The organism is Vibrio sp. 9-16B-A1 (assembly GCF_056726165.1).
In genome coordinates this window covers 1-176,433 of the sequence record NZ_JBSDZD010000011.1, presented here as the reverse complement: position 1 = coordinate 176,433, position 176,433 = coordinate 1, and the positions used below count along the sequence as shown (strand labels likewise).

Below are 176,433 nucleotides of genomic sequence, written 5' to 3'. Positions count from 1 at the left end.
CCCGATGCACCAAGCGCATCGACATCTTGTTGCTCATGGCGCTACTGGCCGAAATCATTATGTGGTGGAATGGGCTAATCGCGATGCAAGCCAAATGGCAGTGGGACTTCCAGGCCAATACTATTAAACACCGGCGTGTACTCTCAATTCCCAGACTAGGGCGAGAAGTGCGGAAGCATCGACGCTACCACATTCGAGAGCAACAATACCGGTGGGCAATCATAGAATATCAACGGTTAACGCACTTCTGTGGGATGACAGAATTATGAGGGGATCCGCCAGAGCCCACATACAGCGGCTGACGGTACCGGGCTGCCAGCTCATAAAGCTGCTCACAGGCTGCTGCGCTGTCGGCGAGTGGCTTATCAACAAACACAGGAATGCTCTGTTTCAGGAAATAAGCGGCAATCTCCGGGTGGGAGTGGGTTGCAGAGTGGACCATTACGGCATCCACGCCGGAGTTAATCAGTTTCCGGTAGTCTGTGCAGGTTTCCCTGACATGATATTGATGGGCGAGTGCGGCAAGGGTGTCCGGGTTACGGGTACAGAGAACGGGTTCAACAGTGGCTAGTTGAGTGATAACGGGCAGATAGGCTTTTTGAGCAATATCGCCCAGACCAATAATTCCAATTTTCATAGACAAGGCTGGTAAATGGGGGATATCGCCAGCCTGACATGAGGGACAGAGAGCATAAAGGCGGGGCAGGAAAAATGTGGGGGTGGTCACAGCAAGCGTCTGCCCCTTAAAAACACAAAGGGTTTGGTTTGTCACCCGTGCCGGATACGTTGGGGGGATATCCAGCCAGGGCAAACCGAAATTAAGCAGATACCTCCTCGTTGGACGCAAGCTGGCCATGCTTATGGTGCATTCCCGGGATCCACGCCAGCTTGTCTGCTGACATTTTCTTGCCGGTAGGCAGCTCGATGTGATTGACAGTCCAGATCACGCAGCCATCGGGCAGATTGAGCAGTCCGCGTACCTGGGAGTAAAGGTGGTGGCGGTCATACGCGCCGGAAAGTGGGGTAGCAAAACCCATCCACGCGCCCAGAACCTGCGCCTGGCTGGCTTTCAGATCCAGGGTCAGGATTTCCGGGTCTACGTCTTTGACGATCTTCATACACAGGCGTGTACCGCCGTTTTCAAGTTGTTCAGTCCAGAGCCGGTGAGGGATCCCCAGTTCTTCCCACTGAAGTACATTGGCATATTGGTTCATCATAAAAATCCTCTTATACGAGTTCAGGAGCACCGGAGTGCTCCTGTTATTGTTGTTATATGGGTTTACTTGTAGGTCAGGCCATGGCCGAATGGGAACAGGGTAAAGTCGCTTGGGTAGCCTGGTGCATCTGGGTCCTGAGACGTAATAGCAGTGGCACTGTTTGCCAGTGCAAATGGCATCTTGCCCTGAGGTTTGAACTTGCCTGACAGCACGTCCAGCAATGCTGCGTCAGATACACCAAAGGTAGCCAGCAGAGCACCTGCGTTTTTCATTCCGCTGGCATCATCCAGTACGAATGGCTGGCGGAAGTTAATGGACAGGATAGTGTTGTCAGCACCAATTTCTCCCATCACTGCCTGGATATCAGCCAGAGATGGTTCCATTTTCCAGGAACTTGCTGTTGCGATACGGCTGAAATCCAGGATATCCAGTTCTTCAGGGTTGGCACCACCGAAGTAAAGGTCTGGTCTGGTTCCTGGCGCATCGTTAGATACACGTACGCGGATAACTGCGTAATCGTGACCGGCTGCCGTCGGGCGGGTAGTACCTGCGTCACCCTCGGTAACAGTGTAGCCGGCACCCTCTACAATGCTCTTATCCATACCCATGGTGTATACTTTGCCAGCTGCAGTCATTGGCAGCGCGTTAGTATTGTTTCCAAGGTCTTTGTTCTGCAGCAGTACCACAGACTTACGCTGGGCGAGGTTTGCTTTGTCCTGGTAATCCTTTTTGCCTATGGTTGCCAGTGCGTGCGCTTCATCGACGTAAGCATTTTCAAACAGGCCCAGTTCAAACTGCTCTTTCAGCAGGCGCTTCACAGATTCATCTACACGTGATTCGGTAAGCTTGCCGTTTTTCACCAGGCTTGCCACGTCATCTTTATTGTTGAAGCCAGACAGCACGTCGGATCCTGCCTCAATAGCGATCACCAGTTTTTCTTCCGTTGTCTTGTCTTCCAGACCCCAGGAGCGGGTACCGATGATACCGGTGTCGGTGTTCACGTAGCCTTTAAAGCCAAGCTCGTGTCTGAGCAGGTCAGTAACCACACCTTTGGAGAATGACATACCAACAGTATTTGGCTGAACGTCCTGATAGGTAGGGATGCCGTAGTAAGGCATGATGGCCGATGCTCCAGCTTTGATTGCAGCCTTGAACGGGATCAGGTGGTAGTCAAAGTTGTTAGAAGGGTAGACCTGATTTTTACCGAAGTCGTAGTGTGGATCTGCACCATTTTCCTGCGGGCCGCCGCCAGGGAAGTGCTTGATGGTCAGGGCAACACTGTCTTTGCCCAGGTGCTCTTTCTGCAGGCCTGTGATAAGGGCTGTCATGATTTCTGATGCCAGGCTTGCGTCTTCAGTAAAGGTTTCGTGTACGCGGTACCAGCGAGGCTCAGTTGCAAGGTCCATCATGTAGCCGTACATAGAACGGATACCAACAGCAGTCCACTCTTCACGCATGATATTAGCGAATTCGTTGATAAGCTCCATATCGCGGGTAGCAGCAAGGCCTGCTTCTTTAGGCCAACTGGAGAATGAACCTGCGCTGACATTAATACCAGCTTTCGCTGACGGATCAAGGTGGTTACGGGCGTTAGATTTGAAGATAGCAGGAATGCCCAGACGGGTTTTCTCCATCATTTCCTGGACAGAGTTGGTGTAGTTCACTGCCATAGCTGGTGTGATCTGAGGGCCACCCCAACCAATGTCGCCGCTATTATCAGGCGTTGTCACAATAGCGTTGCGGAAAATAAAGCGGGTCATTTTCTGAGTATTGATGTAGCCATCAGCTTTCGAATCAGGGTTACCTTTATCGTCTGCGTTCATAGTATCAATCAGCATCATCCCGGCTTTCTCATCCAGGTTCATGCGAGTAACCAGATCAGCTGCGCGTTTTTCAGCCGTTAGTCGCCAGTCTTCGTATGGTTCTAATGTACCGTTACCATTCGCATCACGAAATTGGTAACCATCGACCGAGAGCAGTGCGTGGACCTTAGATTGCACGGTAGGCTGAACTAACTTGTTAGTTGTATCAGCAGAGTCTGAATCGTTACAACCACTGAGCATAACGGCCAGAGCGATAGGGGTGAGGGTAAGTATTGTTCTTTTCATAGTGAACCTGTTTCCATGGTTTGTTTTCAGGATAAAGGGTAGACCGGAAGTGGCGATTGGTTAACCAATTGGTTGGCCAAAAGAGATCTTGATCAACCAATGTTTACAATTGGTAATCAATGGTCACAATTTAGAGTGAATTGCCTGGAACTTAAGCGGGGGGTGGGGTATTAACAGTATGTTGGTTTATAAAATTGGTTGGTTATTGTTAAAAAAATACCCCGCCTTGACTTGAAAGGGCGGGGTATTTATTGGGTGTCATTCAGGATTTTTAACCTGTTTGGTTAAATCCGTTCAGGCGCATAAACTCGTCGATAAAGCCCTGATAATCACCAACTTCTGGTGAAGTGAAGTTTTGCGGAGTAATGTGGGGCATCATCTTTTTAACTTGATTTTGTACTTCCGGATTTAATTCGAGGTTGTCCGGCCTCAGCAGACGTTGCTCATCGACCTGAGCGCCCTTTGGATGATAAAGGAAATCGGTCATCAGGCGGTGCATGTGCTGTACACAGCTTTCATACTCGCCGCGCTCTTTCATCAGTTTGAACAGCGCCAGCATGTAGGAGGATAGGCCCGGAATAAACACGGAGGCTTTGGAGACGATCGACTTACATACCCCGATATGAGCTTCGCCACCAATTTCCGCCAGGTGGCGGTTCATGGTGTGGGCAGTTTCATGCAGGTGTTGCTTGGCTCTGCCCAGTGTGCCACCGAAGTAAACCGGGTGGGTGATCTCTGAGCCAATGTATGAGTAAGCCACAGTTTTCACACCTTCAGCCAGTACGCCGTTTTCAGCCAGGAAAGTGATCCATTCCTGCCAGTCTTCGCCGCCCATTACTTTCACTGTTTCTTCCACTTCGTGTTCATCGGCTACTGGCAGGGTCATTTCTGCCATCGCACCGTGCTCGATGCTGATAAAGTTTCCGGTAAACGGCGTGCCGAGCGCTTTCAGGGAAGAACGCCACATACCGCTTCCGTCTGGTTTTGGACGCACGCCGGTTGCCAGGCTGTAGACCACGCAGTCCACTTTGCCGCCAAACTCGTTTTTAATAAAGTCGACTACCTGGGCACGCATCTGCGGGGAGAAAGCATCACCCACAAAGTTTTCAGCGATCAGCCCCTGCTTCTCCGCGGCTTCGGTAAACGCGAGGTTGTTGTGCCAGCCGGCAGTGCCGGTGTGCTCTTCTGAAGGCGGACGCTCGAATGAAACGCCAATGGTGTCTGCACCACCACCAAACGCGAGGGAGATTCGTGATCCCAGACCAAGGCCGGAAGATGCTCCCAGCACCAGTACTTTCTTGGGACCATGAGTTAATACTGGCAGTGTCTGTACCTGGGCGATCTGATTGCGGACCTCTTCACGGCAGCCTTCCGGGTTACAGTTTTTGGCAATAACGCCTTTAATCACGGGTTGAATAGTCATTGTTTTATCTCTGTTTCAGAAAATCTGATGCCAATATAGATGTCCAAACAGAGAATAAATGTGACCGTAATGCCTCATACGCCACGATGACCTGACTAGCCAAATGAATGGCGCAGCGGGTAAAGTGTGTTTACTCGTTTGCTTTGCTCGGCGCTTCCCCCGTCCAACGCTTAAATGCCCGTGAAAAGCTGCTGAGTTCAGAGAAGCCAAGCTGGAAGGCGATTTCCGTCATATTGATTTGCGGATCACCGAGCAGATGAAGTGCTTTTTCCAGCCGGTAGTTATTAAGTATGGTTTTGAAGCTGGTGTTGGCTTCAGCCAGGCGGCGGTTGAGGGTTCTTGGGCTGGTCAGCATGATTTGAGCGACTTTTTGCACCGAAATATCCCTCAGGGTAGATTGCTCATCAAAGACCTTACATACCTGCAGACGGATGTCGTGTACGCTCAGGCGCGCTGCCTGTTCCTTCACATACTTCAGGTTGTGCAGCCATACTTCCCTGTTTTTGGTGGCCAGTGGGTGGAGCACGTCGGCTTTTGAAAACACGATTTTTCGAACCGGACCCTGTTTCATTTCCCGGCAGTTGTATCTGTGGCAAAACGCGTCCATTTCCTGTTGCGAATAATTGAGACGGGGCGAAAAGACACGGCATTCCGGCGCGAGCCCTCCATTGGCCTGTCGCATAAGTTCCATAATGGAACAGGTCATCAGCGCAACACCAATCTGGGTTACCTGGTAAGCCTCAGGGGAAGTACTGTCTATTATCAATAACTCCACTTTGCCATTGTTCTCAACAACAGAGAAATGAGCCTGATGGGCTGCCACGATGAAGTAGTCGCTCAGGGTGTGAAGAAACTCCAGCAGATTTTCAGATGAGCATAACAACACCGAGAAACAGCCAAAGCTGAAAGGGTTAACCAGTTTAGCCGTGTCCAGCGAGAAGAGAAGGCTGCTGTTTTCGATCAGCTCCTGGTGAAACTGGCGTACGACGCGGATATCCGGCTTATCAGAGGGCATCTGTTTAATTGCGGAATACATGGGGATATCTTCGAGCTCAATTCCCTGAGACACGGCTCCATGTTTGAGCAGTTCAATCCATCCGGGATGAAGGTGAAAACGCATATCCCTGCCAGCTCGTTTTTCATGCATTTGTCTGCCCTCTGTTATTGGTGCGCGTGAAGCATAGCGGATGTATATCCATGAAGCATTATATCTCATCACACTCTGTGTAACTGTCTCAGGTGGACAAATTAATGGCGTATTTAGTCAAGTGTAAGCGTGCCAACGATCACAAAAGTAGTCTTTAAGTGGTGATATTGGGTTTAAATGTAACGAAAAAGGTCACTGTGAGGCAGATCTTGTTTTCTCTGGCTGGCTTATTTGGCAAAGCTAATGGCGCAGAGAGACAAGATGAAAATCTGTGCCAGACGTATGTTGATTAGCGAATGAAGGAGACATTCCATAATCAATAACGCTTCGGTACCGACCACCGTTTTTAGCAGGGAAACAGTCAAAAGCGGGTCATGCAGCCGGGGCAGAATAAGAGGTCAACTATGACTTGGCAAACTCAGTACGCAGATAAGCTGATTACCCTACAACAAGCTGCAAGTAAAATTCAGTCCGGAGACAAGATCTGGGCTGGTGGATATCTTTCTGTACCGGTAGCGCTGCTGCGTGAGCTGGACAAAACAGCGCTGGATCTTGAAGGTGCAGAGCTGTACTCAGGCCTGCTGACATTCCCTTATGAGTTTCTCAAACCCGACTATATTGGTCGCCTGACATACCGCAGCCTGTTCATGGGCCCGCTGGAGAAGAAGTTCCAGCACGGTGGCAATGCCGAGATCATCACTTACCATCTGTCGAATGTAAAAGAAGTACTCGACCGAATTGATTTCAACGTCATGGTGGTGGAAATGACCCCGCCAAACGAAGATGGCTATATGAGCATGGGCGCCTGTGGCGGTGTGGGTAATGCCTGCGTGATGGATAAAGTGGACACTATTATTGCTGTGATCAACGACCAGCAACCGTTCATTGGCAACCCGGAAAACCTGGTTCACGTTGATAAAGTGCAGTTCCTGACTGAAGGTCACCACCCAATCGCAGGACCCAAGCCTGCCGCTCCTTCTGAGCTGGAGATGGGCATTGCTGAGCACATTCTTCCGCTGATCAAAAATGGTTCGACCATCCAAATTGGTATCGGCACCCTGTCTGATGCTGTAGGTATGGGCCTGAAAGGTCACAAAGACCTGGGTATTCATACCGAAATGTTTACTGAATCCATGATGGAAATGATGAAAGCTGGCGCGGTTACGGGCAGCGAGAAAAACTACCAGCCAAACAAGGTGATTGCGGCGTTTGCGGCAGGATCTCAGGATCTGCTGGATTACGTTCACAACAACCCGGAAATTGAAATTGGTGATGTGGTTAAGGTCAATGACCCGAATGAAATCGCCAAAAACGACAACTTCGTCTCTATTAATACCTGCATCATGACGGATTTGACCGGTCAGGTGGCGTCAGAAGGCGTGGGTCACATGCAGATCTCCGGTTCCGGTGGTCAGGTGGACTTTGTACGTGGTGCGCGCATGGCTAAAGGTGGTCTGTCGATTATTGCTCTGGCGTCCACTTACAAAGGCAAAAATGGCATCGAGTCGACTATCAATGTTGCCCTTCCAGAAGGTACGCCGGTCACGACACTGCGTAATGATGTACAGGTGATTGTAACTGAACATGGTGCAGCTGATTTGCGTGGTCTTTCCACGGCACAGCGTGCCCAGGCACTGATTGAAATTGCTCATCCGGAGTTCCGCGATGCGCTGCGCGAGCAGGCAAAAGCCTGTGGCAAGCTGAAATAAACCGGAGGGATGATGATGTATCAAGGTGAATATTTTCAAATTGAAATGAACGGTGAGCTGGCTCACCTGATGTTTAACTCTCAGCATGACAGCGTGAATACCCTGACTGAAGGCGCGCTGAAAGAGCTGGAACAGGCGGTAACTCTGCTTGAGGAATCAAAGCCAGCGGGTCTTGTGATCCGTTCGGGCAAAAAGATCTTCAGTGCGGGTGCAGACGTAAAGGCATTCCGTCAGCTGTTTTCTGATGGCGCAGAGGCTGTCACTGATTACCTGCAGTGGGCACAGGGCCTTTACAACCGTATTGAAGAACTGCCATTGCCAAAGGTTGCGCTGATCAATGGTACGGCTGCTGGTGGCGGTATGGAACTGACACTGACCGCGGACTATCGTCTGGCGACCCCGGATGCAAAAGTAAGCTTGCCGGAAGTGAAACTGGGTATCTTCCCTGCCTGGGGTGGTTTGACCCGATTACCGCGTATTGCGGGCATGGATACCGCGATTGCGTGGATGACCATGGGCAAAAACTTTAAAGCGGCCGATGCACTGACTGCGCACGTGATCGATGGCATCGTCGAAGCAGAAAAAGCAGTGGAAATGGCAGAGCAGACTCTTGAGTCAGCGATCAAAGGTGAGCTTAACTGGCAGGCGCGTTTTGCAGAGAAACAGCAGCCGCTGCCAATGAGCCCTTATGAACTGTCGATGTCGATTAACGTCGCGCGTGGCATGGCAGCAAAAGTTGCGGGTAAACACTATCCAACCCCGGGGATCATCCTGTCATCGCTGGAAAAAGCCGCGAAGTTCAGCCGTGATGAGTCTCTGAGCCTTGAGCGCAGCGCTGTGTGTCAGTGTATTGAGACCGGTGTACCGGATGCGCTTGTATCCGTATTCCTGTCGGATATGGCGGTGAAGTCCAAAACCCGCTCTTTGGTTGGTGACAGTCAGTCCTGCCAGGAAGTCGGCGTCATTGGCGCGGGTATCATGGGTGGTGGTATTGCTTACGTCAGCGCCGATAAAGGCATGGACGTGATAATGAAAGACATACATAAACAGGGCCTGAGCCTGGGTCTGGACGAAGCGAACAAGCTCCTGACCAAACAGGTTGAGCGCGGCCGTAAGAAGCCGGGCCAGATGGGCGAGACGCTTAACCGCATCGTACCGACCTTGCACAACGAAACACTGCAAAACAATGATCTGATCATCGAAGCGGTAGTTGAAAACCCGAAAGTGAAAGAAGCCGTACTGAGTGAGCTGGAGCAAATCGCGCCAAACGCACTGCTGGCTTCTAACACCTCAACCCTGATGATCAGTGGTCTTGCGCAGGCACTGGAGCGGCCTGAACGTTTCTGCGGTATTCACTTCTTCAACCCGGTACACCGTATGCCGCTGGTGGAAGTGATTCGGGGTGAGCAAACCTCTGATGAAACCATCAGTCAGGCGGTGAAATACGTGGCGGATCTGGGTAAGACTCCGATTGTGGTCAACGACTGCGCCGGCTTCCTTGTAAACCGCTGTCTGACGCCATACTTCCTCGCGTTTAACCAGCTTGTTGTTGACGGCGGTGACATTGCCACTATCGATAAAGTGATGAGCAAAGGCTTTGGCTGGCCGATGGGCCCGGCACATCTTCTGGATGTGATTGGTCTGGATACCGCCGCGCACTGTATTGATGTGATGGATGAAGCATTCCCGGGTCGCCTGAGCAAACCGCAGACGAACCTTATCCAGAGCTTTGTTGACCAGGAACTGCTTGGCCAGAAATCAGGTCAGGGTTTCTATACTCATGTGCCGGATCGTCGTGGCCGCATTAAGCCTGCTGAGTATCCTGAGTCGCACAACCTGATCCGCTCGCTGGCTGAGCAGCCGGCAGAGTTCGATGCTGAGACCATCACCATGCGTATGATGCTGCCGATGATGTTCGAAGCAATTCGCTGTCTTGATGAAGGCATTGTGGCTTCTCCGGCAGAAGCGGATATTGCGATGATTTACGGTACCGGTTTCCCTCCGTTCCGTGGCGGTCTGTTCTGTTACATGGACAAGATTGGCGCAGAGAAGTTGCTTGAAATTGCCGAGCAGTACAAGCACCTGGGCGCACTGTATGAAGCACCAAAAGGTCTGCTTGAGCGCGCTCAAAGCGGCAAATCATTTTACTGAACAACAGGGGAACCAAGATGAAAAACGTAGTAATTGTTGATGCGATCCGTACCCCTATGGGACGTTCGAAAAACGGTGTATTCCGCCACACCCGTGCAGATGACCTGTCTGCACATCTGATGAAATCCATGTTTGAGCGCCAGCCAGCAGTGGATCCAAAACTGGTCGACGATGTGATTTGGGGCTGTGTTCAGCAGACCGAAGAGCAGGGCGCAAACCTGGCCAAAATAGCGGCTATCCAGGCAGGGCTTCCTGAGACGGTACCTGCGACCACAGTAAACCGCCTGTGTGGTTCATCCATGGACGCGTTGCACATTGCAGCCCGCGCCATCAAAGCTGAAGACGCAGAGATCGTACTGGTGGGGGGCGTTGAGCACATGGGGCACATCCCGATGACCAAGGGCATCAACCTTAACCCGTACAACCGGAATATGGCGCAGGCATCGGCCATGATGGGCCTGACTGCAGAAGCGCTGGGTAAGCTGCACAAAGTCAGCCGTGAAGATCAGGATGCACTGGGTGCACGCTCTCACCAGCTTGCGCACCAGGCTACGGTTGAAGGTCGTTTTGATAATGAAATCGTCCCGACCATGGGCCACGATGAAAACGGCCTGCCGACACTGGTTCGTCACGATGAAGTGATCCGCCCTGAAACCACGGCTGAGTCTCTTTCAACCCTGCGTCCGGTGTTTGACCCTGCGAACGGTACCGTGACAGCGGGCACCTCTTCGGCGCTGTCTGATGGTGCGTCGTGTCTGCTGGTAATGAGTGAAGACAAAGCCCGCGAGCTGGGCGTAACCCCACGTGCCCGTATCGTCTCTATGGCGTCAGCAGGTGTTCCGGCTGCCATCATGGGTTACGGCCCGGTTCCGGCGACCAACAAAGCGCTGGAGAAAGCGGGCCTGAACATCGGTCAAATCGACTTTGCCGAAGTAAACGAAGCGTTCGCCGCTCAGGCTATCCCTTGTCTGAAGGATCTGGGGCTGTGGGAGCAGCGCGATGACAAAGTGAACCTGCACGGCGGCGCGATTTCTCTGGGTCACCCGCTTGGCTGTTCGGGCGCGCGTATTGTTGGCACGCTGATCAACGTAATGGAACAACGCGGTGGCCAGTACGGCCTGGCCACCATGTGTATCGGTATGGGGCAGGGGATAGCCACCATCATCGAGAAAATCTGATAAATCCCTCTAAGTTCTGAACCTACCTTTGGCGGCTGTTTCCAGCCGCCCTTTTTTGTCCGTTGAATGGACAACCGGTATTTCAAACCATACCCTTGATATATTCATTCATGAGAGGGTTTTATCCTCATGCAAATCAGTTATGAACAGATTCGCGCATTTGTTGCAGTTGCCGATTGTGGCTCCTTCAGTGCCGCGGCCAAAAAGCTGGACAAGCACAGAACCACACTAGGGCAACTTATCGCACATCTGGAAATTGAAGCCAATATGACGCTGTTTGACCGCAGCGGCCGCTACCCGGTACTGACCGAAGACGGACGGGCGCTCTACCTGCAGGCGAAGAGCCTGGCTGAAACTACGCTGGCATTTGAGCAGCTTTGTGTCTCTCGGGAAAAAGGGGTGGAAAGTGAAATCACTGTGTACCACTCAGATTTTCTTCCGGTCGGATTTATTGCAGGGGTGATGAGTGGATTGAGAGAGATTTTTCCTTTTGTGCGGGTTCACTGGCTGCACCGCAGTCTGAGCGAAGCAAAGGAGGCGCTTCAGTCCGGCGAAGCAGACCTGGGTTTGTTGCTGGTACCCAATGGCGACTCGGTTACCGCGATGAACTTCAGTTATTTAATGAGTCTGCCATTTTGCATTTGCGCTAACCCTGACTTCATTCAAAGGCATCAGCTAACCAATCTGGACGCGTTAAAACGTACCCGCCAGCTAATTGCCGAAGACTTTTTTTATTCGGGTATCAGCAAAACGGTATCTGTTTCCAGCCAGACTGAGAGGATTGAGAATCTCAGCGTACTGACAAAGCTGCTGGAATGTGGGGAAGGCTGGGCAGTGTTACCGGTTCACGCAGCGCTTCCTGGCCTCAACAGTGGCATGCTTGAATCTGTCGATATTGCTGAGCTCAATACCTTACTGCGTTTCCCTGTATGCATCTGGCAGCCTGCCAGTCTGCCAGGGCCGGCTGCCACTGAACTGGTTCGTCTGTTCAAAGCCGAGTCTAAACAACACGAACTGCTAAGTGAGGGGATATCCCTCGGTAAGTGATTTAATCTGAAGCCGAATAACACGTACATTTCCGGTTGAACCCTACGAACTGGAGAATAAACGTGAAAATCAAAACTCTGGCTTTAGCAATTATCATGAGCAGCGCAGTGACCGCGACGGCTCAGGCCTGTACCTCTGTTGCCTGGAATACCGATCTGGGCACTTTTACTTCCCGGACTAACGACTGGGTAGAGTCAACAAATCCTATGCTGGGGAACATCAACAAAGGCGAGATGCGCTCGATTCAGGGCACCGGCGAGGGGGCACTCTACCAGGTGAAATACGACATTGTGGCGGTAATGGCTTATGGCGAGCTGGTGCATGATGGAGTGAACAGCGAAGGGCTGCAGGTAAATACCCTTTACTATGAGCCAATGACGATGGAGCCGGTAAGCTCAGCCTCTCAGGTAACCCAGTTTACTTTCGGTGAGTATGTTCTGGCTAACTATGCGACGGTGGCAGAAGCCGTTAAAGCCATCCCTGAGCTTGACTATGCCAGCCTGAAAATGGACGGAATGCCTATGGAGATCAAGCTGCACTGGTCGATAACTGACAAGAGCGGCGACCGGGCAGTCATCGAGCTGGATGAAGACAAGCTGCGTATCTATCAGGGTGAAGAAGCCATGGTGATGACCAACCAGCCGTCAATGCAGGTTCATATCGATAATAAGCGCGACCTGGAGCCCAGGTGGACCGGTTCTGACATGCATACAGATTACGGTTCAAACGGCAACAGTAACGCTGAAAGCCGCTTCATTCACGCCAGTTACTTTAAAAGCAAGCTGACAGAGCCAACCAGCGTTCAGAACGGAATGATGAAGCTCTCCGGCGTGCCTTTCCGTGTACCGGCTGATGCGCCGTACAAAGACTTTGGAAGAGGCATGTCCGGCTACGCGACGGAATGGACCCTGACCCAAAGCCTGGAAACCGGTGACAGTGTGTTCGAGTACAACTTTGGTGACAACTGGAACACCGTACGCTTCAATGTGTACGAGATGATGGGCAAGTCGTTCCGTATTCCGCTGGCTACTGGCAATATGGCCGGGCTGTAGTTTTCCCCGCCTGCTGAAAGAAAAGGGGCACATATCCTGTCTGTTGATTAGATAGCCTGCAGACAAGGACCCAAGCATGCGCCCCTGTTTTCCTTCTACTCCCCATTCTGATGTCAGCGACAGCCCGGTAAAGGAATGGCTCGCTGAATACCATGAAATGCCCATTCTGTTCCGGCCTGACCACGCGCTCGCGCTTTCACGGCTGTTGCCCCTGCTGATTTGTGGTGAACAGTCTTCCCAATGGGTGTTCTATAACGAAGGTCAGCGCCTTTCATCTGAAGAAAAAGAAGAGAGTCAGGCGGCGTTTCTCCGTATTGTTTCTGATGAGCAGCATCATGAAATCGCATTGAAAGCGATAACAGAACAACTTCCCAGACCCTTTGATCTGAACTCACTGCGCCGCCGCAGCCAGCATTTTTATACCCGCCTTGGCAGACAGGAGACACTGGCTGAGCATTTTGCCCTGGTAGCCTGTCTGGACGGGCTGGTGTGCAGAATAATGAAGGCGATGGAGCGAAGTGACCTCGGGGACAAGCATCCATTTACCCTTCTGTGCCGGGCGATCAAAAAGGATGAAGCCCGCCATGTTTCCATTGCCCGAAAGCACGCTCTGGCGCTGGGGTTTGATGCGCAAAAATGGCCTGCACATCAGCAGCAGATGACGGAAAACCTCAGGGAGATGATGGAACCCGAAGCTCAGGCATTTGCTACATTAGGAGTAAAGCTTGAAGCCATCTTCAGGGACAAAAGGAGTGACGATGACGACTTTTCTTAATACCCGGGTAAAGGTACTGGCCAGTCATTATCAGCTGCCGGAGGCGGCTTACAGCACGGAAGATATGCTGGTTATTCTGGAGAAGCTCTCGGGCTCCCGTTATGCCAGAGCTGCCAGGCGTATAGCCTCTCACATCGGAATAGAGCATCGTCATCTGTGCCGGGATATGACTCTGGCCGTAAGCGCCCCATCACCAACCAACTCAGAGCTGGTGGCAGAGGCTGTGTCTCACTGCCTGAATGAAGCTAACCTTCAGCCGGATGAGCTCGATTACCTGATTGGACACACCAGCACGCCTGATACCCAGGTCCCGCCTGGTATTGCCTGGGTGGCTGACAGGCTTGATTATCATGGCCTGTATCTCGAACTTCGTCAGGCCTGCACCGGATTTGCGTCCGGCCTGCAAATGGCCCTGCCCAGAATAGAAAGCCGCCATAAACCAGTGATGATCACCGGCAGTGAAACCGGCTCCGTTTACTTTGACCACGCGCCGGAGTTTCTGGATCAGTCTCAGCTGGTTAACTATCTGCAAATGGGGGATGGGGCAGGCGCTGTCCTGCTCGGCCCGGATACCGGTGAGGCGCGGGGAGTCATCAGTGATGCGTATATGGGCCAGATTGGCGTTGGTAAATCTCCGGGTCTGCTGCTCGATGGTGGTTCAGCCAGCGTATACACCCAGCCAGGCCGCGCCCGTTTTCATCATGATGCGGCAATGGTGAAAAAGCAGGGAGAGGCACTGTTCCATACCGCGATAGAAGCGCTCGCCCATCGTGGATTGTATCTGGAGGATTTCGATTACATCATCCCCCACCAAGCCAGCGGCCATATCGATACGCACTTTTCCCAGGCTACCGGTATTCCGAAACAGAAAATCATCAATGATGCCCGTGAACTGGGTAACCTGGGCTCGGCTGCTATCTGGGTGAGTTTCGCCCGCCTGCGGGAAAGTGGCGTTCTTAACCCGGGCGACAGGGTATTGGTGATCGGAGCGGAATCGACCAAATATATGTATGGTGGGTTTGTGTATACGCACTGACTCTTGTTCAGCTGATTTTGTTGTCAGCCCTTCAAAGCTATGCAGAACAGTAAATTCATCAATGAGTTGTGATGGGCAGATGGCTTAAATCCCACAGCCTCACTTATCATCCTGAGTCGGCTGACCACTTCAGCCTTAATTGATCTGCATTGGCGCGAGGTCTCTTTTTTCATGGCTCCTCCTGAGCCAACCCGGGCCAGGCGCTATACTGTTGGCACAGCTTAAGTGGTGGAGTAACCATGACAGATCAAATCAAAGAAAAACTGATTTATCAGCAGCAGGAGCATGACCTGGAGGAGTGCCCCTTCTTTCTCAAAGATGATGGCCGCGTGCGTCAGGTCAGCGGTGATGAGTTTGAAGACCCAAGCGGCTGGCTGCTCTCGACTGCGTGCTGGCGTCAGTATCAATCCTGGTGGGAGATAAAAGACGGCCGGTTATTTCTCAATCGCATAGACGGGCGATACAAACTGGTGGGTGACGAGCCGATATTTGCCGACTGGTTTACTGGTGAGCTGTCTATTCCAGCGGGTGAACTGCTTGATGCTAATTTTTGTGATGGCTTTTTCCTTGAATATTCACATCAACGCAGTTTTGGAATTGAAAAGGGCGTTGTGGTGCGTGATGTTTTAACAGAAACGACCGGGCACCTTTAATCAATCACGCGATTGACATTGAAAAGCCCTGGATAAACAGGCGGTGGTGAACGGTGATATGGAACGTTTGCGTCAGGCATCAACGGCAATGTGTTTGGTTCAGATGCAGTTATTGATGAAGGCGCGATAAAGTGGCAGTTTATGATTTCTGAAGTTTGTCTTTCTTTATTGGTTCATCATATTGTATTTGATTAGTGATTTTTTGTTCTTTCTACGCCGCTTTGTTATTCGATTTTATTTCTTTGCTTTCTTTTTTATGATTGATTAAGTCCGGTTTCTGAAAGTGTTTAAAAAATAGTTAATGAGGCTGGCTCTATAACCGATTGATGTGGTTGTAGATTGTTGGCTTTTCTTTTAGGTTTGTTGCATTGCCCTTTAGTTATTATATGAAATTTCCAAATATTTCATTATATGTTAATAAGCGTAGGTTTGTGTGTGGTTTGTCCGGTTTTAATGGCTGGTTTTATTCTTTGCTTTTGTTATCGGCTCAGTTAAATAAAATCGAACATTGTGTTTTTTACTGGTTGTAACTGGTTTTATTTGAGTTAAATTCAATGATTATTTGGTTTTGATTGCGCATTGGGTCTTTATAAAATCCCCACTATCAATTATAACTGTCGGATTATTTTGGTGACTAATATGCACATCTGGTGCGTTTTTTTGTTGCTTATATTTTGCGGGAATAGAGATGTTTGATTTTAAGAATATGCGAGTCAGAACCAAGCTGTTTTCAGGCTTTGGAACCGTAATACTGCTGGCGATGCTGGTTGCTGCCAACGGGATCTACAGCGGACAAAAACTGAGCCATTCAGTAGATATAGCCGATGATGTTAACCGTATGGTTAAGCTGATAAAAGAAGCCCGGATTAACGAAAAAAACTATATTATCCGGCAAACCGAGAGCTCGGTTACGTCTTTGAACAGCACAGTAGATGAGCTGATCAGCCTGGCAAAGCATACTCAGAAAGACATGCAGGATCCTGTCTCAGTCTCAGCTTTGGCTGAGATCATTGGAGCGACGGCTGAATACAAGAATGAATTTCAGACCGTAATTTCGGTCAGACGTCAACTGTCTGCATTGACTCTGAACATGCGTGAGAAAGCTGTGGAAGTGGAAGAGATGCTGGTTAAATCACGACAAAAAAAAGTAGCAGAATATGACTCACTTTTGCGTAGTGGTGCCGATTACGACATGGTTAACAATGCGGTCAACATCGTTATTGATGAAGCCGATATGATCCGCTGGATGCTGGAAGCGCGCCAGGCCGAGAAAAACTATATCATCTCTGGCGACAGGAAGTATGTCAGTGAGGTCGCCGGAGTTATTGAAAAAGTCCATAACAGTCTGAACTCGATGAAAAACAATAACGTAACATACGATGAACTCCAACAGTTCAGCAAGATATCTCTTGCTCTGACAGGCTATAAACGTGCTTTCGATAGCTATATCAGTCAGGAAATCAGATTTGATGCGGCTATTCAGAACATGTTGACACAGGCCCGGAATGCAGAAGATCTGATGAACCAGGCTCGTGAGGCAGAAAAAGCGGCCCTGAGTAAGGTGATGAGTGATGCTCAGTGGATCAGCAGCGTTCTGGCATTTCTGGCGATTGGTATTGGCTTGTCAGTCAGCCTGCTTATTATTCGTCAGATCATGGCTCCTCTGCAGCAGGCGGTTGGTATTACCAGGAAAGTTGCTGAGGGTGACTTAACGGTTGAAGTGAAAACAGACCGAAGCGATGAATTTGGTGAGTTGCTTCAGGCGATGGCGATCATGACCTCCTCTCTGCGTAATGTCCTTATGGAACTGACCAGCAGTATCAGCCAAATCACAACCGCGTCAGAAGAGTTATCGAGCGTCACCCTGCAAACCAGCCAGGGCGTGCAGACGCAGCGCGGTGACATTGAGCAGATCGCTGCTGCGATCACAGAGATGTCAGCTTCGACAAGCGAAGTCGCAGCACGTGCCCATGAAACCTCAGAAGCTGTTAAACAGTCTCATCAGGCTGCGCAACAATCCAATCAACTGGTGGAAGATACGGTTGCGGGAATGCACCAGCTGGAAGAGCGTACTGAGCACTCAGTGCAGGTAATTCAGCAGGTACGTAATCACAGCGAAGATATTGCAACAGTACTGGATGTGATCAAAAACATCGCTGATCAGACCAACCTGCTTGCACTGAATGCCGCGATTGAAGCGGCGCGCGCCGGTGAGTTTGGCCGTGGTTTTGCTGTTGTAGCAGATGAAGTTCGCGCCCTGGCACAGAAAACGCAGTCTTCAACTACTGAAATTGAAACCATGATTCTCAATCTTAAAGAAGGGGCTGTCACCGCAGTGGATGAAATGCACGCAAGCCAGACGATGGTTACAGATATGGTCGGCAGAGCAGACAAGGTTGACCAGGCGCTGGCGCTAATACTGAGAGAGCTCGAAAACATCAGTGATATGAGCATGCAGATCGCAACCGCTTCTCAGCAACAGAGCAGTGCTTCAGTGGAAGTTGATCACGGCGTCAATGCGGTGAAAGAGGTGGCTGATCAGACTGCTGTCGCATCAGAGCATACCTCTGGTTCCAGTGAAGAGCTGGCTCGTCTGGCAGAAAACCTTCAGGCGATGGTGCAACGTTTTAAGGTCGCGTAGTTTCACCAGTAAGCGCTGTCCGGGCCTGTTGGTTTGATGTTTATATGAGCAGCTGAACGGTTGCGTGTACGGTAACCCTTGTAGGGCTTCGCAGTTGGCGGTATGTATAGTGGAGTTTGCTGCTACAACTTCCAAAAGGAATCAGGTATGAACCCACTATTCAAACAACAATGCTACTTACTGGGTGAATGGCGAAGCGCGCCGGATACGATGACTATTACCAACCCGCTCAACGATGAGGTGATAGGCACAGTTCCGAACATGGGCGCCGGTGAAACCCGCGAAGTTATCGCAGGTGCTGAACAGGCGTTTAAGAGTTTTAAAAAACTCACGGCACAGGAGCGGGCTAATCTGCTGCGCCGCTGGTATGAGCTTATTGTAGCGCATACCGATGAGCTGGCCGCCATCATGACCACTGAGCAGGGTAAATCCTTTACCGAAGCCAAAGGTGAGGTCACTTACGCGGCCAGCTTTATTGAGTGGTTTGCTGAAGAAGCCCGCCGCACGTATGGCGATGTGATCCCAAGCCACAAGCCGGATGCACGTATTCTGGTGACCAAAGAGCCGATCGGCGTGGTAGCGGCGATTACACCGTGGAACTTCCCGGCTGCGATGATCACGCGTAAATGTGGCCCTGCGTTTGCAGCGGGTTGCCCGGTTATTCTCAAACCGGCTCCTGATACACCATTTACCGCGCTGGCGCTGGCGGCACTGGCCGAGCAGGCGGGTTTCCCGAAAGGTGTATTTAACGTCATTACCGGTGACGCGGTCGCGATCGGCGGAGAGCTTACGGCCAGTAAAGCGGTGCGCAAGGTCTCTTTTACCGGTTCAACCAATGTAGGCAAGATCCTGATGCGCCAGTCTGCAGACAGCATCAAAAAGCTCTCTCTTGAACTGGGTGGCAACGCGCCGTTTATCGTTTTTGATGACGCGGATATCGACGCAGCGGTAGAGGGGGCGATGATCGCCAAGTTCCGTAATGCGGGCCAGACCTGCGTATGTGCTAACCGCCTTTATATCCAGCGCGGAGTGTATGACGAGTTCTGCGAGAAGCTGGTGGCAAAAGTTTCTGCCCTGAAAGTGGGGGATGGCTTTGCGCCGGAAACCAACATCGGGCCTCTGATCAACGATGCGGCTGTCGCTAAGGTGGCCCAGCACGTGGAAGACGCCACAGCGAAAGGCGCGACAGTCGAATGCGGCGCACTGCCGGAGCCGGGCAGCCGTCTGGTTCAGCCTTTCGTGCTGAGCGGAATGACCGATGACATGCAGGTAGCGGTTGAGGAGACTTTTGGTCCGTTAGCCCCGCTGTTTGTTTTCGATGAGGAAGATGAGGTTATCGAACGCGCCAACGATACCGAGTTCGGCCTGGCGGCTTACCTGTACACCCGTTCACTGGCAAGAGCCTGGAAGGTCGGTGAAGCGCTGGAAACCGGGATTGTCGGGATTAATGAAGGGCTTATCTCTACCACGGTAGCGCCGTTTGGCGGCGTAAAAGAGTCCGGACTGGGGCGCGAGGGTTCGCACCTTGGTATGGATGATTTTATGGAGTGCAAATACATGTTGATGGGCGGGTTGTAAGCACCTGATTTATTTTTCAGTTCGTATTTTTGTTGCGGCATGCAGGCGAAAATATAGCCACTATACTTATAGTGTCTTCTATCACCGGAGGTTTGCAATGGAACTGAAAAATGAACGTGGCGAAATCGCCAGACTGGCAGACAACCTGACTCTTAAAGAGCTGGTCGATATGGGCTTCTCCGTGGACATTTGCGATGAGTCTTATGATCCTAAAGAGCATTGGGAAGTGAAAGGCGAAAAAAAAGGCCAGGGGGAATTTCCTGAAAACTAAGTCGTTTTAAATCAGGTCGCTATTATGAGAGAGGTCAGCATGGTTGCTGGCCTTTTTTGTGTCTGTCGCACATTTCTTTGCATTAGTGAAAAAGATGTTAATGGCTATGAATTATCTCACATTTTTTTTACGGATTATGGACCATGCTAGAAATACTGGTTCGTGGTGTGCGGTTCTCGGTTCGCGGGTTCCGGATACTTAACAGAGGATACCATTTGCTTAAACTGATCCGAAAAATGACCTGGAAGACGGGGTGGCGGGTAACCGCCAACTCAGAGTGACCTGCGTTTCTCATCTTCCTGTTATGAAAGGAGTCAGTTATGCCTATCAACAAAATCCGAAATATTGTTCTGTCCGGTCAGAGCGGTACCGGTAAGACAACGCTCATTGAGCGTATGCTGTTTGAATCTAACACCACCACCTCGCTCGGAAGTGTAGAGCAGGGCAACACAGTCACCGATTTCGATCCTCAGTCCATTCAGTATAACCACAGTATTGAAGCCACCCCGGCGGCGCTTGCCTGGGATAAAAAACGCCTTAATGTAATTGATACCCCGGGGCTGTCCGAGCTGATGGGGCGTACTTTCAGTGTCTACCCGGCAGCAGAAACGGCGGCGCTGGTTCTTGATGCTAACAGCGGAATTTCTCAGCTCTCTGACCGCCTGTATGCGTTTGCCAATGAGCAGCAGAAGTGTCAGATGATCATCGTGAACAAGATTGACCTTAACCCGGGCAAGATTCAGGCTCTGATGGCAGAGATCAGTGAGCACTTTGGTGACGCCTGTCTGCCGCTCAACCTGCCATCACCAGACGGCTCGGCAGTGGTCGATTGTTACTTTGAGCCTCAATATGATGAAGCCACCCTGTTCTCTGACGTGACTTCTGCTCATGAACAGCTGGTGGACCAGGTCATCGAGGTCGATGAAGAGCTGATGGAGCTTTACCTGGAGCAGGGCTCTGAGTTGTCTCCCAAGCAACTGCATGACCCGTTTGAAGAAGCACTTCGCACCGGGCACGTTGTTCCGGTCTGCTTTGTGTCCGCAGAGACGGGCGCAGGTGTTGAACTGTTACTGCGCACGTTTGCTGAGATCATGCCGTTGCCGTTTGAAGGCAATCCACCCCTGCTGGAGAAAGATGGCAAACAAATCCGGGTGGACTGTGAAACTCTGGAGCATACGGTAGCTCATGTGTACAAAGTCAGTGTCGACCCGTATATGGGCAAGCTGGCTTATATTCGCGTCTTCCAGGGCGAAATTAATGCGGGCAGTCAGCTTTATATTGGTGAGAACAACAAAGCGTTTAAAGTTGGCCACCTGTATCAGTTGCAGGGTAAAGAACGTATCGAGATTTCCAGCGCAAAAGCCGGTGATCTCTGCGTACTGGCAAAAGTTGATGACCTGGAGTTTGACTCAGTACTGCACGATTCGCACGATGAAGACGGGGTGAAAATGCACACCCTGGATCTGCAACCGTCGATGTACAGCCTGACTATCCGGCCGAAAAAACGGGGTGATGAGCAGAAGCTGTCTGAAGTTCTCAACCGGATCGCGGCAGAAGATCCGTCTCTTCGGGTGGAGCACCGCACCAGAACCAATGAAACCCTTCTCAGTGGTCAGGGTGAGTTCCACCTTAAGGTTGCCCTTGAGAAAATGGAGAATGTGTTCCAGCTCAGCGTAGATACCGATCAGCCAAGCGTGGAATATTTTGAAACCATCACCAAACCGGCCGAGGCTCAGTATCGCCACAAGAAACAGAGTGGCGGTGCCGGCCAGTTTGGTGAGGTTCACCTGAAAGTGCGTCCGCTTGAGCGTGGCGCCGGCTTTAAGTTCGTCAATAAAGTGGTGGGCGGTGCGATCCCGACTGCACTTATCTCGGCGGTAGAGAAAGGCATCGTCCAGGCACTGGAAGAGGGCGCAATTTCAGGTAACCCGCTTAAGGATCTTGAAGTAACGGTCTTTGACGGCAAGTACCACAGCGTGGATTCCAAAGAGATCGCGTTTGTGATCGCTGGTAAGAAAGCCTTTCTTGAAGCGGTGAACGAAGCCGGGCCAATTGTGCTTGAACCTATCGTGCAGATGGAATTGCATATTCCAACTGAGGCAGTAGGGGATGTGACCGGCGATTTGTCTGCCAACCGCGGCCTGATCGAAGGTACTCATCCGGAGTCAAACAGCTTTACCATGCTTAAAGCCAAGTCTCCGGTCAACGAGCTTCAGGACTACGCCCGCCGCCTGCGCGCCCTGACCGGCGGTGAAGGCAGCTTCAGCATGGCGCTGAGTCACTACGAGCCTGCGCCTCCTGCGGTGCAGAAGCGTGTTTGTCAGGAGGGAGTAGAGTAAAGCCCTGAAGCAGAACGAATCAGCCCCCGAAACCGGGGGCTTTTTTATGTGTTGAACTGATTACAGGTATTCAGCCAGCCACTCCAGCTGCACTTTCACCACAGATTCAAATTTCTCACCCTGGTAAACCTCGTAGTGGGTTGCTCCAGGCTCAACATGCAGTTTCTTGGGCTCTGCTGCGTTATCGAACAGGCGCTGAGATTCGCTCAGTGGGTTAACACCATCGTTTTCTGCCGCTACGATCAGCAGAGGCTGGGTCATTTTCGCCAGCGCATTAACCGGTTTGTGCTGCATGGTTTCCCAAACAGTCAGGAACGGGATTTTGATGCTCAGCGCCGGGAAGTCGTCTTTAAAGCTGTTAAAGAAGTCGACGGATTGCTCATCACTCAGAACTTTGGCGATAGGTACCATCATCTCTTTACCGGTTTTCGCTTTCTTATCGCGCATGCGCTCCAGGGTAGAGACAAACTTCTCTTTCTCTTCAGCAGACATTTCACCGGTAATCACGTTCTCGCCGTCAGCAAAAGTCAGCTGAGCCAGCACACATTTGACGGAGTCGTTTTCGCTCGCTGCGATGATCGCGTTAGCGCCACCAAATGAACTGCCCCACAGAGCGATACGGTCTGAGTCGATCTCCGGCTGCTGTTTTGCCCACTCAATTGCGGCGTGGATGTCTTCGATCTGCATGGCCGGTACCAGGCGGCCCTGCTCGCCTTCACTCTCACCAAAGCCACGGTAGTCAAAAGTCAGTGCAGCGTAACCTTCAGCGGCAAAGCGTTCAGCAAACGCCGGAAGCAGCAGCTCTTTAACACCGCAGAAACCATGACAAAGCAGTACCAGCGGAAGTGGACCCTGAGTTTTTTCCGGCAGGTACAGGTTTCCTTTAACTGAAAGCGAACATGAAGAAAAGCTAATGGAATTAATCATTTGTAATTGCTCTTGTTTTGTTGAACCGGAGGTTATACCGCATTTTTGTCTGTTAACTAGTCTGACCATTGCTGCAAAAAAACCGTTTCATTACTGTATCTGTTTCAGTAAAATCCGGCCTGTTTCTCATTTTTTGCTTGGATGTCGTTATGTATAAACTCATTGCCCTCGATATGGATGGCACGCTTCTTCACTCAGATAAAACCCTTTCTCAGCGTAACAAAGACGCGATTGATGCCGCGCGCGCTAAAGGTGTGAAAGTGGTGCTGGTTTCCGGCCGCCCGACTCCGGGTATGCAGCCTTACCTGGAACAGCTGGGAATGACAGATGAAGATGATCTGGTATTGAGCTATAACGCATCAGTGGTGCAGAAAGTGAAAAGCGGTGAAGTGGTTCGCAGCCGTATTCTGACCGGTGCTGATGCGAAAAACCTGGCCGGTGTGGCGCGTGACCTGAACGTACACATTCACGCTTTCAGCCAGTCCCAGGGGCTGATCACACCAAAGAACAGCACCTACACTCAGCTGGAAAGTGACATTAACCGTATGCCGGTAACCACAATGGACTTTACTGAACTGGCTGACGAAGAGCCGGTGATGAAGGTGATGATGATTGATGAGCCGGAAATTCTGAGCGAAGCGATTGGCAACATGCCGGATTACGTGACAGAAAAGTACACTGTAGTACAGAGCGCTCCGTACTTCCTGGAGTTTATGCGCCTTGGCAGTCATAAAGGTTCTGGTGTCGCTATGCTGGCTGAAATGATGGGCATCGATGCTTCTGAAGTGATTTGCATGGGTGATGCAGGTAACGACAAGCACATGCTGGAATACGCCGGTATGGGCATTGCGATGGGTAATGCGACTGATGAAATCAAAGCGGTAGCCAACTACATCACCGACAGCAATGATCAGGACGGCGTTGCGACGGCGATTGAGAAGTTTGTGCTGTCAGCGTAATGTCTGACTGACAAAGATGATGAAGCCGGGCAAATGCCCGGCTTCGTTTTATCAGCTGGTCTGGATTCGGGCCGGGCGGAGCCTGCGTATAACGCTGCTGCCCAGGTTCTTAATATCCTGCAGCATCAGGTACAGGCAGGGTACCAGTACGAGGGTGAGCAGGGTGGCGTAGAGCACCGCAAAGCCAAGACCTACCGCCATTGGGATCACGAATTTCGCCTGAAGGCTGGTTTCGAACATGATCGGCAGTACCCCCACAAAGGTAGTGATGGAAGTCAGGGTAATGGCCCGGAACCGGGCACAGCCAGCTTCGACTACGGCTTCTTTGATGTCAGCACCCCTGCGGCGGGCACCATTGACGTAATCGGTCATCACCAGCGAGTCATTGATAACCACACCAGCTGCTGCAATCAGGCCGAAGGTCGACATCATACTCAGGTCCAGGCCAAACAGCATGTGTCCCCAAATCGCCCCGGTCAGGGAGAAGGGGATCACCGACATGATGATCAGCGGCTGACTGTAACTGCGCAGTGGCACCGCAAGCAGAATGTAGACGATAAGCATACCGGCGGCGAAGAACATGATCTGCTCCTGACGCTGTTGCTGCTGCTCTTCAATCGTACCGCCGAGCTCGGTTTTGATCTGCGGGTACTTCTCTTTCAGCTCCGGCAGCAGCGTCTGCTCAATCCGCGCTACCACTTTATCCGGTTCAATAGTCTGCTCGTCAATGGAACCATAAACGTACACGGTACGATAGCCCCCTTCACGACGGATTTCGTTGATGCCTGGTTTTTGGATGATTTCCACTACATCGCCCAGCATCACCTGAGAGCCGGATGGGGTAGTGATCAGGGTGTGACGCAGTGATGCCATTGCTTCCCGGGTCAGTTTCGGATAGCGCACCATGACTTTGATTTCCTCGCCGTCACGAATGATACGCTGGGCCTCACCACCGTAGAAGCTGCCGCCGACCTGGCTGGCCACCGTTGCCAGATCCAGTCCCATATCGTAGGCGACCGGAGCCAGTTTCAGCTGCACTTCCCGGCTGCCGGTATCAATCGAGGAGCTGATATCGAACAGGCCATTTTGCTGCTGAAGCTGAGAGATGAAATAGCGCCCGGCTTCATTGAGCACGTCGAGATCCGGCCCGTAGAGCAGGTAACCGAACTCATCGTTTTTGCCGCCGCCGGTCACATCATCAATGATGGTCAGGGATTTCAGGCCGGGCAGGGCTGGCATGGCTTCACGCCAGCGCCTGGACAGCTCGAAGGTGTTGTAAGGACGAGCCTCTTCATCCACCAGTGGTGCGAACAACTGGCCTTTGGTCCGGCCCATGTTCATGGTCATCAGATCGCGGACCATCGGAGCGGAGTACTCTTCGAGCGTTTCTGCTTCGACCTGTTTTACCACCTGTTCAATTTTAAGCAGGGTATCGATGGTCTGCTGGTCAGAGACGTTACTGTTCATCTCAAAAGTTATGGCAGGAAAATCGTGTGGCACTTTAGGGTTGGGCACCATGCGCACAAAACCGGCCAGAACCATGGCGATGCTTATCATCAGCAGGCCAATGAACAGGGCGAATACACTCCAGCGCCAGTATGTACATTTTTCGATAAATCCCCGATAGCTGTGATTCACAAAGCGGAAGAAGCGGGTGTTGAACCGCGCCCGCCAGCTGCCGGGTTTGATAGGGGTAAAGTGGGTGTGCGCCAGGTGAGCAGGCAGAATGAGTTTGGACTCGATCAGGCTGAACACCAGACACAGAATAACCACGACAGCGATGCCGAAGAAGAACGCCTTTTCCGGCCCGGTGGAGAACACAAACGGGGCAAATACCGCGATGGTGGTCAGTACGCCGAACGTGGCTGGCGTTGCGACTTTTTGGACGCCGGTGACCACGTTACGCACCCCACCGCCGTGCCTTTCTATCTCGGTCCAGGCACTTTCTCCCATTACAATGGCGTCATCAACCACGATGCCCAGTACCATGATAAACGCGAACAGGGAGATAATGTTCAGGCTGATGCCAAACAGCGGCATCATCATCACTGCGCCAAGGAAGCAGACCGGCAGGCCAACCATTACCCACATCGCGAGCTTAAAGCGCAGGAAGATCCCCAGCATCAGCGCTACCAGAACCGAGCCCTGCAGCAGGTTGGTCAGCATCATATCCAGACGGGCATTGAGGTAGTGAGTCATGTCCATCAGGGTTTCCAGCTTAATGCCGTGGGGCAGGGTCTGGTTTCGCGCTTCGATATACTGATGAACAGTTTTGGCTACCGGCACCATGTTCTGGGTTTTGGTCGCTTTAACTGACAGGTACATCGCGTTATTGCCGGAGTACTTAAAGTAACGCTCACCTTCAGTAAAGCCATCTTTGATGGTAGCGATGTCTTTAAGCAGCACTTTGGAGCCGTTAGCGCCCAGCTTCACCGGGATCTGGCGGAACTCCTCGCCGTCATAATACTGGTTTTCAATCCGCACCGAGATGATGCCGCTGGCAGTACGGATCTGACCGGCGGAGAAGTTAGCGGAATAGCGTTGCACTGCCTGGGATACCTGACTCAGCGTCAGGCCGTAGGTGCGCAGATCATCCGGGTGGATCTCAATCGCGATTTCATCGCTGGGGGCACTGAGCTCAACCAGGGAGACATTGCTCAGCTGCAGCAGCTCTTTCTCAATCTTTTTCGCCAGCGGTTTGAGTTCGGTCAGCGGCCGGTCTCCGGTCAGCACCATGCCAATCACGTCCTGACGCCATTCTATCTGGCGGACTTTGATCGGCTCCATCGCTGCCGGGAAGCTGGCAATGCCATCGACCCGCTGTTTGACTTTATCCAGCACATTCTGCAGGTCAGCTTTGGTGTCGATCTCCAGCGATATTTCGCCTCCGCCCCGGTAGGCGGTGGACACGGCTTTCTTGATCTCGGTGATGTCTTTGATGTTCTCTTCAACCTTGATCAGAATACTCTGCTCAATCTCCTGAGCGGATACCCCGGGATAGGTTGCTGAGACCTGAATGTAGTTGATCTCAAAATTCGGGAACATCTGGCGCTGAATCAGCGCGTAGCTGATGATCCCCATGATGATGATAAAAAACATCAGCAGGTTGGCTGCCACTGAGTTGTTGGCAAACCAGGCGATAGGGCCCCGCTGAGGCTGGTTTTGCTCCCTCATAGCGCGTCACCTGTTTCAGTTTTTTCTGCCTGTTCAGACTCGCTGATCAGTTCGACTTTCATGCCCGGCTGCGGGTATTCAGGCACGGTTGTGACCAGCATGTCACCCTCGCTGAGACCTTCGCTGATGTAGAAGTAACGGCCTTCTTCACGGGCAATGGTCACCGGTACAACTTTAAGCGTATTGTCCGGGTTCATAAGCCATACGCGGTTGTTTTTCACCAGTTCCTGAGGCAGGCGGAACACCTGTTTCAATGTGGTTCCGTGGAAGCGTACTTCCAGGTAAGAGCCGAAATGCATTGATGGCTGTGCGCTGTCCAGACCATAAGGGTCTTTAATGCGGGCGACCAGGTTCACCATCCGGGTGGCGCTGTCTACGATACCGAGATCGCGTTCAATATGGGCTTCACGGCTCAGAGAGCGGGTGCTGCGCTGAGTCACCATTGCCGGAACGCCTTTGACATTTTGTGGCAGGAAGCGGCTGTCGAAGCCGGCGATAGGGAACATCACTTCGGCACTTTCAATATTGTTCAGGCGGGCCACCTCGGCACCGGCAGTGACAAACTGGCCCTGACCCAAATCGCGGGAAATCACCAGCGCGTCGTACGGTGCGATGATGTTGCAGTTATCCAGATCGCGTTTGGCGCGTTTAAGTGCCGCCTGGGCAGACTTCAGCTGTGCCTGGGCGCTGAGCAGCTGGGGTTTTCTCAGGTACAGGTCGGTGACCTGGTCTTTGTTCAGGCTGCGGGCCTGACGTTCGGCGACTTTGGCGCGGGCGCGTTCTTCAATCAGCGCCGCTTCTGCCTGGGCCACCGCGGCCTGAGCCTGAAGCACCGCCGCTTCGTAGTTATCGGACTCTACAGAAAACAGCACCTCCCCACGCTTTACGATGCCGCCCGGAACAAAGTTGGGATGCCAGGCTTTGACTTCGCCTGAAACCTGAGCTGCGACTGAGGTGGTCTCCAGTGGTTTGAGCTCACCGTAGCTGGTGATGATCACCTGATGGTCAGCGGCGCTGAGTGGCGCAGCATTGATTTTGGGCGTGCTACTGACCGGCTTGGTGGCTTCGGTTTCCGGTCCATTTGCCTTCACGGTGTAAAAGCCAAATCCGGCCACAATCAGAATGGCGAATGGAGCCAGCCAGCGGAGAATACGAGTCTTCATCTGTGAGTCCCTGAATATATGATGACGGGCTCCATTCTAGGGTAAATATAATTGATATTCCTGACATTTCTTGCTGTTTTGCTGTCAGACTCATTTTCGCGACAAAGATATTAATGACATGCGTCTGAACGGTAAAATATTGGTAAAAATGTCGCTGGGTACTTATCAATCTGTGAATAATGAGTAAGATGAACCTTTGCTTTCTGCAAACGTTTTTATTCGCTCTGGAACGGATTATGACAACTCAATTTTTTATGCGGATGACTAATGTCATTCAGGATTACGCATGGGGCAGTGTGGATTCCATTTCCCGTCTTTTTGGTATCACTAACCCGGAAAACAAACCACAGGCAGAGATCTGGATGGGCGCACACCCGAATGGTTGCTCTCAGGCTCTGACCTCAAAAGGGTTGGTCCGTCTCGACCAACTGATTGAATCTCACCCTCTGGTATTGGGTGAAGGCGTTGGTGACAAGTTTGGCGGCCTGCCTTATCTGTTCAAGGTACTGGCGGCTGAAAAGGCGCTTTCCATTCAGGTTCACCCGAGCAAACAGCAGGCGGAAGCCGGCTTTGCCCGTGAAGAAGAGCAGGGTGTTCCGCTTTCTGCTGGTCACCGTAATTACAAAGATCCTAATCACAAACCAGAACTGGTTTACGCGCTGACGCCGTATCAGGCCATGAATGGTTTCCGTTCTTATGCTGAAATTCTGGATAACTTCCAGTCTCTGGATATCGCAGAGCTGGACAGCATGATCGAGGAATTTGCCATCAACCAGAACGCTCAGGGGCTGGAGACTTTCTTTGTTTCCCTGCTCAAACTTTCCGGCATTGATAAAGACTCAGCGCTGGAGCAGCTGCTGGCGTATGCGGACAAGCGCAAAGATGAAGAGACGTTTGCCCTTATTCTGGACCTGAAAGATCAGTATCAGGGCGACATTGGCCTGTTTTCGCCTCTGTTCCTGCACGTACTGACGCTCGAACCTGGCCAGGCTATGTTCCTGGATGCCTGCACCCCGCACGCTTACATCAAAGGTACCGGCCTTGAGATCATGGCGAACTCAGACAACGTGCTGCGCGCGGGCCTGACGCCCAAACACATGGACATCGAAGAGCTGGCAGCGTGCACCCTGTTTGAACCAAAACCGGCTGAATCACTGCTGACCACCCCTGAAGTTGAGGGCGCTGCAGAGCACTTCCCGGTTCCTGTGGCTGATTTTAAGTTCAGCGTATATCAGGCAGCGCAGGGTGCTTCGGTTAAAGCCGTAACAGCGGAGATCATTCTGGCTGTTGATGCACCGATGACCCTGACTCACGCTAACGGTGAATCGCTGGAGATTGAGAAAGGACACTCTGCCTTTGTCAGCGCAGAAGCAGGCGAATATCAGGTGAAAGGCGAAGGCCGTTTTGCCCGCGCTTATTGCTGACGTTTATTGCATTGCGTCAAGGCAGCACAATATTTCAAGGTCGCATAAATACAGTCCCTGTAGCTTGAACCTGCCATCCCTGGCAGGAACACCTTGAAATCTTGCACTCCCTTGCCGCTACAGACCTTAAGTAAGATGGTTTGTTCGTAATACTGAGCTCCGGTTAGTCCGGAGCTTTTTTATACTTGCTAAAAAGTACGATCGTGCTAATAATGATCGTTACCCATGACAACCGGCGGTAAAAAGTGGCAGGAAAAGGCAGACTGACCAGGGAGATGATCCTCGGTAAAGCATTTGAAATCGCCAGCGAAAATGGCCTTGGCAGCCTGACGATAGGCGAACTTGCCAAGCAGTGCGGCATGTCCAAAAGCGGCCTGTTTGCGCATTTTAACTCCAAAGAAAACCTTCAGATAGGTGTGCTGGAGCAGGCTAATCAGGTGTTTATTCAGCGGGTGATCAGCCCGGCCCGGGAGAGTGATTTTGCTTCTGCTGAAGAGAAGATCCGGCGTCTGCTGACTAACTGGCTCAACTGGAATCACTCTTATCAGGGAAGCTGCATGTTTCTTGATGCCTGGAAAGATGGTTCCTGCGAAGATTCTCCGGTGCAGCAGAAGCTGAAACAGATCATTGCGGTATGGCTCGACTATCTGACGATTCAGGTAAGTAAGGGCCAGCAGCAGGGAGAATTTGACCCTGCGATGGACGCGCGTCAGGCAACGTTTGAGTTGTATGGCCTGTATTTGAGCGCGCAGCTCTACAGCTCCATCGACGGAGAAGAGACAAGTAAACGCCATTTCTGGCAGGGCACAGACGCAATTTTTGCCCGCTGGAAAATGCGGTAATTTCAGGGCGGGAGCCGTGGTATAAGCCCGGCTTCCGTTTTTAACCGAATTAAAAAGCACGCTCGTTCTATTATGAGCAGGGACAAAACAATGAGTGAGAAGATCTACTTCAACACATCGAACAAATTCAGTATCAAACGCAGCCTGATGGGCCTTTCAACCGGCCTCCATCATCTGCTGGCCCCGGCCCACGCGAAGAAGACTGCGCGTAAGTTGCTGCTTACACCTGCGAGAATGGAACCCAAAAACCCTCAGCCAGAGCAGATGGTAGTAGGTAAGGTAGAGAGCCGTGAGGGCGAGCTGACGACTTATCGTCTTGGCAGCGGCCCGGTATGGCTGCTGACCCACGGCTGGTCAGGCAGTGCTAACCAGTACATTCCGCTGATGGAACACATCGCCGCCAGCGGCTTTACCGCCCTGGCATACGACCACCCGGCGCACGGCACCAGCCAGGGCGCTTATGGCTCCATTCCGGGCTTTGTCTGTGGCCTTGAAGCCATCATCGACAGCGTAGAAGAGCCGATTGCCGGTGTGATTGCTCACAGTATGGGCACTGCCTCTGCTATCGAGTGCCGCCACGCAAGAATCGCTGACGTGCCAATGTTGCTTATCGCCCCGGTGCTCGATTATCTGGATAACCTGTTTGGCAGTATCAAACGCTCAGGCTACTCAATGCGCCTGTTCCGTGCGGTGGTATCTGAGCTGGAAGAGCAGTATCACTACCCGCTTCACAGCGTCGATCCTTATGGAAAACTGGCACAGCGAAAAGCGCCGACTATTATCGTTCACGATGAGCAGGATAAGTTCACCCGCTTTGATGTGTCCGAAAGGGCTGCGCAGGAGATGCCGGCAGTGGAACTGGTTGCCACTCAGGGGCAGGGCCACGGCAGGGTGATGAAGTGTGCTCAGGTGATGGCGGCGTTTGACCGGTTGGCGGGGTAGTTTGTCAGGTACGGAGCCAGACATTAACGCCTGTATGTATTCCCACGGAGACCGTGGTAACAATGAATAGTCACATATTGCGCTTTATTTTCAGTGGGTTGCTGTCGCTTAGGGAACACGACGCGTGTGCAGAAGATTCTGAATCAAGTTCAGAATGACACGTCTGTTATGGACAGAAAGTCAGTACGACGATAGTGTCATCGCGTGGGAGACCAGGAAATGATGTATTACCAGTAACAAATACTGCGGTCATCCTGAACGCGCTCCCGTTAACATTCCGCTCTCTCATCAGGTAAAGCGCGATTCAGGATCTGCTCACAGCACGGGTATAGTTTATTTCGCGGCAGCGACTGCGCCGTAGTTACAGCGATTTCTTTTCTCCAACACGTCAGAAATCTGTTACAACACAATCGGCACCCAAAATAAAACATTAATCCTTCTGTAATTTCCCTGAAATCTGCACCACCTACTTTGTCTCCCCATAAAAAAGGCATATCAGCCCAATACATAAAGTCAGACAAAGGAAAGTAGAGTGAAGTTATTTAATACTGATGACCAGCGTCCGCTGGATTCTGAACCTGAGTTCAACCGTTTTGTTGATGCGGCGATGTCGCGGCGTAAGTTTTTAAAAGCGACCGGCGCTGCAGGTACCGTTGGGTTCTTTGCTGCCAGCCCGGTTGGGCTGGCGGTAGCAAAAAGCATGGCGACCCGTTCACCGCTGCTGGGTTTTGATGCGATAGCGGCATCAACCGCCGATTCGGTAGAAGTACCGGCGGGCTATCAGGCGGATGTCCTGATCTCCTGGGGTGACCCTGTGCTGAAAAGCGCACCATCGTTCAGCCAGAGTAATGACGCTTATGCTCAGGAGCGTCAGTTTGGTGATAACAACGATGGCATGACGTTTTATCTGTTGTCTGACGATCGCGCTGTACTGGCGGTCAACAACGAATACACCAACAACGAGTACCTGTACTCTCACCAGGGCGACAAAATCAGCGCCGCTGATGTGCGTAAAGCGCAGGCGGCTCACGGCGTGTCGATTATTGAGCTGAAAAAGGTCAACGGTAAATGGCAAACCAATGTGGACGGACGCCTCAACCGCCGTATTACCGCATACAGCGAAATGGAAATGACCGGCCCGGCGACCGGACACGAGCTGCTGAAAACCAGCCAGGACCCATCCGGAAGGAAGATTCTGGGCACGTTCAACAACTGTGCCAACGGTATGACGCCGTGGGGCACCTACCTGACCTGCGAAGAGAACTTCAATGGTTATTTCGGTGCGACGAAGAAAGCAGAGCTGGGTGAAACGTACAAACGATACGGCCTGACAGAAGACGACAGTGGTTATGACTGGTACAAACATGACGAACGTTTCGATATGTCGAAGCACCCAAACGAGCCGCACCGCTTTGGCTGGGTAGTGGAAATAGATCCGATGAACCCGGCTTCAACACCGAAAAAACGCAGTGCGCTGGGCCGTTTTAAGCATGAGAATGCAGCGCTGACGGTGAACGGTGACGGTCACGTGGTGGTTTACCTGGGTGATGATGAGCGTGGTGAGCACCTGTACCGTTTTGTTTCAAAGAATAAGTACATTCCGGGGGCGGACTCTAACCGGGATCTGCTTGAAGAGGGCACGCTGTATGTGGCTAAGCTTACCGGCACTGAGGGCGAGATCAGTGGCCAGGGTGAGTGGCTTGAGCTGACCTGGGGCAAAAATGGCCTGACACCGGAAAATGGCTTTAAAGATCAGGCCTCAGTTCTGATATTTGCCCGCGAAGCGGCGACCCAGGTTGGCGCGACGACCATGGACCGCCCTGAGTGGGTCGCGGTGCATCCGGACAACATGTCAGTCTTTTGTACCCTGACTAACAATAAGTATCGCGGTGTCAAAGAGACGCAGCCTCTTAATCCGGCAAACCCGCGTACAAAAAATCCGTATGGCCATATTATCCGCTGGCGTCCGGTGTCGGGTAACCACACCCAGGATACCTTTGAGTGGGATATTTATGTCATGGCCGGGAACCCGGAAGTCCATGAGGGGCTGATGGCAGGCACGGCTAACATCAACAAAGACAACATGTTCAACAGCCCGGATGGCATCGGTTTTGATATGGCTGGCCGCCTGTGGATCCAGACTGACGGTAAGTACAGCAACGAAGGGGACTTTGCCGGAATGGGCAACAACCAGATGTTGTGCAGTGACCCGGAAACCGGGGAGATCCGCCGCTTTATGACCGGGCCGGTGGCCTGTGAGATCACCGGCCTGACTTTTTCGCCGGACTATAAAACCATGTTTGTCGGTATTCAGCACCCGGGGGAAGAGCTGGCGCCTTCGCACTTCCCTGACGGCGGGAACAAAATGCCGCGTTCATCGGTGATGATGATCACCCGTAAAGATGGCGGCGTGATTGGCGCATAATCGCTCCGCAGTCACTTTGAGGCGGCCTGGGCGCCGCCTTTTTCAAAAATATTTTGAAAATCATTCAATCTTCCTCCTGTTTTTCTAACCCGAACAACTCATTACATTAGTCGCCAGACAACAAAACCGGAGAAAAAGATGAGTATTGTTCAGGCCGCACAGTCACGTTATTCAACCAAGGCATTTGATCCAAACCGTAAGCTGAGTGAGAGCCAGGTCGCGGAACTTAAAGAGCTGGTGCGCATGAGCGCATCGAGTGTTAACTCTCAGCCGTGGCACTTTATTCTGGCGGGCAGTGAGGAAGGCAAACAACGAATCGCCAAAGCGACCCAGGGTGTGTTTCAGTTCAACGAAAGCAAAGTGCTCGATGCGTCGCACGTGATGGTCTTCTGTGCCAAAACAGCAATTGATGAAGAGTATCTGCTGACCCTTCTTGAGCAGGAAGACAAAGATGGCCGTTTTGCTGACGAAGAAGTGAAGCAGGGCCAGCACGGTGGGCGTTCTTATTTCGTCAATATGCACCGCTTCGATCTGAAAGATGAAAAACACTGGATGGAGAAGCAGGTCTACCTGAATATTGGTACGTTATTGCTCGGTGCTGGTGCGATGGGGATTGACGCGCTGCCAATGGAGGGCTTTGATGCCAGGGCACTGGATGAAGAGTTTGGCCTGCGTGAAAAAGGGCTGACAGCTGTGGCGGTTGTGCCGCTGGGTTTTCATGCTGAAGAAGACTTTAATGCGAAGCTGCCGAAATCCCGCTTCCCGATGGAAACGGTGTTTACAGAAGTATGATCCATACAATCGCAGAGATAAAAGCTAACCCAGGCTGTGAGCAGGCTCTTGAGAGTCTGCTGAGTGAGCTTCTGGAGCCCACCCGTAGTGAAGAGGGCTGTTGCCAGTATGAGCTGTATGCTGACAGCTCAATCCCGGGGTTGTTCCTGATGCAGGAGATATGGTGTTCTCAGCAGAGTCTGGACGCGCACATTGCCAGTGAGCACTTTACCCGCTTTCAGAAACTGAGCGATGAGCAGCAGCTGGTGGAGTATTTGCAAATCCGCCCGTTACGCTTTGTTGGCTGAACATTTGGCTTCAATGGCTGCCAGTACCGCTTTACGCTGCTGGCAGCATTTTTCCCTCAGAAACTCCTGAAACTTGCGGATGGTCGGGGTGATCATTCGGCGGTCGGCGCAGACCGAATAGAGCGGAGCCATGCCGCCATGCCAGTGTGGCAGTACCCTCATCAGCCTGCCTTCGATGATGTCCTGGCTGACATCCATCATCGATTTGGCGGCAATCCCTTTTCCTTTTACCGCCAGTTGCCGAAGCACTTCACCGTCATTGGTACCAGGATTGCCCGATACCAGCAGGGTTTCAGTGGCATCGTTGTGCTTCATTACCCACTTGTTTTCGAAATTTCCCGAGCGCATATAGCACAGGCAGTTGTGACTGAGCAGATCCTGAGGATGTTCAATCAGCGGATGGTTTGCGAGGTACTCCGGTGAGGCGCACAGCACCCACTCGTTGGCGTTACACAGCGGAATGGCAACCAGACCGGAGTCGGCTGGCTCCCCATAACGAATCGCCAGATCAATCGGCTGGCTGTACATATCGGCCAGTTGGTCAGACAGCTCCAGCTTGATTTTGACTTTCGGGTGGAGCGCAATGAACTCGTTTATCCAGTCCAGTACCAGATTGCGGCCCAGATCAGACGGGGCGGAGATATGGATCTTTCCGGCCAGTTCACCACGGGTTTCACTGATTTCATCCAGCCCGGACTGAAGGGTATCCAGCGCCTGTTCGGTTTTGCCAAGGAACAGTTCGCCTTCGTTGGTCAGTCTCAGGCTGCGGGTTGAGCGGACAAACAGCGGGAAGCCGATTTGCTCTTCAAGACGTTTGATGGCAGCGCTCACAGCGGCCGGAGTCAGGCCCAGCGAATCTGCGGCTTTGGAGAAGCTCCCCTGACGGGCGGTTTCGGTAAAAATTCTCAGGTCATTGAGTGCTTTCATCAGTAACTGACCTTACCGCGCATGGCTTTGGTCTGGCCGCGCTGGGTTTTCTTGTCCATCCGTTTTGCCTGAGAGGAACGGGTCGGTTTGGTGGCCCGGCGGGCTTTCTGCACTTTGGTAACAGAGCGGATGAGCTCGGCCAGACGCTCCAGCGCATCTTCCCGGTTCTGTTCCTGAGTACGGTACTGCTGGGCCTTGATGACGATCACGCCCTCTTTGGTGATCCGGCTGTCTTTGAGTGCCAACAGGCGCTCTTTGTAGAAGTCGGGCAGGGTGGAGTGCTGAATATCAAAGCGCAGATGGATCGCGCTGGAGACCTTATTGACGTTCTGTCCGCCTGCGCCCTGGGCGCGGATCGCGGTGAGCTGGATTTCCCAGTCTGCGATGGAAACGTTGTTAGAGATAAACAGGGGCATAATCAATTCCACAATAGGGCCGGAAAAAAACGCCTTTATGATAGGCCAAAATGCCATTTGGATCTGCCTTTTAGCCAAAACTGGCGACGCGTCACACCAAAACGCTGTCTGCTGTTCATACTGATGAGGTTTGTGCGGTGTACAAAAGGAGAGGGTAATGAGAGCGATAGCCGTGATATTGGGTCTGATGTTTCTTGCCGGATGCTGCAGCGGAACCGGCCCAGGCCCGAGGGCAGAACAGAACTTTCCGGCAGAGCAGACAGAGCAGCTGAGCTGACATTATGCTGGCTTACTGTTAGTATGCGCGCCTGAGTTTTTCTGCCGGTAGCCAGCAAATGAAGAGAGTAGTTTTGTATATCAAGGATAAATGCCCGCATTGTAAAGATGCACAGCGTTATCTGGATTCGAAAGGGATCAAATATCGCCTGACCAATGCCAAAATGCAGCGCGGCCGTAAAGAGCTGGATGCCCTTGGGGCACGTTCGGTGCCGGTGCTGAAAATTGGTGACCGGATCATGATTGGCTGGAATCCGGGTAACTTTGACAAGATCTACAACGCCAAAAACTAAGACTTCTCCGGATCAGAGACTTCTGAAGACGGGTATAAATCTGGCATGAAACAAGGGCCTTAATCATCAGGCCCTTATTGTTTGTTTTTCAAAGCGGGATTAACTCAGGCGATCAGTTATTTCCTTTGCCTTTACCACCACCACCGCCCTGGCCGCCGCCATTGCCTTTGCCACCGCCGTTACCTTTCCCCATTCCTTTACCTTTTTCCTGGGACTGGCTGTTTTGGCCGCGCATGTCCATCTGATGCTGACGGAACTCATCGCTGGTCAGAACACCATCACCGTCCTGATCAAGGGTGGCAAAATCAGGTGCGTTGTCGATATTTTTCATCAACTTGCCATCATTGGTGCGCTGCTCGATGCGCTCCGCTCTGGCCTGTTCAAATTCCGCTTCGGTGACCTGTCCATCGCCGTCGGCATCGAACTGGTTAAATGAAGGCGCTTGCATTCTGGCCTGACCCATGCCTTTGCCCTGTTTACCGGTGCCGCGCTGGTTCTTACCCTGGTTCATCATCTGATGTTGGCGAAACTCGGTTTGGCTCAGCACGCCATCACCATCGCCATCAAGTTCTTCAAAGGTTGGCGCGTAGGGCATGTTCGCCATGAGTTTTCCTTCACTGGTCAGCTGTTCAATCCGTGCAGCTCTGGCTTCATCGAACTCGCTCTCGGTAATCTGACCGTCACCATCAAGGTCAAACTGGGTAAATGAGGGAGCCTGCATCCGCATCTGCCCTGGTGCGTTTTGGCCTGCGGCGGTGACGCCAGCTGCGGTACCAAGGCCCATTACAACCATCAGGGCAAGGGTACTGATTTTGAAAGTGCTCATAATATGTCCCTCTGTCTGTTTTGTCTGTCAATTATAGTCTGGCACGCTGAACGTAAGGTAACGCAAAGCAGCGTAAAGCTGAGTAAAGGTCACAGGTCTCATGACTGGAACAATAGCTTACATACTGTTCAGTTTTTGCTGAACAGAGCTCACTTTTTGTTGAAACTGCAGGAAAAAAAGCAAACTGAGAAGGGCATCCCCTCAAGAATAAAGTGATTTCAGTACTCTTTCTGAAGATTTGGAGGGCTTATGCGTAGTGTCATCTTATTATCCCTGGTTTCATTTGGCGTCAGTGCCGGATACAACAGCGGCAACTATCCCAGTTTTGCCTGGTCGTCTTTTGCGCCGGGAAAGAACATCACTAATACCAGTAACATCATTTCCTATGCGATTGAGAACCGCCATACGGTGGCGCTGAGCAGTCAGCGGGAGTTTAACAGTGCGCTTAAACCGGTGTTTGCCGAGGCGTACGCGAAAGACAGTTATCTGGCGCAAAAACTGGAGTCTCCCGGGCTTCTGAGTGCGACCCGCGAGGTTATTTCAGAGTTTGTCTGTGAAGAATACCGCTTCCGTCACCGCCAGCCGGAGGCTGAAGGCTGTGATGGTCTGGCGCGTGATGACAGGCAGAAGCAGCCGATGCCTTTTATCAGCGGAGCGGCGTATGAGAATGGTATACAGGCTCACAAAGATGACCGCAGGAATGGCGTCAGCTTTACCGTGCGTCTCGCACCAGCGACAGAAGTTTCGCTTGAGCACACTTACGGCGCAGTGCATGAACTCGGCGCGTTTTTTGGTGGCCTGGCTGACAACAGCAGCCTGATCCTCAGCCTGAGAATGAAAGCGTACCAGCTGTCAGATTCCGGTAACCGCCAGCAGGCGATTTATCCCAATGAGCTTATCTATTTCGTGATCCTGCCAACCGCCCGTGAAATGGCCCGTCAGGGCAGTGCGAAACAGGCAGCCAGCTATGCGCTGCAGCAGGCGAAATTGCTGGTGGTGGACAGCAGGAAATAGGGCATGGATTGAGAAAGATGCTGATACAGGCAGGCTCCCGGTTGGGAGCCTGTCGCTTTTGGAAAGAAGCCGTTACTCCTGATGAATCTCCCGGTTAAGCTCCTCAGCCAGCACTTCTCCCAGATGCTTATCTTTCGAAGCAATGGCTTTCATCCGCGACAGATCCAGCCAGATCAGCTCTGTTGGCGTAATGGCTTTGGCGCTGGTGCGGTAGCAGTCGGTTAAAAAGGCGCAGCAGCCGATGATGGTGCCGGGGCCGGCGACTTCTTCTTTCTGGGTGCTGATCACGCTGACCCGGCCGTGCATGACGAGGGCAATGGCGGCGGCGTGCTGGTTCTGGCGGTAGATGAGCTCGCCTTCGTTGTAGATCTGGCGGCGGGCGATTTTACCCAGCGCCAGCAGCGTTTTACCGCGGATGCCGGTGGCCCATGGCATATCGCGCAGCTGTTTGCTGATCTCTTTGGCGCTGACCTGGTGGGCATGGCGTTTGAGGTGGGCGAGTTTGTATTCCACCTCGTGGGTCATTTTCTGTGCTTCGCTGTCGTCGAGCACCCCTTCGTCAATCAGGTCCTGCAGATGGGCGCGTTCCAGGTTCAGCATCAGCCGGTGGGCGGAGTGGGTTTCCAGGCTGTAAGAGAGATCCGGGAAGTATTCGCGCAGGTCGTCAATATGGGTTCGGGTCTGGTTCTTGTTGGTTTCCACATCAGTCAGTGCATCCTGGGCATCCTGCACACTCGGGGCTAGGTCGTGGACATGCCGGGCGACTTCATCCTGGGCCTGAATGAATCCGCGCGCGGTATCGTAACTCAGTGCCAGACGTTCGAATGAGAAGTTGACCACTACCTTGTTCAGCACCGGCACCCGGTTAAAAAACTTGATGTAAGGCGGAGTTTGCCAGAACTCGAACAGGCTGTTGCGCGGGGCCAGCTCCGGGTCTCCATCGAGGGCAATTTCTACGGCATTGACCAGTTGGGCAGTGGCTGGGCCGGTCAGGGCACCCTGTTTGAACTGGGACCAGTAAAACTGACGCTCGGTTTCAAGAAGACGACGGTAAAACGCGACGCGCAGATCCTTGGCGGTCACTTCTTTGGGCAGAGCGTCTTCTGCCGGTGCCGGAATATTATCCAGCGGTTTGCGCAGTGCGAGCCAGTTGGCCCGTTGGAGGAACTCGTTACTTTCCAGTGACGGCATCTCTTCGAGCATTCTCAGTTTAATGCTGTATTTGGCCTTATCCAGGCTGGCCTGCTTGGCGGGAGGCAGCTTATCCAGCCCCAGCTTTTCCAGCACCCAGGTCATGGTGGTGGAGTTAATCACTATGGTAAGTACCACGATACCGGCGGTAAGAAACAGGATCTGCTCACCCAGCTCTTTCTCGACCAGATTATCCTGAGCGATGATCAGCGCCAGCGCGAGGGAAACCGCACCGCGCAGGCCGCCCCAGACCAGCACAACCGCTTTCTCTTTGGTGATGCCCACGCCAATACGTTTCAGCAGTGGCATAAAAACGGTGACAGAGAAAGCCCGGATGAACTGAATGCCCACATACAAAATTCCCAGAGAGATCCACCAGTCAGCCATATCCAGACGGACCCGTGTTGCGACGATCACGCCAACCAGCACAAAGATTAGGGTATTGGCGATGTGAGCCATCATGTGCCAGAAATGGTGAAGGAAGTCAGCCACTTCAGGTGAAATCCGGGTGCGGCCAAAGCTCGCCAGCATCAGCCCAAGGGCGACTACAGCTACAACGCCGGAGACGTGGAACATGTTCTCTGCGATAAAGTAGGCGATATAAGCCGCGGTAATGGTCAGGGTGATCTCCACCAGTGGCTGGTTGAACAACCGGCTGACCCAGCCAAGCACAACCCCGCCAACCAGCGCACCAATGCCCATTCCCAGCATAACGACCATAATGAACTGTCCGGCGGTGGAGATGATCCCGGCTTCGTATTGAGAGGTCAGGGTCAGCATGCCGTAGAACAGGGTAAACAGTACGATGGCGGTACCATCATTGAGCAGTGACTCGCCTTCAATCAGGGTTTCGAGCCGTTTGCGGGAACTGACTTCTTTCAGCAGCGAAACCACAGCAACCGGGTCGGTGGCGCTGATCAGGGCACCAAACAGCAGGCACGCCAGCCAGGACCACTCCCAGGGGAAGGCATACCAGGCCAGCCCGGCGGTAAGCACAGTAGTTAAAAGCAGACCGGGCACCGCCAGAATGGCTATCTGACTGAACATACGTTTGAACAGGTGGGTTTCCATACCAAAGGCGGATTCGAAGATCAGGGTTGGCAGGAACAAAAGCAGGATCAGGTGCGGGTCAATATCCGCCAGTACCATCAGGGTCTCATTCAGCTCTGGGTAGTTGACCTCCATATAGTGGGTGCGGCTGAGCAGGCCAACAAACAGGCCAGCCACCAGCAAAACCACACTGTAAGGAGAGGTGAGGTATTTGGGCAGAGATTTGATCAGGGCGCCCAGGAGCAGGGATAAGACAACAAAAACCAGAATGAGTACACCGGCATTGGTCTCCATAAGGACTCCTTGGTAACAGGCTGAAACAGGGGATATATTTTGAGTTTAGTCCAGCTTCAGCCTGTTATAGCGGTGTTATTCGACAAACATGTGGTTCGCTTTCGTTACTCCGCGATGGTAGGTACAAAAAGTATCGGTTGCTTCTTCGGTACGTGAATGGATTTTGATGTTGGTGATCACCTCCAGCGCGCCGGCATCGTAACAGGCCTGCTGGGCATCTTTAACGATTTCCAGCAACTGGTTCAGCTCGCCTTTCATGGTGGTTTCCATTGCACCGACCTGATGCGGTACACCGGAGTTTTTAACTACTTCTATGGCTTTATCGACCACTTCAAAATTGTTGCCTTCTTTGAGTCTTGGGATCACCTGAAAGGCGACAAATACATCTTTCGTTGGTTGAGTCATGATAATTCTTCGTTGTATTTGGGGACTAACATAGTCTCCGTTTCAGCCCGCTCATTTCAAGCAGTTTTGCAGAGATTTCTTCCACTGACAGTGCGGTGGTATTGAGATAAGGAATGGCCTCTCTTCTGAACATGGCCTCCACTTTTTCCAGCTCTTTGTCGCACTGCTCCTGGCTTGCGTAGCTGCTGTCTGCCAGGCGTTCGTGGCGGATGAGCTGCAGGCGGTCGGACTCAATAGTCAGGCCAAAAGTCTTGTAGCGATATGGTTCAATCGCTGGCGGCAGGGTGAGGCGATCCATGTCTTCAGCGATAAACGGGTAGTTAACTGCACGGATGCCGAACTGCATCGCCAGATACAGGCTGGTCGGGGTTTTGCCGCAACGGGAAACACCGAGCAGGATGATATCGGCTTCATCCAGGTCGTTAAGTGAAATTCCGTCATCGTGGGCCAGGGTGTATTCAATCGCTGCGATGCGGTCCATATAGCTGGCGTGGTCGCGTTTGATGCTGTGGGAGCGGTGCAGTTTGGGTTTGGGCTCCATACCCAGATCGGCCTGAAGCGGAGTCACCAGGGCGCTGAGCACATCGTAGCAAAGCGCGTTGCTCACTTCGATGATGGCTTTCACTTCAGGGACTACAATTGAATAGAACACGATCGGTTGTTGCTGATGTTTTTCGGCGGACTGGTTAATCAGCTTCTGGGCATCTTCGGCCCGCTCCGGGTTATCTACAAACGGCAGCGTGGTGTGGCTGGTCCGGATAGAAAATTGCCCAAGAACCGCGTTACCAAGGGTTTCAGCGGTGATAGCGGTGCCGTCAGAAATGTAAAAGACATCACGAAAATTTGTTTTTTCTTGCATAAAAAGTTGAATCATTCAAAAAAAGCCGTAATCTTAATGCCAGATTAAACTATTACAATAACCCGTGCAAAGTGACAGTCAGGCGGGATTTGCGATTTTCGCGTTTTTTTAACCCGAATAGCAAACGATTGCCTGCTGATTGCTTAATTATACCGCTGATCCAATAAAAAGGAGACCTCCCCATGCAACAGAATGTTGTCTGGTACGATGCTTTATCAATGAACGATGTGGATAAAGTTGGTGGCAAAAACGCCTCACTGGGCGAAATGGTAGCGAATCTGGCGCACGCCGGAGTTAAGGTACCAAATGGCTTTGCAACCACCGCTTTTGCCTTTAATAAGTTCCTGGATGCAGATGGACTGGATGAGCGCATCCACCAGTTGCTTGATGAGCTGGATGTGGATGACGTACAGGCACTGCAAAAGGCCGGGGAAACGATCCGTAACTGGGTTTTGGAAGCGCCGCTGCCGGCGGAGCTGGAAGAAGATATTCGCAACTGTTACCGCGAACTGGGTAACAACGATGAAATGCTGTCTGTTGCGGTTCGTTCAAGTGCGACCGCAGAAGATCTGCCGGACGCCTCTTTTGCCGGTCAGCAGGAAACTTTCCTGAACATCCGTGGTATCGATTCAGTCATTGAAGCGGTGAAGCACGTATTTGCTTCTCTGTTTAATGACCGCGCGATCTCTTACCGTGTTCACCAGGGCTTTGACCACCGTGGCGTAGCGCTGTCTGCTGGTATTCAGCGCATGGTGCGTTCAGATAAGGCAGCTTCAGGCGTAATGTTTACCCTGGATACCGAATCTGGCTTTGACCAGGTGGTATTTGTGACCTCTTCATGGGGCCTGGGCGAAATGGTGGTACAGGGCAGCGTGAACCCGGATGAGTTCTACGTGCACAAGCCAATGCTGGCGGCAGGCAACCACGCGGTTGTACGCCGCACTATTGGTTCCAAGCTGCACAAAATGGTCTACGCAGAAGGCGATAAGCTGGGTACTGAGGTAGAGATCATTGATACCACCGCTGAAGAGCGCTCGAAGTTCTCCCTGACCGACGCTGAGCTGGAGCAACTGGCGAAAATGGCGGTGACCATCGAGAAACACTACGGCCGTCCTATGGATGTTGAGTGGGCGAAAGACGGTGTTACCGGTGAGCTGATGATCGTTCAGGCCCGTCCGGAAACTGTACGTTCACGCGATGAGCAGAACGTAATGGAGCGTTTCCACCTGGCTCAGAAAGCGGAAGTTCTGGTTGAAGGCCGTGCTATCGGTCACCGCATCGATAAAGGCCGCGTGCGCATTGTGAGCAGCCTGGATGAGATGGATCAGGTGCAGGAAGGTGACGTGCTGGTTGCAGACATGACCGATCCGGACTGGGAGCCGGTAATGAAGCGTGCAGCCGCTATCGTAACTAACCGTGGCGGCCGTACCTGTCACGCGGCGATCATTGCCCGTGAGCTGGGCATTCCTGCGGTAGTGGGCTGTGGTCACGCGACTGAGCAGCTGAAAGACGGTGACCTGGTAACGGTTTCCTGTGCTGAAGGTGATACCGGTTTTGTTTACGAAGGTGAGCTTGAGTTTGAAGTACGCCGTACCTGTCTTGACCAGCTGCCAACCCTGCCTGTGAAAGTGATGATGAACGTGGGTAACCCTGACCGTGCGTTCAGCTTTGCAACTATGCCAAACGAAGGTGTGGGCCTGGCTCGTCTGGAGTTCATCATCAACAAGATGATCGGCATTCACCCGAAAGCGCTGCTGAACTATGATGCTCAGTCTGCAGAAATCAAAGAAGAAATCGATCGCCGTATCGCCGGCTACAAGAGTCCGGTTGATTTCTACGTTGAGAAACTGACCGAAGGCATCGCGACCATTGGTGCGGCATTCTGGCCTAAGCGTGTGATCGTGCGTATGTCTGACTTTAAGTCAAACGAGTACGGCAACCTGTTTGGCGGCAGCCAGTACGAACCGCACGAAGAGAACCCTATGCTGGGCTTCCGTGGTGCATCGCGCTACATCTCAGAAGAGTTCCGTGACTGTTTCGCGCTGGAGTGTGAAGCGATGAAGAAAGTCCGCAATGAGATGGGTCTGAAGAACGTGGAAGTGATGATCCCGTTTGTGCGCACGGTAAGCGAAGGTGCTTCGGTTATCGATCTGCTGGCAGAGCACGGCCTGCGCCGTGGTGAGCAGGGCTTGAAAGTGATCATGATGTGTGAGCTGCCATCGAACGCGGTTCTGGCAGACAACTTCCTGAAATACTTTGATGGCTTCTCTATCGGTTCTAACGACATGACTCAGCTGACTCTGGGTCTTGACCGTGACTCAGGTGAAGTTGCTCACCTGTTTGATGAGCGTAACGACGCGGTGAAAGCGATGCTGAGCATGGCGATTAAAGCGGCCAATAAAGCTGGCAAGTACGTGGGTATTTGTGGTCAGGGCCCGTCGGATCACCCGGATCTGGCTGACTGGCTGCTGGAGCAGGGCATCGATTCTCTGTCCCTGAATCCGGACAGCGTGGTGGAAACTTGGAACTTCCTGGGCGAGAAACATCCTCAGCAGTAACGCTTAACTGTTATTAACAAAATCCCGCTACGGCGGGATTTTTTATGCGCTGAGAACAACCGGATACTGGCTTATGTTTTTCGTAAAACCTTTTTTGGTATTTAGCTTGTAAATTTGAGATCTGCGCACATCCGTTTACTGGCGAAAAAAGGTACAATGCACGTAAGCTCATAAGCCCCCTGGAGGTGTATCATGATTCGTGTTGTCTCCCTGTTTTTACTGCTGGTGACAGTACTGGTTGGGGTTATTTCTGTCGTGGTTTACCGTACCCCTTATCTTCGTCTTCATAACAGTTCCTGTCTGGCATCGCCAGTCAGTTCTGAGCCGGTTCAGTGTGGTCAGATTGATCAGCGCTGGCAGCGAAGTGTAACCGAGTGATGTTGGCAGAAGCCTTTATGGCCGCTGCACTGCAGCGGCCATTGCGTTACCATATCCAGTTATCACTGCTGGTGAAAAAGCGTTTTTGCAGCGGAGCGCTGCCGTCATAAAACCAGACTTCTGCCAGTAACTCTTCTTCACTGTCTGAAATGTTCAGTTCCAGTTCCGATTTTCCTTCGTTGAGCGATACCGCGATGATCCGGGTGCCATAATCAGGCACGGTTTCCCCGTTGTCTGTGACTGAGTAACTGCGGTACACAGACAGGTAAGCCCGTTGTGTGGTGACCGAAGAAATGTCGACGGTCAGTCGTCTGGTCTCAATCGGGTTGTAGTCAAACCCTTCCGGTGCTATCAGGTCTTTGGTTGACGTGACAGCAGGGTCCGGTTCCGGTGCCTGAGCTGCCGGGGGAGGGGCGCTTCCCGCACCTGAACCACCGTCACTTCCACCGCCTCCTCCGCAGGCAGCGATGACCGGCAGCAGGGCCCAGATCCATTCCTTAGTCATGGCATGCTTGTTCATGGTGTTCTCCTCAAATCAGTAATAGAAACCGGGTACGGCCCGTTGTGCTTCAAACCAGTCAGTATGGGTTTCACCACCGCTCTCGGTGTAGTCGCGAAAATCCGGGTACGCGTTGAGAATGTCGGTCCGCTCCAGTGGCCAGCGCCAGCTTTCATCGTAAATCAGCAGTGCCCATGGCAGGTTGTTGTCGGTTTTGAAATAGATACCGGCATTGGCATCACTGGCATCAACGCCGAGGTTGTTAAACAGGGTGGCGGCGTCGAATTTTTCAGTCGGGGCCTGGTCAGCCAGATGGACTTCCCATTTTCGTCCTGGCTGAAAGCCGATACCTTCCCCGTGGTAATAACCCGGAGTGGCGAAGATAAATGGGTCATACGGCATAGCAGCAAGAGCTGAGCTGTCGCCGCTGAAGCTGACATGCAGCTCAAAGGTGAAGTTAATGTCGCTCTGGCAGTTCGTCTGGGTCCGGTAATAGTCACACTGTTCCTCTTTACGGGTGGTGACGTCATTAAGGATGATAAAGCTGGCCTCGTTCATATCGGTTTCACGACCGGAATCGCTCTGGACCACACCGTTGACTTCAAGTCGGGTCAGGGTTGGATTAACGCTGGCTGAGGTGACTCCGGGCAGACGCACAGCAAAGCCACTGTGATAATCTGCTCCCATAGCAGCGAGGCTTCCGGCGATGGTGGTCTTGGCAACCTGGCCGTCACGAATAACCTCCGTTACGCGGTAACGCATAACTACGTCATTCATGTCATAGTCGGCTGTGTAAGGCCAGTTGTCTTCGTAGCTGAGGGTGACGAAGCCGGTTTCAGACGGGAAGTAGCGTACAGAAGTATTGGCAGCCGTAATGGTGACGGGGTGATCTTCCACTTCCCCGGAGGTCGATCCGCCGCTGTAACTGAGGCCGGTTTGCTGGCTGAACCTGAAGCGGCTCCAGGTGCTGCCGGGCAGGGCATTAATATCTACATTCAGATAGAGTGCATTTTGTCCCTGGGACAGCAGTTCATCACTGAAAATCTTTTCACCGGCATCGGCAAAATCGCCGTCCTGGTTCCAGTCAATCCATGCCGACAGATAGCCGCTGGCAGAAGCATACACGTTTACCAGGGAATCAAGCCCCGGTTCAAGCGCGGTGACAAAGCCAACACCGTTTTCATCATCACTGCCTGAGGTGTCATCGGAAATGGGTAGTAGTAATCCGTCCTGTTCGCCATCGGGCTCTGTTGTTCCCAGCCAGGTCAGTCCGTCGAGCTGGTGGCGTGGGCCGTTACTGTCAAGCAGAGTCTGGTAGCTGTCTGGTGCGTCGCCAAAGTCGATGGTGGAGTCTTCGTCGATCACCGGAGCATTGGCACAGCGGGCTCCGTCGTTCTGGTTTGAAGCTGGGCCGGAGGCAAAATGCACTGCCGTCACATCGCCGCTTTGCGGGTCGGAGAGGTTGATTCGGTAGATCTGACCGTCCTGATTGCGCGAGACGTAGTAATAGCCGTTAACGTCAAAGTATCCCGCGCCAAACGTCCCGGTCTGACCGGTATCGCCGATATAGGTAGTGTTGCCGTTGGCCGGGTCAAACTCATACAGAAAGCCGGAGCTGTTATCGACGCCATAGAGTTTATCGTTAACCGGGTTAAACGCCATGTCGGTGAGACTGATATTGGCGGTGGCCGTAATGCGCACGACCGGCAGCACGGCGTCCGGGTTGGTATCAAGTGGCGAAAGGTCGATTTTAAACAGGCCTTTGCCTTTGCGGTAGAGGTAGTAAGTGTGATTAAACACGTCTCCGACAAAGAAAGTGTGGTCGGTTGGCAGACCGGATGTGTTGATGTCCTCGACCTGAAAGTTCGCCCCCATACGGACGATCTTGCGGTTATCGGTATCGTAGCCGTAGATGTAGCGGTCGGCTTCATCAAAGCCCAGCCCGTTGATGTTAGCGCTGGTGCCTGCATCTGCGGTGAGCAGTGTGGTCTGCCCGGTCACCAGATTGACTCCATATACCTGTACCGGCCTGGACTGAAACAGGTAGGCCTTGCTCGGGCAGGTATCAAACGGTGCGGCCCAGGCTGTCATTGGGCCGCTGAGAATGACGGGTAATATCCATTTATTGTTCATTTGTTGTCCCCTTCGGTCAGTCTGGGAGGGATCAATCAAGTCCTGTGCCATATTTATCTTTTTGAATTTATAGGGTTTATATATATAACGGCAGGTATTCTCAGCATGGGAATCAAATCGGCCGTCATATTGAGAAAGACCGAAATAGAAGGGGTGAATATTATAAATGGTTAATATATTTATATGTGATACAGCGCACTGTGTGTAGAGGCGTGATACTGCTAGTCTCTGCCTGCCCCGTCCACTACTCACACTTTTGTTTTATTTTTCCACCGCGGGAAGCGGTTAATTTTGGAGTAGCTAATTATGGCAGCAGAGCCAGTACAGCGACGGATACAGTTTGTATTCGATCAATATCAGATTTTTCCTAATGACAACTTAACCCTGTGTTACTTCGGTATGGCCAATGAAGTGTATATCGTGCCGACTAAAAACGGCCGTTATGTGCTGAAAAATTGCTTTAAAAGTAACACAAAAGCGCTGATCAGCAACGAAGTGGCGCTGATTGAGCAGCTAAATGCTAACGGCTGTCCAACCCCTCAAATCGTCCCGGATAAAGATGGGAACCCTTATGTCGATTTCGACGGTGAAATCTATCTGATGACGGAGTACTGTCCGGATACGACTTATAACTGGTCGAGTGATATTCCGGACAAAGCGCACCGGGAAACCATCCGCGCTATGGCCGATTTTCACCGGGCTACGGAGAGTTTTATTGCTCCCTATTCCGAGTCACGCCCGTGCTTTCTGGATATGAGAGCCCACTATCAGCGGCTGGATAAATTTCAGGGGGCGGGGGAAGACGCCGGACGTGAATCCGTGCGCAGAATGGCAGAGTACCTGCCAAAGCTGCGTGCACTGGCTGATACCCTTGACCGTGAAATAGCGGCTGCGGATTTGTCTGCGGCTAAAAAGAGCTTTGTTCACGGCGATCTGCATTGCTTCAACCTCTTCTATGACGAGGAAGGTAACTACAGTGGTGTGACCGATTTTGATTTCAGTCGCCCGGAATACCGTCTGGCGGATGTGTTCTGGACCAGCCGGATCCTCGGTTTCCGCGAAGTGCGCCGCCGCTATACCCATGAAGAGATGGAAGCGATGGACTACGTACTGCCGGACGATAAAGCGCTGGAGGTTCTGGTTCATGTATGGAGTATGATAATCCCTGAATATCGACGTCATGCAGAGCTGAGCGATGAAGAGCTGGCGCTGGTGCCGCTGTTTATCCGTGCCGTGCCGCTCTATATTTCCCAGTTCTTTCAGTTCAGTAACAGTGAGCAGGAGTGTATTGAGCACCTTAACTGGTTTGAGTGGGAGATGTCTCAGGTAGAGCGTAACCTGACGCAAACCATGCAGGCGATTGAAAAGGTACTCAGTGATGAAAAGTAACTGGCGTACCCTCGCTGAGCCGATTGTTCGTCTGGCACTGCCGATCATGCTTCAGGGCGTTCTGTTCTCCCTGATGGGATTTGTGGACTCGCTGATGATTGGCCAGCTGGGTGAAGAGTCTATCTCCGCTCAGGGTAATGCGACCCAGTTGCTTTCGTTCAGCTTCCTTCTGTTTGCTGCGCTTTCAACCGGGGGCAGCATTCTGATCTCCCAGTACAGCGGAGCACAAAAGCATGAGCGGATTGAGCATGTGGCTCATACCATGATCGTCACCGGTGGCCTGTGTGGGGTGGTGCTGGGTGCAGCATTTTATCTGTACGCAAAGCCGTTGATCGCGCTTTTGACCACCGATCTGTTCTTACCGGCAGAGCAGTGGTCACAGGTGCCGGAGGTGGCTGCAGGTTATCTGGAAATCGTTGCATTTGCTGTCCCGTTCATGTTGCTTTCGCAGATGATGGCGACAGTATTTAACGCCACTGGTGATACCAAAAGCCCGGTAAAAGTCTCCGTGACGTTTAACGTGGTGAACTTTATTGGTAACTACGTGCTGATCTTTGGCCTGCTTCTGCCGGGGGCTGATGCGCCGCTGTTTACCCCGCTGGGTTTGCGGGGTGCTGCGCTGGCAACCCTGATAGCCAGTACTGGCCAATGCCTGGTGCTGGCGGCGATGATCCATCGCCGTCTGGGCGGACTCAAATGGGGCCAGTGGCCAGAGCTGAAGCAAATCGTGACCCTGGGTTACCCCAATACGATAGATGGCTTTTACTGGCAGGGTGCACGGGTGTTTTATACCGTGCTGATGAACGCCATAGGCGCGATTGCGTATGCCGGTTATGCCATCGTCCGGACTTTCAAGGGCCTGTTTATGCTTCCGGTGGGTGGTCTGCAGCAGGCAACCGCCATTCATATCGGAAAGCTTCTCGGAGCGGGAGAGTTCGAACAGGCGAGGGTGACGGCTAAAGCTGCGATCTGGACCGGCGTTGCGCTGATGACGGTGCCGGTGACCCTGCTTATCCTGTTTGCCCATCCGCTGCTTGGCTTGTATCAGATCCAGCCGGAGACGTATCAGCAGGCATACTGGTGCCTGTGGATCCTTGCCGGTTCACTGTTCTTTACTGCGGTGAACTCGGTTATTCCTGGGCTGCTTCGCGCTGGTGGTGATACCAAATCGGTGATGAACATTACCCTGAAGAGCTTCGTGTTTATGGGCGCTCCGGCCAGCTTTATTCTGGGCGTGGTTTGTGATCTCGGGCTTATCGGCGCGTTTATTGGCATATCTTTGGAAGAGGTGTTTAAAGCGGGGCTGTTTGTTCACCAGATGCGTAAAGGTTGGTGGCTGAAAAATCTGGTCGGTCAGGCCAGTCCGGCGTAAAAGTCCGGTGATAAGTTAAGGGCAGGGACTCAGGTTTCTGCCCTTTTTTTTGTGGGGGTATTTGAAAGGTCAGACCGCTGGTATTACGGGGGTTTATGCGGTTAAAAAGGGTGGGGTGATGATAACTCTTTGGTCTGATAGGTAAATAAAATGTGAACCAACTCGCAGGTGTGGCGGTTTTTTCGACTATATTTGAATTGTCAGTCTGTTAGGTTAAAAAAGGTTCATGCTATGAAAATGTTCGCTCTGTTTGCGCGTGTTATCGCTTGTCTGTTTTTGTCCCTCGGTCTATCCCTTCCGGCATTTGCTGCCCCGACCGCCGCTGAGTATGGTGTGGTGCTCAATCTTTCCGGTAAGCAGCGAATGCTGAGCCAGAAAATGTCCAAAGAAGTCACGCTGATCGCGCTCAAAGTCGATGTGGCAGAGAATGTGAAAAACCTCACCGCAACGTCGGCTCTGTTCGATAAGACCCTCAAAGGTCTGCGAAATGGGGATGCTTCCCTTGGTCTTCCTCCTACCGAGAGCAAACGTATTCTGCGTCAGCTCGATAAAATCGATAAAGTATGGGTGGAGTTTTATCCGGTAATTCAGTCTGTGATTGCCTCTGGTGCAGTCTCTGATGAACAATTAACCGCGGTAGCGACGCAAAACCTTCCTTTGCTGAAAGAGATGAATAAAGCGGTTGGCCTGTATGAGAAAGATGCGAAGAAGAGTGGTCTTGAAGCAGCGCCTGGCCTTGCTGCTACGCTGAATCTTTCCGGTAAGCAGCGTATGCTGAGCCAGAAGATGAGTAAGGAATATTTCCTCATCGCCCTTGGTTACCAGGTGGAAGATAACAAACTGAATCTGCTTGAAACTTACTCCCTGTTTGACCGTACCCTTAAAGGCCTGAAAGACGGGGATGAAACCCTTGGTCTGCCAGGCACCAAACCTGAACATATCCGCAAGCAGCTGGACGTGGTTGGCGGACTGTGGGCGGACTTTAAACCCCTTGTTGCTGCTGGTGCAGATCATAGCGGTGGAGCGATTGCTTCGGCACAAATCGAACAGATCGCTAAATCCAACCTTCCTTTGCTGAAAGAAATGAACGCTGCCGTGATGCTTTACGAAGCGGAAGCAGCGAAGTAAGCAAACTGGTTAACCTGGTGATAAGGAGGGTTTTATGCTGATTAAAACCAAACTCTATGCCATTGGGGGCGGGCTGTGTGCCATGCTGATTGCAATCGGGATAGTGGCTAAGTTCTCGTTTGATAACCTGGCGGTCAGCTTTGATGAGGTGGTTCAGTCTGCGGAGCAGAGTTCTGCAAACGCCGAAAAGGCCACCCAGGGCTCAGCACATGGCAGTGAGAAACTGGCGGTCATTAATCGTGAAATGCTCGGCATTGTCGATGGTATCAACAGTGCCAACCAGCGCACCCGCCTGGTGAGCAAGAAGGTTGATGATATCAGCCAGACACTCAATGAACTGATCGAGACGATAGAAGAGCTGTCAGAAGATGTTACAGACGACGAAGCGCTGGCGATCCTTGAGGAAGTGAGCGATGAAGTTGGGGATATTGGCGAGAGGCTCAAACGTGAGGCGCTGATCAATATCCTGCAGTCTTCTGAAAATCTGGACAGCTTCAGCGCACAGATTGCTGCTGAGGCTGCGCAGGTTGAGCAATTGGACAGCTTCCTGAAACAGCAGGTTTCTGTAAGTAAGGCATCACTGGAAAGCAGTAACCGTATTCAGGCCCTGGCACAGCAGTCTTCATCTGATATTGCCTGGCAGGAGACGATCATTATTTCAGCCCTGATGGGGCTGGCATTTCTGACTTTGGCTGCCGGTGCTCTGATGGTGAAAGTGATTGTTATGCCGATCAATACCACGGTTGAGATGATGACTGACATTGGCGAAGGAGAGGGAGACCTGACCCAACGGCTGGAAGTGCGGGGTGATGATGAAATGGCATTGATTGCCGGTGCGTTTAACCGTTTTGTTGCCCGTATCCAGACGCTAATCACGGAAGTGGGTCATTCCACGGAACAGCTGCGTGAAGCCTCGGCTCAAACCCTGAATGCGATGCAGGAAGGTGACCGGACCATGCAGAACCAGCAGCAGGAAGTGGAGCAGATTGCAACGGCGGTGACACAAATGAACGTTACCTCTCATGATGTGGCGCAAAATGCCCAGGGCGCGGAAAACGCGTCACTGGAAGTCAATCAACATACTGATTCAGGAAAAGTCGTGGTTTCTGCCGCGGTGAACTCTGTGAGCAAACTGGTAGAAGAGGTAGAGCATGCGGTTGGTGTTATCGACGCGCTGAGTGAGAAATCAACCTCTATCTATTCAGTAGTTAATGTGATTCAGGGGGTTTCCGAGCAGACTAACCTGCTGGCACTGAATGCGGCCATTGAGGCGGCCCGCGCCGGAGAGCAGGGGCGGGGATTTGCAGTGGTTGCGGATGAAGTCAGGGCACTGGCTGCCAAGGCAGAAAGCAGTACGGCGGATATCCGAACCATTATTGATGAGATTCAGGCTCTGACAGAGCAGGCCGTTCAGGCGATGCAGTCCAGCCACGCTGTCAGTACTGAGACCCTGGAAGGGGCACACTCGGCTAACAAGGCGCTTGAATCGATTACGTCGTCTATGCATACCGTAACCGACATGAATGTACAGATCGCCCATGCGGCAGATGAGCAGTGTCATGTCACCGAAGATCTGAACCAGCGGATCCAGCAGGTTAATGAGCTGGCCGGTCATACCTCGGCGCAATTATCAGGCACACTGGAAACCTGTGAGTCCCTTAACCGAATCAGTGAAGAGCTTTCCCGTCAGCTGAATCAGTTCAAGGTTTAAACAGGCGTTGCATTAATAATCAATCCCGGAGCCTGTCTTCGGGATTTTCATATTTTGGTTTCAGAAAAATAATCGTATGGCATTTATATTAAACTCGTTTTTAATGATTAAAATCTGGTTGCAATCATGTACTTATAAACTAGTTTGGCGCTGTTAATACAGATGATTGCAGTCCTGTGCATATTCGAATGGTTTATTTTGTGATAGCGGAAATGTTTTTTATTTTAAACGCGCAGCTTTTTATAATCAGATCACATTTGCAATAATGAGCAGTATATTAATTTATAGAGCTGCAGCATAATCAACCCATCGATTAACTCCTCTGGATTTTGCGGCGGGAACATACAATGAGCTTATCAAAAGATATGTACCTAAAATGGCAATCCTGTTGCTGGCTGACCCAATCAGCCTGGTACAACAGAGACCACCTTCTGTCCTTCCGCCTGTCGGCTGAATAGTCCCTTACTCTTTGCGCGCCCTGCGCATCATGCTGTCTCTATATTGCTCTGTGCAAATTGTATGTTTTTGTATCAATGCACCAGTGTACTAATACAGCAGGACATTAAATTAAAAACTAAATCTAATCGCCAATTAAACCAAAGCGTTTTTAAATACCCGTATTTAATTGGCGAATAATAAAACAAATATTTGGTGTAAAAAACACCGCGTGAAATAAGAAGGCATTATCATGGAAAACTTCAAACACCTACCAGAACCATTCCGCATTCGTGTTGTTGAGCCGGTAAAACGTACTACCCGTGAGTACCGTGAAGAAGCCATTATTAAAGCAGGCATGAACCCGTTCCTGCTGGACAGTGAAGACGTATTTATTGACCTGTTGACCGACAGCGGTACAGGTTCTATCACTCAGGAAATGCAGGCAGCGATGCTGCGCGGTGATGAAGCTTACAGTGGCAGCCGCAGCTACTACGCACTGGCAAATGCAGTAAAAGACATTTTTGGTTACGAGCTGACTATCCCGACTCACCAGGGTCGTGGTGCAGAGCAGATCTACATCCCAGTACTGATTAAGAAGCGTGAGCAGGAGAAAGGTCTGGACCGCGAGAAAATGGTCGCGCTGTCTAACTACTTCTTCGATACCACTCAGGGTCACACTCAGGTGAACTGCTGTGTAGCGAAAAACGTGTACACCGAGGAAGCATTCGATACTTCTGTAAACGCAGACTTCAAAGGTAACTTTGACCTGGTGAAGCTGGAAGAAGCGATTGTTGAAGCTGGCCCGGCGAACGTACCTTACATCGTCAGCACCATTACCTGTAATTCAGCTGGTGGTCAGCCAGTCTCTATTGCGAACCTGAAAGCAGTATATGAGATCGCTCAGAAGTACGATATTCCGGTCATCATGGACTCAGCGCGCTACGCAGAGAATGCTTACTTCATTCAGCAGCGTGAGCCAGGCTACCAGGACTGGACCATCGAAGAGATCACCCGCGAGTCATACAAGTACGCAGATGGTCTGGCGATGTCAGCCAAGAAAGACGCCATGGTACAGATGGGCGGCCTGCTGTGCTTCAAAGATGAGTCATTCATGGATGTCTACACCGAGTGTCGTACCCTGTGTGTGGTTCAGGAAGGTTTCCCGACATACGGCGGCCTGGAAGGCGGCGCGATGGAGCGTCTGGCGGTAGGTCTGTATGACGGTATGCGTCAGGACTGGCTGGAGTACCGTATCGGTCAGGTTCAGTACCTGGTAGATGGCCTAGAAGCGATTGGTATCGTTTGTCAGCAGGCTGGTGGTCACGCGGCGTTTGTTGATGCGGGTAAACTGCTGCCACATATCCCTGCGGATCAGTTCCCTGCGCACGCACTGGCTTGTGAGCTGTACAAAGTAGCGGGTATCCGTGCGGTTGAAATCGGTTCACTGCTGCTGGGTCGTGATCCTGCAACCGGTAAACAGCATCCGTGTCCGGCTGAGTTGCTTCGTCTGACTATTCCTCGTGCAACTTATACTCAGACTCACATGGACTTCATTATCGAAGCATTTGAGAAGGTGAAAGAGAACGCGAAGAACGTGAAAGGTCTGGACTTCACTTACGAGCCTGCAGTACTGCGCCACTTCACGGCACGCCTGAAAGAGGTTGAGCCTGCGGCCGCGGTAAAGCAAAAAGAACTCGCTGAAGCGTAATTAACTCAGGAGCGCACTCTTTGGAGTTGCGCTCTTTTTTTGACCAAAATTCAGAATATATAAAAATATCAGCAGATTATATGAGAAATGCTGAATAACTAATCCAATAACGTGAACAATTTTTGAGAGAGACAATTATGAAAAAGAACCCATCGCTGATAGGTGGTTCGTGCATCATAGCCAGTGTCTGTGTTGGTGCTGGTATGCTGGGTCTGCCCAGCGCAGGTGCAGGAGCCTGGACGACCTGGTCGGTTTTCGCCATCGCACTTACGATGACTGTGATGACCATTTCTGGCTGGATGCTGCTTGAAGCATTCAAACACTATGACCTGAAAGTGTCATTTAATACGGTGACTAAAGACCTTCTTGGCGAAAAAGTAAACGCATTTAATAACCTGACTGTGTACTTTGTGGGTGGCATTCTGCTTTACGCTTATATCACTTCATCAGGCCTGATCCTGCAGGATGTTCTTGGGATCAACAGCAGCATCGCTTCAGTTGGTTTTGTTGCCATCTTCTCTGCTTTTGTCTGGCATTCAACCCGCGCTGTGGACCGCATTTCTGTTGTGCTTATCGCTTTTATGATCCTCAGTTTCGTGTTCGGTGTGTCTGGCCTGGCAATCAACGTTGATACCTCGGTACTGTTCGATACCATCAATGAGAACGCTGAATACGCACCTTACGCGATGGCGATGCTGCCGGTCGCACTGACCTCATTTGGTTACCATCACTCGGTATCGAGTATGCGTGCCTACTATGGTGAAGAACGCAAAGCGAAGTACGCTATCCTTGGCGGTACGATTATCGCGCTTAGCCTGTACTTCCTGTGGCTGTTCAGCATTTACGGTAACCTGCCACGCAGCCAGTTTGGCCCGGTGATTGAGCAGGGCGGTAACGTGGATGCACTGCTGACAGCGTTGGGTTCGGTGATCGAATCTGAGAAAGTAGCAAACGCCATCAACGGTTTCTCCATGGCGGCGATTCTGTCTTCCTTTATCGGTGTTGGTCTGGGCGTGTTCGACTTCCTGGCCGATCTGTTCAAGTTCGAAGACTGCCGCAAGGGCCGTGCAAAAACCTGGGCGGTGACTTTTATCCCACCACTGGTGATGTCACTGCTGTTCCCGTTCGGTTTCGTTATTGCGATTGGTTACGCTGGTGCTGCAGCAACGGTATGGGCCTGTATCATTCCGGCACTGCTGGCGCGCAAGTCACGTTCAATGGAAGCGGGCAGTGAAGGTTTTGTCGCTCCGGGCGGTAATGGGATGATTGCTCTGGTGATTGGCTTTGGTGTACTGACGGCGGTGTTCCACTTTATGTCGATGATGAACATGCTGCCAGCGTTCTCAGGCTGAGTTATCATCATATCTTGTTGAAAAGGCGCACTTTTGTGCGCCTTTTTTCATAGGTGCAATCAATGCTTTCATGCGAGTGATGGAAATAAAAGTGTGACAAGGCTCATTGTGTGATACTAATTGCTTTGACGTAATACTTTTGGTGAAATACTTTGTAACACATTGATGAGTTCTGACTCAAAGCATACAACTAAACAGGTAGTAACATGAAAAAATCCATCATCGCTATCGCATTAGTACTGGGCTCAATGAGCGCGGCTAACGCGAAACTTATCCAACATACCGACCAGATCGCAGAGGTTCAGTTTAAAGGTTCCACGTATGAGCTTGGTCATCACGTTGGTGAGGTTGCTCACGATCAAATTCTGGATGGTATTGAACGCTTCAACCATACCCTGGGTGTGATGCTGCCTGGTCTGAGTGTAGATTCAATCGCAAAGTCTTTTGAAGATAACAATGTATTTGGCAAGCTGGAAAAGGCGAGCGCAGAATCCGCTGCTTACATCCGTGGTCTGTCTGAGAGCCTGAACAAAGATCCTAACCTGCTGCTGGCGGTAGCGATGTCAGATGAGGCGATTCTGGAGTCTCAGCGTAATGGTGGTATGGGTTTCCTGCAGGCAGAGAAAGCAGGGCATGATCCCAAAGCTCCGGCAAAATGTACTGCAGTGACAGTGGCTGCGAAAGGTGATAAAGCGTGGGCAGGAGCGAACTTTGATTACATGGGCATCAACTATAAAGGCCTGATCATGCTTAAGCATACGGATACCGATGGTAAGACCCGTCTTATCCAGACCTGGGCAGGCCTGATCCCTTACGGTGGTGTAACCAAGGGTGCACAGGTGATGACCATGAACACCATGGCAGACCAGGGTACCCTTCGTCAGAACGAAGGTAGTGAGATCCTGGCGGAAAATGCTACGCCATCTTTCTACCTGAGCTGGGATGTGTACAACGCAGAGAGCTACAAAGGCATTAAGAAAGTCTTCGACCGTTACCCTGCATACACAGCGTTCTTTACTTACACCGTTGCGGCAGCAAACTCTCCGGCGATGAACATTGAGAACACTTACTCAGGTAAAGTGAACTACTCAGAAGGCCCGTGGAAAGCGCACGCGAACCACACTATTTACGGCAAAACCGGCAGCTTTGTAGACGAGGCGTTCGCAGCGCACTCTCTGGCACGCCAGAAAGCGGCTGAAACCTTTGCGGCAAAAGCCGATGCGAATACGCCTGAATCAGCGGTACGCAACCTGCTTGAAAGCAAGCCATTGTGGAAAGGCCGCGGTGAGCTGATGGGAACCGTGACTTCTGCTTACTACGCCGTTAATGGCAACAAAGTTGATGTGTATTTCAAAACGGACGGTAAGCACAAACCTGTCCACATGACGAACTATTGATAGTTTCTTACTTGAAAACACCGCCTGAAATGGGCGGTGTTTCTTTATTGGTTTTCAACACATTGGCTAAGCAGCCATTCGCGAAAGGCTTCAACTCGCGCAAGATTTGCAAACTCGTTTTTCACCACCAGGTAATAACCCAGTTCCTGATTCAGCACACTGTCAAAAGGAAATACCAGTTCTCCCCGTTCGACCAGAGGGCGTGCAAGCTGATATCGTCCCATTGCGACTCCAAGCCCGGAGCCAGCAGCAATTATGGCGCTGTCATAGTGCGTAAATGAATATCCGGTGCTCAGACAATTTCGGTCAAGCTGATGCTGTGAAAGCCATTCCCGCCACTCATATTGACGATCTCCCTGCTCAATGGATTCTACGTTGTGCAGCAAAAGGCACTCTTTCAGCTTCTCTGGTCTGTCCCACAGCCCGGTTTTGTCTGCGTATTCCCGGCTGCATACCGGCATGAGCACTTCATCCATCAGTTTGGTGACTGACAGGTTTGGGTAATGACCATCACCGTAATCTATCCATACTTCTGCCGGGTGGAGATTAAAATCGACTTTGGTGCCTTTAGAGCAAATTTGCAAATTAAGCTCTGGGTAGGATTGATAAAAACCCCCGAGTTTTGGGACCAGCCAATGCTGAGCAAAGGTTGGCGTGCTGCCGATGCTCAGAATTCCGTGCAGAGCTCCCTGATTAATATCATTGATTTCATTGCAAATAAGCGAAAAATTCTGGCTTAACTGACGGTAGAGACGCTGACCTTCATCAGTCAGAGTGATTTGACGGGTACGGCGAACAAACAGTTTGAAGCCAAGCTCCAGCTCAAGGTTTTTAATCCGGTGTGAGAGCGCGCTCTGCGTCAGGTTTAGCTCCTGAGCGGCCTGTTTAAAACTCAGGTATTCGGCCACTCTCTCAAAAAAGTACAGGCTGTTGAAGTTCATTTTTGTTCTATGAGTGATTTTTTCTCAATCATAGGGGTAAATATGTCAATTGTTAAGCTCCATAAGGGGAAGATATGCTGAGTTCATCTTGAACAAGGAGCCAAAAATGAAAAAATATCATCTTACTATTGCGGGCGGCGGTGCGACGTATACGCCGGGTATTGTTAACTCTATTCTTCAGGCAGGGGAGATTCTTCCGCTGAAGAAATTGGTCCTGCTGGATACAGACGCCGAACGGGTTGAGAAAATCGGTGCATTTATCCGTTTGTTACTGAAAGAAAAGGCGCCGGACACAGAGCTTGTTGTAACAACGGATCGTCAAGAAGCTTTTACCGGGATGGATTTCATGTTTGCCCAAATCCGCTCTGGTGGGCTGCCGATGCGTGCGATGGACGAACAGATCCCTCTCAAGCATGAAGTGGTTGGCCAGGAAACTTGTGGCCCGGGCGGTTTTGCCTTTGCGCTGCGTTCAATACCGGACATGATTGAGATTGGTAATGATGTGCGCCGTTATGCTCCTGATGCCTGGATTCTCAACTATTCAAACCCGGCGGCGATATTGGCCGATATGTGGCATAAGAAGTTTCCGGATCTGAAGAGCCTGTTTATTTGCGATATGCCTGTCGTTATTGAAATGTTGTTTGCTCAGACTCTGGGCTACCCACACAGTCAACTGCAGTTTGACTATTTCGGTCTGAATCATTTTGGCTGGTGGAAACATATCTGGGCACCATGCGGTACGGATTTGCTGCCACGATTACGAGAAAAAATGCTGGCCGGAGAGAAACTCAGTCTGTTCGAAGACGATCACGTTAATGAAGACTGGCTACCAACGTTTGATCGCCTAACCAAGTCTTTGCGTTACTTTCCGCAGTATTTGTCATTGAGCTATTTGCAGTACTATCTGTTTGGTGAGGAGATGCGCAGTCACTGTAAACCTGATTACACCCGGGCAAACCGGGTAATGGATACACGGGAAAAAGAAGTGTTTGAAGAGTGTGAGCGTTGTGCTGCGATGGAAACAACAGAAGGCAGTTTCCTGACCTCTGGCGTACATGGTGAGTTTATCGTCAACCATGCGCTGGCGATTGTGACCAATAATCCAATGCGTACAACGGTGAATGTACCAAACCGGGGGGCAATTTCTGGCTTACCTGATGATGCTATTGTTGAGGTTCATGGCATTGTGTCTGCCCATGGCGCCGAGCATTTTGCGTCCGGTAAAGTACCGCATTTCTACCGGGCTCTGATGGTACAGCAAAATGCTTATGAACAACTGACGGTTGAAGCTGCCCTTGAAGGATCGTACGAAAAAGCGTTGCAGGCTCTGACGCTTAACAAAACTGTGCCCTCAGCAGACGTGGCGAAGGCGCTGCTTGATGACTTGATTGAGGCGAACAAAGGTATGTGGCCGGAGTTGAAATAACCAGGCAGAGAAGCAAAAAGGGGCAGATTGCCCCTTTTTGCTTTGCAGTGGCCTGGATTAATGCACCGCCACAATATAGAAGTAATAGATCATCGAAAGCGAGATCAGATACACAGACCAGTGGTCCTCTTTATAGCGACCGGTCGCCAGCTTCAGGAAGCCGTAAACCAGCATAGCGGCGGCGATGCCGTTACCGGCGTTGAATGAAAAGATGCTGATCACCACACACACAAACGCTGGCAGGTATTCGGTGATGTCTTCAAAGTTCACCTTGCGGATGGAACCCATCATTGAGATACCGATGTACATCAGAACCGGCGCAGTCGCTGCGGTAGGGATCATGCCGGCCAGTGGTGCCAGGAACAGGGTCAGGGCAAAGCAAATGGCGGTTACCACAGCAGCAAAGCCGGTACGTGCGCCCGCTTCAACACCGGCAGAGCTTTCCACGTAGGTAGTCAGCACCGGGCAGGAGAACAGGGAGCCGAATGTGGTTGCGGTCGAGTCAACGTGGAAGTTCTTCTCAATGCCTGGCAGGTTTCCGTCTTTGTCCAGGTAAGCTGCCTGCCCACCCACACCGAGCAGGGTACCCAGGGTTGAGAAGAAGTCCGGGATAAAGAAAGCCAGCAGAAACGGCAGGTAAGCCGGGTTCAGAGCGCCCATGATATCGAGCTGCATGAACATGTCGTCAATCGGAGCCGGCATGCTGAACAGTTTTTCAGGCATGTGAGTTACGCCCAGCGGCACACTTAAAAGGGTGGTGATAATGATTGCCAGGATGATGCCACCCTGGACTTTGCGTGCGCTTAACAGCAGAACCAGGAAGAAACCGAAGATGGCCAGCAGGGTGTTAGTCGCGGTCAGGTCACCAAACATCAGTACGTTTTTCTTTGCGTTTGCGACCACGATGCCCGCCTGATTGAAGCCAAGCAGGGCGATAAACAGACCAATGCCCACGCCGACAGAAACTTTCACGCTGTGCGGAATAACGCGCACCACGAAGTCACGCACACCCAGAAAAGAAACCAGCATAAACAGCACACCACTGATAAACACGATACCGGCAGCAATGCTCAGCGGTACATCGTTACCCAGCAGGGTGTAAGAGAAGATCGCCACACTGCCAAGGCCCGGGCCAAGTACGAACGGGCGGTTTGTGTAAAGCGCCATAGCAAGGGTGGTGACCACCGTCATCAGAATGGTAACGGTCAGCGCCTGGTCGAATGGCAGTCCGCCTTTGGACAGCATACCAGGTACAACGGCGATCAAGTAAGCCATGGTGGTAAAGGTCGTCAGGCCACCGATGATCTCTTTCTTCAGGCTGGTGTTGTGTTTATCAAACTTAAACCAGCCGGCCAGCCCCGGGGTTTGTTTGAGTGTTTCAGTGTTCATGTTCATTCCTGTATCTATTATCAGCGCTTATAACACACCGGATTTGAGTGCGTTGGCTCTTTATCCAGTTGGGCTCTCAACTGGTCATATTCGGTAAGCCAGCTGTCTGTCCAGCGGGCTTTGGTCTTGTCGCATACCCAGGCCGCATCAATACTGTTTTTCAGCATTTGGCGCAGGCCGTCGAGGTCGAATCCCAGCTCTTCAACCAGCACCCGGCAGCAGTTGGCGCTGTCGGTATTGTGGATGTGCCAGTCATCGGTACACGGGATAATGTTCAGTCCGGCCTGTGCCATCGCGCGGATTGGGTGCTTAACCGCCCAATCTTCTTTTTCCGGCCACTGGGTGAGGTAATAGGTATTGGAAGGCACCACGGTAAACGGTACACCGGATTTGGCGTAACTCGCCGTAAGCTCCGGGTTGTCGATGATGGTGTAGCCGTGGTCAATGCGGTCACAGCCAATCAGCTCGACGCCGGTCTCGGTGTTGCGCCAGTGCAGGCCAAACTCGGAGCAGTGTGCGGTGAGCTTAAGACCATGTTTGGCCGCCAGACGGTATGCTTTCCAGAAATGTTCAACCGGGGCGTTGTGCTCTTTGTAGTCGATGCCCAGGCCCAGAACATAAGGGTGAGGGTTGGCCACGACTTGTTCTGTCATCGCCAGCGCTTCTTCCGGCGATTTCTCACGGTTGATTGATGGGATCAGGCGAATGGTCACGCCGTACACATGCTCTGCCCGGTCAATGGCTTCGATCATGGCCAGTGTCAGTCTGGCGTAATCCAGCTCTGTATCGCTCGGGTTCCAGAATGTCTCGATATAACGCAGGCCACAGGCCGCAGCGTCTTCGGCCACTTCCAGAATCACGCGCTGGTAGTCATCCTGCTCGCGCATGATTTGATACAGAAACGTCAGGGCTTCGATACCGCCTTTGCGTTTCATGCCGGGCAGCTGGAACTCACGATAATAGGCTCTGGCATCTTCCTCGCTTAGAGGGATCCCATATTTGTCTGCTAGCGCCTGCATGGTGGAAAGGCGCACGCCCCCCAACAGGTGGTAGTGCAGATCGGCTTTTGGGATCCGGCGATAGAATTCGCCCAGTGTGATTTGTTGCATTCATCATATCCTGGCAATCGTTTGCGTGCGGAGATTATCGGGGTTTATCCCGGGGAAGTGAAATGCCGCTTTTATTTTGATGATGCCGTTTTGGCATTAAGTCCGAGTTCTTTCCAAAGATTTTCTGCCTCGGGGCTGAGTGATGCCTGGGTGCGGTATAGCCGGATCTGGAATGGGATACATAGCTTCTCAGGCAGCAGGGCGATGAGTTCGCCGTTGTTGAGTTCCTTTTGGATCAGATTATCAGGAAGCCAGGCGACGCCTTTTTCGCGCAGTGCCATTTCTTTATGGATCTGACACATGGAGGATTCAAATACAGGTGTCAGCGTCGTCGGTACCTGTGGCTGGTGCTGTTCGATGAGTCTGGCGGTATTGCAGCCCGGAGTGTAGCGCAGAAAAGGAAGCTCCTGAGTTTCGGGGCTATAGAGTGGCAGTCCGGAGTCGTTCGTCGCACATACGAGCAAAAAGCGCCCTTTGCCGAGTATTACGCTCTGAAATGGAGGTTGCATGAGCTCGTGTTGCTCAAAGCAGAGCAGATAATCACATTCACCTTCTTTCAGGGCCTCTATGCCCATATCTACCCGAAGGATATCGACTGAGAACGGCACATCGAGTGGGGCGTCGCGATCCGGATCGGATTGTTGAGCTGCTGGTCAAGGTGATGCAGGTTTTGCATACCCAGCTTCATCTGTTCAACAATGCTGCGTGCGGTGGTGCGAAATTGTTTCCCTGCCGGAGTAAGGCTGACCGGCGTAGTTGTCCTGTCTACCAGAGGATGCCCAATGGCCTGCTCAAGCGATTTTATCCTGCGGCCAAATGCCGGCTGGGTAATGTGCCTGGCCTGAGCCGCTTTGGAGAAGTGGCGCATGTCAGCCAGGGTCAGGAAATCTTCCAGCCAGCGGATATCAATGTTCATGGTCAGCCTGATTTGATGTGAGAGTAATGGGCAGTATACCGTCAGGAACCAAAAGCCCAAAGCGGTGCAAAATCTGCTCGACCTTCTGGAGGAACTGGCGTAGATTTGGCCCGTATTTTTAACAGCTTGCAGTAATTGGTGGTCTGAATGGCGTCGTTTAGTAGTATGAGTCAGGAGAATAAAGGGGCACTGGTTCTGGTGGTGACTACCTTTATTGCCGCATGTGGCTGGATATTTTCAAAGGAGACCATTGCCGGTCTGCCTCCGTTTGGTTTTATCGGGCTGAGGTTTTGTGTTGCGTCTCTGTGTCTGCTTCCATTTTGCCGTCGTTATTTTCGCCAGGTTGCACTGCGGGATATTGGCGGCGCGGCGCTAACGGGCTGCCTGCTTGGTGGTGCACTGATGTGTTGGATTTATGCTATCTCCGTCAGTGATACCCTGGGAGAAGGGGCGTTCATTATGAGCCTTTCGATGCTGATCGTCCCGGTTGTTGCCTGGATGATGTTTGGTCAGCGTCCTCAACGCGCATTCTGGCTGGCGCTGCCGGTAGCTGTGACCGGACTTGGTTTCCTGTCTCTTTCGGGGGGATGGCAGAGTTCAGTCAGTCAGCTGTGGTTTCTGGCCAGCGCCGTGATGCTGGCGCTGCACTTTAATGTTAACCGCCAGTTTGCTCAGCGCCTGCCGGTGATGCTGCTGACCTGCGTGCAGTTGTTTGTGACCGGTCTGATAGGTCTCACTATTTCGTCTCTGTTTGAGTCGGTACCGCCTTCTGTATCGGTTGATATCTGGGTTTGGTTCGCTCTGAGCACTCTGCTGGCGACCAGCCTGCGCTATTTGATGCAAACCACAGGACAGAAACTGGCGAATGCAGCCAATGCTGCGCTGATCATGCTGCTGGAACCGATCTGGACTGTGGTGCTGAGTGTGCTTTGGTATGGAGAGCAGCTCTCTGCGCCGAAGCTGACCGGGTGTTCGCTTATTCTGCTTTCATTGCTGGTTTATCGCAGTGGGGGTAAGTTGAGGTTTGTGTTGAGGCGGCAGGAGTAATTGATTGTATAATAAGATGAATTTGTCATCCCGGGCGCGTTCCACTGAACTTGCCACTTCCCTTCAGGCAGGCGCGACCCGGGATCTCGCGAAGCGAACTGTTAAGCAAAAGAATCCACCTGACCAAAAGCGCCACTACCGAATAGTCACAACCCTCAGGACGCACACAGTACCATTCACTTACCACTCCCACCGTGTCATCCTGGACGCGCTCCCGTTAACCAGCCACACGCTGATAAGGTTAAGCGCGATTCAGGATCTGGTTTCAGCAGGGGCTATGCTTTTCTCGCGGTAGCGACTCTGGGAAGCTGCAGGCAGCTTTTTGAAATTACGACACTCTGTGAGTAGATCCTGAAATTAATTCAGGATGACACGGTGGGAGCTGTGGGAGCTGTGGGAAAGGTGAAAGCCGGGATTTTGTACGGCGTTTGAACACCTGACAAAATCCCGGTAAGAACTAAAAAATCAGTCCTGATTATCCTTCCGCTTATGCTTAGGCACATAATTCAGAATTGAAATTGGCACAGGTTTACGCGGCTCAAACCCTTCCACATCGCGGCGTTCCAGCAGGTGGTTGAGGCGGCTTTCGATCATGCACAGGTTTTTGAAATCATCTTTCGACAGGAAAGAGATCGCTTCACCTTTGGCCAGGGCGCGGCCGGTACGGCCGATGCGGTGAACGTAGTCGTCTGCCGGGAAAGGCAGGTCGTAGTTTACTACGCGCTCCAGGTTGTCGATGTCGATACCACGTGATGCCACACCGGTTGCTACCATGAACTGAACCTTACCGGCCTTGAAGTCTTCCAGCAGTTGCTCGCGGGATTTTTGGCTGCGGCCGCTGTGGAAAGCTTCCGCTTTAATATCACGTTTTTCCAGCTGGCTGACCAGTTTTGCGGCGCCCTGTTTGGTTTTGATAAAGATCAGCGCCTGCTGCCAGTTGTTTTCAGTGATCAGATGGCTCAGAAGAGCAGATTTACGGTCTTTATCGACCGGAATAACCCACTGCTCGATGTTTGCTTTGCTGGCGCTGGCCGCGCTGATCGCAATCTCTTTCGGATTGTGAATCGCGGTTCTGGCCAGCTCACGCACTTTTTTGGACAGGGTGGCGGAGAACAGCAGACTCTGCACGTCTTCCGGCAGTTTATCCAGGATCTTGTTGATGTCTTCGATAAAGCCCATGTCCAGCATGCGGTCGGCTTCATCCAGCACCATGATTTCGGTCTCATCGAAATGCAGAGCGCGCTGGGTGTAGAGATCCAGCAGGCGCCCAGGGGTGGCGATCAGAATATCGATGCCTTCAATAAGCGCCTGTTTTGAAGGCGCGTCACCCACACCACCATAAACGGCCAGAGCTTTCAGGCCGGTGTGTTGACCATAATCTGCCACGCTTTTTTCAATTTGCAGTGCCAGCTCGCGGGTAGGGGCCAGGATCAGGGCGCGGAAGCGCTTTTTACGTCCGGCTTCGCCCTGAGACAGTTTTTCCAGGATCGGCAGCACAAAACCTGCAGTTTTACCGGTACCGGTTTGCGCCGCAGCGATCAGGTCGTGGCCCTGCAGAACGAGTGGGATCGCCTGCTTCTGGATTTTGGTCGGGGTTTGGTAACCCAGCTCACTGACAGCCTGGGTAATGGTCTGGCTCAGGCCAAGACGGTCAAAAGACATAATGCTTCTCACAATAAACAGATGACGCCCCGCAGCGCGCCATGATTAAAACGGGTACCAGAACAGGGCTGGTTCATAAATACGTTTGGCAATGGCGGCGCTGACTATCAGAAGTGTAGCGGCAATCACCAGTTTGTCTGTGCCGGTCAGTGGCTTAAGGCTGTACCAACTGCGGCGTTTGTTGCGTCCAAAGCCGCGCAGGGTCATGGCGTTGGAGATCTCATCCGCCCGGTCCAGGCTGGAGAAAATCAGCGGCCCGAGAATGCTGGCTACATTTTTAAAGCGCTGGATAAGCGGTGCATTGGAGGAAAGATCCACACCGCGCGCCTGCTGGGCGTGCATGATGTTGACGAAATCTTTCTTCACTTCCGGCAAATAGCGCAGGGTCAGGCTGACCGCATAGGAAATCTTGTAAGGCACGCCAAGGCGGTTAAGGCTGGCGGCAAACTCGGTTGGGTGAGTGGTAAACACAAATACCAGCGCGATTGGGAACATGCTGAAGTACTTCAGCGTAACCGTGAACAGGTAGTACAGGGTCTCCTGAGTCAGGCTGATGTCATCAAAAACGGTCACCAGTGGAGTGTGACTGCCGATCAGTTCGCTGCCCTGGTTTGGGGCCAGCAGAAACATAAACAGGGCGTTCAGGGTCAGGACACTGGCGGTACCAATCAGCAGTGGCCGGTATACCCGGAACGGGACCTGGCTTATCCGCAACAGGGTGAGGCCGGCTGCGATCATCACGCTGATAATGCGCAGGTCAAACGTGGTCAGTACCACAGTGATCCAGGCGATAAACAGCACGAACTTGGTGATGCCGTTCAGGCCGTGCAGCACTGAGCCAGTGTTGACGTAGTTGATACCGAACTGCGCTTTGCTCATTTTGCTCATGCCATGGCCTCCCGCTCACAGGAAATGAAGTGGTTGATAAACGCGAGGCTGTCTGCAATCCCGGCTTTCTCTGCCAGGTGGTACAGGCTGGTTGGCGCAAGGTTGGCTCTGTCCAGCAGCTCCGGCTGGCCGAAGACTTCAGCAACCGGAGCGTCGGCGATCAGTTTGCTGTCAGCAATCACAATCGCGCGGTCGGTGTATTCCAGTACCAGGTGCATGTCGTGGGAAATGATCACCACGCTGATCCCCAGTTCGCGGTTCAGGCGGCGGATAAAGCGCAGCATGCTGGTGTAGTTACGGTGGTCCTGACCGGCGGTTGGCTCATCCAGGATCAGCAGTTCCGGCTCCAGTACCAGAATAGAGGCGATGGTCACGCGCTTCTTCTGGCCGTAACTGAGCGCTTCTACCGGCCATTTGCGGTATTTGGACAGACCACACAGCTCAAGTACATTCAGTACTTTCTCTTTGACGGTGTTTTCATCCACGCCGCGGTTACGCAGGCCGAATGCGACTTCATCAAAGATCATGTGCTGGGAGATCATGTGGTTAGGGTTTTGCATCACCACACCCACTTTACTGCTGCGCTCAAAGATGGTCATTTCTGCCATGTCGCGGTCGTCAAAGTGCAGTGAGCCCTGATCCGGATTCAGCACCCCCATCACCAGTTTGGTAATGGTAGACTTGCCTGAGCCGTTTTTACCCAGAATGGCGCACACTTCCCCTTTGCTTACAGAGAAGGAAATGTCTTCCAGGGCGTTTTTCTCGCCGTCATACGAGTAGCTGAGCTGTTTGAGTTCCAGCAGTGGCGCAGTTTCTGAAGCATTTTGCTTCGGCGCAGACTGATGAAACCAGCTCTGAATGGCGCTTTGATGATGGCTGAAATCCAGCTTGCCAAACTGAGCCAGTGGCTCGGCGGCATTAATCTCACAACCGGCGCTTTTCATCGTAGACAGGTAAAGTGGTTCCCGGATGCCATGTTTTGCCAGAAGAGGGGAGTGCAGCAGCTCGCACGGCTTCATATCGGCCTGAATCTGACCGTTATCGATAAGCACGATGCGATCCACCGGACGATGCAGCACATCTTCCAGGCGGTGTTCGATGATGATCACCGTTTTGCCTGACTTTTTGTGCAGATCATCGATGATTTCGATAGCGGCTTTGCCGGTTTTCGGATCCAGCGCGGCCAGAGGTTCGTCAAACAGCAGAATGTCGACGTCATCAACCATGACGCCTGCAAGGGAAACGCGCTGTTTCTGGCCGCCGGAAAGGTCGTGCGGGGATTTTTCCAGCAGGCTTTCCAGTTCGACCATTTCAGCGGTTTTCTGAACCTGTTCGAGCATGTCGCCGTGAGGAACCAACTGGTTCTCCAGTGCAAAAGCAATATCTTCGGCGACGCTCAGGCCGACAAACTGGCTGTCGGTATCCTGAAGTACCGTGCCGACCTGTTCGGTGATCTGGTGAAGACTGAGTTTCTGACAGGCCTGACCGTTTAACGTCAGGCTGCCGCTGATCTCGCCTTTTACCGCGTGCGGGATCAGGCCGTTGAGGCATTGTCCTAGCGTGGATTTACCGCTGCCACTTGGGCCAACGATAACGATTTTTTCTCCCTGCTCTATCCTTAGACTGATATTTTTCAGCGTCGGTTTGTCCAGTGACGCATATCGAAAAGAGAAGTCAGAAAATTCGATGCACATGGGTTAGTCTGCTTCGCTCAGGTTACTGCTTTGTTGTTTACGTTTGGCCACCGATTTCAGAATGATGAAGCCAACGATGGCGATAAGAACGGTGTTGCCACTGGCGATGATCGTCAGCTGGGTGAACACTTTGGTGAACGGTTCGGCATACAAAATGGTGTCTAAAAGGGCAGAGCAGCCGTAACCAATGACATTACCGAGCAGGGCAAGGACAACGAACAGAACCAGGTCACGACCCGGCAGCTCACCACGTTCCAGACGCTTTTTGGTCAGCAGCGGGAACAGACCGATAAGGCCGCCAACGATACCTGAGCCCAGTACCCAGGTGATCCATACGCCCCAGCCAGCGAAAAGGTCCGTTACCCAGTGGCCGATAAAGCCCACCAGAAAACCCACCACAGGGCCGAAAAGAACAGAAAACAGGGCCAGAATCGCCATCGCAGGCTTTAAGGTAGTGTTGGCAAACACCGGAATGCCAAACATTGGCAGGCCACCAATACCGTAGAGCGCAGCGCCGATTGCGATAACAACAACGGTTTTAGCAGTGAAATTCATCAGGCTATCCTTTTGCAATGCAATAGTGGCTGTTCAGGTTACAACCACCGGGAAAAAAGAGGCGCGAATTCTAGCAGAAATTCAGATTTCCGGCCATCTAAAATGCTGAAATCTGGCTTACTTCCGGCCTGTAAAATGGTTCTTTGCCTATAAACTGAACTTCTGCTTTGTTATGACTTAGCGTGAAAGCACAGTGCAGCCGGGTGATGAGTATGTTTGTTCTTTATGCAAAAAAAGAGCGCTTTGTTGCATTGTTGTAGCGTTAATTTGCGAGTAACTGTTAAGAACAGGAACATTTTTCGCATGCCATTCCGTACATATTCTAAAGTTATTTTATTCGGAAATTTAAGTTTTGGAGATGGAATTCTCCGAAGCTTTGTCGATGTGAAACAATAACATAAGGAATAAAACGGTATGAAAGTTGTAACACGCAGTAAAGGGATTTTTCCTTTATCCAGTGTCGCAGCAGGCTGTCTACTCGCGTTTAACAGTTACGCCGCGGTAGATTGCTCTGCACTGCCCCAGTGGGATGCTGGCACTGCCTATAATGGTGGTGCTCAGGTTCAATATGAAAACAGTGCATATAATGCGAAATACTGGAGTCAGGGCGAAAATCCGGCGACCGCAGGAGAGTGGGGCGCATGGGCTCTGGTTGACGTTTGTGAGGGAGGCGTGATTGTTAATGATCCGCCGGTGGCAACACTGACTGCTCCGGCATCTGGCGCCACCGCTACCGTGGGTGATGTGCTTGCACTCACCGCGACTGCCGCCGACAGTGATGGCACTGTGGCTCAGGTGGAGTTTCTTGTAGATGGTGTGGTGGTTGCGACTGCAACAGCAGCACCCTACAGCGCAAGCTGGACTGCGGTTGAAGGCAGCCATACAGTGGCAGCGAAAGCGACGGATGATAAGGGCGCGGTGAGCCTACTGAGTTCAGTGACAGTGACCGTTGAAACCTCTGTTGGTCCGGTGAATGAGCTTCCGGTTGTTGATGTGGCCCTGTCTGCAGCGAGTGTGGATGTGGGGGGCGTGGTTACCCTGACCTCAACGGCTTCTGATCCGGATGGTACCGTCGACAAAGTTGAGTTCTTTGTTGCCGGCGAACTGGTCGGTACAGTAACTGCCGCACCTTATACTCTCGATTACACAGCGACCCGCGCGGGCAGCCTGTCTGTTTACGCGAAAGCTACGGATAACCTTGGCGCTACTGCAGATTCTGCCGCCGCGACTCTGACGGTGAACAGTGGCCCTGTGGTATCGACCTGTCGTCCGGACGGCCTGTACCAGACTCCGGGTGTTGAGGTTCCTTACTGTACTATTTATGACCAGGACGGCCGAGAGAAGATGGGCGCTGACCATCCACGCCGTGTTATCGGTTACTTTACCAGCTGGCGTGCAGGGGATGACCCGCAGGCAGCTTATCTGGTGAAAGACATTCCATGGGAGCAACTGACTCACATTAACTATGCCTTCGTCAGTATCGGCGCAGATGGCAAAGTGAACGTGGGTGATGTTACCGATCCAACTAACGCCGCGACCGGTAAAGAGTGGCCTGGCGTAGAAATCGATCCGGCGCTGGGCTTTAAAGGTCACTTTGGTGCCCTGGCGACTGCCAAAGCTAAGCACGGCGTTAAGACGCTGATCTCAATCGGTGGCTGGGCGGAAACCGGTGGTCACTTCGCTGCTGACGGCTCGCGTGTGGCAGACGGTGGCTTCTACACCATGACGACTAACGCAGACGGCTCCATTAACCACGCAGGTATTCAGAAGTTTGCTGACTCCGCGGTGGCGATGATGCGTCAGTACAAGTTCGACGGTCTGGATATTGACTACGAGTACCCGACTTCAATGGCCGGCGCCGGTAATCCGTATGATAAAGACTTCATGGAACCACGCCGTGCTTACCTGTGGGCTTCTTATCAGGAACTGATGAAAGTTCTGCGTGAGAAACTCGATGCTGCGTCTGCGCAGGATGGTCATCACTACATGCTGACGATTGCAGCGCCGTCTTCCGGCTACCTGCTGCGCGGTATGGAAACCTTTGATGTGACTAAATACCTGGATTACGTCAACATCATGTCTTACGACCTGCACGGTGCGTGGAATGATCACGTTGGTCATAACGCAGCGCTGTTCGACACAGGTCTCGACTCTGAGCTGGCGCAGTGGAATGTGTACGGAACGGCTGCTTATGGCGGGATCGGTTACCTGAACACTGACTGGGCATACCACTACTTCCGCGGTTCTATGCCTGCGGGCCGTATCAACATTGGTGTACCTTACTACACCCGTGGCTGGCAGGGCGTAACCGGCGGTGACAATGGTCTGTGGGGCCGCGCCGCGCTGCCGAACCAGGCTGAATGTCCAGCCGGTACCGGTGAAGGTGAGAAGAACAACTGTGGCCACGGCGCAATTGGTATCGATAACATGTGGCACGATACCGATCCGAAAGGCAACGAGATGGGCGCAGGTTCGAACCCGATGTGGCACGCCAAGAACCTGGAAAAAGGTATCTGGGGCTCTTACGCCGCCGCGTACAAGCTGGACCCGGTTAACGATCCAACCGACGTGCTGGTGGGCACCTATACCCGCCATTACGACAGTGTAGCGGTCGCACCATGGTTGTGGAACGCAGAGAAATCGGTATTCCTGTCAACGGAAGATAAAGTGTCAATCGAAGTGAAATCCGATTACGTTATCGACAAGGGTATCGGCGGCATCATGTTCTGGGAGCTGGCGGGTGACTACAACTGTTATGTACTGGATGCCAATGGTAACCGTACAACGGTAGATGAAACCGAGCAGGCTTGTCAGACAGGCAATGGTGAATACCATATGGGTAACACCATGACCAAAGCCATCTACGACAAGTTCAAGGCAGCAACGCCTTATGGCAACAAAATCGCGACAGGGGCTCTGCCTGCTGAAGCAGTGGACATTGCGGTCTCAGTAGGTGGCTTTAAGGTCGGTGACCAGAACTACCCAATCAATCCTAAGTTGACCTTCACCAACAACACCGGTGTGGATCTGCCTGGTGGCACTGAGTTCCAGTTCGATATTCCGGTATCGGCGCCGGATAATGCCAAAGATCAGTCTGGTGGTGGCCTGACGGTAATCGCATCCGGTCATACCCGTGCGAACAACGTGGGCGGACTTGACGGCACCATGCACCGCGTGGCTTTCAGCCTGCCAACGTGGAAGTCTTTACCGGCCGGTGCGACTTACGAGCTGGATATGGTCTACTACCTGCCAATCTCCGGACCTGCGAACTACGCAGTGAAAGTGAATGGTGTGGACTACGCGTTCAAGTTTGAGCAGCCAGATCTGCCGGTCGCGGACCTGAGTAAGGGGGGGAACAACGGCAACAATGGTAACAATGGCGGAACCTGTGATACCAGCGGCCTTGTGACTTACCCGGATTTCCCTCAGACGGACTGGCAGGGTAATCCAAGCCACGCGAACCAGGGCGACAAAGTGATCTATAACGGCACTGTTTATCAGGCCAACTGGTGGACTGCTTCTGAGCCTGGCAGCGATGGCAGCTGGAGCACTGTCTGTAACATCTGACAGGAATAAACTGTGATGCTGAGCGCACAAATCGAACGGTTTGTGCGCTTTTTTGTTATTTTTTCGTCGCTTAATCTGTCTGATGCTGGATGTGCAGAGCAGATAGGGTAGAGTGGTTTCATACGGTTAATACTGGTCGTTAGCAAGAGGAAAGTAAATGAGAGCAGCCACCATACTGGCGTTGCTTGGCAGCCTGGCAACAACGGGCGTACAGGCTACAGAAACCATGCAGTTTGTTACCGGTGACTGGCGTCCGTTTGTGTTCGCTGAAGGGGAGCGGCTTCAGGCTCAGCTTCCGGGCTACAGTGTGGAGATCGTTGATGCGGTCATGCGTAATATGGGCTACCTCAGTGATTACACCAGTGAGCCGCTGGCAAGACAAAAGCAAAAAACCTACAACGGTGAGTACGCAGGAATGGTCGCGACTCTGCAAACCAATATCCCGGGGCTGGTGGTACCAAAGCAGCCGATTGGACAGGTGAACCTCTGTTTCTATTCCCGTCCGTCAGGGCGCTGGCACTACAGTCAGCCGGAATCCCTGGCCAGGGTAAAGCTGGGCGTTGTGGCCGGATACAGCTATGGCCCGATTGACAGCCATATCGCTCAGTATCGTAACAGCCGTATCTACGCTTATAGCGGTGAAGAGCAGTACCGGCAGGCGCGGCTGATGGAGCAGCTGCTGGCCAGAAATGTGGATGTGATTGTCGAAGACAGGGATGCCATGCGCCATTTTGCTATGCAGTCCGGTCAGCAGTCACAAATCAAAGAGGTGGGATGCCTCGCCCCCCTGCCTTTGGTGATAGGCTTTACACCAGCCGACAGTCGTGCTCAGCAGTGGGCGAATGAATTTGATACTGAGCTGGACTCATTGAGAAAATCAGGTGCGTTAAAACAGATCCTGACCCGCTATGGTGTGGAAGACTGGGCAGCCAAACGTAAATGAAATCAATTTGATAACCGCACCCCGCGAGAAAAACTCATTTTACAAAATGTAACTTAAAGGGCTAAACTGTGCCCTCAATCCAATCCTGTTCTGACGGAGTAGTAATGAAATACGACTGGATTTTGTTTGATGCCGATGAAACCCTGTTCAGCTTTGATGCGTTCAAAGGGTTGCAGACTATGTTTTCCCGCTTTGGCGTTGACTTCTCCAGACAGGATTATGATGAGTTTCAGCTGGTCAACAGGCCGCTGTGGGATAAATATCAGAACGGCGAAATCACCGCTCACCAACTGCAAAACCAGCGTTTTGAATCCTGGGCTGACCGGCTCGCGACCACCACTTCAGAACTTAACCGCCTCTTTCTTGATGCCATGGCAGAGATCTGTCAGCTGCTGCCTGGTGTGCAGCAGATGCTGGACCAGATCCGCGGTCAGGCGCAGCTTGGTATCATTACAAATGGCTTTACTCAGCTTCAAAGTGTCCGCCTGGAGCGTACCGGCCTGAGTGACTATTTCGAATACGTCTTTATTTCTGAACAGCTCGGGGTGGCCAAGCCTGACCGGGCGATATTCGATCATGCAATCAGCTGTATGGGCGAGCCTTCGCGCAGCCGGGTGCTGATGGTCGGAGACAACATTCATTCTGATGTGGCAGGTGGCCTGAATGCCGGTGTGGATACCTGTTGGCTGAACCTCTCCGGGCAGGTGCGCCCTGAGGATATCCAGCCCCATTATGAACTGAACCGCTGGGAAGATTTTCATCAGGTTGTGGGCTGAAGCAAGCGGCCCAAAGGAGTATGTATGAAACATTTTATGCCTTCTATGTCTGCATTGACGCCATTTCTGGTTGGAAAGCCGCGGATCCGATGTTCCCGTCAGCAGCAGGAGCCGGAAGTTTCACAGGAGCAGGAAGTTCAAAAGACTGAAAGCATGGAGCAGAAAAAGAAAAAGCCTGCATCCGGCAGGCTCTGAGCAACTGACTCAAATTTATCAGGGGAATCTGTAAGCAGTGAGATTCGGAGCAGTCAGCCGGTGATTGCTGACTGCCCCTCTATACTGACGTCTGGCACGGTATGCCATGTCAGACCGGCGTCAGGCTGTGTTGGTGTTGTGTGAGATTTAACCGTCTTAGCACCGTAGCATTGGCAATTTTGCGAACCGGCTCGAAACTTGAGTTGGTGAGTTTGTAATCATGAGCACATAAGCTGACAACTCAATATGTTAGCTTGAGCTTGTGTATCTGTAGTGTATTACAAGGAACCGGGAAGAACGGATGTTTAAGAAAAAGGAAATCCCTTATCTGACGACTGCCGGACTGAAAGTAGAAGAGTCCGTCATCTCTCTGACCAGAATAGAACAGCTGTATGTGAAGTCCTACGAGACCATTGATAAGGTCAAAAGGGCTGCGCTGATCGCGTTTGTATTCAGCTTCGTGTTTATCCTGACTCATCCGCTATACGCCGGGCTGCCCGGATTCATCGTGATCTTTGCCATTGCTTACTGGCTTTCTCCGGAATACGAATTGCGCGCCGTGCTCCACTCCAGCCAGCCGGACATTGCCCCGGTCGATACCGGCCTGCATAAATCCAAAGATGAGGCAGATTACATTGCCGTGGTGGAAAAGTTTCATGCGCTGAAAGCCTATGAAGAGCTGACCTCCCATAATCACGAACAGGATGAATCAGAGGTATAACCGTGCCTCTGTGAATCTCGTCGTTAAGGAGAGAGTATGCTGACCTGGGTTGTAATCATCATGCTGGCGATAGTGCATCTTTTTTCGATTCGCCGCGCACCTGACCGGATTTTCTATCTGTCCAAACCTGCTCCAATCCTGCTGATGGCGTTGGCGCTGTGGCTGAACCCGCAGAGCAGTACCCTGACATACCTGTTTATAGGCGGCCTGCTGTTATCGGCGCTTGGGGATGTTTTCCTGATGCTGCCAAAGGACCGCTTTATCGCTGGTCTGTCGGCGTTTCTTGGTGCGCATCTTTGCTACAGCTTTGGTTTCTGGTCGCTGGTGGACGGGGATATGGTGTGGTGGCTTCCGGCGGTGCTGTTTTCTGCCGGCATTATGCTGATCCTGCTATTGCTGCCTGACCTTAAATCCATGGTGGTACCGGTAACGGTGTACATGTTGGTTATCGTTCAGATGGCCTGGGCGGCCGGGGAAGTGTATCTGACTGGCAGTCATCATCCTGCTGGCGGGATCGCGTTCAGTGGTGCGCTGCTGTTTCTTGTCTCCGATCTGGTGCTGGCGGTGAACCGTTTCCGTAACCAGAGCAAGCGTAAGCAGTACTGGATTATGTCCACTTACTATCTCGCTCAGGGGCTGATTACCTGGTCGGTGTTATCGCTCTGAGGCTTCCCTGAACAGAAAAGCCGGAAAAGAACAAAGTAAAAACGCAGGCCACCGGCCTGCGTTTTTTATCAACTCGTATCAGCTGTCAGATCAGGCCGTTGTGGCCTGTTCCTGCTTGATCTCGCGCACGTATCGGTAGATGGTATCGCGTGACACCTGCAGATTGTTTGCGGTGATCATAATCGCGTCCTTAATGTTGAACGCGCCGCTGTCAAACAGCTTCTCAACAATCGCGCGGTTACGCTTGGAAGAGGGAACAGTACTGTCCATCATGATCTCTTTACGGATGGTTTCAATCGTATCCTGCAGCATCTCGTCCGGGCTCTTGGCGAACGTCTCTGATGAAGTCACAGAGGCCGCGGCGCTGGCGGGATTTGGCATCATAGAGCTCAGCAGTGAGTGAATAGGGGCATCCATATCGGAATTAATGCACAGCAGACCAATGGCGGTGCCAATATCATTACGGATCACCGTGGTGACGGAGCGCAGCAGTTTGCCCTGCGGGCCTTTGCTGAAGTAAGGCTCGGAAACGTCAATACCGGTTTTAAGTTTTTCAAGCGCCAGGTTAGTAATAGGGGCGCCGATGTCACGGTCAGTGACATGACCGTTGGCGATCTTAATGATCGAAGGATTTTCAATATCCAGGCTGTGAAGCACTACTTCCGTGTGGGGACCGTACATGGCTGCGATACCATCTACGACATTGAACGTGGCCTGTAAAATCAGTTTGTCACTTAGAGAAAGTGTGACCAGCATTGTTTACATCCTTTGGCACTTAAATCTGGGGTTGTACATAAAGCAAAAAAATCGCTACCTTCAGGGAAGGTAGCGATTATGCACCTTAAGAAGCCATAATTTCAATGATTTCTTTATCGGTGGTGGCCATGCCGGTGCTTACCATGCGGCCGATGTTTCGAATTGTTTTCTCAACATCGTTCGCAATAACACCTTGCTCAGCTACAGCGTGGTTGTTAAGAGCCAGTAGCATGCCTTTCATCGCGGCTTGTGATGAACTGCCTACTTTCATCGCACAGGTTGCTTTTGCACCGTCACAAACCATACCAGCAGTATCGCTCAGTACGTTTTGGATAGCTGCACAAGACTGTTCAAAGCAGCCACCTTTCAGGTAAACCATCGCCATAGAAGCTGCAGAACTGGTTGCTGTGTTACCACAGAACGCACACAGAGGAGGATAGTGCGACTTAATGTAAACAGCGCCCAGGTGGCTCATGATCAGAGCGCGGGCCAGCTTATCATCGTCTGCTTTCACAAATTCAGCTGTCTTAACAACAGGGATAGTTGCTGCGATACCCTGGTTGCCACTGCCGTAGTTGCTCATAGCAGGCAGGGTAGCACCACCCATACGTGCGTCAGACGCCGCAGAGGTGTAGATCAGGATGTCACTGGTCAGGCTTTGGCCAACCAGACCAGCATCAACGCTGCTGCTCATGGTGCGACCGATTTCCAGACCGTATTTGTTGTTCAGACCTTCCTGAGACAGTGCAACGTTAAGGTCACGCGCCTGCAGGATGAATTCGATGTCAGCAAAGTCAGCTTGAGTGGCAAACTCGTAGATTTTCTCGATGCTGATGTCAACGCCTTCACAGATTGAAGCGGTTGACGCTGCCGCCTGGTCAGAAGTATCCGCTGCGAAAGTGACTTCGCCGTTCAGACGCTTCTCCACGATCAGGGTGTGACCACCGCTGATCGTGATTTCTGCACTCTGGTCACCCAGAGTTGCAGTTGCGCGGCAGTAGATGAACTCGTTAGTTTGTTCACGAGAAACTTCTACGTTACCTGCATCGATCATCGCCTGAGCTTTTTCTACGTCTTCAGGGGTGATTTTAGCCAGTACTTCAAGACCAGCGTCAAAGTCACCACCTACAGCACCAGAAGCCGCTGCGATAGGCAGACCGATTTTGCCTGTACCAGGAACAAAAACGCCCATGGAGTTTTTGAACAGGTTGTCTGATACAAACACTTTCAGGGTGTCAGGCGCACCGCCCAGCATCTGTGCAACTGCAGAACCCGCGTATGCAGCAGAGATTGGCTCGGTACAACCCAGAGCAGGTTTAACGACAGAGTTAATGATGTCGATGTATTGTTTCCACTCAGCTTTCATGACGACCTCTTATTTTTTGTGCGCGATAGCTTCAACTTCAACCAGAACGCCCAGAGGCAGATCTTTAACTGCGAAGCAGCTGCGCGCAGGGCAGTCTTTCTTGAATACTTCAGCGTAAACAGCGTTGAACGCAGCGAAGTCTTCGATGTTAGCCAGGTAGCAAGTTGTCTTCAGAACAGTCTCTGCGTCACCGCCGCCTGCTTCAACAACAGCGATCAGGTTTTTAAGAGACATGATGCTCTGCTCAGTGATACCGCCTTCAACAACTTTGCTGGTTTCAGCGTCAACAGGAAGCTGACCAGAAGTGAAGATCAGGCCGTTGAACTCAGAACCGTGAGAGTAAGGGCCGATAGCTGCTGGAGCTGCTGGAGAAGTAACAACTGTTTTCATTGTATTACCTATTACATTTATGAATAAAATCGAATGTTCGTTGTAATTCCAACTCGATTCGAGTGCGATTTGATTTGCGTATATTAATGCAAAAAAAGTTGCATTGAGCAAGTTGTGTTTTACATTGAACGTGATTTTGATCACGATAACAAGCGTTTTGTCGCGTCTTTGCTGGATTTTGTTGATCCTGATCACGCGACAAATAAATTTGCAAAATAAATGATTTGCAAATTAGTATGACTTCGAATATTGTTCGCTGCGTTGGTATGTTTGATGTAATTCAAGGTGTTCTCGGGTATGAAAAAGCAGTTGATGAATGCGGGTTTTAAGGCAATAGCCCCGCTGTGTATTGGAGCGTTTCCGTTCTCATTTATTGTTGGAGCGGTAAGCATTCAGGCTGGCATGGATGTCATTCAGAGTACGTTGTGGGCTTTTACTGTTTTTGCTGGTTCTGCACAGATGGTAGCACTGGGTCTGTTCCAGTCCGGTGCAAGCATGGCGGTGATCATGCTGACCACGTTTATTATTAACCTTCGTCATGTGCTTTACAGTGCATCACTGTCTGAGCATTCAAAACAATATCCTCTGCACATCCGCGCGCTGATGGCGTATGGCATGACCGATGAGGTGTATGCCGCCACAGTAACAGAAATGCGTAAAGAAGAAGCGGGCAGCCACTGGTTTTACCTGGCCGCGATGGGCGGATTCTGGGGTAACTGGGTCGTTGCAAACCTGCTTGGGGCACTGGTAGGCAGCTCATTCCCTGAAATCGCAAACTACGGTCTTGAGTTTGCAATGGTTGCAGCCTTTATTGCTATTGTGATCCCACAGGTGAAAAGCCGTGAGTGTATTGTAGCGGCAGTGGTCGCAACGGTTTCCGGCATCCTGTTGTCAGGCCTTCCACACTCACTGGGTTTGGTGGTTGCAGCAGCAATTGGTGTGTTTGCAGGTTATCAAATGGACCTGGCGACTGAGCGTGAAGAAGAAGAGAAACTGAAAGCGCAGCAGGCACAGAAAGAAAATACCGCAGAAGCCCCGCAGGCTGATCTGACGGCAGCAAACAGCGAGGCATGATCATGAGCTATTCTACTTTTCTGATTTTTACCCTGGGTATGGCAGCAGTCACTTTTGCCATCCGTTTTTCGGTAATTGGCATGGCCGGTTCGTTTGAGATGTCTCCGCGCCTGAAAAAGACGCTGCGCTTTGTACCAATTACGGTATTGCCGGCAATCATTGCTGTCGAAGTACTGGGCGCAGGCTCAAACATGGCATTCAGCCTTGAGAATCCAAAAGTTTTGGCCGCTATCGTATGTACGATTGTCAGCCTCCGTTTTGACCTGGTATGGGTAGTGGTAAGCGGTATGGCTTCACTGCTTATTTTCCAGAACCTGGTAGGTTAACCAGGAACCGAATGGGAACAGGGCGTAGCAATATGTCCGCAGCCCCGGCCGTAAGGTCGGGGCTTTTTTATTTCGGCATTACCGGGGCCGTCTTTGCAGATAGGGAGGACGATCAGAACTGATCGTAACCAAAGCGTTTCAGAATGCGGTTATAACTGCCATCCTCTTTCATCTCCTTCAGACCCCGGTTAAACCCTTTAATCAGGGCTTCTCCATCTTCAATATTGCGTGATGCCATCATGTACAACGGCGCTACCATAAGCGGTGGATCAAGATAAACAGCATCTTTGACCTGATCCGGGTACATAGCCATCGCTTCATAGCGGAATACTGCAAACGAAATAGCAATCATGTCTACCCGGCGGCGGAACAGCTTTCTCACGTTGAGGATCTGGTTGGAGGCTTCCTGCTTATCGAGAAAATCGGCCCGGTCAAAAGTTTCACCATTGGCCCAGCCGAGGCTGACACCTATCTTGTACGGCGTCAGTTCGCGCAGGGTGCGGTATTTGGTCACTCCCAGCGACTGTAGTGCTACCAGCCCCACCTCGACATTAAACATGGGAGCACTGTAGATGTACTTTTCAGCGCGTTCATTGCTGTAATAGGCTCCCATCACGACATCGTACTCGCCGGATTCCACCAGATTCAGTGCCCGTCGCCATGGCACAAAACGAATAGAGGCATTGTGCCCGGCGCGTTTAAATGCCTCTTTGGCAATAGCGGTTACCACGCCGTCCTCATCGAGCTCAGAGCTGTAGAAGGGGGCCCAGTCTACCGTGACCATGCGCACATCACGGCCTGCAGAGACAGGCATGGAAAGGAGTGAAAGGCAGATAAGGCAGAGCAGGTAAAAGGGCAGTTTCATGGCATTCTCCAGTCATACTACTATGTAGTAACCATAGTTCATATCGGGGGACACGTCAGGGGCAAATGGGAACTTCAGGCGGGCAGGGGAGCGCAGAATTTAAATAAAAAAGCCACCGAAAACGGCGGCTTAAAAGAGCTGGATTGCAGAAGAAAGCTTAGCTTGCCAGCTCTGATTCGTTTTGTTTCATGTAGCGGTACAGGGTCTGCTCGGAAATACCCAGTGCCCGGGCTGCTTTATGGCGGAAGCCACGGATCAGGAACATGCCCATTTCATCCAGTTCTGCAATGATATGTGCTTTATCGTCGATGCTCATGCTGGCAACGTTACGGCCTTTAAGTACGTCCTGGATTGCCTGGTTTTCGATATCCTGAATGCTCGGTACAAAGGTTTCTTTCGCAGACTCGATGTCAGCAGACGGGAACAGGTGCTGGAGTGTGTTCAGGGCATCACGGAAATGGCTGTCGTCAATGTTCAGGCAAAGCATGTGTGTGGCCTGACCCTGTTCATTTTTGATCAGCATTGAAGATGAACGAAGGCGGGTACCGTTGCCTTTTACGGAAGAGTAGTTGACCTGGTAAGGACGGTCTTTGGTTTTGGTTTCTTTAACCATCTTCAGCGCGAGGTCGGTGAGAGGTGCGCCGATTTGGCGACCGGTAACATGGCCGTTTTTCAGATAAACCAAAGAGTGTTCCGGTGTCTCAAGGTCGTGCAGGGCAATCTCTGCAGTCGAACCCAGAACTTCAGCAAGAAAGCTGATCAAATGCGAAAAATTTAACGTGATATTCATTTTGTAAAATCCTGTCCCTTTATTGTTGGGGCTCTTTAATACACGCATTAGAACACGTCTAAGTTACATTGTTCAACATCATTGTATTTGGTGCTGAACGATAAAACCCAAAAAAGAAGGGGCACCCTTAACAGGTGCCCCTTCAAATTGCTTAACTTGTTACTTAACTTGCGCCAGTTTGGCTTCTTCTTCCTGCTTCGCGTATTTTTTGCGAGCCATGAAGTAGAATGGAGTGATAGCTACCATTGCGCCCAGGCCAATCAGGATCTTGTGCATTTCTGCGAAAGTCAGCAGCCAGATACAGATCAGTACCGCCAGGTAAGGTACTACAGGACCAAATGGGATCTTGAAGCTCAGCTCCGTGTCCGGGTACATCTTACGCAGTTTCAGAACGGCCAGACATGACGGGATGTACTGAGCAAAGCGGGTTACCACAGACAGGGCAGCCAGCACCGTGAATGAACCAGACAGTGCGATAGGCAGAGCAACTACGCCGGTCAGGATGATTGCGAATACAGGTACACCTTTTTCATTCTTCTTACCGAAAGTTTCAGGAAGCAGCTTGTCGTCAGCCAGTGCAGTCAGGGTACGTGGAGTCATGAAAGATGCGGCTACGTTGATACCTGCGATAGATACGATAGAACCGATCATTACTGCCATAAAGCCGAAATCACCCAGGATAACACGTGCTGCATCCGCTACCGGTACTTTGGTGTTTGCCAGGTCAGCACCCAGAGTACCCATACATACCATCATGATCAGCAGGTAGAAAGCAGATACGATAGCCATTACCAGCATGATTGCGCGTGGCAGGTTTTTCGCAGGATCTTTCATGTCTTCTGCTGCAGTCGCCAGGCCTTCAAAGCCGGTGAACGCGTAGAAACACAGTACAACTGCACCTGCCATGATGTCGGTATCAAAAGTGAAATCGCTGGCAGCAAGCGTGCTTGCAGAAGGGATCAGGCTGATGTGGTCCCAGTTGATGCAGAACACACCAATAAGTACGAATACGACCAGAGGAAGCAGTTTACCGACAGTCGCGATGTTGTTCACGTATTTGGATGCGTCAACGCCGGTCATGTTAATGATGGTAAGCAAGATGACCGTACCGCCAATGATGTAAGTCTGATAACCATCAAACACCTCAGGTGCAAAGTTGACCAGAAGAGTCGAAAGTGCAGCTGCCATCGCTGCCCATGCAACACACGCCATCATCCATTTCAGGAAACCCACCTGGAAGCCAGCGAACGGACCGTAAGCTGCTTTCACGTACACGTAAGCTGCGCCGTTTTTGTTGAAGTGGCCAGCCGCTTCAGCAAAACAAACCGCGATGGTTGATACGATCAGCATGGTGAACAGGATCAGGGCAATAGACCACGGACCAGCTTTCTGGAACAGAGCGTTAGGAAGAAGGAAGATACCTGAGCCTATAATGGCGTTGAAGCCAAGAAGGACGATACTAGGTAGACCAAATTTGTTTTTATCAGACATTTAAAAAAATCTCCACAAGCTGACAGGCAGCCCGTATCAGAGTGTTGCAAGTTTAAAAAGCCGGCCAAAACCAGCTTTCAGAGAATACTTTTAAGTTTTGTTGTGCTGGTTTGAAACCTGCACAATTATGAGAACTGTCCTTGTAAGCAAAGAGGATCGTTTTGCTATCCATACATCAAAAAACATTTGATGACGAACCTCTTAACATGGCGATAAGAATAGTCTCATTTGATATTAAACACAATTGTGCTAGGGTTATTTAGTGTGATCTCGATCAACTAATGATAAATATTTTCTCATCATGATAAGGTCTCATTCATGCCTGTTATTGGATAATAATTCCGTATCGAACGTAGTGTTTTATAGTTATTTATGGGTAAATCGATGTGGTTTTATTAGTTTGGAACAGAAAAAGCTTGAGTTTGTATGGGTATGTTTTTGCAGGTGTTTATTAAAACGGGTTGCGTTGCGCAACCCGTTAGTCCATTACTGACTCATGACGAGATCTTGTCTGAACTCGAATAAGTTAGAATCAAGATAGTAGTTCTTCAATGCAGTAACTGTTTTGGAGCAAATCGGCTCCAATATCTTGCTGATAGCTGAGATTTTATCTGAGGCTATTTCAACACGTGATATAACTTTGATGTCAATGCATGCGTTTTCAGTTGAGTTACTGCTTGTGTCAATGGCGATGCCATTTTCGCTCATTGCGGTGTTTGGGTTGATGATCTCAACTTCACAGCCGCAATGCCTGGCAAGGCTTTCACGAAACAGTTCTGCGCTGTAACCGTAGTGTGTGCAGCAAAGGGCAGCATAGAGTTTTTCGCCCGTTTTCATTGCCAGTTTACGTGCGGCTTCCTGACTGTGTTGCTCAATCATTGCTTTTACTTCATCACTGGCCGGATCCATCTCGATCTTCTCAGCAACGCGGCCATAACTCTGGCCCGCGATGCGTTCACTGCTGATTCCTAAACCTTCAAGAGCCTGTGCGTGAGAGTTTGCCTCAATAGTCGTCGGTGTCGCAGCAATTAAGATCTTGCTGTTTGGCTCGCTTTGCAGCTTATCTGCAATGGTATCAACACCAAAGCGCACGATTTCGAGCACGTTGGCATCGGTGTCCCGAGAGTAATCCGTGTCGTAGTAAAGAACTGACAGTGTGTTACAGGCGACCAGCAGGTGATCAGGTTCGAAAGCTTTTGTACCATACAGCGCATCGCTGAAAGCAAGGGTCTTTGCTGCCTGTGATGGCATGACATTGTACGGGTACGTCAGGCAGGGCCAGGCGTTGTAATAGATGATGTTGACGTTTTCAGCCGGGCTGCATTTAGCAAATTTCTCAGCCAGGCCTGCGACCACAGACAGTCCGCCAAGTCCTGAGTCTGTCACTACCAGAGTAAGAGGTGTGCTCATTATGTTCTCCGGTTAAGCCAGACGAGTGTAGACAATGTTTGCCATCAGCGATGCAGCGTTGCGGATGCTGGTGTCGTCAAAGTCGAATTCCGAGGTATGCAGGTTGGTGCCTTTGGTGCCGACCATGTACCAGCACACGCCCATCTCGCTGCCTTCCGGTACGAAGAACTGCATGTCTTCACCGCCTGGTGATGCAGGTACGTTGGTGTTAATGTTCTCTCCACCGTAGATTTCTGCTGCGCATTGCGCGACCGCGTTTACGTGCTCAGTAGTGTTCACGGTAGCAGGGCACAGCACTTCGTAGTTCAGGTCGTAGTTTGCGCCGTATTTGTCACACACTTCTTTGGCGATGCGGTGCATGTGCTCACGCATCTGATCGGCAACGTGTGCTTCGAAGTAGCGCATGGTGCCACCGGCTACAGCAATCTCAGGAATACCATTGAAAGTCGATCCGCTGTTCAGTTTACAGGTCGCGATCACAGCCATTTCGTTTGGATCGATATGCTCTGCAACAAGAGAGTGCCAGCCGTTAACAATTTCACCGGCAACCGAAATTGGGTTCACACATTTGTGTGGTACTGAGCTGTGACCGCTCACACCGGTAATGGTGATAGAGAAACACTCACCTGCGCCGGTTGTCGCGCCGTAACGCATTTGAACTGTACCGTCATCCAGGCGTGGCATGTTGTGAAAGCCATACAGCTCGCTGTATGGGTGCATGGCGAACAGGCCGTCTTCCATCATCGCTTTTGCGCCCTGGCCGGTTTCTTCATTTGGCTGGAACAGAACCTTTACTGCACCGTTAAAGTCGTTGTTGTCTTTAAGGTGTTTGATCATCGCCAGAGTCGTCGCCATGTGACCGTCGTGGCCGCAGGAGTGCGACACGCCCTCATGAACCGATGCCCATGGCTTACCAGACTCGTCAGGCATGCCCAGTGCATCCATATCACAGCGAAACGCAATGGTTTTGCCCGGGTTCTGGCCTTTAATGGTTACCACGATGCCAGTGGTTCCGTAGCCCAGATCATATTCAACCTGCCATTCATCGAGCAGGTTCATCAGGTATTTCTGAGTTTTGTACAGGTCAAATTTGAGTTCAGGGATCTGGTGCAGATCGCGTCGCCATTTGGCGGCCTGTTCTGCAAGGTTTGTATCGATAAGTTGAACTCGGGTAGCTGAAAGTACGGTCATCGTGGAATTCCGGATTGTTGTGATTGTATTTTTTACCGGAGGGAATCCATTCTGCAGCCCTAAGCCTGCTCTCCGGTGGTTTTGTTATGAAATTATTTGAGGTGGCGGTCAGTCAGAAACTTAGTCAGAAACCACCATGTAACCGCGCCAGTACGGGTTATCAAAGGTGTTCATCGCCTTAAGCAGGCTGTTTGCATCAATCCAGGTCCAGTTGTTAGACATGGTGTTTGTATCCATCAGCAGGAATGAATCAGAAACCTGATCGTAAGCCACAATTGGTGAGAAGTGACCGCTTCCCACCTGATTAAGAGCAGGGCGTGAGAAGTGGGCGATAATGTACTGTTCTGGTGTATCCAGGACGTTGATCAGATCCTGTTTGCGTTGCTCGATGTCATTAAGCTCTTTGAACTCAACCGGGGTAGCAATCGCACCGTTACATTCGATCAGATCTGCCAGTTCATAGATGGTCAGACCGTAGTTTTCTTTGTTGTCGTTGTTCAGAACGTAAGGTTTACCGAATACTTCTATGCGTGATTTTGGGGATTTTGCCAGAACGTTACGCTGGGTATAGCGGTTCCAGTGTGGGCAGAAGCCTTCAGGCATGTAGGCCATTTCATCACAACCAACAGTAGAGGTATCCAGTGGGATCTGTGCATTTTCTTTGTTCATACGCAGGGCATTCAGGATGATGGCAACAGAGGCAACACCACAGAACATTTTGTTTTCCTGTGACTGGTAGTGCATCGACAGTTCAAAGAAGTCCTGTTTGTGCACAGAAGATTTCAGCCGGGAGCGTGACTCTTCAGAAGACCAGTGAACCAGGGTAGGTTTGCTTTCAGTGGCCAGATTTGCTGTTTGATTTTGCTGTAGGTTTGATTGCATATCTATTTTCCTGACTTGTTTCTGGGAACAAAATTTTCACCGCGAGAATGTTATCATCATCAGGTATGATGTCAAAGGATGCTTGTTGATCTCGATCAAGCCTTTTATTGATATGGCCTTGCGCCGTTTTTGACTCATTTTGTTGGTGTATTGTTCTTTGTCGGAGTATGTGGCTTGTGGTTTTGTGTCGCCTCTTTTTGTATGTTTTTGCTTTAAGTTATTGGTGGGTGGTATGTTGTGCTACCTTTGGTATGGCAAAGGCAGGAGGGCGAAAACGCAGGAATAGGTATACGGAAGAGTTGTTGGGACTAACAGAAAGTTTCGTTCCCGGAGATGGGTTAATACAGACCCATCCCCGGTAACCACGCTGCGCTAGCGCAGCAGCAGCTTATTAAGCGATGTATTGGAGATCAGCCACACAAGGGGGTAGGTTATTGCCACGGTACCGAAGAACACCAGCGCGTTACCGGCCAGAGGCGGGAGGCGAAGAAAGCCAGCCAGGTTCATCATCAGTATCACTATCGGCAGATGAGCCACATAGACTCCCAGTGTCAGTGAAGAGAGGCGTGGCAGCCACTTTAACCCGTTTCCCAGTTGTGGTTTGTTGAGCAGCCACATAAACAGGCCGGTCGCCCACAGCGTTGTGCCCAACAGATAATCATGAATATTAAAGGCGACGCCATAACCGTTTAGCCAGCCTGCTTCTGCCAAATGTACAGCAAGGCCAGTAACGGCGAGCAATGCAGACTGAGTGGCAGACAGCCGCCAGCCGTTGCGGCGTATTTCATAACCGATAAAGATCATCAGGCTGGCGAAAAACGGCCCATTGCGGGTGAAAAACGGCGTCCACAGACCGGTCAGTTCCTGATAGCTTCCTCCCATTACCCCATACAGATAGAGGGCACTGACTGCGGTCCATGTAACTTTAGTGCCCAGTTTCTGCAGCAGGGCAATTACCACCAGGCCACACAACAGGCCGGGAATATACCAGAGGTGAACCAGCCCGCCTTCCATCAGGGTATTGAAAGGGGCTTCCATCAGCCAGTTCCAGTAACCGTTTCGCTCGGCCAGGTAGCCGTGTTCGGCGACCACATCGAGCCTGAATGGGATAGCAAGACAGATAATACTCCACACTATCCAGACTTTTCCCAGCGGCAGTGAGTAGTGCAACAGGGTAGAGCCCGGAGACTTCGCCAGTTTTGGCTGAATTAAAAAGCCTGCAGTAATAAAGAAGAAGGGCACGCCAAACCTGCACAGTTGGTTGAGAACATAGCCAGGCCAGGGTTCACCGTTGATAAGGAATGTTTCAAGCAGCACCTGGCTGTGAAGCAGGATAATTGCCAGCATGGCGATTACCCGCGTCAGCTCTATGCTGTAAATCGTTTTCTTTGAAGGCTGTGACATAAATACTCCTGTATGAAACTGGTGATATTTTCGCAGGAGCCTGAAGGAGAAATCTGTCTTAAATCAATGAAAAACGGGAATAAAATTAACGTTACATTAAGCATCATAAAGATGTGATCCAGGTAAGGTTTTGTGGTGGACTTGTCCAAATAACAACCACTTGGCTGTGAATTGACTCCATATCACTTAACTCACGGCCTTTTCTGGCTACACTGAAAGAAAGCAAACGGTTCCACCGATGGTGGAACAACCACTCAGCCCCATATAAGAAGTAGGACAAGGAGGTGGCTATGGCGATTCAAACACTCCCGGCAAGTGCCCTGTATAAACCGGCGGAGACAGACGCTCTGCCCTGTAAATCGACCAAAGAGCTGGCTCCGATAGATGAAATCGTAGGACAGGAACGCGCCCAGAAGGCGGTTGAGTTCGCGATGTCGATTAAGGAGAAGGGCTACAACATCTACGCGATTGGCCGCAATGGTCTGGGTAAGCGCACCATGGTGCTGCGTTACCTGAAGCGTCATCCTATTCAAAGTAATGTATTGTCTGACTGGTGCTATGTTGCCAACTTTGACGATATCCGTACCCCGAAGGTGCTCAAACTTCCGGTTGGCGTGGGTGCTAAATTTTCCAAGGACATTGAAAAGCTGATGACCAAGCTGGTTAAGGCAATGCCGTTGGCATTCGATAACGAGCTTTATTTCAGCCGCGCTGAAAAACTGAAAAGCCAGCTGGCTGAAAAGCAGCAGGTAGAGCTGGAGCAGATCAGCCGCCATGCCAAGGATCGCGGGATCAGTCTGACCATCACTAATCAGGGCGATTACCAGTTTGTTGCCATGAACGGGGATGAGCTGCATACCGAAGAGAGCTTCGATACCCTGTCCCGCGATGAGCAGGAAGCATTTAACAAGACCATTGACGATCTTGAAATTTCCCTGCGCACCATGTCACGTCAGCTGACCGAGTGGGAAGAGACGTTTACAGAGAAGATTCAGAAGCTGAACAGCGAAGTGACCCTGGATGTGATCAGTCACTTTATTAAGGAACTTAAGAAAGAGTACGGCGTTTATCCGGAAGTGAAGCAGTATCTGGACGATCTGCAAAAAGACATCATTGAGAACGTCGAGATCTTCCTGGAAGAGGGCAATGAGCAGGGTGAAATCGCCGCTGCGTCACTGGATAAGAAACTGCCGCGCCGCTACAAAATCAATGTGCTGGCCAGCCACCAGGAAGAAACCCTGCCAGTGGTGGTGGAAGACAATCCAAACTACCATACCCTGTTCGGTTATGTGGAAACCGCGACCTTCAAAGGCACCGTGTTTACCGACTTCTCACTGATCCGTCCGGGTAGTTTGCACAAAGCCAATGGTGGTGTGCTGCTGATGGATGCAATTAAGGTGCTGGAGCAGCCGTATGTATGGGATGGCCTGAAGCGTGCGCTGCGTTCGCGTCAGCTGAGCCTGACAGCGCTGGAAAAGGAGCTGACCCTGAGTGGGGCGGTATCTCTCGATCCACAGCCAATCCCGCTGGATGTAAAAATCATTCTGTTTGGTGACTATCGTACCTATCAGCTGCTGCAGCACTATGATCCGGAGTTTGCTGAGCTGTTCCGTGTTCCGGCAGATTTTGAAGACGAAATGCCGCGTACCGAGGAAGCTGAGCTGCACTATGCGCGCTTTATTTCCAGTATTGTGCATGACAACGGCATGCTGCACTGTGATAAGAAGGCGATTGGCCGCATCATCGAGCACAGCTCCCGCCGCGCCGGTGACTGTAACAAGCTGTCGCTGCACTCCGCGCATATTGCTAACCTGCTGCGCGAATCGAACTATGTGGCGAGTGCTGCCAATTCGAACCTGATCCGCGTTAGTCACGTCGATCAGGCACTGGAAAACCAGGAAATGCGGGTAGGGCGTCTGCGCGACAGTGTGATGGAGAGCTTTATCAACGGCACCACGCTGATCCGTACTGAAGGCCAGGCCGTCGGGACGGTGAATGCCCTGTCGGTACTGAGTACCAGCGAACACATGTTTGGCGCGCCAAACCGGATCACCGCCACTACCGCTTACGGTGAGGGTGATGTGATTGATATTGAGCGCCATGTTGATCTGGGCGGCAGTATTCACTCCAAAGGCGTACTGATCCTGTCTGCTTATCTGGCTTCGGTCTTTGGCCGTACCGCCAGGGTACCGCTGACTACGCACATTACCTTTGAGCAGAACTACGGCGGCGTAGACGGAGACAGTGCATCAATGGCAGAACTGTGTGCTATCGTATCGGCGTTCAGCCGTTTGCCAAACCGTCAGGATATCGCGATCACCGGTTCCATGAACCAGTTCGGCGAAGCCCAGCCAATCGGCGGCGTGAACGAGAAGATCGAAGGCTTCTTCGATGTGTGTGCCATCAAAGGCCGCGCACCGGGCCAGGGGGTAATCATCCCGAAATCCAACGTTCATAACCTGATGCTGAGACAGGACATCGTCAAAGCGGTTGAGAAAGGGGAGTTCCATATCTGGGCAATTGAGCACGTCAGCGAAGCAATTGAGCTGTTTACCGGTAAACCTGTAGGCGAACCAGAACTGGACGGCACCTTCCCGATTGATTCGGTGTTTGGGATTGCGCAGGCTAAGCTTAATGCGTTAAAAAGCTAAAGCGTTTTAGGCCCTGGGCCCTGGGCTCGGGGCTCTGGGGGAGTGCGCTGAGATATTGGCGGGATTACTTGCCAGCACAGCGCACTCTGTTTATTTGTTTTTCTGCATCTTTTTGAAAAGAGGGCTTGACCCCCGGGTATCTATACCTAAATCTTGCAGCACCCAGCACCCAGCACCCAGCACCCAGCACCCAGCACCCAGCACCCAGCACCCAGCACCCAGCACCCAGCACCCAGCACCCAGCACCCAGCACCTTTACTGCAAATCCACCGCTATCTGCCGCCAGTATTCCAGTTCCCCAATCAGGTGTTTGTGCTGTTTTTCGGTCAGGCTGCCCAGTACGTCTGCGACCAGTTGGCGGCCGAGCGGACGGTTGTGGGCGATGAGTTTTTGCATTTCCGGGGTGTAGTAGCTTTCTGGCTGGTTGATCAGCCGGTCCAGGGTGGTGCGGAAGTAATTGGCGTCATCCCTGTGTTCCAGCAGGTCGGTGTAAGCCTGGTGCATACGGATGTTTTGGCTCAGCCTTGCCTGATAAGTGACCATGATGTTTTGTACCCAATTGTCGAGCATCGCCTGTTGATCTGAGGTCAGGCTGCCCAGCCAGCGCTCCAGTCCTTTCACCATTCTCTCAATGTAAATCTCCCGGATTTCTGTATCGCTCTTTCCGGCGTACTTTTCTTCGTAGTCCGCGTGTTTCTGGTGCAGATTCTCTAACAGCTCTACTATTTGTTTGTCGCTTAACTGACGGTTTAGTGCATACAGGTCCGGCCCAAGTTTTTCGGCCATTGAAACAGAGAACAGACGCAGCTGGTCAGACTGAGCTGTAACCCATTTTACGTCAGTGGCGGAGAAGTCAGTCTCTTTCAGCGTATCAATCCAGGCCACGTATTTTGGCAGTTCACTGGCGCGGTGCCATTTGCTGAACCGGCGTACGCTGTTCCCGACCATTCGCTCCTGATCGGTGGTGAGATTCACGTAGTCATCAATGTAGGACAGCGCTATCCAGTCGATATTGCGGTAGAGAAACTTGGTGGTACACCCGGCCAGCAAAAGCAGGGGCAGGGCGGTTAACAGCAGAGTTCGGACTAATCTCATTACATCATCCCTGAGTTACGTCGTTTAAGGACTGATATAAGTTTAGACCCGAAAAAACGGCGATTACTTCAAATAAAAGCGGGAAATTTATTAGTGCCAGAGCTGGATGAGATTAATTCATGCAATATCAATAGAATTTGCAATTTGCACTTACAATGTGCTCATTTGCATATTGAAATTCGCACTATGCAAATTGACACTCAAAAAGCGGGGTTTTTAGTGAGTTTCGCCCCAAAAAAAGGGGTGCAAAAGTTGGCACGTGAAATGCATTGTATATAGCGACCCTTAAAGCCGAGGGTCACCTAGCCAACTGACGTTGTTAGTGGACCAAATTGTCCACCAAAAAATTAAGCCACCCGCATTTGCGAGTGGCTCTTTTTTTATCTGCAGTTTTGCGGGTTAGTTAACCGACTGCTGAGATTTGAACTTCTCACCGATTTCGCTGAACGTGGTGATATTGTCCTGTGCCAGTCTGGCTGCCAGATCTGCATCCTGAGCGCAGATGGCATCGACAAGCGGCTGGTGGCTGTCAGCGATATCTTTGGGAGCATGGCTGACCAGATCGATATTAAAGTAGATCAGCATTTGGTTGGCGACGTTCTGATAGATGTTGTACAACCTGCGATTTTCGCTGAGCTCGACAATTAACGTATGTAACTCCAGCTCAAGCCGGCTCATCTGCTGAGTGGTGGCATCAGGCTTGGCTGCTGCCTGATGAAAGTACTCCATCATTTCCAGCAACTGTTTTTTACCGTCTTCTGTTAAGCGTTTTGCAGCCAGCCAGGCTGAGCGGGTTTCCAGTGCAACGCGAAGATGGAAGATCTCCCACAGATCGTGTTCATCCAGATCGATGACCTGCCATCCTACATAAGGCTTTTGTACCACAATACCCTCATGCGCCAGGCTGTTGAGCGCCATGCGCACCGTGCTGCGTGAAAGCTCCAGCTCTTTGGCCAGCGCACTTTCTACCAGCTTTTGCCCCATCGTGTACTGACCACTCAGGATCAGTTCCCGCAGATATCCGGCCGCTTGCTCTTCCAGGCTGCTTTTCACAATTTTTTTCATTCTTTATATGCCGTTAGCTGTTCCTTATGTCTGCATTGTAGCGGATCCCTGTCACAGAAAGATCAGGATCAAATGTGACGATTGTCAAACAATCAAACAATGAATGGCCTGCCCGGCGAAAACATGCGCTGCTTCTCATTAATCGTTAATGATAAATGTATAATCGCCGACTGTAGATTGTCGGACAATCAGCAATAGGTGATTAGGTGAACATAGCAATGAAGGCCATTCGTTTGGCCAAACAAGACAACGTAGCCACGTTGCTGGGTGATGCAGACAAGCATCAGCTGGTCGGGGTAATTGACGAGATGAATCAGCCCGCAGGGGAGTTTGAGGCGCGTCAGCGTATTCCCTTTGGAAACAAAATTGCCCTTGGCCGTATCGGGCCGGGAGAGGTGATAACCAAAGCGGGTTACCCGGTTGGTGTTGCGATTAAGGAAATACCTGCAGGTGAGCTGGTGCATGTACAGAACGTGCGAAGCAGCCGGGTAGATATTCCGGAAAACATCATCGAACAAATTATCCATCAAATGCAGATTGAGACTGAATAATGCAATTTTTCCAAGGTTATCGCCGTCCGGATGGGCGGGCAGGGATACGTAATCACATACTGATTCTGGCGATTGACGAATGTGCGGAAGGGATCGCTCAGGCAATCCGTCAGCAGGTGAGCGAATGTGTCATCGTGACCAACCATTACACCTGTATGTACGGTGGCAATGAAGAGCTGGTCAACATTATGACGGGTGCAGCACTCAATCCAAATGTCGCTGGCGCACTGGTTCTGAATATGGGCTGCGGCAGCATAGACCCGGAAATCGTTACCGGTCCAATCGGGCGTTCAGGCAAGCCGGTTCGCAACCTGTCGATCATTAAAAGTAACGGAACCAGGCAGACCATTCGCCAGGGGGTTGAGCTGGCAAAAGAGCTGGTTGCGCTGGCGCAGGAAATAAAGCCTGAACCCGTACCGGTGAGCGAACTTTTTGTTGGTATCAAATGCGGCGGCTCGGACACCAGTTCCGGCATTGCCTCTAATCCCGCTGTAGGCAGAGCGGCAGACCATCTGGTGGATATGGGGGCGAGTTGTGTTGCCGGAGAGCTGATAGAGCTTATCGGCTGTGAAGAAATTCTGAAACAGCGGGCAGTAACGCCGGAAGTGGCAGCCAAAACAGAACAGCTGATACATGAAGAAGAGCGCCGCTGGCACATAGAAGGCACAGACGTAGAGACCATGAGTATTGGTAACAGCGTTGGCGGCCTGACCACACTGGAAGAAAAAGCACTTGGCGCGTTGCATAAAACCGGTACCAGACCGATTCAGGATGTATTGCAGATAACGCCGGAAGGCATTGAAAAGCCATCTGCTCCGGGTATGTACCTGTCTGAGACGACTCATTTGTGCGGCGCTGCGGGGATGCACTTTGCTGCGCTCGGCGCTCAGGTTGTGCTCTGGACCACCGGTGGTGCCGGCTTTAATAACCCGATTGTGCCGGTCATCCGGGTCAGCGGGAATCAGGCGCTGATCACTGAGGATATCGATGTTGATGTAAGCGGCATTATGTCAGCGACCCAGAGCACAGAGCAGGCCGCTGATCAGATCCTGAGCTGTCTCAGCCTGGTCACACAAGGAGAGAAAACCGCCATCGAAGAAGTCGGTTTTGCTTTCTGCTCTCTTTACCAGAAAGACCAGCGCCTTGAAAAGCTGATCTGTTCACAACCGGTATAAGGAGTCCGAAATGCGTATTACAGATATTGAAGTCATCTGCCTGCGGGTACCGGCCTTAGACCAGGAATGTGAGTGGGGAGAAGATGCAGTACTGGTCAGGGTCCACACCGATACAGGACTAATTGGGCTGGGTGAAGCAGACAGTTCGCCTGAAGTTGTGCGTGCCTGTATTGAAACACCGCAGTCAAACCTCTACTGCTATGGCCTGAAATCCCTGCTCATCGGGGAGAACCCTCTGGAGATCGAGCGTCTCTGGAACAAGATGTACTGGGCCTCAAATTACGTCGGCAGACGCGGTGCCGGTATTCACGCTATCAGCGCGATTGATATCGCCCTGTGGGATATCGCGGGTCAGTTTTATGGTGTCCCGGTTCATACGCTGCTTGGTGGCAAGTATCGCGACAAAATCAAAGCCTACGGTACTTTTATTCCGGCACCCAACCCGGCTGATAACCGCGCTATTGTCGCCGGTCTGGTCGAGCAGGGCTTTCGCAGCATCAAATTTGGCGGCGGCGTGTTTGGTGATGACCCGGATACCGATGTCGAAATTGTTCGTAACGTTCGCGAAGCGGCAGGCAGTGACGTTGAAGTTCAGATTGATCTGGCTTCAAAGTGGCGCACGGCCGGTCACTCCGCCTGGATGGCCGAGCGGCTGGAGCCGTTTAACCTCAGCTGGATTGAAGAGCCGGTACTGGCAGACGATCTGACCGGTTATGCCAGGCTCTCATCAAAAGTTCGTACCAGACTGGCGGGCGGGGAGTCGCTCACTACACGTTACGAGTTTAAACACTTCCTGGAAAACGCTCAGGTGGACATTGTCCAGCCTGACATTACCCGCTGCGGCGGGATCACCGAGATGAAAAAGATATACGACCTGGCCCAATTGCAGGGTGTCCAGCTGGTTCCGCACGGATTCAGTACCGGGATACTGCTGGCTGCGTCGGTCCACTTTTTGGCTGCCTGCGAGCACGGAACCCTGATGGAGTATTCACAAAGTCAGAGTCCGCTGTTTACCGACCTGGTTGCCAATCGCTTGCCGTTTGAGGCGGGATTTGTCCCTGTTCCTGATGCACCAGGACTGGGAATCGAGCTCAATGAAGAGATTGTTGAGCGCTACCGACTATAAGAAAGAAATGGAAATATTCGTGATGAAACATGACAACCGACAGATAGATAAGCCGCTGATGGCCATCAGCCTCACGACCATCTTTGCCATTGTGGCGGGATTGTCCCTTTATCCGGAGCAGGGCAACGCAATTGCAAAACAGTTGTTCACCATACTGACCGATAACTTCGGCTCTGTATTTTTGCTGTTTGGCTTTTTCGCCGTGATCATCCTGGCCTGGATCGCCCTGAGTAAACATGGCTCGATCCGTCTGGGTGACGAAAAACCTCAGTACAGCTTTTTTACATACCTTGCGATGATGATTTGTGCCGGGCTTGGCTCTGCTACCGTTTACTGGGCATTTGTCGAGTGGGGCTATTACTACATGAGCCCGCCATACGGAATTGAACCCAATACACCTTTGGCCGCTGAATGGGCGACCAGCTACAACATGTTCCACTGGGGACTCTCTGCATGGTCACTTTACTGTATCGCATCTTTGCCGGTGGCTTACTCATTCCACGTGCGTAAGAACCCGCAACTTAAGCTGAGTGCAGTATGTGAAAGCATTATGGGCCGTTTTTATAACGCGGCGGTGGGCAGAGTGATTGATACCATTTTTATCTTCAGTTGTGTGGGAGCTATGGGTATCACGCTGGGTTTGAGTGTACCTATGGTAACAGAAGGGATCGCATCTCTGTTTAACACTGAGAGCAGCTTTGCCATGAACCTGGGACTGATGCTGTTTATCACCGCACTGTTTACTATCAGCTCGTATGTGGGCATTGAAAAAGGCATGGCCAAACTGAGTGATATGAACACCAAGCTGGCGATCTTTTTCGTGGTGGCGATCCTGGTAGTTGGTCCGACGACTTTCATCATCGACCAGATGACCAACGGCTATGGCCTGATGCTGCAAAACTTTATCCGTATGAGCCTGTGGACTGACCCGGTTGAAGGTGGCTCATTCCCGACATCGTGGACCGTGTTCTACTGGGCTTACTGGATGACTTATGTACCCTTTATGGCTCTGTTTGTGACTAAGGTTTCGCGAGGCCGTACGCTGAAAGAAGTGATTGCAAGTATGGTTCTGGGTGGCAGTGCGGGTTGTTTCATCTTCTTCGGTGTTCTGGGCAGCTTTAGTATGAGCACACACCTGAATGAACTGGTTGATGTGACTAAATCGATCACGGAAGCGGGTGGCTCGGCAACGGTTGTTGCGGTGCTGGAAACACTGCCGGTGAGTGCGCTGTTTATCGTGATATTTGCGGTCATGTCGACACTCTTCCTGGCGACCACACTGGATTCTGCGTCGTTCACACTGGCTGCAACAGCGGCAAACCAGCTTGATGAAAATGCGAACCCGCCGACAGCGCTGCGCCTGTTCTGGTGCATGATCCTGGCTGCGGTTCCACTAACGATGATGTTTATCGACGCGCCGCTCAGTACGGTTCAGACGCTTGCAATCGTGACCTCGCTGCCACTGATGTTCGTTATCTTTATTATGCTCTACGGCTTCTTCCGCTGGATAAACAATAAAGATGAGCAGCAGCAGGAGAGTGAAGAGACGCTCACAGCTGCAGTCGCAACGGAGTAACACCGGTAATAAAAAAATCCCGCTCACTGAGCGGGATTTTGCATATCTTAATCTGCCATTATCTGGCAAGTTTCGTGATAACAGACATCAGCAGCTTAATGCGCGGTTCAATCGATTCCAGCAGCAGATACTCAGCATCGCTGTGGAAGCCAGCACCGACAGGGCCAAGGCCATCCAGGGTAGGAACGCCCAGAATGGCTGTGTTGTTGGCATCTGAACCACCGCCCACTTCTTTCCAGTTGATGTCGATAGCCAGCTCATCAGCAGATTCTTCAACCAGCTTCATCAGGGCTTCGGTCTTCTCATCCGGTACCATCGAAGGTTTGTAGGCTTCGCGAACCAGCTCAATCTTCATGTCTTCAACGAACGGAGTCGCAGTCAGGCCATTCAGGGTCGTATCAACCTGGTCGTACTCGCTGTTGTCCCAGAAGCGAACGTCAACGATAAGCTGAGCGTGCTCAGGTACGATGTTCGCACCGTCACCGCCGGAAACAACACCCACGTTCAGGGTGGTGCCGCTTTCAAAGTTGGTCAGCTTATTGATTTCCAGGACCCAGTTCGCCATCTCAGTGATCGCGCTGCGGCCTTTCTCTGGCTCGTTACCGGCATGAGCGGCGCGGCCATGGAAGTCAATCTTATAGCGGGCCATGCCTTTACGAGCTTTTACCAGACCGCCGTCAGCACGGGCTGCTTCTGCTACCAGTACGGTTTTGGCGTTTTTGGCGACAGACTGAATCCAGTCTACTGAATCCAGTGAACCGGTCTCTTCGTCCGGGTTCATGCAGATGCACAGAGAGAGTTTATCCAGTACGTCCTGGTCCAGGTTACGCATGGCGTAAACCACGTTCAGCAGGCCGGATTTCATGTCGGATACACCTGGGCCGTACGCTTTTTCCGCGTCAGTGGTCATTGGGCGTTTCGCCACAGTGCCTTCCGGGAATACGGTATCCATGTGGCCGATCATCATGACATCGATCTGCCCGCTTTCCGGCTTGTTGCGGATCTCAAGACCCACACCAGCACGGCCACAGTCGATGGTTTTTACCTGCCAGCCAGGCATGGCTTCAAATTTCTCTGCAAACTGAGAGGCTACGGCTTTAATGCCTTCTGTTGTGTAAGTACCGCAGTCCACGTCGATCAGTGGGCGCAGTTCTTCAAGGTAAGTATCTAAACAAAAGTTCATCGTTATTTCCTTATGTCAGTTCCATCAGATGATGGGAGCAGGATTACACCAGAATGTTCATCACAAACATCGCACCCAGGGCGTTCAGCACCGAGATAGCGATCATGACAGGAATGTAGCGGCCTTCAGTACCTACCGGGCCAAGGATACGGCCAAGGTACTGGATCTGAGAACCCATCAGGTAGATAGCCGGAGCCAGAATGGCAATGTGGTCGCCGTTAAGGATGCCCTGGTCAAAGAGAGTGATCACAACGCCAACTGCGCCGCCCATCGACATCCATGCGCCGATAAGTACTGCCGCCGCTTCGCCTGGCAGGCCAAACAGTGCCATAACCGGTTCAAATACGCTGCCCATCAGATCCAGTGCGCCGGTAATTTGCAGCGCTTTGATGATAACGAAAGCCATCAGTACGTTAGGAACGGTAGAGGTGGTCGCAATGGTCCAGCCTTTCTTAGCACCTTCAACGAAGATGTCGGTAACCATTGGTTTTTTCGCCTGAACGTTGCTCATTATGCGGTTTCCTCTTGCAGTTTTTTATCGTCAGCTTGCTTGTCTTCTTTGCCTTCGGTGATGTTCAGGTAAACGCGGAACAGGTTTGCGCCAACAAATTTGAAAATGAACATCACAGCGACAGCCAGACCGATAGAAGAGGTCACCGCGTTGGTGCCGTCAGCGTAGGTCAGGGTGAACAGAACCGCACCTGAAGAGAAGAAGTTTACGATGGTTGCACCAGCGGTGAACTGGAACATGGTGAAGACGTCAGCTTCACGCTTGGTCAGGTTGCCTTCATCTTTTAGCTGGCGGGTCATGGCTGCACCGGCATCGGTACTTTGCAGTGATGCAATCAGGGCAAGACCGGTATTACCAGGAATACCCATCAGAGGGCGCAGAAGCGGAGTCAGCAGCTTACGTGCTGCGTCCAGTGCACCGTAGTGCTCAAGTACGTTGATCATACCCAGAGCGAACATAACGGTCGGGATCAGGGTCAGGGCAAACAGGAAGCCATCACGGGCACCGTTACCGCCTTTACCACGCATGGTGGTCGTTACCGCCTGAACGCCGTCAGCCGTTTCCTGTACACCATAAGCGACCTGACCAAATGAACCGTTCAGGGTAGTGAAGTCGAAAACGCCATACCATTCGTTGGATTGCATCAGACCAGAGAAGAAAACTACCGCAAAGGCGAGGGCAATATAACAGCCCAGCGTGACTTTACGCTCTGTTGTTGTCGGTTGAGACATGATTACCTCTAAAAGAGTTGGAAAGGAGATGCATATTGACGTGTTACAGCCGGATTGGATATGACCGGGGTCAAAAGTGCATATCGTTACAAATTTACTTATTTGTAAGATTTTGTGTCACCTCTGCTTCTTTTTGAAGAGGATGTATCTGTTGTTGGTCGGTTTTGTAAAATTGATAACGTTTATGAATGGCGGGTTGCGCATATTGGCTGGTTTGACACATTTGAAAGCCGTTACTAGTGTTTACTGTATGAATTTAAAAACAAAACCTGAGCTGGATTACATATTCATGGCGCTGAACGATGAAACGCGGCGGGCTATGGTGTGTCAGCTGGCTAATGGCGACCTCGCAGTAAAGGATTTTCAGCTGCCTAATCCTCTATCCAAATCCGCAGTGACCAAGCACCTCAAGATCCTTGAGCGCGCAGGCCTGTTGCAAAGGAATGTAGTGGGTCGCGAACATATTTGTTCCCTCAACCCTGGCCCCATCCATCAGGCCAACCAGTGGCTGGCCCTGTTCCAGCCCGCCTGGCACAGCAGTGATGAAGCACTTGAGACGTATATGGACTGGCAGTTGAGTGAGGAGTAGCTGCTGTTTTCTTCTTTGTATTCAGCCGTAGTATTCGCTTTCAGTCGCGGACTATCTGGTTGACGAAATAATTGTACTTTACAGATCGCCTCACGGGGTCCCGGGTCGCGCCTGCCTCTGTGCCTTTGGTGGGCCAGGCGGAACGCGCCCGGGATGACGAACTTCCTTTTATACAAATAATTACAATAAAATACCGTCATCCCGGCCACCGAGCCGGGATCTCATAAAGCGATCTGTAAACAACCAGAAAGCACTGTGCTCCCCGCACTTGTTCCAACGGTCTCCGTTGGAATACAGACCGGATTGCCATGGTGCGCTGGTGGTAACTGTGGGTCAGGTATGCATTACCACGCAGAGCGTGGTAACGAGAAACTGGCGAGTCTTTTGTTTCCACACCCCAGAAGAAACAAAAAAAGACGCGGTCCCTGACCGCGTCTTTATCCCATACCTGCTTTTTCTTAATCCGGGAATGAACTTCGTATTCCCTGCAGTGCGTCGTAGTGCTCAAGGAATATATCGACCAGCTTAGGATCAAAGTGGCGTCCGCGTTCTTCTTTGAACAGGTCATACACTTTGTCTGACGGCCAGGGTTCTTTGTAGCAGCGCCGTGAGGCCAGGGCGTCGAATACATCCGCGACGGCCGTGATGCGTGCTTCGATAGGAATATCCTCACCGGACAAGCGGGTAGGGTAGCCATTACCGTCCCATTTCTCGTGGTGGTAGGCTGCAATGTTGGCCGCGATGTTCAGGATTTCCAGGTTAGAACCTCTGAGGATTTCTGCACCAATACTTGCGTGGGTCATCATGGTTTCCCACTCATCCGGGTCAAGCTTGCCAGGCTTATTCAGCACCGCATCGGGAATTGCAATTTTCCCGATGTCGTGAAGCGGCGAAGCCAGTTTGATTTTTGATGCCATCTCTTCAGACAGACCATATTTACGCGCCAGGAACATAGAGATTTCGGCGACACGTTTAACATGGCTGCCAGATTCTTTGGAGCGGGTTTCCACAACCTCGCCAAGTCGATAGGCGATCTCTTTCTGGGTATCGCGCACTTCATTCAGCAGGATCACTTTTTCGTAGGCGATGGTGATATTACGGATAAAGAGATCCAGAATGGCAATGTTCTCTTTCAGCCGGCTTTCCGGGCAGTGCACAACCAGCAGGCCAACGCTCTTATTGACCTTCACCGGGATAAGAAACTCTTCCGGACCTGCCTGGATATATCGCTCAGTGGTGTTGGTCACATCTTCTACAGAGCAGGAGATAAACTCGCCAAGGTTTTTACCGATCAGCGCTTCGCCGCCTTTTGATGAAGCTACGACCTGCCATTTGCCTTCCACCTCCTGGGCGGCAAAGTTAAATGCGTGTACTTCACCAAGCTGGAGCAGTGCGCTCAACTGGGAAAGAATGCCATCCAGCCAGTGTGTACCATCACCTTCCACCAGAATCGAGGCGGATGAATTGATAATGGTGTTAAGGCCTTTTTTGGTGTTCTCAATCACCATGATATCGCGGTACGAGCGAAGGGCTGCGCACAGGGTGGTATTGAGTTTGGTAGCGGTGAGTTCGGTCTTGTTTTTGTAGTCGTTGATCTCGTATTTCTTGATCACTTCTGATTCCGGCGCATCACCAGGCTGGCCGGTGCGCAGGATGATACGGCTGGTGGTATTGCCAAATTCCACCCGCAGCCAGTCGACAAAGTCGAGCCCCGCGTGGTTGGTTTCCATCACAACATCAAGGAATACTACCGCGATGTCATCGTTTTCCTGGAAAATCTGCTTAGCTTCAGTGGCCGAATAAGCATTCAGAAAATTGAGGCTTTTCCCTAAATAGCTGAAGTCGTTCAGTACAAACTGAGTAACCCGGTGGATATCCAGATCATCATCGACGATCAGGATGTTCCACTTCTCCTGCTCTTCAACCACAATTTCGTCTTCAGCATCTGAGAACAGAAATTGGTCGTCATTTCCCATCACTCACCTCGTAGCCCTGCTGGAAATACGTCAAATAGCGCATTAGTTTTTGATTATGTAATGATTGTAGTCAAGATTTTGCTGCATGGCACAGGCGTTACTGATTTTTTGATTAGTTCGGCAAAACCGGATTTAAAAAATTCCATCTTGATCAGAAAAAATCTTGCATATTCAAGCAAGTCTGAAGCCTGTGTCTATACTGTATCTGGAAATGGGGACTTTTTTCATTGGCTCTTAAAGAAGAAGGATGGCAATGGATACGAATAACGTCAGTCAGCACAATGACAACAACGGCGACCACATCCCGGTTATCGAGCGTCAGCGCAGCATTGCGGTCCGGCTGTTTTTCTATACCTTGTTGTGTGGAACCCTGCTGGCGCTTGCCATCGCCAGTATTCAGCTGGTGTGGGAACTCAAAGAAGAAAAAGAGGAGCTGCAGTCTTCTCTGCAACGGATTGATACATCGGTAACTTCTTCTATCGCCAACAGCCTGTGGAACCTGGATGAAGAGCAGCTCAGTATTCAGGCCAGTGGGATCAAGAATCTGCCCAGTGTGGAATACGTGGGTGTGTACTCCTATCACAACGGCGAGCTGAGCCTTTCGGTTGAAACCGGCCTCAGCAGTGAGAAGCATGAGTTAACCAAGAAAGTTGACCTTAATCATTCCGATGAGAAGATCGGCGTGCTGGTTATCGAAGCCTCCTATACCGCGCTGTACGACAAGATAGTCAAGAAAGCCTGGCTGCTGCTTCAGACCCAGTTACTGATCAACCTGCTGGTTTCGTTTTGTGTGCTGTATATCGTCCATCAGGTGATGACCCGCCATATTAACCGGATCTCCCGGTTCTTTCAGGACAGCGGTCTTGGTGAGTCTGAGCTGCATAACCGGCTGGAGCTTAACCGTAAGGCTCAGCTCGATGAGATAGATGTGCTGGTCGAGTCCATTAATGCGCTGCATGAAAATATCGTCACCCAGCTGGAAAAACGCCGTAAGATGAATGCTCAACTGGCGTATGAACGTGATTTTACCGCAGTGATCATCCAGTCCTCTCCTTCGCTTATCTGTTCGCTTAACGATGACTTTGTGATTCAGCTTGCCAACCGGGAAGTTGAGCGCATTCTTGATACGCCGGAATCAGAGTTGCTTGGTAAGAGCTGGTTTGAGTTTTTTGTTGATGAAGACGTCGATCAGCAGAGCAGGATGGAACTGCTGAAGAATATTCCTGAGTTTGAGCTGGTGCTGAATATGCGTGACCACGCCGGTGAAGAGCGTTTTCTTCAGTGGCGGCTTATCCGTAACGAAGAGCTGCACCGGGTTATCTGTTTTGGTGTCGATGTTACTGAACTGACCAACACAGAAAATGCACTGATCGCTCTTAACCAGCAACTGGAACAAAAAGTGAAAGAGCGTACTCTGTCTCTTGAGCAGGCTAATGCCGATCTGTCTGATACTCTGTCTACCCTGGAGAAAACTCAGGTATCGCTGATTGAAGCTGAGAAGATGGCATCTCTTGGTGGTCTGGTCGGTGGTGTGGCGCATGAGATCAATACGCCTCTTGGTATCAGTGTGACGGCGACGAGTTACATAGAAGAGAAACTGAGAGTGCTGCAAACCGGATTTGATACCGGCAAGCTGTCCAAAACTCAGTTTGCCCAAACCCTGTCTTCACTGAACGAGTCTACCGACATCCTGACCTCCAACCTGTCCCGTGCCGAGCAGCTGGTTTCGAGCTTTAAACAGGTGGCCGTCGATCAGACCAGTCAGGAGGTGTATTCATTTAACGTGAAGGATAACCTGCAAAAAGTGCTGATCTCCCTGTCACACGAACTGAAAGTTGGCCGTGCCAGTTATGAGATTAACTGTCCGGATGACATCGTGATTGACAGCTACCCGAGTGGCTACATTCAGGTGTACACCAATCTTATTACCAACTCGATTCGTCATGGTTTTGATGAGTGGGATGGTGACCGGATCATCCGTTTTGATATTACGACAGATGACGGCATGATGGTGATCAGGTATTCCGATACCGGTAAAGGTATCGATAAGAGCCTCCAGGCTAAGATTTTTGAGCCGTTCACTACCACCAAGCGTGGCCGCGGTGGCAGTGGGCTTGGTGCGAACATTATTTATAACCTTGTGACCCAGCTTTTACAGGGGCGGATCGAGTGTGAATCTGAGCCTGGTGAGGGTGCACTGTTTACCATTACTGTGCCCCTCGAGCTGAAAAAAGAAGACGATAAGGAGTAAGCGAAGTTATCCTGCCTTTTGCGTTGCCTGGTGGCGCTCTGCCAGGTAACGCGCCAGTGCAGCGGTTTGCTCTTTGGTAAATCTCAGCCCCAGGCGGGTTCGTCGCCACAACACATCTTCTGCTGTCTGTGCCCATTCGTACTTAACAAGATAGTCCACTTCAGCCTGATATAATCCGTGACCAAAATGAAGGCCAGGGTCCTGAGCGCTGTTTTGCATGCCAGGGATAAGTTCGCTCCGCGTGCCGTAGGCGCCGAGCCAGCGGCGGATGATTTCCGGTGAAAGCCATGGGGCGAGGAGGGAGAGGCGCTCTGCCAGTGTATCACGGTCAGACATATCGCCACCGGGCAGTGGGGTGTTGCTGGTCCAGGCCTGCCCCATATGAGGGAAGAGCGATTTGAGCTTATCCGCTGCTGCTTCGCCGAGTTTACGGCTGGTGGTGATCTTTCCGCCAAATATCGACAGCAGGTGAGATTGTTCAACCTGATGCAGCGCCAGGCTGTAATCACGGGTAACTTCCTGGGCGCTGTTTGCATCATCTGAGATCAGCGGCCGGATCCCGGACCACCTGTGAACAACATCAGCGGGGCTGATTTGGCTGCGTAAATGCTGGTTGACCACGTCGCACAGATATTCGGTTTCTTCTCTATCAATGGTGACCTTAGCCGGATCGCCGTGATAATCCACATCTGTAGTACCGATTAGCGAGAAGTCGTTCTGGTAGGGGATAACAAACACAATCCGTTTGTCTGCGTTTTGCAGGATGCAGGCATACTGGTGTGAATAGAGACGGGGCACCACAATATGGCTGCCTTTGACCATGCGCACAGATTTGGGCGCAGGCTGTTGCAACTGGTGCTGGTAAATCCGGTTAATCCAGGGGCCTGCCGCGTTTACCAGCACCCGGCAGGTCTTTGTGACAACGTCACCATTGTCAGTTTGCAGCCTGACTCGCCAGCCACTCTGCTCACTTTCTGAAATGGGCTTGGCAGAAAGGCATTTGGTTCTGGTGTGAATCTCAGCGCCGCGCTCACGGGCGGCCATTGCGTAACTCACAACCAGCCTGGCATCATCTACAAAGCAGTCGGAGTATTCAAAACCGCGCCGGATTTCCGGCTTAAATGGGCTGCCGTCATCAAACCTGACGCCGTGACTGCCGGGCAGGGTAACCCGTTTTCCGAGGTGATCGTAGAGAAACAGTCCAAGGCGGATAAGCCACGCCGGGCGCAGGTGAGGGCGGTGCGGGAGCACGAACCTGAGTGGCGATACAAGGTGAGGTGCGTTATTAAGCAGCACTTCGCGCTCAGCCAGCGCTTCAGACACAAGCCGGAACTCGTGGTGTTCAAGATAGCGCAGCCCACCATGGATCAGTTTGCTGCTGGCGGACGAGGTGGCGCTGGCGAGATCGTTCATTTCAAACAGGCCGGTTTTAAGGCCGCGCCCACTGGCATCCGCCGCAATTGCAGTTCCGTTGATGCCACCGCCGATGATGATCAGATCGTAGTCAAATTGCTCAGACATTTTCGCTTTATCCCTGAAATGTTCGAATGAACATAATATAAACATTTCAGTGAGCGAAATCGAGCGTTAATTTAACCTTTGGTTAACTTATTGGTTGTTTGATTAACGTTCGAAAGTAAGCTTATGATTGTTTGAGTGTTTTCTGCAGGAATACTTTATCGGTTCCGCTCAGTGGAAAATCACGGTAACGACCGGTTTCGATAAAGCCGTGCCGCAGATAGAAATCCGGAGCCTGGAACGTATAGGTATCGAGGTAGAGTCGACGTATCCCCTGTTTCCGTGCTTCTTTTTCTGCCATCGTCAGCAGCCGGGACCCCAGTCCTTTGCCACGCAGGGATTCATCTATCCAAAGTCTCTGGATATGCATGGTGTCATAGTGGAGTCTGGCGATGAGCCCGCCCTTAACTTCGCCCTTTGAGGGGATGACCAGCAGAGCAAGGGGCTTTTCGGTCAGATCCGTAAAATGTCCCTGATTAAACTCAGACAGGCCCTTAAAAATGGCATCAATGGCTTCTCTGCGGGGATGGTAGGTTGTTTCTATGAGCATGATTTTATTGTTATGGCTGATGAACAGGATGATGTAATTATAAGCCATAAAAGAAAAACCGCGCCGGGAGGCGCGGTTATAAAATCAGAAAATCAGGTGGGCGACACCGGCGATTACCGGTAATGTGATCAGGGTCCTCAGGATGAATACCGCGAACAGTTCGAAGATATTTACCGGGATTTTGCTGCCCAGCAGCAGGGCACCGACTTCTGACATGTAGATCAGCTGAGTTACTGACATTGCAGCGATAACGAAGCGGGTCAGTTCACTGTCGATTGAAGCGGCCAGAATCGCCGGGATAAACATATCCGCAAAACCAACTACGATGGTCTCTGATGCCTTGGCTGCTTCCGGGATCTGCAGCAGTTCCAGGAACGGGATAAATGGCTTACCAAGGAAAGCAAAGACCGGGGTGTATTCCGCAACGACCAGAGCGATAGTACCCAGTGCCATCACGACAGGCAGTACGCCAAATACCATATCCACTGCGTTCTTCACGCCTTCAGACAGGATTGCTTTTGGTGATTTCACCTGTTCTGCGCGTTTGATGGCCAGGTCCATACCCCATGAGAAGTGGCTGTGACCCGCCGGGATTTCATTTGCACCTTTCTCCGGCGCAGTACCGTCAATGTAGAGGTCTTTTTTGCGGCTCAGTGGTGGCAGACGCGGAATGATAACCGCAGCAGTCAGGCCAGCAAGACAGATAGCGCCGTAGAAAGGCAGGAACATGTGTTCCAGGTTTACCTGAGCGATAACCACCAGGCTGAAGGTAATGGATACCGCAGAGAAAGTGGTACCAACTACCGCCGCTTCGCGCTGGGTGTAAAACTTGTCTTCGTATTGCTTGCTGGTCAGCAGGATACCCACACTGCCGTCACCCAGCCATGAAGCCATACAGTCGATAGCACTGCGGCCTGGCAGGTTAAACAGAGGGCGCATGACTTTGCTCAGCAGGGTGCCCATCAGTTCCAGCAGACCAAAATTAAGCAGCAGTGGCAGCAGCAGGCCTGCGAAAATGAACACAGCAAACAGGGTAGGCAGCAGGCCTTCCAGTACCAGACCGCCGGTATTTTCTTCCCAAACGGCTTCCGGACCAACCTGGAAGAAGGTCATAACAACGGCGATGCCGCCGATCAGGCGCACCGCAAACCAGAGCGGAGAGGGATTAAACAGGCCAGACAGGAAGGCACTGTTGTTGATAAACGCCGGTCGGAACAGCTTTACGGCAACAGTAGCTACAGACATAAACGCGATAATCACAGTCACGATCTGAACAAGGCTGTCAGCCAGTACGCTCTTAAACATGGATGCGAGGATAGCAACCGGAATGGTAATGTTACCGTCATAACTGACTGGTGCCATAAAAAGAAAAACGCCGATAAGCGATGGGATCAAAAATGTCCAGAAAGCGCTTTTCGGCTTAGGGTTGTTTACAGATTGTGTGGACGTATCCATTGTGACTATCTCTTCATTAGTTCGCGGTACCAGACCGGTCAGCAAAAAATTTTTATGCACTTTTTAGTGCTTTATTATTCATGTTGGGCAGAGAATACCTGTTTTTCCCTGTCCATGAAAGACTATTCAATAAAAAAAGCTATTTATTCAGCATTTATACACTTTATCTGATTGAATTATGGTCATTTGTAGGGTTTATGTTAGCGCAGCAGGGAAGAGATTTCCGGCTATCCGGTCACACTGTGTGAGAGATTTGCCATTGTTTGTGTAAGAATCCGTGGAAGTTTATGCAGTTTGTGGCAAGCTTGGTTTTCTATCTTGTTGTTTTTAAAGCACTTAACTGCGGGGTTATAGGTTCGGTATAAAGCTATTTTTTAGATGTATGCATTCTGGACCGTTTTTGGGAGTATGATACACAGGACGTCAGGAAATAAGGCAAAGATACTCTCAGGATGAGAGTCCGGCAGCAGGAAAGCTCCCGGGATCAGGAAGATGAAGGACACCGCTTAGGAAGGCGCGAAAGGATTGACGCCATGGAAAGGTGGTATCGTAAGGACAGATAAGATACATCTAAATAGCACGAATAAGCTATAAACGACTATTAACCCTGCCAAGGCTTTAGCAGGGTTTTCTTTTATCTGCACTTTGTTGGATATTTATTCTCTCTTCACTTCCCTGCTTTATTCATCATAGCGAATTGCCATGATTGGTATTAGAATAGCGGCCATTCTGATTTGGAGAATCCTGATGGAACAAGCACAATTTGAACAACTGGTTACAGAGCTCAGCACGAAAGCAACCCTGCCAGAAGCTCTGGAGCTGTTAAAGCAATCTGAAGACGCAGATGTAGCCGAAGCTGCTCTGTCACTGGCTGGCCAGTTCGCACTGGCAGAAGTGGACGGCGAGCAGCGCATTTACCACGTAACAAACGACACCAATGAAAACGGTGAAGAGCAGGAGTTCGTCGAGCATGTGATGAACGAAGGAGAAGATGTGATGATCTTTGTTTCCTGGTTCTTCTATACCATGTTCGAAATCAAGGCCAAAGACACTTACCAGGCTGCGGGTAAGACTTATAAGCAGCCGAAGCGCCGATGATTTGATGGTTTGAATGAAAGAGGGTGACGGATGTTGCCCTTTTTTGTGGGTGGAAGTTTGCGTATGGACTTAGTGTGGTGCAATAAATCTATTTGTGGCGTGTTACTAGCCCCCACCGGATCATCCTGAACTTGATTCAGGATCTGCTTTCAGCGTTCTGAATAACTAAAGCGCCAGCCAATCACAGAACTGGCAGAAATCATGAAGAGTCGCTGCCGCGAGGTAACGCTTCCCTTGCGGACAGAAGATCCTGAATCGCGCTTAACCTATTGAGTGTGGGGTAGGTTTCCGGGAGCGCGTTCAGGATGACTATGATGGTGGCTGGCAGCAACATGCATGCATTCTGACAGCCATTTCGCTGACCGATTGACAGTTAGCTTTGCTACAGTCCCCACCGGGTCATCCTGAACTTGATTCAGGATCTGATCACAGCGTGTTGAATAATTAAAGCGTTAGCCAATCACAGAACTAGCAGAAATCATGAAGAGTCGCTGCCGTGAGGTAACCGCTTCCCTTGCGGGCAGAAGATCCTGAACCGCGCCTAACCTATTGAGTATAGGCATGTTTCCGGGAGCGCGTTCAGGATGACTATGATGGTGGCTGGCAGCAACATGCATGCATTCTGACAGCTATTTTGCTGACCGATTGACAGTTGGCTTTGCTACAGCTCCCTCCGGGTCATCCTGAACTTGATTCAGGATCTGCTTTCAGCGTGTCGAATAATTAAAGCGGAAGCCAATCACAGTGCTTGCAGGAACTATGGAAAGTCGCTGCCGCGAGGTAACTATTTCCTTTGCCGACAGAAGATCCTGAATCGCGCTTAACCTTCTGTGCGCCCGGTTGTTTTTGTGGAGCCCGTTCAGGATGACCCGGAGAGTGTGGTCAGCCGGGGGCTCTGACCTGAGTTTCATCCAGCAGAGATTCCGGGGCAAGGTTACAGTCACCCTTAATTACTCGCCGCAATAGACCGAATCCGGTCCGTCACTTCCTGGCTCGTAATCTTCTTCTCTCTGAAAAACCGGAACAACTCATTATTAATCGCATGCTGGGCAATAGGATTAACCGCCATGGAGTCCGTCATGCTCGGCACTGCCAGCTGGTTTTTCTGCGCGGTGAGGAAGTCCTGTTTGGCACGTTGCTGGCAGACGCTGAACTCATCCATGGGGATGTCTTTGCGGACCGGGACTGAGCCTTTGGTCAGGTTAAAGCGGCGCTGAAAGTCCGGGTCTGCCAGTAGCCCGGCAAGCTTGTTCAGCTCTTCCTTTTGAAAATCAGGCCGGTAGAAGAAAATAAAGCTGTCCATATTGTAGAGAAAAACGTCCTGAGTACCCGGTACCGGAGTGCAGCCGATTTGTTGCGGCACACTCTGACCAAGTGCGTTCAGTTCACCGAGAATCCAGTCTCCGCCAATCTGGAACAGGGCGTTCCCGGCCGCCAGTTCGGCGGTGGCGGCGTCCCAGTTCGGGTCATTCAGCGGCGAACTGACGATGTCACTCAGATGACGAAACTCTTCCAGTGCAGCGTGCATTTGCGGAGAGTTGATAGCTTCAGGTTCAAGCCGGACCATGGCGCTTTGATAGAAACTCACGCCCTGCCTTGCAATAAGGAGGCTTTCAAACAGTTGGGCTATTTGCCAGGGCTGCTCACCGACGACTAATGGCTGGATACCGGCATCGCGGGCGGTTTCCATAGCATGGATAAGCTCTGGCCAGTTTTGTGGTTCGGTCAGCCCGAGGTGCTTTAGCAGAGCCTGATTGGTCCACAGCCAGTTCATCCGGTGCAGGGTAAGGGGCAGGGCAACATAGCCATTCAGGCTGTGGTTGATTTCTATCGCCATGGGATAGAGCTGTTCATTCCACTGGTATTGCTGCGCAGTTTCATTGAGCGGCTGCAATATACCAATCGCATCCCAGGCCATGATGCTCGGGCCTTCTGTCTGGGCGAAATGGGGAGTATTGCCGGCAAGGGCACGGGCCTGAAGTACGGTAGTAGCGCTGTCTCCGCCACCTCCGGTCACAGGAGAGTTTTTGATGCTGATGCCGTTACTTTGCAGGTGCTCATACATCACTTCCAGCGCAGCGCGTTCACCTTTAGATGTCCACCAGTGGTGAAACTCAACCGCAGCGTTTGAGCCAAATGAAACCAGGCTGAGAGTTAAAGCCAGAATACGTTGCATTACTCGTCCCTCGGAATTGAAATTGTGGCACACAGCCCGCCGGTTCTTGCGTGACTCAGGCTGAGTGAGCCACCGTGAGCGTTGATGATGCTCTGGGTTATGGTCAGGCCAAGGCCACTGCCCTCCTGCTTCCCTTCCGGATTGGCGCGGAAATAGGGCTCACAGATCCGCTCCAGCAGCGCTTCATCGACACCTGGCCCATAGTCCTGAATGCTGACCCGGATAAAGTCCGGGCTGTTTTCAACGCTGATATCGACTTTATCTCCGTATTTAAGCCCGTTATCGATCAGATTTTGCAGGCAGCGTTTCAGGGCCAGCGGCTTGCCGGCAAACGGAGGACACACCTCCGGCAGATAGCGGATTTGATCTGGCTGATGGCTGACGCCGTTAATCGCCAGGGTAATCAGGGCATCAATATCGAGCGACTCGATATCCTCATGCACATCGGTTTCCCGGATGCATTGCAGTGCGCCTTTAACCATGATATCGAGATCCGCGGCAATGCGGCCGAAACGTTGTCTGTCCTGCTCATCATCGAGCATTTCAGCCCGCAGTTTAAGGCAGGCGATGGGCGTTTTCAGGTCGTGGGAGATGGCACCAAACAGCATCTCGCGGTCTTTAATGTGGCTCTCTACCCGCCGGTTCATCTTATTGAATGCATGGATAGCAGCCCGCAGCTCGCTGCTGCCCTGTTCTTTTACCTGAGGCACTTTAAGCTTGGCAGACATCAGGGTTGCCGCTTTGGCGAGCTCGCGTATCGGGCGGATTTCACGGCTGACCACCAGCCAGGTACAGATAAGCAAAAGCAGGGCAGAAGAGAGCAGGGTAAAGCCCTGACGAAGATCGAATAAGCGGGTTTCCAGTTCAACGTACGGAGCAGGGAGCATTGCGGCCAGGTAGAACCATTGTTTTGGTGCGACTTCGATTTGCATCACCAGGATTGGCGGGTTGAGGTTGCCATAAGAGAGGGAATAGTGCGCCCACAGCAGCGGCAGCTGGTCAATTGGCAACTCGTTGTTAAATACCCGCAGATCATCCCTGTGGGTGAAGTCGAGCAGGATCTGAGGCGTGCCACTGAGCTCTTTGTCGAGCACATCGCGTACGTGTTTAATGACCATGTTCTTGCGCTCAGAGTCCGGCAGCGGGGTGACGTTGAGCGGATGGGTATTGAGCGACACAAAAAAGCGCGTTCCGCCCATATTGCGCAGCTGATTCAGTACCAGGTGGCGGTACTCGGCAGGAAGAGACTGAAAAAAAGAGATGGTAGAAGAGGCACTGAGGGCCAGACTGTTGACCGTATTGAGCAGCCCCTGAGTCTCTTTTTCACTGGTGCGCTGATACCAGATAGCACTGGAAAACAGCTGGGCGATGACGATCACCGTCAGCAGAAACAGGCTGGCACGGGCGGCAAGGGAACGGGGGGGGCTAATGCTCATACTGCACACCTGAAGTCAGCATATAGCCTTTGTTTCGCACCGTAAGGATCAGGGAGCGGTGCTTGTCTTCCAGATGATGGCGCAGGCGGCTTATCTGAACATCAATTCCGCGTTCCATCGGATCGGCATCCCGTCCCCAGATTTCGCGGGCAATGTCATCCCGTGACAGCACTCTTTCAGCGTGACTGATAAACAGACCCAGCAGGGAGAGATCAGCGCCGGAAAGCTGTTTGATTTCACCACTGACAAGATGGGTCAGCTGACGGGTGACAGTATCTAGCTGCCAGTTTGCAAAGCTCACCTTGCGCGCCAGCTTGGTGGTGGCACTGTTTTGGCTGCGCCTTAATATGGTTTTGATCCGCGCCAGCAACTCACGCGGGCTGAAAGACTTGGTGATGTAGTCATCTGCGCCCATTTCAAGCCCGGCCACCCGGTCGGCTTCTTCGCTGACGGCGGTAAGCATGATGATGGGAATATCACTGAAGCGGCGCAGTTTCTGGCAAAGGGTAAAGCCATCATCACCGGGCATCATGATATCGAGCACGATAAGGTCCGGGTCATTGCGGTCGAGTATCCGCCACATTGCCTGGCCGTTTTCGGCGCCCAGTACGTCAAAACCAGAACGGCCTAGGTAATCGGTCAGCGCTTCACGCAACTCCAGATTGTCATCCACTACAAGTATCTGTTTTCGTTCCATGTCCATTGGAGAGTACCCGGTTTTTTGATGCTGAAATGATCATGCCACAGTGTGGTTTATAAAACTGTCATCCTTCTCGTAATTCATGGCTTACATAACAGGAATTTTGTAAGAGAACACTTACAAACCGGTTGCCATTTGTAACCTTGCCCCGGTCCGGATTGGATAGATTGAAGGGGATTGGAAAATCAACACAGGCGGCGGACTCTCCGCCATGACCATTTTGCGGTGACAGTGCCGCACCATTCTCCAACCAGGAGGGATACATGTTAGGTAACGCATTTGGACAGTTACAAAAAATAGGGCGCTCGCTGATGCTGCCGGTGGCAGTGCTGCCGGTTGCGGGTTTGATGCTGGGTATTGGTAACGCCGGTTTCGCTTTTATTCCGGACGCATTGAGTAAAGTGATGTTGGCCGCGGGTGACGGCGTATTTGGCAATATGCAGCTGATGTTTGCTGTGGGTGTGGCGCTGGGCCTGTCTAAGGGCAATGACGGCGCAGCAGCACTGGCGGGCCTGGTTGGCCTTATCATCATGAATGCGGCACTGGGTATCGTCACAGGACTGCGCGGGCTGGAAACTGACGCCACCATTATGGGTGTGGCAACGCTTCAGACCGGGGTATTTGGCGGTATCATTATGGGTGCAGTGGCAGCGCTGATGTATAACCGTTTCTACAATATCCGTCTGCCTGAATATCTGGGATTCTTTGCCGGCAAACGTTTTGTCCCCATTATTACCGGTTTGAGTGCCATTTTGGTTGGTGCCTTTATGGCCTTTATCTGGCCACCGGTCGGACAGGCGCTGGACGTGTTCTCCCACTGGGCAGCGTATCAGAACCCTGTGATGGCCTGGGCGGTTTACGGCGCGGGGGAGCGTTCGCTTCTGCCGGTCGGCCTGCACCATATCTGGAATGCACCATTCTTCTTTGAGGTAGGCAGCTACATTCATCCGGATACAGGTAAAGAGATCACCGGTGAACTGAGTCGTTTTTTCGCCGGGGACAAGACAGCGGGTTATTTGTCCGGTGGCTTTATGTACTCTATGTGGGCTTTGCCTGCAGCGGCGCTGGCTATTTATCACTGCGCATCGCCAGAGCGCAAAAAAGTTGTCGGCGGTCTGATGGCTTCAGCAGCCCTGACTTCATGGCTGACCGGCATCACCGAACCGATTGAGTTTACGTTCCTGTTTGTGGCACCGATCCTGTACGTGATCCATATTTTCCTGACCGGTATTGCTTTCGCACTGACCGCGTTCCTGGACATCAAACACAGTACGGACTTTGCCCACGGCGCAATCCAGTTCTTCCTCTACTATCCAATGTCGACTAACGCCTGGTTGTTCTTCATCATCGGTCCACTGTGGGCAACGCTTTACTACGTGCTGTTCCGGACCCTGATCGTGAAAATGGATCTGAAAACTCCGGGACGTGAGAGTGACCCTGTGAAGGTGGAACTGGCAGGCAAGCTTGATGATGTGGCCGTGGGTGTGGTGGCAGCCCTTGGTGGCAAGGGCAATATCAAGAGTGTTGATGCCTGTATTACCCGTCTGCGGGTAACGGTAAAAGACATCAGTTACGTAGATATCGAAAGATTAAAACAACTGGGTGCGCACGATGTACTGGTGATTGGAGACAGTCTGCAGGCCATATTTGGTACCCAGTCAGACAACATTAAAACCGAAATTCACGATGTGCTCGCACTCTCCTGAATAAGACTTACCTCCCCCCTGTAGGGTAAGCGCTCCGGCCGGCTCCTGTAATAGTGAGCCGGTTTTTTTGTTCTGAAATCCAGACGAAATGCAACGCAGTGGATCACAAATTTCTGTTAAAAACGCAGTTCGGTTTGCGCAAATTGAGAGCAGGATGTTCAATTACTGACCGCGGAACCGTTTGCGTCAAAAATATGTGATGCACTTCAAATTTTCGCCGCTATACTTCACGCTCGGTTTTAAGCCGAAGCTTAGCCAATACAAGCCGTCACATGGAACAGTGAATGACCCTGCGGACAGGACCAGCTAGATTTATCTGCTTGTAAAGGTGAAAAAATGTTTGTGATCCGATTCCTTTCTTCGAGTTGGAGTGTTGATTCAGCACCCGCGACTTCCCAGTGTTCGACCCGATTTGGTCATGCAATGGAGGGACGCTGGTAATGGGTATCTTATTAAGTCTTTTTGGTATCGTCGTTCTTATTGGTTGTGCATTCGCACTGTCTGAAAACCGTAGCGCGATCAACTGGAAAACCGTCTCCCGTGCTCTGATGCTTCAGGTCGGTTTTGCCGCTTTGGTTCTTTATTTCCCTCTTGGCCAGCAGGCCCTTGCCGCACTGAGTGGTGGCGTTTCCAGCATTCTTGGCTTTGCTGATGAAGGTATCCGATTCCTGTTTGGCGATCTGGCCAGCACCGGATTTATCTTTGCTGTTCGTGTTCTTCCTATCATCATCTTCTTCTCTGCTCTGATCTCTGCCCTTTACTACTTAGGCATCATGCAAAAAGTCATCGAGTTCATCGGTGGTGGCATTCAAAAATTCCTGGGTACCAGTAAAGCCGAATCCCTGGTTGCAACCGGTAACATCTTCCTGTCACAAGGCGAGTCTCCACTTCTTATTCGTCCGTTTCTTGCCAAAATGACCCGTTCTGAACTGTTTGCTGTTATGGCTGGTGGTATGGCATCGGTTGCCGGCAGTGTGCTGGGTGGTTACGCAGGTCTGGGTGTTGAACTGAAATACCTGATTGCAGCGAGCTTTATGGCGGCGCCGGGCAGCCTGATGATGGCGAAACTTATCGTGCCTGAGCAGGATGTTCCGCTGAACCAGAGCAACATTGACCTGGACAAGAGTGACCAGAGCAACGTAATCGACGCGCTGGCAAGCGGTGCGATGAACGGCATGAAAGTCGCTGTAGCGGTAGGTACTATGCTTATCGCATTCGTAAGTGTGATTGCGATGGTGAACACTGGCCTTGAAAGCGCGGCAGAACTGGTTGGCTTACATGGTATTACCCTGCAGTCAATCTTCGGTTACATCTTCTCGCCACTGGCGTGGGTAATCGGTGTACCGGCTGACGAAGTACTGATGGCGGGTTCTTACATCGGCCAGAAAGTGGTAATGAACGAGTTTGTTGCCTTTATCGACTTCATTGAGCACAAAGCCATGCTGTCTGAGCACAGCCAGGTGATCATCACTTTCGCTCTGTGTGGTTTTGCTAACATCGGTTCTATCGCGGTTCAGCTGGGTTCTATCGGTGTGATTGCACCAGAGCGCCGCTCTGAGGTTGCAAACCTGGGTATTCGCGCGGTTATCGCTGGTACACTGGCAAACCTGATGAGTGCCTGTCTGGCTGGCCTGTTTATCATGCTGTAACAGCCTGACCTGAATGTTTGAAAGCCCGCAGTTGCGGGCTTTTTTACACCCAAGCGCCTGGTAAGTTGGCCTAACCGGGCAGAACCGCTTATAGTGGCGGCGTAACTTATTTGAAATAGCGAAACAAAGATGCAAGACGATGAACTGATGACGGGCGATATGCTTGTTGAAACAGTAAAAAACCAGCTGGAAGACGGCAACCCGATCAAAGTAAAAGAGACCCTGATGCGTCTTATGATGACCGGCACATCAAGAGAAGAAGCGATCGAAATGATCGCGTGTGCACTGTCGATTGAGGTTTATGACGTGGCTAAAAATGACGGCAGTTTTGATATTAAGCGTTACAGTGAAAATCTGGATGCGCTGCCGGACATGCCGTGGGATTTTGAGTAATCCGCTGCTGTTCTGTCCGGTACAGTTTACTGAGGGCCTGCGTAATGCAGGCCTTTTTTCTTACGGGTCGTTCTGACCGCTGACCGCTGAGCCTGCAGACTGCAGCTAATTTCTTGAACTTTGTACAGAATCAAAGCACTCAATCCAGTTAACCATTGTGCCACATGATGAATAATGTTATTAAATCACCGAACCGGTGTTAAGACGCCGGTCATGCCCGATTTATATTAATTACCACTAAGGGCTCCCTTTCTTGCTTGCACGTCCACCTGGATACTAAGCCCAGTATTGACAGCGGGTTCGGTTGGTTATACCGGTCGCCATGCTGTTGATTGCGGGTAACGCACAACTATGGAAACTCACTTTATACGATCAGTTCGTATAGGGGAGCTCCTGACTCACAGGTGAATTATGAATTGGTTATCCAATGTCTCTTTCAGGATCAAAATGGCGATTCCCGTCATAGTTATGCTGGTTCTGTTTTCTTCCGTTACCTTATATAACGTATTACTTTTTGCGGAACAGGCGAAGGCGGGCAACACGCTGAACAACCGCGTGGTGCCGGTTCAGGAAAATCTGCAGGATGCGTATCGCGATCTGTATCAAATCATCGCTGCCGGGCAGGGCTTGCTTTTGGCAGATGGCAGTCCGTCTGAAATTGAAAAGCAGAAGTTTGAGTTCGAGGACAACTCCCATGAAACCCTGCTCAGACTTGAAAGCCTCAACGACCTGATCGACGGGGAAACGCTGTCGCTTTCGGCAAAAAGTGAACTGGATACCCTGATAGCAGCAACAGAAAAGTGGATTGCTGGTTACAAAGAAATGTTTGCCCAGCCAGAACTGGCACAGATGCTTTATCAGGACCAGACACAGGTCGCAATGGAAGAGTTTGCGGTGATACGTTCATCACTTAAATCCCTGATGGATCAGGTGGAGAAGGCTCAGGACCAGCTTCGTCTGGAAACGGCCAGCGCGTCAAAACGCTCTGAAATTGCACTTGAAGTGGGCAGTGTTATGGCCATTGTCCTGGGTATCGTGCTGACCTGGTGGTTATCTGGTCTGATTGTTTCGCCGATCCGCCGCCTGAACCAGAGCATGGCGGATATTGCCTCAGGTGATGCGGATCTGACCCGCAGGGTAGAGACCGGTTCAAACGATGAGATTGGTCAGCTGGGTCAAAATTTCAATGCGTTTGTTGAGTCCCTTCAGCTCACCATGCGCGATGTTGTGGATGCGACTCACCAGGTTCGCCAGGAAATGGGCCAGTTTAACCAGACCACCGGAAACGTAGTGACCGGGGTAACGGCTCAACAGCAGGAAAGCGAAATGGTGGCGGCGGCGATTAACGAAATGCGTGCGACCAGTGAAAGCGTGGCCCAGAATGCCCAGGAAGCGGCGGATGCCAGTGATGCTGGTCATAGTGAAGTACAGGCTTCAGCAGAGGTGCTTTCTGATGCCGTTGTTTCAATGGAAGCCCTGGGAGAAGAGCTGAAAGAAGCGGGTGTAGTGATCACCAATCTCGATAATGATGTTGCCAATATCGCTTCGATTCTGGATGTGATCCGCGGTATTGCGGAGCAAACCAACCTGCTGGCACTGAATGCCGCAATCGAAGCGGCCCGTGCCGGTGAACAGGGTCGCGGATTTGCAGTTGTGGCAGATGAAGTACGTGCGCTGGCGGGTAAAACCCAGAGCAGTACCGGCGAGATCCACTCTATGATTGAAAGGCTTCAGCAGGGCGCCCGCGACGCGGTATCCGCCATGCAGGCCAGTGAGGCCCGTGGTGAGCAGACGATAGAGCAGGCCAATCAGGCCACCACTTCACTCAATGAGATCCGCCGTTCTATCGGAATCATCAACGAGATGAACTCGCAAATCGCCACCGCGGCCTTTGAGCAGACTACGGTAAGTGAAGAGGTAAACAGCAGCGTTCAGCGCATCGCAGAAAGCAGTCAGCAGATGGTGCATGTGGTAAGAAGTGCCGATGACTCTTCTAAAAACCTCGCCGGTCAGTGTGAGCGTCTGGACAGCCTGGTTGGGCGGTTTAAGGTCTGATGCACTGAACATCCGGGCCGGCAATTGTTGCTGGCCCGTTTTTTTCATTGTGAGTCAGCTTCCCGCGAAAGATACGCAAACAGCGTGTAGTTTGTTATATCCGCTTTCGCACAAGCGTTTTCCAGAATCTTTGTCACACATTAATGAGAGACGGTAATTTGGTGGATATTATCTAAAATAAGGTCTAAAATTAGCACTGATTTTAGTGCTTAATTGGTGGAAGTATGAGACGGGTATTAGCTGACTGTTCAGCAAGTATTTCAGAGTTAAAGAAGAATCCTACGGCTTTGTTAAATGAGGCTGATGGTGCGGCTATTGCTATCCTGAATCACAATAAGCCGGCAGCCTACCTCGTTCCTGCGGAAACTTATGAGTTATTGATGGAAACGCTGGATGATTACGAGCTTTCAAAGTTGGTTGAAAGTCGTCGTGGCGATCTTTCTGAGGCAGTGGAAGTCGATATTGATGACTTATAAGCTCAAGTTCCTGCCCGCTGCGTATAAGGAGTGGGGAAAGCTTGCTCCGACTATTCAGAGTCAGTTTAAAAAAAAGCTGAAAGAGCGTCTTGAAAATCCGCATGTCCCCTCGGCCAGGCTCCGTGGCTATGACTCGGTTTACAAGATCAAGTTGCGCACTGCCGGTTACCGCCTTGCCTACGAAGTCATTGACGATGAAATCGTCGTTTACGTGCTTGCTATTGGTAAACGCGATAAAGATGCGGTTTATAAAAAGCTGGCTTCAAGGTTTACCTGACCAGCTTTTCATCCCATTCACTACTCAATCGTAATCACCCGATTACGTCCCGCCTCCTTGGCTCTGTACAGCGCATCATCGGCCCGTGCCAGCATGCGGTTTAGTGCTTCATCCGGGCGGATGGTTGCAACGCCAAAGCTGGAGGTGACCCAGAAGTCGTAGTTCAGCTCAAGTTCCTGAATGGCCTGGCGCAGTTTTTCTGCCAGCGCTGCGGCACCTTCGATTGTGGTATTGGGGCTGACAATCAGGAACTCTTCACCGCCCCAGCGGCCAACGGCGTCTATTTCCCGGGTGAGGTCTTTCAGCAGGGCAGATACCGCTACCAGGGTGTCGTCTCCGGCCTGGTGGCCCCAGTTATCATTGATGCTCTTAAACTTGTCCAGATCGAGCATTACAACGGAGAAAGGCTGGGCATATCGCTCAAAGCGCCTCAGTTCTTTTTGCAGAATTTCATCGAGTTTACGCCGGTTGTAACACTGGGTCAGCGGGTCGGTTTGAGAAAGGTGCTCCAGAGTTTTTCTGTCAGTGATGTCCTGCGCTATCTGGGTGTAGCCCAGCGGTGCGTCATTATCGTCGAAAATGGGCGTAATGATGGAGCGGATCCAGAACGGGTTGCCTGACTTTTTGGTGTCTTTGATTTCTCCCTTCCAGGTATCACCCGCCAGGATAGTGTCCCATAACTCGCGGTGCAGTTCCGACGTGGTTTCCGGATGCTGCATTATATTGTGGTTTTTTCCTATCAAGTCCTGTTTGTCATACCCGGTAACTTCCACCATTTTGCGGCTGACTTTGGTGATGGTGCCACTGGTGTCAGTTTCACTGATCATCACATGCCTGTCGAGCAGGGTGTTGGAACGATCCAGGGCACCCAGTGCGCGGGTCAGTGCTTCCTGAAGGCGGGCGGGGAAGAGAGCCACCAGCCAGGAAAGCGGGAATGAGATCACCAGTACAATTGCAGCAATAACGAGCGCTGTCGTCTGATTATCCCTGGCAAGGGACTCAAGCAGTGCGGTCCGCGGTACAACCGCGAGCTCTAAGCCCTCTGAGTTGGTGATGACGTCCTCAAGTGGACGGGTAAAGTAAGTGTTATCCAGACTGTTTATGTAGGCTCTTGCCGCATCTGCGTTTTCGTCGAGATAGCGTGACCACGCAAGCTCAGGATCGGGATGGTGAAGGATCTCTTTATCCTTATCCTGAATAAAAATGGTGAAATCAGATGAGGCCGAAAACTGGTGCAGTATAGCGGAAACATCAACGTTGATAATGATCAGCCCCCGGAGCCTGCCATGATGATAAACAGGAGTTGCAGCGCGAATGGTCGGCACGATAGGTTTTACAATTTCTCCGTTTTCAATATTAAGGTCCAGTCTGGAGTACCAGAACTCGTTTTCTGGCACCGCAATGGCTTCGGTAAAATAGTACCGGTCAGACTTATCCTGCAGGTCGTCCGGAGCCACAATTTGGGCTTTGTCTGTACTGATCCGGTTGACGCGCAGCTTTTCCTGTCCAAAGGTGTCCAGAAACCGGACCTGCAGATACTCTGGCTCGGACATAAGCAGGGCACTAAACATCTGGAGGAGGTTACTTTGGTTATCCGGTGTATCCTTATCAAGGTAGTTATGGGTAAATGGACTGATGGCAAGGGCATATAAACTGGCATCCAGTGACTCGCGTGTAATGCGCACAACCTGGAGTTTGTTTTCGACGGTTTCCTTGAACTCGTTATGAAGGATCGAGTCGATGTTGCTGCGCTGGAACTGATAGTTAACTGCCGATGTCAGCAACGCGACGGCCATGCCGAAGACGATAAAGTATGCCGCGAAGACATAGTAGACCTTACGTTTTCGTAAGTGACGGAAGAAGACTGATTTACTCCGTGAAAACATGTGTGTACTCAAATATTTGTCATTAATAATAAGAATAAACCACAATCTTTGTGCTGGGAATGAGCTGGTGGTATTTTGTGGTGAAGTTAAAAAACAAATGGATGGAGCAGAGCTGCGGGTGATGCTCTGACGGCTAAACAGGAGCAGCCATGATCATTACATCCAGACTAATGCTGTCCCCGGCGGGGCAGGGCGATACCGGATTGTTTCTGGAGTTGTTCCGCTGTGCTGATACAACCCGTTATCTTCCCGGAGGTAAGCCCTACAGTGAGGATTACATCCGTCATTATGTCAGCCAGAAGCAGGAGCACTGGGTACGCGGTTTTGGCACCTTTGTGATAAGCGACGCGGATAATCCGGACGTCAAAATGGGGTATGCCGGGATTGAGGAAGCGGGCAACAGTGGTCTCTATGATGTCCGTTACGCGTTGCTCAGGCAGTTCCATGGAAAAGGCTATGCGTATGAAGCAACTAAAGCTGTGCTCGATTTTACGTTCAGTTTGGGTATATGTGATGAAGTGTTTGGCGTAGCAGTTAAGGACAATCAGCCCTCACTGGCACTGCTGAGCCGGCTGGGAATGCGGGAGCGCAGTGACGTGCAACTGTATCCCGATGACCAGCTTATTACCATGTCCGTAACTAAGGGTGGTTGCTGATGACGGGCCCGGAATTTCAGTTAGAGCGTTGGGTGAAGGAAGATGCGCTTCGCATGCAGGCATTGCAGGTGGTGAGCACGCTTGGTTTGCCTCAGTGCTGGCTGGCCGCGGGTTTTGTGCGTAACCTGGTCTGGGATCGTCTGCATCACAAACAGGCAGCGACACCGCTCAATGATATCGATGTGATTTACTTTGAACCGGCCGAAGAAGACGCTGACGCCTGCTGCGGCTATGAAGCAAAACTGCACGCTCTTATGCCCGGAGTGAACTGGCAGGTAAGAAATCAGGCCCGGATGCATCTTCGAAATGGGGATGCGGCCTATCAGAGCAGTCTGAATGCGATGAGGCACTGGCCGGAAAAGGAGACGGCTACCGCAGTAAGAATGAATGAGCAGGGAGAGCTGGAGTTTCTAAGCGGGTTTGGATTTGAATCCCTGTTTGCGCTTAAAGTCAGCCATAATCCGGCGCGGGATGTTGAGGTGTTCCGGCAGAGAATCGGGTCGAAAGGCTGGCTCTGTACATGGCCAAGACTGGAGCTGTCTGCCGGTACAGAGAAAGGGGCGTAAATTACACCCCTTTTGCTTTCGTTGTGTTCAGCGAATTACTTGCTGACAATCTGTCTGGCTGCGGTATCCAGCGCGTCTTTGGTCGATTGTTTGCCAAGGATAGCGTTTTCAATAGCCGCACCTTCAGCAAACCAGTAAGCGGTCATTTGCGGGATGTTTGGCATGATTTCGCCGTGCTCTGCGTTGATCATGGTGGCGCGGATACGCTCGTCGCTTTCGATGATCTTCTGGAACGATTTCAGTGTTACCGCGCCAAGTGGCTTGTCATCGTTCATGATTTTCAGCGACTCATCGGTCATCATGTAGTTTTCGATAAACTCTACCGCCAGGTCGCCGTTTGGACTGGCTGAGTTGATGCCTGCACTCAGTACGCCAACAAATGGGTTGCCGGTGCCACCATTCAGGGTAGGCAGGACAGCAACGCCGTAGTTTACGCCCATTTTATCCAGGTTACCCCATGACCACGGACCATTGATGGTCATTGCTACGCGGCCTTTGGCGAACTCAGATTCAGATACCGAGTAGTCCATGCTTGGATTAACCACGCCTTTGTTGACCAGTTGTACCAGGAACTCCAGGCCTTTCACACCAGCTTCGTTGTTTACACCGGTTTTTTTAGCGTTAAAGCCGCCTTCGACTTTTTCAAATGCGTACGCACCACCTGAAGAGATCATAGGCCAGGTGAAGTAGGCGTTTTTCACATCCCACATGATGGCTTTCTTGCCTTTGGTCTGCATGTCATCGTGGATGGCGTACAGCTCTTCCCAGGTTTTTGGTGGGGTTGGCAGCAGGTCTTTGTTGTAAATCAGCGATGGTGATTCGATGGCAATTGGGTAGCCCATGATTTTGCCGTTCACGGTGACCGCATCCCAGCTGAAATCAACCAGCTTTTGTTTGAATTCAGCAGCAGGTTTTACTTCTTTCAGCAGGCCGGCTTCAGCGTAGCCACCAAAGCGGTCGTGCGCCCAGATTACAATATCAGGACCAGCGCCGGTCGCTGCCGCTTTTTCAAAGCGGGACTCCAGAGACTCAGGGTGCTGAACGCGAACTTTGATGCCGGTGTCCTCTTCGAACTGACGGCCAATCTCGGCCAGTCCTTCATAGCTTTTGTCGCCGTTAATCCATACTGTCAGTTCGCCTTCCTGCAGAGCGTATACCGGTGCTGCCGCAAGCGCAGACAGGGTGCAGATGGACAGGGTTTTTATCATAGTTTTCATCAGCGGGATTCCTTTAGTTTCAGGGTCTGTAGAGTGACCATGGAATAAAGAATAACGGTGATTAACGGACCGGAAAAATAGAATTTACGTGCGGTGATATAGGAAAAAACTATTTCATGACGGGTATTTGCCACTTTGGTCATACAAAGCAGGGAAGAAGCCTGAAAACCGGATTTTGAAGATGTGAACAGCGCACGATGCAACGCCGAAGGAAAAAGAAACCGCCCGTAAAGGGCGGTTTGGATGCTGTTTGAAAGCCGTTACTGTGTCAGCGCCAGTGCGGCCAACGGGAGCAGTGACAGCGACAGGTGGCCTGCTCCGTCTTTTACCGTGAGCGTGAACACTTCTTCGCTTCCAAGCTGATCTTTAATCGCATAGTCACCATCACTGAGCTGCCAGCGGGCAATGGTCTCAGCAGGGATTGTGATATCCGCGGTGATGTGGTCGTTGTCGCTCAGGTTGGCGGCAGCGAGGACAAACTGGCCGTTTTGATCGTGGCGGCCAAACAGGTAAGCGTGTGAACCCAGGGCATATTCGTTTGGCTGCCACAGCTCATCATAGTCACCATTTATTGCCGGATGGCTCAGGGCAAAGTTGAGCAACTGCTGGTAGAAGGATCGCAGGTTTTTTTCTGCTTCAGTCAGTTGCCCGCCATCAAATTCGCCATGATTCATCCAGCGCTGATGGTGAGGAACGCCCACATAATCAAAGATCGAAGTGCGGCCTGGCTGACCAAAACCCCCGGTTTCAGAACCGGGCTCGCCCACTTCCTGGCCAAAGTAGATCATGGCCGGGGCGCGGCTGGACAGGGCGCTTATCAGCATTGCCGGGCGGCCAAACTCTGCATTTCCGGCGAATTCCGGCGCGGCGAGGCGGTGCTCATCATGGTTGTCGAGAAAACGCAGCATGTTCTGCTCAATATCACTCAGTTCGCGCTGGTGGCGGCTGATGTCACGGCAATGGCCACGTTTCTGGATGATGGCTTTGATGGTGTCGTACAAATCTACCTTGTCGTACAGGTAGTCCATCTTGCCAAGCCGGATGTAATCACGATAGAGGTGAGGCTGGTACACTTCGGCCATCAGGAAAGCGTCGGGGTTGTGGTGTTTGATTGAGCTGTTCATAAAGCTCCAGAACTCCACCGGCACCATCTCGGCCATGTCATAGCGGAAACCGTCTACCCCTTTGTCGAGCCAGAACAGGGCAATGTCACGGAACTTGTACCAGGAGTCCGGCAGGGCACGGTCTTTCCAGAACAGGTAGTGCGATTCTGCGTTTAGTTCACGGTATTCGTCCGGCAGATCCGGGAAGTCTTTGCTGCCGTCCGGTCTGACCCCGTAGTTGATCTTGACCGTTTCATACCAGTCATCAAAACCGGGTTTGGCATCTCTTGAGCCATTGCCGGTCCATTTTGCGGGATTCTCTTCAAACGGCGGGCAGTGAGCCATGGTGGCGCTGGTGCCAAGCGGCTGGAATTCTGCTGGAATGTCCGGCGTCTCAAAAGCCTGGCCGGGAATGTAGTAGAAGTTGTTGTTTTTCCGGTAGGCGACTGATGGATCATCAAATTCCCCAAAGTCGCTGACGCCCTCAGGGTTGTTTTTTCCTTCATATACCCGGGCTACATGGTTGGGTACGATATCGATGATGACTTTCATGCCCTGAGCGTGAGTGCGCTTGATCAGAGCTTCAAATTCAGCCATGCGGTTAGCCGGGTCAAGCGCGAGATCCGGGTTGACCGAGTAGTAATCTTTCACCGCATAGGGAGAACCGGCGCGGCCTTTGACGACTGCCGGGTGGTCATCACTGATCTCATAATCGCGGTAATCTCCAATCAGGGCGTGGTGAAGAACACCGGTGTACCAGATATGGCTGATCCCAAGTGCCCGGATCTCCTGCAGTGCTTTGTCAGTAAAATCAGCAAATTTGCCCACACCATTTTGCTCAATGGTGCCCCACGGGATGTTATTACTGTTGGTGTTGCCAAACAGACGGGTAAAGACTTGATAAACGGTATGTTTTTTCATAGTGGTTTTCTTGTTATTGTGGATACAGGATTTAAGTCTGTATTCAGGCTAACTCAACAATGAAAGGGAAAAATCCTCCTTTAGCATAGACCTGGGGGGCGTAGATGGAGAAGGAAATGGAAGTCAGGAGCTTTGAAACAAAGGATACAGAAGCGGTGGTGACATTGTGGAAGTGCTGCGAATTAGTCAAACCGTGGAATGACCCTCATAAAGATATTGCGACCAAAATGGCTCATGATGGTGATCTGTTTTTAGTGGCGGAAGACAAAGGCGTTGTGGTCGGTTGTGTGATGGGTGGCTATGAAGGTCATCGTGGCTGGGCGAATTATCTGGCTGTAGAACCTCAGTATCAGGGCACCGGTCTTGGTAAGTTGCTGATGGCGGAGCTGGAAGCCAGGCTGAAGCAGACAGGCTGTCCTAAGATCAATCTTCAGGTCCGCGCGTCCAATCAGAAAGTTATCGAGTTCTATCAGAGGCTTGGGTTTCAGATTGATCACTCGGTGAGCCTGGGTAAGAGGCTGGATGGGGTGGAATATCAGGCGTGAGTTTTACAAAGCATGAGATGCCACAGAGAATGTGAATTGATTCATATTGCGGTCTATTAATATTTGTGAAATCAATGTCTTTGCTTGTAAATTAATGACCGGATGAATACAGGAAAGGGTAAAGATATGACCAGGTATTGTGACAAGTGTAAGACCGAAACTGACCACCGTGAAACCCTTGAAAGAAAACCCTCAAGCTACGACACAAATAAGTCGTTGTGGGGCCGCTTCATGCTTATTGTGCATGAGTTTATTAATGGCGGGCATTACTACAATATGAACCGTTTTCTGACCTGTAAAACCTGCGGTAACAAGGTATTAGAGAACATGGGGAACGAGCACGAGTAAGGCTTTTTTCTCATAAGCAGATACGAAAAAGCCAGCGTTTATTCGCTGGCTTTTTGCTATTCGTCGGCCTTTCAGGCTTTGGCGGCTGCCATATCTGCGGCTTTCTTCTCGCTGTGCATCTTCATAAGGAAGTAGACGTTCACACACGCAATGAAACCGTTGGTCACTACCACTGGCATCGCGTCGATCATCAGACCGTATGCGGTGAACAGTGCACAACCGATGAAGTTAAGAACACGCAGCCATACGATGTCTTTCATCATCAGTGAGATTGCAACCATGATTGATGATGCGTAGCCCAGAATTTCAACCATATTAAATTCCATAGTTTTGACCCTCTTGTTAACTTTGTGACGCCAATTCTTCTCGTCTTGAGATGAACACCAGGCCAGGTACAACTGTTACAACGTAGTCGGTTCCGTGACTACAAACAAAAATCGGACTGGTATAAGGGGGAGCTCCTTGCCCCGAATGGTCTTTCTGGACGCAACTATAGCAACGGCAAACTATCGATGAAATACTCACTTTCAGGGAAAGTGAAGGTTAGCGATTACGCAAACGTTTAATGTGGTATTGCGGCCAGGTCGTATTCGAATTGTGTTGAAAGAAAACAACAAAAAACCCGCCGTGTGGCGGGCTTGTCATTCAGGCAGGGGAGAATTACTTTTTACCCTGGCTTGCTTTGTCCGCTTCGGTCAGTTCACGGATCTTGCGGCTGATGTCGCGGCGCGCTTTTGAAATCTCAGCACTCTTGATGATGTGGTCATCTACGCGGTCTTCGTAGTCGGCTTTCATGTTTTTCACGATAGCCACGATCTCATCGTGAGTCATTTCTGGTTTGATGTAATCAACCAGGTTGTCCAGCAGGTCTACACGTTTTGAGTTATCGCGGATTTTCTTCTCGTTGTCCTGCAGTTCGCGTTTTAGTTTGTTTTTACGGCGAGCCAGGTTAACGATTTCAAATACGTTGTTCATCAGATTCCCTTTTCTAACTTTATTAAGCAACTGACCTGATTAAAACACAATGTGTACCGGCTTAACAGAAGTTAGATCAATCCGTTCTCGCTGATGGTGCTTTTTTCAACACCTGATCGCGTGATGCATAGCAATGTTTTTGATCTGGCATTATTATCAGCCCTAAAGATGACAAGTAAGTGAAGTCAATCGCGTGCAAGAGAGCAGTAAGCCGCAGCCGGCAGAAAGCGGGCTGAAGATAAAATTGAGCCGGGCGTATAAAGATGGCCGGCGATTGCAGGAACTGACGGATATTGAGCTGAACCGCAGCAAAATCGTCATGCTGGACCAGGACGGAAAACAGGTAAAACTGGATCTGTTCAGACCCAACTGACCCTTTCTGTCAGTTACTGCACCAGAGAACATAATCAAAAATAATAAGGATAGCGCCATGAGCATAGAGCTGAATCAGACCGAAGCACGGGTGATCGGTTGCCTGATTGAGAAAGAAGTCACCACCCCGGATTACTACCCACTGACACTGAACAGCCTCACCGCAGCCTGTAATCAAAAAAGTAACCGCGATCCTGTGATGGCGCTTTCTGAGGCAGAAGTAAAACAGGCGATCAACTCCCTGACAGAGCGCCACCTGGTGACGGATGAAAGCGGCTTTAACAGCCGCGCTGCGAAGTATCGCCACCGCTTCTGCAATACGGCATTTGGTTCGCTGAAGTTTACCGATCAGGAGCGCGGCGTGGTGTGCTGCCTGCTGCTTCGCGGCGCCCAGACTCCGGGTGAGCTGCGCAGCCGGACTAACCGTTTGTGTTCATTTACCGATGTGAAGGAAGTGGAAGCCGTGCTGCAGGGACTGGCAGAGCGCGAAGGAGGCCCGCTGGTTGTTAAACTGCCACGTGAAGCCGGTAAGCGTGAAGCCCGCTATCAGCACCTGTTCTGTGGCGAAGTGGATATCGAAGCCCTGGCCGCGGAAGCCGCTCAGCCGGGCGAGTCTGGTTGTGTGGCTGAACTTGAGCAGGAAAACAGCGAACTGAAGCTGGAAAACGCCAAACTGAAGGCAGAAGTCGAAGCTCTGAGAGCGAGACTGGGTGAGTAACCCAAATATGCAGGAGTGGTCCGTTTATCTGGTTCGGACTGCTTCCGGTACGCTTTATTGCGGCGTCAGTAATGACGTCGCAAAACGTTTTGCCGCCCACCAGAAAGGCACCGGTGCCAAATATCTCAAAGGTAAAGGGCCGCTTGAATTGGTTTGGCAGCAGCCAGTAGAAGGCAAAAGCGAAGCGCTGAAGCTCGAATATCAAATCAAGAAATTTCCCAAATCCAAAAAAGAAAAGCTTGTCCTGGGGGCGCTGGAGCTTGCCTGACAGAGTCTTTTTTTTAACAAGACTAAGCGCCGGATTTCCTTCCCCTGTGAGTCCTTATTTGTTCCTGCTGTATATTTGACTACCTGTAGTTTTATGAGTCGCCTCATGAAATCAGGTCAGGAGTGGGCTGGATACAGAGCCCCAAATGTAGTATCAGTAAACAGTGTTAGCAGTATACAGAAAGGAGAGAAGACATGGAGTTAGTTGCCCCTTCACTGGAGTTTGAATCAGAGTTTGCCAGTTATTATGAGGATTTTTTGCACAACGATGCTGAGAACGCTGAGTACTATCAGCAGGGTGTACTGGACTTTGCCGGCTACGTGCAGAGCCTGACCGATGAAGCCAATGGCATCAACCTGCGCGATGGCTATGTGCCCTGCAATCACTTCTGGCTTGTTGACGCAGATAAGACGATTCTTGGCGTTATTCGTGTTCGTCATAATATCGGCAATGCCTTTCTGGCACTGGAGGCCGGGCATATTGGTTACGATATTGCGCCGTCATTTCGCAGACGTGGTTATGGAAAACAGATATTGAAACTGGCGCTTCCCAAAGCAAAGGCGCTGGGTATTGAGCAGGCGCTGATCACTGCTGATGATGATAACTACGCATCAAGAAAAGTGATTGAAGCCAACGGAGGAAAGCTGCAGAACATAGTTATGGGCGTGGTGTTTAAAAGGTTACTGGCAAGGTACCTGGTCTGCTGTAACTAGTTCAGATACGTTTATTCAGTCAAAAGGCCGGACGGAACCCATGGGTACTGTCCGGCTTTTTTGATTTTGTGGTCGCATCCGGTATTGCGGGTAATTATGAGTATTGTGATACAGCAACACATTTGCTAGGTGATTAATTGCATTTGATCAATAAATATATCCTGTCTGAGTGCTACATTTGCAGCGCATAATTTTAAAGGAGTTGTTTATGCAAGATGCAAATGCCAGATTTCCATTCATTTCCAGAATCTTAATCCTCAGGCAGTTTCTGTGGGGTGCCGCTTTCTACGGCACCTATGTGTTGCTGACCAAATACTTCCTCGATGAACTCAACTACAGCGAAGCCGATACCATCATGATGATGGGTGCGTTTGGTGCGGTTGGACCGGTTTTCTCAGCGGTAGGCGGTTATGTCGCAGACAAGTTTATCGGCTCGTTCCGGGCGGTATATATTGGTTACACCGTTTATACGATAGGCTTCTTCCTGTTGGGTACGGGGGCATCTACCCTTAACGTGCCGCTGAGTATTTTTGCCATCGCCCTGATTGGCTATGCCCGTGGCCTTTCTGCCACCAGCCCGACGGTGCTGCTGGGTAACTCGTACGCGGCGGATAACCGTGATTCGTTCCAGCAGGGCCTGACGGTGAACTACTCAATCAACAACCTGGGGTCGTTCTCGTCCAAATACCTGTTCCCGTTCATGGTGGCCTTTATGGCGTACCAGGGGAACTTCTATATCGCTTCCGGCATCATATCGATCACCCTGGTTCTGTTTGTTTTGTTCCGCAAACAATTGGTTGAAGTGGGTAATGAGATAGATAAACGCCCGGTCAGCCTGAAGACCTGGATTGCGTTTGTGATTGGCTCTGCAGCTATGCTGGGTCTGGTGTTCTGGGTATTCTCAAACCTTGATCAGGGCAAATATCTGCTGTACGCCCTGGGCACCTGTGCCATCGGTTACTTTGTTTTTGAGATCACCCGTGCTACCCGTGCGTACAAATACAAGATGTGCGCCGTGCTGGTGATGATCTTTATTATGATCGTGTTCTATTTTTACTATGGTCAGATGCTGACCTCAATGAACATCTACGCGATCAATCTGATGGGAGACCACCTGTTTGGTCTTATCCCGATCCGTCCGGAATCGAATGCTGCGTTTAACCCATTATGGTGCTTTGTGCTGGGCGGGCCGGTGATTTTCATTTACGGCTGGCTGGAGCGTAAAGGCTTCTCACCATCAATTCCAACCAAGTTTGCAGCAGCATTTGTGTTCAGTGCTGTAGCGTTTGCACTGCTGGGCCTGTCGACTCACTTTGTGGGACCGGACGGTAAGATTGCTGCGCAGTGGATCCTGTGGGTGCACTTCTTCCAGTCTCTGGCTGAGCTGATAGTCGGCGCGCTGGGTGCGGGCTTTATCTTTGAGATGGTGCCGCGTTATCTGTCCGCTTTCTCTATTGGTCTGCGCTCTGTTGCGTTGTCATTGAGTGGCATTCTGGCGGCGGTGATTTCGACCAAAATCGCCCTGCCAAAAGATCAGGTGCTGACACCGGAAATCATTGAAAACGTCTATGCCAGTTACTTCTTTAATCTGTCGATTCTGGCGGTAGTGATGGCAGGGGTTACCCTGATGTTGTCGCGCGTGATCTCCGGATGGGTTAAAAAAGGGGAAGAACTGCAGCAGCAGGAAGAGGCTGCCCACAGTCAGTAATCTCCATTCACTCATTTGATTATAAAGGCGGCTGATAATAGTCGCCTTTATATTAGCTTTTACTGCATGTGATATTAATTCCATCAAGTATGAATCGTGTTCAGCAATTATAAAATTAACTGAGATGGTAACGGTTTGATATTTTGTAGTGTGAACCGGTATCACAATTATTTTTTAGCGTACGCCGTCTTTATCTGAGACCATTTCCTTACGGTCAAATCAATATTAGTCAATTCAAAAAACCGTAAAGGAATAAATATGAACAAAACACATATCAGTGCTTTGATCTCCGCTTTGCTGATCGGCGGAGTTCCCGCATACGCTAGTTCTTACGACGCAGCTTCGGCTGTCGTTCAGTCTCAGTCTGTATCTGCAACCGTGACCATTGAAAGCCCGGGGGCGTGGTACAACTCGGCTAAGATCAGAATTACCAATATATCCGGCCAGGAACTGGACCTGGAGCAAATGGAAGTGCATGTCTCAGTACCGTCTTTTGCTGATGTTCAGAACCCGTGGGGTGACTGGCGCTGGGCGTTTAGCCTGGAAAAAACCGGTTCTTCTGATGGTCGGACAAATTATATTATTCGCCAGACAAACCCTTCTGTAAAACTGTCAGCAGGCGGTGTTGCAGATATTAGTTTTGGTGTTGGTTCTGATGGAACGACGATCACATCAGATGATGTGAAGGCCGATAAGATTATTATTAAAAACGACCCGGCCCTTACAGGAAAAATAAAAGTAAGTGCGCCAGCGACCCCTCATTCCAGCCTGAATACAGCACTGTTTCTTATTGAAGGTAAGCAGTATAAAGAAACCCGTGAAGTCGCCTGGGGTCAGGAACTGACGGTTAATAACTTGCAGGATGGGACCTATAAGGTGACTCCACTGGAAGTTCGCAGCGGGGAAGGCTACGCGAAAGGCGGAGCCTCTGCAGAAGTGGTGGTGGAATCCGGTCAGGCTGCGCCAGCTGTCTCACTGGATTACCAGGCGTTTGTTTACTTTGCCACGATAGATCTGAGCCTGCCTTCCATTCCGGGTATGACAGAGCCGGTGTACAGTGAAGTTACGGTATCGCCGGCAGGCAGTGCAGCTGTTCTTCGCCAGCTCAAAGCTGCGTTTGGTCAGAAGGTTGAAATCAACGAGCTGGATGACGGCGAGCGTTACGACCTGCGTTACTCGGATGCCGTGATCAACAATCAGCGTCATCAGCTGGCACCGGGGCTGGATATTCTTGTCAGCCATCAGCAGGCTCAGGACGTTTCACCAGCGTTGACCTCACAGGTGGTCGATGACAGCCAGTTTACCCGGGTTAAGCCTCAAATCACCGGTCTGCCGGATTCAGTCAGCAGCGTGAAGCTGAAACTCGAAGGCAGTGGTGCAAGCTATGTGTTTACACTGGCGACGGATGCGGCTGAACTGCCTTACCGTGTTGAGCCGGGCCAGTATCAGCTGAGTGCCGATTCTGTTGCCATCAGTGGCGAAAACTATGTACTGGATGTGGACGGACCGGTAACAATCGGTTCCTCGTCTCCTCAGATTCTGGCACTGCCGTTTAAAAATGGTGTGAAGCTGGCTGTTAAGGGCTTCCCGGACTTTGTTGCTAACGGTACGGTGACTAACGACAGTGAAGGGGTAACCAATCAGATTGGTCAGACGAAAGTTGATGCAATCTTTAAATACGCTGGTTTCAGTGGTTCGGGTGACCCGGGTGTTATCCTGGAAAAAGATAACCTTCCTCTGCACCGCACTATGAATAACGCGAAGATCGCTTCAGAAGCGTCGGGTAAACACGTACAGCCAGTGATGGTGGTTTACACTGCTAATGCCAGTGGTGGCGCGACATTTGATGATCTGACCAATAACGAACTGCTGTATAAGCACTATGCGACCTTTATTACACAGGCATGGGCGGCGCAGGAATACGCGAAAGGCGACGGTCACTCACCGATGTCGTTTGTGATGAACCCGGACTTTTTGGGTGAGCTGCAGAAAAACCAAAACCATGTGGATAATCTGAACCAGGCTGGTTCGGTAAAAGTTAATGAGCAGTTGGCTAATGCTCTGAGTTACATGAAGACCACATATGGCTTTGAGCCGTCAGGTACAGTGCCAACGTTTGATGACACACTCAATGGCTACATTCAGTCTCTGAACTACATCATGAAAGCGTACGCGCCGGATGTGAGCTTTGGCTGGCAGATTAACCTGTGGGCGGTAGGCTCGGCGAACTGGGTACATACCACTGAAGATCAGTCTGCGGAGATGGGTAATCTGGTAGGGCAGTTTGTTAACACACTGGGTGTGTATGACAGTCAGTACAAACCGGATTACATCGTATTCGATAAGTACGAACGGGATGGTTTTGGCTCTGAAGCGATTCAAAACTATGCCTATAATGCCACCAGCTGGCAGCGCTATCTGGATTACGTCAAAGTGATCAGTGATGCGGTAGATTCGCCGGCGATGATCTGGCAGATCCCGGGCGGTCATATGCCGACGCAGCAGGAAGGCAACTCGATGATTGAGAGTAATCATGAGGCATCGGGTGGCAGCTTCTTTATGGGTGACAGCCGGATCGGTACGGACGTAGACAGTATTCGTACCGGTTTGCTGGATAAGAACCTTGGTTCTTCGGCGTATAACGGCTCGGTTACTGTTCGCGATCTGCTGGTCAAAGATAACGGTTATGACTGGTCTTACCGCCGTATGCAGGATCTGCCGGCTCATAACGTGTTTGCACTTCTGTGGGGCGGTGGTTCGACTACATCAGTGGTGTCGATTGGCTCTAACGGCTCAGACAGTGGCTGGCTGAACAATAAAGTCACCGACTATGCGAACAACCCAACCTGTCTGTATGGCGCTGACTGTGATGGTTCTATCTGGGGCGGAAATGGTAATGACCCTGATCCGGATCCAAACAAACCGCCGGTGATCACCCTAGACCCGCTGTTCAATGCAGACAGCGGTGCCCAGGTGACCATTACTGCTTCCGCAGTGGATCCTGAAGGTGCCAGCGTTAGCTACCGCTGGGAAGTTCCGCCTGCGGTGAGTGTGGTTTCCGGCAGTGACAGCGACACCCTGGTGGTAACCGCGCCAGTGGTTCCGGTTGATACCAGTTATACCCTGAGCCTGACTGCTTCAGATGGCAGCAAATCTTCAGTCGCCAAAACCACGCTGAAGGTGAAAGGCAAGTCTGGCGGAGAAGGCCAGTGCGTCAACATTGCACATTACGTTGATGGCGAGCAATACCAGCCAGGCCAGGAAGTCCAGTATCAGGGCAACCACTACCAGGCAGAGCGCTGGACAGACGTCGGCAAAGCCCCGGATGAGCCTTATGCGGGCTGGAAGTTGCTGGGTAGTTGTCAGTGATTTTCGGTCCTGGGGGTAAGGTCCTGGGAAAAGAAGGGGAGCGCAGGCAGATGCCTGCGCTTTTTTTGTGTGGTGGAGAAGGGGTATTTAGGTTAACAAGGCTATACAGTACGCCTTCCAGGATGATGAATAATTTAACTCTTTGCTGATAAAGAAAAAACCGTCATCTCGTCACGCTCCCCGGAACCAGTCGCGAACTCGAAGGCAGGCGTGAACCGGGATTTGGTGGGTTGAACTGTAATGCTGAATGGTTTCGCAGTTCTCGTTACGAGGTCCCGGATAATTCTGGTTTGGCAGTGTGCCTCACTGCAACTTCAGCGGGCAGAATTTCCGGGATGACAGGCTGTTTAACCATTTGTTTAAAAATAAAATTTGTCATCCCGGTCACGCTCCCCGGAACCAGTCGCGAAATCGCAGGCAGGCGTGAACCGGGATCTGGTGGGTTGAACTGTAATGCTGAATGGTTTTGCAGTTCTCGTTACGAGGTCCCGGATAATTCTGGTTTGGCAGTGTGCCTCACTGCAACTTCAGCTGGCAGAATTTCCGGGATGACAGGCTGTTTAACCATTTGTTTAAAAATAAAATTTGTCATCCCGGTCACGCTCCACGGAACCAGTCGCGAAATCGCAGGCAGGCGTGAACCGGAATCTGGTGGGTTGAACTGTAATGCTGAATGGTTTTGCAGTTCTCGTTACGAGGTCCCGGATAATTCTGGTTTGGCAGTGTACCTCACTGCAACTTCAGTTGGCAGAATTTCCGGGATGAAAGGCTGTTTAACCATTTGTTTAAAATAAATTTTGTCATCCCGGGCGCGTTCCACGAAACTGCTCACGCCCGCAAAAGGCAGGCGCGACCCGGGACCCCGTGAAGCGATCTGTAAAGTTGAACTGAACGCCAAACATAATACTCTGCGAGCACCGAGCACCGAGCACCGAGCACCGAGCACCCCGAACCCTTTTCCCCCCTTTTATATCTTTTTAGTTGTGTATCAATAGCTCCAGCCGTACTATAGCCTCCTCTGAATAGATTGGTCCCCCGTAATGGCTCTGCGTTTCCTGCTAAAAAGCTTAATAGTGCTGCTCATGGTATTGAGTCAGCAGGCTTTTGCTGCCGGTGATTCAGGTACCACGCCATCTGCGCCGGGCCATAATCAGAACTCTCATCAACAGGACAGCCTGAAAGGCATTGTCCGTTATCATTCCGTAAGCGCGGAAATCGAATCCCGGCTTGATACAGACCCGGACTTTGACCTCGTTCATGACTTTACCCTGCCGGTAAAAGGTCATGTTCAGGCATACCCTCTGCCAAAAGCGCAGTTCTGTTTTCAGCCGACTGTCAGCAGCCGTTTTCGGGTGGCTGGCTGGAAAGAATCCAACGCACTCTACGTGCATCTCAATGCTCACGTCTGAGCACACTCTCACATATCTGAACAACCAAATTTATTGTAGATAGCTCTGGCTGCTGCCTTTTCCCGGCTGCGGTACAGAACCCTGATCCTGATTGATTTTCACATCGGGAGGAGAGTGTATGAAACGAATGAACCACTACTCAAAGTGGAAGTACCTGGTGTTGATTGTCACCATCGTACTTCTGACTCTGAACGCGATCCCAACCTGGTACGGTGACAAACCGGCTATCCAGGTGAAATACCATGAAGTGACCCCAACAGCTGAGCAGCTGTCGATTACTCTGAAAGGCAATGGCATCGATGCTGAGCGCATTACCATCAGCGATAACAATGCAGTTGTTGTACTGGAAGATGAAAATGACCAGACCCAGGCCCGCAAGCTGCTCGCTGAAGGTCTGAACGACAAAGACAGCATCACTTTCTCCTATGTTTCAGTTGCCCCTCAGTGGATGCAAAACATGGGCTTTGAGCCGATCAAGCTTGGTCTTGACCTGCGTGGCGGGGTTCAGTTCCTGCTGAACGTGGATATCGACAAAGCCTACGGCGAAAAACGTGACAACTCAGTCTCTGAAATCCAGCAGTTTGTCCGTGATGAACGCCTGAGAGGTGTGCGTGTCGTGCCAGTGGGCGTTCGTGGTATTGAGATCCGCGCTAATGATGATCACAAGCGTGCGCAGGTCGCGGGTTATGTGAAGAAAACTTTCCCGGGCTGGCAGCTGACTCATTCAGGTAACAAGCTTGAAGTGAAACCGGGTGAAGAGGAAGTGCGTCAGTTCACCACACTGACCCTGCAGCAAAACCTGAAGATCATGCGTGACCGTATTGAAGAGCTTGGTATCACTGAAGCGCTGGTACAGCGTCAGGGTGAACACGCGATTCGTGTTGAACTGCCAGGTGTTCAGGACCCGGCTCAGGCCAAGCGCGTGATTGGCGCAACGGCAAGCCTGGCTTTCCATGAAGCGAGAAGCCCGTCTGATGCGCACGGCTATCAGGACTGGACTGTGAACGATCAGAGTGGCCGTCCGATTACGCTGGCGAAAAAACCGGTTCTGACCGGCGAGCATATTGTTGATGCGCGTGCCAGCCGTGACGAAATGGGCCGCGGTCAGGTGAACATTTCGCTCGACCACGCCGGTGGCAAGATGATGAGTGACTTTTCGGCAACTCATATCGGCAAACCAATGGCGACCGTATACCGGGAGTACAAGCCAAAAGCTGACGGTACAACCGAGCGTCTGGATAAGGTGATAAGTGTCGCCACCATTCAGTCACAACTGGGTACGCAGTTCCGTATTACCGGTTCGGGCACAGTTGAAGAGTCTGAGCAACTGGCGCTGCTGCTGCGTGCTGGTTCCCTGACGGCGCCGGTCACCATTGTTGAAGAACGTACTATCGGTGCATCTCTGGGTGCAGAGAACATTGCCAATGGTTTCTCAGCACTGGCGCTGGGTCTGGGCTTAACCCTGACGTTTATGGCGCTCTGGTATCGTCGTCTGGGCTGGGTAGCGAACGTAGCACTTGTCAGCAATATGCTTTGCCTGCTGGGCCTGATTGCCCTGGTGCCGGGCGCAGTTCTGACGCTGCCGGGTATTGCTGGTCTGGTTCTGACCGTGGGCATGGCGGTAGATACCAACGTACTGATTTTTGAGCGGATCAAAGACAAGATGGCCGAAGGGCGCAGTTTTGCCCAGGCGATCGACAAGGGCTTTGACAGTGCCATCAGCACCATCATGGATGCCAACATTACCACCCTTATTACCGCTGTCGTTCTGTACGGCATGGGTAATGGCCCAATCCAGGGATTTGCCCTGACGCTGGGTCTGGGTCTTTTAACCAGTATGTTTACCGGAATTTTTGCCTCCCGCGCCATTATTAACCTGGTGTGGGGCCGTGACAGTCGCCGTGGAGTACGAGTCTGATGAATATTCGCAAAGCACGTTATATCACCAGTGTGGTGTCCGTCGCCCTGATGGTGTTTTCAATGGTAATGGTTGCCGTCAATGGCATTAACTGGGGGCTGGATTTTACCGGTGGTGTGGTCACTGAAGTTCAGCTTGACCCGGGCCTGACCAACAACCAGCTGACAGAAAACCTGAGCCATGATGAAGCGCTGAAAGTCATGGTGACCAAGGGCGGCGAAGATGGCCGCTGGATCATCCGCAGTACCGATACCATTCCCGAGCTGGATGCGCAGCTTGAAAAAGTGTCCACCAGTGTCAGTGTGGTAAGTAAAAGCATTGTTGGCTCTCAGGTTGGCGAAGATATGGTAGACCAGGGTGGTCTGGCGATCTTTATCTGTATGCTGTGTATTCTGGGTTACCTGAGCTTCCGATTTGAGTGGCGCCTGGCTTGCGGTTCTCTGCTGGCACTTATCCATGACGTTGTGCTGGTACTGGGCTTTTTCGCTGCGACCGGGATGGAGTTTAACCTGACGGTGTTTGCCGCGATTCTGGCGATTCTCGGTTACTCACTCAATGATTCCATTATTATTGCAGACCGTATTCGCGAACTGCTGCTGGCTAAACCAAATGACCCGACCGAGCTGACCAACGATAACGCAGTAAAAGCGACGTTCTCGCGTACCATGGTAACCTCTGGTACCACGCTGATCACGGTATCGGCACTGTGGCTGCTTGGTGGTGATGCACTGGCCGGTTTTGCCACCGCGATGTTTATCGGCATCCTGTCCGGAACCTGGTCATCGATTTCAATTGGTACCGTGTTGCCGGAATGGCTGAAGCTTGAGCCACGCCACTATCAACCAGTGGAAATTGACAGCGCCCCCTGATTTCGGCCAGTAATTGGCAATTATATAAACAGCTGTAGTATGCTCTGAGCGTAAATAAATGGATAAATTTCTATTGGTGGACCTTATGCATAAAGTAAGAGCCTTACTGCCCGGAGCATGCCTGCTGTTTGGATTAATTATGAGCGCAAGTGCTGTTGCGGAATCCTCTGACAGCCCGGCCAAAAAAGTATTCCCAAACACAGACACCACAACCTTTAAGCCCGGTACCAGGGAAGTGGCTCTGTTGAGCGATCAGTATGGCACTATGGATACCAATGTCCCGTGTCCCTGCGTTTTTGATAAGGGACGCTATTTCCATCAGCAGGAGATCAACCTGCTTGGTTATATCTGGGGTTGCCGGGTATACGATGAAGAGGGTGTCTGTTTCGATATAGAGCGCAGGCCGAAAGACGAAGAGTAAAAAAATGCCACCGGGGGGGGACCCCGGTGGCAAACTCTGGTTTATGGCCAGGTCTAGAACTCTTTGGTGATGGTATGGCCTTTTGGCAGCTTGTGGGCGATACCTTTGTGACAGTCGATACAGGTCTTGCCTTCATCTTCTGCCTTGTTGTGAATTTGCGCCGCGACAGGCTTTTGCTCAACAAAATCCATGAACTCGAAGTTGTGGCAGTTACGACACTCCTGTGAGTCATTGGCTTTCATCCTGGCCCATTCACGGGTCGCCATTTCCATCCGGTGGTCTTCAAATTTTTGTGGTGTATCCACAATCCCGATGAGTTTTCCGTACAACTCTTTGCTGGCCTGAATCTTACGGATCATCTTCGGTCCCCACTCTTTAGGTACGTGACAATCCGGACAGGTCGCACGAACGCCGGAGCGGTTCTGGTAGTGGATGGTGCCTACATACTCTTCGTAGACGTTTTCACGCATTTCATGACAGCCGATACAGAATTCTTCCTGATTACTCATTTCCATACCGGTGTTAAAGCCACCCCAGAAAATGATACCGGCGATAAAACCAATGGTCAGAATGCTCCCTATTGCCATCGTGCTGGGCTTGATAAACCAGGCCCAAAGGCGTTTTAAAAATCCCATAGCGCCTCCTATTGACCGAATTTACCGGCAGGCGTGAACTCATTGCTGACCAGCGGCGCTGCGTCAACCTGGGTTACGTGGCACTGCAGGCAGAAGTAACGTCTTGGCGCTACCTCGGTCAGTACTTTGTCATCGCGGTCCATATAGTGAGTTGGACTGACACGAGGTGCACCTGATTTGCGGTAGGTGCTTACATCGTGACACTGAAGACAACCGTTGTTGGACTGGTTAAGCTGCACCTGATCCGTAGAATGGGGGATCAAAGGTGGCTGATTCACGTAATCCAGCGCGAGCTTATCCTGACTTTTTGGAACGTGCTTTAATTCGGGAACTTTGTTCAGTTCGTTAATTTCCTGTTCCCCGCGGAGAGAGGTCACTTCAGCGACCGCTGCCGCACTTACAATCGCTGCCAGCACTGCAGACACGACAAACTTACTCTTCATATTTAGCTCCAGTTTTTATTCTGAATTCGAATACTCTTTCAGCACAGACATCAATACAGCGACCGCAACTGATGCAATCCTGGCTCATTACTCTTCTGTCACCCTGTTTTAACGGCTGGCGGAGGACCTTAGGCTCCGGACAGACGTAGAAACAGTCCATGCAGTTATTACATTTTTCCCTGTTCACCGCCGTAACACGGGTTAACCCGTAACGACCGATGACCCCATAGGTGGCGCCAAGCGGGCAGAGATGCCCACACCAACCGTGCTCGACCAGAAGCAGGTCAATCAAAAACACAATGACCAGCAGCGTCCAGCCTGTACCCATACCAAAGACCAGTCCGCGGTGCAGCGCCGAAACCGGATCCAGCCAGACCCAAAGAAGGGTGTTGGAAACGGCACTGCCGACCAGAATTGCGCCAAGCAACCAGTATCTGAGATTAGATGGCCACTGGTAGCTGGCTTTGAAACCGGTCTTTCTGCGTATCCAGGCGGCCAGGTCGGTCAGCATATTGACCGGGCAAACCCAGCCGCAGAAAACACGCGGTCCGGCTATGGCGTAGAACACCACCACAATCAGTCCACCGGTGATGGCAGTGGTTTCCGGCCAGAAACCGGTCGCGATGGTTTGCATCAGCAGTAATGGATCTGACAGTGGAATGGTACCGAACAGTTCACCTGATGAGAGGTTACCGGCCAGCACGCCCCACGTTGGGCCCATAATAAACAGCACCATGATGCTGATTTGTACACCGCGTCGCAGCAATAGAAAACGGTTAGCGTGCCAAAGGCCCAGTTTTTCTCTTGCTGCTTTACCTGCGTCAACTGCTGAGTTTTTAGCCATCACAAACCTCCATCTTCAGGTCTGCGGGTTGGCAGGGTGAGCTGCTCAGGGATCAGGCTTTCGCCGCCGTGTTTGGCTTTCTCTTCCCAGCCAAGACGGTAGTGATGCCCGAGCTCGCCTTTTGCCAGCGCGGTCGGTACCACTTTGATCGCTGTTTCTTCCAGTACGCATGCTTCTTCACATTTTCCGCACCCGGTGCATTTGTCCGAGTGCACGGTTGGAATAAACATGGCGTGCACGCCGGTACGCTGGTTACGGACTGGCTCGAGTGTGATCGCTTCATCGATCACCGGGCAAACTCGGTAGCAGACGTCACAGCGCAGCCCCTGCCAGTTCAGACAGGTTTCGTGGTCAATCAGTACAGCTGTGCCCATCGCGGCTTTGGTGATATCGGTTAAACCGTGATCAAGCGCGCCGCTGGGGCAGGCCACCACACATGGAATGTCTTCGCACATCTCGCAGGGAATATCCCTGGCGGAGAAGTAGGGGGTACCTGTTGCGACAGGCGAAACCATGGTGGCGAGCTTCAGGGTGTCATAGGGACAAGCCTGAACACACAACCCACAGCGCAGACAAGCATTGAGAAACTCGGCTTCATCCAGTGCACCGGGCGGTCTGATCGGCACACTGGTGGTGTCAGCCTTACTCTGCTTCGTCTGCAGGCTCAGAACTGTTGTTGCTGCTCCCACACCAACCGCTGTTCTGACGGCGTCGCGCATAAAGCGACGCCGGCTTGCTGAGGGAAGTGATGATTTCACTTAACTGCTCCCTGTTTATCAGGCTTTCATGACTTTAACTGCACACTTCTTAAAGTCGGTCTCTTTTGACAGAGGGTCCGTTGCATCGAGTGTCAGTTTGTTGGTCAGTTGCCCTGCATCAAAGAACGGCATAAATACCAGTCCCTGAGGGACCTTATTCCGTCCGCGGGTTTCAACGTGACTGGTGATCTCACCACGGCGCGAAGCGACTTTGATCGCATCACCGCGGCGAAGTCCACGTTTCTTGGCGTCGAGCGGGTGCATGTACACCACCGAGTCAGGGTACGCACGATAAAGCTCGGGTACACGGCGCGTCATCGAACCGGTATGCCAGTGTTCCAGTACACGGCCGGTACAGAACCACAGGTCGTACTCGCTGTCTGGTGATTCCGCTGGTGGCTCATACGGCAGGGCAAAGATCACGGCTTTCTTATCTTTCTTGCCATAGAAAGAGAAGTTCTCACCTTTATTTACATACGGGTCATAGCCTTCTGAGTAACGCCACAGAGTTTCCTTGCCATCTACCACAGGCCAGCGCAGACCGCGGGACTGGTGGTACATTTCAAATGGAGCAAGGTCGTGTGCGTGTCCGCGTCCAAAGTAGGCATACTCCTCAAACAGACCTTTTTGAACGTAGAAGCCGAAGTCACGTGATTCATCGTTGAGGCGGTCATCCGGGATTTCGCTCAGTTTGTACTTGTCAACGTTGCCGTTAGCGTAAAGCACTTCGAACAGGGTCTTGCCTGCGAGTTCAGGTTTCTTGTCAATCAGCTCCTGTGGCCATACTTCTTCCACTTTGAAGCGTTTGGAGAACTCCATCAGCTGCCAAAGGTCAGATTTTGCTTCGCCTGGCGCTTTCACTTGCTGGTACCAGAACTGGGTGCGGCGCTCGGCGTTACCATAAGCACCTTCTTTTTCTACCCACATCGCAGTAGGCAGAATAAGGTCTGCAGCCATGGCTGTGACGGTTGGGTAAGGGTCTGAAACGACGATGAAGTTTGCCGGATCGCGGTAGCCCGGATAGCGTTCTTCGTTGATGTTCGGGCCGGCCTGCATGTTGTTGTTACACTGAACCCAGTAGGCGTTCAGCTTACGGTCTTTCAGCATACGGTCCTGAAGAACGGCGTGATAACCCGGTTTTGGCGGAATGGTACCAGCCGGAATATTCCATTTGGTTTCACACATCTCGCGGTGTTTTGGATTCATTACCACCATGTCGGCTGGCAGTCGGTGAGCAAAGGTACCCACTTCACGCGCAGTACCACAGGCTGATGGCTGGCCGGTCAGGGAGAACGGACCATTGCCCGGTTTGGAGATCTTACCGGTCAGCAGGTGGATGTTGTAAACAAGGTTGTTGGCCCATACGCCACGGGTATGCTGGTTAAAGCCCATGGTCCAGTAGGAGACGACTTTTACTTTCGGATCTGCATACATTTCGGCCAACTGCTCCAGCTGATCGATTGGCACGCCAGAGAGCTCTGACACATACTTCGCATCGTATTTCGAAACGTACTTGGCGTACGCTTCAAAGGTCATCGGCTTGGACTTCTTGCTGCCAGGGTTTTTGGCTGCTTTTTCCAGCGGATGTTCCGGGCGCAGGCCATAGCCGATATCCGTCTCACCTTCACGTATATTGACGTGTTTAGCCATAAAGTCTTTGTCGACTTTATTGTTCGAGATGATGTAGTGAGCAATATAGTTAAGAATGGCCAGATCGGTCTGTGGGGTAAAGATGATAGCGTTATCGGCCAGCTCATAAGAACGGTGTTCAAAAGTGGAGAGAACGGCAACACGAACATGTTTCTCAGACAGGCGGCGGTCAGTCAGGCGTGACCATAGAATAGGGTGCATCTCTGCCATGTTTGAGCCCCACAGCACGAATGCATCTGCGTGCTCGAGGTCATCATAACAACCCATTGGTTCATCCATACCAAAGGTACGGCCAAAGCCAACAACGGCAGACGCCATACAGTGACGTGCGTTAGGGTCGATGTTGTTTGAACGGAAGCCCGCTTTGTACAGTTTTGCTGCTGCGTAACCTTCCCAAACGGTCCACTGGCCTGAGCCAAACATACCCACAGAAGTCGGGCCTTTCTCTTTCAGTGCGGCCTTGAATTTGTCTGCCATCACATCAAAGGCTTCATCCCAGCTGACCGGGGTAAACTCGCCGTTTTTATCATAAACGCCGTCAGTCTTACGCAGCAGAGGCTGAGTAAGGCGATCCTGTCCGTACATGATCTTAGGCAGGAAATAACCTTTGATACAGTTAAGACCGCGGTTTACCGGCGCATCAGGGTCGCCCTGAGAGGCGACCACGCGGCCATTTTGCGTTCCGACCAGAACACTACAGCCGGTACCGCAGAAGCGGCAGGGGGCTTTGTCCCAGTGAACACTGTTATCCTTACCTGCAGCCCGGGCAACAGACGCCGGAAGCGTAACACCCGCTACCGATGCCGCTGCAACTGCTGCATTTGCTTTTAAGAACGTTCGTCTGCTGACACTCATTATTGCTTCCTCAGTCAAGCTCTGCTTGCTCGTCCATTTGATGGAATACCAGGGTTGCTGCAAGCACTCCCGGGATTTGTTTAATCTCTTCAAACATGTCTGCCAGGTAGGTTCGGCTGTCGCCCTCAATAACGACGACTAGTTTGCCGACTTCGTTTACGCCTGGGACTTCGGCACCTTCCATTTGCTCTATGGTGGCTTTTACTTTCTCCAGCTGATCTGCTGCGGCGTGCACTGCCAGACTGCTTACGTGGTAGGTCATTCGCTGCTTCCTGTTAGTTCGATGTTTATGGCATTTACCGGGCAGGGGCTGATGCAGGCACCGCATCCACTGCAACCGGAGGCGTTGAGGTTTGGTTTGGCGATACCACCAGGTGTCAGCCTGAATGAGATCGCCTGGTCTTCACACATATCGCCACAGCTGCGGCATTCGATTCCTTTGAGTGCCAGGCAGGTCTCATCAATTATCGCTACCTGTTGCCAGGGTCTGGTGTCCCGCGGATGAAACAGTGGTTCCGGGCAGATATCGGCGCACTTTCCGCAAAAGGTGCATTCTCCCAGTGCAAAATCGACAACAGGAAAGCCGCCATCTCCTTTTACGATGATGGCAGTCTCACATACTTCCTTGCATTTTCCGCAACGAGTGCACTGATCAGTGAACAGTTCCTCGCCGATAAGCCAGGGCATCCTTTGCACAGGCTTGGGTTTTGCAACAGAAGCGCGTCGAAACAGCTGGCGGCGGGCGATGTCTGTCAAATTACTTCCCAACTCATTCAACAATAGTCCAGATAAGAGTTATTGCTCATAAATCAGCATAGACCATTAATAATTAGATATTTTTGTTAATATGCTAAGTCTGGGATTTTGGTGGTATTTGTGAAATACCACCAAAGAGGTAAACAGATGCACGAATTGACACAGATCAATAATTGTTTATGACATTCTTCACACTATGAAAAACCGGTGGCTGGTGCCGGGGAAGCGCCCGGCGTAAGGAGTGGGTAACATCCCAGGCCGCTACTATCAGCCAGCTCACACAAATTAAACCCGATCACAGACAGGGTTAGTGGTTGGGTCTAAGCTAAGGTTAAGTTTTTTAAGAGGGTTTTCATTTGGCTTATTCTCCTGGCCGTCCGGTAACAACAACCATTGCCCGTGCGCTGCTGCTGATCCTGCTGCTGTCGGTGATGACGACCGGTTTTGCCCTTTTTACCCTTTCGTCGAGCCTTAATGATGCGGAGGCGGTGAATGTATCCGGTTCGATGCGGATGCAGAGTTACCGGCTTGCTTACGATATTCAGCAGGCATCTCCTCTTTATCATTTGCACCTTGACCAGTTTGAACAGTCTTTGTACTCGCCATCTATGCAGGCGCTGGTTCACTGGATTGTACCGTCCGATATTCAGCAGCATTACGCCAGTCTGATTTCCCGCTGGGAGGAACTGGACGTGCTGCTGCGCGGTGAGAACCGAACCGATTACGTGATGCAGGTGGCGGACTTTGTTGAACAGATAGACCAGTTTGTTTTTGAGTTACAACGTCACTCTGAGCGAAAGTTGATCGTGCTTGGTTGGGTAGCGGGGCTGGGACTTGGTGGAATCCTGCTGACGGCGCTGTTTGTGGTTCACTATGTGCGCAAAGAGATCGTGTTACCCCTGAGCCTGTTTGGCCGCGCCAGTGAAGAGATCCAAAAGCAGAACTTTAATATCGAAATCGATGTCAGTGGAGACAATGAACTGACCAGTCTGGCGGCAACCTTTAATACCATGACGGCAGAGCTGGGTAAGCTCTACCGGGGGCTGGAGCAGCGCGTAAGCGAGAAAACACACCGCCTGAGACACGCCAATGAATCACTGAAGGTTTTGTACGACTGCTCTCAGCAACTCAGTGTCAGCTATCTTTCTGCCGAACACTTTCAGACCATGCTGGGCTATCTGGTCCGGCTTGAAGGCATTCGGGCTGCGCGTTTGGTCATTGAAGAAGGCAGCCCGGCGGCGCTGGAATTTCGGGAAGGGACACCTGAGGGGAGTGAATGGCATTCTACTTCGCTCAATCTGGATGGTGAGTCGCTGGGCACCCTGAAATGGCAGGCCCGCCTGCCGTGTCCTGATCAGGCGCTGATCGACAACGTCGCACGGATCCTGGCGCGGGGTATTTATTACAACCGGGCGCAAAAGCAGAGTGAACAACTGCTTCTGATGGAGGAGCGGGCGACGATTGCCCGTGAACTTCATGACTCGATTGCTCAGTCGCTCTCTTATCTGAAAATTCAGGTTGCGCTGCTTAAAAGGCAGGTGGGTGGCGATTGCCAGGTAGACAGGTGCCGGGAGGCCACTGAGGCGATTGGAGAAATTGATGATGGGATCCGAAACGCCTACCGTCAGCTTCGTGAGTTGTTGGGCACTTTCCGTATGTCGGTTAAGGAAGCGGATTTTGGTGAAGCACTGGTACAGATGATTGCGCCACTACGCGAACAAACAGGCGCTGAACTTAGCGTAGATAATCAGCTGTCTTCGATTTACCTGCGCGCTAACCGGCAGGTACATCTTTTACAGCTAATCCGTGAAGCAGTTCTTAATGCGGTTAAGCATGCACAGGCAGACCTGATCACTGTGAGTTGCTCCAGTGCTGGTGACACGATTAAGGTGAGCATCACGGATGATGGTGACGGATTTGATATGAGCGTTCAAAAACGCGATCACTATGGGCTCAGCATAATGCATGAGCGGGCATCAAGATTAAGAGGGGAGCTGACCATTGACAGTGCTCCCGGCAAAGGCTGTACAGTCAGCCTGAGCTTTGAAAATGACCATGAGGCAGAAAATGACACCCAATAAGGTACTGATTGTTGATGACCACCCCCTGATGCGACGGGGGATCACTCAGTTACTCAATTATGAGCCGGATTTTGAAGTGATTACTGAGGCAAGTAATGGCCTGGATGCTCTTGCGCTTGCAGCAGAGCATGAGCCGGATTTGATCCTGCTTGACCTGAACATGAAGGGTATGTCCGGGCTCGATACCCTGAACGCCCTGCGAAATGAGGGTGTGGAAGCCATCATCGTTATTCTGACTGTATCGGATAACCCGGCCGATATTGAGGCATTAGTGCGCGCGGGGGCAGATGGTTACCTGCTGAAAGACAGCGAGCCGGATGAACTGATTGAGCTTATCCGTCAGGCGATGACCGGCAGCAAGAGCTACAGCCAACTGGTTGAGCAGTATCTGGCTGAGCGGATAGAAAAACCATCGCTCACAGAGCTGCTCACCGAAAGGGAAATGCAGATCTTGGGGGAAGTGGCAAAAGGCTTTCGAAACCGGCAGATTGCGGAAAGACTGTTTATCTCCGAATCGACAGTAAAAGTGCACATGAAGAGCTTGCTCAAAAAGCTCAGCGTGCCTTCACGAACGGCGGCGACGATTCTCTATTTCGAGCATTATGGAGCGGATATAAAATAAGTTGTTTATAAAATGCGGTGCTTTCTGTCTCGTGTGCCACAATTACTGAATGGATTTGTATTAAGGTTAAGCACTTAGCCCTCAGAAACGCATTTGATGTACAAATTCTGTATTAACTAAATTATATTTAACTCCACGCGACCTGACATAAGGTATAACTATGAAATGGCAAATAAAAATATTGCTGGGAGTTACAACATCGGTTGTTGCATGTAGCTCGTTCGCTGGTCGCTCGCTCGACAGTTTTTGGGAGTATAATGAGTTTCTGTCTGCTTTTCCTGAGCAGCAGGCACTGACTGCAGAATTAGGGGAGGCCGTCCGTCAGCCAGCGCAGCCTCTTTCTGTAAAGCAAAAAGAGCCGGTAAGGATATCGGTCGTCTATCCGGGCGAGCAGGTATCAGATTACTGGCGGCGTAACATCAGCGCCTTCACCAGCCGGATGGAAGAGCTGGGGATTAAGTATGAGATGAACCAGGTGTTCACCAGACCAAATCTGGATACGCGTCAGCAGAGCCTGTCACTGATGAAGGCTTTACAGGACAAGAGTGGCTATCTGATTTTCACACTCGATACCACAAGGCACCGAAAGTTTATTGAACACGTGCTCAATAATCCGGACACGCGGCTGATCCTGCAAAACATCACCACCCCGGTGAAAGCCTGGGCTGATAAGCAGCCTTTCCTGTATGTGGGTTTTGACCACCCGACCGGCAGCCGGGCGCTGGCAGAATATTTCGGTAACACTTTCCCGGAAGGTGCAGATTATTCAATGCTATACTTCTCTCCCGGGTATGTCAGTGACGCCCGTGGTGGCACTTTTATCGAAGAGATGCGCGGCACTGGCCGCCCTTATAAGATGGTTTCTTCTTTCTATACCCGGGCAACTCGCGAGAGTGGGTTTGAATCGGCCATGTCTATCCTGCAGGGTCAGGATGACATTGAGTTTATCTACGCCTGTTCGACCGATGTGGCACTGGGTGCAGCAGACGCACTTGAGCGGTTAAAACGTCAGGACATCGTGATTAACGGCTGGGGTGGAGGCAGCGCAGAGCTTGAAGCACTGGAGCAGGGCAAACTGGATGTCACCGTGATGCGCATGAATGATGATACCGGTGTTGCCATGGCTGAGGCCATTAAGCGCGACCTTGAACAGAAGCCTGTCCCGACGGTGTATTCTGGTGACTTTGAAGTGGTCACCAGTCAGGATTCCGCGGAAAAAATTGAGAAGCTAAAACTGAGAGCTTTCCGTTACTCGGATCAATAAGCGATATGGATGTAAAGCCAGTTAAGAATAAACGCACTCTGGCCAGTGTTCTGGTCCGGATTGTGATCACGATTTTCGCCATCGTTATGTTTGGTGTGGTGATCCAGACTTATCAGATCTCCTCGAATATCATTAAGCAGGAGGTGCAGCGCACCTCGTCTCAAACTTCGACCCTGCTGCAGAGCGTATTTGATTTTAAACTGGTGACCATGCAGAGCCATCAGGACAGCACTACGCTGAGCCTGACGCTGCAAAAGTTGTTTCTGGCTAAACGTAACCGCGATCTCGATTTCTTTTTTCTCGATGTAGAGCAGAGTGATCCGCTTAATACGCCGGATTTTCGCTTTATCACCTCCGGCAGTGGTTCCGCCCTCGGCTGGAATGACGGTAACAGCTATTTTTACGGCATTGGTGATGATCTGCTTGAAGAACTGGCTGAGCAGCTGCTTTCCCGACCGGGCTGGAGCTTTATTAAAGTGCCAACCGTGATGGGTGAGCGACACATGCTGGTAAGGCGTTCGCCCATTATTGTTCCTGACAACGGCCAGGTGATTGGTCAGCTCTATATCGCGCTGGTACTGAACAACAACTTTACTTTTATTGAGCAGCTTAAAGGTGCTGCTGACAGTGAAGGGGCCATCATCATGTCCGGTGACAGTGTGGTGGCGTCTTCACTGGCACCGGATGATCCGCGTTTTATTGATATGCTGGATCTGCTCGGCCCTGAGCCGACCTCTTACTCCCGTTACCTGCTTCAGCAGACCGAACTGGTGGTGGCAGATACGCCGCTGCCGCTGAATGTGGTGACTATCCAGAATAACTCCAACATTGTAGCGCTGGAAAAAACCTATCGCATGGGGCTGATTGCTTCTGTCGCGGTGGTCATCCTGATGGCGCTGTTTTTCCGCCATGTTATCCGCCGTATTCTGACCAATCAGCTTGAAGTGCTGATGAGTTATGCCATGAGTGTCAGTGAAGAAGATGGTGAACAGCGCCGGTTTGAAGGCTCCAGTATTGAAGAATTTGATTCGCTGGGCCACAAACTGGAAGAGACTTTCATGCAACTACGTGAAAAAGAGAAGTCATTCCAGGATCTGTTCAGCTTCTCCCTGTCACCGATTATCGTCTGGGACACCGATGGTGGCGTTGTGCAGATGAACCCGGCGGCTGAGCGGGTGCTCAGGGTTTTCGGTTCGGTTAAGCAGAACGAATCATTTTCCGTCTTTCAGAGCAAGATAGCCTTCTATATCCGGATGGTGATGAAGGGCGAAACTCTGATGGGGGTGAACGTTCCTATTGATAACAAGATCTTCCGCTGGAACCTTTCGCCGATCAAGCTCGATGACGGCATTGGCGCCATTATTGGTCAGGGCCAGGATATTACCGCGCTTATTGAAGCAGAAAAACAGAGTAATCTTGCCCGTATTGAAGCGGAAAGTGCCGCGATGGCGCGCGCAGACTTCCTGGCGAAAATGAGCCATGAGATCCGCACACCACTAAACGGGATTCTTGGGGTCAGCCAGTTGCTGAAACACTCACTGGAGAAAGAAGAAAACCGTGATCAGGTGGATATTCTCTATCGTAGTGGTGAGCATTTGCTGGCTGTCCTGAATGATATTCTTGATTTTTCAAAGATCGAACAGGGCAAGCTGAGCCTTGAGTTCAGTGATTTTCAGTTTGGAGATTTCATCAAACCTCTGGAAAGCATTTACCGGCCTATGTGTCACGACAAAGGCCTGAGCCTGACGGTAGAGAGCCCGGTTGGGGATGAGGTGATCATCAGCACAGACCAGGTCAGGCTGAATCAGATTGTGTTTAATCTGCTCAGTAACGCGATCAAATTTACGTCCGAAGGCAGTGTTTCCGCCCGTTTTGATCTGGAAACCATTGATGCCGGCCGCGCGAATCTGAACATTGAGGTCAGTGATACCGGTATTGGTATTGCGGAAAGTAATCTGGGCAATATGTTCGAACCTTTCACTCAGGCCGAACGCTCCACAACCCGTGAGTATGGCGGCAGTGGTCTGGGCCTGAGCATTGTGAAGAATCTGCTTGATATGTTGGGTGGCCGAATTGGGGTGAAAAGTGAGCTGGGAGAAGGCAGTACTTTTTACGTCAGTCTGCCGGTGAACCTGGTTACCGTGGTGCCGGAAGTACGTCAGGAAGTGATTGCGCCAGCGGTTAACTTTGACATGTTTGATATTCCGCCACGGGTATTGCTGGTAGAAGACAACAAGAGCAATGCGTTTATCGCCAAAGCCTTCTGTGAGAAGTTCGGTATGGAAACTGAATGGGCGCAGGATGGGGTGTCAGCGCTGAAAATTCTGGCTGAAAAACGTTTTGATCTTATCTTGATGGACAATCAGATGCCTGGCATGGATGGGGTAGAAGCGACCCGCTATATCCGTCAGGAGATGCAGCTGGATACGCCGGTCTTTGCCTGTACTGCTGATGCTTATGAGTCGACTCAGCAGGCGTTTATCAGCGCCGGTGCCAACTACATTATTGTCAAACCAATTAAAGAGCGTCCGTTGCAGGAGGCACTTTCTTTCTTTAAACGCCGTTTTGTTGATGTGAGGGCTGACGCAGAGTGATCTGCGTCCGGAGATTTGTACGAAAAATAGCCGCTGGATTAATCAAATTTTGTTCGATGATTAATTTGATGTACGCTATGATTCATATAAATACGCTTTCATTGAGACTGGAGTCATTAGCCGGGGGCAGGCATTATGCCCGGCAGCACTTCGTGAAGTACTCAGATCACGGTTAAGAACCACTATAAAACACTACTTGCTTATCGTGTGAAAGCTCCGACAGCACTGCCTGGTCACGGGGTGGCGCTGTATACGTCAGATAAGGAAGGTGACTATGCGGCAGTTTGCTCGCGATTTGTGTGATCGGGATATGCTGATCATGCTGGTGCTACCTATGGCACTGTTTTTTATTGCATCCACATTCAGCTCTCTGTTCACAACCATGGTTGTGACGCTTTCGTACGCCCTGGCTGTTTTGGCGTACTACCGTCGTGCGTTTATTCCGTTGTTTTTTTCGCTGCTTGCCAGTATTGAATGGCTGGTGCTGGAGTTCTCTCCACTGGCGGAAGTGCTGACTCAGCCGGCCACTGTGTGTATCGTAAGCTCGTGCCTGGCCGCACTCTTGCTGACAGTATTTTCCCTGATGGGTAAGCCTGTTCCCATGTTGATTGGAGAGGCAATGAACCCTCACTTTGAAGCCCTGCGTGAGAGCTATCAGGACGATTATCAGCGGATGTGGCAACAGATCAATCTGCTGTGGGTGGTAGCCTTTACCCTTAAGGCACTGCTGTTTGTGGTGATTGCGCCGGAGAGCAACAGTGGAGTACAGGCGATGGTGATGGTGCTTGAATGGCCATTGATCGTGGTGCTGATCATTGGCTCTGCAGCGATTGTGAACCGGAAAGCGCTGGGCTTCTATCACTCATCGCTGCAGCAGTAGTGTTATTTGACTGGGTCAGCGGGCCAGCTTATGGTGTGCCCGGGAGAAATGACCGGCACTGAATGCGCCGACAATAGACAGTTCCCCCGCAAGACAAAGCGCTGCGCAGACCTCTGCCAGCGCTTTTGCGTTTCCGCTGCCGGAAAGTCCCATCAGATCCAGACAGGCTCTCTGGCTTGGTAGTCCGGTACCGCCACCAACCGTACCTACCATCAGGTTTGGCAGGGTCACGCAGGTGTACAGGTCGCCATTGTCAGTGACCTCCATCCGCGTCATGCCCGTAGCAGACTCGGCCACACAGGCCGCGTCCTGACCGCAGGCAATGTATAGTGCCGCAAGGGCATTGGCGTAATGAGCGTTCACCCCAATAGAGCCACTCAGCAGGGCTCCGGTGGTGGTCATGCGGCCAAAGCGTTCCATTTGCTCTGGTGTGGTATGCAGATACCGGGCAACCAGCTCGCGTGACAGGCGCACTTCTGCTGATACCTTTTTACCCCTTACGTGGCGCATGGTGTAAGCGTTAGCTTTCTTGTCTCCGGAGAGATTACCGTCCAGGCAGGCATATACCGGCATCACAGGGGTATGGGTCATGATGTATTCCATTACCGAGTTGGTAGAAATGGTCACCATGTTCTGACCGGAAGCATCACCGGTCAGGAATTCAAAGACCAGGTAGACCTGGTTGCCTTCAATATTGACGTTGATGTCTTTAAGTTTTCCGTGAGAGGTCGTCGATTCGGCGATTTCGCGAAAGACGTCGTACTGGGTGGTGACCCAGGCGACAAACTGACCGGCCTGAGCCAGACCTTCAAAGGCAAAACCCGGTGTACGGGTTACACCTTCGTTGATCAAAAGAGCGGACGCGCCGCCTGCAGCGGTGATCAGTTTTGACCCCCTGTCATAGGAAGCAACCAGCGCAGCTTCGGTAGTCGCCAGGGGAATAGCGTAGTCGCCACTGGCAAACAGGCCGTTCACCCGCAGGGGACCGGCGATACCAACTGGCAGTTTCACCGTGCCAATGAAGTGTTCGATGTTTTTGGCATAAGCCGCCATGCTTTCCTGAGTAGTCTGGTCGAGCAGGATATGCTGCGCTGCCGGGTTATCCAGTGCTTCCCAGCGTTTTTGAACAGTCTTGTCGCGCAGGAAAGGCGAGCGTGGCATCGGGGTATCCACAGGCTGGTGTTTGGGGCCGATGGCTTCGGCCAGCGTGCTGCTTGACTTCTCACAGCTCAGCGTTGGGTGGTGCGGATCCGCGCTCAGGTTCAGTTTAGGCATATCATTCTGCATTTTTATCCGGGGAGGCAAATTTTAGCTGGCTGCTAGCAGAAAACAAGCAGGGGACAAAGTTGTTTACAACAAAACTGTTAATCCGGCGCACGGATGTGCCAATAGTGTGAACCACTATTCAACCTGGCCATATATCCTGTTGTACGTTTTGTGGTTTTTGATACACCGGCCCATAATACAACGTGATTTAAAGGAGGTACACGGTGACAGAAATCCATTTGTTTCGCCATGGGCAGACCGAGGCTAACCTCGAAGGCAGAATACAGGGGCACGAAAATGCGCCGCTGACGGAACTTGGGATTGCTCAGGCAATTGAAGCGCGTGAGAAAATACGTGGCGTGCGCTTTGATGTCGTGGTGACATCTCCCAGTGGACGTGCTGTTCATACCGCCGACCTGCTGATGAATGGCGCAGAGATCCCGGTGTTTACTGACGATGGTCTGAAAGAGATCTTTCTTGGTGAGTGGGAAGGGAGGATTTTTGAGGAAGTGCAGGCGCAGCATCCACAGCAGTTTGACAACTTCTGGCACGCACCGAGCCAGTTTAATAACCCCAGTGGTGAAAGCTTTGCGGACGTCGCTCATCGCGGATATGAAGCCCTGAAGCGTGTGGCAGAAGACCACAAAGGTAAAACTATTCTGGTGGTGTCTCACGCTGCGTTTATCAAAACCCTGCTTAACAAACTACTTGGTGGTGGTCCGGATGATATCTGGCACGAGCCGATGGCAGATAATCTTGCCCATTCGGTGATTCATGTAAAAGACGGTGAAGATTTCTGGGTTTCCAAGGTTTGTGACCAGATGCTGCCAACCCTGAGTTGACTCTGACTTTATAAATTTCGCACTGGATCTCAAATTTTGCCGCACAACTGTATGTTTATACAGTTGTGCGCTATGCTATGTGGGCATTAATGAGAGAAGCCCATGAGAACAGACTATCAGTTGCGGTTACGCCCGGTGATCCGCTACCTTGAAAAAAACTTTAACGAGCCGCTTAACCTGACCAAAGTCGCGGAGCTGGCTAATCTGTCGCCTTATCACTTTCACCGTACGTTTAAAGCGGTGCAGGGGGAGACGTTGGCCGAATTTTTACGACGGTTGCGTTTACAGGCTGCGGCAGGGGACTTGTTTTATAAGAAAAATTCTGTCACCGCAGTTGCGCTCGATTACGGTTTTTCCAGCTCTCAGAGCCTTGCGAAAGCATTTCGCAGTCATTTTGGTGTTGCACCCAGCGCGTTTCGGGAATGTATCAGTATGGATGCGTTCACGAGCCTGGCTAAAAGCAGCAAGATAGGACACGCAAACCGCAAGCAGGGAAACGCTTCTGAACCATCGGCTTCCTATACTGAGCACCAGTACTTAACAGGGAGAACCAAGATGAAAACTGAAAACTTTGACTCGGCAACACTGGCTTACATTCGCGTGACCGGTCCCTATGGTGAAAACTACGAGCAGGCCTGTGAGAAGCTGTGGGGCTGGGCTGGTCCTGCCGGATATGCGGAAAATACCTGTATCTTTATTTACCATGATAATCCTGAGATCACCCCGGCGGATAAATGCCGTACCGATATCTGTCTGATGGTTCCATCAGAAACAGAACTGCCAGCGGGTATTGAGAAGCAGGACTTCGCTGGTGGCCGCTATGGTACGCTGCGTCAGACAATTAAAGAGAAAAGTCAGTATGGTATGGCCTGGGATGATCTGATGAAACAGCTGACAGAGTCAGGAATGGAGTGTGATGAACGACCATGTTTCGAGTTGTATCACAGTTACGATCCGCAGACCGAAGTGGCAGATGTGAGTTTCTGTACTGCGGTAAAATCTTGATTTAAAGGAGGTTCGGCGTACCTTAAATCGTACGCCGGACATTGGCTGTCCATTACAACCTTTGTTGATAAATTAATTTATAACGGCCGGACTGAAGCACCGCCTGTGCTACGCTATAAGTACCTGGGTTCTTATTAAGCGATAGTTGTGGGCAGTGCAGTGGTTTCATTTCTTCGGTCAGTAAGGCGCTCTGGCGTGTTCATCGCGCTGGTGCTGATGGCGTTTGCCTGCCGCGCAGAAATGACCATACATAATGTTCTGGTTCTTCATTCTTATGAACCCTCTTATCAGTGGACCCGTGATCTTCAGCGTGGTATCGACAACGCGCTGGCAGATGCGCAGGTACAGACCAAGCTCTCCATTGAGTATCTTGACAGTAAACGCCGCTCTGAAGCGGAATATCTTAAGCAGTTCGAAGCGTATTTTACGGAGAAGTATCGTGATTACCCCTTTGATGCAGTGATCATTACTGACGACAATGCGCTTATCATGTTAAAACGCCTTGCGTATCTGGTGGGCCCGGAAACGCCGGTAGTGGCGGTCGGGATCAACAGTGGCAGGCTTACCTTAAAAGAAGAGTTTCCTCATAACCGGATTTACTACTCCGCAGATAAAACACTCGAAAACCTCAATCTTATTGGCCTGGTGAGACCGGGGCTGAACAGGCTCTATTTTCTGACCGATAAGTCTCACACGGCGCATTATGTCGCCCTTCAGGTGCGAAAAATTCTCAGGCGCAGCGCCATCAGCCACGCAGAACTGGTGGTTGTAGATGACCTTTCTCTTGCTCAGGCGTCAGAGTTCGTTGCCGGGATTTCACCGGATGACGCGGTTCTGCTCAGCCATTTCAACACTGAGGTAACTGAAGGGATATATCACTCCTATCAGGAAGTTTCGTATGAGATCGGCAGCGCCAGTTCTGCGCCTGTGTTTGTGATGTGGCAGTTTTATATCCGCTATGGGGTGCTTGGCGGGGTAGTGAACCACTCTGAGCAGCTTGGACGTACTGCGGTGTATGCACTTGATGAGTTGCTGGACCTTAATATGGTTCACGAGCCGGAGTATACCAGCAGCTATCGCCCGGTTTTTTCCTGGCCGGCCATGCAGCGGCATGATATCTCCCGCAGGCTGCTCCCGGCGGATGCACTGATCGTTGACCGGCCAATGAGTCTCTGGGAAAAGCACTGGCGGATTATTGTTATATCAGCAGTGATTATCGCTTTCCTGCTGGTGGTGATCCTCGCTCAATGGGCACTGCTGCGGCATAAACGTACCATTGCCAGAAATAACCGCAGGATCTATTTGCTTCAAAGGCGCACCCTGAATGTACAAAAAGAGATGATTTTGCTGCTGGGTGAGGCAATAGAAAGCCGCTCCGGTGAAACCGGCAATCATGTTAAACGGGTCGCGCGGATCTCGGCGCGTCTGGCACAGTTGCATGGCCTGAGTCATCGTGAAGTGGAAATGCTCGAAATCATCAGTCCGATGCACGATGTGGGTAAGATTTCGATTTCAGAATCAATACTGGAAAAACCGGGTAAGCTCACTGAAAAGGAGTGGGCGGTAATGAAACAGCACACTACGGAGGGGCATAACCTGCTTAGCAGTAGCAAAGGCGAGCTGTTTCGCCTGGCAGCGATCGTGGCGCATCAGCACCATGAGCATTGGGACGGTACCGGCTACCCGATGGGACTCGGTGCGACCGATATTCATGTGTTTGCCCGCATTACCGCGATTGCCGATGTGTTTGATGCATTGCTGAGTGAGCGTTGTTACAAGGCGGCGTGGTCTGTACGTGCCGTCACCGAATACTTCTTTAAAGGCGCCGGGGGGCAGTTCGACCCGGCGTTGACCGAGCTGTTGCTGGATAATATGGATGAGTTTCTCGCGATCCGGCACCAGTATCCGGATCGCTGAGGTACAGGTTTACCGGGTGGTCTGGCCGGACTCAAAGATCAGGCTGGCCGCCACGCAGCGCAATGTGGCGTAGTCATAACGCTGCTCAAGGGCTTCAAATGCCGGCTTCAGTTTACGCTCTTTAAGGATGTTATGCGCCTGCATAACCTCGCTGATTTCCCCTAGCTGTTGCTCATTCATGGTGACAACGTCACATAGTTCACAGGCGCCGCTCTCAATAGCATTAGCCAGATGAGCGAGAATGGTGTTTTCAGCCAGGGAACGTTTGGTGGCGATCTGATCAGGTGTCATACCCTGTTTGAGCAGTTCCAGCGAGGAAAGCTCGGTTGCATTAAGCACTTTGAGCTCTGCCGGTTTCTGTTCGATCACTTCCAGAAGGGCATCACCATATTTCTCGATTTTGGTTTCGCCGAATCCGGAGATTTCCGTCAGCTGAGTTTTGTTCTCAGGACGTACCCGGGCCAGTTCGCGCAGGCTCGAATCATGGCATATCACGTACGCAGGCACGTTTTGTTCCCGGGCCAGTTCAGTACGCCGCGCTTTAAGTTTTTCAAACTGCTCCAGGTCCACCGCAGGGAGTGAGTCGTCCGTGCTGGTAGCTTTCTTTTTGGCAGAGCCTGCTTTTCTCAGTTCTCTTAGTTCAACCGCCTGGTTGCCTTTGAGTACATCGCGACAGGTCGGGGAAAGGCGCAGGCTGCTGTACTCGCCTTCCACCTCAATAAAGTTCATCGCGATCAGCTGGCGGTATACACCTTTCCACTGGTTGGCGTTGAGTTCAGTGCCGACTCCAAATACTGACAGCTTATCGTGGCCGTTGGCACGGATCCTGTCATCCGTTTTTCCCAGCAGCACATTGATGAGATAAGTAACCCCAAAACGCTGATCGCAGCGGTAGACCGCAGAGAGCGCTTTTTGTGCCGCGACGGAACCATCCCAGGTTTTAGGCGGATTAATGCAGTTATCACAGTTACCGCAGGGTTCAGACAGGGTCTCGCCAAAATAGCCCAGCAGGGTCTGGCGGCGGCAGGAAGCCATTTCGCAGTAACCAAGCAGGGCGTTGAGTTTTTGCATCAGTACCTGTTTGTACTGGTCACTGCCCTGAGAGTTTTGTGCCATCTGGCGTTGCAGCACCATGTCCTGCATGCCATAGGTCATCCAGGCGTTGGCTGGGCTGCCGTCACGTCCCGCACGTCCGGTTTCCTGATAGTAGGATTCGATGCTTTTTGGCAGGCTGAGGTGGGCGACAAAGCGGACATCCGGCTTGTCGATCCCCATACCAAACGCGATCGTGGCGACGATGATGATCCCGTCTTCACGCAGAAACCGCTGCTGATTCGTTTCGCGTGCCTCTGCACTCATCCCTGCGTGATAGGCAAGGGCAGTGCGTCCCTGGCTGCTGAGCCAGGCGGCGGTTTCTTCCACCTTTTTGCGTGACAGGCAGTAAACGATACCGGCATCGTCTGCGTGGTGAGTATTGATAAACGAAAGCAGCTCTTTCTTTGCCCCCGACGCTTCAGAGACCATATAGCGAATATTGGGCCGGTCAAAACTGTGGACAAACACTTGCGCATTGCCAAGCCCAAGCTGGTCGATGATCTCCTGGCGGGTGCGCGAATCGGCGGTGGCCGTCAGGGCGATGCGCGGTACGGACGGAAAACGTTGCTGCAATACTCTCAGCTGTTGATATTCAGGGCGGAAGTCGTGTCCCCACTGGCTCACACAGTGCGCTTCGTCAATCGCGAACAGCGCGATGTGGGTTTGTTCCAGCAGGCTCAGCATGCGCTCCATCATCAGCCGTTCTGGGGCCACGTAAAGCAACTGAATCTCACCATTTAACAGCCTTTGTTCAACTTCAGCCTGTTCATACTGATCCAGGGTGGAGTTAAGAAAAGCCGCTTCAATACCGACCTGTTTAAGCGCATCCACCTGGTCCTGCATCAGGGCGATCAGCGGTGAAATCACCACGCCAGCTCCCGGGCGAAGCAGTGCCGGGATTTGATAACACATGGATTTACCGCCACCGGTTGGCATCAGCGTCAGCACATCTTCGCCCCTGACCAGGGCATCAATAATATCGGCCTGCTGATGGCGGAAGGCATCGTAACCAAAGATGGATTTGAGCAAAGAAAGGGGAGTGTGCATAGGTGACGCGTCTGATGAATGATGGCGCGATCTTACCCCGTGAACGCGGGGATTGTAAGGGTAAAAAGTATGAAAAAAGCGGAAGCCCGTCAGAGCTTCCGCTTTGTTAAATTAAATGCTGGTTATTACAGTTTCTTCGATACCAGGCCGGTCAGGGCGATGAGACCGATACCGATCATCATGATTTCACCTTTGCCACTGTCAAAGCCGGATTTGATACCCATGAAAGCAACGATAGCGATAGCGAAAGGAATCACGTACTTCACCAGGTTGTACCACAGACCAAACAGAGGGAAGGATACTTTACCGTCGTTGGTGATCTCTTTCTCAAGCTCTTCACGGCTCAGACGCCAGCCTGCGAAGATACACAGCAGCATACCGCCAACAGCCAGGAAGATCTTGTCGGTCAGCAGGTCGAAGATATCGAACGCACCGGTACCGAACAGCTGAGGACCCACACCACCCAGAGACAGGGAAGCGAACACACACAGCGATGCCATTACCGTACTGGCGGCCACTACGGCTACCGGGCGGCTCATGTTTTTCTCGTCAATCAGGTAAGAAACCACAACCTCAAGCAGCGATACAGAAGAGGTCAGGGCTGCTACTGTCAGGCCAACGAAGAACAGCAGAGCCAGAATCAGGCCAACAACGCCGCCCATTTCAGCAAACAGCTGGGGAACGACTACAAATACCAGACCCGGGCCTGCAGCCGGCTCGATGCTGAATGCGAACATTGCAGGGAACATTGCCACACCAGCCAGCAGGGCTACAGCGGTGTCCATGCCGGTTACGAACGCGGTGTTCTGTACCAGGTTCTCTTTCTTCTTGAGGTAGCTGCCGTAAGTCATCATACAGCCCATACCCAGACTCAGTGAGAAGAAGGCCTGGCCAAGAGCAGAAAGCACAACGTTAGCATCAACTTTAGAGAAGTCAGGACTGAACAGGAACTTCAGACCTTCGCTTGCGCCTGGCAGGGTCAGACCTTTTACCGATACAACGATAAGTACCAGGAACAGGATAGGCATGAGGATTTTGCCGGCTTTCTCGATACCGCCTGAGATGCCGCGTATAACCACGAACACATTCATCAGCAGGTAGATGCCCATCCACATCAGTGGCTGAGTCGGGTTTGAAATAAAGCCGCCAAAGCTGTCACCGATAGCTTCTGGTGTGCTCAGCAGGCCGCCGCCTACTTTAAACACATAAGCCAGTGCCCAGCCACCTACTACCGGGTAGAAGCCCATAATCAAAAGACCACTGATTACGCCCATCACACCAACGAAGCTCCAGCGACGGTCGGTAGATTTGAATGCGCCAACAGCAGAGAGACCTGTCTTACGCCCTACGGCAAATTCGGTCAGCATAACGCTGAAACCAATAAAGATTACAAATATCAGGTAGATCGCAACGAATGCACCGCCGCCACCTTCACCTGCTGTATAAGGGAATTTCCAGATATTACCCAGACCAACGGCTGAACCAGCAGCGGCCATGATAAACCCAAGTTTTGAACCCCATGTCTCGCGGGGTTTTGCGGCAGTAGTACTTATATCCACGGTATCTCCATATATTTGTGTTGTGTGCATCTGTACCGGGTGCCTGAAATTGGGTGTATACAATCCTGTACACTTATTAAAGTTGTCATTAACACTCCGGCAGTGACAAGTAAAACAGTTTGTGGTCACGAAAGGAACCCCGAATATGCAGTTTTCTAACAAATGTCAGATAAAAGTGCTAAATCGATGCTTTTTTGGTCTCAATTTGGTTACGGAAGTGCTGTTATTTTGCTGTTTAACTGTTTGTTGTGCGTAAAAGGTGAACTACAGTACATCGTTTGATTGTGAGATTAATTGCATGCCTGACGGTAAAATGCAGGTTTATTGTTCTGTATATGGTGGTTTAAAAAGTGTACAGATCTGATTTTCAGTGGCGGGTGAAGGGTGAGAAATAGTGATGCGGGATGTGAATTCATCATTATTTGACTATTTCAACTGCGTATGGGCTTCTTTTGTTTAAGAGTGGTGTAATTATATGTTTACTATCAGGTATTGACGCGCTGGAGGAGTGTTGATGTGTTAAACCCGGCCCGGTAAGCACAAGTTCTGATAATTGGGATGTAATTCAACTACCGGATCCCTGTTCTGCTTCTATACTGAAAAACATAGTGTGATCAATGGAGTAAACAATGCGACTCTTCTTTGCCCTGACTTTTGATGCAGCAACGAAGCGGGAGCTCGACTATTACCGCCAGCTGATTTCCGATAACGCTGAGAAAGGGCGTTATACCAGTGAGGCCAACTTTCATCTGACACTGGAATTTATAGGCAAGAGCTGTATCCAGCAGTACGGCGAGATGACCGAAATCCTTCATCAGCTCTGCGACCCACCGCTGTCGGTGACCGCTGAGCGCTTTGGCTCGTTTGAAAGGCGGGGTGAAGAGCTGGTATGGCTTGGGATCAGGCCTGAGCCCAAACTGATGGCTTTGCAGAGTCAGCTTGCTGACCTTTTAAAGGAGGTGGATTTTGAACCAGAAAGCCGTCCTTATCTGCCGCACATTACACTGGGGCGGAATATTGTGATGCCGGAGCCTGCCGCAGAACTGGCTTTTCAGCCAACAGAGCTGAACGTACATTCAGTAGCGTTGATGGAGAGCGTCAATATTGACGGGAAACTGATATACCGGACCATGAATGAGGTGTTTGTCCGGCCGGACTCGGTACTATAGCTTAGGAAACTTATCCAGCATGGTGTCGACGATTTCCTTGCTGGTCCAGAATACTTTTGATTCATCGCCGCTGAGCATGAAGTAGCCGTGCACCAGTGGTTGATCGCCTTTTTGCTCACCCAGCAGTTTTTCCGCCAGAATTGCCAGCTCTCTTTTCAGGTGCTTGTTGCGCGTAACCGGCGCTTTGGTAAATCGAATGGTGCAGTAGGTAGTGTGATCCCAGGGCGGGGCCTTGCAGTGAGAGCCAAAAAACACGAATCCCCGTGCCTCGCTCAGGCTCGGGTGCTGCGCAATAAGATCCAGAAGCCGTACTGTGTGGGTCAAGGCGCTCTCCTCCTGGTGATTAAAACTGGCATTAAACCTCTTCTACTTTACTGAAATTTTTACATATTCCTGTGATCGCGCTAACCAAATCAAAGCTCAGCCAAGTACGCCTTAGTGGGCTGATTCGCATTTTCTGAATATGGTGGCCGGTTTGCGACCGGTACAGCACAGTGAAAGGGGGTTATGTGATAGCTTAGTGCAACGATGAACATATTGTAGCCACCGGTGTGAAAATGCCGTTTACGAGCCCTGTCCGGTTGCACACCAAAACCCGCTCATGGAAGCAAAATCGCAAGCGAAGGCTTCGTGAGCTTCTTCCTTCAGGGCTGTGCGGAATCGAACATAAGTTTCGTTTTGTGTTTTCGGTTGAGTTTTTATATGTTCGAAATAGAATACAGTGAGTGATTTCGAACACTAATTGTCTGAAATCGAAAGTGTTGTTGTTCTTTTGCATGTTTTGAATCAGAGGTGTGAGATGCAGACAGAATATCTGAGAGATGATCAGGTGACCCCGGAGCTGGACAGTCAGCTGCGTGAACTGCTTTGTACCTGTTTTATGGGTGAGCAGGATGAGATGTTCCGGACCCAGCGTTTCGCAAAGGAAATGCCGGTACACCGTTATCTTGCATGGGAAGACGGAAGGCTGGCAGCCCACGTTGCCGTGCATGAAAAGCGGGTAAAGACAGGTGGCCGGCTGGTGCCTGTCAGTGGCATCGCGGAAGTGTGTGTCCACCCGGATGCGCGTGGGCAGGGGCTGGTCAAGGAACTGCTTGAGCAGGTCCACGCTGACGCAAGAGAGCGTGGTGATGTCTGGTCGGTACTGTTTGGTGAGATGGAGGTATACCAGTCTGCCGGTTACCGTCCGGTCAATAACCTGGTGATGATCACAGATGAGGGTAAAACGGTCCAGTTGGGTGATGCGATGGTTTGCATGTTTGATACAGTCTGGCCGTGTGCGGTGGTAGAGCTGGAAGGCATTCCGTTTTAAGCCGTACTGGCAATCTTTGAAGATGATCGTTAAAGTAGCGCCCCTGATGAAATCCGGCGCTATTTTTTTTGGCGCAAAAGCAGAGAGAATCACGATATGTTTACCGATGACAAAGCCATTGATAACCTGGAACAGCTGGAAGCGTTTTTGCTGGCGGTAGAAAGTGGTGCACTGGGGCTGGAAGGCGTAGCCGGTGTGGCACTGGCGACTCATAACGCTAATGGCCGTCACTTTGTAGCGGTACTGGATGACAACCACCAGTTGATCCTTGCCCGCTGGGTAACGGACGAAATCTTCCAGACCGGCCAGGATTTGGTCCGCAATGGTCCGCGCCGTACTCACTAAGCACCAGTTTAAACAGATTGTGAACTGCTCCCGGGATTAAATACTTATCCGCCTGTATGTTTTCTGTACAGCATACATACAGGGACGGAACATGAAGAAGCTCACAATCGATACCTATCAGCACGACTCTGGCAAACTTGAAGAAACGGTTTCAGTTCCTCTGGTGATGGCGAAAGCTCTCACCAAACTGCTGGGTAGTCGCTTTGCAGGCAACGTTGGCGGTGAAGAAAAACTGGCTGTTTTGCTTGAAGCCATCAACGATCCGGAAAGTAACGGTATGCTGATGGAAGTGGTCGATCACAATGAAAATGAACGGGTAGTCATTTCGATAGGTTGATCTGCCGGGAATGGTGTGTATGAAGCGACCTGATTCAAAGGTCGTTTTTTTTGGGCCGGGGTTGGATAATCGGTTCTGGGTTCTGGGTTCTGGGTTCTGGGTTCTGGGTTCTGGGTTCTGGGTCCTCGGTCCTGGGTCCTCGGTTCTGGGTTTGGCGGGGTGAGCTCAAAAGCTGATTTACCGTTTTACGCAGGATTGCCCGGCTCATAGTCTGTGGCAAAATAGTCTCTCGCCTCTCGCCTCTCGCCTCTCGCCTCTCGCCTCTCGCCTCTAATCTCTCATCTCCTGTCTTTTTTTAACCAGTCATTAACACTGCGCAATCGTTTAAATTTCGAACAAAAATACGCCTGATAAAATATTTATACATTTTTATTGCATAGATCATCGCTTTTGGTAGTATGACTACCAGGTGATAATTAATGCGGTAATCTGGCATGAATATTCAATTAAATGGGGTTGATAAGTCCTACGGGGACACCCGGGTTTTGCACAACGTGAGCTTTGATTGTGCCAGTGGTGAAACTCTGGTTTTGCTTGGCCCAAGCGGAGCGGGCAAGAGTTCATTGCTCAGAGTCCTTAATCTGCTTGAGGATGCTGACAATGGCAGCCTGAATATCGCAGGTGAGTCATTTGATTTCTCAGCTGAGATTAAAGAGCAGCAGGGCCTTAAACTGCGCCGTAAAGTAGGCATGGTTTTTCAGCAATACAATCTGTGGCCACATATGACTGTAATGGAAAATCTTATCGAAGCACCGGTAAAAGTGGCTGGTTTCAGTAAGGATGATGCGCATAAACAAGCAATGCAGATTCTGGCGAAACTGCAGTTGGCAGATAAAGCTGATGCCTGGCCGATGCAGCTTTCCGGTGGTCAGCAGCAGCGGGTTGCGATTGCGCGGGCGCTGATGATGAAGCCGGATGTGTTGCTGTTTGATGAACCTACAGCCGCGCTTGACCCAGAGATCACCAACCAGGTGGTCAGTATTATCAAAGACTTGAGCAAGACCGGCATCACCCAGGTGGTGGTGACCCATGAAGTGGACTTCGCCCGTAAGATAGCAAGCCACGTTCTTTATCTTGAGAAGGGCCGTATTGTTGAGCACGGTACCAGCGAGGCATTTACTAATCCGCAGACAACTCAGTTTGCAGAGTATTTAAAACACTAATTACATACACAAACAATTATTTTCACAGACAGTTTTGGCCGCTCCGGGTGAGCTGCCGGTTACAGAACACGGAGTATTACAATGAAAAAGATTATTTTGGCATCACTGATTGGACTGGTTTCTGCAAACGCCGCGGCGCAGCAGGAGATCAAATTTGTGATGGAAGCGACTTACGCACCGTTTGAGTACATGGATGAGAACAACCAGATCCAGGGCTTTGATGTCGATCTTGCGAATGCCCTGTGTCAGGAAATGAAGGCCAGCTGTACTTTCCATAATCAGGCGTTTGACAGCCTGATCCCGGCGCTTAAGTTCAAGCGTTACGATGCGGCGATCTCTGCGATGGATATTACCGAAGCGCGTTTGCAGCAGGTGAACTTTTCAAAGGCTTATTACGATAATTCTGCGGCATTTGTCAGCGTAGCCGGTAAGGTTGCGGATCAGACTGCACTGAAAGGCAAGCGTGTTGGCGTTCAGAATGGTTCGACTCACCAGAGTTACCTGCTGGAGCAAATGCCGGGTGTGACAGCTGTACCTTATGCAAGTTACCAGGATGCGTTCCTTGATATGAAGAACGGCCGTATTGACTCGGTATTCGGGGATACCGCGGTTGTAGCCGAGTGGTTTAAGAAAGACAGCAAACTGGCGTATGTTGGTGAGCACGTAACCAACCAGCAGTACTTTGGTAACGGTTTTGGCATCGCGGTGAACAAGAACAACCAGGCTCTGGTGGATCAACTGAACGCGGCACTGGAAGCGGTGAAAGCGAACGGTAAGTACGCTTCAATCTACAACAAGTACTTCGGAAACTGATATGGCGCTGACGGGTTACTCTCTCTCTCTGGTGCAGGCAGGCTGGCTGACCCTTCAGCTGGCTTTTGTCAGCCTGTTGCTGGGCCTGGTACTGGCGGTGGTATTTGCTGGCGGTGAAATGTCGCGCAAAATCTGGTTGAAGTGGCCAACGACCGGCCTGGTGACTGTACTGCGTGGTTTGCCTGAACTGCTGGTGGTGCTGTTTATTTTCTTTGCCCCGGCTCATGTGATGTTTCTGCTTACCGGAGAGCCGATTGATGTCAGCCCGTTTGTGTCTGGTGTGATTGCACTGTCGCTTATCTTTGCTGCTTACGCGTCTCAAACGATCCGTGGGGCGCTCAAAGCCGTACCGAATGGGCAGCGTGAAGCAGCCAGCGCGCTTGGGATCAGTAAAGCGCATGGGTTTGTGCGTATTGTTTTGCCACAGGCGGTGCGCCATGCACTGCCGGGCCTGACTAACCAATGGCTGGTCTTGCTTAAAGATACGGCGCTGGTGTCACTGATCGGCGTGACGGATCTGCTCAAACAGGCGCAGCTTGCGTCGGCGGCAACCCATGAAGCCTTTACCTGGTATGCTTCTGCGGCGGCGATTTATCTGGTGATCACCCTTATTACTCAAAGAGCGGTCAAACTGATTGATAAGAAATTCACCGTTCAGGGAATGAGCGTTGCGAAGGAGGCCACAGCATGAATGCACAACACGCATGGCAAATGCTCGACGGGTTGCTCGTCAGCCTGCAACTGACCGGCGCTTCACTGTTGGTGGGCTGTATTTTGGCGCTTTTGATGACGCTGACCCTGATCCTGCGCACACCGGGTATCCACTGGCTGAGCCGGGGCATTATCACCCTGTTTACCGGAACGCCGTTGCTGGTACAGATCTTTCTGGTTTATTACGGCCCAGGTCAGTTTGAAGCGGTGAGAGAAAGCTTTTTATGGAACTGGCTGAGTCAGCCATGGTTCTGTGCCATGTTGGCATTGGCACTCAATACCGCAGCCTACAGTACCCAGTTGTTTAAAGGTGCGTTTAATGCCATCCCGCAAGGGCAGTGGGAAGCGTGCAGGGCGCTGGGAATGGGAAAAGCGGATACGCTGAAAGTATTGCTGCCTTATGCAGTCCGCCGCGCCGTTCCGGCTTACTCTAACGAAGTCATCCTGGTGTTTAAAGGCACCTCGCTGGCAAGCACCATTACCATCATGGATTTGATGGGATATGCTCAGCGGATCAATGCCCAGACTTACGATACCCTGACGGTATTTGGTATCGCTGGTGCGTTTTATTTGGGCGTGAACGGAGTTTTGACCCTGGTGTTCCGTAAGGTGGAGAAAAAAGCGCTGGCGTTTGAGGCGGTATAAGATCATTTAGTCTGTTGAGAGACAGTATAAAACAAGGGAGGCATTGCGCCTCCCTTTCTGTTTTAACACTGTTCACTCTAGTGAAAGACCTCATTGCTGAAGTGCATTTGTCTGCTGTGTTGCATCAGCTGGCCGAACGCTTCCTGCTCGAGTTTGATCAGGGTTTCGTGATCACCGGCTTCAAGGTAAACGTAGTCCAGGCTTGTCAGCATGGTGTCACATACAGTCTGCATGTGATAAGCCTCACCGACAGGCGGAACTGCGCCGTGGTCGCAGTCGGTAAACATTTTGTAGACTTCGCGTTCTTTTACCAGGTGGAACGTTGCGTTAAACGCGTCATTCAATACCGCCAGATTCACTTTGGCTGTGGCTGGCAGAATCGCCATCATGTGGCGCCCTTCATGATCTTCCAGGATGACCGCTTTGGCCAGATGAGTCAGGGGAATGCCCGCAGCAAAGCCACTGTGAAGTGAGCTGTGGCTGTGATCATGCGTCAGTGTCTGATAGTGAATATGGTGCTGTTTTAAGTAGCTGTTAAGCCGTCTCGCCATGGTCATAGTACCCTCCCGTAGGGGCAGAGAATTCTCTTTAAGTATAGGTGAGCCGGGGCAGGGCGTTAGATTCGGGCCAGTTATTCTGGGTAAAAAATTTAAGTTTAGTTTAGAGCGAGACCTGGCATTACCCCGTAGCAAGATTTATCTCTGACACAGACTGGTAAATGACAGCACGCGATTGAGTTCTTTGGTATGCTACTCAATGCATTGGCGTTTAAGTGATGCTGTTGCAATATTTAACTTCGGAATGGAGTCTCCTTTGTTTCAACTGTATTACTACCCCAATAACGCCAGTCTTGCGCCACATTTTCTTCTCCATCATACAGGGGCGGAATATGACCTGTTGCTGGTCGACAAAAAGTCAGGTGCTCAGAAATCTGCAGAGTACCTGAAACTGAACCCAGCAGGGCGGATCCCTGTACTGGTCGCAGATGGGCAGGCTATTTTTGAAAGCTCTGCTATCTGTATCTATATTGCGGAGCTGCACCCTGAGCATCAGCTTATCCCGGCTTTGGGCGATCCTAAACGTCCGCATTTCTTCCAATGGCTGGCATTTCTCAACAATACGCTCCAGGCGGAGCTGATGGTCCGCTACTATCCGCACCGTCATACCAATGATCACTCTGCGATACCGGGTGTGGTCGCTGCTCAGGATGAACGAGTTGCTGATGCTTTGTTTGTTCTTAATGAACAACTTGAGGGTAATAAATATCTTCTGGGGGATAAGATTTCGGCCTGTGATTATTTCCTGTTTATGCTGGCTGGGTGGTGTTTACCGGTTGAGCGTTCCCCACTGACTTTTGAGTATCTTGCGAATTACCTGAAGCGAATGGCTTGCAACAAAACGGTCAGAGCGGTATGTGAAATAGAGGGTATTGATTTGAGCTTCTTTGAATCCGGGTTCTCAGAGAACCGGGGGACAGCATGAGAAACGCGAACAAGTTCCTGAAGCTTTACGATGAAGCGGTGCAGGAACGCTATGAACGTCTGGGTGAGTGCTTTCCGTATCGTACATGGGAAGAGGTACATGCGGAACAACGAAGAGTGTTCGACCGTTACCTGAAAGGACAGGAGCTAACGGAGAAAACCGTTAAACAGTACATCGATTTTCTGGCAAGTACGTTTGATGGGTTCGGTTTCTATCTGGCTTTTCAGACCAGGGATTGCGAACTACTAAATAACGTTTTGTATCAGAACGCAAGGCGCAACCTGTTGTCCGGTGGAATGACGGCGAGCGGGACTGATCATGGTAACGTTTATTACGATCTGACAGATGCTTTTTGCTGTAATGACTTTGCGGTTTTTGAACGTTTTTTTCCCAAACATCTCCCACTTACAAAATCTCCATTCTATGATGAGCCGGCGATGAATCTGATAAAAGTGATGTACTACCGGGAGCAGAAACTTGAATCAACAGTGTTGGCACAGGCAGAAAAGTTCCTGAAAACGAAAAGCCCGGTTCGGGACAAAGCGGTTGTTCACTATCTGATAGCGCTGATGAAGGAAAATGCAGAAGCGGCAAGTGAAGCGCTGGAACAGGCCTGTAAGGGTCTGCAACGAAGCCAGACTATGGGAAGCAGTGACAAATGCTTTGCAACGGAAATACATGCTCTTTATCGATTTGCCCGATTTGTTGACAAGTCGTTGTTTGAAGCGATTACACCCCCGGATCACCCGAGTTTTTCCGCGGAATTTGAAGCCTGGCAGAAAGAGCACGATTATCCCCAAGGGCAGATGTTTTACCACTATCCTCCAGAAATGGATTTTATGAACCAGATTTTTAACTCCGAGATCCCGGAAGTAACCGTCTATGAGGACAGAAGAAATCAGTATCTTAAAGACTCAGACAAGTTCCTTACAGAGCTAACTGAGCTTGTAAGGGAAAGAACTGCAGCGCTGTAGTTTCGGATACTCGTTGTGTTGACAATTTGCCAGTTGGCCACTGTTTTTATATACAGTGCCGCAAGGCATTTTGAATAACGGCAGGATCTGCGGCGTAATTCTGCAGATCACTATATGTAATAGGAATTGATGTGCTGTAACTCACTGAATTTGCGAATCAATTGCGATAGCATTTGCGGATTCTGTTTTAAAAAGAAGGCGGTAGCGTGGGTGGGATCTGCGGGATTTTACCGTTGAATAGATGTTAGCTGCAAAGGGGGATTATGAAGGCTGTCTTCCACAATACAGATGGTGATTACTTAGAAGCCAAAATTGAAGTTGATGGTTGCATTTTATATGTAATGGATGATTTCGGTGGTAATAGGTACAACCCTGGTGAATTTATAGATGTTGAGTTAATAGCAAGCCTGCTCTACGAAGATGAAGAATGGGAATCTATGTTTACTGGTAACCCAGATAAGCTGAGGTTTCTAGAGCATCAGAGAGGTTGGTGTTATCGAGCATACGGAGTAATTACAGCAATAGAGTCTGATGTTAAAGTGGACATTGGCATCACCGAGTTAGATGCGCCTATTGAAACGAATGATAAACGGGTGATTGGGGAGAGCATTGCCTTCACAATTACAAGGCTTGATGCGTTCAGCAGCTAACAAGTGCTTAAAGTCGGACTGCCAACCTATGGCATTTTTGGTTCGGTTTAGCTTATGCGATTACGGTGGCCTGTTTGAGTGCAGTGCATTGGCAGCCGCTTAAGCAAGCGTTAGGCAAGGGCCCAGAACTGACGGGAGTTGGACGGACCCTATAACTACATTACTCAGTATTTTCATCCATGATGAAATCGACTGTTTCTCGAATATCGGGAGTCGCATTAAGAATTTTGAGGACTTTATATGCTTTCATCCCCAACGACTTTATAGGCGATGCTAATAATGCGCTCAAAAAACTGTGAGGTGAACTTTCAATACCAGAGAAGTCTATGCGTATCTTCTTACCTTGCTCTAAAGCAGGGAATATCCTTTCGTTTCGGAATCTAATTGCAGACTCCTTATCTTCTGCAAAGAAGCCAAAATAGTTAGCAATATTAATGTAAAAACTCTCGTCAGCTTCGCTCCCATCTGCTTTTTTCTGTTCAGTTAATGCTTCTTCTCTGAACCCTCTAAGCATTTCATCTAATGTTTCGGAAGAAGTTTCCCTATCAACTTTTATAGTCACTAGCACAAATGTACCGGGCCAATAGCTATCTAGCCTTCTATTTGTAATATCTCTAGGGGATATATGTACCAATCCATTACCGGAGACAATATGCATGTCTGCGTTAAGCCTTCTAACTATATTTGTAGATAAGAAAAGTCCGATACCCGCATTGTTTTTTTCTTTATATGGGTCATTTTTTCCAAATGTACCAGAAACTTGAGGTTTCATTGCTTGAATTATGGCTTCTTCATGACTAGGTTGCCCTGGGTATGCTTGCTCTAGGTGCTCTTTAATTCCCACGCCTGAATCTGCAATGATAAAAGACACCTCATTTTTATTTTTAAACCATGAAAATTGACATAATGATGGGATTCTATGATACCGCTCGCCATACTTATAATGGCTTTGCCCGTGTTCTAATGTGTTATAAAGCAGTTCACTTAATACATAACGAAGTGTTTTTGTAAACTCCACATTGAAGTCATTGGTGTAAGACTGGGCTGTTTCAATTACTTTTTTAAAATCGTCAGAATTTCGAAGGGCAAATAAAGGTTTGAACTGATCACCTCTAAAATTACTTGTCGAATGCATAAGAACGTTGAATGTGCCTCTGGCCCCGAGGCGGCGATACATTTCACTAGCACCAGTAGTTGATTCAGACTCAATGAATGAAACGGTACAACGTTGTGACTTTAGCTTCCAAGCATAAAGAACAAGTAGCGAAAGGGCCTGATAATTAGCATTATAACACTTTGTTAAGTCAATTTTGACTTTTTTATCAGTATAGGACCAGTCGAAAAAGTTAACGAAGCTTTCGAAGTCATACGTGCCATGCTCCATAAAGCTAAATCTGTCAGGGACGATAATTGTGACTGTGTTAGATTTTTGTATCTCTCTTTTTAATTCTGCTAGAACACCACCGTTATCCATTGACACCTCACTCAATTAGTTGCTATGAAATCGCGTGCTTTAAAGTATCATTGCCTAACAAAGCGTTCAAGAGGGACAGTCAACGCGTGGCGATTTTGGCTCAAGTTTTGGCATTTGTGTTTACGGTGGTAATTTGAAGTTTGGTGGTAGTGCGTTGCTGCCCCTTAACGCGGCGTTATGTTGCTGTTTGGATTCAAGGCTTTAGCCAGGTTTTTCGAACAGTTTCTTTGTTCATTGGCCGTGCTTTTCACCTGCCAGTCAGCGTCCAACCACGATCTTTCCGGTGGCACTTTGAATCAAATTTTCGCTGAACTGAAAGCGTTTACTGTGGCTTTCTCATTTGCGGTGTTCGATGCCGCTGTTTCTCTGCTGCTGAACCAGTTTCGGAAAACGGGAGTTTTGTTGGCGCTGTAGTCGGCATCAGCGAAAGTATCCTTTGCCATACAAGTATGGAAATGGCTGGGCTGTCACCGAATGTCGCTTCATTGCCAAGTGCGTTTAGCGACTAGGTTCAACTTGGGCAGCTGTCCGTTTTACTTCGATGCTTAGGTTGGGTAATGTGGCTAATATTCAACATCTTGGCACCAAGCCATGGGTTCATCGTACTGTCTCGCTACATAACAAATTGTTAAAGCTGACAGCTAACCTGTGGCATTTTTGGGTCGGTTTGAGTTTAGTGATTACGGTGGCTTTGCTTGAGTGTCGTGGCAGTTAGCTGCAACTTAACAAAGCGTTAAGTTTCTAGTTGCATGCTTGCTGTGTTAATCTGTAGTTTACTGATTTTAAAGATTATAAATTAATATAATGAAACAGCTATTAAGTGATTTTGTGAATGGCTCGTCTACAGAGAAGCTTTCAATAATATCTAATGTATCAACGATCCTAGGTGTATCAGTTGCAACGTTTGTTGCAGGTCCCTTTTTGAGTAAGTTTGCAAACATAGAGTTCATTGCAAGTGATTTTATAATCGCTATTATTTTCTATTTTCTATTTTCTTTGTATTTGGCTCGCTTTAGGCGCAATTTATAGTGCTACTAAACAAATGTACGTCTATCTAAAAGAGAAGAACTACCCTAAGTGCGTAATTGAATGTGTTTCGTTTCTCTTTTCAGTATGGATTTTTGTGGTGGCTTTTCCTTATGGGAAATGGATGGTGGGGAACGCTTTTGATGTTAGCTACTTGTTAGCACCGCCTGCTTCAGTAGTTGTCGAGGGCATTGACGACATGAGTACAGAAAAAAAGGAAAATATGATTGTAGTATCTGGCAAGGCTAACTTCTCTTCTGATGCCTCCCATGCTGATTATCAACTGCTAGTTTACTCACAAGGTAAAAATGCAACCTATGCTCCAGTTCGTCTCGTTGGCGGTGAGTTTACATCTGACTTTAATAGTAACGGTAAGTTCGTAGTTCCAATTAATGCGGGAAATTCCAGTTTGAATAACCTTCATATAGTCGTAGTTCGTTCCTCCGATTGGTCTTTTCTAGACATTCAGGGGGGGGGCTCAGGTTTCCCTGCATCAATGACATATTTACCAGATAGTTCCCTTGAGGCACTGGGTGCATATGTATATAAAGTCGAAACTTAACAATCGCTTCAACCTGACTGCCAACCTATGGCATTTTTACTTCGGTTTGGCTTTTGTGGTTACGGTGGTCTGTTTGAGTGTGGTGCAGTTGGCAGCAAGTTAAGCGGGCGCTGGCGGATCCCCTCATAATTCTGTCATCCCACAGAAGTGCGTTAACCGTTGATATTCTATGATTGCCCACCGGTATTGTTGCTCTCGAATGTGGTAGCGTCGATGCTTCCGCACTTCTCGCCCTAGTCTGGGAATTGAGAGTACACGCCGGTGTTTAATAGTATTGGCCTGGAAGTCCCACTGCCATTTGGCTTGCATCGCGATTAGCCCATTCCACCACATAATGATTTCGGCCAGTAGCGCCATGAGCAACAAGATGTCGATGCGCTTGGTGCATCGGG

General features: G+C 51.1%; 153 protein-coding genes and 3 pseudogenes. 90 read left to right on the top strand and 66 right to left on the bottom strand.

All coding sequences use genetic code 11. The features are described 5' to 3' along the window. Positions 1-269, top strand: a pseudogene (locus ACVB80_RS17705) (IS4 family transposase); the annotation flags it as partial. A 14-nt stretch (positions 270-283) separates the two neighbouring features. Here ACVB80_RS17705 and ACVB80_RS17700 read toward each other — a convergent pair. From ACVB80_RS17700 to ACVB80_RS17680, 5 genes and pseudogenes are all read right to left on the bottom strand, one after another. Further along, positions 284-637: pseudogene (locus ACVB80_RS17700) on the bottom strand (Gfo/Idh/MocA family protein); the annotation flags it as partial. A 181-nt stretch (positions 638-818) separates the two neighbouring features. Continuing rightward, positions 819-1,217, bottom strand: a complete 399-nt coding sequence (locus ACVB80_RS17695; protein ID WP_481082615.1) for a hypothetical protein — start codon at positions 1,215-1,217, stop codon at positions 819-821. 62 nt (positions 1,218-1,279) lie between these two features. Next, positions 1,280-3,325, bottom strand: a complete 2,046-nt coding sequence (locus ACVB80_RS17690) for a glycoside hydrolase family 3 protein (RefSeq protein WP_481082614.1) — start codon at positions 3,323-3,325, stop codon at positions 1,280-1,282. Between the two features lie 271 nt (positions 3,326-3,596). Beyond that, a complete protein-coding gene (fabV, locus tag ACVB80_RS17685; protein WP_481082613.1) occupies positions 3,597-4,748 on the bottom strand; it encodes an enoyl-ACP reductase FabV in 1,152 nt (383 codons plus the stop codon). A gap of 130 nt (positions 4,749-4,878) precedes the next feature. Next, positions 4,879-5,895 (bottom strand): helix-turn-helix transcriptional regulator, encoded by a 1,017-nt coding sequence (locus ACVB80_RS17680; protein ID WP_481082612.1) that lies wholly within the window; start codon positions 5,893-5,895, stop codon positions 4,879-4,881. Between the two features lie 404 nt (positions 5,896-6,299). On the opposite strand from ACVB80_RS17680, the gene ACVB80_RS17675 reads away from it, so the two are divergent. From ACVB80_RS17675 to fusA, 12 genes are all read left to right on the top strand, one after another. Next, entirely contained in the window at positions 6,300-7,604 is a 1,305-nt protein-coding gene (locus tag ACVB80_RS17675; protein WP_481082611.1) for an acetyl-CoA hydrolase/transferase family protein, read from the top strand. A 12-nt stretch (positions 7,605-7,616) separates the two neighbouring features. Further along, on the top strand, positions 7,617-9,755 hold the full coding sequence (gene fadB / locus ACVB80_RS17670; RefSeq protein WP_481082610.1) for a fatty acid oxidation complex subunit alpha FadB: 2,139 nt from the start codon (positions 7,617-7,619) through the stop codon (positions 9,753-9,755). A 17-nt stretch (positions 9,756-9,772) separates the two neighbouring features. Continuing rightward, positions 9,773-10,933, top strand: a complete 1,161-nt coding sequence (gene fadA, locus ACVB80_RS17665; RefSeq protein ID WP_481082609.1) for an acetyl-CoA C-acyltransferase FadA — start codon at positions 9,773-9,775, stop codon at positions 10,931-10,933. Positions 10,934-11,062: 129 nt separating this feature from the next. Beyond that, positions 11,063-11,980: a LysR family transcriptional regulator gene (locus ACVB80_RS17660; RefSeq protein WP_481082608.1), complete on the top strand. Its 918-nt coding sequence runs from the start codon at positions 11,063-11,065 to the stop codon at positions 11,978-11,980. A 62-nt stretch (positions 11,981-12,042) separates the two neighbouring features. Further along, entirely contained in the window at positions 12,043-13,032 is a 990-nt protein-coding gene (locus ACVB80_RS17655; RefSeq protein WP_481082607.1) for a linear amide C-N hydrolase, read from the top strand. A 76-nt stretch (positions 13,033-13,108) separates the two neighbouring features. After that, positions 13,109-13,807 (top strand): hypothetical protein, encoded by a 699-nt coding sequence (locus ACVB80_RS17650; protein WP_481082606.1) that lies wholly within the window; start codon positions 13,109-13,111, stop codon positions 13,805-13,807. Next, positions 13,791-14,843: a 3-oxoacyl-ACP synthase III family protein gene (locus tag ACVB80_RS17645; protein WP_481082605.1), complete on the top strand. Its 1,053-nt coding sequence runs from the start codon at positions 13,791-13,793 to the stop codon at positions 14,841-14,843. Before ACVB80_RS17650 ends, ACVB80_RS17645 begins: the two co-directional genes overlap by 17 nt. A 239-nt stretch (positions 14,844-15,082) precedes the next feature. Continuing rightward, on the top strand, positions 15,083-15,496 hold the full coding sequence (locus ACVB80_RS17640) for a hypothetical protein (protein ID WP_481082604.1): 414 nt from the start codon (positions 15,083-15,085) through the stop codon (positions 15,494-15,496). Between the two features lie 688 nt (positions 15,497-16,184). Beyond that, positions 16,185-18,137 carry a methyl-accepting chemotaxis protein gene (locus ACVB80_RS17635; protein WP_481082603.1) on the top strand — a complete coding sequence of 651 codons (1,953 nt, stop codon included), beginning with the start codon at positions 16,185-16,187 and terminating at the stop codon, positions 18,135-18,137. Positions 18,138-18,284: 147 nt separating this feature from the next. Then, the gene (locus ACVB80_RS17630; protein ID WP_481082602.1) at positions 18,285-19,715 is read left to right on the top strand and encodes an NAD-dependent succinate-semialdehyde dehydrogenase; all 1,431 of its coding nucleotides are present in this window, start codon (positions 18,285-18,287) and stop codon (positions 19,713-19,715) included. Between the two features lie 97 nt (positions 19,716-19,812). Further along, positions 19,813-19,986, top strand: a complete 174-nt coding sequence (locus ACVB80_RS17625; RefSeq protein ID WP_481082601.1) for a hypothetical protein — start codon at positions 19,813-19,815, stop codon at positions 19,984-19,986. Between the two features lie 320 nt (positions 19,987-20,306). After that, positions 20,307-22,325 (top strand): elongation factor G, encoded by a 2,019-nt coding sequence (fusA, locus tag ACVB80_RS17620; protein ID WP_481082600.1) that lies wholly within the window; start codon positions 20,307-20,309, stop codon positions 22,323-22,325. Positions 22,326-22,385: 60 nt separating this feature from the next. Here fusA and uilS read toward each other — a convergent pair whose 3' ends face one another. Next, positions 22,386-23,252, bottom strand: a complete 867-nt coding sequence (gene uilS, locus ACVB80_RS17615) for a UilS family quorum-quenching N-acyl-homoserine lactonase (RefSeq protein WP_481082599.1) — start codon at positions 23,250-23,252, stop codon at positions 22,386-22,388. A 149-nt stretch (positions 23,253-23,401) separates the two neighbouring features. Here uilS and yidA point away from each other — a divergent pair, with 149 nt between their 5' ends. Then, positions 23,402-24,211, top strand: a complete 810-nt coding sequence (gene yidA, locus ACVB80_RS17610; RefSeq protein WP_481082598.1) for a sugar-phosphatase — start codon at positions 23,402-23,404, stop codon at positions 24,209-24,211. Between the two features lie 51 nt (positions 24,212-24,262). Here yidA and ACVB80_RS17605 read toward each other — a convergent pair whose 3' ends face one another. Together ACVB80_RS17605 and ACVB80_RS17600 are read right to left on the bottom strand one after the other, a co-directional pair. Then, complete coding sequence (locus tag ACVB80_RS17605; protein WP_481082597.1) at positions 24,263-27,385, bottom strand: efflux RND transporter permease subunit; 3,123 nt, start codon at positions 27,383-27,385, stop codon at positions 24,263-24,265. After that, complete coding sequence (locus ACVB80_RS17600) at positions 27,382-28,548, bottom strand: efflux RND transporter periplasmic adaptor subunit (RefSeq protein WP_481082596.1); 1,167 nt, start codon at positions 28,546-28,548, stop codon at positions 27,382-27,384. The genes ACVB80_RS17605 and ACVB80_RS17600 overlap by 4 nt, the downstream gene beginning before the upstream one ends. 236 nt (positions 28,549-28,784) lie before the next feature. Between ACVB80_RS17600 and manA the strand changes: the two genes are divergently transcribed. The 6 genes from manA (at position 28,785) to ACVB80_RS17570 (ending at position 35,260) form a co-directional block, all read left to right on the top strand. Beyond that, positions 28,785-29,972, top strand: a complete 1,188-nt coding sequence (gene manA, locus ACVB80_RS17595; protein ID WP_481082595.1) for a mannose-6-phosphate isomerase, class I — start codon at positions 28,785-28,787, stop codon at positions 29,970-29,972. Between the two features lie 275 nt (positions 29,973-30,247). Then, complete coding sequence (locus tag ACVB80_RS17590) at positions 30,248-30,814, top strand: TetR/AcrR family transcriptional regulator (RefSeq protein ID WP_481082619.1); 567 nt, start codon at positions 30,248-30,250, stop codon at positions 30,812-30,814. A gap of 90 nt (positions 30,815-30,904) precedes the next feature. After that, complete coding sequence (locus ACVB80_RS17585; protein ID WP_481082594.1) at positions 30,905-31,756, top strand: alpha/beta fold hydrolase; 852 nt, start codon at positions 30,905-30,907, stop codon at positions 31,754-31,756. A 607-nt stretch (positions 31,757-32,363) separates the two neighbouring features. Next, positions 32,364-34,181, top strand: a complete 1,818-nt coding sequence (locus ACVB80_RS17580; protein WP_481082618.1) for a PhoX family protein — start codon at positions 32,364-32,366, stop codon at positions 34,179-34,181. A gap of 138 nt (positions 34,182-34,319) precedes the next feature. After that, positions 34,320-34,973: an oxygen-insensitive NAD(P)H nitroreductase gene (nfsB, locus tag ACVB80_RS17575; RefSeq protein WP_481082593.1), complete on the top strand. Its 654-nt coding sequence runs from the start codon at positions 34,320-34,322 to the stop codon at positions 34,971-34,973. Beyond that, a complete protein-coding gene (locus ACVB80_RS17570) occupies positions 34,970-35,260 on the top strand; it encodes a putative quinol monooxygenase (RefSeq protein WP_481082592.1) in 291 nt (96 codons plus the stop codon). Before nfsB ends, ACVB80_RS17570 begins: the two co-directional genes overlap by 4 nt. Here the strand turns inward: ACVB80_RS17570 and ACVB80_RS17565 are convergent. Further along, positions 35,243-36,187: a LysR family transcriptional regulator gene (locus ACVB80_RS17565; RefSeq protein WP_481082591.1), complete on the bottom strand. Its 945-nt coding sequence runs from the start codon at positions 36,185-36,187 to the stop codon at positions 35,243-35,245. The genes ACVB80_RS17570 and ACVB80_RS17565 overlap by 18 nt on opposite strands. Continuing rightward, entirely contained in the window at positions 36,187-36,603 is a 417-nt protein-coding gene (gene arfB / locus ACVB80_RS17560; RefSeq protein WP_481082590.1) for an alternative ribosome rescue aminoacyl-tRNA hydrolase ArfB, read from the bottom strand. The genes ACVB80_RS17565 and arfB overlap by 1 nt, the downstream gene beginning before the upstream one ends. A 335-nt stretch (positions 36,604-36,938) precedes the next feature. Here arfB and ACVB80_RS17555 point away from each other — a divergent pair, with 335 nt between their 5' ends. Then, the gene (locus ACVB80_RS17555) at positions 36,939-37,172 is read left to right on the top strand and encodes a glutaredoxin family protein (RefSeq protein ID WP_481082589.1); all 234 of its coding nucleotides are present in this window, start codon (positions 36,939-36,941) and stop codon (positions 37,170-37,172) included. Positions 37,173-37,284: 112 nt separating this feature from the next. Here ACVB80_RS17555 and ACVB80_RS17550 read toward each other — a convergent pair whose 3' ends face one another. Next, positions 37,285-37,998: an EF-hand domain-containing protein gene (locus ACVB80_RS17550; RefSeq protein WP_481082588.1), complete on the bottom strand. Its 714-nt coding sequence runs from the start codon at positions 37,996-37,998 to the stop codon at positions 37,285-37,287. A gap of 249 nt (positions 37,999-38,247) precedes the next feature. On the opposite strand from ACVB80_RS17550, the gene ACVB80_RS17545 reads away from it, so the two are divergent. Beyond that, entirely contained in the window at positions 38,248-39,012 is a 765-nt protein-coding gene (locus ACVB80_RS17545) for a hypothetical protein (protein ID WP_481082587.1), read from the top strand. A 72-nt stretch (positions 39,013-39,084) separates the two neighbouring features. Here the strand turns inward: ACVB80_RS17545 and ACVB80_RS17540 are convergent, their stop codons facing one another. The 3 genes from ACVB80_RS17540 to ppsR all read right to left on the bottom strand — a co-directional run bounded on the left by ACVB80_RS17540 (position 39,085) and on the right by ppsR (position 42,811). Further along, positions 39,085-41,547, bottom strand: a complete 2,463-nt coding sequence (locus tag ACVB80_RS17540; RefSeq protein WP_481082586.1) for a cation:proton antiporter domain-containing protein — start codon at positions 41,545-41,547, stop codon at positions 39,085-39,087. Positions 41,548-41,622: 75 nt separating this feature from the next. Next, positions 41,623-41,952 carry a thiamine-binding protein gene (locus tag ACVB80_RS17535; RefSeq protein WP_481082585.1) on the bottom strand — a complete coding sequence of 110 codons (330 nt, stop codon included), beginning with the start codon at positions 41,950-41,952 and terminating at the stop codon, positions 41,623-41,625. Positions 41,953-41,977: 25 nt separating this feature from the next. Further along, entirely contained in the window at positions 41,978-42,811 is an 834-nt protein-coding gene (ppsR, locus tag ACVB80_RS17530) for a posphoenolpyruvate synthetase regulatory kinase/phosphorylase PpsR (RefSeq protein WP_481082584.1), read from the bottom strand. 182 nt (positions 42,812-42,993) lie between these two features. On the opposite strand from ppsR, the gene ppsA reads away from it, so the two are divergent. After that, a complete protein-coding gene (gene ppsA / locus ACVB80_RS17525; RefSeq protein ID WP_481082583.1) occupies positions 42,994-45,369 on the top strand; it encodes a phosphoenolpyruvate synthase in 2,376 nt (791 codons plus the stop codon). 192 nt (positions 45,370-45,561) lie between these two features. Continuing rightward, on the top strand, positions 45,562-45,747 hold the full coding sequence (locus tag ACVB80_RS17520; RefSeq protein ID WP_481082582.1) for a hypothetical protein: 186 nt from the start codon (positions 45,562-45,564) through the stop codon (positions 45,745-45,747). 46 nt (positions 45,748-45,793) lie between these two features. On the opposite strand, the gene ACVB80_RS17515 is transcribed toward ACVB80_RS17520, so the two are convergent. After that, positions 45,794-46,267 carry a hypothetical protein gene (locus ACVB80_RS17515; protein ID WP_481082581.1) on the bottom strand — a complete coding sequence of 158 codons (474 nt, stop codon included), beginning with the start codon at positions 46,265-46,267 and terminating at the stop codon, positions 45,794-45,796. 15 nt (positions 46,268-46,282) lie between these two features. Next, positions 46,283-48,379 (bottom strand): LruC domain-containing protein, encoded by a 2,097-nt coding sequence (locus ACVB80_RS17510; RefSeq protein ID WP_481082580.1) that lies wholly within the window; start codon positions 48,377-48,379, stop codon positions 46,283-46,285. A gap of 306 nt (positions 48,380-48,685) precedes the next feature. Here ACVB80_RS17510 and ACVB80_RS17505 point away from each other — a divergent pair, with 306 nt between their 5' ends. The 7 genes from ACVB80_RS17505 to ACVB80_RS17475 all read left to right on the top strand — a co-directional run bounded on the left by ACVB80_RS17505 (position 48,686) and on the right by ACVB80_RS17475 (position 58,874). Beyond that, positions 48,686-49,768 (top strand): phosphotransferase enzyme family protein, encoded by a 1,083-nt coding sequence (locus ACVB80_RS17505; protein WP_481082579.1) that lies wholly within the window; start codon positions 48,686-48,688, stop codon positions 49,766-49,768. Beyond that, positions 49,758-51,140, top strand: coding sequence for an MATE family efflux transporter (locus tag ACVB80_RS17500; protein WP_481082578.1), 1,383 nt, complete (start codon positions 49,758-49,760; stop codon positions 51,138-51,140). Before ACVB80_RS17505 ends, ACVB80_RS17500 begins: the two co-directional genes overlap by 11 nt. Positions 51,141-51,371: 231 nt before the next feature. Beyond that, positions 51,372-52,268, top strand: a complete 897-nt coding sequence (locus ACVB80_RS17495) for a type IV pili methyl-accepting chemotaxis transducer N-terminal domain-containing protein (RefSeq protein WP_481082577.1) — start codon at positions 51,372-51,374, stop codon at positions 52,266-52,268. 34 nt (positions 52,269-52,302) lie between these two features. Further along, entirely contained in the window at positions 52,303-53,979 is a 1,677-nt protein-coding gene (locus ACVB80_RS17490) for a methyl-accepting chemotaxis protein (protein WP_481082576.1), read from the top strand. Positions 53,980-54,667: 688 nt separating this feature from the next. Beyond that, a complete protein-coding gene (gene tnaA / locus ACVB80_RS17485) occupies positions 54,668-56,125 on the top strand; it encodes a tryptophanase (RefSeq protein WP_481082575.1) in 1,458 nt (485 codons plus the stop codon). 137 nt (positions 56,126-56,262) lie between these two features. After that, on the top strand, positions 56,263-57,477 hold the full coding sequence (locus ACVB80_RS17480; RefSeq protein WP_481082574.1) for an aromatic amino acid transporter: 1,215 nt from the start codon (positions 56,263-56,265) through the stop codon (positions 57,475-57,477). A gap of 206 nt (positions 57,478-57,683) precedes the next feature. Continuing rightward, the gene (locus ACVB80_RS17475; RefSeq protein WP_481082573.1) at positions 57,684-58,874 is read left to right on the top strand and encodes a C45 family autoproteolytic acyltransferase/hydolase; all 1,191 of its coding nucleotides are present in this window, start codon (positions 57,684-57,686) and stop codon (positions 58,872-58,874) included. 44 nt (positions 58,875-58,918) lie between these two features. Here the strand turns inward: ACVB80_RS17475 and ACVB80_RS17470 are convergent, their stop codons facing one another. Continuing rightward, positions 58,919-59,815 carry a LysR substrate-binding domain-containing protein gene (locus ACVB80_RS17470; protein WP_481082572.1) on the bottom strand — a complete coding sequence of 299 codons (897 nt, stop codon included), beginning with the start codon at positions 59,813-59,815 and terminating at the stop codon, positions 58,919-58,921. A 106-nt stretch (positions 59,816-59,921) separates the two neighbouring features. Here ACVB80_RS17470 and ACVB80_RS17465 point away from each other — a divergent pair, with 106 nt between their 5' ends. Further along, positions 59,922-61,241 carry a family 4 glycosyl hydrolase gene (locus tag ACVB80_RS17465; protein ID WP_481082571.1) on the top strand — a complete coding sequence of 440 codons (1,320 nt, stop codon included), beginning with the start codon at positions 59,922-59,924 and terminating at the stop codon, positions 61,239-61,241. A 57-nt stretch (positions 61,242-61,298) separates the two neighbouring features. On the opposite strand, the gene ACVB80_RS17460 is transcribed toward ACVB80_RS17465, so the two are convergent. The 4 genes from ACVB80_RS17460 to ACVB80_RS17445 form a co-directional block, all read right to left on the bottom strand. Further along, positions 61,299-62,630: an NCS2 family permease gene (locus tag ACVB80_RS17460; protein ID WP_481082570.1), complete on the bottom strand. Its 1,332-nt coding sequence runs from the start codon at positions 62,628-62,630 to the stop codon at positions 61,299-61,301. Between the two features lie 20 nt (positions 62,631-62,650). After that, positions 62,651-63,739: an adenosine deaminase family protein gene (locus ACVB80_RS17455; RefSeq protein ID WP_481082569.1), complete on the bottom strand. Its 1,089-nt coding sequence runs from the start codon at positions 63,737-63,739 to the stop codon at positions 62,651-62,653. 71 nt (positions 63,740-63,810) lie between these two features. Further along, the gene (locus tag ACVB80_RS17450; RefSeq protein WP_481082568.1) at positions 63,811-64,314 is read right to left on the bottom strand and encodes a LysR substrate-binding domain-containing protein; all 504 of its coding nucleotides are present in this window, start codon (positions 64,312-64,314) and stop codon (positions 63,811-63,813) included. 2 nt (positions 64,315-64,316) lie between these two features. After that, the gene (locus ACVB80_RS17445; protein ID WP_481082567.1) at positions 64,317-64,655 is read right to left on the bottom strand and encodes a LysR family transcriptional regulator; all 339 of its coding nucleotides are present in this window, start codon (positions 64,653-64,655) and stop codon (positions 64,317-64,319) included. Positions 64,656-64,820: 165 nt separating this feature from the next. Between ACVB80_RS17445 and ACVB80_RS17440 the strand changes: the two genes are divergently transcribed. Next, positions 64,821-65,702, top strand: a complete 882-nt coding sequence (locus ACVB80_RS17440) for a DMT family transporter (protein ID WP_481082617.1) — start codon at positions 64,821-64,823, stop codon at positions 65,700-65,702. 465 nt (positions 65,703-66,167) lie between these two features. Here the strand turns inward: ACVB80_RS17440 and ACVB80_RS17435 are convergent, their stop codons facing one another. From ACVB80_RS17435 to ACVB80_RS17420, 4 genes are read right to left on the bottom strand one after another with little or no spacing between them, the layout of a single operon-like run. Beyond that, entirely contained in the window at positions 66,168-67,364 is a 1,197-nt protein-coding gene (locus ACVB80_RS17435; RefSeq protein WP_481082566.1) for a DEAD/DEAH box helicase, read from the bottom strand. Positions 67,365-67,409: 45 nt separating this feature from the next. Then, positions 67,410-68,252 (bottom strand): energy-coupling factor transporter transmembrane component T family protein, encoded by an 843-nt coding sequence (locus tag ACVB80_RS17430; protein ID WP_481082565.1) that lies wholly within the window; start codon positions 68,250-68,252, stop codon positions 67,410-67,412. Continuing rightward, entirely contained in the window at positions 68,249-69,946 is a 1,698-nt protein-coding gene (locus ACVB80_RS17425; RefSeq protein WP_481082564.1) for an ABC transporter ATP-binding protein, read from the bottom strand. Before ACVB80_RS17425 ends, ACVB80_RS17430 begins: the two co-directional genes overlap by 4 nt. Before the next feature lie 3 nt (positions 69,947-69,949). Further along, complete coding sequence (locus ACVB80_RS17420; RefSeq protein WP_481082563.1) at positions 69,950-70,501, bottom strand: ECF-type riboflavin transporter substrate-binding protein; 552 nt, start codon at positions 70,499-70,501, stop codon at positions 69,950-69,952. Between the two features lie 414 nt (positions 70,502-70,915). Between ACVB80_RS17420 and ACVB80_RS17415 the strand changes: the two genes are divergently transcribed. The 6 genes from ACVB80_RS17415 (at position 70,916) to ACVB80_RS17390 (ending at position 77,369) form a co-directional block, all read left to right on the top strand. Next, on the top strand, positions 70,916-74,068 hold the full coding sequence (locus tag ACVB80_RS17415; protein WP_481082562.1) for a chitinase C-terminal domain-containing protein: 3,153 nt from the start codon (positions 70,916-70,918) through the stop codon (positions 74,066-74,068). A gap of 157 nt (positions 74,069-74,225) precedes the next feature. Continuing rightward, positions 74,226-75,011 carry a substrate-binding periplasmic protein gene (locus ACVB80_RS17410; RefSeq protein ID WP_481082561.1) on the top strand — a complete coding sequence of 262 codons (786 nt, stop codon included), beginning with the start codon at positions 74,226-74,228 and terminating at the stop codon, positions 75,009-75,011. Positions 75,012-75,115: 104 nt separating this feature from the next. After that, positions 75,116-75,787 (top strand): pyrimidine 5'-nucleotidase, encoded by a 672-nt coding sequence (gene yjjG, locus ACVB80_RS17405; RefSeq protein WP_481082560.1) that lies wholly within the window; start codon positions 75,116-75,118, stop codon positions 75,785-75,787. Between the two features lie 24 nt (positions 75,788-75,811). Continuing rightward, a complete protein-coding gene (locus ACVB80_RS17400) occupies positions 75,812-75,982 on the top strand; it encodes a hypothetical protein (RefSeq protein ID WP_481082559.1) in 171 nt (56 codons plus the stop codon). Positions 75,983-76,283: 301 nt separating this feature from the next. Then, positions 76,284-76,703: a hypothetical protein gene (locus tag ACVB80_RS17395; protein ID WP_481082558.1), complete on the top strand. Its 420-nt coding sequence runs from the start codon at positions 76,284-76,286 to the stop codon at positions 76,701-76,703. 36 nt (positions 76,704-76,739) lie between these two features. After that, entirely contained in the window at positions 76,740-77,369 is a 630-nt protein-coding gene (locus ACVB80_RS17390; protein WP_481082557.1) for a lysoplasmalogenase, read from the top strand. 90 nt (positions 77,370-77,459) lie between these two features. Here the strand turns inward: ACVB80_RS17390 and ACVB80_RS17385 are convergent, their stop codons facing one another. From ACVB80_RS17385 to ACVB80_RS17375, 3 genes are all read right to left on the bottom strand, one after another. Continuing rightward, positions 77,460-78,125 carry a helix-turn-helix transcriptional regulator gene (locus ACVB80_RS17385; RefSeq protein ID WP_481082556.1) on the bottom strand — a complete coding sequence of 222 codons (666 nt, stop codon included), beginning with the start codon at positions 78,123-78,125 and terminating at the stop codon, positions 77,460-77,462. Positions 78,126-78,210: 85 nt separating this feature from the next. Next, the gene (locus ACVB80_RS17380) at positions 78,211-79,491 is read right to left on the bottom strand and encodes an L-cysteine desulfidase family protein (RefSeq protein WP_481082555.1); all 1,281 of its coding nucleotides are present in this window, start codon (positions 79,489-79,491) and stop codon (positions 78,211-78,213) included. A gap of 9 nt (positions 79,492-79,500) precedes the next feature. Continuing rightward, positions 79,501-79,881 carry a Rid family detoxifying hydrolase gene (locus tag ACVB80_RS17375; protein WP_481082554.1) on the bottom strand — a complete coding sequence of 127 codons (381 nt, stop codon included), beginning with the start codon at positions 79,879-79,881 and terminating at the stop codon, positions 79,501-79,503. Between the two features lie 297 nt (positions 79,882-80,178). Between ACVB80_RS17375 and ACVB80_RS17370 the strand changes: the two genes are divergently transcribed. Continuing rightward, positions 80,179-80,955, top strand: coding sequence for an AzlC family ABC transporter permease (locus tag ACVB80_RS17370; protein WP_481082553.1), 777 nt, complete (start codon positions 80,179-80,181; stop codon positions 80,953-80,955). A gap of 2 nt (positions 80,956-80,957) precedes the next feature. Next, complete coding sequence (locus ACVB80_RS17365) at positions 80,958-81,281, top strand: AzlD domain-containing protein (RefSeq protein ID WP_481082552.1); 324 nt, start codon at positions 80,958-80,960, stop codon at positions 81,279-81,281. A 112-nt stretch (positions 81,282-81,393) separates the two neighbouring features. On the opposite strand, the gene ACVB80_RS17360 is transcribed toward ACVB80_RS17365, so the two are convergent. From ACVB80_RS17360 to ACVB80_RS17330, 7 genes are all read right to left on the bottom strand, one after another. After that, entirely contained in the window at positions 81,394-82,146 is a 753-nt protein-coding gene (locus ACVB80_RS17360; protein ID WP_481082551.1) for a substrate-binding periplasmic protein, read from the bottom strand. 157 nt (positions 82,147-82,303) lie between these two features. Further along, the gene (locus tag ACVB80_RS17355) at positions 82,304-82,936 is read right to left on the bottom strand and encodes a helix-turn-helix transcriptional regulator (RefSeq protein WP_481082550.1); all 633 of its coding nucleotides are present in this window, start codon (positions 82,934-82,936) and stop codon (positions 82,304-82,306) included. A 159-nt stretch (positions 82,937-83,095) separates the two neighbouring features. Next, positions 83,096-84,427, bottom strand: a complete 1,332-nt coding sequence (locus tag ACVB80_RS17350; RefSeq protein ID WP_481082549.1) for an APC family permease — start codon at positions 84,425-84,427, stop codon at positions 83,096-83,098. A 486-nt stretch (positions 84,428-84,913) separates the two neighbouring features. Further along, a complete protein-coding gene (locus ACVB80_RS17345) occupies positions 84,914-85,837 on the bottom strand; it encodes a hypothetical protein (RefSeq protein ID WP_481082548.1) in 924 nt (307 codons plus the stop codon). Positions 85,838-85,849: 12 nt separating this feature from the next. Further along, a complete protein-coding gene (locus ACVB80_RS17340) occupies positions 85,850-87,028 on the bottom strand; it encodes a M20 metallopeptidase family protein (RefSeq protein ID WP_481082547.1) in 1,179 nt (392 codons plus the stop codon). 120 nt (positions 87,029-87,148) lie between these two features. Continuing rightward, complete coding sequence (locus ACVB80_RS17335; protein WP_481082546.1) at positions 87,149-87,910, bottom strand: phytochelatin synthase family protein; 762 nt, start codon at positions 87,908-87,910, stop codon at positions 87,149-87,151. Positions 87,911-88,282: 372 nt separating this feature from the next. Then, on the bottom strand, positions 88,283-89,314 hold the full coding sequence (locus ACVB80_RS17330) for an acyltransferase (RefSeq protein WP_481082545.1): 1,032 nt from the start codon (positions 89,312-89,314) through the stop codon (positions 88,283-88,285). A 290-nt stretch (positions 89,315-89,604) separates the two neighbouring features. Between ACVB80_RS17330 and ACVB80_RS17325 the strand changes: the two genes are divergently transcribed. Next, positions 89,605-91,965, top strand: a complete 2,361-nt coding sequence (locus ACVB80_RS17325) for a Lon protease family protein (protein WP_481082544.1) — start codon at positions 89,605-89,607, stop codon at positions 91,963-91,965. A 255-nt stretch (positions 91,966-92,220) separates the two neighbouring features. On the opposite strand, the gene ACVB80_RS17320 is transcribed toward ACVB80_RS17325, so the two are convergent. Together ACVB80_RS17320 and ACVB80_RS17315 are read right to left on the bottom strand one after the other, a co-directional pair. After that, positions 92,221-93,060 carry a DUF6279 family lipoprotein gene (locus ACVB80_RS17320; protein ID WP_481082543.1) on the bottom strand — a complete coding sequence of 280 codons (840 nt, stop codon included), beginning with the start codon at positions 93,058-93,060 and terminating at the stop codon, positions 92,221-92,223. A gap of 399 nt (positions 93,061-93,459) precedes the next feature. Continuing rightward, positions 93,460-94,125, bottom strand: a complete 666-nt coding sequence (locus ACVB80_RS17315) for a GntR family transcriptional regulator (protein WP_481082542.1) — start codon at positions 94,123-94,125, stop codon at positions 93,460-93,462. Positions 94,126-94,343: 218 nt separating this feature from the next. On the opposite strand from ACVB80_RS17315, the gene ACVB80_RS17310 reads away from it, so the two are divergent. Genes ACVB80_RS17310 through ACVB80_RS17295 form a run of 4 tightly spaced genes read left to right on the top strand, consistent with a single transcriptional unit; the run spans position 94,344 to position 98,553 of the window. Continuing rightward, positions 94,344-94,676 carry a UxaA family hydrolase gene (locus ACVB80_RS17310; RefSeq protein WP_481082541.1) on the top strand — a complete coding sequence of 111 codons (333 nt, stop codon included), beginning with the start codon at positions 94,344-94,346 and terminating at the stop codon, positions 94,674-94,676. Next, positions 94,676-95,851: a UxaA family hydrolase gene (locus ACVB80_RS17305; protein WP_481082540.1), complete on the top strand. Its 1,176-nt coding sequence runs from the start codon at positions 94,676-94,678 to the stop codon at positions 95,849-95,851. Before ACVB80_RS17310 ends, ACVB80_RS17305 begins: the two co-directional genes overlap by 1 nt. A 10-nt stretch (positions 95,852-95,861) precedes the next feature. Next, complete coding sequence (locus ACVB80_RS17300; RefSeq protein ID WP_481082539.1) at positions 95,862-96,977, top strand: mandelate racemase/muconate lactonizing enzyme family protein; 1,116 nt, start codon at positions 95,862-95,864, stop codon at positions 96,975-96,977. A 22-nt stretch (positions 96,978-96,999) separates the two neighbouring features. Continuing rightward, positions 97,000-98,553, top strand: a complete 1,554-nt coding sequence (locus tag ACVB80_RS17295) for a BCCT family transporter (RefSeq protein ID WP_481082538.1) — start codon at positions 97,000-97,002, stop codon at positions 98,551-98,553. Positions 98,554-98,611: 58 nt separating this feature from the next. On the opposite strand, the gene ACVB80_RS17290 is transcribed toward ACVB80_RS17295, so the two are convergent. Genes ACVB80_RS17290 through ACVB80_RS17280 form a run of 3 tightly spaced genes read right to left on the bottom strand, consistent with a single transcriptional unit; the run spans position 98,612 to position 100,978 of the window. Further along, positions 98,612-99,736, bottom strand: coding sequence for a M20 family metallopeptidase (locus ACVB80_RS17290; protein ID WP_481082537.1), 1,125 nt, complete (start codon positions 99,734-99,736; stop codon positions 98,612-98,614). 43 nt (positions 99,737-99,779) lie between these two features. Beyond that, positions 99,780-100,247 (bottom strand): YjiG family protein, encoded by a 468-nt coding sequence (locus ACVB80_RS17285; RefSeq protein ID WP_481082536.1) that lies wholly within the window; start codon positions 100,245-100,247, stop codon positions 99,780-99,782. Next, positions 100,247-100,978, bottom strand: coding sequence for a nucleoside recognition domain-containing protein (locus tag ACVB80_RS17280; protein WP_481082535.1), 732 nt, complete (start codon positions 100,976-100,978; stop codon positions 100,247-100,249). The genes ACVB80_RS17285 and ACVB80_RS17280 overlap by 1 nt, the downstream gene beginning before the upstream one ends. A 250-nt stretch (positions 100,979-101,228) precedes the next feature. On the opposite strand from ACVB80_RS17280, the gene ACVB80_RS17275 reads away from it, so the two are divergent. Then, positions 101,229-101,567 (top strand): ArsR/SmtB family transcription factor, encoded by a 339-nt coding sequence (locus ACVB80_RS17275; RefSeq protein ID WP_481082534.1) that lies wholly within the window; start codon positions 101,229-101,231, stop codon positions 101,565-101,567. Between the two features lie 458 nt (positions 101,568-102,025). On the opposite strand, the gene ACVB80_RS17270 is transcribed toward ACVB80_RS17275, so the two are convergent. Then, positions 102,026-103,543, bottom strand: coding sequence for an HD domain-containing phosphohydrolase (locus tag ACVB80_RS17270; RefSeq protein WP_481082533.1), 1,518 nt, complete (start codon positions 103,541-103,543; stop codon positions 102,026-102,028). Between the two features lie 253 nt (positions 103,544-103,796). On the opposite strand from ACVB80_RS17270, the gene ACVB80_RS17265 reads away from it, so the two are divergent. Continuing rightward, a complete protein-coding gene (locus tag ACVB80_RS17265; protein ID WP_481082532.1) occupies positions 103,797-105,794 on the top strand; it encodes a sensor histidine kinase in 1,998 nt (665 codons plus the stop codon). A 6-nt stretch (positions 105,795-105,800) separates the two neighbouring features. Here the strand turns inward: ACVB80_RS17265 and glpD are convergent, their stop codons facing one another. The 3 genes from glpD to ACVB80_RS17250 all read right to left on the bottom strand — a co-directional run bounded on the left by glpD (position 105,801) and on the right by ACVB80_RS17250 (position 109,317). Next, positions 105,801-107,315: a glycerol-3-phosphate dehydrogenase gene (gene glpD, locus ACVB80_RS17260; protein WP_481082531.1), complete on the bottom strand. Its 1,515-nt coding sequence runs from the start codon at positions 107,313-107,315 to the stop codon at positions 105,801-105,803. Positions 107,316-107,436: 121 nt separating this feature from the next. Continuing rightward, on the bottom strand, positions 107,437-107,910 hold the full coding sequence (locus ACVB80_RS17255; RefSeq protein ID WP_481082530.1) for a GNAT family N-acetyltransferase: 474 nt from the start codon (positions 107,908-107,910) through the stop codon (positions 107,437-107,439). A gap of 36 nt (positions 107,911-107,946) precedes the next feature. Continuing rightward, entirely contained in the window at positions 107,947-109,317 is a 1,371-nt protein-coding gene (locus ACVB80_RS17250) for a YjiH family protein (protein WP_481082529.1), read from the bottom strand. A 747-nt stretch (positions 109,318-110,064) separates the two neighbouring features. Here ACVB80_RS17250 and ACVB80_RS17245 point away from each other — a divergent pair. After that, positions 110,065-110,415, top strand: coding sequence for a hypothetical protein (locus ACVB80_RS17245; protein ID WP_481082528.1), 351 nt, complete (start codon positions 110,065-110,067; stop codon positions 110,413-110,415). Positions 110,416-111,361: 946 nt separating this feature from the next. Here ACVB80_RS17245 and ACVB80_RS17240 read toward each other — a convergent pair. Genes ACVB80_RS17240 through ACVB80_RS17230 form a run of 3 tightly spaced genes read right to left on the bottom strand, consistent with a single transcriptional unit; the run spans position 111,362 to position 114,724 of the window. Then, positions 111,362-112,591, bottom strand: a complete 1,230-nt coding sequence (locus ACVB80_RS17240; protein WP_481082527.1) for an ABC transporter substrate-binding protein — start codon at positions 112,589-112,591, stop codon at positions 111,362-111,364. Then, complete coding sequence (locus ACVB80_RS17235) at positions 112,591-114,027, bottom strand: ATP-binding protein (protein ID WP_481082526.1); 1,437 nt, start codon at positions 114,025-114,027, stop codon at positions 112,591-112,593. The genes ACVB80_RS17240 and ACVB80_RS17235 overlap by 1 nt, the downstream gene beginning before the upstream one ends. After that, a complete protein-coding gene (locus ACVB80_RS17230; protein ID WP_481082616.1) occupies positions 114,017-114,724 on the bottom strand; it encodes a response regulator in 708 nt (235 codons plus the stop codon). Before ACVB80_RS17230 ends, ACVB80_RS17235 begins: the two co-directional genes overlap by 11 nt. Before the next feature lie 266 nt (positions 114,725-114,990). Here ACVB80_RS17230 and ptsG point away from each other — a divergent pair, with 266 nt between their 5' ends. The 6 genes from ptsG to ACVB80_RS17200 all read left to right on the top strand — a co-directional run bounded on the left by ptsG (position 114,991) and on the right by ACVB80_RS17200 (position 121,283). After that, complete coding sequence (gene ptsG, locus ACVB80_RS17225) at positions 114,991-116,433, top strand: glucose-specific PTS transporter subunit IIBC (RefSeq protein ID WP_481082525.1); 1,443 nt, start codon at positions 114,991-114,993, stop codon at positions 116,431-116,433. 440 nt (positions 116,434-116,873) lie between these two features. After that, positions 116,874-118,082, top strand: a complete 1,209-nt coding sequence (locus tag ACVB80_RS17220; protein WP_481082524.1) for a NupC/NupG family nucleoside CNT transporter — start codon at positions 116,874-116,876, stop codon at positions 118,080-118,082. Positions 118,083-118,211: 129 nt separating this feature from the next. After that, entirely contained in the window at positions 118,212-118,475 is a 264-nt protein-coding gene (locus ACVB80_RS17215) for a hypothetical protein (RefSeq protein ID WP_481082523.1), read from the top strand. 411 nt (positions 118,476-118,886) lie between these two features. After that, positions 118,887-120,530, top strand: coding sequence for a methyl-accepting chemotaxis protein (locus ACVB80_RS17210; RefSeq protein WP_481082522.1), 1,644 nt, complete (start codon positions 118,887-118,889; stop codon positions 120,528-120,530). A 224-nt stretch (positions 120,531-120,754) separates the two neighbouring features. Next, positions 120,755-121,006, top strand: a complete 252-nt coding sequence (locus tag ACVB80_RS17205; protein ID WP_481082521.1) for a type II toxin-antitoxin system Phd/YefM family antitoxin — start codon at positions 120,755-120,757, stop codon at positions 121,004-121,006. Then, on the top strand, positions 120,996-121,283 hold the full coding sequence (locus ACVB80_RS17200) for a type II toxin-antitoxin system RelE family toxin (protein ID WP_481082520.1): 288 nt from the start codon (positions 120,996-120,998) through the stop codon (positions 121,281-121,283). Before ACVB80_RS17205 ends, ACVB80_RS17200 begins: the two co-directional genes overlap by 11 nt. A gap of 20 nt (positions 121,284-121,303) precedes the next feature. On the opposite strand, the gene ACVB80_RS17195 is transcribed toward ACVB80_RS17200, so the two are convergent. Then, complete coding sequence (locus tag ACVB80_RS17195; protein ID WP_481082519.1) at positions 121,304-123,169, bottom strand: sensor domain-containing diguanylate cyclase; 1,866 nt, start codon at positions 123,167-123,169, stop codon at positions 121,304-121,306. 149 nt (positions 123,170-123,318) lie between these two features. On the opposite strand from ACVB80_RS17195, the gene ACVB80_RS17190 reads away from it, so the two are divergent. Both ACVB80_RS17190 and ACVB80_RS17185 read left to right on the top strand, forming a co-directional pair. Next, positions 123,319-123,825 (top strand): GNAT family N-acetyltransferase, encoded by a 507-nt coding sequence (locus ACVB80_RS17190; RefSeq protein WP_481082518.1) that lies wholly within the window; start codon positions 123,319-123,321, stop codon positions 123,823-123,825. Then, positions 123,825-124,391 carry a nucleotidyltransferase family protein gene (locus ACVB80_RS17185; protein WP_481082517.1) on the top strand — a complete coding sequence of 189 codons (567 nt, stop codon included), beginning with the start codon at positions 123,825-123,827 and terminating at the stop codon, positions 124,389-124,391. Before ACVB80_RS17190 ends, ACVB80_RS17185 begins: the two co-directional genes overlap by 1 nt. Positions 124,392-124,426: 35 nt before the next feature. Here ACVB80_RS17185 and malE read toward each other — a convergent pair whose 3' ends face one another. Next, on the bottom strand, positions 124,427-125,608 hold the full coding sequence (gene malE, locus ACVB80_RS17180; RefSeq protein WP_481082516.1) for a maltose/maltodextrin ABC transporter substrate-binding protein MalE: 1,182 nt from the start codon (positions 125,606-125,608) through the stop codon (positions 124,427-124,429). Between the two features lie 260 nt (positions 125,609-125,868). Beyond that, entirely contained in the window at positions 125,869-127,632 is a 1,764-nt protein-coding gene (locus ACVB80_RS17175) for an alpha-amylase family protein (RefSeq protein WP_481082515.1), read from the bottom strand. A gap of 116 nt (positions 127,633-127,748) precedes the next feature. On the opposite strand from ACVB80_RS17175, the gene ACVB80_RS17170 reads away from it, so the two are divergent. Together ACVB80_RS17170 and ACVB80_RS17165 are read left to right on the top strand one after the other, a co-directional pair. After that, entirely contained in the window at positions 127,749-128,177 is a 429-nt protein-coding gene (locus ACVB80_RS17170) for a GNAT family acetyltransferase (protein ID WP_481082514.1), read from the top strand. 126 nt (positions 128,178-128,303) lie between these two features. Next, positions 128,304-128,525 (top strand): hypothetical protein, encoded by a 222-nt coding sequence (locus tag ACVB80_RS17165; protein ID WP_481082513.1) that lies wholly within the window; start codon positions 128,304-128,306, stop codon positions 128,523-128,525. A 71-nt stretch (positions 128,526-128,596) separates the two neighbouring features. On the opposite strand, the gene ACVB80_RS17160 is transcribed toward ACVB80_RS17165, so the two are convergent. Further along, complete coding sequence (locus tag ACVB80_RS17160) at positions 128,597-128,851, bottom strand: hypothetical protein (RefSeq protein ID WP_481082512.1); 255 nt, start codon at positions 128,849-128,851, stop codon at positions 128,597-128,599. Positions 128,852-129,185: 334 nt separating this feature from the next. Beyond that, positions 129,186-129,500, bottom strand: a complete 315-nt coding sequence (locus ACVB80_RS17155) for a DUF496 family protein (RefSeq protein ID WP_481082511.1) — start codon at positions 129,498-129,500, stop codon at positions 129,186-129,188. Between the two features lie 193 nt (positions 129,501-129,693). Here ACVB80_RS17155 and ACVB80_RS17150 point away from each other — a divergent pair, with 193 nt between their 5' ends. The 10 genes from ACVB80_RS17150 to ACVB80_RS17105 all read left to right on the top strand — a co-directional run bounded on the left by ACVB80_RS17150 (position 129,694) and on the right by ACVB80_RS17105 (position 141,265). Next, the gene (locus ACVB80_RS17150) at positions 129,694-129,873 is read left to right on the top strand and encodes a hypothetical protein (RefSeq protein WP_481082510.1); all 180 of its coding nucleotides are present in this window, start codon (positions 129,694-129,696) and stop codon (positions 129,871-129,873) included. 57 nt (positions 129,874-129,930) lie between these two features. Beyond that, the gene (locus ACVB80_RS17145) at positions 129,931-130,590 is read left to right on the top strand and encodes a YceH family protein (RefSeq protein WP_481082509.1); all 660 of its coding nucleotides are present in this window, start codon (positions 129,931-129,933) and stop codon (positions 130,588-130,590) included. A 7-nt stretch (positions 130,591-130,597) separates the two neighbouring features. Beyond that, the gene (locus ACVB80_RS17140; RefSeq protein WP_481082508.1) at positions 130,598-130,858 is read left to right on the top strand and encodes a GIY-YIG nuclease family protein; all 261 of its coding nucleotides are present in this window, start codon (positions 130,598-130,600) and stop codon (positions 130,856-130,858) included. A gap of 194 nt (positions 130,859-131,052) precedes the next feature. After that, positions 131,053-131,571 carry a GNAT family N-acetyltransferase gene (locus ACVB80_RS17135; RefSeq protein WP_481082507.1) on the top strand — a complete coding sequence of 173 codons (519 nt, stop codon included), beginning with the start codon at positions 131,053-131,055 and terminating at the stop codon, positions 131,569-131,571. A 208-nt stretch (positions 131,572-131,779) separates the two neighbouring features. Beyond that, the gene (locus ACVB80_RS17130; protein WP_481082506.1) at positions 131,780-133,279 is read left to right on the top strand and encodes a peptide MFS transporter; all 1,500 of its coding nucleotides are present in this window, start codon (positions 131,780-131,782) and stop codon (positions 133,277-133,279) included. 258 nt (positions 133,280-133,537) lie between these two features. Next, positions 133,538-136,648, top strand: coding sequence for a hydrogenase expression protein (locus ACVB80_RS17125; protein ID WP_481082505.1), 3,111 nt, complete (start codon positions 133,538-133,540; stop codon positions 136,646-136,648). A gap of 1,082 nt (positions 136,649-137,730) precedes the next feature. Next, complete coding sequence (locus ACVB80_RS17120; protein ID WP_481082504.1) at positions 137,731-138,057, top strand: hypothetical protein; 327 nt, start codon at positions 137,731-137,733, stop codon at positions 138,055-138,057. Positions 138,058-138,175: 118 nt separating this feature from the next. Beyond that, positions 138,176-139,975 (top strand): protein translocase subunit SecD, encoded by a 1,800-nt coding sequence (secD, locus tag ACVB80_RS17115; RefSeq protein WP_481082503.1) that lies wholly within the window; start codon positions 138,176-138,178, stop codon positions 139,973-139,975. Continuing rightward, positions 139,975-140,844, top strand: coding sequence for a protein translocase subunit SecF (gene secF / locus ACVB80_RS17110; protein WP_481082502.1), 870 nt, complete (start codon positions 139,975-139,977; stop codon positions 140,842-140,844). Before secD ends, secF begins: the two co-directional genes overlap by 1 nt. A 139-nt stretch (positions 140,845-140,983) precedes the next feature. Then, entirely contained in the window at positions 140,984-141,265 is a 282-nt protein-coding gene (locus ACVB80_RS17105; RefSeq protein WP_481082501.1) for a hypothetical protein, read from the top strand. 53 nt (positions 141,266-141,318) lie between these two features. Here ACVB80_RS17105 and napC read toward each other — a convergent pair whose 3' ends face one another. From napC to napF, 7 genes are read right to left on the bottom strand one after another with little or no spacing between them, the layout of a single operon-like run. Further along, complete coding sequence (gene napC, locus ACVB80_RS17100; RefSeq protein ID WP_481082500.1) at positions 141,319-141,900, bottom strand: cytochrome c-type protein NapC; 582 nt, start codon at positions 141,898-141,900, stop codon at positions 141,319-141,321. Between the two features lie 8 nt (positions 141,901-141,908). Continuing rightward, positions 141,909-142,343: a nitrate reductase cytochrome c-type subunit gene (locus ACVB80_RS17095; RefSeq protein ID WP_481082499.1), complete on the bottom strand. Its 435-nt coding sequence runs from the start codon at positions 142,341-142,343 to the stop codon at positions 141,909-141,911. Beyond that, complete coding sequence (napH, locus tag ACVB80_RS17090; RefSeq protein ID WP_481082498.1) at positions 142,333-143,187, bottom strand: quinol dehydrogenase ferredoxin subunit NapH; 855 nt, start codon at positions 143,185-143,187, stop codon at positions 142,333-142,335. The genes ACVB80_RS17095 and napH overlap by 11 nt, the downstream gene beginning before the upstream one ends. Beyond that, positions 143,187-143,945, bottom strand: a complete 759-nt coding sequence (gene napG, locus ACVB80_RS17085) for a ferredoxin-type protein NapG (protein ID WP_481082497.1) — start codon at positions 143,943-143,945, stop codon at positions 143,187-143,189. Before napG ends, napH begins: the two co-directional genes overlap by 1 nt. Positions 143,946-143,963: 18 nt before the next feature. Next, complete coding sequence (napA, locus tag ACVB80_RS17080) at positions 143,964-146,450, bottom strand: nitrate reductase catalytic subunit NapA (protein WP_481082496.1); 2,487 nt, start codon at positions 146,448-146,450, stop codon at positions 143,964-143,966. A gap of 10 nt (positions 146,451-146,460) precedes the next feature. Next, positions 146,461-146,712 carry a chaperone NapD gene (locus ACVB80_RS17075; protein ID WP_481082495.1) on the bottom strand — a complete coding sequence of 84 codons (252 nt, stop codon included), beginning with the start codon at positions 146,710-146,712 and terminating at the stop codon, positions 146,461-146,463. Further along, the gene (napF, locus tag ACVB80_RS17070) at positions 146,709-147,206 is read right to left on the bottom strand and encodes a ferredoxin-type protein NapF (RefSeq protein WP_481082494.1); all 498 of its coding nucleotides are present in this window, start codon (positions 147,204-147,206) and stop codon (positions 146,709-146,711) included. The genes ACVB80_RS17075 and napF overlap by 4 nt, the downstream gene beginning before the upstream one ends. A 356-nt stretch (positions 147,207-147,562) precedes the next feature. Between napF and narQ the strand changes: the two genes are divergently transcribed. From narQ to ACVB80_RS17045, 5 genes are all read left to right on the top strand, one after another. After that, positions 147,563-149,287, top strand: a complete 1,725-nt coding sequence (narQ, locus tag ACVB80_RS17065; RefSeq protein WP_481082493.1) for a nitrate/nitrite two-component system sensor histidine kinase NarQ — start codon at positions 147,563-147,565, stop codon at positions 149,285-149,287. Further along, a complete protein-coding gene (locus tag ACVB80_RS17060; RefSeq protein ID WP_481082492.1) occupies positions 149,274-149,909 on the top strand; it encodes a response regulator in 636 nt (211 codons plus the stop codon). The genes narQ and ACVB80_RS17060 overlap by 14 nt, the downstream gene beginning before the upstream one ends. A gap of 160 nt (positions 149,910-150,069) precedes the next feature. Continuing rightward, a complete protein-coding gene (locus ACVB80_RS17055) occupies positions 150,070-151,173 on the top strand; it encodes an autoinducer 2-binding periplasmic protein LuxP (protein ID WP_481082491.1) in 1,104 nt (367 codons plus the stop codon). A gap of 5 nt (positions 151,174-151,178) precedes the next feature. After that, positions 151,179-153,767 (top strand): LuxQ periplasmic sensor domain-containing protein, encoded by a 2,589-nt coding sequence (locus ACVB80_RS17050; RefSeq protein ID WP_481082490.1) that lies wholly within the window; start codon positions 151,179-151,181, stop codon positions 153,765-153,767. Between the two features lie 274 nt (positions 153,768-154,041). Further along, positions 154,042-154,647, top strand: coding sequence for a hypothetical protein (locus ACVB80_RS17045; RefSeq protein WP_481082489.1), 606 nt, complete (start codon positions 154,042-154,044; stop codon positions 154,645-154,647). Between the two features lie 15 nt (positions 154,648-154,662). Here the strand turns inward: ACVB80_RS17045 and ACVB80_RS17040 are convergent, their stop codons facing one another. Further along, entirely contained in the window at positions 154,663-155,922 is a 1,260-nt protein-coding gene (locus tag ACVB80_RS17040; protein WP_481082488.1) for a hydroxymethylglutaryl-CoA reductase, read from the bottom strand. Positions 155,923-156,137: 215 nt separating this feature from the next. Here ACVB80_RS17040 and ACVB80_RS17035 point away from each other — a divergent pair, with 215 nt between their 5' ends. The 3 genes from ACVB80_RS17035 to ACVB80_RS17025 all read left to right on the top strand — a co-directional run bounded on the left by ACVB80_RS17035 (position 156,138) and on the right by ACVB80_RS17025 (position 159,677). Next, entirely contained in the window at positions 156,138-156,755 is a 618-nt protein-coding gene (locus ACVB80_RS17035; protein ID WP_481082487.1) for a histidine phosphatase family protein, read from the top strand. A 102-nt stretch (positions 156,756-156,857) separates the two neighbouring features. Continuing rightward, entirely contained in the window at positions 156,858-157,760 is a 903-nt protein-coding gene (locus ACVB80_RS17030) for an AraC family transcriptional regulator (RefSeq protein WP_481082486.1), read from the top strand. A 195-nt stretch (positions 157,761-157,955) separates the two neighbouring features. Further along, complete coding sequence (locus ACVB80_RS17025; RefSeq protein ID WP_481082485.1) at positions 157,956-159,677, top strand: HD domain-containing phosphohydrolase; 1,722 nt, start codon at positions 157,956-157,958, stop codon at positions 159,675-159,677. 9 nt (positions 159,678-159,686) lie between these two features. Here the strand turns inward: ACVB80_RS17025 and recQ are convergent, their stop codons facing one another. Then, on the bottom strand, positions 159,687-161,819 hold the full coding sequence (gene recQ, locus ACVB80_RS17020) for a DNA helicase RecQ (RefSeq protein WP_481082484.1): 2,133 nt from the start codon (positions 161,817-161,819) through the stop codon (positions 159,687-159,689). Positions 161,820-161,944: 125 nt separating this feature from the next. Next, positions 161,945-163,408 (bottom strand): sodium-dependent transporter, encoded by a 1,464-nt coding sequence (locus tag ACVB80_RS17015; RefSeq protein ID WP_481082483.1) that lies wholly within the window; start codon positions 163,406-163,408, stop codon positions 161,945-161,947. Positions 163,409-164,007: 599 nt separating this feature from the next. On the opposite strand from ACVB80_RS17015, the gene thpR reads away from it, so the two are divergent. Further along, on the top strand, positions 164,008-164,547 hold the full coding sequence (gene thpR, locus ACVB80_RS17010) for an RNA 2',3'-cyclic phosphodiesterase (RefSeq protein WP_481082482.1): 540 nt from the start codon (positions 164,008-164,010) through the stop codon (positions 164,545-164,547). Here thpR and ACVB80_RS17005 read toward each other — a convergent pair. Beyond that, the gene (locus ACVB80_RS17005; protein ID WP_481082481.1) at positions 164,542-164,871 is read right to left on the bottom strand and encodes a hypothetical protein; all 330 of its coding nucleotides are present in this window, start codon (positions 164,869-164,871) and stop codon (positions 164,542-164,544) included. The genes thpR and ACVB80_RS17005 overlap by 6 nt on opposite strands. Positions 164,872-165,346: 475 nt before the next feature. Between ACVB80_RS17005 and ACVB80_RS17000 the strand changes: the two genes are divergently transcribed. The 7 genes from ACVB80_RS17000 to artM all read left to right on the top strand — a co-directional run bounded on the left by ACVB80_RS17000 (position 165,347) and on the right by artM (position 169,873). Then, the gene (locus tag ACVB80_RS17000) at positions 165,347-165,859 is read left to right on the top strand and encodes a GNAT family N-acetyltransferase (protein WP_481082480.1); all 513 of its coding nucleotides are present in this window, start codon (positions 165,347-165,349) and stop codon (positions 165,857-165,859) included. Positions 165,860-165,955: 96 nt separating this feature from the next. After that, the gene (locus ACVB80_RS16995) at positions 165,956-166,204 is read left to right on the top strand and encodes a hypothetical protein (RefSeq protein ID WP_481082479.1); all 249 of its coding nucleotides are present in this window, start codon (positions 165,956-165,958) and stop codon (positions 166,202-166,204) included. A 91-nt stretch (positions 166,205-166,295) separates the two neighbouring features. Continuing rightward, positions 166,296-166,541: a hypothetical protein gene (locus tag ACVB80_RS16990; RefSeq protein ID WP_481082478.1), complete on the top strand. Its 246-nt coding sequence runs from the start codon at positions 166,296-166,298 to the stop codon at positions 166,539-166,541. 434 nt (positions 166,542-166,975) lie between these two features. Then, positions 166,976-167,704, top strand: coding sequence for an arginine ABC transporter ATP-binding protein ArtP (gene artP / locus ACVB80_RS16985; RefSeq protein ID WP_481082477.1), 729 nt, complete (start codon positions 166,976-166,978; stop codon positions 167,702-167,704). 81 nt (positions 167,705-167,785) lie between these two features. Beyond that, positions 167,786-168,517 carry an arginine ABC transporter substrate-binding protein gene (locus ACVB80_RS16980; RefSeq protein ID WP_481082476.1) on the top strand — a complete coding sequence of 244 codons (732 nt, stop codon included), beginning with the start codon at positions 167,786-167,788 and terminating at the stop codon, positions 168,515-168,517. A 1-nt stretch (position 168,518) separates the two neighbouring features. Next, the gene (gene artQ / locus ACVB80_RS16975) at positions 168,519-169,208 is read left to right on the top strand and encodes an arginine ABC transporter permease ArtQ (protein ID WP_481082475.1); all 690 of its coding nucleotides are present in this window, start codon (positions 168,519-168,521) and stop codon (positions 169,206-169,208) included. Further along, positions 169,205-169,873, top strand: coding sequence for an arginine ABC transporter permease ArtM (artM, locus tag ACVB80_RS16970; protein ID WP_481082474.1), 669 nt, complete (start codon positions 169,205-169,207; stop codon positions 169,871-169,873). The genes artQ and artM overlap by 4 nt, the downstream gene beginning before the upstream one ends. 77 nt (positions 169,874-169,950) lie before the next feature. Here artM and ACVB80_RS16965 read toward each other — a convergent pair whose 3' ends face one another. After that, positions 169,951-170,430 carry an aminoacyl-tRNA deacylase gene (locus ACVB80_RS16965; protein ID WP_481082473.1) on the bottom strand — a complete coding sequence of 160 codons (480 nt, stop codon included), beginning with the start codon at positions 170,428-170,430 and terminating at the stop codon, positions 169,951-169,953. Positions 170,431-170,686: 256 nt separating this feature from the next. On the opposite strand from ACVB80_RS16965, the gene ACVB80_RS16960 reads away from it, so the two are divergent. The 3 genes from ACVB80_RS16960 to ACVB80_RS16950 all read left to right on the top strand — a co-directional run bounded on the left by ACVB80_RS16960 (position 170,687) and on the right by ACVB80_RS16950 (position 172,979). After that, positions 170,687-171,355 (top strand): glutathione S-transferase family protein, encoded by a 669-nt coding sequence (locus tag ACVB80_RS16960; protein WP_481082472.1) that lies wholly within the window; start codon positions 170,687-170,689, stop codon positions 171,353-171,355. After that, a complete protein-coding gene (locus ACVB80_RS16955; RefSeq protein WP_481082471.1) occupies positions 171,352-172,329 on the top strand; it encodes a hypothetical protein in 978 nt (325 codons plus the stop codon). The genes ACVB80_RS16960 and ACVB80_RS16955 overlap by 4 nt, the downstream gene beginning before the upstream one ends. A gap of 263 nt (positions 172,330-172,592) precedes the next feature. Further along, complete coding sequence (locus tag ACVB80_RS16950) at positions 172,593-172,979, top strand: hypothetical protein (protein ID WP_481082470.1); 387 nt, start codon at positions 172,593-172,595, stop codon at positions 172,977-172,979. Between the two features lie 160 nt (positions 172,980-173,139). On the opposite strand, the gene ACVB80_RS16945 is transcribed toward ACVB80_RS16950, so the two are convergent. Beyond that, on the bottom strand, positions 173,140-174,453 hold the full coding sequence (locus ACVB80_RS16945) for an STAS-like domain-containing protein (RefSeq protein WP_481082469.1): 1,314 nt from the start codon (positions 174,451-174,453) through the stop codon (positions 173,140-173,142). A gap of 177 nt (positions 174,454-174,630) precedes the next feature. Between ACVB80_RS16945 and ACVB80_RS16940 the strand changes: the two genes are divergently transcribed. Both ACVB80_RS16940 and ACVB80_RS16935 read left to right on the top strand, forming a co-directional pair. Next, a complete protein-coding gene (locus ACVB80_RS16940; RefSeq protein WP_481082468.1) occupies positions 174,631-174,867 on the top strand; it encodes a hypothetical protein in 237 nt (78 codons plus the stop codon). Positions 174,868-175,495: 628 nt separating this feature from the next. Beyond that, positions 175,496-176,041, top strand: a complete 546-nt coding sequence (locus ACVB80_RS16935) for a hypothetical protein (RefSeq protein ID WP_481082467.1) — start codon at positions 175,496-175,498, stop codon at positions 176,039-176,041. 123 nt (positions 176,042-176,164) lie between these two features. Here ACVB80_RS16935 and ACVB80_RS16930 read toward each other — a convergent pair. Then, positions 176,165-176,433, bottom strand: a pseudogene (locus tag ACVB80_RS16930) (IS4 family transposase); the annotation flags it as partial.

Excerpts from the sequence above, each read along its gene's own strand:
- ACVB80_RS16990 (WP_481082478.1), top strand. The coding sequence starts at position 166,296 with ATGAAGAAGCTCACAATCGATACCTATCAGCACGACTCTGGCAAACTT.
- glpD (WP_481082531.1), bottom strand. The coding sequence starts at position 107,315 with ATGTCTGAGCAATTTGACTACGATCTGATCATCATCGGCGGTGGCATC.
- ACVB80_RS17130 (WP_481082506.1), top strand. The coding sequence starts at position 131,780 with ATGCAAGATGCAAATGCCAGATTTCCATTCATTTCCAGAATCTTAATC.
- ACVB80_RS17040 (WP_481082488.1), bottom strand. The coding sequence starts at position 155,922 with ATGCCTAAACTGAACCTGAGCGCGGATCCGCACCACCCAACGCTGAGC.
- ACVB80_RS17460 (WP_481082570.1), bottom strand. The coding sequence starts at position 62,630 with ATGAACACTGAAACACTCAAACAAACCCCGGGGCTGGCCGGCTGGTTT.
- tnaA (WP_481082575.1), top strand. The coding sequence starts at position 54,668 with ATGGAAAACTTCAAACACCTACCAGAACCATTCCGCATTCGTGTTGTT.
- ACVB80_RS17650 (WP_481082606.1), top strand. The coding sequence starts at position 13,109 with ATGCGCCCCTGTTTTCCTTCTACTCCCCATTCTGATGTCAGCGACAGC.
- ACVB80_RS17355 (WP_481082550.1), bottom strand. The coding sequence starts at position 82,936 with ATGAATATCACGTTAAATTTTTCGCATTTGATCAGCTTTCTTGCTGAA.
- ACVB80_RS17535 (WP_481082585.1), bottom strand. The coding sequence starts at position 41,952 with ATGACTCAACCAACGAAAGATGTATTTGTCGCCTTTCAGGTGATCCCA.
- ACVB80_RS17680 (WP_481082612.1), bottom strand. The coding sequence starts at position 5,895 with ATGCATGAAAAACGAGCTGGCAGGGATATGCGTTTTCACCTTCATCCC.
- ACVB80_RS17600 (WP_481082596.1), bottom strand. The coding sequence starts at position 28,548 with ATGAAGACTCGTATTCTCCGCTGGCTGGCTCCATTCGCCATTCTGATT.
- ppsR (WP_481082584.1), bottom strand. The coding sequence starts at position 42,811 with ATGCAAGAAAAAACAAATTTTCGTGATGTCTTTTACATTTCTGACGGC.
- fabV (WP_481082613.1), bottom strand. The coding sequence starts at position 4,748 with ATGACTATTCAACCCGTGATTAAAGGCGTTATTGCCAAAAACTGTAAC.
- ACVB80_RS17250 (WP_481082529.1), bottom strand. The coding sequence starts at position 109,317 with ATGGATACGTCCACACAATCTGTAAACAACCCTAAGCCGAAAAGCGCT.
- ACVB80_RS17395 (WP_481082558.1), top strand. The coding sequence starts at position 76,284 with ATGTTTAAGAAAAAGGAAATCCCTTATCTGACGACTGCCGGACTGAAA.
- ACVB80_RS17440 (WP_481082617.1), top strand. The coding sequence starts at position 64,821 with ATGAGTCAGGAGAATAAAGGGGCACTGGTTCTGGTGGTGACTACCTTT.
- fadB (WP_481082610.1), top strand. The coding sequence starts at position 7,617 with ATGATGTATCAAGGTGAATATTTTCAAATTGAAATGAACGGTGAGCTG.
- ACVB80_RS16945 (WP_481082469.1), bottom strand. The coding sequence starts at position 174,453 with ATGGATAACGGTGGTGTTCTAGCAGAATTAAAAAGAGAGATACAAAAA.
- ACVB80_RS17310 (WP_481082541.1), top strand. The coding sequence starts at position 94,344 with ATGAAGGCCATTCGTTTGGCCAAACAAGACAACGTAGCCACGTTGCTG.
- malE (WP_481082516.1), bottom strand. The coding sequence starts at position 125,608 with ATGAAAACTATGATAAAAACCCTGTCCATCTGCACCCTGTCTGCGCTT.
- ACVB80_RS17380 (WP_481082555.1), bottom strand. The coding sequence starts at position 79,491 with ATGAAAGCTGAGTGGAAACAATACATCGACATCATTAACTCTGTCGTT.
- ACVB80_RS17290 (WP_481082537.1), bottom strand. The coding sequence starts at position 99,736 with ATGAACTTTTGTTTAGATACTTACCTTGAAGAACTGCGCCCACTGATC.
- ACVB80_RS17475 (WP_481082573.1), top strand. The coding sequence starts at position 57,684 with ATGAAAAAATCCATCATCGCTATCGCATTAGTACTGGGCTCAATGAGC.
- ACVB80_RS17465 (WP_481082571.1), top strand. The coding sequence starts at position 59,922 with ATGAAAAAATATCATCTTACTATTGCGGGCGGCGGTGCGACGTATACG.
- ACVB80_RS17185 (WP_481082517.1), top strand. The coding sequence starts at position 123,825 with ATGACGGGCCCGGAATTTCAGTTAGAGCGTTGGGTGAAGGAAGATGCG.
- uilS (WP_481082599.1), bottom strand. The coding sequence starts at position 23,252 with ATGATTAATTCCATTAGCTTTTCTTCATGTTCGCTTTCAGTTAAAGGA.
- ACVB80_RS17515 (WP_481082581.1), bottom strand. The coding sequence starts at position 46,267 with ATGAACAAGCATGCCATGACTAAGGAATGGATCTGGGCCCTGCTGCCG.
- ACVB80_RS17510 (WP_481082580.1), bottom strand. The coding sequence starts at position 48,379 with ATGAACAATAAATGGATATTACCCGTCATTCTCAGCGGCCCAATGACA.
- ACVB80_RS17425 (WP_481082564.1), bottom strand. The coding sequence starts at position 69,946 with ATGTGCATCGAATTTTCTGACTTCTCTTTTCGATATGCGTCACTGGAC.
- ACVB80_RS17160 (WP_481082512.1), bottom strand. The coding sequence starts at position 128,851 with ATGGAATTTAATATGGTTGAAATTCTGGGCTACGCATCATCAATCATG.
- ACVB80_RS17335 (WP_481082546.1), bottom strand. The coding sequence starts at position 87,910 with ATGCAATCAAACCTACAGCAAAATCAAACAGCAAATCTGGCCACTGAA.
- ACVB80_RS17000 (WP_481082480.1), top strand. The coding sequence starts at position 165,347 with ATGCAGACAGAATATCTGAGAGATGATCAGGTGACCCCGGAGCTGGAC.
- ACVB80_RS17505 (WP_481082579.1), top strand. The coding sequence starts at position 48,686 with ATGGCAGCAGAGCCAGTACAGCGACGGATACAGTTTGTATTCGATCAA.
- ACVB80_RS17630 (WP_481082602.1), top strand. The coding sequence starts at position 18,285 with ATGAACCCACTATTCAAACAACAATGCTACTTACTGGGTGAATGGCGA.
- ACVB80_RS17675 (WP_481082611.1), top strand. The coding sequence starts at position 6,300 with ATGACTTGGCAAACTCAGTACGCAGATAAGCTGATTACCCTACAACAA.
- ACVB80_RS17190 (WP_481082518.1), top strand. The coding sequence starts at position 123,319 with ATGATCATTACATCCAGACTAATGCTGTCCCCGGCGGGGCAGGGCGAT.
- fusA (WP_481082600.1), top strand. The coding sequence starts at position 20,307 with ATGCCTATCAACAAAATCCGAAATATTGTTCTGTCCGGTCAGAGCGGT.
- ACVB80_RS17540 (WP_481082586.1), bottom strand. The coding sequence starts at position 41,547 with ATGGAGACCAATGCCGGTGTACTCATTCTGGTTTTTGTTGTCTTATCC.
- ACVB80_RS17275 (WP_481082534.1), top strand. The coding sequence starts at position 101,229 with ATGAATTTAAAAACAAAACCTGAGCTGGATTACATATTCATGGCGCTG.
- ACVB80_RS17570 (WP_481082592.1), top strand. The coding sequence starts at position 34,970 with ATGATCCATACAATCGCAGAGATAAAAGCTAACCCAGGCTGTGAGCAG.
- ACVB80_RS17155 (WP_481082511.1), bottom strand. The coding sequence starts at position 129,500 with ATGAACAACGTATTTGAAATCGTTAACCTGGCTCGCCGTAAAAACAAA.
- ACVB80_RS17350 (WP_481082549.1), bottom strand. The coding sequence starts at position 84,427 with ATGTCTGATAAAAACAAATTTGGTCTACCTAGTATCGTCCTTCTTGGC.
- ACVB80_RS17060 (WP_481082492.1), top strand. The coding sequence starts at position 149,274 with ATGACACCCAATAAGGTACTGATTGTTGATGACCACCCCCTGATGCGA.
- napA (WP_481082496.1), bottom strand. The coding sequence starts at position 146,450 with ATGAGTGTCAGCAGACGAACGTTCTTAAAAGCAAATGCAGCAGTTGCA.
- ACVB80_RS17075 (WP_481082495.1), bottom strand. The coding sequence starts at position 146,712 with ATGACCTACCACGTAAGCAGTCTGGCAGTGCACGCCGCAGCAGATCAG.
- ACVB80_RS16935 (WP_481082467.1), top strand. The coding sequence starts at position 175,496 with ATGTACGTCTATCTAAAAGAGAAGAACTACCCTAAGTGCGTAATTGAA.
- ACVB80_RS17410 (WP_481082561.1), top strand. The coding sequence starts at position 74,226 with ATGAGAGCAGCCACCATACTGGCGTTGCTTGGCAGCCTGGCAACAACG.
- ACVB80_RS17375 (WP_481082554.1), bottom strand. The coding sequence starts at position 79,881 with ATGAAAACAGTTGTTACTTCTCCAGCAGCTCCAGCAGCTATCGGCCCT.
- ACVB80_RS17315 (WP_481082542.1), bottom strand. The coding sequence starts at position 94,125 with ATGAAAAAAATTGTGAAAAGCAGCCTGGAAGAGCAAGCGGCCGGATAT.
- ACVB80_RS16980 (WP_481082476.1), top strand. The coding sequence starts at position 167,786 with ATGAAAAAGATTATTTTGGCATCACTGATTGGACTGGTTTCTGCAAAC.
- ACVB80_RS17585 (WP_481082594.1), top strand. The coding sequence starts at position 30,905 with ATGAGTGAGAAGATCTACTTCAACACATCGAACAAATTCAGTATCAAA.
- ACVB80_RS17635 (WP_481082603.1), top strand. The coding sequence starts at position 16,185 with ATGTTTGATTTTAAGAATATGCGAGTCAGAACCAAGCTGTTTTCAGGC.
- yjjG (WP_481082560.1), top strand. The coding sequence starts at position 75,116 with ATGAAATACGACTGGATTTTGTTTGATGCCGATGAAACCCTGTTCAGC.
- ACVB80_RS17135 (WP_481082507.1), top strand. The coding sequence starts at position 131,053 with ATGGAGTTAGTTGCCCCTTCACTGGAGTTTGAATCAGAGTTTGCCAGT.
- ACVB80_RS17230 (WP_481082616.1), bottom strand. The coding sequence starts at position 114,724 with ATGGAACGAAAACAGATACTTGTAGTGGATGACAATCTGGAGTTGCGT.
- ACVB80_RS17030 (WP_481082486.1), top strand. The coding sequence starts at position 156,858 with ATGAGAACAGACTATCAGTTGCGGTTACGCCCGGTGATCCGCTACCTT.
- ACVB80_RS17340 (WP_481082547.1), bottom strand. The coding sequence starts at position 87,028 with ATGACCGTACTTTCAGCTACCCGAGTTCAACTTATCGATACAAACCTT.
- ACVB80_RS17330 (WP_481082545.1), bottom strand. The coding sequence starts at position 89,314 with ATGTCACAGCCTTCAAAGAAAACGATTTACAGCATAGAGCTGACGCGG.
- yidA (WP_481082598.1), top strand. The coding sequence starts at position 23,402 with ATGTATAAACTCATTGCCCTCGATATGGATGGCACGCTTCTTCACTCA.
- ACVB80_RS17390 (WP_481082557.1), top strand. The coding sequence starts at position 76,740 with ATGCTGACCTGGGTTGTAATCATCATGCTGGCGATAGTGCATCTTTTT.
- ACVB80_RS17645 (WP_481082605.1), top strand. The coding sequence starts at position 13,791 with ATGACGACTTTTCTTAATACCCGGGTAAAGGTACTGGCCAGTCATTAT.
- ACVB80_RS17215 (WP_481082523.1), top strand. The coding sequence starts at position 118,212 with ATGCAAGACGATGAACTGATGACGGGCGATATGCTTGTTGAAACAGTA.
- ACVB80_RS17210 (WP_481082522.1), top strand. The coding sequence starts at position 118,887 with ATGAATTGGTTATCCAATGTCTCTTTCAGGATCAAAATGGCGATTCCC.
- ACVB80_RS17295 (WP_481082538.1), top strand. The coding sequence starts at position 97,000 with ATGAAACATGACAACCGACAGATAGATAAGCCGCTGATGGCCATCAGC.
- ACVB80_RS17300 (WP_481082539.1), top strand. The coding sequence starts at position 95,862 with ATGCGTATTACAGATATTGAAGTCATCTGCCTGCGGGTACCGGCCTTA.
- ACVB80_RS17430 (WP_481082565.1), bottom strand. The coding sequence starts at position 68,252 with ATGAGCAAAATGAGCAAAGCGCAGTTCGGTATCAACTACGTCAACACT.
- fadA (WP_481082609.1), top strand. The coding sequence starts at position 9,773 with ATGAAAAACGTAGTAATTGTTGATGCGATCCGTACCCCTATGGGACGT.
- ACVB80_RS17280 (WP_481082535.1), bottom strand. The coding sequence starts at position 100,978 with ATGTCTCAACCGACAACAACAGAGCGTAAAGTCACGCTGGGCTGTTAT.
- ACVB80_RS17195 (WP_481082519.1), bottom strand. The coding sequence starts at position 123,169 with ATGTTTTCACGGAGTAAATCAGTCTTCTTCCGTCACTTACGAAAACGT.
- ACVB80_RS17305 (WP_481082540.1), top strand. The coding sequence starts at position 94,676 with ATGCAATTTTTCCAAGGTTATCGCCGTCCGGATGGGCGGGCAGGGATA.
- ACVB80_RS17400 (WP_481082559.1), top strand. The coding sequence starts at position 75,812 with ATGAAACATTTTATGCCTTCTATGTCTGCATTGACGCCATTTCTGGTT.
- ACVB80_RS16950 (WP_481082470.1), top strand. The coding sequence starts at position 172,593 with ATGAAGGCTGTCTTCCACAATACAGATGGTGATTACTTAGAAGCCAAA.
- ACVB80_RS16940 (WP_481082468.1), top strand. The coding sequence starts at position 174,631 with ATGTTGCTGTTTGGATTCAAGGCTTTAGCCAGGTTTTTCGAACAGTTT.
- ACVB80_RS17415 (WP_481082562.1), top strand. The coding sequence starts at position 70,916 with ATGAAAGTTGTAACACGCAGTAAAGGGATTTTTCCTTTATCCAGTGTC.
- ACVB80_RS17015 (WP_481082483.1), bottom strand. The coding sequence starts at position 163,408 with ATGCACACAACACAAATATATGGAGATACCGTGGATATAAGTACTACT.
- ACVB80_RS17450 (WP_481082568.1), bottom strand. The coding sequence starts at position 64,314 with ATGGGCATAGAGGCCCTGAAAGAAGGTGAATGTGATTATCTGCTCTGC.
- ptsG (WP_481082525.1), top strand. The coding sequence starts at position 114,991 with ATGTTAGGTAACGCATTTGGACAGTTACAAAAAATAGGGCGCTCGCTG.
- artP (WP_481082477.1), top strand. The coding sequence starts at position 166,976 with ATGAATATTCAATTAAATGGGGTTGATAAGTCCTACGGGGACACCCGG.
- ACVB80_RS16965 (WP_481082473.1), bottom strand. The coding sequence starts at position 170,430 with ATGACCATGGCGAGACGGCTTAACAGCTACTTAAAACAGCACCATATT.
- ACVB80_RS17220 (WP_481082524.1), top strand. The coding sequence starts at position 116,874 with ATGGGTATCTTATTAAGTCTTTTTGGTATCGTCGTTCTTATTGGTTGT.
- ACVB80_RS17045 (WP_481082489.1), top strand. The coding sequence starts at position 154,042 with ATGCGGCAGTTTGCTCGCGATTTGTGTGATCGGGATATGCTGATCATG.
- ACVB80_RS17285 (WP_481082536.1), bottom strand. The coding sequence starts at position 100,247 with ATGAGCAACGTTCAGGCGAAAAAACCAATGGTTACCGACATCTTCGTT.
- ACVB80_RS17385 (WP_481082556.1), bottom strand. The coding sequence starts at position 78,125 with ATGCTGGTCACACTTTCTCTAAGTGACAAACTGATTTTACAGGCCACG.
- ACVB80_RS17165 (WP_481082513.1), top strand. The coding sequence starts at position 128,304 with ATGACCAGGTATTGTGACAAGTGTAAGACCGAAACTGACCACCGTGAA.
- ACVB80_RS17345 (WP_481082548.1), bottom strand. The coding sequence starts at position 85,837 with ATGAGCACACCTCTTACTCTGGTAGTGACAGACTCAGGACTTGGCGGA.
- ACVB80_RS17520 (WP_481082582.1), top strand. The coding sequence starts at position 45,562 with ATGATTCGTGTTGTCTCCCTGTTTTTACTGCTGGTGACAGTACTGGTT.
- ACVB80_RS17145 (WP_481082509.1), top strand. The coding sequence starts at position 129,931 with ATGAGCATAGAGCTGAATCAGACCGAAGCACGGGTGATCGGTTGCCTG.
- recQ (WP_481082484.1), bottom strand. The coding sequence starts at position 161,819 with ATGCACACTCCCCTTTCTTTGCTCAAATCCATCTTTGGTTACGATGCC.
- ACVB80_RS17545 (WP_481082587.1), top strand. The coding sequence starts at position 38,248 with ATGCGTAGTGTCATCTTATTATCCCTGGTTTCATTTGGCGTCAGTGCC.
- ACVB80_RS17455 (WP_481082569.1), bottom strand. The coding sequence starts at position 63,739 with ATGCAACAAATCACACTGGGCGAATTCTATCGCCGGATCCCAAAAGCC.
- ACVB80_RS17235 (WP_481082526.1), bottom strand. The coding sequence starts at position 114,027 with ATGAGCATTAGCCCCCCCCGTTCCCTTGCCGCCCGTGCCAGCCTGTTT.
- ACVB80_RS17325 (WP_481082544.1), top strand. The coding sequence starts at position 89,605 with ATGGCGATTCAAACACTCCCGGCAAGTGCCCTGTATAAACCGGCGGAG.
- ACVB80_RS17270 (WP_481082533.1), bottom strand. The coding sequence starts at position 103,543 with ATGGGAAATGACGACCAATTTCTGTTCTCAGATGCTGAAGACGAAATT.
- ACVB80_RS17050 (WP_481082490.1), top strand. The coding sequence starts at position 151,179 with ATGGATGTAAAGCCAGTTAAGAATAAACGCACTCTGGCCAGTGTTCTG.
- napC (WP_481082500.1), bottom strand. The coding sequence starts at position 141,900 with ATGGGATTTTTAAAACGCCTTTGGGCCTGGTTTATCAAGCCCAGCACG.
- ACVB80_RS17660 (WP_481082608.1), top strand. The coding sequence starts at position 11,063 with ATGCAAATCAGTTATGAACAGATTCGCGCATTTGTTGCAGTTGCCGAT.
- thpR (WP_481082482.1), top strand. The coding sequence starts at position 164,008 with ATGCGACTCTTCTTTGCCCTGACTTTTGATGCAGCAACGAAGCGGGAG.
- ACVB80_RS17480 (WP_481082574.1), top strand. The coding sequence starts at position 56,263 with ATGAAAAAGAACCCATCGCTGATAGGTGGTTCGTGCATCATAGCCAGT.
- ACVB80_RS17255 (WP_481082530.1), bottom strand. The coding sequence starts at position 107,910 with ATGGCTTATAATTACATCATCCTGTTCATCAGCCATAACAATAAAATC.
- ACVB80_RS17140 (WP_481082508.1), top strand. The coding sequence starts at position 130,598 with ATGCAGGAGTGGTCCGTTTATCTGGTTCGGACTGCTTCCGGTACGCTT.
- secF (WP_481082502.1), top strand. The coding sequence starts at position 139,975 with ATGAATATTCGCAAAGCACGTTATATCACCAGTGTGGTGTCCGTCGCC.
- ACVB80_RS17095 (WP_481082499.1), bottom strand. The coding sequence starts at position 142,343 with ATGAAGAGTAAGTTTGTCGTGTCTGCAGTGCTGGCAGCGATTGTAAGT.
- ACVB80_RS17125 (WP_481082505.1), top strand. The coding sequence starts at position 133,538 with ATGAACAAAACACATATCAGTGCTTTGATCTCCGCTTTGCTGATCGGC.
- ACVB80_RS17605 (WP_481082597.1), bottom strand. The coding sequence starts at position 27,385 with ATGAGGGAGCAAAACCAGCCTCAGCGGGGCCCTATCGCCTGGTTTGCC.
- secD (WP_481082503.1), top strand. The coding sequence starts at position 138,176 with ATGAAACGAATGAACCACTACTCAAAGTGGAAGTACCTGGTGTTGATT.
- ACVB80_RS16995 (WP_481082479.1), top strand. The coding sequence starts at position 165,956 with ATGTTTACCGATGACAAAGCCATTGATAACCTGGAACAGCTGGAAGCG.
- ACVB80_RS17555 (WP_481082589.1), top strand. The coding sequence starts at position 36,939 with ATGAAGAGAGTAGTTTTGTATATCAAGGATAAATGCCCGCATTGTAAA.
- ppsA (WP_481082583.1), top strand. The coding sequence starts at position 42,994 with ATGCAACAGAATGTTGTCTGGTACGATGCTTTATCAATGAACGATGTG.
- ACVB80_RS17245 (WP_481082528.1), top strand. The coding sequence starts at position 110,065 with ATGGAACAAGCACAATTTGAACAACTGGTTACAGAGCTCAGCACGAAA.
- ACVB80_RS17470 (WP_481082572.1), bottom strand. The coding sequence starts at position 59,815 with ATGAACTTCAACAGCCTGTACTTTTTTGAGAGAGTGGCCGAATACCTG.
- ACVB80_RS17565 (WP_481082591.1), bottom strand. The coding sequence starts at position 36,187 with ATGAAAGCACTCAATGACCTGAGAATTTTTACCGAAACCGCCCGTCAG.
- ACVB80_RS16955 (WP_481082471.1), top strand. The coding sequence starts at position 171,352 with ATGAGAAACGCGAACAAGTTCCTGAAGCTTTACGATGAAGCGGTGCAG.
- ACVB80_RS17580 (WP_481082618.1), top strand. The coding sequence starts at position 32,364 with ATGTCGCGGCGTAAGTTTTTAAAAGCGACCGGCGCTGCAGGTACCGTT.
- manA (WP_481082595.1), top strand. The coding sequence starts at position 28,785 with ATGACAACTCAATTTTTTATGCGGATGACTAATGTCATTCAGGATTAC.
- ACVB80_RS17640 (WP_481082604.1), top strand. The coding sequence starts at position 15,083 with ATGACAGATCAAATCAAAGAAAAACTGATTTATCAGCAGCAGGAGCAT.
- arfB (WP_481082590.1), bottom strand. The coding sequence starts at position 36,603 with ATGCCCCTGTTTATCTCTAACAACGTTTCCATCGCAGACTGGGAAATC.
- ACVB80_RS17495 (WP_481082577.1), top strand. The coding sequence starts at position 51,372 with ATGAAAATGTTCGCTCTGTTTGCGCGTGTTATCGCTTGTCTGTTTTTG.
- ACVB80_RS17200 (WP_481082520.1), top strand. The coding sequence starts at position 120,996 with ATGACTTATAAGCTCAAGTTCCTGCCCGCTGCGTATAAGGAGTGGGGA.
- ACVB80_RS17360 (WP_481082551.1), bottom strand. The coding sequence starts at position 82,146 with ATGAAACTGCCCTTTTACCTGCTCTGCCTTATCTGCCTTTCACTCCTT.
- nfsB (WP_481082593.1), top strand. The coding sequence starts at position 34,320 with ATGAGTATTGTTCAGGCCGCACAGTCACGTTATTCAACCAAGGCATTT.
- ACVB80_RS17320 (WP_481082543.1), bottom strand. The coding sequence starts at position 93,060 with ATGAGATTAGTCCGAACTCTGCTGTTAACCGCCCTGCCCCTGCTTTTG.
- ACVB80_RS17105 (WP_481082501.1), top strand. The coding sequence starts at position 140,984 with ATGAGCGCAAGTGCTGTTGCGGAATCCTCTGACAGCCCGGCCAAAAAA.
- ACVB80_RS17055 (WP_481082491.1), top strand. The coding sequence starts at position 150,070 with ATGAAATGGCAAATAAAAATATTGCTGGGAGTTACAACATCGGTTGTT.
- ACVB80_RS17490 (WP_481082576.1), top strand. The coding sequence starts at position 52,303 with ATGCTGATTAAAACCAAACTCTATGCCATTGGGGGCGGGCTGTGTGCC.
- ACVB80_RS17550 (WP_481082588.1), bottom strand. The coding sequence starts at position 37,998 with ATGAGCACTTTCAAAATCAGTACCCTTGCCCTGATGGTTGTAATGGGC.
- artQ (WP_481082475.1), top strand. The coding sequence starts at position 168,519 with ATGGCGCTGACGGGTTACTCTCTCTCTCTGGTGCAGGCAGGCTGGCTG.
- ACVB80_RS17365 (WP_481082552.1), top strand. The coding sequence starts at position 80,958 with ATGAGCTATTCTACTTTTCTGATTTTTACCCTGGGTATGGCAGCAGTC.
- napH (WP_481082498.1), bottom strand. The coding sequence starts at position 143,187 with ATGGCTAAAAACTCAGCAGTTGACGCAGGTAAAGCAGCAAGAGAAAAA.
- ACVB80_RS17445 (WP_481082567.1), bottom strand. The coding sequence starts at position 64,655 with ATGAACATTGATATCCGCTGGCTGGAAGATTTCCTGACCCTGGCTGAC.
- ACVB80_RS17240 (WP_481082527.1), bottom strand. The coding sequence starts at position 112,591 with ATGCAACGTATTCTGGCTTTAACTCTCAGCCTGGTTTCATTTGGCTCA.
- ACVB80_RS17175 (WP_481082515.1), bottom strand. The coding sequence starts at position 127,632 with ATGAAAAAACATACCGTTTATCAAGTCTTTACCCGTCTGTTTGGCAAC.
- ACVB80_RS17590 (WP_481082619.1), top strand. The coding sequence starts at position 30,248 with ATGATCCTCGGTAAAGCATTTGAAATCGCCAGCGAAAATGGCCTTGGC.
- ACVB80_RS17420 (WP_481082563.1), bottom strand. The coding sequence starts at position 70,501 with ATGAATTTCACTGCTAAAACCGTTGTTGTTATCGCAATCGGCGCTGCG.
- ACVB80_RS17690 (WP_481082614.1), bottom strand. The coding sequence starts at position 3,325 with ATGAAAAGAACAATACTTACCCTCACCCCTATCGCTCTGGCCGTTATG.
- ACVB80_RS17265 (WP_481082532.1), top strand. The coding sequence starts at position 103,797 with ATGGATACGAATAACGTCAGTCAGCACAATGACAACAACGGCGACCAC.
- ACVB80_RS17170 (WP_481082514.1), top strand. The coding sequence starts at position 127,749 with ATGGAAGTCAGGAGCTTTGAAACAAAGGATACAGAAGCGGTGGTGACA.
- artM (WP_481082474.1), top strand. The coding sequence starts at position 169,205 with ATGAATGCACAACACGCATGGCAAATGCTCGACGGGTTGCTCGTCAGC.
- ACVB80_RS17120 (WP_481082504.1), top strand. The coding sequence starts at position 137,731 with ATGGTATTGAGTCAGCAGGCTTTTGCTGCCGGTGATTCAGGTACCACG.
- ACVB80_RS17625 (WP_481082601.1), top strand. The coding sequence starts at position 19,813 with ATGGAACTGAAAAATGAACGTGGCGAAATCGCCAGACTGGCAGACAAC.
- ACVB80_RS17435 (WP_481082566.1), bottom strand. The coding sequence starts at position 67,364 with ATGTCTTTTGACCGTCTTGGCCTGAGCCAGACCATTACCCAGGCTGTC.
- ACVB80_RS17370 (WP_481082553.1), top strand. The coding sequence starts at position 80,179 with ATGAAAAAGCAGTTGATGAATGCGGGTTTTAAGGCAATAGCCCCGCTG.
- ACVB80_RS17205 (WP_481082521.1), top strand. The coding sequence starts at position 120,755 with ATGAGACGGGTATTAGCTGACTGTTCAGCAAGTATTTCAGAGTTAAAG.
- ACVB80_RS17695 (WP_481082615.1), bottom strand. The coding sequence starts at position 1,217 with ATGATGAACCAATATGCCAATGTACTTCAGTGGGAAGAACTGGGGATC.
- ACVB80_RS17500 (WP_481082578.1), top strand. The coding sequence starts at position 49,758 with ATGAAAAGTAACTGGCGTACCCTCGCTGAGCCGATTGTTCGTCTGGCA.